The organism is Heyndrickxia coagulans 36D1 (genome assembly GCF_000169195.2).
Lineage (GTDB): Bacteria > Bacillota > Bacilli > Bacillales > Bacillaceae_C > Weizmannia > Weizmannia faecalis.
This window is the reverse complement of the sequence record NC_016023.1, coordinates 2133842-2364527: the sequence shown is the minus strand read 5'-3', so window position 1 is coordinate 2364527 and position 230686 is coordinate 2133842. Positions and strand designations below refer to the sequence as shown.

The 230686-nt window shown below is 45.1% G+C and carries 192 protein-coding genes, 17 tRNA genes, 3 rRNA genes, 5 pseudogenes, 2 riboswitches and 5 other annotated features (1 of these 224 only partly in view); of the genes and pseudogenes, 53 read left to right on the top strand and 164 right to left on the bottom strand.

Features of this window, described 5'->3' with window-relative positions; translation table 11 throughout:
• The 4 genes from BCOA_RS28295 to BCOA_RS28280 all read right to left on the bottom strand — a co-directional run.
• Positions 1–427 carry the 5' portion of an ABC transporter permease subunit gene (locus BCOA_RS28295; protein WP_014097415.1) on the bottom strand. The gene continues 554 nt to the left of window position 1, outside the view, so the window shows 427 of its 981 coding nt (coding positions 1–427); its start codon is at positions 425–427; its stop codon lies beyond the left edge, outside the window.
• Positions 424–1335, bottom strand: coding sequence for an ABC transporter ATP-binding protein (locus BCOA_RS28290; protein WP_014097414.1), 912 nt, complete (start codon positions 1333–1335; stop codon positions 424–426). Before BCOA_RS28290 ends, BCOA_RS28295 begins: the two co-directional genes overlap by 4 nt.
• Positions 1332–2135, bottom strand: coding sequence for a GDSL-type esterase/lipase family protein (locus BCOA_RS28285; protein ID WP_014097413.1), 804 nt, complete (start codon positions 2133–2135; stop codon positions 1332–1334). Before BCOA_RS28285 ends, BCOA_RS28290 begins: the two co-directional genes overlap by 4 nt.
• 433 nt (positions 2136–2568) lie before the next feature.
• The gene (locus tag BCOA_RS28280) at positions 2569–2799 is read right to left on the bottom strand and encodes a hypothetical protein (protein WP_014097412.1); all 231 of its coding nucleotides are present in this window, start codon (positions 2797–2799) and stop codon (positions 2569–2571) included.
• A 633-nt stretch (positions 2800–3432) separates the two neighbouring features.
• On the opposite strand from BCOA_RS28280, the gene BCOA_RS28275 reads away from it, so the two are divergent.
• Positions 3433–4413, top strand: a complete 981-nt coding sequence (locus BCOA_RS28275; protein ID WP_014097411.1) for a hypothetical protein — start codon at positions 3433–3435, stop codon at positions 4411–4413.
• 406 nt (positions 4414–4819) lie between these two features.
• Here the strand turns inward: BCOA_RS28275 and BCOA_RS28270 are convergent, their stop codons facing one another.
• Positions 4820–5857, bottom strand: coding sequence for a hypothetical protein (locus BCOA_RS28270; RefSeq protein WP_014097410.1), 1038 nt, complete (start codon positions 5855–5857; stop codon positions 4820–4822).
• Between the two features lie 443 nt (positions 5858–6300).
• Here BCOA_RS28270 and BCOA_RS28265 point away from each other — a divergent pair, with 443 nt between their 5' ends.
• Together BCOA_RS28265 and BCOA_RS28260 are read left to right on the top strand one after the other, a co-directional pair.
• The gene (locus BCOA_RS28265; RefSeq protein ID WP_035184018.1) at positions 6301–6987 is read left to right on the top strand and encodes a response regulator transcription factor; all 687 of its coding nucleotides are present in this window, start codon (positions 6301–6303) and stop codon (positions 6985–6987) included.
• Positions 6987–8345 carry a sensor histidine kinase gene (locus tag BCOA_RS28260; protein WP_014097408.1) on the top strand — a complete coding sequence of 453 codons (1359 nt, stop codon included), beginning with the start codon at positions 6987–6989 and terminating at the stop codon, positions 8343–8345. Before BCOA_RS28265 ends, BCOA_RS28260 begins: the two co-directional genes overlap by 1 nt.
• A 179-nt stretch (positions 8346–8524) precedes the next feature.
• On the opposite strand, the gene BCOA_RS28255 is transcribed toward BCOA_RS28260, so the two are convergent.
• Complete coding sequence (locus tag BCOA_RS28255; protein ID WP_014097407.1) at positions 8525–9157, bottom strand: DUF5666 domain-containing protein; 633 nt, start codon at positions 9155–9157, stop codon at positions 8525–8527.
• 304 nt (positions 9158–9461) lie between these two features.
• Here BCOA_RS28255 and BCOA_RS28250 point away from each other — a divergent pair, with 304 nt between their 5' ends.
• Both BCOA_RS28250 and BCOA_RS28245 read left to right on the top strand, forming a co-directional pair.
• Entirely contained in the window at positions 9462–10775 is a 1314-nt protein-coding gene (locus BCOA_RS28250) for an IS1380-like element ISBco1 family transposase (protein ID WP_014097406.1), read from the top strand.
• Positions 10776–11003: 228 nt separating this feature from the next.
• Positions 11004–12340, top strand: a pseudogene (locus BCOA_RS28245) (IS1380 family transposase).
• 995 nt (positions 12341–13335) lie between these two features.
• Here BCOA_RS28245 and BCOA_RS28235 read toward each other — a convergent pair.
• The 9 genes from BCOA_RS28235 to BCOA_RS28195 all read right to left on the bottom strand — a co-directional run bounded on the left by BCOA_RS28235 (position 13336) and on the right by BCOA_RS28195 (position 22919).
• Positions 13336–14220, bottom strand: coding sequence for a YitT family protein (locus BCOA_RS28235; RefSeq protein WP_014097404.1), 885 nt, complete (start codon positions 14218–14220; stop codon positions 13336–13338).
• Positions 14221–14422: 202 nt separating this feature from the next.
• Positions 14423–14797, bottom strand: a complete 375-nt coding sequence (locus BCOA_RS28230; RefSeq protein WP_014097403.1) for a MarR family winged helix-turn-helix transcriptional regulator — start codon at positions 14795–14797, stop codon at positions 14423–14425.
• A 180-nt stretch (positions 14798–14977) separates the two neighbouring features.
• A complete protein-coding gene (locus BCOA_RS28225; protein WP_014097402.1) occupies positions 14978–16342 on the bottom strand; it encodes an ISLre2-like element ISBco5 family transposase in 1365 nt (454 codons plus the stop codon).
• Between the two features lie 69 nt (positions 16343–16411).
• Entirely contained in the window at positions 16412–16858 is a 447-nt protein-coding gene (locus tag BCOA_RS28220) for an MFS transporter (protein ID WP_014097401.1), read from the bottom strand.
• 121 nt (positions 16859–16979) lie between these two features.
• Positions 16980–18365, bottom strand: coding sequence for an MFS transporter (locus tag BCOA_RS28215; RefSeq protein WP_014097400.1), 1386 nt, complete (start codon positions 18363–18365; stop codon positions 16980–16982).
• A gap of 525 nt (positions 18366–18890) precedes the next feature.
• Positions 18891–19775 (bottom strand): DMT family transporter, encoded by an 885-nt coding sequence (locus BCOA_RS28210; RefSeq protein WP_014097399.1) that lies wholly within the window; start codon positions 19773–19775, stop codon positions 18891–18893.
• Between the two features lie 410 nt (positions 19776–20185).
• On the bottom strand, positions 20186–21313 hold the full coding sequence (locus BCOA_RS28205; RefSeq protein ID WP_014097398.1) for a zinc-dependent alcohol dehydrogenase family protein: 1128 nt from the start codon (positions 21311–21313) through the stop codon (positions 20186–20188).
• A gap of 387 nt (positions 21314–21700) precedes the next feature.
• Positions 21701–21782 (bottom strand) — tRNA-Leu (locus BCOA_RS28200).
• Between the two features lie 117 nt (positions 21783–21899).
• Positions 21900–22919: an LLM class flavin-dependent oxidoreductase gene (locus tag BCOA_RS28195; RefSeq protein ID WP_014097397.1), complete on the bottom strand. Its 1020-nt coding sequence runs from the start codon at positions 22917–22919 to the stop codon at positions 21900–21902.
• 373 nt (positions 22920–23292) lie between these two features.
• Between BCOA_RS28195 and BCOA_RS28190 the strand changes: the two genes are divergently transcribed.
• On the top strand, positions 23293–23757 hold the full coding sequence (locus tag BCOA_RS28190) for a DUF421 domain-containing protein (RefSeq protein ID WP_014097396.1): 465 nt from the start codon (positions 23293–23295) through the stop codon (positions 23755–23757).
• Positions 23758–23998: 241 nt separating this feature from the next.
• On the opposite strand, the gene BCOA_RS28185 is transcribed toward BCOA_RS28190, so the two are convergent.
• The 20 genes from BCOA_RS28185 to BCOA_RS28090 all read right to left on the bottom strand — a co-directional run bounded on the left by BCOA_RS28185 (position 23999) and on the right by BCOA_RS28090 (position 33299).
• Positions 23999–24080, bottom strand: a tRNA-Leu gene (locus BCOA_RS28185).
• Positions 24081–24089: 9 nt separating this feature from the next.
• A tRNA-Cys gene (locus BCOA_RS28180) sits at positions 24090–24163 on the bottom strand.
• A 5-nt stretch (positions 24164–24168) separates the two neighbouring features.
• Positions 24169–24243: transfer RNA gene (locus BCOA_RS28175), tRNA-Gly, on the bottom strand.
• 3 nt (positions 24244–24246) lie between these two features.
• A tRNA-Gln gene (locus BCOA_RS28170) sits at positions 24247–24318 on the bottom strand.
• 7 nt (positions 24319–24325) lie between these two features.
• A tRNA-His gene (locus BCOA_RS28165) sits at positions 24326–24401 on the bottom strand.
• Between the two features lie 8 nt (positions 24402–24409).
• Positions 24410–24483 (bottom strand) — tRNA-Trp (locus BCOA_RS28160).
• An 8-nt stretch (positions 24484–24491) separates the two neighbouring features.
• A tRNA-Tyr gene (locus BCOA_RS28155) sits at positions 24492–24573 on the bottom strand.
• 8 nt (positions 24574–24581) lie between these two features.
• Positions 24582–24657: transfer RNA gene (locus BCOA_RS28150), tRNA-Thr, on the bottom strand.
• A 4-nt stretch (positions 24658–24661) separates the two neighbouring features.
• A tRNA-Phe gene (locus BCOA_RS28145) sits at positions 24662–24737 on the bottom strand.
• An 18-nt stretch (positions 24738–24755) separates the two neighbouring features.
• A tRNA-Asp gene (locus BCOA_RS28140) sits at positions 24756–24831 on the bottom strand.
• Between the two features lie 12 nt (positions 24832–24843).
• Positions 24844–24917 (bottom strand) — tRNA-Met (locus BCOA_RS28135).
• 9 nt (positions 24918–24926) lie between these two features.
• A tRNA-Val gene (locus BCOA_RS28130) sits at positions 24927–25002 on the bottom strand.
• Between the two features lie 11 nt (positions 25003–25013).
• Positions 25014–25085 (bottom strand) — tRNA-Glu (locus BCOA_RS28125).
• A 13-nt stretch (positions 25086–25098) separates the two neighbouring features.
• A tRNA-Ser gene (locus tag BCOA_RS28120) sits at positions 25099–25188 on the bottom strand.
• A 4-nt stretch (positions 25189–25192) separates the two neighbouring features.
• Positions 25193–25267: transfer RNA gene (locus BCOA_RS28115), tRNA-Asn, on the bottom strand.
• A 6-nt stretch (positions 25268–25273) separates the two neighbouring features.
• Positions 25274–25389, bottom strand: a 5S ribosomal RNA gene (gene rrf, locus BCOA_RS28110).
• A 176-nt stretch (positions 25390–25565) separates the two neighbouring features.
• Positions 25566–28498: ribosomal RNA gene (locus BCOA_RS28105) — 23S ribosomal RNA — on the bottom strand.
• A 318-nt stretch (positions 28499–28816) separates the two neighbouring features.
• Positions 28817–30370 (bottom strand): 16S ribosomal RNA (locus BCOA_RS28100).
• Together the 16S, 23S and 5S rRNA genes with 15 tRNA genes alongside form the textbook arrangement of a ribosomal RNA operon.
• 217 nt (positions 30371–30587) lie before the next feature.
• Positions 30588–31460, bottom strand: coding sequence for a nucleotidyltransferase-like protein (locus BCOA_RS28095; protein WP_014097395.1), 873 nt, complete (start codon positions 31458–31460; stop codon positions 30588–30590).
• Positions 31461–31883: 423 nt separating this feature from the next.
• Positions 31884–33299, bottom strand: coding sequence for an ISLre2 family transposase (locus tag BCOA_RS28090; protein ID WP_014095747.1), 1416 nt, complete (start codon positions 33297–33299; stop codon positions 31884–31886).
• A 137-nt stretch (positions 33300–33436) separates the two neighbouring features.
• Between BCOA_RS28090 and BCOA_RS28085 the strand changes: the two genes are divergently transcribed.
• Positions 33437–33790, top strand: coding sequence for a YgzB family protein (locus BCOA_RS28085; protein ID WP_014097394.1), 354 nt, complete (start codon positions 33437–33439; stop codon positions 33788–33790).
• Between the two features lie 111 nt (positions 33791–33901).
• Here BCOA_RS28085 and budA read toward each other — a convergent pair whose 3' ends face one another.
• Both budA and alsS read right to left on the bottom strand, forming a co-directional pair.
• Positions 33902–34651 carry an acetolactate decarboxylase gene (gene budA, locus BCOA_RS28080; RefSeq protein WP_014097393.1) on the bottom strand — a complete coding sequence of 250 codons (750 nt, stop codon included), beginning with the start codon at positions 34649–34651 and terminating at the stop codon, positions 33902–33904.
• 84 nt (positions 34652–34735) lie between these two features.
• A complete protein-coding gene (gene alsS / locus BCOA_RS28075) occupies positions 34736–36424 on the bottom strand; it encodes an acetolactate synthase AlsS (protein WP_014097392.1) in 1689 nt (562 codons plus the stop codon).
• A 194-nt stretch (positions 36425–36618) separates the two neighbouring features.
• Here alsS and alsR point away from each other — a divergent pair, with 194 nt between their 5' ends.
• On the top strand, positions 36619–37506 hold the full coding sequence (gene alsR / locus BCOA_RS28070; RefSeq protein WP_014097391.1) for an acetoin biosynthesis transcriptional regulator AlsR: 888 nt from the start codon (positions 36619–36621) through the stop codon (positions 37504–37506).
• A 193-nt stretch (positions 37507–37699) separates the two neighbouring features.
• Here alsR and perR read toward each other — a convergent pair whose 3' ends face one another.
• From perR to BCOA_RS28050, 4 genes are all read right to left on the bottom strand, one after another.
• Positions 37700–38155 carry a peroxide-responsive transcriptional repressor PerR gene (perR, locus tag BCOA_RS28065; protein WP_017551387.1) on the bottom strand — a complete coding sequence of 152 codons (456 nt, stop codon included), beginning with the start codon at positions 38153–38155 and terminating at the stop codon, positions 37700–37702.
• Between the two features lie 205 nt (positions 38156–38360).
• Complete coding sequence (locus BCOA_RS28060) at positions 38361–38915, bottom strand: cob(I)yrinic acid a,c-diamide adenosyltransferase (protein WP_014097389.1); 555 nt, start codon at positions 38913–38915, stop codon at positions 38361–38363.
• Between the two features lie 15 nt (positions 38916–38930).
• Complete coding sequence (locus BCOA_RS35385; RefSeq protein ID WP_014097388.1) at positions 38931–39203, bottom strand: hypothetical protein; 273 nt, start codon at positions 39201–39203, stop codon at positions 38931–38933.
• 20 nt (positions 39204–39223) lie between these two features.
• Entirely contained in the window at positions 39224–39628 is a 405-nt protein-coding gene (locus BCOA_RS28050; protein ID WP_014097387.1) for a potassium channel family protein, read from the bottom strand.
• A gap of 143 nt (positions 39629–39771) precedes the next feature.
• Here BCOA_RS28050 and BCOA_RS28045 point away from each other — a divergent pair, with 143 nt between their 5' ends.
• The 5 genes from BCOA_RS28045 (at position 39772) to BCOA_RS28025 (ending at position 45515) form a co-directional block, all read left to right on the top strand.
• A complete protein-coding gene (locus tag BCOA_RS28045; protein WP_014097386.1) occupies positions 39772–41064 on the top strand; it encodes a glutamate-1-semialdehyde 2,1-aminomutase in 1293 nt (430 codons plus the stop codon).
• A gap of 706 nt (positions 41065–41770) precedes the next feature.
• The gene (locus tag BCOA_RS28040) at positions 41771–42775 is read left to right on the top strand and encodes a sulfonate ABC transporter substrate-binding protein (protein WP_014097385.1); all 1005 of its coding nucleotides are present in this window, start codon (positions 41771–41773) and stop codon (positions 42773–42775) included.
• On the top strand, positions 42772–43554 hold the full coding sequence (locus BCOA_RS28035) for an ABC transporter permease subunit (protein WP_014097384.1): 783 nt from the start codon (positions 42772–42774) through the stop codon (positions 43552–43554). Before BCOA_RS28040 ends, BCOA_RS28035 begins: the two co-directional genes overlap by 4 nt.
• Positions 43555–43570: 16 nt before the next feature.
• On the top strand, positions 43571–44359 hold the full coding sequence (locus tag BCOA_RS28030) for an ATP-binding cassette domain-containing protein (RefSeq protein ID WP_014097383.1): 789 nt from the start codon (positions 43571–43573) through the stop codon (positions 44357–44359).
• Positions 44360–44873: 514 nt separating this feature from the next.
• Positions 44874–45515, top strand: coding sequence for a YitT family protein (locus tag BCOA_RS28025; protein ID WP_014097382.1), 642 nt, complete (start codon positions 44874–44876; stop codon positions 45513–45515).
• 104 nt (positions 45516–45619) lie between these two features.
• Here the strand turns inward: BCOA_RS28025 and BCOA_RS28020 are convergent, their stop codons facing one another.
• Positions 45620–46891: an MFS transporter gene (locus BCOA_RS28020; protein ID WP_230951750.1), complete on the bottom strand. Its 1272-nt coding sequence runs from the start codon at positions 46889–46891 to the stop codon at positions 45620–45622.
• A gap of 203 nt (positions 46892–47094) precedes the next feature.
• Between BCOA_RS28020 and BCOA_RS28015 the strand changes: the two genes are divergently transcribed.
• Complete coding sequence (locus BCOA_RS28015) at positions 47095–47403, top strand: hypothetical protein (RefSeq protein ID WP_014097380.1); 309 nt, start codon at positions 47095–47097, stop codon at positions 47401–47403.
• 250 nt (positions 47404–47653) lie between these two features.
• Here the strand turns inward: BCOA_RS28015 and BCOA_RS28010 are convergent, their stop codons facing one another.
• Positions 47654–47932 (bottom strand): YqhV family protein, encoded by a 279-nt coding sequence (locus BCOA_RS28010; protein ID WP_014097379.1) that lies wholly within the window; start codon positions 47930–47932, stop codon positions 47654–47656.
• Positions 47933–48169: 237 nt separating this feature from the next.
• Between BCOA_RS28010 and BCOA_RS28005 the strand changes: the two genes are divergently transcribed.
• Positions 48170–49249, top strand: coding sequence for an aromatic acid exporter family protein (locus BCOA_RS28005; RefSeq protein ID WP_014097378.1), 1080 nt, complete (start codon positions 48170–48172; stop codon positions 49247–49249).
• 156 nt (positions 49250–49405) lie between these two features.
• Here the strand turns inward: BCOA_RS28005 and BCOA_RS28000 are convergent, their stop codons facing one another.
• The 10 genes from BCOA_RS28000 to BCOA_RS27955 all read right to left on the bottom strand — a co-directional run bounded on the left by BCOA_RS28000 (position 49406) and on the right by BCOA_RS27955 (position 59095).
• Positions 49406–50275: a MurR/RpiR family transcriptional regulator gene (locus BCOA_RS28000; protein ID WP_014097377.1), complete on the bottom strand. Its 870-nt coding sequence runs from the start codon at positions 50273–50275 to the stop codon at positions 49406–49408.
• Positions 50275–51744, bottom strand: a complete 1470-nt coding sequence (locus BCOA_RS27995) for a PTS transporter subunit EIIC (RefSeq protein ID WP_014097376.1) — start codon at positions 51742–51744, stop codon at positions 50275–50277. The genes BCOA_RS28000 and BCOA_RS27995 overlap by 1 nt, the downstream gene beginning before the upstream one ends.
• A gap of 17 nt (positions 51745–51761) precedes the next feature.
• Entirely contained in the window at positions 51762–52649 is an 888-nt protein-coding gene (gene murQ, locus BCOA_RS27990; protein ID WP_014097375.1) for an N-acetylmuramic acid 6-phosphate etherase, read from the bottom strand.
• A complete protein-coding gene (locus tag BCOA_RS27985; RefSeq protein WP_014097374.1) occupies positions 52640–53719 on the bottom strand; it encodes a DUF871 domain-containing protein in 1080 nt (359 codons plus the stop codon). Before BCOA_RS27985 ends, murQ begins: the two co-directional genes overlap by 10 nt.
• A 177-nt stretch (positions 53720–53896) precedes the next feature.
• On the bottom strand, positions 53897–55645 hold the full coding sequence (locus tag BCOA_RS27980) for an ABC transporter ATP-binding protein (RefSeq protein ID WP_014097373.1): 1749 nt from the start codon (positions 55643–55645) through the stop codon (positions 53897–53899).
• Between the two features lie 100 nt (positions 55646–55745).
• Positions 55746–56276, bottom strand: coding sequence for a nucleoside tri-diphosphate phosphatase (ntdP, locus tag BCOA_RS27975; RefSeq protein WP_014097372.1), 531 nt, complete (start codon positions 56274–56276; stop codon positions 55746–55748).
• Positions 56277–56430: 154 nt separating this feature from the next.
• The gene (locus tag BCOA_RS27970; protein ID WP_014097371.1) at positions 56431–56685 is read right to left on the bottom strand and encodes a YgaB family protein; all 255 of its coding nucleotides are present in this window, start codon (positions 56683–56685) and stop codon (positions 56431–56433) included.
• A 146-nt stretch (positions 56686–56831) separates the two neighbouring features.
• Positions 56832–57062, bottom strand: coding sequence for a gamma-type small acid-soluble spore protein (locus BCOA_RS27965; protein WP_014097370.1), 231 nt, complete (start codon positions 57060–57062; stop codon positions 56832–56834).
• Positions 57063–57157: 95 nt separating this feature from the next.
• Positions 57158–57907: an enoyl-[acyl-carrier-protein] reductase FabL gene (gene fabL / locus BCOA_RS27960; RefSeq protein WP_014097369.1), complete on the bottom strand. Its 750-nt coding sequence runs from the start codon at positions 57905–57907 to the stop codon at positions 57158–57160.
• A 282-nt stretch (positions 57908–58189) separates the two neighbouring features.
• Positions 58190–59095 carry a LysR family transcriptional regulator gene (locus tag BCOA_RS27955; protein ID WP_205421990.1) on the bottom strand — a complete coding sequence of 302 codons (906 nt, stop codon included), beginning with the start codon at positions 59093–59095 and terminating at the stop codon, positions 58190–58192.
• A gap of 133 nt (positions 59096–59228) precedes the next feature.
• Between BCOA_RS27955 and gltB the strand changes: the two genes are divergently transcribed.
• Together gltB and BCOA_RS27945 are read left to right on the top strand one after the other, a co-directional pair.
• Positions 59229–63791, top strand: a complete 4563-nt coding sequence (gene gltB / locus BCOA_RS27950) for a glutamate synthase large subunit (protein ID WP_014097367.1) — start codon at positions 59229–59231, stop codon at positions 63789–63791.
• A gap of 278 nt (positions 63792–64069) precedes the next feature.
• Positions 64070–65527 carry a glutamate synthase subunit beta gene (locus BCOA_RS27945; protein WP_014097366.1) on the top strand — a complete coding sequence of 486 codons (1458 nt, stop codon included), beginning with the start codon at positions 64070–64072 and terminating at the stop codon, positions 65525–65527.
• Positions 65528–65656: 129 nt separating this feature from the next.
• Here the strand turns inward: BCOA_RS27945 and BCOA_RS27940 are convergent, their stop codons facing one another.
• From BCOA_RS27940 to BCOA_RS27920, 5 genes are all read right to left on the bottom strand, one after another.
• Positions 65657–65965 carry a YfzA family protein gene (locus tag BCOA_RS27940; protein WP_014097365.1) on the bottom strand — a complete coding sequence of 103 codons (309 nt, stop codon included), beginning with the start codon at positions 65963–65965 and terminating at the stop codon, positions 65657–65659.
• Between the two features lie 60 nt (positions 65966–66025).
• The gene (locus BCOA_RS27935) at positions 66026–66637 is read right to left on the bottom strand and encodes an ABC-2 transporter permease (protein WP_014097364.1); all 612 of its coding nucleotides are present in this window, start codon (positions 66635–66637) and stop codon (positions 66026–66028) included.
• The gene (locus BCOA_RS27930) at positions 66615–67490 is read right to left on the bottom strand and encodes an ABC transporter ATP-binding protein (protein ID WP_014097363.1); all 876 of its coding nucleotides are present in this window, start codon (positions 67488–67490) and stop codon (positions 66615–66617) included. The genes BCOA_RS27935 and BCOA_RS27930 overlap by 23 nt, the downstream gene beginning before the upstream one ends.
• Positions 67491–67820: 330 nt before the next feature.
• Positions 67821–67979 carry a small, acid-soluble spore protein K gene (locus BCOA_RS27925; RefSeq protein WP_014097362.1) on the bottom strand — a complete coding sequence of 53 codons (159 nt, stop codon included), beginning with the start codon at positions 67977–67979 and terminating at the stop codon, positions 67821–67823.
• An 86-nt stretch (positions 67980–68065) separates the two neighbouring features.
• Complete coding sequence (locus BCOA_RS27920) at positions 68066–69046, bottom strand: metal-dependent hydrolase (protein ID WP_014097361.1); 981 nt, start codon at positions 69044–69046, stop codon at positions 68066–68068.
• A gap of 178 nt (positions 69047–69224) precedes the next feature.
• Between BCOA_RS27920 and mutY the strand changes: the two genes are divergently transcribed.
• Positions 69225–70343, top strand: coding sequence for an A/G-specific adenine glycosylase (mutY, locus tag BCOA_RS27915; protein ID WP_014097360.1), 1119 nt, complete (start codon positions 69225–69227; stop codon positions 70341–70343).
• Positions 70344–72121: 1778 nt separating this feature from the next.
• Here the strand turns inward: mutY and BCOA_RS27895 are convergent.
• Both BCOA_RS27895 and recX read right to left on the bottom strand, forming a co-directional pair.
• Complete coding sequence (locus tag BCOA_RS27895) at positions 72122–72439, bottom strand: YfhH family protein (protein WP_014097359.1); 318 nt, start codon at positions 72437–72439, stop codon at positions 72122–72124.
• Positions 72420–73235 (bottom strand): recombination regulator RecX, encoded by an 816-nt coding sequence (gene recX / locus BCOA_RS27890; RefSeq protein WP_014097358.1) that lies wholly within the window; start codon positions 73233–73235, stop codon positions 72420–72422. The genes BCOA_RS27895 and recX overlap by 20 nt, the downstream gene beginning before the upstream one ends.
• A gap of 86 nt (positions 73236–73321) precedes the next feature.
• Between recX and BCOA_RS34705 the strand changes: the two genes are divergently transcribed.
• Positions 73322–73444: a YfhE family protein gene (locus tag BCOA_RS34705; protein WP_014097357.1), complete on the top strand. Its 123-nt coding sequence runs from the start codon at positions 73322–73324 to the stop codon at positions 73442–73444.
• A 146-nt stretch (positions 73445–73590) separates the two neighbouring features.
• Positions 73591–73773 carry a YfhD family protein gene (locus BCOA_RS27885; protein WP_014097356.1) on the top strand — a complete coding sequence of 61 codons (183 nt, stop codon included), beginning with the start codon at positions 73591–73593 and terminating at the stop codon, positions 73771–73773.
• 258 nt (positions 73774–74031) lie between these two features.
• On the opposite strand, the gene trpA is transcribed toward BCOA_RS27885, so the two are convergent.
• The 27 genes from trpA to BCOA_RS27750 all read right to left on the bottom strand — a co-directional run bounded on the left by trpA (position 74032) and on the right by BCOA_RS27750 (position 104570).
• Entirely contained in the window at positions 74032–74823 is a 792-nt protein-coding gene (trpA, locus tag BCOA_RS27880; RefSeq protein ID WP_014097355.1) for a tryptophan synthase subunit alpha, read from the bottom strand.
• Entirely contained in the window at positions 74816–74962 is a 147-nt protein-coding gene (locus tag BCOA_RS35380; protein ID WP_187287742.1) for a hypothetical protein, read from the bottom strand. Before BCOA_RS35380 ends, trpA begins: the two co-directional genes overlap by 8 nt.
• Positions 74955–76160 (bottom strand): tryptophan synthase subunit beta, encoded by a 1206-nt coding sequence (trpB, locus tag BCOA_RS27875; RefSeq protein ID WP_014097354.1) that lies wholly within the window; start codon positions 76158–76160, stop codon positions 74955–74957. The genes BCOA_RS35380 and trpB overlap by 8 nt, the downstream gene beginning before the upstream one ends.
• Positions 76138–77562, bottom strand: a complete 1425-nt coding sequence (trpCF, locus tag BCOA_RS27870) for a bifunctional indole-3-glycerol-phosphate synthase TrpC/phosphoribosylanthranilate isomerase TrpF (protein WP_014097353.1) — start codon at positions 77560–77562, stop codon at positions 76138–76140. The genes trpB and trpCF overlap by 23 nt, the downstream gene beginning before the upstream one ends.
• Positions 77563–78588 carry an anthranilate phosphoribosyltransferase gene (gene trpD / locus BCOA_RS27865; RefSeq protein WP_014097352.1) on the bottom strand — a complete coding sequence of 342 codons (1026 nt, stop codon included), beginning with the start codon at positions 78586–78588 and terminating at the stop codon, positions 77563–77565.
• Complete coding sequence (locus tag BCOA_RS27860; RefSeq protein WP_014097351.1) at positions 78572–79171, bottom strand: anthranilate synthase component II; 600 nt, start codon at positions 79169–79171, stop codon at positions 78572–78574. The genes trpD and BCOA_RS27860 overlap by 17 nt, the downstream gene beginning before the upstream one ends.
• Positions 79152–80534, bottom strand: coding sequence for an anthranilate synthase component I (gene trpE, locus BCOA_RS27855; RefSeq protein WP_014097350.1), 1383 nt, complete (start codon positions 80532–80534; stop codon positions 79152–79154). The genes BCOA_RS27860 and trpE overlap by 20 nt, the downstream gene beginning before the upstream one ends.
• A 171-nt stretch (positions 80535–80705) precedes the next feature.
• Positions 80706–80955: a binding site (T-box leader), on the bottom strand.
• 46 nt (positions 80956–81001) lie between these two features.
• Positions 81002–81244: a binding site (T-box leader), on the bottom strand.
• A gap of 272 nt (positions 81245–81516) precedes the next feature.
• A complete protein-coding gene (locus BCOA_RS27850; RefSeq protein ID WP_014097349.1) occupies positions 81517–82698 on the bottom strand; it encodes an ABC transporter permease in 1182 nt (393 codons plus the stop codon).
• Positions 82695–83378 (bottom strand): ABC transporter ATP-binding protein, encoded by a 684-nt coding sequence (locus BCOA_RS27845; RefSeq protein WP_014097348.1) that lies wholly within the window; start codon positions 83376–83378, stop codon positions 82695–82697. Before BCOA_RS27845 ends, BCOA_RS27850 begins: the two co-directional genes overlap by 4 nt.
• Positions 83379–84437, bottom strand: coding sequence for an efflux RND transporter periplasmic adaptor subunit (locus BCOA_RS27840; protein WP_014097347.1), 1059 nt, complete (start codon positions 84435–84437; stop codon positions 83379–83381). It abuts the gene before it with no gap.
• Positions 84438–84722: 285 nt separating this feature from the next.
• Positions 84723–84950, bottom strand: a complete 228-nt coding sequence (locus BCOA_RS35465) for a DUF5970 family protein (RefSeq protein ID WP_014097345.1) — start codon at positions 84948–84950, stop codon at positions 84723–84725.
• Between the two features lie 13 nt (positions 84951–84963).
• Positions 84964–85488, bottom strand: coding sequence for a stage II sporulation protein M (locus BCOA_RS27825; RefSeq protein WP_014097344.1), 525 nt, complete (start codon positions 85486–85488; stop codon positions 84964–84966).
• A complete protein-coding gene (locus BCOA_RS27820) occupies positions 85481–86182 on the bottom strand; it encodes an ABC transporter ATP-binding protein (protein ID WP_014097343.1) in 702 nt (233 codons plus the stop codon). Before BCOA_RS27820 ends, BCOA_RS27825 begins: the two co-directional genes overlap by 8 nt.
• The gene (locus BCOA_RS27815) at positions 86169–87485 is read right to left on the bottom strand and encodes a hypothetical protein (protein WP_158657236.1); all 1317 of its coding nucleotides are present in this window, start codon (positions 87483–87485) and stop codon (positions 86169–86171) included. The genes BCOA_RS27820 and BCOA_RS27815 overlap by 14 nt, the downstream gene beginning before the upstream one ends.
• A gap of 396 nt (positions 87486–87881) precedes the next feature.
• Entirely contained in the window at positions 87882–88220 is a 339-nt protein-coding gene (locus tag BCOA_RS27810; RefSeq protein ID WP_014097341.1) for an uberolysin/carnocyclin family circular bacteriocin, read from the bottom strand.
• Positions 88221–88274: 54 nt separating this feature from the next.
• On the bottom strand, positions 88275–88847 hold the full coding sequence (locus BCOA_RS27805; protein WP_014097340.1) for a hypothetical protein: 573 nt from the start codon (positions 88845–88847) through the stop codon (positions 88275–88277).
• A 645-nt stretch (positions 88848–89492) separates the two neighbouring features.
• On the bottom strand, positions 89493–91466 hold the full coding sequence (locus BCOA_RS27800) for a hypothetical protein (protein WP_014097339.1): 1974 nt from the start codon (positions 91464–91466) through the stop codon (positions 89493–89495).
• A gap of 225 nt (positions 91467–91691) precedes the next feature.
• Positions 91692–92048: a hypothetical protein gene (locus tag BCOA_RS27795; RefSeq protein WP_014097337.1), complete on the bottom strand. Its 357-nt coding sequence runs from the start codon at positions 92046–92048 to the stop codon at positions 91692–91694.
• The gene (locus tag BCOA_RS27790) at positions 92045–92740 is read right to left on the bottom strand and encodes an ABC transporter ATP-binding protein (protein ID WP_014097336.1); all 696 of its coding nucleotides are present in this window, start codon (positions 92738–92740) and stop codon (positions 92045–92047) included. The genes BCOA_RS27795 and BCOA_RS27790 overlap by 4 nt, the downstream gene beginning before the upstream one ends.
• A gap of 297 nt (positions 92741–93037) precedes the next feature.
• Positions 93038–93688 carry a response regulator transcription factor gene (locus tag BCOA_RS27780; RefSeq protein ID WP_225620915.1) on the bottom strand — a complete coding sequence of 217 codons (651 nt, stop codon included), beginning with the start codon at positions 93686–93688 and terminating at the stop codon, positions 93038–93040.
• 30 nt (positions 93689–93718) lie between these two features.
• On the bottom strand, positions 93719–95998 hold the full coding sequence (locus tag BCOA_RS27775) for a sensor histidine kinase (RefSeq protein ID WP_014097333.1): 2280 nt from the start codon (positions 95996–95998) through the stop codon (positions 93719–93721).
• Between the two features lie 6 nt (positions 95999–96004).
• Positions 96005–96166 (bottom strand): hypothetical protein, encoded by a 162-nt coding sequence (locus BCOA_RS35370; RefSeq protein WP_014097332.1) that lies wholly within the window; start codon positions 96164–96166, stop codon positions 96005–96007.
• Positions 96167–96272: 106 nt separating this feature from the next.
• Positions 96273–97151, bottom strand: coding sequence for a polyprenyl synthetase family protein (locus tag BCOA_RS27770; RefSeq protein WP_233896595.1), 879 nt, complete (start codon positions 97149–97151; stop codon positions 96273–96275).
• A 130-nt stretch (positions 97152–97281) separates the two neighbouring features.
• Positions 97282–97518 (bottom strand) — a binding site (T-box leader).
• 41 nt (positions 97519–97559) lie between these two features.
• A complete protein-coding gene (locus BCOA_RS27765; RefSeq protein ID WP_014097330.1) occupies positions 97560–98273 on the bottom strand; it encodes an aldehyde dehydrogenase family protein in 714 nt (237 codons plus the stop codon).
• A gap of 14 nt (positions 98274–98287) precedes the next feature.
• Complete coding sequence (locus tag BCOA_RS27760; protein ID WP_014097329.1) at positions 98288–99388, bottom strand: SDR family oxidoreductase; 1101 nt, start codon at positions 99386–99388, stop codon at positions 98288–98290.
• A 286-nt stretch (positions 99389–99674) separates the two neighbouring features.
• Positions 99675–102086 (bottom strand): glycogen/starch/alpha-glucan phosphorylase, encoded by a 2412-nt coding sequence (locus BCOA_RS27755; protein WP_014097328.1) that lies wholly within the window; start codon positions 102084–102086, stop codon positions 99675–99677.
• A 507-nt stretch (positions 102087–102593) separates the two neighbouring features.
• Complete coding sequence (locus BCOA_RS27750; RefSeq protein WP_014097326.1) at positions 102594–104570, bottom strand: methyl-accepting chemotaxis protein; 1977 nt, start codon at positions 104568–104570, stop codon at positions 102594–102596.
• Positions 104571–104817: 247 nt separating this feature from the next.
• On the opposite strand from BCOA_RS27750, the gene BCOA_RS27745 reads away from it, so the two are divergent.
• The 3 genes from BCOA_RS27745 (at position 104818) to serA (ending at position 108945) form a co-directional block, all read left to right on the top strand.
• Complete coding sequence (locus tag BCOA_RS27745) at positions 104818–105780, top strand: D-2-hydroxyacid dehydrogenase (RefSeq protein WP_014097325.1); 963 nt, start codon at positions 104818–104820, stop codon at positions 105778–105780.
• Positions 105781–105888: 108 nt separating this feature from the next.
• Positions 105889–106099, top strand: a binding site (T-box leader).
• 67 nt (positions 106100–106166) lie between these two features.
• Entirely contained in the window at positions 106167–107327 is a 1161-nt protein-coding gene (locus tag BCOA_RS27740; protein ID WP_014097324.1) for a pyridoxal-phosphate-dependent aminotransferase family protein, read from the top strand.
• Positions 107320–108945 (top strand): phosphoglycerate dehydrogenase, encoded by a 1626-nt coding sequence (gene serA, locus BCOA_RS27735; protein ID WP_014097323.1) that lies wholly within the window; start codon positions 107320–107322, stop codon positions 108943–108945. The genes BCOA_RS27740 and serA overlap by 8 nt, the downstream gene beginning before the upstream one ends.
• A 78-nt stretch (positions 108946–109023) precedes the next feature.
• On the opposite strand, the gene BCOA_RS27730 is transcribed toward serA, so the two are convergent.
• The 11 genes from BCOA_RS27730 to ilvD form a co-directional block, all read right to left on the bottom strand.
• On the bottom strand, positions 109024–110052 hold the full coding sequence (locus tag BCOA_RS27730) for a PTS transporter subunit IIC (protein ID WP_014097322.1): 1029 nt from the start codon (positions 110050–110052) through the stop codon (positions 109024–109026).
• A gap of 339 nt (positions 110053–110391) precedes the next feature.
• A complete protein-coding gene (locus tag BCOA_RS27725; RefSeq protein WP_014097321.1) occupies positions 110392–111522 on the bottom strand; it encodes an HAD family hydrolase in 1131 nt (376 codons plus the stop codon).
• A gap of 144 nt (positions 111523–111666) precedes the next feature.
• Complete coding sequence (gene ilvA / locus BCOA_RS27720) at positions 111667–112719, bottom strand: threonine ammonia-lyase (RefSeq protein WP_014097320.1); 1053 nt, start codon at positions 112717–112719, stop codon at positions 111667–111669.
• On the bottom strand, positions 112676–113266 hold the full coding sequence (leuD, locus tag BCOA_RS27715) for a 3-isopropylmalate dehydratase small subunit (protein WP_014097319.1): 591 nt from the start codon (positions 113264–113266) through the stop codon (positions 112676–112678). The genes ilvA and leuD overlap by 44 nt, the downstream gene beginning before the upstream one ends.
• Before the next feature lie 84 nt (positions 113267–113350).
• Positions 113351–114766, bottom strand: a complete 1416-nt coding sequence (gene leuC, locus BCOA_RS27710) for a 3-isopropylmalate dehydratase large subunit (RefSeq protein ID WP_014097318.1) — start codon at positions 114764–114766, stop codon at positions 113351–113353.
• A 146-nt stretch (positions 114767–114912) separates the two neighbouring features.
• Positions 114913–116013, bottom strand: a complete 1101-nt coding sequence (gene leuB / locus BCOA_RS27705; RefSeq protein WP_014097317.1) for a 3-isopropylmalate dehydrogenase — start codon at positions 116011–116013, stop codon at positions 114913–114915.
• 19 nt (positions 116014–116032) lie between these two features.
• Complete coding sequence (locus BCOA_RS27700) at positions 116033–117574, bottom strand: 2-isopropylmalate synthase (protein WP_014097316.1); 1542 nt, start codon at positions 117572–117574, stop codon at positions 116033–116035.
• Positions 117561–118589, bottom strand: a complete 1029-nt coding sequence (gene ilvC / locus BCOA_RS27695; protein WP_014097315.1) for a ketol-acid reductoisomerase — start codon at positions 118587–118589, stop codon at positions 117561–117563. The genes BCOA_RS27700 and ilvC overlap by 14 nt, the downstream gene beginning before the upstream one ends.
• Positions 118590–118620: 31 nt before the next feature.
• Positions 118621–119142 (bottom strand): acetolactate synthase small subunit, encoded by a 522-nt coding sequence (gene ilvN, locus BCOA_RS27690; RefSeq protein WP_013860312.1) that lies wholly within the window; start codon positions 119140–119142, stop codon positions 118621–118623.
• On the bottom strand, positions 119139–120854 hold the full coding sequence (ilvB, locus tag BCOA_RS27685) for an acetolactate synthase large subunit (protein WP_014097314.1): 1716 nt from the start codon (positions 120852–120854) through the stop codon (positions 119139–119141). Before ilvB ends, ilvN begins: the two co-directional genes overlap by 4 nt.
• Before the next feature lie 349 nt (positions 120855–121203).
• A complete protein-coding gene (gene ilvD, locus BCOA_RS27680; protein ID WP_014097313.1) occupies positions 121204–122904 on the bottom strand; it encodes a dihydroxy-acid dehydratase in 1701 nt (566 codons plus the stop codon).
• A 461-nt stretch (positions 122905–123365) separates the two neighbouring features.
• Positions 123366–123607: a binding site (T-box leader), on the top strand.
• 59 nt (positions 123608–123666) lie between these two features.
• On the opposite strand from ilvD, the gene brnQ reads away from it, so the two are divergent.
• Positions 123667–125013, top strand: a complete 1347-nt coding sequence (brnQ, locus tag BCOA_RS27670) for a branched-chain amino acid transport system II carrier protein (RefSeq protein ID WP_014097312.1) — start codon at positions 123667–123669, stop codon at positions 125011–125013.
• 328 nt (positions 125014–125341) lie between these two features.
• On the opposite strand, the gene BCOA_RS27660 is transcribed toward brnQ, so the two are convergent.
• Together BCOA_RS27660 and BCOA_RS27655 are read right to left on the bottom strand one after the other, a co-directional pair.
• Positions 125342–126199, bottom strand: coding sequence for an STAS domain-containing protein (locus BCOA_RS27660; protein WP_014097311.1), 858 nt, complete (start codon positions 126197–126199; stop codon positions 125342–125344).
• A gap of 451 nt (positions 126200–126650) precedes the next feature.
• Positions 126651–127910 (bottom strand): hypothetical protein, encoded by a 1260-nt coding sequence (locus tag BCOA_RS27655; protein WP_014097310.1) that lies wholly within the window; start codon positions 127908–127910, stop codon positions 126651–126653.
• A 232-nt stretch (positions 127911–128142) separates the two neighbouring features.
• On the opposite strand from BCOA_RS27655, the gene BCOA_RS27650 reads away from it, so the two are divergent.
• The gene (locus BCOA_RS27650) at positions 128143–129405 is read left to right on the top strand and encodes a cytochrome P450 (RefSeq protein ID WP_014097309.1); all 1263 of its coding nucleotides are present in this window, start codon (positions 128143–128145) and stop codon (positions 129403–129405) included.
• A 22-nt stretch (positions 129406–129427) separates the two neighbouring features.
• Here the strand turns inward: BCOA_RS27650 and BCOA_RS27645 are convergent, their stop codons facing one another.
• Positions 129428–130063: a Bax inhibitor-1/YccA family protein gene (locus BCOA_RS27645; RefSeq protein WP_014097308.1), complete on the bottom strand. Its 636-nt coding sequence runs from the start codon at positions 130061–130063 to the stop codon at positions 129428–129430.
• A 150-nt stretch (positions 130064–130213) separates the two neighbouring features.
• A riboswitch (SAM riboswitch) is annotated at positions 130214–130317 on the top strand.
• 138 nt (positions 130318–130455) lie between these two features.
• On the opposite strand from BCOA_RS27645, the gene BCOA_RS27640 reads away from it, so the two are divergent.
• A complete protein-coding gene (locus BCOA_RS27640; protein ID WP_014097307.1) occupies positions 130456–131559 on the top strand; it encodes a 5-methyltetrahydropteroyltriglutamate--homocysteine S-methyltransferase in 1104 nt (367 codons plus the stop codon).
• Between the two features lie 120 nt (positions 131560–131679).
• Here the strand turns inward: BCOA_RS27640 and BCOA_RS27635 are convergent, their stop codons facing one another.
• The 4 genes from BCOA_RS27635 to BCOA_RS27620 form a co-directional block, all read right to left on the bottom strand.
• Positions 131680–132915, bottom strand: a complete 1236-nt coding sequence (locus BCOA_RS27635; RefSeq protein ID WP_014097306.1) for an L-lactate MFS transporter — start codon at positions 132913–132915, stop codon at positions 131680–131682.
• A gap of 430 nt (positions 132916–133345) precedes the next feature.
• Positions 133346–134095: a LytR/AlgR family response regulator transcription factor gene (locus BCOA_RS27630; protein ID WP_014097305.1), complete on the bottom strand. Its 750-nt coding sequence runs from the start codon at positions 134093–134095 to the stop codon at positions 133346–133348.
• Positions 134055–135755 (bottom strand): sensor histidine kinase, encoded by a 1701-nt coding sequence (locus tag BCOA_RS27625; protein ID WP_014097304.1) that lies wholly within the window; start codon positions 135753–135755, stop codon positions 134055–134057. Before BCOA_RS27625 ends, BCOA_RS27630 begins: the two co-directional genes overlap by 41 nt.
• Positions 135756–136859: 1104 nt before the next feature.
• Entirely contained in the window at positions 136860–137876 is a 1017-nt protein-coding gene (locus tag BCOA_RS27620) for an asparaginase (RefSeq protein WP_014097303.1), read from the bottom strand.
• A gap of 471 nt (positions 137877–138347) precedes the next feature.
• On the opposite strand from BCOA_RS27620, the gene BCOA_RS27615 reads away from it, so the two are divergent.
• The 7 genes from BCOA_RS27615 to BCOA_RS27575 all read left to right on the top strand — a co-directional run bounded on the left by BCOA_RS27615 (position 138348) and on the right by BCOA_RS27575 (position 152717).
• Positions 138348–139916, top strand: a complete 1569-nt coding sequence (locus tag BCOA_RS27615; RefSeq protein ID WP_014097300.1) for a multicopper oxidase family protein — start codon at positions 138348–138350, stop codon at positions 139914–139916.
• A gap of 364 nt (positions 139917–140280) precedes the next feature.
• On the top strand, positions 140281–140865 hold the full coding sequence (locus BCOA_RS27610; RefSeq protein WP_014097299.1) for a TetR/AcrR family transcriptional regulator: 585 nt from the start codon (positions 140281–140283) through the stop codon (positions 140863–140865).
• A 186-nt stretch (positions 140866–141051) separates the two neighbouring features.
• Positions 141052–143964: a YhgE/Pip domain-containing protein gene (locus tag BCOA_RS27600; protein WP_014097297.1), complete on the top strand. Its 2913-nt coding sequence runs from the start codon at positions 141052–141054 to the stop codon at positions 143962–143964.
• A 560-nt stretch (positions 143965–144524) separates the two neighbouring features.
• The gene (locus BCOA_RS27590) at positions 144525–146015 is read left to right on the top strand and encodes a TIGR02677 family protein (RefSeq protein ID WP_035188800.1); all 1491 of its coding nucleotides are present in this window, start codon (positions 144525–144527) and stop codon (positions 146013–146015) included.
• Positions 146015–147178, top strand: a complete 1164-nt coding sequence (locus BCOA_RS27585) for a TIGR02678 family protein (RefSeq protein WP_014097295.1) — start codon at positions 146015–146017, stop codon at positions 147176–147178. Before BCOA_RS27590 ends, BCOA_RS27585 begins: the two co-directional genes overlap by 1 nt.
• A 17-nt stretch (positions 147179–147195) precedes the next feature.
• Positions 147196–151290 (top strand): TIGR02680 family protein, encoded by a 4095-nt coding sequence (locus BCOA_RS27580; protein ID WP_014097294.1) that lies wholly within the window; start codon positions 147196–147198, stop codon positions 151288–151290.
• A gap of 131 nt (positions 151291–151421) precedes the next feature.
• Positions 151422–152717, top strand: a complete 1296-nt coding sequence (locus BCOA_RS27575; protein ID WP_017550118.1) for a TIGR02679 family protein — start codon at positions 151422–151424, stop codon at positions 152715–152717.
• A gap of 202 nt (positions 152718–152919) precedes the next feature.
• Here BCOA_RS27575 and BCOA_RS27570 read toward each other — a convergent pair whose 3' ends face one another.
• The 6 genes from BCOA_RS27570 to BCOA_RS34425 all read right to left on the bottom strand — a co-directional run bounded on the left by BCOA_RS27570 (position 152920) and on the right by BCOA_RS34425 (position 158281).
• The gene (locus tag BCOA_RS27570; protein WP_014097292.1) at positions 152920–153411 is read right to left on the bottom strand and encodes a CBO0543 family protein; all 492 of its coding nucleotides are present in this window, start codon (positions 153409–153411) and stop codon (positions 152920–152922) included.
• 803 nt (positions 153412–154214) lie between these two features.
• Entirely contained in the window at positions 154215–155906 is a 1692-nt protein-coding gene (locus tag BCOA_RS27565; RefSeq protein WP_014097290.1) for a methyl-accepting chemotaxis protein, read from the bottom strand.
• A 192-nt stretch (positions 155907–156098) separates the two neighbouring features.
• Entirely contained in the window at positions 156099–156950 is an 852-nt protein-coding gene (locus tag BCOA_RS27560; protein WP_014097289.1) for a DUF817 domain-containing protein, read from the bottom strand.
• A gap of 2 nt (positions 156951–156952) precedes the next feature.
• On the bottom strand, positions 156953–157168 hold the full coding sequence (locus BCOA_RS27555; RefSeq protein ID WP_014097288.1) for a helix-turn-helix domain-containing protein: 216 nt from the start codon (positions 157166–157168) through the stop codon (positions 156953–156955).
• 10 nt (positions 157169–157178) lie between these two features.
• A complete protein-coding gene (locus BCOA_RS27550; protein WP_014097287.1) occupies positions 157179–157661 on the bottom strand; it encodes a DUF2975 domain-containing protein in 483 nt (160 codons plus the stop codon).
• A 230-nt stretch (positions 157662–157891) separates the two neighbouring features.
• Entirely contained in the window at positions 157892–158281 is a 390-nt protein-coding gene (locus BCOA_RS34425; protein WP_230951698.1) for a hypothetical protein, read from the bottom strand.
• A 155-nt stretch (positions 158282–158436) separates the two neighbouring features.
• Here BCOA_RS34425 and BCOA_RS27540 point away from each other — a divergent pair, with 155 nt between their 5' ends.
• On the top strand, positions 158437–159825 hold the full coding sequence (locus BCOA_RS27540) for an L-cystine transporter (protein WP_014097285.1): 1389 nt from the start codon (positions 158437–158439) through the stop codon (positions 159823–159825).
• Positions 159826–159894: 69 nt separating this feature from the next.
• Here the strand turns inward: BCOA_RS27540 and BCOA_RS27535 are convergent, their stop codons facing one another.
• Positions 159895–160377 carry a DUF456 domain-containing protein gene (locus BCOA_RS27535; protein ID WP_014097284.1) on the bottom strand — a complete coding sequence of 161 codons (483 nt, stop codon included), beginning with the start codon at positions 160375–160377 and terminating at the stop codon, positions 159895–159897.
• Positions 160378–160788: 411 nt separating this feature from the next.
• On the opposite strand from BCOA_RS27535, the gene BCOA_RS27530 reads away from it, so the two are divergent.
• A complete protein-coding gene (locus tag BCOA_RS27530) occupies positions 160789–162012 on the top strand; it encodes an IS110 family transposase (protein ID WP_013858393.1) in 1224 nt (407 codons plus the stop codon).
• A 216-nt stretch (positions 162013–162228) separates the two neighbouring features.
• Here BCOA_RS27530 and BCOA_RS27525 read toward each other — a convergent pair whose 3' ends face one another.
• The 7 genes and pseudogenes from BCOA_RS27525 to BCOA_RS27490 all read right to left on the bottom strand — a co-directional run bounded on the left by BCOA_RS27525 (position 162229) and on the right by BCOA_RS27490 (position 170146).
• Positions 162229–163695: a PH domain-containing protein gene (locus BCOA_RS27525; RefSeq protein ID WP_014097283.1), complete on the bottom strand. Its 1467-nt coding sequence runs from the start codon at positions 163693–163695 to the stop codon at positions 162229–162231.
• Between the two features lie 162 nt (positions 163696–163857).
• A pseudogene (locus BCOA_RS27520) lies at positions 163858–164980 on the bottom strand (RNA-guided endonuclease InsQ/TnpB family protein).
• A 73-nt stretch (positions 164981–165053) separates the two neighbouring features.
• Positions 165054–165551 (bottom strand): PH domain-containing protein, encoded by a 498-nt coding sequence (locus tag BCOA_RS27515; protein ID WP_014097281.1) that lies wholly within the window; start codon positions 165549–165551, stop codon positions 165054–165056.
• A 94-nt stretch (positions 165552–165645) separates the two neighbouring features.
• Positions 165646–166149 carry a kinase gene (locus BCOA_RS27510; protein ID WP_014097280.1) on the bottom strand — a complete coding sequence of 168 codons (504 nt, stop codon included), beginning with the start codon at positions 166147–166149 and terminating at the stop codon, positions 165646–165648.
• 18 nt (positions 166150–166167) lie between these two features.
• A complete protein-coding gene (locus BCOA_RS27505; protein WP_014097279.1) occupies positions 166168–166374 on the bottom strand; it encodes a zinc ribbon domain-containing protein in 207 nt (68 codons plus the stop codon).
• Positions 166375–167143: 769 nt separating this feature from the next.
• Positions 167144–168628, bottom strand: coding sequence for a glycine betaine/L-proline transporter ProP (gene proP / locus BCOA_RS27500; RefSeq protein WP_035183764.1), 1485 nt, complete (start codon positions 168626–168628; stop codon positions 167144–167146).
• 522 nt (positions 168629–169150) lie between these two features.
• Positions 169151–170146 (bottom strand): tRNA dihydrouridine synthase, encoded by a 996-nt coding sequence (locus tag BCOA_RS27490; RefSeq protein ID WP_017550103.1) that lies wholly within the window; start codon positions 170144–170146, stop codon positions 169151–169153.
• A 108-nt stretch (positions 170147–170254) separates the two neighbouring features.
• Here BCOA_RS27490 and BCOA_RS27485 point away from each other — a divergent pair.
• Positions 170255–170686, top strand: a pseudogene (locus tag BCOA_RS27485) (S4 domain-containing protein); the annotation flags it as partial.
• Positions 170687–170729: 43 nt separating this feature from the next.
• On the opposite strand, the gene BCOA_RS27480 reads toward BCOA_RS27485, so the two are convergent.
• The 4 genes from BCOA_RS27480 to BCOA_RS27465 form a co-directional block, all read right to left on the bottom strand.
• Positions 170730–171533 (bottom strand): Fpg/Nei family DNA glycosylase, encoded by an 804-nt coding sequence (locus BCOA_RS27480; RefSeq protein WP_014097275.1) that lies wholly within the window; start codon positions 171531–171533, stop codon positions 170730–170732.
• 358 nt (positions 171534–171891) lie between these two features.
• Positions 171892–173151 (bottom strand): methyl-accepting chemotaxis protein, encoded by a 1260-nt coding sequence (locus BCOA_RS27475; protein ID WP_014097274.1) that lies wholly within the window; start codon positions 173149–173151, stop codon positions 171892–171894.
• A 37-nt stretch (positions 173152–173188) separates the two neighbouring features.
• The gene (locus tag BCOA_RS27470) at positions 173189–174187 is read right to left on the bottom strand and encodes a 3-oxoacyl-[acyl-carrier-protein] synthase III C-terminal domain-containing protein (RefSeq protein WP_014097273.1); all 999 of its coding nucleotides are present in this window, start codon (positions 174185–174187) and stop codon (positions 173189–173191) included.
• 26 nt (positions 174188–174213) lie between these two features.
• The gene (locus tag BCOA_RS27465; protein ID WP_014097272.1) at positions 174214–174573 is read right to left on the bottom strand and encodes a hypothetical protein; all 360 of its coding nucleotides are present in this window, start codon (positions 174571–174573) and stop codon (positions 174214–174216) included.
• A gap of 99 nt (positions 174574–174672) precedes the next feature.
• Positions 174673–174757, bottom strand: a riboswitch (cyclic di-GMP riboswitch).
• Between the two features lie 682 nt (positions 174758–175439).
• On the opposite strand from BCOA_RS27465, the gene BCOA_RS27455 reads away from it, so the two are divergent.
• Positions 175440–176768 (top strand): replication-associated recombination protein A, encoded by a 1329-nt coding sequence (locus tag BCOA_RS27455; protein WP_014097270.1) that lies wholly within the window; start codon positions 175440–175442, stop codon positions 176766–176768.
• Between the two features lie 1115 nt (positions 176769–177883).
• Here BCOA_RS27455 and BCOA_RS27450 read toward each other — a convergent pair.
• From BCOA_RS27450 to BCOA_RS27385, 14 genes are all read right to left on the bottom strand, one after another.
• Positions 177884–179662 (bottom strand): ABC transporter ATP-binding protein, encoded by a 1779-nt coding sequence (locus BCOA_RS27450; protein WP_014097267.1) that lies wholly within the window; start codon positions 179660–179662, stop codon positions 177884–177886.
• Positions 179662–180261: a MarR family winged helix-turn-helix transcriptional regulator gene (locus tag BCOA_RS27445; RefSeq protein WP_014097266.1), complete on the bottom strand. Its 600-nt coding sequence runs from the start codon at positions 180259–180261 to the stop codon at positions 179662–179664. Before BCOA_RS27445 ends, BCOA_RS27450 begins: the two co-directional genes overlap by 1 nt.
• A gap of 577 nt (positions 180262–180838) precedes the next feature.
• A complete protein-coding gene (locus tag BCOA_RS27440; protein WP_014097264.1) occupies positions 180839–181420 on the bottom strand; it encodes a GrpB family protein in 582 nt (193 codons plus the stop codon).
• Between the two features lie 111 nt (positions 181421–181531).
• Positions 181532–181750: a hypothetical protein gene (locus BCOA_RS27435; protein ID WP_014097263.1), complete on the bottom strand. Its 219-nt coding sequence runs from the start codon at positions 181748–181750 to the stop codon at positions 181532–181534.
• Between the two features lie 139 nt (positions 181751–181889).
• Positions 181890–182150 (bottom strand): hypothetical protein, encoded by a 261-nt coding sequence (locus BCOA_RS27430; RefSeq protein WP_014097262.1) that lies wholly within the window; start codon positions 182148–182150, stop codon positions 181890–181892.
• A 297-nt stretch (positions 182151–182447) separates the two neighbouring features.
• On the bottom strand, positions 182448–182849 hold the full coding sequence (locus BCOA_RS27425) for an arsenate reductase ArsC (RefSeq protein ID WP_014097261.1): 402 nt from the start codon (positions 182847–182849) through the stop codon (positions 182448–182450).
• A gap of 9 nt (positions 182850–182858) precedes the next feature.
• Positions 182859–183917, bottom strand: coding sequence for an ACR3 family arsenite efflux transporter (gene arsB, locus BCOA_RS27420; RefSeq protein ID WP_014097260.1), 1059 nt, complete (start codon positions 183915–183917; stop codon positions 182859–182861).
• Positions 183918–183929: 12 nt separating this feature from the next.
• Positions 183930–184442: a DUF2703 domain-containing protein gene (locus tag BCOA_RS27415; RefSeq protein ID WP_014097259.1), complete on the bottom strand. Its 513-nt coding sequence runs from the start codon at positions 184440–184442 to the stop codon at positions 183930–183932.
• A gap of 5 nt (positions 184443–184447) precedes the next feature.
• On the bottom strand, positions 184448–186220 hold the full coding sequence (gene arsA, locus BCOA_RS27410; RefSeq protein ID WP_014097258.1) for an arsenical pump-driving ATPase: 1773 nt from the start codon (positions 186218–186220) through the stop codon (positions 184448–184450).
• A gap of 1 nt (position 186221) precedes the next feature.
• On the bottom strand, positions 186222–186581 hold the full coding sequence (arsD, locus tag BCOA_RS27405) for an arsenite efflux transporter metallochaperone ArsD (RefSeq protein WP_014097257.1): 360 nt from the start codon (positions 186579–186581) through the stop codon (positions 186222–186224).
• A gap of 13 nt (positions 186582–186594) precedes the next feature.
• Positions 186595–186930, bottom strand: a complete 336-nt coding sequence (locus BCOA_RS27400; RefSeq protein ID WP_014097256.1) for an ArsR/SmtB family transcription factor — start codon at positions 186928–186930, stop codon at positions 186595–186597.
• Positions 186931–187099: 169 nt separating this feature from the next.
• Entirely contained in the window at positions 187100–187354 is a 255-nt protein-coding gene (locus BCOA_RS27395; RefSeq protein WP_041818057.1) for a hypothetical protein, read from the bottom strand.
• A gap of 150 nt (positions 187355–187504) precedes the next feature.
• Positions 187505–189190, bottom strand: a complete 1686-nt coding sequence (locus BCOA_RS27390; RefSeq protein ID WP_014097254.1) for an IS1634 family transposase — start codon at positions 189188–189190, stop codon at positions 187505–187507.
• Between the two features lie 43 nt (positions 189191–189233).
• On the bottom strand, positions 189234–190289 hold the full coding sequence (locus BCOA_RS27385) for a recombinase family protein (protein ID WP_014097253.1): 1056 nt from the start codon (positions 190287–190289) through the stop codon (positions 189234–189236).
• 180 nt (positions 190290–190469) lie between these two features.
• On the opposite strand from BCOA_RS27385, the gene BCOA_RS27380 reads away from it, so the two are divergent.
• Entirely contained in the window at positions 190470–191864 is a 1395-nt protein-coding gene (locus tag BCOA_RS27380; RefSeq protein ID WP_014097252.1) for an IS4 family transposase, read from the top strand.
• Between the two features lie 45 nt (positions 191865–191909).
• Here BCOA_RS27380 and BCOA_RS27375 read toward each other — a convergent pair whose 3' ends face one another.
• From BCOA_RS27375 to BCOA_RS35745, 5 genes and pseudogenes are all read right to left on the bottom strand, one after another.
• Positions 191910–192239: a recombinase family protein gene (locus BCOA_RS27375; protein ID WP_014097251.1), complete on the bottom strand. Its 330-nt coding sequence runs from the start codon at positions 192237–192239 to the stop codon at positions 191910–191912.
• Positions 192229–192657 (bottom strand): recombinase family protein, encoded by a 429-nt coding sequence (locus tag BCOA_RS27370; RefSeq protein WP_014097250.1) that lies wholly within the window; start codon positions 192655–192657, stop codon positions 192229–192231. Before BCOA_RS27370 ends, BCOA_RS27375 begins: the two co-directional genes overlap by 11 nt.
• Before the next feature lie 4 nt (positions 192658–192661).
• The gene (locus BCOA_RS35755; protein WP_258434577.1) at positions 192662–193369 is read right to left on the bottom strand and encodes a zinc ribbon domain-containing protein; all 708 of its coding nucleotides are present in this window, start codon (positions 193367–193369) and stop codon (positions 192662–192664) included.
• 24 nt (positions 193370–193393) lie between these two features.
• Positions 193394–193474: pseudogene (locus tag BCOA_RS35750) on the bottom strand (hypothetical protein); the annotation flags it as partial.
• Positions 193475–193496: 22 nt separating this feature from the next.
• Positions 193497–194222, bottom strand: coding sequence for a recombinase family protein (locus tag BCOA_RS35745; protein WP_258434576.1), 726 nt, complete (start codon positions 194220–194222; stop codon positions 193497–193499).
• Here BCOA_RS35745 and BCOA_RS27360 point away from each other — a divergent pair.
• On the top strand, positions 194183–196243 hold the full coding sequence (locus BCOA_RS27360) for a type I restriction enzyme subunit R domain-containing protein (RefSeq protein ID WP_258435303.1): 2061 nt from the start codon (positions 194183–194185) through the stop codon (positions 196241–196243). The genes BCOA_RS35745 and BCOA_RS27360 overlap by 40 nt on opposite strands.
• 26 nt (positions 196244–196269) lie before the next feature.
• Positions 196270–197169, top strand: coding sequence for a GIY-YIG nuclease family protein (locus tag BCOA_RS27355; RefSeq protein ID WP_014097248.1), 900 nt, complete (start codon positions 196270–196272; stop codon positions 197167–197169).
• 211 nt (positions 197170–197380) lie between these two features.
• Here the strand turns inward: BCOA_RS27355 and rlmD are convergent, their stop codons facing one another.
• Together rlmD and BCOA_RS27345 are read right to left on the bottom strand one after the other, a co-directional pair.
• Positions 197381–198760 (bottom strand): 23S rRNA (uracil(1939)-C(5))-methyltransferase RlmD, encoded by a 1380-nt coding sequence (gene rlmD / locus BCOA_RS27350; protein ID WP_014097247.1) that lies wholly within the window; start codon positions 198758–198760, stop codon positions 197381–197383.
• Between the two features lie 13 nt (positions 198761–198773).
• Complete coding sequence (locus BCOA_RS27345) at positions 198774–199637, bottom strand: DNA-3-methyladenine glycosylase family protein (protein WP_014097246.1); 864 nt, start codon at positions 199635–199637, stop codon at positions 198774–198776.
• Positions 199638–200121: 484 nt separating this feature from the next.
• Here BCOA_RS27345 and BCOA_RS34420 point away from each other — a divergent pair.
• A pseudogene (locus BCOA_RS34420) lies at positions 200122–201164 on the top strand (IS630 family transposase).
• A gap of 400 nt (positions 201165–201564) precedes the next feature.
• On the opposite strand, the gene pdaA reads toward BCOA_RS34420, so the two are convergent.
• The 4 genes from pdaA to cax all read right to left on the bottom strand — a co-directional run bounded on the left by pdaA (position 201565) and on the right by cax (position 204927).
• Positions 201565–202353 carry a delta-lactam-biosynthetic de-N-acetylase gene (gene pdaA / locus BCOA_RS27335; RefSeq protein ID WP_014097244.1) on the bottom strand — a complete coding sequence of 263 codons (789 nt, stop codon included), beginning with the start codon at positions 202351–202353 and terminating at the stop codon, positions 201565–201567.
• A gap of 158 nt (positions 202354–202511) precedes the next feature.
• Positions 202512–202709, bottom strand: a complete 198-nt coding sequence (locus BCOA_RS27330; protein ID WP_014097243.1) for an SE1561 family protein — start codon at positions 202707–202709, stop codon at positions 202512–202514.
• Between the two features lie 170 nt (positions 202710–202879).
• A complete protein-coding gene (locus tag BCOA_RS27325; RefSeq protein WP_014097242.1) occupies positions 202880–203674 on the bottom strand; it encodes a YfkD famly protein in 795 nt (264 codons plus the stop codon).
• A 191-nt stretch (positions 203675–203865) separates the two neighbouring features.
• On the bottom strand, positions 203866–204927 hold the full coding sequence (gene cax / locus BCOA_RS27320; protein ID WP_014097241.1) for a calcium/proton exchanger: 1062 nt from the start codon (positions 204925–204927) through the stop codon (positions 203866–203868).
• A gap of 112 nt (positions 204928–205039) precedes the next feature.
• Here cax and BCOA_RS27315 point away from each other — a divergent pair, with 112 nt between their 5' ends.
• Positions 205040–206224 (top strand): MFS transporter, encoded by a 1185-nt coding sequence (locus BCOA_RS27315; protein WP_014097240.1) that lies wholly within the window; start codon positions 205040–205042, stop codon positions 206222–206224.
• 314 nt (positions 206225–206538) lie between these two features.
• On the opposite strand, the gene BCOA_RS27310 is transcribed toward BCOA_RS27315, so the two are convergent.
• Complete coding sequence (locus BCOA_RS27310) at positions 206539–207381, bottom strand: YihY/virulence factor BrkB family protein (protein ID WP_014097238.1); 843 nt, start codon at positions 207379–207381, stop codon at positions 206539–206541.
• Between the two features lie 80 nt (positions 207382–207461).
• Here BCOA_RS27310 and BCOA_RS27305 point away from each other — a divergent pair, with 80 nt between their 5' ends.
• Complete coding sequence (locus BCOA_RS27305) at positions 207462–207731, top strand: DUF1128 domain-containing protein (protein WP_013860358.1); 270 nt, start codon at positions 207462–207464, stop codon at positions 207729–207731.
• A 109-nt stretch (positions 207732–207840) separates the two neighbouring features.
• On the opposite strand, the gene map is transcribed toward BCOA_RS27305, so the two are convergent.
• The 5 genes from map to BCOA_RS27280 form a co-directional block, all read right to left on the bottom strand.
• Positions 207841–208593 carry a type I methionyl aminopeptidase gene (gene map, locus BCOA_RS27300; protein ID WP_014097236.1) on the bottom strand — a complete coding sequence of 251 codons (753 nt, stop codon included), beginning with the start codon at positions 208591–208593 and terminating at the stop codon, positions 207841–207843.
• A gap of 148 nt (positions 208594–208741) precedes the next feature.
• Entirely contained in the window at positions 208742–209257 is a 516-nt protein-coding gene (locus BCOA_RS27295; protein ID WP_014097235.1) for a type 1 glutamine amidotransferase domain-containing protein, read from the bottom strand.
• 133 nt (positions 209258–209390) lie between these two features.
• Positions 209391–210215, bottom strand: coding sequence for a flagellar motor protein MotB (gene motB / locus BCOA_RS27290; RefSeq protein WP_014097234.1), 825 nt, complete (start codon positions 210213–210215; stop codon positions 209391–209393).
• Positions 210208–211011 (bottom strand): flagellar motor stator protein MotA, encoded by an 804-nt coding sequence (gene motA, locus BCOA_RS27285; RefSeq protein ID WP_014097233.1) that lies wholly within the window; start codon positions 211009–211011, stop codon positions 210208–210210. Before motA ends, motB begins: the two co-directional genes overlap by 8 nt.
• 254 nt (positions 211012–211265) lie before the next feature.
• Entirely contained in the window at positions 211266–211640 is a 375-nt protein-coding gene (locus BCOA_RS27280) for a DnaJ family domain-containing protein (protein ID WP_026684482.1), read from the bottom strand.
• Between the two features lie 97 nt (positions 211641–211737).
• Between BCOA_RS27280 and BCOA_RS35365 the strand changes: the two genes are divergently transcribed.
• A complete protein-coding gene (locus BCOA_RS35365) occupies positions 211738–211896 on the top strand; it encodes a hypothetical protein (RefSeq protein WP_014097231.1) in 159 nt (52 codons plus the stop codon).
• A 34-nt stretch (positions 211897–211930) separates the two neighbouring features.
• Here the strand turns inward: BCOA_RS35365 and BCOA_RS27275 are convergent, their stop codons facing one another.
• Positions 211931–212281, bottom strand: coding sequence for a DUF488 domain-containing protein (locus BCOA_RS27275; protein ID WP_014097230.1), 351 nt, complete (start codon positions 212279–212281; stop codon positions 211931–211933).
• 114 nt (positions 212282–212395) lie between these two features.
• Here BCOA_RS27275 and BCOA_RS27270 point away from each other — a divergent pair, with 114 nt between their 5' ends.
• The 4 genes from BCOA_RS27270 to mreBH all read left to right on the top strand — a co-directional run bounded on the left by BCOA_RS27270 (position 212396) and on the right by mreBH (position 216571).
• The gene (locus BCOA_RS27270; protein ID WP_014097229.1) at positions 212396–213649 is read left to right on the top strand and encodes an MDR family MFS transporter; all 1254 of its coding nucleotides are present in this window, start codon (positions 212396–212398) and stop codon (positions 213647–213649) included.
• A 186-nt stretch (positions 213650–213835) separates the two neighbouring features.
• Entirely contained in the window at positions 213836–214603 is a 768-nt protein-coding gene (locus BCOA_RS27265) for a TraR/DksA C4-type zinc finger protein (RefSeq protein ID WP_014097228.1), read from the top strand.
• A 178-nt stretch (positions 214604–214781) separates the two neighbouring features.
• Positions 214782–215297, top strand: a complete 516-nt coding sequence (locus BCOA_RS27260; RefSeq protein WP_014097227.1) for an acyl-CoA thioesterase — start codon at positions 214782–214784, stop codon at positions 215295–215297.
• 263 nt (positions 215298–215560) lie between these two features.
• The gene (gene mreBH, locus BCOA_RS27255) at positions 215561–216571 is read left to right on the top strand and encodes a rod-share determining protein MreBH (protein ID WP_013860371.1); all 1011 of its coding nucleotides are present in this window, start codon (positions 215561–215563) and stop codon (positions 216569–216571) included.
• 71 nt (positions 216572–216642) lie between these two features.
• Here mreBH and BCOA_RS27250 read toward each other — a convergent pair whose 3' ends face one another.
• The 6 genes from BCOA_RS27250 to BCOA_RS27225 form a co-directional block, all read right to left on the bottom strand.
• Entirely contained in the window at positions 216643–218157 is a 1515-nt protein-coding gene (locus BCOA_RS27250) for a flotillin family protein (protein ID WP_014097226.1), read from the bottom strand.
• A gap of 12 nt (positions 218158–218169) precedes the next feature.
• The gene (locus BCOA_RS27245; RefSeq protein ID WP_014097225.1) at positions 218170–218730 is read right to left on the bottom strand and encodes an NfeD family protein; all 561 of its coding nucleotides are present in this window, start codon (positions 218728–218730) and stop codon (positions 218170–218172) included.
• A 324-nt stretch (positions 218731–219054) separates the two neighbouring features.
• Positions 219055–220185, bottom strand: coding sequence for a bifunctional cystathionine gamma-lyase/homocysteine desulfhydrase (locus BCOA_RS27240; protein ID WP_014097224.1), 1131 nt, complete (start codon positions 220183–220185; stop codon positions 219055–219057).
• Positions 220186–220201: 16 nt separating this feature from the next.
• Positions 220202–221116, bottom strand: coding sequence for a PLP-dependent cysteine synthase family protein (locus tag BCOA_RS27235; protein ID WP_014097223.1), 915 nt, complete (start codon positions 221114–221116; stop codon positions 220202–220204).
• Positions 221117–221134: 18 nt separating this feature from the next.
• The gene (locus tag BCOA_RS27230) at positions 221135–221605 is read right to left on the bottom strand and encodes an S-ribosylhomocysteine lyase (RefSeq protein ID WP_014097222.1); all 471 of its coding nucleotides are present in this window, start codon (positions 221603–221605) and stop codon (positions 221135–221137) included.
• Positions 221606–221610: 5 nt separating this feature from the next.
• On the bottom strand, positions 221611–222252 hold the full coding sequence (locus tag BCOA_RS27225; protein WP_014097221.1) for a class I SAM-dependent DNA methyltransferase: 642 nt from the start codon (positions 222250–222252) through the stop codon (positions 221611–221613).
• Positions 222253–222411: 159 nt separating this feature from the next.
• Here BCOA_RS27225 and BCOA_RS27220 point away from each other — a divergent pair, with 159 nt between their 5' ends.
• Positions 222412–222975 carry a beta-class carbonic anhydrase gene (locus BCOA_RS27220; protein ID WP_014097220.1) on the top strand — a complete coding sequence of 188 codons (564 nt, stop codon included), beginning with the start codon at positions 222412–222414 and terminating at the stop codon, positions 222973–222975.
• Between the two features lie 452 nt (positions 222976–223427).
• Here BCOA_RS27220 and BCOA_RS27215 read toward each other — a convergent pair whose 3' ends face one another.
• The gene (locus BCOA_RS27215; protein ID WP_014097218.1) at positions 223428–224117 is read right to left on the bottom strand and encodes an N-acetylmuramoyl-L-alanine amidase family protein; all 690 of its coding nucleotides are present in this window, start codon (positions 224115–224117) and stop codon (positions 223428–223430) included.
• Between the two features lie 578 nt (positions 224118–224695).
• Between BCOA_RS27215 and BCOA_RS27210 the strand changes: the two genes are divergently transcribed.
• Positions 224696–224768 (top strand) — tRNA-Arg (locus tag BCOA_RS27210).
• Between the two features lie 887 nt (positions 224769–225655).
• Here the strand turns inward: BCOA_RS27210 and BCOA_RS27205 are convergent.
• The gene (locus BCOA_RS27205; protein WP_014097217.1) at positions 225656–227191 is read right to left on the bottom strand and encodes a response regulator transcription factor; all 1536 of its coding nucleotides are present in this window, start codon (positions 227189–227191) and stop codon (positions 225656–225658) included.
• Between the two features lie 286 nt (positions 227192–227477).
• Here BCOA_RS27205 and BCOA_RS27200 point away from each other — a divergent pair, with 286 nt between their 5' ends.
• The 3 genes from BCOA_RS27200 to BCOA_RS27190 are packed head-to-tail and all read left to right on the top strand — an operon-like array spanning position 227478 to position 229454.
• Positions 227478–228086 (top strand): DUF6230 family protein, encoded by a 609-nt coding sequence (locus BCOA_RS27200; RefSeq protein WP_014097216.1) that lies wholly within the window; start codon positions 227478–227480, stop codon positions 228084–228086.
• Positions 228087–228110: 24 nt separating this feature from the next.
• Complete coding sequence (locus tag BCOA_RS27195; RefSeq protein WP_014097215.1) at positions 228111–228533, top strand: DUF6114 domain-containing protein; 423 nt, start codon at positions 228111–228113, stop codon at positions 228531–228533.
• Between the two features lie 27 nt (positions 228534–228560).
• On the top strand, positions 228561–229454 hold the full coding sequence (locus BCOA_RS27190) for a hypothetical protein (RefSeq protein WP_258434556.1): 894 nt from the start codon (positions 228561–228563) through the stop codon (positions 229452–229454).
• Between the two features lie 22 nt (positions 229455–229476).
• Here BCOA_RS27190 and BCOA_RS27185 read toward each other — a convergent pair whose 3' ends face one another.
• Positions 229477–230391: a DUF1002 domain-containing protein gene (locus BCOA_RS27185; protein ID WP_014097213.1), complete on the bottom strand. Its 915-nt coding sequence runs from the start codon at positions 230389–230391 to the stop codon at positions 229477–229479.
• Positions 230392–230686: the final 295 nt, after the last annotated feature.

Genomic DNA, 230686 nt, shown 5'->3' with positions numbered 1-230686 from the left:
GCAATAATTTGATTGTCCCGCTGCCCGCCTCAGCAGACACAATATCGCTTGCCGCCACCATGACGAACAGTGGCAAAAGCATGCCGATCGCATTTTCAATAAATACCCGCATAAACGTCGGGGCGCCCGGCGCGTTCGGATTGATGTTGTGGTTGAGATAATATTGTTCCTGGCTCAATGTGATACGCAAATATTTTTTAAAATCATCAGAAAGGCTTGCCGATCCGAGCCGGTTTTGCGTATCGACAATTTGTTTCTGGAGCTTAACCCGCCAGTCGGTTGTCCCGATTTTTTCCTGCAGCGCTTTCGATTCTTTGTACTGCGCGTAGGTAAAAATGGGAACAAGGCAGGCGATAATCAAGATAATGACAAGAATCCGCTTTTTCTTCCAAAGCTTCAACTGTTCATTGTATATAAGTTGGATCATTTTTTCCTGCCCCCTGTCAGTTCCAAAAACAAATCTTCAAGCGCCGGCAGCACGGCCTTCATTTCTTTCACCCTGACCCCGTTTTGAACGAGCATCTCGTTCCATAAAGCATTTTTTTCTTCATCATAAGGGGTCACAAGGAGGCCGTCTTCCCCTTCTGCCACCTGTGTCTCCGCCTGAAGCAAGGTGCGTGCTTTCTCTATTGGCGCAACTTTCCAAAAGGTACGCGCTTTTTCGGAAAGCAGCTCGTGTACATTCCCGGTCCGAATCACCTGGCCGTTATGGATAATGGCCACTTTGTCGCACATCAGCTGCACTTCGCTTAACAAATGCGAAGAAACGAGGACGCTTAAATGCGCTTTTTCGGCAAGCGACCGGATAAATTCGCGCATTTCCCGGATGCCTGCCGGGTCAAGCCCGTTTGTCGGTTCATCAAGAATCAAAAGCTTCGGGTTTCCAAGGAGCGCCTGGGCAATGCCAAGCCTTTGCCGCATGCCGAGAGAGTATGTTTTTACTTTATCATGGATCCGGCCAGTTAAGCCAACGAGCGCCGCCACTTCATCCAGCCTGTTTCTCGGAATGGACGGATCCATCCGTGCAAAATAGGCAAGATTTTCATAGCCGGTCAAAAACGGGTACATCTCCGGATTTTCGACAATGCAACCGAGATTTTTCATGGCTTCCGTAAACTCGGTCCGTACGTTTTTTCCGCCGATCAAAATTTTTCCCGAAGTCGGGCGGATCAGACCTGTCAGCATCCGAATGGTTGTTGTCTTCCCTGCCCCGTTCGGCCCGAGAAATCCGAATACCTCTCCCGGCATCACTTCAAAACTGATGCCTTTGATGATTTCTTTCCTGCCAATTTTTTTATGGACATCGATAACCTTAAGTGCGGGAATCGTCGTCATTTCGCTTTCTCCTCCCGATAATGGATCAGGGAAGCAACACGCTCTCCGATCAGTTGATAACCGGCCGTATTCGGATGGAATTTGTCACTGTATAAATAGTCGTTTACATTTTGTTCAAAAAGGTCAAACGTCGGCACATAGATGATTTTTGGAAAGTCAGACGCGACAGAAGCAGAATCAAAGTTCCATTTTCTGACGATCGCAGATGTCGTTTTCGCCTCGGACAAGTCAATAAAAGGATTATACAGCCCGACATGATAGACGATTGCCGTTTTGTTCACAGCCTGGATCCCTGCGTAGATCTGTTTTAAATTGGCCAAATAAGGCTTTTCCAGCTTTTCGATATAGGCGGTATTCAAATGGTCAAGCGCCTCCCCGCCCGCAAACAAATCATTGCCGCCGATGGTCAGCAAAATGATATCCGCGCTCTTGAGTTCGCGTTTGATTTGCGGCTGTTTGATCTGCTCAAGCAGCCCGCTTGATGTAAGCCCTTTGATGCCATTGTTTTGGAGCAGAACAGCCTTCTTCGTTTTTTTCTTTAAACGATCCGCAACATAACCCGCATATCCCTTTCCTGCTGTATCTCCCGTTCCCCTTGTGAGTGAGTCGCCGATTGCTGTAATCGTGATTTGTTTCGTACCACCCGCTTTTGACGTGTTATTGCCGGTTCTGGCAGTTTCCGTCTTTACGCCTGTTGCTTTCGTCTGCTGGTCTTCAAACACCATCCACAGGCCGGCCAGAAACAACAAGGCTGACACGGCAGAAACAATAGAGATGGCGGAAATTAAATGCTTTTTCATTTCGCTATTCCTTTCTTTCCTGTTTATAACTTAAAGGATAGCAAAGGAAGCCGACTTTTTAAAATCGCGTGCTTTAAATAAATGCACAGGGTCCATTCTAAAAAAAGCGTTGTCCGGTTTCCAGGTAACACGCTGCAGAAATGTTTGATTGCTGCGAGCTCTCTCCCAAAATACAGGGCTGATGGGTTTTACGGAGACGAAACGGTGCAAGTTGCCAAGTACTGTAAAGGAAAGCGGATATAGAATTATGAACCGGCGCAGCGGGATTGGCTGGTGTTGCCCAACAGTTTTTAAAAAACATTTATACACATGGGATCAAACAAGCGTGCGAAAAATTTTCAAAAAATATAATAAGATTAAAGAATTCTGTAAGAATAATGAATATCCAACAAAATAAAACAACTGCTGGTATATCGTGGATTCGAGGAGTTTTTTACAAGTAAATCGCAAATAAAGCCGCCAAAACAGCCATAACAAAGTAATCATTACTATCCATTTTCGTACCGTTTTTAACAAAAACACTTAAAGCCCAATGCAATATTGTTCCATCAGCCGTCTTAGAAACGAATTTTTTGCCGATATTGTAATACAGCACTTTGAATAAGGCAAATGCAATTGAAAGAAACAAATAAAGCAAGATAAACTTACCAAAAAACAAAAGCATTGCCGCCACTCCTATATTTATTATTCTTCAATCAATAACTTAATTTTACCAAAAACGTCTATAAGAGAAAAAGGGACATTTGTAATGGCTTCCATTTTTTTGTACAAATTTTGTACAGAGGTAAACAAAAACTTGATAAATTGATGGTTTAAAAGATACGTTCGACCCCCGACCACCGGTACGCGCTCTTTTCGCGTCAAAATCAATTATGATCAGGATGAGATTGCTTTTGGCGACACATGAAAAAGTAATGTTTAGTCCAACTTATATAAAAAGATGATGTTTTCTTTGACAAAAAAGCTTATCAAATTAGTGATGAAATTTTCATTCAATGTAGATAATATACATAGGATCTAGTATAATATAGATAGTCCGTTAATTAGTAGACAGCTTAAAGGAATAAGTAGGTAAATTGGAATATCATGTATAAAATTGAAACTCAAAAAAGAATTTTATGTACCTTAAACAACTGGCAGGAGGAGAAATCGTCCCTGAAGATCAAGACAGCAATAATAGAACAAAGTCCCTTAAAAATAACTGAAAATTCTCCAACATCAACCCAACACTGTAATTATTATAGAAAGAATATGGAATGAAAAGCGATTTTCAAATTTATGCAAAGGAGGTAGACCGGTGCTAAATACGCATAATGACATAAAGCAAACATATTATGCAGAAATCAAAGAAAAGAAGATTAGTTCTTATGGAGCTTATGCAAAAAAGGGAAAGGGAGTCAAACACGAGATAGGAAAAATTTATTTTGCCAGTGACTTATTAAGAGGGAAAGAAAAAAAGTTATATAAAAAATCAGGAAAGGTAAAGGTGTACAATATGTTTACAAGTTTAATGACCTACGAAGATTTAAAATCGCATCCGAAAGAACGACAAACGGAAATTTTAACAAAATGGAGGGAGACCTATTCAGAGAATGAAATAATAGAAGCATTAGGTGTTGAAGAAGAGGTGTACTATCAATTGTTGACTGATTTAGGACTTGAAATGAAGAAGAAACGGACAATTCCGCACTCAAAACCGGACGCTGATCCAAACCAAGTGATTCCATTTAATGATTTAAAAAAGCTTCCAAAAAAAGATCAATGGCTGCTTATATCCGAATATACGGAAAAATGGAATGCCCAATCAATTGCAAAAATTTGGGGGAAACGAGATTCTTCCGTTCATAATTATAAACACAATCTGAAAAAATTAGCCCTCAAAAACGGGTGGATAGATGAATATAAGAAAGATAAAGCACAGGAGAATATAAAAGATTTTACGCCGGCTGCTGTGGAATCCGGACAAGAACCAGCTGGAAATGCAGGGGATGAACGTGTTGACCAACTGATGAGTGAGTTTAAGGAAATGAAAATGTTGATTAATAACTTATTATCTTCAAATAACCAAGTTGCCGTTGAAGAAACAGAAAAGATAGCTGAACGTGACGCAACAGAAAATGAAGAAAATAATGAAAAACCGGAGTCCTTTACGATGAATTATGAAAATGAAACAGAAGGATTTATTATCTTTCAAGACTTAAAACGGTTCATCGCAGTTTTGGAAAAAAATCCGGATCGATTTAAAGTTGAAGTGAAGTTAACTCGAATTGAAGAATAATTTTTCCTGAAGAATTTGGGCTAATTAGAAAATCAAACGAATAGCCGGGATGTAGAATACTGGCGCTACAAAAATTACCATTGAATATAAAAATGGATAAAAAAATGCTATGTTAAGTGATTTTTACTGCAAACGTCAGTTCCTTTTTTATCTATTAAATTTTTTTTAAAACAACTAGGTAGCACCCAAGAAGCTCATTTTTTAAAAGCCACACGCTAAAGTCAATTTTGCATGTGGCTATTTCTTTATTTAGTGTGAAATCTTTCAAAGAGAACTCTTTGGGTGCTAATATTGTTAAGTGCTTTGCAATCTTAAGAAATTTTCAGTGGCAATTAATGAGTGCTCCTCTAAAATCATCATTTCTTTGATTATATAGAAAGGCAGCCCATCCCTTGTCTCAATTCATTTAGTTATTCACACATTTTTTAATTTTTTTCACTTCATCTATACTGAGTTTTACCATTTTTGCAACTTTTTCAACTGAAAATCCTTCCCTTAATAACTCGGCTGCCAAATTCCTTTTTTCTTCCATTTTCCCTTTTTCAATCCCTATTTCAATTCCTTCTTCCTTCCCCTTTTCAATCCCTTTTTCAATCCCTTTTTCTATCCCTATTTCAATTCCTTCTTCTTTCACAGTTTTCAGATACTCTGCAAATGTAGGAGCTTCTTTAAGCTCTTCAGAATACAGCATATGGTTTGCCTCCTTTTCAATGTGAATAAATAACTCTTTCGTTAATTGTTTTGTTAACTCACCAGGAAGATACAGAAGATAGTCAATAAAGTAACAAAGCGCTTCCGCATAATTAGAACTAAGATTTTGGTTGGATAAGATGAATTCTTTTAACAATTTTTTCTTAACTTCATATCGTTTCTGATAGTTCTTTTCCGTTAGATGAAGGTAAATACCCGCCAATACTGCAATGGCAAAAGGGTTCGTAGACTTTTTCAAAGAAGGAATGTCCGCTTCATTAAACTTATAAGTGTTAAAGCGATACGTAAGTTCAGTGCCGTAAAAGGAGTATTGGAACGGCTCTGAGTTATTTGATTTAGACAAATCGGTCAAAATCGCAATGGAATAAATGTTTTCTTGGAAGCGATCAAACAAGCGATAAAAATAAGTAAACATTCGTTTGGAAAAGTCCGGATCTTGTTTTTCTTGAATTTCAATGTGAATGAATACATATTTTTCTTCGCCGTTTTTCAAGGAAACCTTTACAATTTTGTCTGCAATTCTTTTCCCTTTTTTATGCTTGATGATGACTTTGTGCAGTTCCTGTTCGAGAAAAACAATTCCTTTTCCAAAATCAATGGTCTCATACAAATCAGGTGCAAAGAATAAAATAAATTCCTCAAACAGTTCACTTATAATTTTCTTCCAAAGCCCGTCGTAATCAGTTCCGGGTAAATAGTTTACCTTTTTCTCCAGAATAAGTACTTCTCCCATTATTTTACCCCATCCTTTGTTAAAATTGAATTATTAATCATATTATACACGATGAGAACGTTTGTTTCCACAAAATTTTTCGACCACTATATTGTGCTCCACCAGGTTTTATCCATAGGCCGAATGAAGAACACCGGAAGCGATTAAACGCACACTACCCAAAGTGGTATGGCAATTTAGGCAGTGGAAGCTTTTTTCAAGGAACGGAGCTGAACAACTTCGAAAGGGCCAGCATTGCCAGCAGCTCCACCCACCTATCAAATCATTCAGTTCATTCATTTTTTGACTTTGAGGCAATGGGCCGGAAGAGTTTAAAAACCGTTTCAACGCACTTTGATTTTTCAAACAAAAGTACTGACTGCATTCCTTTCAAAACAGAAAATTGTTAAAATAATGATGGGAATGCACTTTCAGAAGGAGCTGGTCCAGAATTGTCAAAAATCATGATTGTGGAAGACGATGTGAAAATTGCACGGGTGCTGGAGCTCGAATTGCAGCATGAGCACTATGATACCGTTTGGGTAGAGAACGGATCACAAGCACTCAACCTGCTAGAAAGCGAAGATTGGGATTTGGTACTGCTGGATGTGATGATCCCCTGCTTGAGCGGTCTCGAGGTTTTGCGGCGCTACCGTATGAGAAACAGCCGGACACCGGTCATTTTGCTGACAGCCCGCAATTCTGTCCTCGATAAGGTGAACGGGCTAGACCATGGTGCAAATGACTATATTACAAAGCCTTTCAATATTGAGGAATTGCTCGCGCGGATCCGTGCCGCGCTGAGAACGGGTGCACTCCATACCGGCAAATCCGAAAACAGCAAGAAACACGAATATGCCCTTGCCGATTTGCTTGTCAACACGGCAACAAGGCAGGTGACAAGAGGCGGCAAACCGATTGAATTGACAAAACGGGAATTTGATCTTTTATGCTATTTGTTAAAGAATAAACGCATTGTATTAAACCGAGAACAGTTGTTAAATGAAGTATGGGGATTTGAATATGCGGGAGATACGAATGTTGTAGATGTTTATATTGGCTATTTGCGCAAAAAAATTGACCACGGGCACGAAACAGCGCTGATCCACACAGTGAGGGGCGTTGGTTATACAATGAAGGAGACGGGTTAATGTCGATTAAGAAAAAACTTTCGGCATTGCTTATTCTCTGGTCTTTTATTGTGCTCTTTGCCGGCAATACCATTGTATTTTTGGCGTTTCTTTATTTTTCAAAAGACCGGTTGGAAACAAGCCTGGAGAACAGTGCTGAACAATTAGCTGAAAGTGTGAGCAGCGGGGATGCGCTTTTTTCCGATCCGGAACCGATATTGCAAACGCATGTACCGGATGAAGGGATGATCCGTTTATTTAATGCACAGCACCAAAAGGTTTATGTAAAAGCCGATGAAGAAGACCTGTTGTCCATCAAACCGGTGTTTCCGAAAGATGACCAAACCCGTACTATTAAAGGTGAGGATTTCACTGCTATTGTGGCCTCCTATCCGATCATGGAAAACGGAAAATACCTTGGAATGTTGGAACTCTCCGTGGTCCCCGAAGACATATTTGAAGACAGCCGACTGCTGCTTACGATCTTACTGGCCTCCTCTGCTGTTTTAATTGTGCTGGCCGCATTTGTAGGTGTAAAAACTTCCGGTCTGTTCTTAAAACCGGTCTCAACGATGATGAAGACGATGGCGGATATTGAAGAAAACGGCCGCTTTGAAAAGATCCCGCTTGCCCTGAATCATCACGATGAACTGTACCAAATGGCGCTTACCTTTAATGCCATGATTGACCGGCTTGAGGCCATGTTTAAAAAGCAGGAGCAATTTATCTATGACGCCTCCCATGAACTGAAAACACCGCTTACGGTTATTGAAAGCTATGCTGCCATGTTACGGCGCTGGGGAAAAGATGATCCCGAAATCCTGGCTGAAGGGATTGCCGCCATTTCGGATGAAAGCCGGAGACTCAATTCGATCGCCGAGCAGCTGCTTGCGCTTGCCCGTAGTGAAGATGTTTCGTATGAGTTGCAACCGGTTGATGCCGCCAATCTTTGCAGGCAAACTGCAAAGCGGCTCAGCCAATCATCCAACCGCAGCATTTCTGTGAAAGCTGAAACACCCGGGCTGTATGCATGGACCAATGAAGAAAAGTTTGTCCAGGTGCTGGTCATCCTTTTGGACAATGCACTGAAATACAGCCGCTTTCCCGTACAGATTGAAGTGGGAAGCGATAATGATTTTGTGACGGTCACCGTAATAGATCACGGCACCGGCATTCCAAAAGAAGACTTGCCGCATCTCTTTGAACGGTTTTACCGGGTCGACAAAGCGCGAACACGGGGAACCGGCGGGACCGGACTGGGCCTTTCGATCGCCCATTCAATTATGACCCAGCATGGCGGGGGGATTAAAATTGAAAGCGAAGAAGGAAAAGGGACGCGGGTGTGCCTGCAGTTTAAAAAAGTGGTTGATGCCTCATGATCCATCCAGACGGCTCCGGTTTCTTGCGGAGGCGGCCGGGATTCCTGCTGTTTGCTCTTGCCTGTTCCGCTTTGATTCATCCCCTGCATTCATTTTTCAAAAAAGCAAACCGGTATAATTTGCAAAAAAACTGCCTGGGTTTTGGCAGTTTTTTACTCGTGTATTCCTAATTTTCACGGTCAGTCATCATAGCCATCAAGAAATTCGTCATCAAGTTCTGCAGATAAAATTTTATCATGTTCATCAAGATCCAATTCGACTGGTACACCCTTTAGACTGCCACGGTAGCCGTCCCGGTCAAGACGGTAGAAGTGCCCCTTTGTAAAGCTTTTTGTTGTGCCATTCGCCTCAACCTTCATTGATTCTTTTTCGTCTGATACGATAACAGCTTTCACATCCATTGTCCGTTCTGTTTCGATTTTTACCGCTTCTTCTCCTGACGCCTTCAATTCAACAAGCACGCCTTTTTTTAACGGCAAGGAAAAATCTTCGACTACTGTTTGATTCGTCAACTTGAATGTTTCGCTTCCGCCGAACGGAAATGAAACGGTAATGCTTTGTTTATCCAGCGCAGTGACTTTGCCTTCTGTTTCGCGAATGACTGGATTAGCTGTTTTGCTCTGCCCGCCTTCTTTATTAACTGTGTAAGAAGCAACAGGTTCCTCTTTTTTTGCTTCTGGCGCAGAAATGGTTTCGGCTGGGTCTGAATAAACGACTGGCCGTTCTTCTTTCATATTCATTCCGACAGCAATGCCGGCTCCCCCTGCAACGGAGAGGACTATTACCCCGATTAAAACTTTTATCCACTTCATTACGGTTCAATCCCCTTTCACTTGTTTGTTACTATATATTAGTCAGAAAATTTAATAAGACCTTAAGCAAAACCTGAATCCGTGACGAAATTTTCACTTAACGTTAACCCATTCGCATGAAATCTAGTATAATACGCATATCTATTAATCTGAATTATTCACAGAAATTCAGAAACTTATTATAACTTATGGATTACCAAGCCTTTTCGGCTTTATTGTAATTCATTAAAAAAATGAAAAAAGAATCCATTTCTGTTAAAGTTAAAGTAACCAAAACAAAAACCAAACAGAAAGGACTCTTTATATGGTTACTTTAACGCAAAAAACACTTGATTTCAATCATAAAATTAAATTGTCAAATGATGGAGGTTCTCTTTCCTCCGATACAGGTGAGTTTCTTTTTAGAGAATTCGATGAAAAAATTGGTTTTTCAAAGACTTTAGTTAAGTACTTGAGACTTAACGATTCAAGGAAATATTATCTTCATTCAAATGAAAACTTGTTACGTCAAAAAGTCTATCAACTCATTGCCGGGTATGCGGAAGATGATGCGGCTGATCAGTTGACTCATGATCCTGTGTTTAAGGAAATCATTGAAACTCCAACACTTGCTTCCCAGCCCAGTTTGTCTCGCTTTTATACACGATTTGATAAAGATTCAATTGAACAATTAAATCTGGCTAACCAAGAAGTGCTTGATAAGATTCATTGTTTTCGACAATCGAAAGAGTTATTTATCGACTTGGATTCGACTCATTCGGATACATATGGGGACCAAGAATCTTCGTCATATAATACTCATTATGGCACGATGGGTTTTCATCCATTAGTCGCCTTTGATGGTGCGACTGGTGACTTTTTGAAAGCACAACTCCGTCCCGGAAATGTTTATACATCAAATGGTGTGGTGGAATTTATTCGGCCTCTCATTAAACATTATAACGAAATGTTTCCGGAAACTACCCTGTTTCTTCGTGGAGATAGCGGGTTTGCTGTTCCGGGATTATACGATCTGTGTGAAGAAGAATCTGTTTTGTATATTATTCGGTTGAAATCGAATTCACAACTACAAAGTTTAGCGAAGGAATACCATCCTTCTTCCGCACCTTTAGATGTTTCCAAGACGGAAACCTATTATGAAGAAACGATTTACCAAGCAAAATCATGGTCAAAACCAAGAAGGGTGATTATTCAATCGGTACGTCCTGCAGGTGAGCTGTTCTTTACCCATTCCTTTTTTGTTACTAACTTTGAATTAGCTTTCCCTCAAGATATCGTCCGAGCTTATCAAAAAAGAGGGACGATGGAAAACTATATCAAAGAAGCAAAAAATGGCTTTTACTTTGATCATATGAATAGCCACGCTTTTCTAGTGAACGAAGTAAAAATGATGTTAACACTTCTTGCATATAATTTGACCAATTGGTTACGAACTCTTTGTTTTCCGGAAGGTCAAAAAACTATGCAAATTGATACGATACGTACTCGGTTAATTAAAGCGGCAAGTAAAGTCGTGAAATCAGGCAGATCCCTTTACTTCAAACTATCATCGAGTTTTGTGTATCAAAATTTCTTTTGGGATGTACTGAATCGAATTCAAAAGCTACAATTGGAATGACCAATAGAATACTTCTCATAGCTGAAAAAATAAATTTTTCAGTCAAGGGGCAAGTATGCCCAAAATACCAGAATTGTTCTATTGAAAATTCAGTTATTTTATGAATTGGCTACGGTTCTTAATTAAATACCGTTATTTTCAACTAATTTAACAAAATTTATCAAATGGGATTTGTAGCTATGAATATTTCAGGATTAAATTTAACTCATTCCACATTCAGGTGATCTAATGAAAAAGTTAGTGATAGAAGCCACGAAAGAACGAATTGTTGCCAAAGCGGTTTAGAGATAGTAGGAAATTTACTAAATCTAACGAATTTAGCTTCCAGGTTAAATGCCTATCGACTCCCTGATATTTCCAGAAATCCCGTCTGTTCCAATGCTGATGTGGCCAAATCCTATATTGGCCTGCTTTGCCAATGAAAAAGCGATTATGACAATATTGAAACCTTCCGCGAAGATGCCTTTTTTGCACTGGCTTTGGATATCCAAAGGGTTCCTTCCAGCCCGACTTTAAGGCAGCGACTGGACCAAGCTGCCTTGACGGAAAAATGGAAAGCGATCTTGCATGAAGAATCGCTGAATCTGATCCGCAATACAAATGCGGAAATTAGCCCAGTTTACGCCAAAGACAAGCCGTATATCCCGGTTGATCTGGATGTCTCCCCTTTTGATAACTCCAAAACAAAAAAAGAAGGAGTGGAAAGAACCTATAAAGGCTGCGACGGTTATGCACCTATGTTCGGTTACATTGGGCAGGAAGGCTACTGCCTGCATGTTGAGATGCGAAAGGGAAATGACCACTGCCAAAAAGGTACGCCGAATTTTATCAAGGAAACCATCCAATCTGCCAGGAGATTAACGGATCAGCCATTGCTTTTCAGGCTTGATTCCGGAAATGACAGCCGGGATAATCTCATCATTTTCTTGGAAAAACATGCAAGCTTTGTTATCAAACGCAATCCTCGTAAGGAAAAAGCAGAAGACTGGCTTCATATTGCCCAAAAATATGGGATCTGCTGTGAAGAACGGGAAGGAAAGAAGGTTTACCTTGGATCCATCCCCGAAACCATTCAATTAAAAGACCAGATACGAACCATCCGAAAAGTCTTTAAAGTGATCGAAAGAACCATCTCAAGAGACGGCCAGATTTTTTTGATTCCCGAATATGAATTTGAAACCTACTGGACAGATCTTGAAGTGCCGCCTCATGTGGTGATCTCTCTCTATCATGACCATGGCACATGCGAACAGTTTCACAGTGAAATTAAATCAGAACTGGATCTGGAACGGTTGCCATCGGGCAAATATGAAACGAATGGCCTTGTGCTCCATTTTGGTGTATTTGCGTATAATTTACTTCGTTTGATCGGACAAGAAAGCTTGAAAAAACAAGATGCACCATTGAAAAAGAAAGCAACACGAAGAAGAATCCGAACTGTCATCCAGAATATGATTACACTGGCTTCAAAGCTTGTTTACCAAGGTCGGCAATGGAAATTAAAAGTGACGGCGACCAACAAATGGTTGCCGACTTTTGCTCGCTTATACGATGCCTTTTACTAGACAACCAGGGTAATAAGCGATAAGAAGAAAAGCCGAAACAAACCAGAAAACTTGCAAAAAAATGGAAATTTGCAGGTTTATGTTTCGTGCCTAAAATAAATGAATAGGAAAAAATTTACCTACCAAAGTTACAAAGATATATTTTATGAATAATCAGTTATATCTAGAAATCCACACTTGGGAAAACTACCTATTACCGATGTTTGTTAGATTTTCGTCACGGATTCAGGTAAAAGATATAATGGTTAGCAACACGAGCATCATAACTTCTTCAATGAGTGACTTTATTTTTCTCATCGTTCCTAGTTTATTTTACCTGTCTGTTGGAATACTCATTTTCAAAAAAGCATTAGCCAAAGCGGTTGAAAAAGCAATCTTGGGTTTTCACTAAGTGAATGAAAAGAAAAGACTTAGCACGCAGAAAAGCAGCCAAAATAAAATGTTTACCCTTCAAACCCGAAGGCTTAAGAGGTACCGCCGTAAACAAAACATCACTTTTTAATCAATCGTATTTCGTGCCTTCGAGAAGGATTTCCATCGCTTTAAATCTGTATATATTGCCTAGTTTCAAGTTCATGACTTTCCAAATTGACCGTGGGAATCGCTGATGTTGCCAACATTGCGGGTAATGTTCTAGGTAAAAACATCTTTTAGACATCCCCCATTTTTAACGGCTTAATTTTGGGGTTTATTTTTGGATCCATTAGACTACAGGATTGAAAAATGTAAGTATGCTTAAATCTTTGAGAACCGGATAAAAAAACCGGGGTGACGACCATGTCGATTAATATTCACGGCTTGGCTCACGGTCGAAGCATGTTCATGATTAGATGCTTCAACTGATTTTCCAATATCATTTGCAAAAGCAACACCCCTTCCCAATTTTTCTCTTATATCATCAGCATATTCTTTTTAAGTTTTTTAAATCTAAAAAAGCACAGGATATTACCAATTGAAACAAGAAGATACGATGACAATCGGTGATAATATTTAAATTAATGTATGTTTCGTTTTTTGAAGTTACCACCCCTCACTTCTGAAACATCGTACACAGTTACAAAAGCATGCTTATCAATTTCATAAATAATTTCTTTTATTTTGCTATCCTCTAATCGGTTAATGACACATGTAATTTCTTTGAATTGTTCGTTTGAATAACCGCCTTCAACCAGGTTATACGTTGCACTACGTCCCAAGCGGTCACGTATGGTTTCAACCATTAATTCTGGTTGATCGGTGATAATTTTAAAGGTTTTAGAACCGCTTAACCCTTCTTCAACAATATGAATGACTTTGGAAGCAATAAAGTAGACAATTGCAGAAAGAATTGCTCCTTGGAGGCCAAATACTATGGCGACAATAATAAAAACAAACATGTTTAAAAATAAGATGAGGTCACTTGACCCAAAAGGCAATTTTCGAGAAAGTAGTACCGCTAACATATCAATCCCGTCTAATGCACCGCCATTCCGTAACGCCAACCCCATTCCAAATCCGATAATAATACCCCCAACAACGGTTATTATCATTGTATCACCTTGAATAATAGCAGGCAGGGGACGCATAAGTCTTGTACCAATAGCTAGTGAGGCAATACCTATCATTGAATAAATAGCAAAGCTTTTACCAATTTGTTTATACCCTAAAAATACAAACGGAATATTTATTACTACAATCAGAAGTCCCAGGGGCAATCCAGATAATTGAGAACCCACGATACTTAGGCCTGTTACCCCACCGTCCGATACATTATTTGGGATCAATACCGTTTCGAGTCCATATGCTGCTATAAAAGCGCCTATCATAACAGCTAATGCTCGTGACACCTTTTTAAGTCTAATGGTTCTTCTTTTCTTAGTGGTTGTACTGGTTGTACTCATTTGATTTCCCCTTTTCAACGATTTTCTCTTTAAGCTATACACTTATTCATTTATTGTTTTAATTGCCACGGTAGTGCTTATTTCCAATTTCACAAGTAATGCCTGACAATAACTTAGTAACCATATTCATTAAGGTGATTTAAAAGTTCCTGCTGTATACGAGTAAAGACTGAATATCTTCTTCAGGCATTTTTTCTATTGCTTAAAGCATCGCTTGATAAGGAATTGCGTTCTTACTTGATTTCTTTGCCAATTCCTCCCCTTTCAATGTTAACTGTAGCTTTACTTCTCTTCGATCTTCTGTTGAGAGTTTCCTTTCTATTAGACCCATATTAACCAATTTATCAATACCAACACTTATTGTACTCTTTGATAATACAAGCCTTTCTGCCAGCTCTTGCTGTGTGGATTCAGGAAAAGCGAGTAAAGTATTAAGGATGGATAGTTGTTGGAGAGACAAGCCAAAATTTTCCGCATTCTTTTTCGCTAATTTAGCTGTAAATTTGCCAATAGCCGTTAATAATTGATAAATCTCCATGGCTTGCTTCACTTTTGGGTCATCATAGTTTAAGTCCATTTTACTCACACCTTTAAGAAGTAGTTCATTTATAAACTGTTTTTATATAAACTATTTTACACTAAAAAGGGTAAAAAGAAAAATGGACTGGATCACTGGTATGTGTCAAGTTTTTCTCGACAAGGTTTAAATATCGGGTATTCCAAGACACTCTTTTTGTACACTTTCGGCTACCGTGCTTTACTTGCTCGGTGTAATTTTCGGAAAAGATGTAATATTTCCGTATAAAGATGGATAACGGGGATGTTGAGACATCCTGATGGATTGTTTCAAGTTCCGTTGCTTTCTCTCGCTTCTTGAACGGTGTTTCAGATAGGCTTCTCTCAATGTCCCATTGAGTATGCCTTGTTTGATTTTCACCATGGCTTCTGCGCCAAGTTCACTCCAATGCATGCCCCTTTTTTTCATCCTGAAGGAGATATGCCTTTGATTCGATTCCATCGCTCCTAGGCCTCTCGCACCTTCCGGCACGTTTTTCACCCCGTCTCTCCAGTCAAAAATGCGGTCCCAGTTTTTCAAGATATACGAACGGAATTCCTTGATTTTCTTGAGAGCCTTTTTATCCGTCAAGGTGCTTTCGTGCGTATCCAAATATAACGTGAATTGGTCCAGGTCATGCGTTCTAATCGCTTTTCTAATTTGCTCCTTGATCTCGCTCTTTCCGCCCCCAAATGTCCTTATGATGGCTTGTGCAACGTGGTAGGTATCCAGCTGGTTGAGCACCGGAATTTCCGACTGTGAGAATGCTGTTTGAAACCGTTCAGCTGTGTACCCAGCACCTCCATCACTGTTTGTAATGACTTGCGCTTTTTCGAGGGAATAGGTGTTGGCAGCTGTGGCTTGGACTTCATCCCAAAATGTCTGAATGTCTTCCGTCGTCATGATGACTGTGGGCTGACGCAGGGAGACCCTTTTTCCATTGGTTTCCCAACCTTCATAGAGAATGGCATGGCGGACTTCCATACCCTGTTTCTTTTCCAGTCCCCGGATGAATACGCCATCTGCTTCGGAAAACAGGTAGTCTACCTTCTTCCCATCAGGCAGTGAAGCAGCTATTTCCATCTCTTCTACAAGGGCCTTGTCGGCTTCCACCTGCGTTTTTCCTACGCGTTTCACCATTTCCCCTACAGTTGTATGACTAAGACTCACGGCTGTCCATTCTTTTAAAATATTCGCCACCTCCCGATAGGTGTTCTCACTTGCCAACTCTGCCACCTTTAATTCCACTAACGGGCTATATCTCCGGTGGGGTACCAGCCCCAAGCATTCATCCAAGGGATAATGTGAGTTCCCTCTCTTATCACGCATTAATGAACGTTTAAAAGTCACACTTCCAAATAGAAACTGAACGCTTCTGTTATCACTACGGCAGTACTCCCAGCCTTCCTCCAACTTCTTTTGTTTAATTGTTTTATCTAACTCCTCAAATACATCCCCAACCCATTGTGTAAAAACCTTCTGCATCAGAATTTTAATTTGTTCTTCAAATTCCATAAGACTTTTTGTATCCTTTAATAATCCAGCAATTATTGATATAATATCCATGGGAAGACCTCTCTCTAGATGTTCATTCAAGGTGTACATTTAGATGATAGAGTGTCTTCCCATTTTTTTTCACTCATTTGCCCCCTCGAGTAAAATTTTACACATACTTTCCACCAATTCAGGGATAATACCTCGCATTGCAGGGGAAGTAAAGGCTCCTAATATACCATTTATAATTGCCAATGGGAAAATCGTATATGGATTTCCGCCTGCAAGGACGATAATGGCAATCCCCATTTGAGAACATCCGGAACCGAGGTTACTTAGGCGTATTAATTTATCTCGTCTGTAACGATCAGCAATACTGCCACCGATAACCAGCATCAAAATATTAGGGAGAACCGCAGCCGCCAGTATATACCCCAATAGATGTTGGCCCTGCTTAACTTTAAGAATTGCAAAAGCAAGAGAAACAGGAGTCATCGCACTTCCGAATAAAGAGACTGTTTGCCCTAAGAAAAACCACTTGAATTTTTCACTAAGTGATAAAGTATTAAATATTGACTGATTTCTCAAAGCGAGCCCTTCTTTCAATTGTTATCGGATAGGGCCCCTTTGTATGAGGCTTTCTTTTGGTAAATGTCTGATCACTTTTCCAGCCATCAATATTCTGCTTGCCTGTATATTCTTTTTCATTTTAAAGGTGAACCCTGTTTTTTCCAAAAAGTTGCGGTTCAGATAGACTCTCTATATTTTCGAGTGAACGTCCTGTCGTTTTTGGCGCCAGTAGTGCGATATCCAATACGACAATCAGCATTGCTATTGCAACAATAATAAACATCGCTGTTGCACCTTCATTTTCCAGTACCGGGAGCAGCATAAACGGCATGAGGCCGCTCATAATGCGGCTGATGCTGTATGCCATTCCGGTAGCACTCGCACGGATTTCAGTTGGAAAGATTTCCGCCTGCAGTACGTGGAAAGCATTTGAAAAGATATTGCTGCAAAGTGTATAGGCAAATCCAAATACAATGACCAGAAAAGGCGAGCCGCCGATCCCAAATAAAACGCCAAATACACCCATACAAACAGCGGAAAAGCACACCAGCCATTTACGGTCCATTTTTTCGATAAGCGGAACAGAAAGTAATGATCCGAGCGGGTAGCCGATAAATGACAAGGCAATATACTCCAGTGAATGCGTGACGGTGTAGCCCTTTGATGCGAGTACAAGCGGTGCGAGCGTCCCAAAGCCGTAGTAGCCAATCGTTTGGAAAATTTGAAAAATGTAAAGCATGACCGTACTTTTCCATAATCTTTTTTGAAAGACCGCACTCAAAGTACTTCCCTTTGGCGTTTGATCTGCAGGCTCAGATTGCAATTTTGAAACCATCCCGGCCTCTTTCTTTCCTTCCTGAAATCTCTCCAATAATGCAACTGCTTCCTGCATTCTTCCTTTAGTGGCAAGCCAGCGCGGAGACTCCGGAAGCGACCGCGCCGCTATCAAGACGAAAACACCCCCTGCCGCCCCAAGCAGGAACACCCATCTCCATCCATCCAATCCCATTGGGCTTAAAGGTACAAGGACACGGGAAAGAAATCCTTCAACAGGAACGGCGAGAAAACCAAGCGTATACGCCCAGGCAATATATTTCCCGCGTTTTACCGACGGAATCAATTCGCTTAAATATGTATCACATAACGCCGGCTGCGCGCCCAGGCCCATTCCTGCCAGGAACCGGAAAAAAATGACCGTGCCGACATTCGGGCTAAAGGCAATGAAAATAGTAAAAAGACTATAAATGCCGATATTGAGCATAAACGCCCGCTTTCTGCCGTAACGGTCCGCAATATGGCAAAGGAAAATAGCCCCGATAAACATCCCCAAAAAGCTGGAGCCCAGCAGCAAAGGCATAAGTGAAGCAGAGACATGAAATTCTTCACCTAATACACTGGAGAGCACCCCTGCAAGAAATAACTCAAAAAAATCAAAAAATAATCCCATTCCAATTACCATGGTTGCCCGTCGTTGCACTTTTCCTACTGACAGTCTGTCCAACTGATGCCCGATCGTCTGATTCAACGGTCATACCTCCCTGAATTGTCATTTTTTAGCTGAATGAAACTTCAACTTAATTGAATCGGTCGCTAATATTGTATGGATTTCTAATATTTCAAAAATTAAATATCTCTATATTAGTATTTTTTATTCAGCTCGTCAACCCTTTTTGCAGATTTTTTAGAGATTAAAAAAAGTGGAAGCCTTCTATTTTTGGCAATCAACAGGTATCCCAAACGGACGGCGTGAAAGCGAAATGCAACAGCAATATGCGGGGTCCCATAAACGCACTCTTTTAAAAGAATGGGAAAGAAGCGGAGCTGCAGAGGATAAAGAACATGTATTGTGACCGGTAAAATGATGGTGCAGCTCAGCCATATGAAAAAGTGCCGCGATTGCGGGCGTCGGTTGAGATGGCAAAAACAGATGTGTAGCTCGACCATATGAAAAAGTGCTGCTGAATTTTTGCTGCCATAAACAATCCAACCACCCCCAAAAAAAAATAACCGTTCCCATCCCCTAGATCAAACTGCGGATAAGAAAGCCAATTTATACTTGTCTTTGTGCTGCCGGGTCTTCCTGGCTGTTTTTTCTTACTGTATAGGAGACAGCTAAAAAGATGATGGCGATGCCGGCTGCCTGCATATAGGACGGTGCGAAACCAGTGATGAAAATATCAAGCAAAATGGCAACGCACGGATCAAGATAAGAAAGGGCTGAGATGACGGACGTGCGCAAAAATCGGATGCTGCCATAAAACAGCAAATACACGATACCGGTATGGATGACACCTGTCAGCAAGCTGAATGTCCAGTTTTCGGGAGTGAGCCCAGTGTATTTTGAAAAGTCGACAAAAGGCGCCAGCATGATGACCCCGATGAATGTTTGCAGAAACGTGACGAGGTATGGACTTGCCTGTTTGATCCTTGTGCCGATCATCACTGTACCTGCATAAAAAATCGCCGCACAAAATGCGTAAACCGACCCAACCAGGAGAACGTGGCTGAACGCAGAGGAAGCTGTTACGGTAATCATGATGGTGCCGATAAAGGCCGCCAAAGTGGCAAGCAGTCCGCCCCATTGGAATTTTTCCCGGAACAGCGTCCAGCCTGCAACAAGCACAATGAGCGGAGCTGTATTGTAAATGGAAATCGCGGCGGTGACAGAAGTTTTTTCAAACGCCAAAAACAAGAAAAGCCAGTTGATGACAAGCGTAACACCTCCGCCTAAAATAAAGAGCATCTCTTTTATACTCCAGCGCTCTTTTTTGTACTGGCCGGTCGCAAGCCAGTAAACGGCTAAGATCGCTGAAGCACTCACACAGCGGACGAAAACGAGTTCCAGTGCGGGCAGGCCCGTATACTTAGAGAAAAATCCGATTGAACCAAAAATCACCATGGAGATGCTTAGTTTTAAAAATGCCGGTTTATTCATGAAAGTAATCCTTCTTTTATGTATAAAGTCGTATTTTCAGTATAATTTGTATTGAAAAAATTGTAAATAAAAGGCCTGGCACTTTGCGTGGCGCCAAGCCTTTTGTAGACCACGTATACGACCCTGCCGCCATCCTCCTCAAAGCGGATGCTGACGGAATCCTATATTTCTCCTCAAACCATTTGCGAATCGCTGGATTCAGTCAGGAAATCAAAATTTTTGCCGTTTTATAAAATGAACAAAATATTCCAGCCCTGTTATCTGCTGTACCAAGTCGTCATCATGCAAATGGGTGCTCGGACTTGATGTAAATACTTAAGTTCATTTCTAGTTGCTTGATCTCTTCTTTATTGTGTTTTAACATGGCTGCCACTTTATCGGCACGGGGCACCTTTTTTGGCAATCATCTTTTAGTCGAACCGAATCATGATTCTAGATGAATCCCCTTTAGCCAATTTGTCGAAACTCTCATTTATCTCATCCAAAGAAATGACATCACTTACCAATTCATCCACTGGCAAGCGGCCGTTTTTAAAAAGCCGGATATAATTTGGAATATCCCTTTCTGGAACACAGCTACCGATATAGGAACCTTTTAGCGTCCGTTCCTCAGCCGTCAGCGTTACATAAGGGAAAGAAAAATGATGTTTTGGATCCGGTAGTCCTGTCGTAACGGTTGTGCCACCGCGCTTGGTGATGGCGTATGCCGTTTCCATCGCCGGGACTGCACCTGCCGTCTCAAAAACAGTATCCAGTCCCCCGCCAGTTGCTTCACGTATTTTCTCAACAACATCTGGATCTTTGGAATCAAATACATCTGTTGCTCCAAACCTTTTTGCCAACGCAAATTTATTTTCATTGACATCTACTGCTACTACACGGCTCGCCCCTGCTGATACAGCCCCGATTAATGCGCTTAATCCGACGCCGCCCAAACCGACAACCGCAACTGTGCTGCCCAACTTAATCCGGGCTGTATTCACGACTGCCCCGACCCCCGTAATGACAGCGCATCCAAAAAGGGCAAGCTTTTCAAACGGAACGTCTTTTTCAATTTTAATCAAAGAACGACGGGACACAACAGCATATTCTGAAAAAGCGGATACGCCGAGATGGTGCATGATGTCTTCACCATTTGCATGCAGCCGGATGCCGCCTCCTGGTAAAGTACCTGCCGCGTTTGAAGCCGCACCCGTTTCGCATAATGCAGGGCGTCCCTCCTTGCACGGCAGGCATTCGCCACAGCTTGGTACAAACACACAAACAACATGGTCACCCGGCGCAAGATCTGTCACACCTTCACCGGTTTTCACCACTTCACCGGCAGCCTCATGCCCAAGAGCCATCGGTAAAGGCCGGGGTCTGCTGCCATTTATAACAGACAAATCCGAGTGGCACAAACTGGCCGCCTTCATCTTGACAAGCACTTCTCCTTGTTGCGGTTCATCGAGTTCCAATGTTTCAATTTTAATCGGTTTGCTTGCTGCATATGGCATAGCAGCACCTGATTCCCGTAGTACAGCAGCTCTGATCTTCACTCTCACCCATCTCCTCTGAAATTCGTTATGTATCAGCGCACTTGAACGGTTTTCAAAGCCTACGAATATCACTTATATGCTTTGTTTTCGGCGAATTGGGATTGCTGAACAAATCTGGAACGCCCGGAACTAGCTGATATGCTTCATAGCCTTGATAAGTATAGTGATTTGTGTTTAGATTCGCTATTATTAAATTCTTTATTTTATTTTACGACTGAATAATGAAAAAAACAAATAAGCAGCCTTTAGTAAATGCAAACCGAAATTCATCCCTTACCTTCTGCCCTTCACCGATTGAAGAGAGTGACTTCTTCCGGAAAATGAAAAAACGCTCCTTACTAGATTATAAGGAACGTTTTACCGAAAAACTGAAATGTGATCTTTTGATACCGGTGGTCGGGGTCGAACCGACACTCCCGAAGGAACACGATTTTGAGTCGTGCGCGTCTGCCAATTCCGCCACACCGGCATGATCCTATGAATCTCAAACAAAACTGTTTGTTATGTCACTTTTATAATTATATCCAGATCGTAAAAAATGTCAATAACCATTGTGTGAAAAAGGGAAGCAAAACAGCTCCCCTATTCACATATGATCTTCCTTCAGTTCACTTAGGATCTCATAAGACCGCAGCCGCTCTCCATGGTTGTAAATATGCGATACAAACATCAACTCATCGACCTGTGTATCATCCAAAAATTCTTCCATTTTCTCTTTGATTGTCTGTTTTGAACCGATAAAAGCATATTCAAGCTGACGCAATGCCGCTTCTTTTTCAAACGGAGTCCAAATCCCGTTCATGCTATCGACAGGCGGCTGCAGCGTCTGCGATTTTCCACGGATAACGCCGAGGAAAAACTGGTACAGGCTTGTTGCGATCCTTTCTGCTTCTGCATCTGTGTCAGCTGCTACGCCATTCACACACGCAATCACATATGGCTTTTGCAAATACTTGGACGGTTTGAAGTTCTCCCGATAAAGGTATAAAGCATCAAACAATTGCGCTGGTGCAAAATGGCTTGCAAACGAAAACGGCAGGCCGAGCCTGGCAGCAAGTGTGGCACTGTATGTACTTGACCCAAGAAGCCAAACCGGAACATCCACCCCTTCTGCCACGACGGCCCGTGCATACGTCCTGCGTTCTTTATCCGAGAGAAAATAGTTCATCAGTTCTTGGACATTATCCGGAAAATCCATTTCCCCGCCCCTTAAATTCCTTCTGAGCGCCGCAGCTGTCAATTGGTCTGTACCCGGCGCACGGCCAAGGCCGAGATCAATTCTGCCTGGATAGATGGAACCCAGTGTTCCAAACTGCTCAGCCACGACAAGCGGTGCATGATTTGGAAGCATCACACCGCCAGACCCGACACGGATGGTTTTCGTCCCTGCCGCTATATACCCGACTAAAACAGCCGTTGCAGAGCTGGCTACTCCCACCATATTATGGTGCTCCGCGAGCCAGTATCGTTTGTAGCCCCAATTTTCAACATGCTGTGCGAGGCTTAGGCTATTTTTAAACGAATCTGCCGGTGTCTTTCCAGATAAAACGGGGATCAAATCTAAAACCGAAAATGCAACGTCATTCAACTTTTTTTGACTACCCATTGTCCGCTTCCTTTCCTTCTACTCGTGAAGATAGATCTATTGTAAAATAACAGATTCCCAAAACAAAATGATTTGCCTAACCTGTCCGGTGTATCCCAATGATGAGAACGTTCGTTTATGATACTGAAATTAAGGGAAAATGCAATGAAAAACAGTGCTCGTATGATCGGACCCATGGGCGTTGGGTGTTTCGGGTACAAGCTTCCCAATAGAAGCAGCAGAAAGAGCATTGGTATCCAAACTTCATGAAGTTGGCGAAATGGAAAATAGACTGCTTGTTGAAGCAGTATGCATAACTGGATCAATCGTTGGAAAGCCCCGTAAAAGTGAACAATCGAGAGAAAACCGGACCTTTTAAAGGAGGGGTTTAGCGATGCAAATTGGCATGGACTTATTAAAATTGATCATGGGCTTTCTTGCGCTCATTTTTTGTCTAAAATGTACTGGCGCCAAAAGCATTTCAAACCTTACGCCAATCGACTTCATCTGGAGCATTATGCTGTCTGAAATCGTCGGCAACGGCCTTTATGACCCAAGTGTAAAATGGTACTACATTCTTGCGATGCTTTCTGTTTGGGTCATCATTAAAATCATTTTTGACATCCTCATTTACCGCTATGATAAACTGGAAAAATTCCTTATCGGGGATAAAACGCTGATGATCGATAAGGGAAAAATTAACAAAGTCGTACTGAAAAAAAATAAAATTGATATGAACCAACTGACGGAGTTATTGAGAAAGCAGGGCGTATTTTTGCTTGATGAAATTGACCAGGCCTATCTTGAAAAAGATGGGACGGTTACGGTGAAAAAAAGAAAAAACAACCCTAGTAAATAGTAGGCTGCCCAGTTCTGTTCTCATTATAAAAGGAAAATCTAAGATAGTATTTCCAAACCTTTCTTATTAGATCAATTCCCTTTTTGTACAAGTTAAAAAACTATAGATACTCACAAGTGTACGCTTTCAAGCAGCCACTTAAATTGGCCTCGGCTTCAATAATATAATTGCAATAAAAAAACGCTTCTCTTTATCTTGAGAAGCGTTCCATTTGGCATCAGCTTTCAATGTGATGCTGTTATACCGGTGGTCGGGGTCGAACCGACACTCCCGAAGGAACACGATTTTGAGTCGTGCGCGTCTGCCAATTCCGCCACACCGGCATGATATGATGGAGGCGGCAACCGGAATCGAACCGGTGATAAAGGTTTTGCAGACCTCTGCCTTACCTCTTGGCTATGCCGCCATCAATGGAGCGGAAGACGGGATTCGAACCCGCGACCCCCACCTTGGCAAGGTGATGTTCTACCACTGAACTACTTCCGCATACTGGGCCAGCTGGATTCGAACCAGCGCATGACGGAGTCAAAGTCCGTTGCCTTACCGCTTGGCTATGGCCCAATAAATATGGGGCGGATGGTGGGAATCGAACCCACGAATGCCGGAGCCACAATCCGGTGCGTTAACCACTTCGCCACAACCGCCATCATAATGGCAGGGGCAGTAGGAATCGAACCCACACTGGAGGTTTTGGAGACCTCTGTTCTACCTTTAAACTATGCCCCTTTAAAAAATGGAGGGGGACGGATTCGAACCGCCGAACCCTGAGGGAGCGGATTTACAGTCCGCCGCGTTTAGCCACTTCGCTACCCCTCCATATTGCGTGGTGCCGGCCAGAGGACTTGAACCCCCAACCTACTGATTACAAGTCAGTTGCTCTACCAATTGAGCTAGACCGGCCAAATGGTGGCTCGGGACGGAATCGAACCGCCGACACAAGGATTTTCAGTCCTTTGCTCTACCGACTGAGCTACCGAGCCACAATTATGTAAAATGGATGGCGGTCCCGACGGGAATCGAACCCGCGATCTCCTGCGTGACAGGCAGGCGTGATAACCGCTACACTACGGGACCTTTATATGTAAATTGCGGGGGCAGGATTTGAACCTGCGACCTTCGGGTTATGAGCCCGACGAGCTACCAGACTGCTCCACCCCGCGATGATAAAATGGTGGAGGATGACGGGATCGAACCGCCGACCCTCTGCTTGTAAGGCAGACGCTCTCCCAGCTGAGCTAATCCTCCAGTTATAATGATGACCCGTACGGGATTCGAACCCGTGTTACCGCCGTGAAAGGGCGGTGTCTTAACCGCTTGACCAACGGGCCATATGGATCATGACGGAGAGCAAGGGATTCGAACCCTTGAGACAGCTTTTAGCCGCCTACACGATTTCCAATCGTGCTCCTTCGGCCTCTCGGACAGCTCTCCATGATGGCTCCGCAGGTAGGATTCGAACCTACGACCGATCGGTTAACAGCCGATTGCTCTACCACTGAGCTACTGCGGAATACAAGCCCGGCAGCGTCCTACTCTCGCAGGAGGAAACCCCCAACTACCATCGGCGCTGGAAAGCTTAACTTCCGTGTTCGGGATGGGAACGGGTGTGACCTTTCCGCCATCGCCACCGGACCTTAATGACAAAAATCATTATAACAAAGTTTTCATTTCTTATCAACAGGAATTATGTGATTCCCTGAAAACCGGATGGGAGAAAAAACTGTAAACGGAGAATGCGTTTTTACTTCTAACTTTGAGAATTGTCTAGCTCCAGCGCACCTTTTTCAAGGCGGCCTTCACTTTTCTATTTGGTTAAGTCCTCGATCGATTAGTATCCGTCAGCTCCACGCGTCGCCGCGCTTCCACCCCGGACCTATCAACCTGATCATCTTTCAGGGATCTTACCAGTATAAACTGTGGGAAATCTCATCTTGAGGGGGGCTTCATGCTTAGATGCTTTCAGCACTTATCCCTTCCGCACATAGCTACCCAGCGATGCCTTTGGCAAGACAACTGGTACACCAGCGGTGCGTCCATCCCGGTCCTCTCGTACTAAGGACAGCTCCTCTCAAATTTCCTGCGCCCGCGACGGATAGGGACCGAACTGTCTCACGACGTTCTGAACCCAGCTCGCGTACCGCTTTAATGGGCGAACAGCCCAACCCTTGGGACCGACTACAGCCCCAGGATGCGATGAGCCGACATCGAGGTGCCAAACCTCCCCGTCGATGTGGACTCTTGGGGGAGATCAGCCTGTTATCCCCAGGGTAGCTTTTATCCGTTGAGCGATGGCCCTTCCATGCGGAACCACCGGATCACTAAGCCCGACTTTCGTCCCTGCTCGACTTGTAAGTCTCGCAGTCAAGCTCCCTTATGCCTTTACACTCTGCGAATGATTTCCAACCATTCTGAGGGAACCTTTGGGCGCCTCCGTTACCTTTTAGGAGGCGACCGCCCCAGTCAAACTGCCTGCCTGACACTGTCTCCCACCCCGGTAAGGGGTGCGGGTTAGAATTTCAATACAGCCAGGGTAGTATCCCACCGATGCCTCCGCCGAAGCTGGCGCTCCGGTTTCCAAGGCTCCTACCTATCCTGTACAAGCTGTACCGAAATTCAATATCAGGCTGCAGTAAAGCTCCATGGGGTCTTTCCGTCCTGTCGCGGGTAACCTGCATCTTCACAGGTACTATAATTTCACCGAGTCTCTCGTTGAGACAGTGCCCAGATCGTTACACCTTTCGTGCGGGTCAGAACTTACCTGACAAGGAATTTCGCTACCTTAGGACCGTTATAGTTACGGCCGCCGTTTACTGGGGCTTCAGTTCAGAGCTTCGCCTTACGGCTAACCCCTCTCCTTAACCTTCCAGCACCGGGCAGGTGTCAGCCCCTATACTTCGCCTTGCGGCTTCGCAGAGACCTGTGTTTTTGCTAAACAGTCGCCTGGGCCTATTCACTGCGGCTTCCCGGGGCATACACCCCAAAAAGCACCCCTTCTCCCGAAGTTACGGGGTCATTTTGCCGAGTTCCTTAACGAGAGTTCTCTCGCTCACCTTAGGATTCTCTCCTCGCCTACCTGTGTCGGTTTGCGGTACGGGCGCCTTTCACCTCACTAGAGGCTTTTCTTGGCAGTGTGGAATCAGGAACTTCGGTACTAAAATTTCCCTCGCCATCACAGCTCCGCCTTGGCGCGAAGGATTTGCCTCCGCACCGGCCTAACTGCTTGGACGCGATCAACCAGTGTCGCGCTTGCCCTATCCTCCTGCGTCCCCCCATCGTTCAAACGGTGAAGAGGCGGTACAGGAATATCAACCTGTTGTCCATCGCCTACGCCTTTCGGCCTCGGCTTAGGCCCCGACTAACCCTGAGCGGACGAGCCTTCCTCAGGAAACCTTAGGCATTCGGTGGAAGGGATTCTCACCCTTCTTTCGCTACTCATACCGGCATTCTCACTTCTAAGCGCTCCACCGGTCCTTCCGGTCCGGCTTCAACGCCCTTAGAACGCTCTCCTACCACGGACACCAAATGGTGTCCATCCGCAGCTTCGGTGATACGTTTAGCCCCGGTACATTTTCGGCGCAGCGTCACTCGACCAGTGAGCTATTACGCACTCTTTGAATGATGGCTGCTTCTAAGCCAACATCCTGGTTGTCTAAGCAACGCCACATCCTTTTCCACTTAACGTATACTTTGGGACCTTAGCTGGCGGTCTGGGCTGTTTCCCTTTCGACCATGGATCTTATCACTCACAGTCTGACTCCCAAGCATAAGTTTTTGGCATTCGGAGTTTGTCTGAATTCGGTAACCCGATGAGGGCCCCTCGTCCAAACAGTGCTCTACCTCCAAAACTCTTCGCTTGAGGCTAGCCCTAAAGCTATTTCGGAGAGAACCAGCTATCTCCAAGTTCGATTGGAATTTCTCCGCTACCCACACCTCATCCCCGCACTTTTCAACGTGCGTGGGTTCGGGCCTCCAGCAAGTGTTACCTTGCCTTCACCCTGGACATGGGTAGATCACCTGGTTTCGGGTCTGCGGCCTCATACTCTTTCGCCCTGTTCAGACTCGCTTTCGCTGCGGCTCCGCTTCTTCAGCTTAACCTTGCATGAGACCGTAACTCGCCGGTTCATTCTACAAAAGGCACGCCATCACCCGTTAACGGGCTCTGACTACTTGTAGGCACACGGTTTCAGGATCTCTTTCACTCCCCTCCCGGGGTGCTTTTCACCTTTCCCTCACGGTACTGGTTCACTATCGGTCACTAGGGAGTATTTAGCCTTGGGAGATGGTCCTCCCGGATTCCGGCGGGATTCCTCGTGTCCCGCCGTACTCAGGATCCACTCGGGAGAGAACGAAGTGTCAGTTACAGGGCTTTTACCTTCTCCGGCAGGCCTTTCCAGACCGCTTCACTTAACCTGTTCTTTTGTAACTCCCATATGAGTGTCCTACAACCCCGGAAGGCAAGCCTTCCGGTTTGGGCTGTTTCCTGTTCGCTCGCCGCTACTTGGGAAATCGCAATTGCTTTCTCTTCCTCCGGGTACTGAGATGTTTCAGTTCCCCGGGTGTGCCCTTCCTGCCCTATGGATTCAGGCAGGAATCCTGTCCGATTAAAGACAGGGGGTTTCCCCATTCGGAAATCTCCGGATCAACGCTTACGTACAGCTCCCCGGAGCATATCGGTGTTTGTACCGTCCTTCATCGGCTCCTAGTGCCAAGGCATTCACCGTGCGCCCTTTCTAACTTAACCATAAAAAGGTTTAAATCCAAAAATAAGCGATTCTCGGTTTACTTGGTTTGTTTCTCCTATCCGGTTTTCAAAGAACACATACTGAAGGATTGAACCTTCAAAACTGAACAAAACGAAAACGTCAAACTTGATTTTGGAAAACGAAGTTTTCCTTTTCTGTCTAGCTCCGGGCGCTATCGGCTAGCGTATTTCTACGTCTTCTCCCTACGATAAGTCAACATCGATTCGCCTTTAAGGCTCATCGTGTTTCCTTTATCTCAGTCGAAGACTACGAAATCCGTACGCCGATGAACGAGCGCCCTACGCTTTTCCCCTTAGAAAGGAGGTGATCCAGCCGCACCTTCCGATACGGCTACCTTGTTACGACTTCACCCCAATCATCTGTCCCACCTTCGGCGGCTGGCTCCGTAAAGGTTACCTCACCGACTTCGGGTGTTACAAACTCTCGTGGTGTGACGGGCGGTGTGTACAAGGCCCGGGAACGTATTCACCGCGGCATGCTGATCCGCGATTACTAGCGATTCCGGCTTCATGCAGGCGGGTTGCAGCCTGCAATCCGAACTGGGAATGGTTTTCTGGGATTGGCTTAACCTCGCGGTCTCGCAGCCCTTTGTACCATCCATTGTAGCACGTGTGTAGCCCAGGTCATAAGGGGCATGATGATTTGACGTCATCCCCACCTTCCTCCGGTTTGTCACCGGCAGTCACCTTAGAGTGCCCAACTGAATGCTGGCAACTAAGGTCAAGGGTTGCGCTCGTTGCGGGACTTAACCCAACATCTCACGACACGAGCTGACGACAACCATGCACCACCTGTCACTCTGTCCCCCGAAGGGGAAGGCCCTGTCTCCAGGGAGGTCAGAGGATGTCAAGACCTGGTAAGGTTCTTCGCGTTGCTTCGAATTAAACCACATGCTCCACCGCTTGTGCGGGCCCCCGTCAATTCCTTTGAGTTTCAGCCTTGCGGCCGTACTCCCCAGGCGGAGTGCTTAATGCGTTAGCTGCAGCACTAAAGGGCGGAAACCCTCTAACACTTAGCACTCATCGTTTACGGCGTGGACTACCAGGGTATCTAATCCTGTTTGCTCCCCACGCTTTCGCGCCTCAGCGTCAGTTACAGACCAGAGAGCCGCCTTCGCCACTGGTGTTCCTCCACATCTCTACGCATTTCACCGCTACACGTGGAATTCCACTCTCCTCTTCTGCACTCAAGCCTCCCAGTTTCCAATGACCACTTGCGGTTGAGCCGCAAGATTTCACATCAGACTTAAGAAGCCGCCTGCGCGCGCTTTACGCCCAATAATTCCGGACAACGCTTGCCACCTACGTATTACCGCGGCTGCTGGCACGTAGTTAGCCGTGGCTTTCTGGCCGGGTACCGTCAAGGCGCCGCCCTATTCGAACGGCACTTGTTCTTCCCCGGCAACAGAGTTTTACGACCCGAAGGCCTTCTTCACTCACGCGGCGTTGCTCCGTCAGACTTTCGTCCATTGCGGAAGATTCCCTACTGCTGCCTCCCGTAGGAGTTTGGGCCGTGTCTCAGTCCCAATGTGGCCGATCACCCTCTCAGGTCGGCTACGCATCGTTGCCTTGGTGAGCCATTACCCCACCAACTAGCTAATGCGCCGCGGGCCCATCTGTAAGTGACAGCCGAAGCCGTCTTTCCTTTTTCCTCCATGCGGAAGAAAAAACTATCCGGTATTAGCCCCGGTTTCCCGGCGTTATCCCGATCTTACAGGCAGGTTACCCACGTGTTACTCACCCGTCCGCCGCTAACCTTTTAAAAGCAAGCTTTTAAAAGGTCCGCACGACTTGCATGTATTAGGCACGCCGCCAGCGTTCGTCCTGAGCCAGGATCAAACTCTCAGTAAAGATGTTTGATAAAAGCTCAAAAAGAATTTGACGTTTCGTTTTGTCCAGTTTTCAAGGAACGATCTGTTTTGACAGTGACTAAATTATTATACCATCATAACGAAGTCTTTGTCAATAACTTTTTTCGTCTTTCGTCGTTGCTCTTTCATGTTCATCAGCGACGTATATAACTATACCAAGTTATTTATTATGCGTCAATACTAAATTTGATATTTTTTTATTGTTTTTTTGGAATCCGGTACCGTATATGGAAGATTTCAGGCCCCTTTGTCGGCACTGTAATTTCCTCGATCATATTTTTTTCAATTAAAAATTCAAGCAGAACAGGCAAGTCAATACTGTACGATTGAAGGCCTGGATGGAAAAGCAGTTCGTCAATTGTCCATTCTTCCCGTTCTTCCATCAGTTCCAGTAAATGCTGCGCGCCAAACGATGTCTTCGAATAAATGTGGAATTCACTCGCAAGAAAGAGCAGTTCAAGGCGCTTTTCCAGCGACTCTTCACTTGTTACCAGTTCTTCGTACAACTTGAAGATTTGCAGATCAATTTGCTTTACCTGGTTCCAGACGGTTATTTCCGGGTGAAAACCGTTTTCGATCACCGCGAGCCTGGCAAGATGGTGCAAGGCGTGGATGATGTGATTGTAGGCATCGAGGTACTGGCGCTGTTTGAAGAAGTCTTTCCCGTTTAAATACCGGCGGATCAATTTGGCAAATTCCGTACCAATTTTTATTTTTCGTTCATGAAACGGAAAATCTCTTACTTCATCTTTTAAGCGTGCCATGTACTCATTCCGGTCAAATAAGATCAGCCCTTCTGTAATCCATTCGAATATATTGTTGTTTGTCCCGTACAGCATCCACTCTTTCAACTGGTTCTCTGCCACGACATATAAGGCGGCTTTTTTGTCTTCATAGCGGTAATGCTTGACATAGAGCGGCTGGTCCTGCTCTTTGACAATGATGAAGAGAATGGCGTCGAACAAATTGGTTGCGGCATCTTCATCCGGCTTTTTTTCAATATACAGGACAGAAAGGGTATTTGGAAGGCTTGCCCTTTCCTGGTAAATCGGCCTTAAAATGTCTCTCATGCGTCATTCCTCCATCATGCTTTCTATGAACGTATTTCTGCAAATCCCGGGAAATCCCCTGCAAATTTTCGAAACAAATTTCAGTATATTGCATTCCTTCCTTTTTCGCCAGTTATGTTATATTTAGTATGTGTCAAGTTTTTCTCGACAAGGTTTAAATATCGGGTATTCCAAGACACTCTTTTTGTACACTTTCGGCTACCGTGCTTTACTTGCTCGGTGTAATTTTCGGAAAAGATGTAATATTTCCGTATAAAGATGGATAACGGGGATGTTGAGGCGCGCGAAATTCACTCGCTTTCCGCGGGCGGCCGGCGAGCCTCCTCGCTCGTACCTCGCTGCGGGGTCTCTCCTGGCTCGCTTTTCCCGCAGGAGTCTCGTAAATTTCGCGCGCCTCAACGATCAGTCCCCACTGAGCCAGGCTTAAAACGAAAGCTCTAATATTTTGCTTAAATGTCCCATTGCCGATGAACTGCTTGAATGCAGGGCAACTGATCCGTGCTTTACGCCCACTGACGGGCGTACAGGCTGCTTGAGTAGTTGAGACATCCTGATGGATTGTTTCAAGTTCCGTTGCTTTCTCTCGCTTCTTGAACGGTGTTTCAGATAGGCTTCTCTCAATGTCCCATTGAGCATGCCTTGTTTGATTTTCACCATGGCTTCTGCGCCAAGTTCACTCCAATGCATGCCCCTTTTTTTCATCCTGAAGGAGATATGCCTTTGGTTCGATTCCATAGCTCCTAGGCCTCTCGCACCTTCCGGCACGTTTTTCACCCTGTCCCTCCAGTCAAAAATGCGGTCCCAGTTTTTCAAGATATACGAACGGAATTCCTTGATTTTCTTGAGAGCCTTTTTATCCGTCAAGGTGCTTTCGTGCGTATCCAAATATAACGTGAATTGGTCCAGGTTATGCGTTCTAATCGCTTTTCTAATTTGCTCCTTGATCTCGCTCTTTCCGCCCCCAAATGTCCTTATGATGGCTTGTGCAACGTGGTAGGTATCCAGCTGGTTGAGCACCGGAAATTCCGACTGTGAGAATGCTGTTTGAAACCGTTCAGCTGTGTACCCAGCACCTCCATCACTGTTTGTAATGACTTGCGCTTTTTCGAGGGAATAGGTGTTGGCAGCTGTGGCTTGGACTTCATCCCAAAATGTCTGAATGTCTTCCGTCGTCATGATGACTGTGGGCTGACGCAGGGAGACCCTTTTTCCATTGGTTTCCCAACCTTCATAGAGAATGGCATGGCGGACTTCCATACCCTGTTTCTTTTCCAGTCCCCGGATGAATACGCCATCTGCTTCGGAAAACAGGTAGTCTACCTTCTTCCCATCAGGCAGTGAAGCAGCTATTTCCATCTCTTCTACAAGGGCCTTGTCGGCTTCCACCTGCGTTTTTCCTACGCGTTTCACCATTTCCCCTACAGTTGTATGACTAAGACTCACGGCTGTCCATTCTTTTAAAATATTCGCCACCTCCCGATAGGTGTTCTCACTTGCCAACTCTGCCACCTTTAATTCCACTAACGGGCTATATCTCCGGTGGGGTACCAGCCCCAAGCATTCATCCAAGGGATAATGTGAGTTCCCTCTCTTATCACGCATTAATGAACGTTTAAAAGTCACACTTCCAAATAGAAACTGAACGCTTCTGTTATCACTACGGCAGTACTCCCAGCCTTCCTCCAACTTCTTTTGTTTAATTGTTTTATCTAACTCCTCAAATACATCCCCAACCCATTGTGTAAAAGCCTTCTGCATCAGAAGTTTAAGCTGTTCTTCAAATTCGATAAGACTCTTTGTATCCTTTAATAATCCAGCAATTATTGATATAATATCCATGGGAAGACCTCTCTCTCTAGATGTTCATCTTGAAGTGTACAATTAGATGATAGAGCGTCTTCCCATTTTTTTCCACTCATTTGCCCCTTCGAGTAAAATTTTACACATACTATATTTAAAAGAAAGGGGGAATGGTATTGGCGAAGTATTCAAGTAAAATCAATAAGATTCGGACATTTGCCTTAAGCTTGATTTTTGTCGGATTTATCGTCATGTATATCGGGCTGTTTTTCCGGGCGCATCCGATTGTTGTAACTCTTTTTATGCTGTTCGGCCTGTTCTTTATTTTATTAAGCACGGTGGTTTATTTCTGGATCGGCATGCTCTCGACGAAAGCGGTGCAGGTTGTATGCCCGGGCTGCGGCAAGCCGACAAAAATGCTGGGCCGGGTAGATATTTGCATGCATTGCAACGAGCCGCTGACACTGGATCCTGAGCTTGAGGGAAAAGCGTTTGACGAATCATATAATCGTAAGCGATTGCAGAAGTGACAGGCGGGGTGGAGATGAAAAAGCCTAGGTTGCCGGAGTCAGGCAACCCCCGCCCAATTTGAAGAAACCCGCATCCGGTTTTCGCCGGATGCGGGCCGTCTTCGCCTTCGTTCAGCCTTCTGTCTTTTCCAGTTCCTCTGCCAAATTGGCGCGGGAAAGGTTCGCATTTAAAAAAGCGTCTGTTTCCGGAAGTTCCAGATGCATATGCGTTTTTTTGCTGATCCGGATCGTCCCGTAGTCAAGCACATAGTCAAAGACATGGCCGCCGCCGGTGCGTTTGTCGTCAATAAAATGGAGGTGGAAGCCGGCGACCGCGATTCCTTGTGCAAACATCGGCGTCCAAAAACCAGAAAGCGTTCCTTTTGTATTTTCAAACGAGTAAACCGGCTGGGATTTCACCGCTTCCGTCATGGGAACCGGTTTTTCCTGGTAGGAGACGGTTCTTGTGTTCATTTTTTTAAAAACACCGTCCACACGAATGGCATAAAATAAATTTTCGCTGCGGACGAGATCTTTGATCAAGTCTTCCAGTTCGGGTTTTGCTAGAGGACCTTCAGCTGTATAGGTGATATCCTCCGAAAAATGTGCAAGCGAGCAAAACGGTGACTTGTCTTCAGGCTGTACACGTTTTGCCGTCCCGTCCTTCAGCTGATAGAACGCATTGTCAAAGGCAATCAATTCCCCGTCCAAATGGTTGAAAGTGCCGATGCCGAAATCGCCGAACTTTTTTAATTCAGCAAACGTCTTGTCGCTTTCGTATACGCCGTCAAGAAGCGATGTCATCGTGGACAATTGGTATACTTCATCGGTCCGGCTTGTTAAAATTTGCTCTGTATTTTGATTTTCTGCAGCAGTACGCATGGTAAACCCCTTCTTTCTATCGTATCCTGAAAAATTTGTGCCGGCTGAGTCCAAGTTATAGCAGCTGCCCGCCGCAGTAAGTGATTATACCAATTGGTTAGGCAGCAGTTTTTTCGCCAGTTCCAGGTTGTCGCTATAATCAACCGGGACATCGACCACGACAGGGCCTTCTGAGTCCAGTGCTTCCTTCAGTACGGAAACGAGTTCATCAGGTGCATTCACCCGCAAGCCTTTTGCGCCGTAACTTTCCGCGTGTTTTACAATATCAACAGGGCCGAAGTCTGCTCCCGATGTGCGCCCGTATTTCATTTGCTGCTGGAACGCCACCATGTCGTACGTGCCGTCGCGCCAGACGATATGCACAAGCGGTGATTTTAAACGGACGGCCGTTTCAAGTTCCATGGCGGAGAACAGGAAGCCGCCGTCTCCGGAGATCGATATTACTTTTTCATCCGGATTGACAAGCGTTGCGGCAATCGCCCACGGAAGCGCAACCCCGAGCGTCTGCATGCCATTTGAAAACAGCAGGCGGTTCGGTTCATATACCCTGAAATGGCGCGCCATCCAAATATAATGGGAACCGACATCGCATGTCACGGTCACATGGTCATCAATCAACGAACGCAAATCATGAATGAACTGGAGCGGATGCACAAGATTTTTATCCGCCTTTTCCGATGGTTCGTCGCGCAAATTCAGCTGGTTGCGGAGATGTTCCAAAAGTTCCATGGACTTACTGCTCATATTTAAACGGGCCAGCTGTTCTTTGATGCTGTCAACGCTCGCTGAAATGTCACCGACAAGTTCGATTTCCGGCTGGTAATCATGATCGATATCGGCGCGGATTTCATCGAGATGGATGATTTTTCTTTCCCCTTCGCTGTTCCAAAACTTCGGATCGTACTCAACAGAATCGTAACCGATCGCAAGTACGACATCCGCATGCTCAAGCAAAATATCGCCTGGCTGATTGCGGAACAAGCCGATGCGGCCGAAGAAACGATCTTCCAAATCTCTTGAAATCAAGCCTGCCGCCTGGAATGTTTCAACAACCGGCAATGCGATTTTTTTCAAGAGTGACCGGATCGCTTTCACGACTTTCGGGCGGCTCGCACGCATCCCGACCAGAATGACCGGCAATTTGGCATGCTGGATCGCTTTTACAGCTTCTTTAATCGCTTCTTCATTTGCTTTCCCGAGTTCCGGGCTTTCAAGCGGACCCAAAGCTTTGACAGACGCCGGCTCCATCAGCACATCCTGCGGGAAGCTGATAAAAGCGGCCCCTGCCTGTGCCGAAGCGGCAGAACGAAATGCATTTGTCATCACTTCCGGCACTGTATCCGGATGAACCACTTCCGCTGCGTATTTTGTAATCGGCTGAAACAGGGATACATTGTCCATCGACTGGTGCGTTTTTTTCAGCCTGTCTGCGCGCGGCACGTTTCCTGCGATTGCAACGACAGGATCGCACTCCGTATTCGCAGTGGCAAGCCCGGTGGCAAGGTTGGAAGCCCCCGGCCCGCTCGTTACCAGGCAGACACCCGGTTTTCCTGTTAAACGCCCGATAGCAGCGGCCATAAAAGCGGCATTTTGTTCGTGGCGGCATACAATCAATTCCGGGCCGCGTTCTTTCAGTACATCAAATACGGCATCGATTTTTGCGCCCGGAATGCCGAAAACGTACGGCACTTCCTGTTTTTCAAGGCAATCGACAACCAGGTCTGCAGCTGTTTTTTTCGTCGTATTGGTTGGATTTGAATTCTTTTTTTCCACAGTTCCCACTCCCAAGGACAGCCCTATTTTGAACTTTCCCCCGTTTATTACAGGGGAAAACGTTCATCTATAGGCTGAGCGAACTTGTTTCTATCTATACTTTACACCACACGAGGAAATGTTTAAAATATATTATTGTGCTACAAATAATATATAATAAATATTAATCCCAAATGGGGAAGGAGGAGATACAGATGGAACTGCGCCATCTTCATTATTTTTTAACGGTCGCGGAAGAACTACATTTCGGAAAAGCAGCAGAGCGGCTGCAAATGACCCAGCCACCGCTTTCCCAGCAAATCCGGCAGCTGGAAGAAGAAATCGGGGTGGACCTTTTTATCCGCAATAAACGTCATGTTGAACTGACGATCCCGGGAAAAGTTTTTTTAAAAGAGGCCAAGCAGGTCCTTGAGCAGCTGGACAGGGCAGTGGAAAATGCACAGCGGGCTGAGCGGGGGGAATTCGGGAATGTGGTAGTCGGCTTTGTCGGTTCGGCGACTTATGACATTTTGCCGGCTATCGTCCGGGAATTCCGGCTGAAATATCCGAAAACGGCCGTTTCCCTTCATGAGTTGTCAACCCCGGACCAGATTCGGGCGCTGCATCGGAAAGAAATCGATGTCGGCCTGCTGCATCCGCCGATTCATGATCCTTTAATTGAAACGGCTGAGATCCAGACAGGTGCGGCTGCCCTTTCAATGCCGAAAAACCATCCGCTTGCCCAAAAGGAAAAAATCCGCATCGAGGATCTGGCGGACGTCCCGTTTGTCGTTGTGTCGCGTGATATTTGGCCGGGCCTTTATGATGAATTTCTGTCTCTTTTCAAGGACGCCGATTTCAGCCCGAAAATCGTCCAGGAAGCCACCGAGTACCAAATGGTCGTCGGTCTTGTGACAGCCGGAATTGGAATCGGGGTGCTACCACGGACAGCCGAAAAATTATTTAATCTCGATATTGTGTACAGGGAGATTGAAGGGCACCCGTTAAATGCCGTTTTGTCCATTGCGTACCGGAAGGAAGACCAAAACCCGGCCCTTGCCAATTTCTTAAACATCTCCGGCCGGGTGGCAGCAGAATTTTAATGGATTTTTGACCGATTGCATAAATACAATGAAAAATCCGGCCTCCCAACGAAAGAAGAGCCGGATTTATTGCATAAAAGTGTATAAAGTTGCACCGCTAAAACTTTTTAAAAACCTTGCTTGCGGTTTATCAGGTCCCGGTTTAAAGCCGCAAAAAAAGAACCGGACGAACCATTTCGCCGGCATTTGCGCTTTATTTTGCTTCCAGGTAACTGTGCTTTTTCATACATTCCGGACAGGTACCGTAAATTTCCATACGGTGATGGCTTACTTTAAAACCGGTCACATGCGCGGCAAGCTGTTCCACTTCATCCAGGCCAGGATAGTGAAAGTCGACAATCTTTCCGCAGTCTTCACAAATAATATGGTAATGGTTGGATGTGACAAAATCAAAACGGCTTGAAGCATCGCCATAGGTCAGTTCCTGCACCAATCCGATTTCCTTAAAAACGCGCAAGTTATTGTAAACGGTAGCCACACTCATATTCGGGAATTTTCCCTCAAGAGCCTTATATATTTCATCGGCGGTTGGATGTGACATGGATTCAATTAAGTATTCCAATATCGCATGACGTTGAGGGGTAATACGAACGCCCGACTGTTTCAAGGTTTCCAGTGCTTTATTCAACTGTTGCTCGGACACCGCCATGCACCTCTTTTCTAACAATTATCATTCTTAATTTATAATCTTTATAAAAAGTTTACAAAATAAACCCCTGTTTTGTCAAACAAATTAGCGAATCAATCCGCCGGTAATTTGCTTTTTCTGCGCTCTTTGGGGCTCAAAAAAGAAGGAAACCCGTTCATTAGGATGCCTTTTTTCAGTCGGGAGTATGTATAACCACACACCCTTGCTATTCCTCAAGCGGTTGGAGCGGGCGGTCTTTCACCCCAAGACAGTAATTGATATATCTTGCCGCAACGAACAGGAAATCGGACAGCCGGTTTAAAAACGACAGCACAAGCGGATTTACACCATTGACCGCAACACTTGCCCGCTCCGCCCTTCTTGCAACTGTGCGCGCCGCATGCATCGCCGCTGCTGCCGGATGCCCGCCCGGTAAAATAAAGGTTTTTAACGGTTCCAATTTTCCATCCCATTTGTCAATCAAAGCCTCAAGTTCATCGATATATGCCTGTTTCAATTTCCAGTGCACTTCTTTTCCCTCGGGCGTGGAAAGCTCCGCACCGGCATGGAACAGCATTGTCTGGACCCTGCTAAAACATTGTTCTATTTCTTCTTTTTCCGGAAATTGTTCGCCGTGCAAAAAACTGAGTGCAACGCCGATCGCCGAATTCGCCTCATCCACTGTTCCGTAAGCTTCCACGCGCGGATCGTTTTTCGCTGCTCTTACCCCGTAAACGAGCGATGTCGTCCCTTTATCACCAGACCTTGTGTAAATTCTCATCTTGTCCCCTCCACATCAATTTAATGGATCAGCCGTATATAAACGCAACCACGCTATTTTTCTCAATCTGCCCTTTCCCGTAAAACCATATATTAGTTTTGTATCACGAATTCGTAAAAATTGCCATAAAAAAAGAAACCGAACAAGTCGGCTCAAAGATATCGATATTTTTTTGAGGAGGTAATATACACTATGAACCCACGGCAAATCCGCGTGGACAAAAGCCGCCCCGGCCGCAAAAATAGGCACCGGCCGGCCGTAGCTTCCCTGGCGGACAACTGCCGGCATGCGGGAATCCTCCTGCCAGGCTATTTTCTTTCCGAGTCAAAAGCAGATCTTACGACAAACGCCGCCGGGATGGTATAGCCGATTAACGCTTCAATGATAATAAGAATCCGCGCAGCCCCGATCGGCACAATATCCCCGTACCCGACGGAGAACAGCGTGACAGCACTCAAATACATATAATCGAGCAGCGTGTGAAAATCATGCCCTTCCAACAGCTTTCCGTGATGGAGCGCAATTTGAAATCCCATCATATCGAGCAGTAAAAACAACAACCCGAACCCGATCATGATATTGGTGTAGGTAAAAGCAAGAAAAAGGAAACGTTCAAATGAAAGCTGCTTCGCGCGCCAGGACGTCGGATAAAACAAGGTGCGCAGGCTCATTACAATACAAAGGACAACCAATATGCCGAGAAAATAAAACATGCCCGATACCCCCGGCGCCTTTCAAGTTTGTCCTTTCATTGTATGCCTCCGCCGACCGGGTTATGACAGTCTTTACGGGAAGAAAATGGAAGGCTACAATAGAATGGTGAAATTGGCCAATGCCAATGAGGAGGGAACGATAAATGGATTTTTCAAAATCTGAAATCTTGTATAAAGAAGCACTTGAGCATATTGTCGGCGGCGTAAACAGTCCGTCCCGCTCGTACAAGGCGGTGGGCGGCGGCGCCCCGGTTGCCATGGAAAGGGGAAAAGGCGCGTACTTTTATGACGTGGACGGCAACCGCTACATTGATTATCTGGCGGCATACGGTCCGATCATTACCGGCTTTGCCCATCCGCATATTGCTGCTGCGATTAAAAAAGCAGCCGACAACGGCGTTTTGTTCGGCACGCCGACCCCATATGAAGTGCAATTCGCGAAAATGCTGAAAGAAGCAATCCCGTCCCTGGACAAAGTCCGCTTTGTCAACTCGGGAACAGAGGCGGTCATGACAACGATCCGCGTTGCCCGCGCCTACACGGGCCGCGACAAAATCATTAAATTCGAAGGCTGTTACCACGGCCATTCCGACCTCGTGCTTGTCGCCGCCGGTTCCGGCCCGTCGCAACTCGGCATGCCGGACTCGGCAGGGGTCACAAAGGCGATCGCAAACGAAGTCATCACCGTCCCTTATAATGATGTGGAACCTTTTAAACAGGCACTTGAAAAATGGGGCGATGAAGTGGCAGCCGTACTGGTTGAACCGATTGTCGGCAACTTTGGCATTGTGCCGCCGAAACCGGGATTTTTGGAAGCCATTAATGAACTGTCGCACAAAGCCGGCGCCCTTGTCATTTACGATGAAGTGATCACCGCTTTCCGCTTTATGTACGGCGGCGCGCAAAACATGCTCGGTGTTACCCCGGATTTAACCGCCATGGGCAAAATCATCGGCGGCGGACTGCCGATCGGGGCATACGGCGGCCGTAAAGACATTATGGAAGAAGTCGCCCCGCTCGGCCCTGCTTACCAGGCCGGAACCATGGCCGGAAACCCGGCTTCGATGCTTGCCGGAATCGCCTGCCTAGAAGTGCTCCAGGAAAAGGGCGTGTACGAAAACCTCGATCGTCTCGGTGCCATGCTTGAAAAAGGCATTTTGGAAGCAGCCGAAAAACACGGCGTCACCATTACCATTAACCGCGTAGTCGGCGCCTTTACCGTTTACTTTACAGGCGAAAAAGTCGAAAACTACAAGCAGGCTGAAGCATCCGACGGCGAGTTGTTCGGGAAATTTTTCAAACTGATGTTGAAGCAAGGCATTAACCTTGCCCCGTCAAAATATGAAGCCTGGTTCCTCACAACCGCGCATACGGAAGAAGATATCGCAGAAACAATTAAAGCCGTCGACTATGCTTTTTCACATTTAAAAGGATAATCCTTTAAAAAATACACTGTCCCATCTCTGGGACAGTGTATTTTTAACTAATGCCGTGATAGATATGGGGAAATTTTTATAACGCTTATTATCTTTAAACAGAAGTTTTACTTTGTTATAATTTAAAAGATATAAACTAATCATTTTTTTGAAAGGCGAGAACAATGGACTTAGTAATTTTTATATTAGCAATATGTATCATTGTATTTGGGATATCAGGATTTTGTTTTTGGATGGCTTATAGAAACTTAGTAAAACTATTAGAACAATGCAAAAAATTAAAATAACATTCTCTCAGATGATGAGAGGCTGTTTTAAATCACCCGTGACCCGTAACTTTGTATGCGTTTTTAACCACGGCTGTTTAGGTCCCCATTTGTGACAGGCCTTATCCATTCCTAACGTGTAAGCATCTTTTAAACCTTATTCGCTAAGGTAATTTGCACTGCTCCCCAAAGCACTACATTAAAAATCGCCATCATTGTCTGTGCCGGTGTAGCAGCATTCCCGGCCTTCCCTTCTTAAATGATACCATTGGAACTTTATTCTTCATTTGATGATAATTGGGCTTTTTTGCTTTCAACCGTTTTTATGATTTTTTAACCGGGACAGGTACCTATTTAAAATTTGTGTATATGTTATAAAGAATATTGCGCAAGTTGTGAACAGCCAAAGAGAATATGGAATGAAGGGAAGTGTTTTTTCAATGATGAAAAATTTAAACAAACGCGTATGTTTCATGTTATTTAGTTTCATACTTGTTTTCGCCTTACTAGCAGCCTGTTCCAATCATGGAAAAAAAGAAAACAAAACTGCACAGACAGTGAAATCTGAAAATACAATTAAAATCGGCTATCAAAAAAACTGCCCGCTTTTGATTTTAAAAGCAAGCGGCACCTTGGAAAAAAGGCTGAAACCGCTCGGCGTAAAGGTGGAATGGTACGAATTCCAGTCCGGAACAGCGCTTCTCGAGTCCTTGAATTCCGGAAATATTGATTTTGGCAGGACGGGGGACTCGCCGCCGATTTTTGCACAAGCTTCCGGTTCCAATCTGAAATATGTCGGGGTCGGAAAATCAAAATACGAAGGTGCAGCCATCTTGGTGAAAAAGAATTCCACAATCCGTTCCGTGGCAGATCTGAAAGGAAAAAAAGTCGGGTTTGCAAAAGGAAGCAGTTCCCATTATTTTCTTGTCAAAGCACTCGAAAAAAACGGCCTTTCGTACAAGGATATCACGCCGGCTTACCTGCAACCGGGGGATGCCAGAGTCGCCTTTGAACAAGGCACAATCGATGCATGGGTCATATGGGATCCGTTTACCGCCGATGCCGAAGTAACAGGCCATGCACGGACACTTGTAACAGGAGAAGGATATACGACGGACCGCGATTATTTTCTCGCCACTCCGGCATATTTGAAAAAACATGAAAAAATCGTCCAAATCGTCCTCGATGAAGTAAAAAAATCGAGTGCCTGGGCAAATGAACACCCTGCCGAATTAACGGAATTACTTTCAAAAGCCCTCGGTATAGACCAAAAAGCGATCAAAATCGCAGTAGACAGAAGGGAATACGGCCTCGATCCGTTTACCCCGGCAATCATCCAAGAACAGCAACAGATCGCCGACAAATTTTACGAACTGAAATTGATCCCGAAAAAAGTGAATGTAAAAGACAATATTTACCATTTCAAAAAGGATGAAGGAAAGTGAAACATTTTACCGGCTTTTTCATCCAAAAACTGATTCCATGGGGCATCCCGGCCGTGATCATCATCATTTGGCAAATTTTTGCAAAAGAAGGCATCGTATCACCAAAAATTCTGCCGGCGCCTTCAGATGTCCTGATTGCGGCAGTGGAACTGGCAAAAAGCGGCGAGCTCGGGCATCATGTCTGGATCAGTCTGCTGCGGGCTGTGACCGGTTTTCTGATTGGCGGAAGCATCGGCTTTATCCTTGGTTTGGTGAACGGGCTGTTCCGCACAAGCGAATTATTGCTCGATACTTCTGTCCAAATGCTCCGTACCATTCCGCATCTGGCGTTAATTCCGCTTGTCATTTTGTGGTTTGGGATCGGGGAAGAAGCGAAAATATTCCTCGTTGCCCTGGGGGTGTTATTTCCGGTATACCTCAACACTTTCCACGGCATCAAGTCCGTTGATAATGGATTAATTGAGATGGGGAAAATTTACGGATTAAAGGGCTGGCGGATGTTTGCCCATGTCATTTTCCCGGGCTCCCTTTCCTCCATTTTGGTTGGCATTCGGTTTTCATTGGGCGTGATGTGGATTACATTAATCGTGGCCGAAACCATCTCTTCCACATCCGGTATCGGATACATGGCGATGACGGCAAGGGAATTTATGCAAATGGATGTCATTCTTTTAAGCATTCTACTGTATGCCCTTTTCGGGAAATTGTCCGATGCTATCGCCCGCTTTTTTGAAAAAAGATGCCTGAAATGGCATACCAGTTACCAGGAACAATCTTGAAATCGGAGGGACAAATATGGAGAGCTTCCTGCAATTCGACCATTTAGAAAAACGCTATGGAAACAGGGACGTTTTGAAAAATATTACATTATCGGTCAAGAGGGGGGAGTTTATCGCCATTGTCGGCAAAAGCGGCTGCGGAAAAAGCACGCTTTTGCGGCTCTTGTCCGGTTTGGAAAAGCCGAGCGGCGGGCGGATTCTGATCGACGGGAAACCGCTCGGAAATCTGAACAGTAAATCGTGCATGGTCTTTCAGGACGGGCGACTGTTGCCGTGGAAGCGGGTGATCGACAATGTTGTCCTCGGTCTGGATGGCGATCACAAAAAGGAAGCAATCGAAGTATTAAAACATGTCGGGCTTGAAAACTATACCGATGAGTGGCCGGGCAAATTATCCGGCGGACAGAAACAGCGGGTGGCGCTGGCACGCGCGCTTATGCATCAGCCGGAACTGCTGTTGCTGGACGAACCGCTCGGCGCCCTCGATGCATTGACCCGGCTGGAAATGCAAAATCTGATCGAAGAAATCCGCAGATTAAACAGTTTTACCGCCCTGCTTGTAACCCATGATGTGGAAGAAGCCGTGGCTTTAGCCGACAGGGTCGTCCTGCTGTCGGACGGCATCATTGCTGAAGATGTCCCGGTGAAACTGCCAAGGCCGCGGCAAAGAGACCGCGAATCTTTTGCCGCTCTCGTCAACAAAATCCGGAACCGGATTATGGGCGGCCCCGTGCAGGCACCGCCCAAACAAGCGAACAGTTTTTCAGACAGCCGTTCTGTTTATCCCCTGCCCGGCACCCACTAACCCGGGGAATGGCGCTTTATGACCCGCGCCACTCCCCGTCTGCTGCTGCGTTTTTAACAGCCTCATAAAAAGCCGTAATAGCTGTAACTGAACGGCCTGGAGAGTTCAGCATGCTAAACGGCTAAATCCCGGTTCGGCACGGCAACACAACATCAGGAGTGGCCGTGTTTTTCTGCAGAGACAAGCGCCGGCCTTCTCTCACGTTTCAGAAAACTGGCATAGGATATCTGAGCGTGCGAGAGAGGCATTTACTCCTTCTCTCCCGTTTCAAAAGAGGTCCCTCCCGGCCGCATGACGCAAACCGCGCCCGCCAGTAAAAAAGAACCGGCTTTAGCTGCACAGTCAGAATCCCCCTCCACATACGGGGGGTTTTCTCTAAAGTGTGCTTTTCATCGGTAGCGGGTGAGCTTTCTCATGCACTCCCCCGCACTTTCTTGAAAGACCGGCATGTGGCCGATTGTACAAGCATATAGTAAATTGTAAGGCATTCTCATTCAGTTGAGGGATGATTTTCTTGAAAAAGCAACATAGCCGGAATGTAAAAAAATTGTTGATGATTATGGCCGGGGCTGCCCTTCAAGGCTACTCAATGGGTGTATTCTTATTCCCAAATGCCATCCCATCAGGCGGGGCCGGGGGGCTTACAGTGCTCTTCCACCACTGGTTCCACGTCCCTCTTAGCATTGCACTTTGGATGCTGAACTCCTCCATGCTTGTATTCGCCGTGTACTTTTTAAGTGCTGCCAGTGCAATGGGTACGCTTCTCGGGATTACGGTTACATCTGTTTCGGTCAATCTTTCCGCATTTTTATGGGAAACACCATTCCATAACGAATGGCTTGACCTTGCCTTAGGCTCCGTATTGCTCGGCATCGGCATCGGCATTCTGCTCCGGCAAGGTGTTTCCAACGGCGGCATCGGCATTGTTGCCCTCATCATTTCCAAATACAGGAGCGTCAATCCGGCCACCCCACTTTTTATCATCAACGGGCTCATTTTTATTCTGACGGCGTATGTGATCGACTGGGAAATTGTCGTACAAGCCGTCATTTGCCAATATGTGTCAACCAGAATTGTCGGCTGGATTTATCAATTTTCCTTTCAAGCCATTTACTTAAAGCTTCCCTTTCTTCCGTTAGGCTGGCGAAAAAAATAAACGGGCCAGGATCGATGCCGGCAATTCATGCACAAACCACTCTTATCATCCCAATTGAAAAAATTACCAGCATCCGGATTCCATCCCGTTCTTGAAAAATCCGTTTACCTGCCGCCCACCGGTTCCAAAATGGTGTGCCGGCTTCTTTTCTTTTTTTCTTCCCCGCCGGATGAGCCTTTTTCAGTCTGCGGGCGGATCAATAATAACGACAGTAACCCGACTGCAAATGTAAAGCAGGCAATCGAGATAAACATCCCCGGCCGCGACCACGCCATCAGCCTCCCGAACACCGGCGGCCCGACAGCCACCCCGAGAAACCGGACAGATCCGTACAGTGACGTGACAAATCCCCGTTTTTCTTTTCCAACGGCATTCGTAATAAAGCTGTTGACACACGGCAAAATGAGACCGGTGCCGAGGCTCCCAATAGCAAGGACCGGAATAAACAGAAAAAGCCCTCTGAAAAACGTAAGAAGCGCGTAAGAAAGGGTCATCAGGCAGAAGCCCGTGACAATCAGTTTTTTCATCAAGCGCTGGTTTTTCCCGATTTTGCTGCCGGTAATATAAGATGTGGTACACATGACAAGCAGCGGAATCGCCAGAATCAGCCCTTTCATCACACCGTCAATTTTATAACTTTTTTCCAACACATTGGATAGGAAAAAAAGAATACCAAAAAGGGTAAACAAGCATGTCGCGCCTGCAAGATAAGCAGTGCATAGCCACCGCCCGTCGTCTTTAAACACACCGGCAAGTCCTTTTACATATTTCCCGAGCCCAGGTGGTTCTTTCTTTTTTGGTTTTTCTTTAATAAAGACCCATGTTAAAAAAATGGAGACAGCGACCACTACCGGAAAAGCAAAAAACGTGCCGTACCATACGAGCAATGCGATCAGTGCCCCTAATATCGGAGACAGCACTTTTCCAAACCCGTTTGAGGCTTCCACAAGGCCGAGCACCCGGCTTTCTTTATCGCCTTTAAACAGATCCCCAGTGAGGGCCATGGCGATTGGTGCTGTACCGGCTGCCCCGATTCCCTGAAGCGTGCGGCCTGCCAGGATCCAGGCGAAAGCATGGGAAAACAAAGCGGCTGCGATTCCCGCCAGAATGCCGCCTGCCCCGTATAAAAACAATGCCGGCAAAATTACGGCTTTCCGGGAAAAGCGGTCGGAAAGATAGCCGAGCACCGGGATGAACACGGCCGCCACAATGGAGAAAACGGAGATCGTCAAGCTTGCCTGAAAGGAAGTCAAGTGAAGTTCAGACTGCATTTTCGGCAGGACAGGAATCAGCATCGAATTGCCAAGCGTCATAATTAATGGAATGGAGCCGATTGCTGCCACTGTCATTACAGAAGGTTGTTTGCTTGCCATAATATCCTCCCCGGATTTCAATTTTTGCTCTGTTAGATTATCCGGAAGCAAACATTTTATTCTTTTGCCCAAACGAATACTGCAGCCCATTACGGGAAGGGTATGGTTACCTGTTACGCAAGGAGGAAAAAACGTGAAATTATTTATGGAATACATTTTGGAGGAAATCGAAAAAGATCGGGGTGCAGCAAGGTTACAGGGTCTCTTTGTCGCAAAAGATAGACGAGCAGAATTATATTCGCGGTGTGATGCAATTTTTTGACAGCGGATTTGACATTTATTATGCTTTGATTTTCAGTTTCCCCGAAAGCCATCCGAAGCTGCAGTATACGTTCTGGGTGCTGAACCAAACCGGAAACCGGGCTGTGATCGAAAAAGACGGATCCGGGGAAAAGATGATGGAGACGGTCAAGGAAACGGCATTGAAAGAAATCCATGTCAACCTGATGGAAGGCGGCGAAATCCGGCATCTGCTTAAAGAAATAAAGCAAACGATCGGCACTTGCCCGCAATAAAAAGGGGTGCTGCTTAAAGGGTTTGAAAAACAGGGAGCTGCCGGGTTCCTCCCTCATTACGCTGCCAGTGGATGCAACAGGTTCCGGCCTAAAGGCATAGGGGTTTACGGCCTTCATGACAAAACGGGGCTTTCGATTGCGGAGATCCCCCACGGCAAACCGAGATCCCTACTGTAACCCGGCATTACCATCCCCCAACAAGCCGGCCGGTTGCTCACTCCAGCCCTAATCCGCTTTCTTTTCACAAAGCTTACCCGTTGCTTTTAATCCCGTACAAAATGCAGCCAACCCCGGCCAGAATCCACAGCATTTTGGCAAACGAGATTTTATCGGAAATTCCGATCACCCCGATCGCCGTTGTCGTAATTAAAACAACAGGCCCGACAATAGCAAGAGAACTGTTGATGAGAAGCGCTTTTTCCACTTGATTGTATTTGAGCATCAAAATGGCCGCGGAAATTTCGATCATTCCTGAGATCAGCCTGAGCGCAGCCATACTAAGCACATACTTTTCAATCAGCCACAACATCGTTTCCCCTCTTCATACGCGCATTTTGGATTCATTTACCTCATGTATATTCCGTGCCGAGCAAAATTAGGACAAATTCTCCGGTCTTATCCCACGCACGTCTTCCGGCAAACATGTTATAATGACAAAATCAAAGGGTCTGCCGGTTTAAAAAAATTTTTGGACGGAAATAGTTTAGTGCAGCCTTTTGGAACATATCATGTAAATATCTTTGCAAGGAAGAAAGGAATTGCCAATATGAGGGTTGGAGCCCGCATTGTCAAAACAGGAATTGCCATTACGATTGCGTTGTTTATCGCGCAATTATTAAAAATGCCGTCCCCGGTGTTTGCCGGGATCGCTGCCACTTTTGCGATTAAACCTACGATATACCGGTCTTACCGGTCCATTATCGATCAGGTCCAGGGCAATCTGATCGGCGCTTTGCTCGCGGTCATTTTTGTCATGGCCTTTGGCAACCATTTTTTAGTCGTCGGTCTCGGGTCTGTGTTGATCATCATTTTAATGTTGAAACTGAAGCTCGATGATACGGTCGGCCTCGCGCTTGTAACCATGATTGTCATTATGGAAACGCCAAGTGACAATTTTCTGCAGACGGCCGGCATCCGCTTTGCGACATTGTTTATCGGGATTTTCAGCTCGTTTCTTGTGAATTTGATTTTCCTGCCGCCGAAATACGAGGCCCGGCTGTATGTCCGTCTCACCCATGTGACAGAAGAACTGCTCAAATTCATCCGGATTGCAGCGCGCCAGGAAGCCGATTACCAGCTTTTAAAAGAAGAACTTCCCGACATTAAAGAGCGGGTGTACAAAGTAGAGCAGCTGTACACTTTATTTAAAGAGGAAAAAATCTACGGGAAAAGCAACAGGATCGAGCGGCAGCGGAAAGTGGTGCTGTATAAAGAAATGGTGGCCATTTTGAATTTAAGCTATATTATTTTAAAACGGCTGCACCAGTACAAAGCGGATATTGCCGGGCTGCCAGAAACATTCCGGAGCATGCTGCAGGAACAAATGGAATACCTTGTGAACGAACATGAAAAATTGCTGCTCATGTTTCTCGGAAAAGTCAAAGCCCATGCGCAAAAATGCGATACGGCTGACAAACAGCGGAATGAGCTGATGGACATTTTTCTGCAGAACTTAAAAGATGAGACTTTCCGCGCTGATCTCCAGTCCTATCACGTGATGAACTTGCTGGCGCTGCTTGTGGATTACCAGGAAGAGCTTGAACATCTGGAAAAATTGATCACCGTGTCCCAAACCTATCACCACGAACAATCAGAACTCAATCTTGACGAATTGGAAGACCAATAGGGGACGGCAGGCCAGCCGTCCCCTATTGGATGCACGGCCCTGTTTTCATCCCGAGCCGGTGCGCCTTAGATTTTGCACTTTTAGTAAAGATTTTCCGCTTTTCGAAACGGCCGCTTTATTTGCTGCGCTTTTCACGCCGGGCTTATGGGCCGGTTTTTAGTTGTTTTCTTTGCGGAAAAAAGTCTGGATATTGATTTTTGAGTTTTTTAAGCGGCCCATGATTTCATGGTAATGCTTTGCAACATAGGCGAAGTACAAAACATCAATCGTGAACAGTTGTGCAGCCAGGGATGTGGTTGCCGCGCTTCTCAGCAGGACCGCTTCCCCGCCATGGTGGATCAAAGGCGCATCCACGATACTGGCAAGCGTACTGTCCCGTTTTTGTGTGATGCCCACTGTAAAAAGCCCGTTCTGTTTGGCAATCTGTGTCAGCTTGATAGCTTCATTGGTTTCGCCTGAATTTGAAATCGCCACAAACATACAGTCTTTGGAGGCGTTGATCAAAGAAGAACCGAGCAGATGGTGATCCAGCGTGTGGACCACCGGCTTTCCAATTCTTGAAAACTTATGCGTGAAGTCTTCAGCTGCCACATGGGAGGCGCCAATTCCGTATACGTATATGGCCGGGCTTTTATCCACCATGGCCGTTATCTTTTCAATGCAGCTGGTCTCAAGAAGATTTGCGGTTTGTGTGATCGACTGATTAAACCGCAAAGCCAACTTATCAGCAATCATAGTAATATCTTCATTCGGTGTGATATCCGTATAAATTTCCCGATCCAGCCCCCCGGAGGCATCCGCATACAATCTGATTTTTAATTGTGAAAAGCCGGACAGCCCGATCGACCGGCAAAAACGCACAACGGTGGCCGGGCTGACACCTGCTTTTTTCGCAAGTTCGCTTGTATTGTCATTGACCGTTTCCACAGCATGGCTGAGAATATACTCGCCGAGCTTTTTTTCTGATTTTGACAGACTGGTTAATTTGGATTTAATTTGCAGAATAATATTCTCATCCAATTCCATCACTCACGATCTGCGTCGGTCTCCTTCATCGCATCTTTCGGAATACCGAAGAAATAAGTGGCAACGAAGCCCCCAATATAACCGGCTACCAACCCGGCGATATAACCGAGCCAGCGTCCGTGCGCAATCAACGGAATTAAATCAATCCCGCTTGTGCCGATTGCGATCGCGCCGATATTACCGATGCCCGCGATCACTGCCCCGCCGATGCCGCCGCCGATACACGCGGTAATAAATGGGCGCCCAAGCGGCAAAGTCACACCGTAAATTAACGGTTCGCCAATGCCCATAATGCCAACCGGCAATGCCCCTTTAATCAACTGCACGAGTTTTTTATTTTTCCGGCACCTGATCCACAAAGCAATCGCCGCGCCGACCTGCCCTGCGCCTGCCATTGCAAGGATCGGCAACAGCGGTGTCATCCCTGTCTTATTGATCATTTCAATATGGATCGGGGTGAGGATCTGGTGCAGGCCGAACATGACCATCGGCAGGAAGAAAAGCCCCAGTATAAATCCTGAAAAAGCGCCGCCGACTTTCAACACCCACGTGATCGAGCCAACAAGAGCGCCTGATACCGCGCCTGCAACCGGCATGACGATGAAAATAGTAAAAAGTCCGATAACTAATAATGCAATTGTTGGCGTCACAATGATATCCACAGCATTTGGAACAATTTTATGCAGCCTTTTTTCAACAAGCGCTAAAATCCATACTGCAAAAATAACACCGATGATCCCGCCTTGTAAAGGGGAAAGGGCATCTCCGTTAAAAATATTCGGAAGCGGATTTTTCGGATCCATGCCGGTTAACATCGTCACAGCCCCGATGACCCCGCCAAGGCCCGGTGTCGCCCCGAACTCATTTGCACTATTAATTCCGACATAAATGACCAAATAGAGATACAATCCGTTTTTAATAATGTTTAATGTCGTAATAACGGACACCCAGTTCTGGCTGAGGGCTGAGGAGTCCGCAGCCATGATATTTTGGAAAATGGCAGCAACCCCGCCGATAATCCCGGCGCCGACAAAAGCCGGAATAAGCGGTACAAATATATTGGAAATCGATTTTAAAGCCCTTTTGAAACCGTTGCTTTTATGTTTCGCCTTTTCCCTTGCCTTTACTTCGGCCGCTTTGGCTTCCGCCATTTCGCGGTTTGACCGCCCGGCATCTTTATGGCCTGCTGACTTCGGAAAATTTTCCCCAAGTTTTACACCGGCCTCGTGCACCATGAGGTTGGCGACTTTGTTGACAATGCCGGGGCCAAGCACGACCTGGAGCGTTTCATCCTCCACGACGCCGAGCACGCCGTCAACCGCTTTCAGGCCTTCGATATTGACTTTACTGTAATCCGCTATGGTAAGCCGGACTCTTGTCATGCAATGGATGATCTTTTCGACATTTCCCATGCCGCCGACATTTTCGTAAATTTCCCTTGCCAGTCGTTGTTCTTTCGTTTCGGTCATTTTTTTCATCCCCCGGTTTAAACGATTTTTCTAATAAAACCATTTGCCTGTGCCATTTTCTCCTCTGCCTCTTCCTTGGAAAGATGGGTTAACAACATGACAATAGCCAGCTTCACATTTTTGCCGGCTGCGTAAAAAGCCTGTTCAGCTGCTTCATAGCTGCATCCGGAAGCCTGCATAATAATCGATTTCGATCTCTCCACCAGTTTTGCGTTTGTCGGTTTGACATCCACCATTAAATTTTCGTATACTTTTCCAATTCCAACCATTGCAGCAGTTGAAATCATATTCAATACAAGTTTCTGGGCGGTGCCCGCTTTTAGCCGGGTTGATCCCGTCAACACTTCAGGGCCGGTTTCCACTTCGATCGGAATATCGGCATGCCGGCTGATTTCAGCATTTTTATTGCAGGAAAGCGATGCCGTCACAGCTCCGGCTTTTTTCGCGTAGTCCAGCGCGCCAATCACATACGGTGTTCTGCCGCTTGCCGCAATGCCGATGACTGTATCCTTTTCTGATAAATGGATGTGCCTTAAATCTTCTTCCCCCATCTCTTTCGAATCCTCCGCCCCTTCAACGGCAACGGTCATGGCCGCAGTGCCGCCTGCAATCAGCCCCTGCACCATGGACGGGTCCGCACTGAATGTCGGCACGCATTCGACAGCATCGAGAACGCCGAGCCGCCCGCTTGTGCCTGCTCCGCAATAGATCAAACGTCCACCTTGGTTAAAAGAACGGATAACGGCTTTTACCACTTTTTCGATTTGTGCTAGTTCCTTCCCTACACGGATTGGAACCGTTTGGTCTTCCTCGTTCATCAATTGCAAAATTTCCTTTGTGGACAACGTATCGAGATTCATTGTCTTTTCGTTGCGCTGTTCTGTGGCGAGTTTTTCTAAGTCCATTCGTTTTCACCTTCATTGTCCGTCATTTTAAACTGTGTACCCGAACCAATAAAATCAAGGAGCGGCAAGTCGCGGCCGGCAATCTGCCCGATGACGTTTACTTTCGCATCGGCAGGCAGGTTCCGCTTTGTGATTTGCAATTCCCCTTTGTATCTTGCGTACAGGTTGTTGTCGAGCGTAATACTGCCTTTGTTGCGGGGAATGTTGTTTTCGGGCCCGATATCGTCCTTTTGGTTGCATGTTCTCGACTGCTCGCTGCGGATCGCGTCCCTTGCCACATCCATCCGGTTCCGGTGGTTTTTAAAAATATACGGGCGCCATTTCGGATCTGCAGCCGTTGCATGAAGCAGTATGGTATCATGGCAAAAAAATTCCCCGATCTGGCTGCGGGATTGCGGCGTTAACCCCGGATCCCCGATATAAGCATGGTCAACCGCATAATCCCTTAACAGCGAGCAGATGGCTGCCAGCGGATTTTGATGGCGGTGGATTTCTAATGTCGGCAGGGATTCGTATAAAGGAAATCGTAGCTTTCCATCGCCGGGCGCAAATGCCGTAATGCTGAATCCTTTGCTTTTCAGCCATTTGTTTTTTTCGTAAAACCAATTTTCATCCAGTCCGGTTCCGGGCCTCGGATAATAATTATGCCAGGCCTCAAGCCGTCTGAAATTAGCGCCGTGCTGTTTCAGCTGCTCATAATCCTGTTCCGTTAATGTGCTGGCGTTTAATCCGACCGTCATCGTGTTCGACAGGCGGGCAACCTGTTCCCAGCTGACACCGGCATCGATGCGCAGGCCATTGATACCGCTTTCAATAATGCGTGCAGGATCATCAATGGACAGTCCGATATGGTGGAGCACGTTTCCAGAGATGTCGATCATGACTTTCATCCCGTTCCGTTTTGCAGCCTCCAAGAGCGGAGCAAGCCTTTTCCGATATTGGGACGGGTCATCTTCCGGTAGCTGTAAGGATGTAAATATCCCTTCCATTCCAATTGCTGCCATTCGGTGAATGCAGGCTTCCTTCTCTTCTGACCAGTCTTCATTCAAGTATATTGAAAATCCAAGCAATCATGCATCCCTCCTTTGATACTATTATATACACTTTGAAACAATATTTCAACATATTTTTATTATTATATTTATAAAAGAAATTTTGTTTCATTTCCTGACAAAAAAACGGAGGCCCCGCGTTTTTAAACGGGATCTCCTCCATTTTTTGCCGACGAGCGAGCGCCCTCCGCTTTTCTAATCATCCAGTTGTTGGATTTGGAATAGGTTGTAATAGAGCCCTTGTTTTGCCATTAATTGTTCGTGGGTGCCGGTTTCTTTGATCTCTCCGTTTTCAATTAAGACAATGCGGTCTGCGTGGGTAATGGTGGACAGCCTGTGGGCAACGATCAAGGTCGTCCTGTTGCGCGCCAGTTTTTCAATGGCTTCCTGAATCAAATGCTCGCTTTCTAAATCAAGCGCGGATGTCGCTTCGTCAAGAATGAGAATCGGCGGGTTTTTCAAAAATACACGCGCAATCGCAATCCGCTGCTTCTGCCCCCCAGACAATTTAACACCCCGCTCGCCCACCGTTGTTTCATATCCGTCGGCAAGATTCATAATAAACTCATGGGCGTTCGCTGCTTTTGCCGCCTGTACGACTTCCTCGTCCGTCGCCTGCGGATTGCCGAGCAAAATATTGGATTTCACCGACTCGCTAAACAAAATATTGTCCTGCAGCACCATCCCGATTTTATCGCGCAGGCTTCGCACTTTAAACGTGCGGATATCCTGGCCGTCCAGATAAACGGCCCCTTTTGTCACATCATAAAACCGGGGGATGAGGCTCACAAGGGAAGACTTACCTCCCCCGCTCATCCCGACAAAGGCAACCGTCTCCCCTGCCCTGATCTCAAGATTGATATTTTTCAGCACCGGCTCTTTTTCATCATCATACCGAAATTCGACACCATCAAACCGGATATTGCCGCGTACATTCCTGCACTCCACCGCGTCCGGCCGGTCATCAATATCATATTTTTCATCCAGCAGTTCAAACACCCGGTCCATTGAAGCGAACGCCTGCGTCAGCGTCGTGCCGGAATTGACGAGCCTTCTGAGCGGACTGTACAAATTATCAATATAAGCGATAAACGCCGCGAGCGTACCGACAGTAAGGCTGCCTTTAATCACGAGATAGCCGGATACAAAAATAATGAAAAGCGGCGCGATATCGGTAATGGTATTCACAACCGCAAACGATTTAGCTGTCCAGCTTGTGTGTGCCAATGCTTTTTCCAGAAAATTGTGGTTATGCTTGTCAAACTGCTTCTGCTCATGGTCTTCAATGGCAAAACTTTTAATAACAGCCATGCCTTGCACCCGCTCATGGAGATAGCCCTGCACCTCTGCGAGCGCTTGCGACCGTTTCCTCGTCAAAAAACGCAAATTGCCAAAAAAATATTTGACCGAAAAAATATAAAACGGAAAAACGGCGAGTGAAATTAAAGTCAGCCGGGCATCCATCATAAACATCATGACAATCGCAATCAGAACCGTTGTCATATCGAGCCAGACGTTCATCAGCCCCGTAATAACAAAATCTTTCGTCTGCTCGACATCATTCATCACCCGGGAAATGACTTCCCCTCCGCGCGTGTTGGCATAAAACCGGAAACTCAATTTTTGAAGATGGGTAAAAAAGCGGTCGCGGATATCATACAATATTTTACTTGCCGTCCACTGCGCAAAATATTGCCGGTAATATTCAACGGGTGGCCGGACGATAACAAAAATGGCAAGCATAAAAGACATCACCCAAACAAGCTTATGCAGCTTCTCGTCCGGTGAAAGCCCGTGGTTGCCGATAATATCATCGATCACATATTTAATCAAAAGCGGGATTAAAAGCGGGATCGTAAACTTGATGATCCCGATGATGATCGTCGCAACGATTTGAAACCAATACGGCTTTACAAATTTCATGTATCTTTTCACACTACCCATGCGATGAACCTCCTAAAGCAAACAAAACGTACCATTTATTTCCCTTATTTTTCAAATTTACGCATACAAAAAACCTGTTGGCGTTCAACAGGCGGTTTGCTTAACGCAAATAGGTCAGGTAGCGTTCGTACCAAATATCAATAAAATCGGGGCTGAACGGTCCCTTCCGCTGCCGGATCCAGTGAATGAGAATGTCCACGTTTCGCTTTAAAATATGGTCGATGACATCGGGATAGCCCATTTTTTTGCGATGGTATTCATATTCATCCTCATCCAGCAAAGTAAACGTCATATCCGGATAGACTTTGATGTCGAGATCATAATCAATATATTTTAACGCTTCACTGTCGTAAACAAACGGCGACCCCAAGTTACAATAGTAGTAGACGCCGTCTTCACGGATCATGCCGATAATATTGAACCAGTGGTCGGCATGAAAGTAGCAAATTGCAGGTTCTCTCGTAATCCATGTCCTGCCATCCGATTCGGTTACCAAAGTCCGGTCGTTTCCCCCGATCACCAGGCTTTTTGTGCCCTTCAAAACGGTTGTTTCTTCCCATATCCGGTGAATATGGCCGTTATGCTTATAGCTTTGAATTTGGATTTTATCACCTTCTGCCGGGATTCCCATCATCTCATGCCCACTTTCATGATTGTTTATATGTAAACCTGTGCCCACTACGTGCCGGAATAAAACTTATGTAATCAATCGATCTGTTTTCTATCTATTATAACGGTTTCTGAACGCGATTAAAACTAAACAATCCTATTTGAAATAGGATTGTTTATGTGCAAATTTTTGAACTGTGGTAAACTCGGATCAGTTCAACCGTCTGCGATTCAAAAACTTTTTCAATTTCCTGCAATTCTTTATTCATCCGGCCGATTTCATCAAGGATATCTTCCGCCATTGTTTCTTCCTGCAACTTCAATAGTTCGCTTTTCACTTCGTTGCATCTCTCCATTTCCGATTGCAAAAACAGCAGCCTATCCATCGTGTCCATTTGCTGTGCGACAAGCCGATTAAATTCTTCCATCAAAGTTTTTTACCCCCTAAAGGATGAATTGAACTTTTCATTTACACATATTCTCGATGGGAGGGCAAAATCCTTTGACTTCTTTTGTCGAACACCGCAGCCATAAAAAGAAAAAAGAGGCCCCCGTTCGGGAAACCTCTTTCTATCGGTTATTGCTGGCCGAATTGTCCAGCGTTTTGCGATTTTTTCGCTTCAGCTTTTTGGTTTTGTTTTCTTACTTCCTGTGCGTTCGTTTCGCTTGCAAATTCAGAACCGAAAGAACCTTGGCCGGAAGCAGACTTCGCGTTTTGCTTTCTTACTTCCTGCGCATTCGTTTCGCTGGCAAATTCAGAACCAAAATTTCCTTTGGCAGCCTTTTTGAAGTTGTTGTTGTTTGCCATCGTTATCACCTCCACGGGTATTAATGTAACCAGAGGTGCAACGATTTATCCTTATCATAAAAACTGGAAAATAAAGGAACTCAAGATTGGCGTACTCAACTTAAAAGAAGCGAGCGGCCGCCGTCCACGATTATCGTTTGGCCGCGGATCATAAATGCCTCATCCGAAATTAAAAAGCGTACGGCGTTCACCATATCCTCGACCTCGACCATTCTTCCTGCCGGCGTATGTTTCCGCGCGTCTTCCAGCAGTACTTCGCGGTTCGGGAAAGACTTGAGCGCATCCGTATTGAGGACCCCGCCCGAAACTGCATTCACGCAAATACTCGGCGCCAGCTCAACTGCCAAATAGCGGGTTAAAGCTTCAAGCGCTGCTTTCGACACACCGACCGCCGTATAATTTTCGATATAGCGGATCGAACCGAGCGAACTGAGGCTCACAATTTTCCCCCCGCCGTTTTCTTCCATGAGTTTAGCGGCTTCCTGTGCACAAAACAGGAGTGCCCTGCTGTTAATATTCATCGTCCAGTCCCAATGGCGATCTTCCAGCTCCATTGCTGGGCGTTCGACACCTGAAGCGGCATTATTGACAAGCACATCCAGCCTGCCGTATGTATCCCGGATTTGTGCGAACATTTCTTTTATTTTTTTCACGTCCCCGACATTTGCTTTAATCAGAAGCGCTTTTTGCCCCATTTTTTCAATTTCCGCGGCCACTTCTTCGGCTTTGGACCGGCTGCGCGCATAATTGATGACCAGATCATAGCCGTCCTTTGCAAGATCAAGCGCAATCGCCCGGCCCAGCCCCTTGCTTGACCCGGTTACAAGTGCCACCTTATTTGCCAATGATTCCACCTTCTCTGTTTTCTTATGATTTTTTGCAATGCTCTCCCTTTTTCAAAAAGCCGTCGTAACATTCCTGCTCTTTAACACCCGAGCCTAAAACGGCCGGAATGCGATATTTTTTACGCCTCAGTTTACAGAAACGGCGACTGTTCCTTGTTCCTGTATCCGCATCTCAGAACTGATTCAAATACCGCGGTCATGCGCACGCCTGCCTAAAAGCCCGGTTTACGGCGGCTGTCCCTTGTTCCGGAACCGGTTCAGATTGCGCGACGCTCCGCAAGCTTATCTTTGGAACCGGTTCAGCCTGTCATAAAATGATGTTAAAAATGTATAAAGGGCTTTTTCTGAAGCCGCCATTTCCCTTTTTTTCGGGATCATCACACCGACCGGGCGCATCAGTTCCATATCGCTGATTTCCGCTTTTACGATTTCTTCAGACAGATTAAATAATAGCGCAGGCTCAGGCAGAATTGCAACACCCGTTCCGCTTGCAACAAGGCCTTTAATCGTTTCCATGTCCTCGCCTTCAAATGCAATCGCAGGTTCAAAACCAGACTTCCGGCAGGCGGCGAAAAGAATTTCACGAATCGAAAAACCTTCCCGGAATGTAATGAAGCGTTCGTTTTTCAGCTGAGCGAGCCGGATCATTTTCTGCCCGGAAAGCGGGTGATCGCGGCGGAAAAGCAACATGAGTTTTTCCATATATAAAATTTCCCCGCTTACGGCAGGATGGTCATCCGGCACAGGAGAAGCAAGCGCCAGTTCAAGTTCGCCATTTTCAATCAACCGGATCAAATAGCTGGGCGTCCCTTGCACAAACTGGTACTCGAGGCCGGGATGTTTTTCGCGAAACTGTGCCAACAGGGAAGAAAACGTCTGGACCGATAACCCGGTTGAAAAACCGAGGCGGACCGTGCCGTTATCCGGATCGAGAAATTCATGCATTCTTTGCTTCGCTTTATCAATTTCGAGCACAACTTTTTCAGCGTGTTCCAAAAAAACTTTTCCGATCGGCGTCAGCCTGACATTTCTTCCTTCACGCCAAAAAAGGGAAACGCCAAGCTCAGCTTCCAAAAGAGAAATTTGCCGGCTGATGGCGGATTGGGCGACATGCAGCTCATCTGCAGCATGCGTCACATGCTCCCTTTTTGCGACTTCAATAAAATAAATCAGCTGTCTTAACTCCATCCGAATCACACCATTCTCAATTTGAGATTAATTTCATCTTAACTATATATTGTAAGAAAGAATCACAAGAGGGTAAAATTTAAAATAATCTTACTTTTCGGACTCGACCTGATGATGGAAGGAATGTGAAGCAATGAATAATCAACATTATGGACTTTACCGACCTGAATTTGAACATGATGCATGCGGCATCGGCTTTTACGCGGACATCAAGGGCCGCGCGTCTCATAAGATCATCACCACTGCTTTGGAAATGCTGAGAAGGCTGGACCACCGCGCCGGTAAAAATGCCGACGGGACAACGAGCGACGGCGCCGGTATTTCGATGCAAATCCCGCACGCGTTTTTTGAGGCCGTATGCTCCTTCACCCTTCCAAAAAAAGGGGAGTATGCAGTGGGAATGCTTTTTCTGCCGCATGATCCGGATGCTGCGGAGGAAATCCTGAATGAATTCCGCATCCAGGCTGCATCACTCGGCCTTTCAGTACCCGGTGTCCGTGAAGTTCCGGTAAACCCGGAAGTTCTTGGGCGCCAGGCGGAAGAATCGCGGCCGCACATCGTTCAGATTTTCGTTTCTTCTTCAAACGATAACACGGAAGAAGCAGTTTTTCAAAGAAAGATCTATATATTGCGGAAACTGGTTGAGAACAAATTCGGTTCCTCTTTTTATGCCGCCAGTTTTTCGAACCGGACAATTGTATATAAAGGCATGCTTTCGGCAGAACAGCTCCCTCTGTTCTACATTGATCTGCAAGACGAACGGTTTCAATCGGCCCTGGCGCTGATCCACTCGCGGTTCAGCACCAATACGTTCCCGAGCTGGGAGCGGGCCCACCCGAACCGGATGATCGCCCATAACGGGGAGATCAACACCATCAAAGGGAACGTCAACTGGTTCAATGCAAAAATCGAATTGTTTGCAAACGAACTGGGCCTTGACACATTGAAAAAAATCCAGCCTGTGATCAACGCAAACGGTTCGGATTCGGCGATTTTTGACAATGTCCTTGAATTTTTAACGACAAACGGCATCTCCCTTCCGCACGCGATCATGATGATGGTGCCGGAGCCATGGGAAGACAACGAAGACCTGCCGCCTTACTTAAAATCATTTTATGAATACCATAGCCAGATTATGGAACCGTGGGACGGACCGATGGCGCTCGAGTTTACGAACGGAAAGCAGATCGGGGCGGTGCTTGACAGAAACGGCTTGCGCCCGGCCCGTTACTACATTACCCATGATGATAAAATCATTTTTGCCTCCGAAGTCGGCGTCGTCGATGTGGAACCGGAAAACGTCAAAGAACGGCGCCATTTAAAACCGGGTCAGCTTTTGTTCGTGGATCTTGAAAAAGGTGCCCTTATCCCAAGTGATGAACTAAAAGCACAGGTCAGCCTTGAAAAACCGTACGCCGAGCATCTCGAAGATTCAGTGATAGACCTGGAAGAAAGCCATTTTATCCCGGCTGCATCCAGTCTTGAAAAAAATGAATTGGCTTATCGGCAGACATTATTCGGCTACACTTATGAAGAATGCACAAAGTCCATCGTGCCAATGGCGCAGGAAAAGAATGAACCGATCGGGGCAATGGGCGTCGATACACCGATTGCAGTTTTATCGGAGCGCCCGCAGCTTTTGTTCCATTATTTCAAACAAAGCTTCTCGCAGGTCACGAACCCCCCGATTGATTCCATTCGCGAATCATACGTTATATCTACGGTTACCTGGCTCGGCCCGCAAGTATCGCTTGACGGTCATGACGATACCGCCCATAAAAAAATCCGGCTAGAACACCCGTTTTTAAGCACGGACAAATTTAACGCCATTTTAAACCAGGGAATGAAAACCGCTTTTCTTCCCGCGTACTATTCGCCGGATATCACCCTTGAAGAGGCGCTGGAACAATTGCTCAAGGAAGCGGACGAAAAAATCGGGGAAGGTGCGGAAATTTTAATCCTTTCCGACCGTGCGCAAGGGCATCGTGCCGTGCCGATTCCTTCCCTGCTTGCCGTATCCGCCCTGCACCAGCATATGATCCGCCTGGGCACAAGGCCGAAAGCAAGCATCGTGCTGGATTCAGGGGAACCGCGGGATTCTCATCATATGGCCGCTCTTTTAGGTTACGGTGCCGATGCGGTACACCCGTATCTCGCGCTTGAAACGATTCAAAATTTAATCGACGAAGGGCATATTGATTTGCCGTATAAAAAAGCAAGTGAAAACTATTTAAGCACACTAAAGAAAAGCGTCGTCAAAATCATGTCGAAAGTCGGGATTACGACGATGCAAAGCTATCGCGGGGCGCAAACTTTTGAAGCGCTCGGCATTGCAGAAAGCGTCTGCGACCGCTATTTTACCGGTACCGTCTCGCAGCTTGGCGGGATCGGGCTCGCAGAAATCGGCCAAGAATCATTGAAACGTTATGAAAAAGCACAGGAGTTGCTTTTCCAGCACAACAAAGCGCTTGATCCGGGAAGCGAGCTGCAATGGCGGAAAGACGGCGAGTACCATTTGTTCAACCCGCAAATGATGTACACTTTGCAGCAGGCAGCCAGAACGAACAACAAGGAACTGTACCGCAAATTTTCGGAAACGTACCACCACGGGCCATACGCCACGATCCGGAGCTTGCTGGCAATTGAGAGCAACCGGAAACCTGTCCCGCTTGATGAAGTGGAACCGGTCGAATCGATTTGGAAAAGGTTTAAAACCGGCGCGATGTCGTACGGGGCATTAAGCAAAGAAGCGCACGAAGCACTCGCGATTGCGATGAACCGCATCGGCGGAAAAAGCAACAGCGGCGAGGGCGGCGAAGAAAAAGAACGTTACACGCCTGATGCAAACGGAGATTCAAGACGGAGCGCCATTAAACAGGTGGCATCCGGCCGTTTCGGTGTCACCAGCCTGTATTTAACAGATGCGGATGAAATCCAGATTAAAATGGCCCAAGGTGCGAAACCGGGCGAAGGCGGCCAGCTTCCAGGCTCGAAAGTTTATCCGTGGATTGCCGAAGTTCGTGGCTCCACTCCGGGCGTCGGTTTAATCTCGCCTCCTCCGCACCATGACATTTATTCGATTGAAGACCTGGCGCAGCTGATTTACGATTTGAAAAGCGCCAACCCGCGCGCCCGCATTTCGGTGAAACTGGTGGCAAAGTCAGGCGTCGGGACAATCGCGGCCGGTGTCGCAAAAGGCCTGGCCGACACGATATTAATCAGCGGCCATGACGGCGGCACCGGGGCGAGCCCGCAAACGAGCATCAAACATGCCGGCATGCCGTGGGAACTCGGCCTTGCGGAAACCCATCAGACGCTGACGTTGAACGGCTTGCGTAACCGTGTTGTCCTTGAAACAGACGGGAAACTGATGACCGGCCGGGATGTCGTCATCGCCGCCTGTCTCGGCGCCGAAGAATTCGGATTTTCCACTGCGCCACTTGTTGTGCTTGGCTGTATCATGATGCGTGCCTGTCATCTTGATACTTGCCCGGTCGGCGTGGCCACCCAAAATCCGAAGCTGCGCGCCAAATTCATGGGCAAACCGGAATATGTTGTTAACTATATGCGGTTCATCGCAGAAGAAGTCCGCGAAATCTTGGCTGAATGCGGCTACCGCAGCCTCGATGAACTTGTCGGCGAAACAGGTTTGCTAAAAGTGAAAGATGAGGTTAAAAACCATTGGAAAGCAAAACAGCTTCATTTCGATAAATTATTGTTTAAAGCGGATGAAACACCGTTTGCTGTGCAAGGCAAAACAGTTCAAAACCATAAACTGGAAGAACGCTTTGACAGCCGTGAATTGAACCATTTATCCGTATCCGTCCGAAACAGGCAGCAAACAGCGGTCACCTTGTCTGTACGCAATACGGACCGGGCAATCGGCACCACTTTGGGCCATATCATTACAAAAACATACGGTGACGAAGGACTGCCGGAAGATTTTATCCACATTCATCTGCACGGTTCAGCAGGGCAAAGCCTCGGCGCCTTTATCCCGAAAGGCCTGACACTGAACCTTGAAGGAGATGCCAATGACTACGTTGGAAAAGGATTATCGGGCGGAAAAATTGTTGTGAAGCCGGGTGCCGGATGGATCCGGGACGAAGAACAGGCCATCATCGGAAACATCGCCTTTTTCGGGGCCACATCGGGTGAAGCGTATATTCGCGGAACGGCCGGCCAGCGTTTCTGTGTTCGTAACAGCGGCGTACATGCCGTTGTCGAAGGCATCGGAGACCACGGCTGCGAATATATGACCGGCGGACGCGTTGCCGTGCTCGGTTCGATCGGCAAAAACTTTGCGGCCGGGATGTCCGGCGGGATTGCCTACATTTATACCGGCGCAATGGGCGAAGATGAAGTTTTGGCGCGGATTAACCAGGAACTTGTCAGCATTGAAGGTGTTGATGCTGATGAAGATATGCGCGAACTTTATCATATGATCCAGAAACATTATCAATACACCGGCAGCCCTGTTGCCAAACGGATTTTGAAAAATTGGGAACTGTCCCTGCATCAGTTTGTCAAGATTGTTCCACGCGAATACAAAGCGATGATGGAACTCATCCAGTACTTCCTGGATCAGCAAATGCCGCTTGATGAAGCCAGGCTTGCCGCTTTTGAATATAAAAAATCCGGAAAGCACCTGCCGGAAATTGAAAAGGAAAAAGCTTTTCCGACAGAAGTAAAGTAAACGGGTAAATCCATCCGGGCGCTTCCGGATGGATTTACAGGATTGTATGTGGGATAGATCGATCCACTTTTCCGTAAAGAAAACGGACACCTATTAGGCTTCCGGCAACAACCGGATAAGAAGCACAAGGATGCATCCCACGCAAGACGGAAATTTTTCCGGAAACAAACCGGATTGTACGGAACCGGGCCATTTGTTTATCCAAACCAGAAACCTGAAATTGTACGACATCTATATCCCTCCGGCAGCGGCCGGGTGATTTGTGAGGAGTGTGAGACATGCGCGGAACGACAGATTTTATTGAACAGAAACGCGAAAAACCGAAAGAACTGGATGCCGCAAAGCGGGTGGCTACTTGGAAAGAATACGTGCAGGCTTTCCCGGAAGCAAAATTGAGGACACAGGCATCCCGCTGCATGGAGTGCGGCACCCCCTTCTGCCAGATGGGAGAACTGATCGGCAGGCAAACGAGCGGTTGCCCTTTATATAATTTAATTCCGGAATGGAACACCCTTGCTGCCCAGGGAAAATGGGAAGAGGCCTACCAGCGTCTCCTTTTAACCAATAATTTCCCTGAATTTACATCACGCGCCTGCCCGGCACCATGTGAAGGCTCGTGCACAGCCGGGCTGGTCAGTGAACCTGTCACCATTAAAAGCATTGAAAGAGCCATCATCGACCGTGCCTGGGAAGAAGGCTGGATCAAACCGAGAATACCGCTGAAACGAAACGGCTTAAAAGCAGCCGTTGTCGGAAGCGGGCCCGCCGGATTGACGGCAGCAGACGATTTAAACCAGGCGGGATACGATGTGACCGTCTTTGAAAAAGAAGACCGTTTTGGCGGGCTGCTCATGTACGGCATTCCGAATATGAAAATTGAAAAACAGTATGTAGAGCGCAGAGTAGACCTGTTGCAGGCAGAAGGGATCACGTTCAAAGCCAATACCGAAATTGGTAAAGACATCACGCTTGATGAACTCGAGTCTGCGTTTGACGCCGTCCTGCTTTGCATCGGTGCAGAAAAACAACGTGACATGGACATCCCGGGGCGCGATTTAAAAGGCATCTACCCGGCGATGGAATATTTGAAAGCCAATACGAAACACCTGCTTGACCATGGGGAAAACGGCGAACCGCAAATTTCAGCAAAAGGAAAAAAAGTGATTGTCATTGGTGGCGGCGATACCGGCGCGGACTGTGTGGCAACCGCGATCCGACAAGGGTGCAAGAGCGTTGTACAGTTCGGAAAGCACGGAGAACTGCCGAAAGAACGCCCGGAACACGAACCATGGCCGGTGAACCCTTCCCTATTCACATTAGATTATGCATATGAAGAATCATTTAAAGTGTTCGGGGAAGATCCGCGGCAATACTATATCCAAACCACAGCATTTCACGGCAATGAGAACGGCGAAGTAACAGGGCTTGTCACCGTGCCGTTTTCGGATCCTCGAGGAGCGGAACAGCAAGTATGGGAAGCAGATCTTGTGCTCATCGCCATCGGATTCCAGGGTGTCGATGATTCCAAGTCAGCTGGCATCGAACTTCAAAACGGGCTGATTCAAACCTTACCTGGAAGTTTCCAGACAAATCGGGAAGGCATTTTTGCCGCCGGCGATGCGAAACGCGGCGCAAGCCTGATTGTCTGGGCCATGCAGGAAGGCAAAAAAGCAGCAAAAGAAATAGACCTGTATCTCTCTCAAAAAGACAAAGCGACCTGCCAGCCGTCTGCATAAAAAACGGCCCAAAGCTTTTTGAAAAAGCTTTGGGCTTTTTTGCGTTGCACGATGCCTTTATGGCTTGCGGTTCGCCCTTTTTTATCATGGTGAAGGTGGCACTTCATAAATCCGGTTTAATATGAACACTCATTGGGAGTAGCTGTGGCGCTTGGGCAACATTCTAATAAGACCATCTATGATTAAAATAGCCCCCCATATAACAAATATTAAGTTAAATTGCGGACTTTTATAAATTTGAAGCCAGTCATAAATCGGGCTTAGCGCGGATACAGCCCATTTTCCATAATCATTCAAGTTGAAAATATTTTTTGACGCGGAAACATTGTCAAAGATAAAGAAAACAAGCTGTGCAACGACAAATATCAAAAGATGAATATACCAACCGTACCGTTTTTTGGCTGCTTTCGCATGCCCATTTTTAACTGCTTTCGCCATTCTGCTTTCCCCTCCTTCTTTCCCCTTTAAACTATCAAAATTCTTTTTTTCGGTAGATGATCACCGAGGTAGCGTATGAGAGAATGAATAAAAAATGGATACCAATAAGAAACTTAAAGAAAAAATCTCCTCAACTCCCTTCATTTCCCCTATAAACACTTTCATTAAAAAGGATATGAAAAAGAACATTACAAAGGAGAAACCCATACTCCCCATTGTAATCATATCTGATTTTTCTATTCCAAATATATATGTCAGTGGATATACTAAAGAGGCAGCACAAAACATCATTCCCATACCCCGTAATCCAATGTTAAAAAAATCATCCATAACGGTTGGTGAGATAAAAATACTTGCACAATAAAATAAAGCGAAAGTTAATAACAAACTCGTGAACAATAAAAGCAAGAATGTGATAAACTTACTTTGAATAATTTTGCTTTTTTTCAACGGAAGCGTGATTTCAAATTTATTCCAACCCGACATACTATCCTGTTTTAATACTTCAAATGCATTCATGGGTATAATTAAAAATGGTAATAATACAGCGATCTTCAACGCCGTGGGATTTCCACTTATAATAAGCAGAATGATAACTGCTGTAGATATAAGCAATGAAAATTTGACGCTTTTATCTATAGAATATAAATTATTTAAAATGAGCCCTTTCATAATTTTCTCCTTTCATTAATAATAAGGTAATATCATCAATGGAAAAATTCTTTTTATGAAATTTTGCAGGCAGCTCATTTTTATTTGAAACAAGCACATCCACATAATCTGTTTGGTTTTTATATGCAATAATGCCATTTAAACGCAAGTCATTTAACTCATTCTCTTTACATTGTATGATCGCATAGTTATTTAAAAGGTCATTCTTACTTGTTTTTAACACAATTTCACCTTTTTTTATGAAAACCAGGGTATCCGCAACCTTTTCAATATCACTGGTGATATGGGATGATAACAAAATAGCACCTTTCTGATCTCTTACAAATTTTAGCAGTGCTTCTAATACATCTTCCCTTCCTACAGGATCTAGCCCTGATGTCGCCTCGTCTAATATTAATAATCTCGCACCATGTGAAAGAGCAACAGCGATCGAGAGCTTCATGGCCATCCCCCGAGAAAAACTATTTATTTTTTGCTTTTTAGGCAGCGAAAAAAGTTCAATATAATTAAAATATTCTTGGTTATCCCAATTATGATAAAGATAGCGAAATACTTTCGATAACTTTATCACATCCAAATTACCGGAAAAATTCATGGCATCATACACTACGCCAATGTGATTGTTGATTTCTTTTTTGGCTTCAGCTATTCTCTCTCCAAAAATTTTTATGCTTCCGCTATCGATATGTAACGTTTGCAGGATTGCCCCCATTGTGGATGTTTTCCCCGCGCCATTTTCACCAATAAATCCTGTAATGGATCCATAGGGTACGGAGAAAGATATGTTCTTTAAAGCGAAGCGGGACTTGGAGAATGACTTGCACAACCCTTCAATTTCTAAAGCATATTCCAAAGTAAACCCTCCTCAAATCACAAAAAACTCGCTATTTTTTCCAATAATCATTATAGAAACAATTCTTCATATTTTCCAGCAAGCCTTTCATCATTATTTATTGATAATGCAAAAATTGAGATTATTGTGATGATCATCTATGTTGTAGCATACAGCAGAGGTAAAATGATGATGACCGCCTGTAACCGGCCAAAAAAACGAATAAATTTTCTTCCTCTGAGAGAACGATCTCTATCCGTACCATTACCTGCCTTGCTCTTAAAAGAAACCATTTTTATTCCTGCCGATGAAAATATAAGAGCTGCCGGTGTAATCCAGCAGCCCTTTCTGTTATGACTCGCCGCGGCGGCCGGATGCGTGCATGCGTTCTTGCGGGTGCGTGTTGGTTGTGCCGTCCGCGCGTTTCGAAGCATATTCAGCTTTTGCCCGCGGTTTGCCTTCATATACATTGTCATGATGGTACGGGAAACCTTTTTCTTTATTCCGCATGTTAACGCCCTCCTTAACAAAATAACCGGTGGGGAATGGCCCCCGCACCGGTTATTTTGCGCGTTTTCAGATGTAAAATCCGATCCTTATCTTGGTACAACATCAAGTTTTTTCTTTAGCTTTTTCTTATTAAAAATCCATCCGGTGTAAGAACCGGTTATTTCCAGATCTTCATTCAATTTCACAACAGCAACAAACGGATAATGCCCGTTTTTCCGGTAGCGGAGGTCGGTAAAACGGACCTCCCAGCCGTTATCAAGTTCTTTGACCTGCCAGTTATAGACAGGGGAAAAACTTAAGAAAGCTGACAAATTTTTATCCTGCTTTGCCGCTTCAATAATTTCATTTTCCGGTACCGGAAGCCGTTTGAATTTGTCCAGAATGGTGACCGCCGACTTAAATGCGGATGCAACATAGTAGGCATCTTTCGTTCTTACGGCAATCTTCCATTGGTGAAAACGGACAGTCGGGGAAATAATGATATTTTCCGCATCCGGAATCCTGGCCAGGACGGCTTTTTTTACATCGTGACGTGCCGCGAATCTGGCGATATAATATAAAAATATGAAGATGTACATGGCCAGGAAAGTTGGCCCCGGTTGTGCCCCGAACAGCCAGGCGGCAATGCCGATCACATGGATGGTGAAAATGAACGGGTCAAATGTATTGATCACGCCGAGCGCGACCCATTTATATGAGAACGGCCGCAATGCCTGTGTCCCGTACGCATTAAAGATATCGACGAACACATGCAAAAAAACAGCCAAAAAAGACCAAAGCCATAAATGAAGCGCATCCGTTCCAGGGAAAAAGATGCTGAGCACAGCTGTAATGGCAAGCGGCCACAGCAAGACGGCGGGAACAGAATGTGTAATGCCGCGGTGGTTGCGAATATAAACCGCATTATTTTTAAATTTAAGCAAAGTATCGATGTCTGGTGCCTGTGAACCTAAAACCGTGGCAATGAGAACGCTGTGAAAATGAACCGCATCTTGTGCGACCACAGGGTCCAACGTTGCCAAACCTCCAAGTGCAAATCCCATAACAACATGGGTTCCTGTATCCAATCTTATTCCTCCTAAAAATGGTTCTGGCTCCTTATTAAAGCGCTTATTTCTTTCATATGCCTTCATCATATGGTAAATTAAAAAGAATTGCAATAGACAGAAGCGGTCAATTCAGGATTTCCTGATTGTATTTTTCCCGTTTATAAAATGTATAGCAATCATTTGGGGGAGTTAAACATTGAAAAATTTGCCAATCGACGACTTTGATATAAAATCTTTTCAAGATGATCTGATTTCCTGGTTTGAAAGGGAACAGCGGAAACTTCCGTGGCGGGAGGACCGTGACCCGTATAAAATTTGGGTATCGGAAATCATGCTGCAACAGACAAGGGTGGACACCGTCATCCCCTATTTCCGGCGTTTTATGGAAAAATTCCCGACAATTGAAGCGCTGGCGGATGCCAGTGAAGATGAAGTGCTAAAAGCGTGGGAAGGACTCGGCTACTATTCGCGCGTCCGGAATTTGCACGCTGCTGTAAAAGAAGTGGAGGAACATTACGGCGGCACGGTTCCGGACACGCCGGAGGAGGTATCGAAGCTAAAAGGCGTAGGGCCATATACGGCCGGTGCGATTTTAAGCATTGCATACGGCCTGCCGGAACCGGCTGTGGACGGCAATGTGATGCGGGTGCTGGCAAGAATTTTATCCATATGGGAAGACATTGCAAAGCCTTCTGCAAGAAAGGTTTTTGAAGAAGTCGTCCGCAAGCTGATTTCCCGGGAGAATCCGTCTTTTTTTAATCAGGCTTTAATGGAACTCGGGGCGCTCGTTTGCACACCAAAATCGCCGTCATGCCTGCTTTGCCCGGTCCGGGAGCATTGCCGGGCGTTTAGAGAGGGAACCATTGATGAGCTGCCTGTGAAATCAAAAGGGAAAAAGCAGAAACAGATCCGGCTTCAGGCAGCCGTTTTGGAAGATGAAGACGGGCGCATTTTGATCCATAAGCGTCCGGATAAAGGGCTGCTTGCAAATATGTGGGAATTTGTACAAGTGGAAGAAAGCACCGTTTTGCCGGCCAGGCAGGTGCTGAAGGACTATCTTGGAGATGTTTTTAAAATTGAAGCAGCGCTTGAAACCGAACATTTTACGGAAATACGCCATGTTTTCACCCATTTAATTTGGGATATCCGGGTATACCGCGGGAAAATTATAAATCAGGTGCAGGAAACGAATGAATTAAAATGCGTGCCTCCTGATGAGATTGAAACGTTCGCATTTCCTGTCCCCCATCAAAAAATTTGGAAAGCCTTCCGGGAACAGGCAAAAAGTGAAAAGGTGAAGGACATTAAAGGATAGGCTTCGTTTCAAAATGTCTTTCATCACCAGGATGAAAGACAAAAGGGGGCGGACCGCGGGATGAAATGTCTTTCATAAGGGGGATGAAGGACAAAAGGAGACGCACCCCAAGCTGAAATGTCTTTCATAAACAGGATGAAGGACAAAAGGAGACGCACCCCAAGCTGAAATGTCTTTCATAAACAGGATGAAGGACAAAAAGGGGCGAACTGCAAGCTGAAATGTCCTTCATAAACGGGATGAAAGACAAAAGGAGGCGATCCGCGGGATGAAATGTCCTTCATAACTGGGATGAAGGACAAAAGGGAACGAACCGCGGGATGAAATGTCCTTCATAAACGGGATGAAGGACAAAAAGGGGCGAACTGCAAGCTGAAATGTCCTTCATAAACAGGATGAAGGACAAAAGGGGACGATCCGCGGGATGAAATGTCTTTCATAACAGGGATGAAGGACAAAAGGAGACGCACCCCAAGCTGAAATGTCCTTCATAAACACGATGAAGGACAAAAGGGGACGATCCGCGGGATGAAATGTCTTTCATAACAGGGATGAAGGACAAAAGGAGACGCACCCCAAGCTGAAATGTCCTTCATAAACACGATGAAGGACAAATGGAGACGATCCGCGGAATGAAATGTCTTTCATAAACAGGATGAAAGACAAAAGGAGGCGAATCCATTGTCTTTTTGAACCTCAGTAAAAGACATTTCAACATGGGACGGGCATGCTTTTGTCTTTTTGCGCCTTTGTAAAAGACATTTCAACCAGCATCGTGCACCCTTTTGTCCTTTTAAACCTCTATAAAAGACATTTCGACCGGCATCGTGCACCCTTTTGTCCTTTTGAACCTCTGTAAAAGACATTTCAACCGGCCACATGCACCCTTTTGTCCTTTTGCGCCCCTCTAAAAGACATTTCAACCGGCAACGTGCCCTCTTTTGTCCTTTTGAGCCTTTGTAAAAGACATTTCAACCGGCAACGTGCACCCTTTTGTCCTTTTGAACCTCTGTAAAAGACATTTCAACCGGCCACATGCACCCTTTTGTCCTTTTGCGCCATTGTAAAAGACATTTCGACCGGCATCGTGCACCCTTTTGTCCTTTTGTGCCCCTATAAAAAAGACATTTCGACCGGCATCGTGCACCCTTTTGTCCTTTTGAACCCTTGTAAAAGACATTTCAACCGGCAACGTGTCCCCTTTTGTCCTTTTGCGCCATTGTAAAAGACATTTCGACCGGCCACGTGTCCCCTTTTGTCCTTTTGCGCCCCTCTAAAAGACATTTCAACCAGCTTCGTGCACCCTTTTGTCCTTTTGTGCCCCTATAAAAGACATTTCGACCGGCATCGTGCACCCTTTTGTCCTTTTGAACCCTTGTAAAAGACATTTCAACCGGCAACGTGTCCCCTTTTGTCCTTTTGCGCCATTGTAAAAGACATTTCGACCGGCCACGTGTCCCCTTTTGTCCTTTTGCGCCCCTCTAAAAGACATTTCAACCAGCTTCGTGCACCCTTTTGTCCTTTTGAACCTCTATAAAAGACATTTCAACCGGCCACATGCCCCCTTTTGTCCTTTTGAACCCTTGTAAAAGACATTTCAACCGGCAACGTGTCCCCTTTTGTCCTTTTGCACCTTTGTAAAAGACATTTCAACCAGCATCGTGCACCACTTTTGTCCTTTTGAGCCCTATAAAAGACATTCCGACTGGCAACGTGCACCCCTTTTGAACCCCTATAAAAAACATGTCAACCCGCGACAAATCCGTCCTAACTTTCATTCAATCCACCGGTTTCAGCATCGAAATCGGGAGGGCTTCGATCGGTTTGCCCCCGCTAACCCGGTAACCCCAGGCAAAGACGCCGTCAATATAATCAATTTTAAAATAGACGCCGGGGTCTCCTTCAATTTCATAAATTTCCCCTTTTTGAAAAGAAGCCGGGTCCAGCAAATACGACTTTGCCATCGCAATTTTCCGCTCAAGCACGGCAAACTCATTCACAATACCAAGTTGTTCGGCCTTGCGCGCTTTTTCCGTCAATTGTGCAATTTCCTGCTTTAACTCATACTCGCTCATTTCACTGTATCTTTTTTCCATCTCCATCCTCCTCTTCTCGCAAGTAGCGGTCTATTAAATCAACCGGGAACCCTTTCCGGTATAAAAACTGCTTCATTTTTTGCCTGTATGCATATCCCGAAAGTCTACCGTATTTGCGCTTTGCTTTTTCAGCGTGCTGAAGAAGGGCTTCCCACTCCGCTTCTTCATCCTTTTCAATATGAAGCGCCGCCATCGCAGCGGAAATCACTTCAGGTGGATAACCTTTTACGACAAGCCCCTGCTCCACTTTTTGCTTTAAAAGCTTCTCTGACAACCGGGCATGCTGCCTGGACAGTTTTTCCGCAAGGGCAAGGGCGTGTTCCACTTGCTGATCCGCATCAAAAATTTCAAGCGCCTTTTTCACAAGCTCTGGTGCAATGCCTTTTTGCTGGAGTTCCCTTCTAATGACAACAGGCCCTTTATGTGTTGTATTCATTTGTGTTCGTACAAAACTTGCGGCAAATTCCGCATCATCCAAATACTGCAATTCATAAAGCTTTGATATGACACTCCGGATGACTTCCGGCGCAAATTCCTTTTTTATCAAATCATCACGTACTTCTTTTTCCGACCGCATCCGGTAGGAAAGAAAATGGATAGCGGTGTTGACGCCTTTCCGGATATCATCTTCGGCAAGGATTGCTTCAATATCAAGCTCATCCAATTCTTTCCCCTTTAAAAGCTGGTACCGTGCCAGCACTTCTTCATCAACACTGAATCGGTACTGGCCGTCAAGAAAAATATTGTATCGTTCTTTATTATTTTTTTGAACTGAGATTTTTGTAATGACCGGCACATGCATACCTCCCTTGTCTATTTTACCATTGAAAGTGTAGAAAGCGGTATGACCGGGAACAATAATCCAAAAAGGAGGTTTTACGAATGCCGAAAGATAAAAAAGTTCAGACGAAAAGCACATTAAGAAGCATGCAGGAAGTGACTTACCAGCGTGAATTTAAAAAAGCCGACCGGGCCGGAGGATACACGGACAGCGGACGCAAATAAATACCTATTTAAGAAGAACTTACGCTAGTGGGAATGGCAATATCTGCATACTTTTGGCACAAATAATTACCTGTTTAAGAAAAACCTTTTACGTAAAAAGTAGTTTTGCGGGGGCAACCGCAAACTGCTTGAAAGGGGTTTTTTAAATGAGCCGCGGACATCAGCATAAAACACGCGATAAAAATAAAGCAACATTGCCGCAAGTACCGAAGAACATGAAAATAGACGGGAAAGACATTGAATATTCGAGGGAACTCGCAGATGGGGAAGATTTGGAAGCACAAGCCCGTTCCGACGCTGCGGCAAAAAGAGCGAAAAACAGTCGGTAAAATAAAACGGGAGGCCTTTCCATGAGGCTCCCGTTTTTTGTGGATGATGTGCATAAACCTTTCAATACCTTTATTCCCAATATGATTTGATGTGCATAAATTTGTGCACATTTTTTGTGTATAAAATGTGGATATTGTGGATAACCAGAAAAATCCCTTTTCTTTACCAGTTCAAGATGTGTATAACCCTGTGGAAACTCAACTGGAGCACGGACGACCGTGTGCGTAAACCGTTTCGGCGCGTGCGTACAGGCATTTTTACAGCTGGTTTGGTGCTGCTTGTTGCTTTGCGCTTTCCACAAGCGCGCGGATTTTTTCCGTTTCCCCGTGCTGGAAGAGCTCGATGATTTTGCTCCCGGCCACCACGCCGCTGCAGTAACGGGTTAAACGGCGGACCTGCTCCGGGCTGGAAACGCCAAAGCCGGCAAGAACAGGCACCCGGCTGATGCTTGATAAGAAATCCAGGTAATCCTCGATATTGTCGTGAAAATTTGTACGGGTGCCGGTTGTACCGGTGACCGTGACAGCATACAGAAACCCATCTGAACGGGAGGCGATTTCCTCAAGCCGGTCTTTCGGGCTTGTAATGGCAGCCAGCCGGATGAGCGCCAGGCCGCATTTTGCCAGTTCTCCGGCAATTTCCTCTTCTTCCTCGATGGGCAAATCTGGAATAATCAGTCCGTCAACACCGGCATTCGCGCAGTCTGCTGCAAATTTTTCCAGCCCGTAGGCAAAAACCGGGTTGAAATACGTCATGAGAATAATCGGAACTTGCCTTGGATGGGCTTTTAAATGGTCCAGCACTTTTTTCATTGTCGTACCTGCCTTAAAAGCGCGGAGTCCTGCCGCCTGGATGACCGGGCCGTCTGCGACCGGGTCGGAAAACGGAATGCCAAGTTCAATTGCCGTTGCCCCGCAAGCTTCTAAAAACGCAAGCCTTTTCTCCGTCTCTTCCATTCCGCCGTCCCCTGCCATAATATAAGGGACAAACGCTTGATCACCGCGTGCAAGAACCGTTTCAAACTGTGCTTCCAATTTTTGTTTACCCATTGTTTTCCCCTCCAAACAAGCGGCTGACCGCTCCTTCATCTTTGTCCCTGCGCTCCAAGAGGCTAGCAGCAATCGTTTTTGCCGATTGCAGCGCAAAACTGTTGCCATGTGTGCTTTCCAGGGCCGGAATTTCACCCATTGTTTTCCCCTCCAAGCAAGTGGCTGACTGCTTCTACATCTTTGTCCCCGCGCCCCGACAGGCAAACGGCGATTGTTTCGTCTTTCCCCATTGTTTTTGCCAGTTTCAGTGCAAAACTGATAGCATGTGCGCTTTCCAGGGCCGGGATAATGCCTTCTGTCCTTGAAAGCAACCGGAATGCATCCAATGCTTCATCGTCATTCACGGACGTATACGTAACCCGGCCCGTTTCTTTTAAATAGCTGTGTTCCGGCCCGACTCCCGGATAATCAAGCCCGGCCGATACCGAATAAGCTTCCTGGATTTGCCCGTCGTCATTTTGCAGCAGATATGTTTTCATGCCGTGAAGCACGCCGAGTTTGCCGTCGCTTAAAGACGCCGCGTGCTTTCCTGTTCCAAGGCCGGCGCCGCCCGCTTCCACGCCGAACAATTTTACGGACTTATCTTCCACAAACGGATAAAACATGCCGATCGAATTGCTGCCGCCGCCGACACAGGCGACAACTGCATCGGGAAGTTTGCCTGTCTGTTCTACAATCTGTTTTTTCGTTTCTTTCCCAATCACACTTTGGAAATCGCGGACAATTTGCGGAAACGGATGCGGGCCGACTGCTGAACCCATAATGTAGTGCGTGTCTTCCACATGGGCAACCCAGTAGCGGAGTGCCTCGTTGACCGCATCCTTCAATGTGCCGCTGCCCTGCGCCACACTTTTGACCTTTGCACCGAGCAATTCCATTCTGAATACATTGAGCTTTTGCCGGCGGATATCTTCTTCCCCCATAAAAATTATGCATTCAAGGCCGAGCAGCGCGCACACAGTTGCTGTTGCCACTCCGTGCTGGCCGGCGCCCGTTTCGGCAACGACTTTCTTTTTTCTCATTCTAAGCGTAAGCAGCGCCTGGCCGACTGTGTTGTTGATTTTATGTGCCCCCGTATGATTCAAATCTTCGCGTTTCAGGAAAATTTTCGGGCCGCCGCCAAGCTTTGTTAAGTTTTCTGCAAAATAAAGCGGGGTTTCACGACCGACATATTGCTTCAGCAGTTTCTCCAATTCCGCATGAAAAGCCGGATCGTTCATGGCTTCACGATAAGCTTGCTCGAGTTCTTTAACAGCTGGCATCAAGGTTTCCGGGACGAATCTCCCCCCGAAAGTCCCGAAACGGCCGTTTGTATCAGGCAGTTTGTATGTTTGCATTATCGTCACGCTCCTCTAATTTTTGAAATACTTTTCTTGCTGCTTGCACAAAGGTTTTGATTTTATCCGGGTCTTTTTCCCCGTTTGTCTCCACCCCGCTTGAAACGTCGACGATATGCGGCCGGGCGGAAAGAATCGCGGCTTCGACATTTTCCGGTGTGAGCCCGCCGGCAAGCACCACCGCCCGCTCATCCGATAGCGCCTTTGCCAATTCCCAGTCAAACGCCTTTCCGTTACCGCCGCGATATTTTCCGCCGGCGCTGTCCAAAAGCACCAGATCGCACCGGTAATCGTGTATCGCTTCGAGATCAGCATCTGTCCTTACCGGGAAAGCCTTGATTACCGGATAAGGGATTTGCGCGACGTCTTCTGCTGTTTCATCACCGTGCAGCTGCAGGTAATCGAGCCCGGCCCGCTCTGCAATTTCCGCCATTTTTTCAGGCGATTCATTGACGAATACGCCCACTTTTTCGACATGATCCGGCAACGCTTCTGCAATCTGTACTGCTTTTTCCGGTGTAATCTTCCGTTTGCTTTCGGCAAATACAAAGCCGATCATGTCCGCCCCTGCAGAGACAGCCGCTCGGGCCGCTTCAAGCGTGCGAATGCCGCAAACCTTGACTTTCCGTTTCTCCGGGAGACCGGTCAGTCTTTTTATTGCCGTTTCCGGGTCGTTTGCACGCATCAGCGTTTCCCCGACTAAAATCCCTTTTGCCCCGGCATGTTCAGCGCGAACGACATCTTTCCGGGTGCGGATGCCGCTTTCACTAATCACAAGCACATCCGGATTTGAGATTTTTGGCGCGAGCTTTTTGGCAACGCCGAGATCAACGTCAAACGTCTTTAAATTGCGGTTGTTGATGCCGATAATCCGGGCCCCTGTTTCCACAGCGGTTTCCAGTTCCGCTTCATTGTGCACTTCAAGCAGCACTTCAAGGCCGGCGCCCCGGGCATAATCGTACAGCTGACGGAGCCTTTCGGGGGAAAGAGCCGCTGCGATCAGGAGAATTACGCTTGCACCATATGCTTTTGCCCGGTCGATCTGGATTTCGTCGATGATAAAATCTTTACAGAGAACCGGAAGCCGGACTGCATCGCTTACGGCTTTCAAATCTTCCACCGATCCTTTAAAAAAGATTTCGTCCGTTAAAACGGAAATGGCGCCGGCGCCTGCTTTTTCGTAGGCAAGCGCCTGCCGGATGGGATCCACGCCCGTTCGGATATCCCCTTTTGATGGGGAGGCCCGTTTGATTTCAGCAATGATGCTTGTTTTTTCGGCGTGCATAAATGTTTCATAAAGAGAAGGGGCTTTGCGCGCGTTTGGGGCAAAAGCCTTTCCTGCAGCTTTGATACGGGCCACTTCTTTTTCTTTTTCGGCTAAAATCTTTTCTAAAAATGCCATTTAAATCGCCTCCTGCGTGAGTTTCCGGCTCGCTTCAATGAGCGCATGCAGTTTTTCAAGTGCCGCGCCCGATTCGATTGCCTGCTCCGCAATCTGGATCCCTTCTTTTACCGTCTCTGCCCGCCCTGCAGCAAAGAGCGCAAGCCCGGCATTGAAGAGCACCGTATCACGATAAGCACCTTTTTCCCCCTTTAATACTGACAGCAAAATATCGCTGTTTTTTTGCGCATCGCCGCCGCGGATCGCTTCAAGCGGGTAATACGGCAAACCGACTTCTTCCGGCGTCAGCGTAAACGTGGTAATTTTCCCGCCGTCGAGCAGCGCAAAATGGTTTTCCCCCGATAAAGATGCTTCATCAAGATAGCCGGCGCCATTGACAACGAGCGCGCGTTTTCTGCCAAGGCGGCCGAGTACCTCTGCCATCGTCCTGAGCATATCGCGCCGGTAAAGCCCGAGCAGTTGTGTTTCCAGGTTCATCGGGTTTGTGAGCGGGCCGATCAGGTTAAAAATCGTCGGGATCCGCAAATTTTTCCGGATTTTCATCATTTTTCCGAGGGCCGGATGGACATTCGGGGCAAACAGGAAGACGATGCCGATTTCTCTCAGCAAGCCTTCAATTTCTTCCGCCGGGAAAGACAAGGAAATCCCGAGTTTTTCAAGGACATCGGCGCTTCCGGTCTGGCTTGAGACACTGCGGTTGCCATGTTTGGCGACCTTCACGCCGCTTGCCGCCAGCACAAATGCGGAGGTCGAGCTGATGTTAAAACTGTGGCTGCCGTCCCCGCCCGTCCCGCAGTTGTCCATAAGCCCGGGAACGCTGCACGGAACCGGCACGGCTTTTTCACGGATCACTTCGACCAGCCCGGTAATTTCTTCCGCCGTTTCGCCTTTGCATTTCAAGACGGCCAAAAATGCGCCCATCTCCCCTTCTGTCACTTCATCTGAAAACAGTGCGCGGGATGCTTCCCGCATTTCTTCAAACGTCAGCCCTTCTTGTGCCAAAATTTTTTCAAGATACGGTTTCAACTTTCTCATCCTTTCTGATTTCGCGTAAAAAATTTTCAAGCATCTGTTTGCCGGTTTCCGTCCCGATCGACTCGGGATGAAACTGGACGCCGAAGCATGGGGCGGATTGATGTTGAATGGCCATGATTTCGCCGTCATCAAGGGATTCAGCAACCACTTCCAGGACTTCCGGGATCTTTGTCCGGTCCATGACAAGCGAGTGGTAGCGCATCACTTCGACCGGATCCGGCAGGCCGCTGAAAATTCCTTTCCCATCATGGCGCACAAGCGAAGTTTTGCCATGCTTGATTTCTTTTGCTTTTGTGATCCCTCCCCCGAATGCCGCGGCGATTGCCTGATGGCCGAGGCAGACGCCGAGCAGCGGGATTTGCCGGTAAAATGTTTTAACGACTTCAATGGAAATGCCGGCATTTTCCGGCACCCCGGGCCCCGGCGAGAGGACAATCGCTTCCGGCTTGAGCCTTCTGATTTCATCCACGGTGATCCGGTCATTGCGGAACACCTTTACTTCCTCCCCAAGTTCGCAAAAATACTGATACAAGTTGTAAGTAAAAGAGTCATAGTTATCGAGCAATAAAATCATGTGTCTGTACCTCCAGAATCGATCTCGCCTTGTTGAGCGTTTCTTCATACTCTTTTTCCGGATCGGAATCGTAGACAATGCCTGCGCCCGACTGCAAATAAGCGGTGTTGTCTTTAATCAGGAGCGAGCGGATGGCGAGCGCAAAATCGATGTCGCCGTTCAGGTTGATATAGCCAACCGCTCCCGCGTACATGCCGCGCTTCAGGGTTTCCAGGCTGTTGATGATCTGCATCGCGCGGATTTTCGGCGCGCCTGATACCGTGCCGGCCGGGAGACAGGAGATGAGCGCATCAATTCCGCTAAAACCGTCCCGCAATTTTCCCCGTACTTCCGAAACGATGTGCATCACATGCTGGAACCGCTCGACTTCCATATATTTTTGCACCCGGATGCTGCCGGGCTCGCACACCCGGCCGAGGTCGTTCCGGCTCAGATCAACGAGCATTTTATGTTCGGCAAGTTCTTTTTCATCGTGTAAAAGCTCGTTTTCAAGTCGCTCATCTTCTTCCGGGACTTTGGCGCGCGGGCGCGTTCCCGCAATCGGGTTCGTATATACCACACGCCCCTTCGTTTTGATCAGGCTTTCCGGCGATGCCCCGAGGATGACATAGCCGCCGAAGTCGAGATAAAACATGTACGGGGACGGGTTCGCTTTCCTTAACTTCCGGTAAAAATAGAACGGGTCGTGCGAGAGCGTCCCTTTCATGCGCTGTGAGAGGACAACCTGGAAAATGTCCCCGTTTTCGATATGCTGTTTTGCGGTTTCGACCATCTTCATAAATGCCTGCTTTTGAATGGCCGGGACAAAATCAACCGGGCCATAGTCAACAAATGGTTCTGCGCTCGTCTGCTGGCGAATCGCTTTTTCCATTGCCGCAAGATTTTTTTCTATTGCTTCTCCGTCTTCCCCGGTTGAAACAAGGTAGACGGTCTGGCTTTTATGGTCGTAAACAGCTATGTTTTGGTACAGCATCAAATGCAGATCGGGGATTCCTGTTTCATCTTCCGGCACACGGCCGATCTCTTCATACTGGCGGATGGCGTCATAGCCGATATAGCCGACCGCCCCGCCGTAAAACGGAAAGGGAAGCTGAATGCCAAGACGCGGCAACAGGTCTTTGACAATATCGAGCGGCTTTCCTTTTTTTATTTCTCGCCGTCCTGTCATCCGGTCAATCACTTCCAGTTCATCATCCCGCCCGATGAACGCTTTTACCGGATCAGCCCCGATAAAAGAAAACCGGCCGTTGCTGTCATTTGGCAGCGAACTTTCGAACAAAAACTTGCATTTTCCTTTCAGTCTCTTAAAAATCATGATAGGTGTTAAAACATCGCCGTTTAGCTTAACCATTTTGTATTGCATCCGTCCGCTCTCCTTTTTTATTAATGGTCACAACTAGATGGTTTTTCGCGCTCCGACTGCCACCTGGCTGAACCGGGTGAATATCCTTCACTTAACAGGCGGGTTCCGATTACAGATCCCGGCTCCCGGCTAAATAAAAAACGTCCTCTGCCCGCAGCTAGATGCTGCAGGACAGAGGACGTTTTCCAACGCGGTGCCACCTCTTTTGAAAGGATTTAAAACCTTTCCGCTCATTCAGGTACGGAGCAAGCCACTCTTTATACCCTATCCCTGTAACGGGGGAAGCCGTGTTTCCCTACTACACAGTTCAGGAAACCTCTCATAAGCCCATTCTGCAAAGGCAGTTCGTGCCGGACTCCCACCCACGCCGGCTCTCTGGAACGCTTGCCATTTGCATACTCTTCTTACTCAACGATTTTCTTTTATGGAATTTTTTTAACGGAACGCAAAAAGGGTTCCCAATCCATGTAAAGGACGGGGAACCCGCGGTGCCACCTTTATTGGCTTAATCAGCCCGGCTTTGACGGTATCAGGGAAAAACCGTAATACCTGCCTTTTGTAACGATAAGGCATTCGCCAAAGCCTACTCCGGAATCGTTTCGGTTTGGAAGCTCGGAAGCCCATTCGCCTGCACGTCATCACCGGTTCGCACCACCCACCGGCTCTCTTCGGAATCCACACAGGTTACTCTTCTTCTTCATCGCCTGAAAAATGTTTCATTGATTGATTATTATCTTAATGCTGAAAATAAGAATTGTCAACCTTCATTTCAAAAATTTTTTTATTTTTTTCAGCCCATTTTTCCAAGTAACATTTGGCGGACAAACCTTGTCTTCCTTGTGAAAAAGTGACTTGGCCTACCCGGGAAAAAATACGCGAAAGGGCACGCATGGCCACTTCGTTCGAAGAAGGGGTCCGGTTAGGACATTTTACTTTGCACATTCATCATTGTTTAGACCACTGTATTCTTCCAATCAACATCCTAACGCAAAATATCGATCAAGTTCTTATTGGCTGCATTTTTAGCCGGCAATATGCCAAATAGAATGCCGACAAAGGTAGAGACGCAAAAAGCGAGTAAAAAGCTTCCTACACCGATCACGGCACGGAAAGGTAAGAAGAGCGAAATGAGCCACGCGAGTCCACCACCTATCCCAAAACCAATCAAGCCGCCTATTCCCGTCAACAACACCGCTTCCAAAAGGAACTGGAATAAGATATTCTTTGGGGTTGAGCCGATAGCGAGACGAATGCCAATTTCCCGGGTACGTTCAGAGACAGAAATATACATCATGTTCATTACCCCAATCCCAGCAATAAACAGCGAAATCCCGGCAATTGCGCTAATGAAGTAGGTTAAACTGTTAATGACTGATCCAATGCCTTTCAAGATTTGCCCCATTTCTATATGCTCATAGCTCCCCTGCAAATGATGGCTGCCCTGCTTGTTGAGCAGGCTGACGATTTTTTTTGTTTGTTTACTGACGTTTTCCCCGCGATTGAAGACCAGTTTTAATTTATTTCCCACGTTGCTGATATTACTTTTCTTATAAACCTTTTTGGGAATCATTATATCATGAAAATCATCGGCATTTTCAAAGACTCCGATAACATGGTAGCTAATCCCATTCACGATGACAGCCGTATCTAAGGCACGATTGGGTTGAATATAAATAGAAGCCGCCAATTTTTTTGAAATTAAAGCAACAGGATCAGCGAATGTGATATTATTTTGAGAGATATTATGGCCAGCAGAAATCTCTTGTTCCGAAGAAGAACGTTTAAGAAGCTTTACTGTTACGTTTTGTTCGCTACCATTTAGCGAAGCCTGGACATCGACTGTCCCATTGTCATCGTTAATAATATGAGCCTCTGCCAGTCCGAAGCTTGCCCCGGCGGAATTTAATAACGATAGATCCGACTCATTAAAACCAGATTCGGCCGCGTTCAAATCGTCAGCATAATATTCCACGACAGTTGACTGCTTGCCCGAATTGGACGCCTGTAAATTTTTAAGAGTTGCTTTCTCAACGCCTTTACCTAAGGAAATAATCGTAATCACCGAGGCAATGCCGATAACGATGCCCAACATTGTTAAAATACTTCGCCTTCGATTCGCCAAAAGCGAACGTATTGCAGTAAAAAACAGTTCGGCTGCCCTCATTTGCTGACGCTCCTATCGCTTTCAATCCGGCCATCCATAATTTGAATCATACGTTGGCTCTGGCTGGCAACTTGGTAATCGTGCGTAACCATAATAATGGTGGATCGTAATTTTTGATTTAAGTCAAGGAACAGTTTTAAAATCTCTTGCGAAGTATGCCTGTCAAGTGCGCCAGTGGGCTCATCGGCCAGTAAGAAACTCGGCTTGGATATAAGGGCGCGGGCAATGGCAACACGCTGTTGCTGGCCGCCCGACAGCTGGGACGGCAACTTTTTAGCAATTCCTTTTAAATGCACACTTTGTAATACATTATTCACTCGTTCGCCGATGTCCTTTCGGCGGTATCCGGCATAAAGCAGCGGTAAACCAACATTCTCAGCAACCGTTAAATTCGCAATCAGTTTAAAATTTTGGAAAACGAAGCCCACGTTTTGATTTCGCAACTTTGCATAGTCTTTTGATGACTTGCCAATTACCGAATTCCTCTTAAACAAGTATTCACCCTCAAATTGATTATCAAGAAAGCCAATGATATTAATGAGCGTTGATTTGCCCGAACCCGACGGCCCCATAATTGCCACGAACTCTCCTTGATTAATTTCCAAAGAAATATCCTTCAGCACATGAATTTTTTCATCTCCTTGTTGATAATACTTGTTGAGCCGTTCTAATCGAATCAATCAGTTCACCTTCGCTCCATCTTTTAGTCGTTTGTCCGGATCAGCCACAATACGATCGCCGGGGTGCAATCCGCTTTTGAGGGTGTAGAAACCGTTCTGTTTCTCTACCGCCACAGTGCGAAAACGTGCTTTTCCATTTACGACTAAATAAACGGCCGTTTGACCATTCTTTTTGATAATGGCTTTGCTCGGAAGCTTTATTTGCTTTTGTGGTATTGTGATTTGCACGCTTTGGCCTGCCATAAAGCGGCGATCCACATCGACCGTGAAGTCATACATTGAAAAGCCTTTCTTAGTAGCGGTTTTTGAGGGTATTTTGGAAATAAACTGAATGGTTGTGGTCTGCCTCTTCCCGTTTGCCAAGGCCTTAATAACCACTTTACTCCCTACACGCAACTTGTCATAGTCATATTCGGAAACACTCGACTGGACCTCTAAAGCATCCGAGCTGATGCTGTATTGCGATTGGCCGCTATTATTAGTGGAAATACTCACCACACCATCAAACGGTGCTTTTAACCTGCCCTCCACTCTATTCTCCAGCTGATTTAATTGATCCTGTTGATTTTGCAAACCAGCTTCTGTATCTCGATAGGTATTCTGATCTCTTGCAATTTCAAGATTCAGCTCCTCTTTATTCTCTTCTTGGTGTACTGCTGATAATTTCTTTTTAAGATAAGCAATGTTTTGTTTTTGAACCGCTAAGTCGCGCTGCATTTTTAAAATACTCTGTTTCACGTCAGTAATCTTCTCTATGATTTCGTTATTATGGGTTGTTAAGAGAACATCCCCTTTTTTCACTTCATCACCGTTCCGTACATTTACTTTTTGTACTGTACCATCCGGTATTTGCAAATTCTGTGTCTGCTTTGCTGAAACCTTCCCTGTTTCAACTAACGCCGGAGTATATTTGACCACATATTGCTGGTAATGGGGTTCGCTTTTTAAACTTGCATGCGTCCTTAAAACAATTACCAAGCACAGCACTCCAAAAAGGGCGGCAATAATAATCAAAGCAATAATGAGATTTTTCTTCCCGTTAGCTGTCTCTTCATTCATGATAAAACCTCGTTCATAAATATGTTTTTATTTCTTGTTAATAAATGTGGCTTAAAACGCAACTATGGAAATCTACTTTTTAAAATCGATAACGGCAATGACGGCTGTTATTAACGATATGCAAAGTGCGAGGAGGCCAAAAATAACTGCCACCATATTTAATGTTCTATCCGGAAGATTCCAACCTATAAGTTCAAAAACCGGCTTGACTGTAACTGCTAGAATAAAAAATATAAGTGCAACTATAAAAATTGCATACTTGTTAACCAACTATCCCATCTCCTTTCAGGCAAAATATAAAAGAACACTGCCGATTAAGTTTACAATAAATACTGTGATAAATAGTATTCGTGCAAAAATCTTTTTAAATGGGCTAAACAAAAACATATATAAACCAAATAACCCGAAAGTACTTACTGGCAATAAAAATGGATAATAATGGGATATAATCAATCCGAAAGCTAAAACAAGCGGAATTCCAATCAAATATAAGATTTCACCTATTTTTTTCATTTTCCTATCCTTTCTATTTGAATAATGGTGTCAAATAGGTTTCTATTAAACCGCTGATCATAACAAATAGCATTACCACAATTAGTAATAGCAGTATATTTGTAAAATAATCTTTGATAAAGTTGCTGATATTTTTCTTGTGGAACAATTGAGGAATTAGAGCAATACCTTTAAAACCAATTACTCCACTTACAATTAAAGCAGGAATTTCGAATATTCCATGTGGTAAAATCAATAAAACAATTTTTAATACACCAAAGTCCAGATTATTCATAATGGATTCGCCAAGGATTAATCCATTTGTAAATAAATATAAAATTGTAGTTAAACCAAACGTAAAAAAACCGGAAATAATCAGACCGCACGCTAATAAATTATTGTCAATTAGATGTATCAGACTGGATGTTGTATTTAAACTTCCGCTTTTATTAACTGGATCAGCGGATGTGATACCGTATACAAAACCCGAAACATAGATTGCTGTTGTAATCGTCAACAAAATCCAATTGTTTCTTAGAATAGAGGGAACTTTATACATATATGTTTTCTACTTCCTCCTCTAATTTATCCAAGCTATAATCTTGCACGGTTATTTTTCTGGCAAGTTTGCCTTCATGGATGATTGCTATTTGGTTGCAAACAGAATGAGCTAATTCTAATAAGTGAGTTGTTATGAGCACTGTTTTTCCTTTATCCGTGTAATCTTTTAGAAATTTCCTTATAACCTTACTTGATTTTAAATCTATTCCCGTAAGCGGTTCATCTAATATTAAAATTTGAGGCTCATGTATTAGAGCAGCCGCTATCGAAATCTTTTGCTTCATTCCATGAGAATACGTTTTTATTAATTGATCTTTCTCATTATACAATTCAAAATCATTAAGGATATTCGCGGCAAATTCGACAATTTTCTTTTTTGGCACATTAAACATTCCGCCAACAAAATACAGATACTCTTCTCCCGTAAGATATTCGTATAAAATAGCGTGATCCGGTACAAATCCTATAAGATTTTGCAATGCATAATTTTTAATGTCTTGTTTTTCTCCATTTATGGTGACTTCCCCACTATCAGGAACCATCATCCCTGCAATAATTTTTAACAAAGTTGTTTTCCCTACACCGTTTGTCCCTAATATTCCAAAAAAATCGCCGTCTTTAATTTCCAGAGAAAGCCCCCTCAGAACAATTTTTTTATCGAATCGTTTTTTAATATTTTTAATCTCTATCATTCAAAATGTACCTCTCATTCATGTTAATCTTTTTTAGATATAACATAGAGAATAAATAATTAAGTAAAGTAAAAACAATCATAACTGTCCCAAGGCTTAAAAGTATAATTGAAGAAAAAGTACTGAATTTCATTAACAGGAAACTGACGAGACTTATCATTTGTAATATAATGACAAAGATACATCCTTCGTAGATATGTTGAAATGTTTTTGCTTTACTTGATTCCCCGATTTCATAGAAATGCTCCCAATTCTTTTTGGGATACAGTAAAACACTACTTGTTTGAATAAGGCTATATAAATAACCGTTACACAAAAATATAATAAAAAATACAAAATGAATCAGAATGAAATAAGGTTGCCAGAAAAAAGAAATAAAAGTTAGAAAAATCGTTAGAAACCAAACAATAAGATTATAATTTCTTAATTTTGGTTTTGCTAATTCCCATAAATTAAATACATTAGAATAAAAAATATGGTAATTTTTTAAATCTAATTCAACGGAAAGAATCATTTTTATTGCATCTCCAACAAGCTGATAGAACAATGAAGAAATTAAAAAAGCGGAAATAATCGATGCTTGAACAGGATAGCCACTAAAGTATCTTAAGATAAAAGGGAAACCAAATCCAAGAAAAAACATAACCAAAAATAGCATGTTGCCAAGATTTCTAAAAAAGAAACCATCGATTCTTAATAGAAAAGCTCTATCTTTATGTAAGATACAATAAAATATTTTCTTTTTATTTGCTAGCGGTATTGTGTTTGAGTAAACTCGATTATTTAATTTCGTGTACTCTATTAAGTCGAATCTCTCTAAAGTTTTGCTCCATATTATATATACAAGCACACATGAAACCGCCAAAATTGAAACAATGATTAAGTCGGTGGAAATGTTATTTTTACAAATTACTTGATAAGGGTTTGCCACTTTAAAATAATAAAATATTTTAGTATGGGATAATTCATACAGGGACTGTACAATATTAAATTTATTCAGCAAATAAAATCCGAAGAAGCCAATAATCACAGGTACCAATAGGTTGATAATTAATGCAATTATTTTTATAATGGATGATTTTAATGCTCTTGACCATAAAATTGATAAAATATATGGAATGTAAGAGAATAACAACGACAAGAAAAAGTTAACAAAGAAATACATAAGTACTATGAGAAGCAAATCAAATATACCGATAATTGAGTTTTGGGTTAGGTTTAAAGCTAATAAAACGGGTATTAATATTAAAATACTTGTTAGCATTGCTTTTTCAATAGTTTTATATACTAAAACAGATTTCAACTGAACAATCCTAATCCTTCTATTTTGATGGATTAACTTTCTTTCATCTTTTAAAAAATAGTCTCTATTGTTTTTGAAAAAACTTAGGGACGAAGCGATTTGTTCAATGAAAATGAATACCAACAGTAACTGTAAATATGTATTTGGGAGCATGTATTTCTTACTAATATAAAACGACAAAATAAACACTAGTAATGAAGTGAGAAAGATAAAGGATAATAAAGCATAAAAGGCCTTTTTAACCCCAATATGATTCAGATTCCAATCGTCTAATTTTTTTCTTGTCTTTGAGAGTATATTAAATTTCACAATATAATACAGTATACTATAATTATTATTTTTCATAAACTCGTCAACTCTTTCTTCAAACTAAAAAAGGGGGGCAGGTAATGCTAATTACCAAGCAGCCGCGTACTTTTTACCGTATTTTTTGATCATCGCTTTAGCAGTAGCGACAACAGCGTAAGAGATAGCTCCAGCGCCTGTTACAACACCAATTAAAGAAATAATTGATGCAATCGTTGAAGCAGTATCGATAATATCGATAGCCTTCTTTGCTGCGGCGGTGGAAATGCCAAGGGTGCTTGCTAAGTAAGCATTGCCAGGCAAAACTGCAGTTTGATGAATAGTGATTTGTAGTGTGCTGATATACGCAACCGATGACAGAGTGGCGAGTACCAGCCCAATTACCACAAACAGAAATACCCTTTTTTTGTTAGTTAAGCTATTTACCATACATTTCACTCCAATCTTAATTTTTATATATATAGTTTAATAGCCCCCCCATTATTAAACTATATAATTTAAAAAATAAGAGAGACCGATATTCACAAATTTAATCAGCAAATAAATGAGTGTTAAATAAAATACTTTTTTTCTGTTGCTTGATAAAATATTAACTCCTAAAAGGAAAAATAAAACAGTACTTAACCATAAAAAAGGATCCGCTATTTGCGTAAGGAAACTCTGCTTTCCAACAATATAGATTTTGCTTGCATTTGCATGAAACAGATTTACTATGCCTGCTATGACAAGTTTAAATGAAAGAAATAATGAAGTTAGGGAATAAACTAATAAATAATCTTTTTTCTTTTTTTTAATTCCAAACAGGAATCCAAAAAAAGCAACCACTAAAGCTCCTATTAATATGCCAACTATTGACGTAAGCACCGTAAAACTTTGAACAACATAAAATATTACATTAATTGAAGAGCCAAGATGATTTTCTTTATCAACCTGAGACCAAAACAAATTTAGCGCTTTTTGATGAATACAGTATTGAAAAAAAGCATTAAATATTACTATAAAAAATAAAGAAATAAAAATCCAATAAGTATTTGATGATGTTATTCCTTTTTTCATTTGTTTATCTCTCCATTAATTGTTTAATATTGTTAATAATTGAATTCTTCAATCTTTTTTCCTCAACTCATAAGAAAATCAAGGGTATTTTTTATCAGTTATTAAGGACATTAAGAACTTTAGAAAGATACACTAATCAACGTATCTGATACTCATATTTTAATAGGCCCTAGAGCCATTGTCACCGAAATCTTTGTGTGGTATTACCGAAAAATTTGTGTGGTATCACCGAAAAAAAGTGGACAGATGCTACCCAAACATTGATGGCTAATACAAAAAAGCGGAATTCTGTGCGAATCCGCTCTATCCATGGATTTTTATATGAATCAGCGAAATAATCCTCATTTTTTTACTCTATCTGCTGGCCTCAGGCATGTACCTTATTTTTGTTTTAATTTCAAATGTCTTTTATTATTCCTTATGTTCTACAATGGTTATTACCCTAGAAACAATAGTAGTAAAAAGAATAATCCAGGGATTTCCCTAAAAAGAAAGAAGTCCCACAAAAATCTCAATCCAAAAAATATTTCATAGAATGAAAAGTTGGAAACCAACTTCGTTTATATAACAGAAAACAGTTCAGATTGCACATTAAATAAAATGACCATTTAAACATTTTTCATATAAAATTGTCTGAGACTGCCATCAAATTCGACGTCTGATAACACCATTGAAACAATAGCGCGTAGCAAAAAGATGACTTAACGGTACGACAAGCAATCCATATACTGCTATCACAAGTACGGCTTCCATCGCATCTGGCCTTTGTAGCATGACAACAATGCCCGCAAGGCCGGTACCAATTAGCAATTCCTTGACCACACGATTCCATAAAATCCGTGCCCAAGATTGACCCGCCAACCGAAGCGGGAAGTCATGTTTCGCCCGTAATATCGCGGTAATCAACGCACTGATCACTGTTGCGACAGTGAAAGCAACCACCAAGGCAATCAGCGCAAAGCTCTGCAACCTTACAACATTCGCTGCAAACTGCGCTTGAAGAATCCCATCTTCAGCAATGTAAGCAATATGAAGTTCACCATGAATGCCGTGTTCGCGTAACGCGCGCACATCAAGGCCGTGATTTTTTAACAATTGCTGTGTAGCAGCCACACCGGTAAACACAATGTTACTAGTTGAAGCCATGGAGGTTAGTGTAGAATCGTTAAATGCATCATAAATCGATGGCACAACAACGACCAGGACATCGTCAGCAAAGTGAAGACTTTGGCCCCCACCTCCTTGGGCCACTGGTAACTGAAACCCTTTTACTGGTTGCATAAACTGAAGCTGTCCGAATGATTCCCTAGAAAAACCATGCCTTGATAGAAGTTTAGTCTCTTCACGAACCATTTGAATGAGTCCCTTTGGAATACTGCGATAAGGTACCGGTTTAACAGCTGACTGTGGTGCACCCTTAGTCACTAGGTCGAGCCAACGCTGGTTCACGAATGAGACTGCTGAATACTTTCCAGAATCAGCCGGTAATCCCATTTCTTTGGTAAAAGTATAAGATAGAGCAACCTTATCACGCGATTCAGCTTCTTTTACTAATTTGCCAATTTGGGGTTCCAAGCTGTCCATTTCATCAACATCTGTTGCAAATACAATGGCGACTTGGTCTGCCAATTGCTTCCACTGTGCCATTTCAGCTGCCATAGCTGAAGAGTGTTTGTATGTAGACCATGCGGGTCCGGCCGCAGCAACCACCAGTAGAAAAGTTAATACTTGAATCACAATTGCCGCTACACGCAGGCTCTTTACTGCTGGTTGTCTGGTGGCAAGCATGGTGGCGCTCGGCCAGGCAGAAGCCGACATAACAAACGCTACGAATAGGGATACACCGATGATTGCAACTTGTAGACTTACTAAAGCTTTGAGAAAGGCACCTACGTACATCCAGCCATGAAATATACCTACATAGCCTGCTGAAACCACCACCACGACTAACGCCGCAAGCAGTAGTGCACCACCGAACCCTGATAGATCCTGCATTTGGATTTGTACGGTTGGACATCCACCTAAAACACGGAGCGCTCGCCCGCGTGCTCTCAACGACAACCAAAACAACGCCAGTGCGGCGATTAGCGCAAAAGCTGCAACAACAGCAGCAGCAAATCCCCTTTCCCGCACCACAAATTCTAGACTGCGAAAAATTGACGCATCCGTACGACTCACCTTAACACCTGATTGCTTTAACGAGTTCACCAACTCATTCAAGTGGGTTTCCTTTCCGGTCACTAAATATAAACCATCAGGGTAAGAAGTGGCAAGTCTCTCCTTCCCAACGATCTTACCTGTACCTTCGCCGCCAAACCAAGTAAATTCCTTGGGGAAGCCCTCATTATTAAGTGCCACGAAAATCTGAGCATCGCCATCCCCCTCAAGATCCGGTGCAACCTTGACTAGTCCCAGACCCCAGCGTGCATCTAATTTCTCCAACGTGTCAAATGCCTTAGTAATGGAAATATTTGATTCGCTAAAGTCTAGGCTAATCCTACTCCCAGTATGAATGGCTTGCGGAAAGTCTCGATCATATAGGCCTGTGATAATTGCAGCGAGCAACGCAAGTAGTGCAAACAAGGCACTCGCAACCACCACGATAATACGCTTATACACAGATAAACCCTCCATGAACGTCAGAAACTCGACTCACCGTTTCCCAATGTTTTTTATTATTATTGTTGAGCCTCTGTGTAATAGCGAGGATTAGCAGATCATGTTTTTTCATTTATTCCTTTCCTTCCTTCACACTGTTATTCGGCCAACATATTAAAAAAAACAAATGAATTATTGCCATGCTGTTTCCTAATGTAAAAAGTCATCCTACGGTGGAAATAGGCATTAGTTCTTCACCAGATATACCGGGACCCCGAACCCGTTTCGACGGCTGAGAAGATCATCAATCGCTTTACGCTCAGTTTTTGTACCATATTTCACCATGACCAGTCCCCGGTTCTGGTCTTTGGAGCAAGGCCTCCCCACTTCAACTGTAATGTCATCCCCTATTGATTTTATCTCCTTAGTAAGTTTTTGATGGCTAGCAATCGCCTCATCTACCTTCGACACAGTCGGCAGCTGATTGCACGGCGGATGCGTGTCCTCTGAGCCTGAGAACCAGCCGTTCAGTAACGCAAGCGCTCCCACTATTAGCAACAAACCGACAACCACACCAATAATTTTCTTATGAACCGGCTTCATAAGGTTTCTCCCATATTACCAGTTAAATCAGTAGAAGACGGATTATGTAATGAACTGTTAGAACCGACTTCATATTTGGCACCACATGCGTTAATCATCTCGGAATCGTGCGTTGACACAATCACTGTACGACCACTCAGAGCAAATTTTACCAACAAATGGAAGACTTTTTTCCGATTGACTGCGTCAAGAGAAGCAGTAGGCTCATCAACAAATAGAAGCTCCGCATCCTTGTAAACAGCACGCGCTAAAGCTAATCGCTGTTTTTCTCCTCCGCTTAGGTGACCGGCCAGCTCCTTTTCCCGGCCCTGTAAACCTGTTTGCTCAAGTACCTTCGCCAAGCGTTCGCGATTTCCCCTGAAACGCCGACCAAACATACTTGCATGCATGGTTACATTGAAAGCAATCGACTCCTCATCCATGATTCCGTAATCTTGAAGTATGAAGGCTGCGTGATCACACCAAAATTTGCGTCGTGCCGATGAATTGTACTTTGTAACATCTTTTCCATTAAATAAAATCTGGCCTTGATCCACCGGGAGCAACAACCCAAGGCAGTGCAGAAGTGTGGTTTTCCCACACCCACTGGGACCAACGAGAGCTGTCATGGTTCCGGAATTGCAACGTACTGACTCAGCATGCAGCACGGGTACTCCTCCAATTGAAACGGAGATGTCCTTGGCTTCGATCAACTTTTCATCCTCCAATCAAATTTGATATAAAAAAAGACATCACCAACACACAGTACAAATGACCTAATTTACTTTGCACTGAGGGGATCCTTAATTGTCAAAAAAGTGCCTAAAAAATGACACGTTTATTTTAATTGACAAAAGAGCCATTGTCACCGAAATTTTTGTGTGGCATGACCGAAATCTTTGCGGGGTATCACCGAAATTTTTGTGTGGTAACACCGAAAAAAAGTGGACAGCTGCTGCCCAAACATTGGTGGCTAATACCAAAAAAGCGGAATTCTTTGCAAATCCGCTCTATCCATGAATTTTATATGAATCAGGCGAAATAATCCTCATTTCTTTTACTCTATCCGCCACTTGTTCTCTGGAATGAATGCCCAATTTTTTATAAATGGAGCGCAGCTGATACTCTACAGAACGTTGAGTGATGTAAAGTTTAGCAGCAATTTCCTTGTTCGTATCACCGTCAATTAAACACTCAATAATTTCTATTTCTCTTTCACTAAACAGATTTTCAGTTTCCTTTTTCAACCGGAGGGTGTAAACAGACTCTTTCACAAGGGTATTTGGAAAAATGCTGTATCCACTGATAACGGCATGGACAGCGTTAATTAATGTATTCACTGAGGCCGTTTTACTGATAATCCCGGAAATGCCTTCTTCAATTAATTGATCCAACACAATAGCAAGTTCTGAATCAAAACCCGTATAAATAATAATTTTAGCTTGCGGCTGTAATTTGATTATTTTTTTTGATATTTCCAGACCGTTCACTTCAGGAAAACTCCAGTCAATAAGAAAAACATCATAATTCGCACTCTCTATCTTTTCTTTTAAATAATCAGCAGAAAAAATGGCTTCCGCTTCAAATCCTGCGTTTTGCAGCAAACTCTTCGTACCGCTTGCCACTAAACGATGATCATCAATGACAAGTATGGACGCCATCATTATACTCCTCCTTGTAAAACTGGCTATTTATAAACCTCGGCTGATTGGCCAGACAATTTCTAAATGAAGCCCTTTCCTACCGTTTCCTGTTTTAAGTGAGTCTATGTTTAATTGACCGCCGGTAATGGCTACGCGCCCGTTTAAACCTGGCCATCCCATTGTGCTGAAATGATGCTGGGGTTTGAGTACATCTTTGTCTATCCCAATCCCATCATCATCGTAAAGAAGAATATACCTCGTGCTTTCTTCAGCCAAAATTAAGCTTACATGCTCTGCTTGGGAATGCTTGATCGCGTTGTTTAAAAGCTCTTGGACAATACGATACATGTTGATTTCCAGTTCACGATCAAAAATTGTAAAATGCTGATCGATATGCATATGTAAAGCAAATGATGATTGTTTTTGTACTTGAAGGCATAATTGATTCAGAGCAAGGGGCAAGCCCATTTTGTGAATAAATTCCGGATGTAAATGATGTATGATTTCCCGCAATGTTTTAATGTTATTTAAAATTCCCTCCCGAATTTCGGACAGCATGTCAATAACAAATGGATCAGCACAACCGGCCCTTTTGATATCGACATCCCTCGCCAGTGCCAGCAGCTCTTGTATGATCGTGTCGTGTAGATCCCTCGACAATTGCTTGCGTTCGCGCTCTGAAATGTTAAAAATTGCTTTTTTTACTGTATGCGGCAACAAATCCCGGTCTTTTTCCAAGCTTAATAAAGCGATAAGGTCTTCAGCCTTGTCCTGATTCTCAATCACAACCTGTGCATAGTTTAAAAGCGTCTCAAGCCAAATCTTTTCATCGGGATTGAGCTTTCTTCGCATTTTCCAACGCCCATATAAAAAGATCGTGCCGCTTTTGTCATGATACAAGTTGATTTTAAACCCGTGCACATCCATCTGAAGACGTTCTGTACATTCATTCGTCATCGAGTGATGTGTCACATTCACTTTAGTATTGTCGAGTAAAGAAATAGCTTTCCCATTCTGATCGACCTTTACTAAAGTAACTTCCTTAGCTGGCAGAAAGTTTTCAATTTCCCGTTTCAAAATAAAGGCTAAATTAGCCAGCTTATGCTCCGACTTCATCCATTGCAAAAAACGATTCAAGCTCATTTGAAAATCCTGCCGTTTTGGAAACATAATTTTTCTAAACCGGTATTCGACATAATCTTTTATATATAAAAACAACAGTATAACAGTAAAAACGAACAGAGCCAGGCGTGTAATCCTAAATATATTGCCCGACAGTTTACCCGGATCAAAAGCGAGCGTTCCCGTTAAAATAACGGACATTATCATTAGGCTCATCAAGCAATAATAATGCAGCCGGTTGATAATAAAGGACAAATCAATCATTTTATAAGTCAGCACCAAATAGCCCGTTGTAATTGGTAAAAAAACAAGAAAAGGTGTTGTCCACTCCCATGGCATGATTGAATCCTTGAAAATGACGATTGGAAGTGCGTAAAGTGTGACAAATGGCATAAGGGCAAGGAAGATACCCGTAAAAAGCACCTGTAATGATTTTTTCACCTCACTGTTTTTCGTTTGATAATATAATCGAAAAACAGAGATCATAAGAATGATAAAGACAACGGGCACAAAAAACAGTTCAAGCGGATAATCGGCGGCGATTACCCGGTTTATCAAAACAAGTCCGGCGCCTAAATATAGAAAAGAAAGCACATGGTTTGAAACCAGTCGTGATGAGGAATGATAATAATTTCGCAAAAAATGTAGCAGCAATACCAGACTGATACACATAAATATCCCCACTGTATACCTGCTCCAATTGTAGATTCGGGAATTGGCACTAATATTTAGTAATACGGGGACGATTACTGCTAAAAAAAGGATCAGGACTGGAATTGACTTGTTTTTATCCAGAAATTTAAATAAAAAACATCCTAAAGAAAAACAAACCAAAAAGAAAACCGATGGAACAAGAAAATAATAAATCATTCCAGTAACAGGCTGATGATTATCTATTTTATATTGTACATCCTGGTTCCCGCGTTCTATCGTTATTTTCTTAGCGTCACTAATAATCTCCTTATGTTGGACGGATGGCTTTTTTGTTGGAGAACGTCCGTCAATAAGCCGGATAACATCCCCCCTGTAAATGGACTGTTCAGAAGCCCACCCGTACGGATCTACACTGTCCACCACGATTTGATGATCCGCCTTTTTGACAATAATGCCTATGTATGGATACTTAAAAATAACAAACACAAAATACGTAGCAAGTATAAACGACAAAAATAAACCAGTTAGCAAAAGAAAGCGCATTCTAATCATTTTATATCAGGCCCATAAACGATAATCTTGACTGTTCTCCCCTTTGATAGCATTCAATACGGCACATTTATCTTCTTCAGTAAAAGATTCCGGGTAATCAAAAGTCCCCGCTTTAATTTCTTCAATCAGATGTGGTTGCTTCATCAACTGGTAAATAAACGTTTCCATCTTATCATCTCCCATATTATTCATCTATCATCCATATAATACCATTTATATATTTTAAAATGATGTTTCCAACTAAAGATTAAGGAAAAAACTAAGATTTACAATCTTAAGTTTCTCCTGGGATATCCGCCTTGAAATGAATTCCATCAACAAAGCTCTTGATTTGTCGTTTAATGGTTTCGTCAACGGACAATTTATCAATAATGTTTTTTGCTTTTATTTTTTCAGCTTCTATTAAAACTCTTGTATAGAGAATAACACCTGATGATTGAATCCATGCCTCCAATGATTGAATGGCTAGTAATCGATCTAAAGACAGCCGATTTTCAAAATAAGATGCCACTGCCTTTCCGATTCGGCTTGGGTGATGGGCGAGATACATGGTAGCCAGTGTCCATTTTTTGTGAATTAGATCATTTTTTTCACCCAAATGGAGAACATCATCAAGATCGTTCTCGAGCTGGGCACAAATACCTATTCCAGTTGCATACTCACCTATTAAATGAAGATCAGTAGTATTACCAGCTAGCATAGCTCCGCACAAGCAAGCGAGCGCACAAAGTGCTCCTGATTTTTGCTTAATTACTGCAATATATTCTTCTTCTTTCAATGGTGCATTTCGAATATCAGCAAATTGACCATGAACGGAACGATTTATTCGGTCAACGATTAGTTGAAAAGCCAAATTATTTTTTTGACTGCCTAAAAATCCATTCAATTTTGACATAGCCAACAACAAAAAGGCCGTTTCCACCGTCAATGATTGGCCTGCATGATCTTGCATCCATGGCGAGCGATGATGATCCTGATCTTGCCAGTCATCTAAAATATTAAAGGCAAGTATAATCAGTTCTACACATGCTGCCACATGAAAAACAGAAGCGCTTTTTCCGCCCAGCAAATGGTGGTGGTTTACACACAACATTCCAAAAGGAAGATTTGTTTTCTCATGCTCACTCGCATATTTGTGAGCCATATCTTTCATTTCTCCATAAAAAAAACCTTCAATTAATTCATGAAGCGCGTATTTTATATCAGTTAAAGTGCCTCTGATTCAGTTGCATCATAATCCCTCTCCCATTTTTTAAAAAAATATAAAGAGGACCCCAATCCACGTAAAGGACGGGAAACCCGCGGTGCCACCTTTATTGGCTTGATCAGCCCGGCTTTGACGGTATCAGGGAAAAACCGTATACCTGCCTTTTGTAACGATAAGGCATTCGCCAAAGCCTACTCCGGACGTTTCGGTTTGGAAGCTCGGAAGCCCATTCGCCTGCATGTCATCACCGGTTCGCACCACCCACCGGCTCTCTTCGGAATCCACAAAGGTTACGCTTCTTCATTGCCATTGATTGATTATTATCTTAATGCTGAAAATAAAAAATGTCAATCTTCATTTTAAAAATCTTTTTATTTTTGTCAACCCATTTTTCATATTTGGATAACGGAACGGGATGTCGAAGACGGTTGTTTGTCGTAACACACTTTTCCGGTGGGAGAAGGCATTAAAGCTTTCCTTTCCGTGGTAAGCGCCCATCCCGCTTGCCCCGACGCCGCCGAACGGCTCAAATGGCAGTTCAAGAAGCGCCTGGCTCGTTTCTACCCCGCCTTCGATCACGGCGATAAAATCTTCCGGGAATATTTCTTCCACCAGTTTTTTCAAAGCTTTTGAAGTATGCGGCGTGTATTCCGACGGCTTGATCACTGCACAGTTTCCGGCGGCCACTGCGCCAACAAGTGGTACAAGCGCGAGCTGCAGCGGAAAGTTCCATGGCGAAATAATGAGCGCCGTGCCGTACGGTTCCGGTATAATCATGCTTTTTGAACCGGCATGGGTGAGCGGCGTTTTTGCCCGCTCCGGTTTCATCCATCTTTTCAAATGTTTCAATGTAAATGAAAGCTCGCTCAGAAGAATGCCGATTTCTGTTGCATACGCATCAAACGCCGACTTGTTCAAGTCTTTCCGGAGCGCACCCGACAGTGCCCTTTCATGCCGGATAACAGCTTTTTTCAGCGCCTCAAGCGCCCTAATGCGGAATGCATACGGCTTTGTTTTCTCCGAATAAAAGAAAGCTTGCTGTTTTGCCAGAATCGACTCTGCATTCATACGGAATCCTCTCTTTAAACAATCTTCAGCTGCTTATCGCGGTCATCTTTGTGCGCCTCATAAAAACGGACCATTGCCGGCAATGTCTCTTTGAAATCCGGGCAGGAAATCCCGGACCCCTCCAAATCTTTTTGGGCCGTGCTACAGTCATATTCTGCCTTGCATGTAAAATATTCAAGGGCTTCCCGCTCCGCATTCAGCCATTTCCGGAAAGCCTTAATAGAAAACAGCCATTCCATTACCGATAGCGGGATGGTCCCGTGCGGTTTTCTTCCGAGATACGCTTCCATGACCATTTTGTACAATTCGCGCATGCGGTACGAATGCGGGTCGGTAAGGTGATACGTTTTTCCCGTCTCGGCATGTGCATGGGCAAGATAAAGGGTGGCATCAAAAATGTAATCGACCGGGACAAAATTTCCTTCCGCCGTGCCCTCGCCGAAATACGGAATCACGGGAAAAATTTTAAATTTTGTAAGCGTATTCAAAAGAAAATAAATGCCGTCAAATTTAATGGTTTCACCAGTCTTTGAATGCCCTTTTACAATCCCAGGGCGGATCACCGTAACCGGCACCTCCCCCATGATGTCGCGAACGCGCTTTTCCGCTTCAAATTTTGACTCCTCATAATGGTTTTTAAACGTCTGCCCCATGTCGAGTTCATGTTCGTAAATGCGCCCCTCCCTTTTCCCCGACACGTAGGCGGTGCTGAAATACACATACCGTTTTAAGGCTTTAAGCGTTTTTACCCACTGGTTTACGTTCTCTGTTCCCGTTACATTCACCCGCCAGGCGATGTCCCGTTTCACCGCAAGATCGTAAATGGCGGCAAGGTGGAACACATGGGTTACTTCTTCTGCCAGCTTGAAGCGCATCCCTTCCTCAATCGAGAGCCCTTCTTTTGTAATATCCCCTTCAATGACGGTGAACTGTTCCTTCGAAATATTTTCCGCTTTCTTGCAAATTCCCCCGATCTCCGCTTCTGCTTTTTGACGCATCGCCGGAAGCACAAGCAAATAAATGTGCCCGGCCGGATAATCCAATTGTGCCATCCGCCTGATCAGCGACGAAGCGATAAAACCAGGAAAACCGGTAAAAAAATATATGTTTTTCACGTGTCTCCCCTCCTGCTGGAAATCTATTGAATGATATTCGCCAAGCGGACATATTTCCCTGAAAAAAAGCAAAGATTCAGACGAAATTTCACCCCCTTTTTTCTCCCGTTCGGATAACGGCTTATGCTGCTGAATGCCCGGTTCTCCCTAAGAGCAGCTCGGTCCTTGCCGGCTGCTTTTAGCGGGAGGATTCCTGGCAATATACAGCAAGCCGGCCTTTTCTATTTGCCACCGTACGCTTCACCGGGCTGTACCCGCGTACCTTACAGCGATGGGAGACAATCCACTAAAAAAGCCTTGTTTTGCTATTTACGTTCCAAATTTCAGCTGCATATCTGAGCACGGTATAATCCGATGAAAATACACCGGCATTGGCGATATTGATCAATGCCATCTCCTGCCATTTGAGCGGATCGCGGTACAGCATGTCCACTTTTTTCTGCGCCAGCGCGTAATCCTCGAAATCTCTTAAAACAAAAAACTCATCACCATATTTAATGAGGGAATCAAAGATGTCCCGCCCTTCCGCCTGCACACCGGGAATCGAGCCGTCAATCAGCGCATCGAGTACACGGTGCAGCACCGGATTTTTCTTATAATAATCATAGGAATGATAAGACCGGTCATGGTAATATTGGAAAACTTCCTGATCGGTCAGCCCGAAGAGAATAATATTGTCTTCCCCCACGAGGTCGCGGATTTCCACATTTGCACCGTCCAGCGTGGCCAATGTAACCGCGCCATTGAGCATAAATTTCATATTGCTCGTTCCGGAGGCTTCCTTGGATGCGAGTGAAATCTGTTCGCTGACGTCTGCCGCCGGGATGATCCGCTCGGCCAGCGACACACCGTAATTTTCGATAAAAACGATCTTCAGCATATCCCTGACTGCCGGGTCATGGTTAATGAGATCCGCTGCGGCGTTTATCAACTTAATGATTTCCTTGGCGTAAGTGTAGCTCGGTGCCGCTTTGCCGCCAAAGATGAAAACGCGCGGGTAAATATCTGCTCCCGGATCATCCTTCAATTTAAAATACAAGCTTAAAATATGCAAAAGATTCAAAAGCTGCCTTTTATAAGCATGGAAACGTTTGACCTGCACATCAAAAATGGCATCTGTCCAGACGGCGAGCCCTGTCCTTTTCCTAATATAGTCTGCCAGCCGTTGCTTATTGATTTGTTTGATTTCCGCAAGTTGCCGCAGGACGTTTTCATCCCGGCGAAAAGGCTCCAGCATTTTCAGGTCTGTCGGCTTTGTCGCCCACTCCTTGCCGATTTTGCTGTCAATAAAACTGCGCAGCGGTTCGTTGGAAAGCAGCAGCCAGCGCCGGTGAGTAATGCCGTTTGTTTTATTATTAAATCTGGACGGGAAAATGTGATAGAAGTCACGAAGCACTTTTTCTTTCAAAATATTCGTATGGAGCTTTGCCACCCCGTTGATGCTATGGCTGCCAATGATTGCCAGGTGCGCCATCTTCACGCTCCCGCCCGAAATTACCCTCGTCCGCTCAATCATATCCCAGTCATATAAACGGGCCATGTCCTCGGCATAGCGGCGGTCAATCTCGCAAATAATTTGATAAATGCGCGGCAAAAGCTGTGCCATCATATCTGTCGGCCAACTTTCGAGCGCTTCGGACATAATGGTATGGTTGGTATAGCTGAGCACTTTTACCGTAACATCCCAAGCCGGTTCCCAGTCCATCCCTTCTTCATCCAATAAAATACGCATCAGTTCGGGGACACATAATGCCGGGTGTGTATCATTGATGTGGATGGCGACTTTTTCGGCGAGATTGGACATCGGCAGGCCGCGTTTTTTATAGGTGCGGATAATGCTTTGAATGCCTGCTGAGACGAAAAAATATTCCTGTTTTAAACGCAACAGACGCCCTTCATAATTGGAATCGTCAGGATACAGCACTTCCGAAATGCTTTCGATCCGGCTTTGCTGCTGAATAAAAGCATTGTACTCCGTGTTCGCATCCTCAAGCGGCATTTCCGCCGACCATAATCTTAAAGTGTTGACCGTATTGTCCCCGTAACCGATTACCGGGGTATCATACGGCACGGCAAGTACAATTTCCTCATTTTCATAATGGGGAACAAAATGCCCCGATGCATCTTTCTCAAGCCGGACGTTGCCATAAAACCGCACATTTACCGCCTTGTTCAGCCGGCGTGTCTCCCACACATTTCCGTTTCGCAGCCAGTTTTCAGGCAGTTCAACCTGGTAGCCGTTGACAAATTTTTGTCTGAAAAGCCCGTACTTAAAACGAATGCCGTTCCCGTGCCCGGGGATCGCATGTGTCGCCATTGAATCAATGAAACAAGCTGCCAGCCGGCCAAGACCGCCGTTTCCCAGTCCGGCATCCAGTTCCACCTGTTCCAACGCTTCCAGGTCCATCCCCATTTCTTTAAGCCCCGCCCGGACCGTATCGAGAATTCCGAGGTTGAACAAATTACTTTTCAACATCCTGCCAAGCAAAAATTCCATTGAAAAATAGTAAACTTGTTTTTCCCCTTTTTCCAAGTAGCGCTGATTCGTGTTCCGCCATTCTTTTGCTGCATAAGAACCGATCAATTTTCCGAGTGTAACATACTGCTCTGTCAAATCAGATTTTTCCACATCCATTGTGAAGTAGTCCGACAGCATTCTTTCGAAATCGGCCTTAAATTGTTCCTTTGTGAGTTCCATCCCATTTCCTCCCGTTTTTTGCCCGTAATGTAACCCTTTCTCCGGAGAGGCTCAGAGCCGTTCCTGACTATTTTTTCAAATGCTGATTCTTCATTTTCCTGATTTTTATGATTTTATAAATAGCAAATCCGGCGGCACAGAGAAAAATGAGCCAGCCCAACTGAAATACCACATCAGGCCAATTGACATATGTATGCATGCTTTTCTCTCCTCCATAAGGGAATTTCCTTTTTCAAAAAATTTGTTCATCATCTTCCTAGTTTTATTTTAATGGACGCCGGAGCCATTGTCACCGAAAACTTTTTGCCGGCGTCCTAAAGCCCTTTTGCAAAGTGGCCGCTGCTCCATCGGTTTCTCGCGTGCCAACCGTCACGGTGTGTCGTGGGGAGGAGCAAAATTCACTCCCAAAAATTTTTGGATCTCTATTCCCATTTTTGGCTAAACCTATAAAAGGCGCCAACCAAAAAAGCACCCAAAGCCGGGATTTCTGCTTTGGGCGCTTCTTCTTTAAAACTTATATTTCTTCACAATCTCCTGTAAGTATTCCGACAGATAGGACAATGCTCTTGCCGAATCGCTGATGTCATCCATCGACTTAAGGTGGCTTTCAATGGAAGCGGCCATTTCTTCGGTTGCCGCCGCATTTTCTTCAGCAATTTGGGCAAGTTCGTTCGCAGTCGAGGTCACTTCCTGGACGGAGGCGGAAATTTCTTCCGAGATCGCCGCCATTTCTTCCACTTGCGGTGTGATCTCTTTCATCCCGTTCATGATCGTGTCAAATTTTCCGATCGAATCTTTGGAACGTGACACGCCGGTTTCCACATCTTTGGACACTTGTTCCATCTCGCGGACGGAATCTTCCGTATCATGCTGGATTTGCGTAATCAGCTTTTCAATTTCTTTTGTTGAGTTTTGCGACTGGTCGGCCAGTTTCCGGATTTCGTCTGCCACGACCGCAAACCCTTTTCCGTGCTCGCCCGCTCTTGCCGCTTCAATCGCTGCATTTAAAGCAAGCAAATTCGTCTGAGCCGCAATGCCTTTTATCACTTCTGTAATCTGGCTGATTTGCTTCGAATTTTCAAAGAGTGCCTGGATTTTTGCGTTGGATTGCGCGACAGAACCGGCAATGGACTTCATTTGCGCGACCGTCTCACGGACAGCCTCGCCGCCTTGTTTCGCATGTTCGAGCGTGGCATTGGACAAGCTGGAAATCGCCATCGTGCTGTCGGTTACTTTTTCCATTGCTTTTGCAATTTCACTCATCGCCTGGGCGCTGTTTTCCGTGCCGTTCGTCTGTGTTTCTGCACCGCTTGCAATCTGGGCAGCAGCGGAGTTGATTCCATGGCTTGCTTGTGTTGTATTTTCCGCGTTTGCCTTCAGCTCTTCTGAAGAGGAAACGACCATCTCCGCGCTTTTATCAACCTGGTCGAGAAGATCGCGCAGGCTGTCCTGCATTTTTTTAAAACTTACAGCCAGTTCACCGACTTCATCTTTTTTCCGGATATCTATTTCCTCTGTTAAGTCCCCGGAGGAAATTTTTAACGCTGCTTCTTTCAGGCGGTTAATCGGCCGTGTCACAGAACGGATGACAAAATAGGCTAATACCGTACCGAGAACGAGAAAAATGACGATGACAAGGATCATCCGGTCGATGATCGGCTGTACAGCTTTACCGACCTCATCAGCGTACACGGTGCCTGCGATTTTCCAACCCGTTAGGCTATCAGTTGTATAAATCATCACTTTTTCCTTCCCCTGATACGTATAGGAAGTGTGTCCGGAAACATGGTTAAATACGGTATCATACACTTTTTCTTTTGCATACGCGCCCGGTTTTTTTCCCGGCATAACGATATAATGGCGGGCCGGGTCTATAAGCACGGCATACCCGCTTTTCCCGATTTTGATTTCTTTTGCCATTTTTTGAATCGTACTTATTTTCAGGTCAACTGCGACCACCCCGGAGCTGTCTTGCGTCGTTTTGGCAATGGTGACAATCGTTTCCCCCGTGGTCGCGTCCTGGTACGGGGCCGTCACAACCGCTTTTCCGGGCTGTTCCATCGCTTCCTTATACCACGGCCTTTGCCTTGGATCATAACCTGCAGGCAAGTTGCCATTCGGTTCGATCATCATTTTCCCGGAAGCTGTCCCAACGTAAACATTCAAGACATTGTTATGCAGATTTGCATATTGGCTGAACATCGTCTTGATTTCGGACGGCTTTTTTTCCGTTTCGGCCGAAATTTTTTTAGAAAAATAATCCACATCGTCCATGCGCGGCTGGATCGCATCATGGATGATATTCTGCAACAGATTGACATTTTCCGTGGCGGCATTCAGCATTTGCGATTGGACTTCACTTCCTGCTGATTTGATTGAAAAATATCCGATCAGTACAGATGGAACGAGCAGGATTGCGAGGATCGAAACCAACAATTTCGCTTTCATGTTCCACCGTACATGTTTCTCTACCATCTTTCGCATGACAGGGCAACTCCTTTTGTTCATTTTCATAGCGGTTATCACTATTTCTTTTATCGTACCTTTTAGTCGCTTTTTCATAGGGCTTTATACCCGGAAAAATGTGTGCGTATGATTGATAAGGCTTACAGGCTGAAGGGATAGCGGTTTTTGTAAATGTGAAAAGTATATGACAAAAATTACCAGAATAAGCAGGAAATTTTTGCGGTATATCGAATATATGATTTAATGAAATAAAGGAGGGAGTTTGATGGCGGAAAGAACCATGATTATTGCGGAAAATCTTGCCCCCGGCCTGCTTGATGAAATCAGGAAACTGGTCCCGGAATGGCGCATACTGGCCGGAAAGGATCCGGCGCATTGGCAGAATGAAGTGAAGAAAGCGGAAGTGATTGCGAGCTTTCGGAAAAAAATGGAAAAAGATGCATTATCGGAAGATTCCGCTCTCCGCTGGGTTCAAAGCTGGAGTGCGGGGGTGAACAGTTTCCCGCTCGAACAATTTGAGAAAAAAGGTCTCTTTCTCACTTCTGCAAGCGGCGTGCACGCCTATCCGATTTCGGAAACCATTTTTGCAATGATGCTGGCATTGACAAGGAAAATCCATACATATGTCAGAAATCAAATGAAAAAGAAATGGGACCATGCCGGGTTAAAGCTGGAAATGCACGGAAAGACGATTGGCATTATCGGCGTTGGGGAAATCGGGCTTGAAACGGCAAAAATTGCCAAAGCCTTCGGGATGAAAGTGCTGGGCGTACGGCGTTCCGGTGCGCCTGCCGAGTTTGTTGATGAAATGTATACGAACGGGCAGCTCCATGATATGCTGCCGCTTTGTGATTATGTTGCCGTCTGCCTGCCGCTTACGAAAGAAACGTACCATTTATTTGGGAAAGAAGCATTTGCCCGGATGAAGCCGTCTGCATTTTTTATCAATATCGGCAGAGGGGAAATCGCAAATGAAAAAGAACTGGCCGATGCGCTTGCCTCCGGCGAAATTGCCGGTGCCGGACTGGATGTATTTGAAAAGGAACCGCTCCCTGAAAACAGCCCGCTTTGGGAGCTGGAAAATGTGATCATTACCCCGCACACGGCCGGCTCAACCGAACATTACGACGAACGGGTTGTCCGGGATATCTTTATTCCGAATTTAAAACGGTATCTCGCTGGTGACAAGCCGGACATTCATCTGGTCGACTACAAAAAAGGTTATTAACCTGTTTGCGCGAATCAAAAAATACGGTGATTTTTAAATTATTTCATTTTTCCCTTTACAGAACTAAAATCAGCTGTTAGAATATTTAGCACAGAGCAAAATGATATTCGAAAAGTAATGATGAAGAAGGCGTATTTGCAAAAAGCCGCAGAGAGTCGGTGGTTGCTGCGAACCGATGCTTTTGCTGATACAATGCCCAGCGCTTCTGAACTGGCCGGCCGAAATTGATGTAGGCCGCACCCGGCACATGCCGTTATTTTCCCAGAGGCTGCATTTCGCAGCAAATGAGGGTGGCACCACGGTACATGACGTCCCTCCTCCACAAGGATTTTTTTGTGGCGGAGGGACGTTTTATTTTAATTTTATATTGGAGGATTGACGTACTCATGCTTTTTTGTAAGGAATCGCTATTCACACCAGGCCCGACACCCGTACCGGACCGCGTAAAACAGGCCATGAACCAGCCTATGGTCGCCCACCGCAGTGAAGTCTTTTCAAATAGCCTGAAGCAAGTGGCGACAAAACTGATGCCGGTCTTTGGCACAAAAGAACCGGTGGTCGTCATTGCCGGCAGCGGAACATCCGCACTGGAAAGCGCCGTCTGCAACGTTGTCCATGAAGGCGACCATGTCGTTGTCGTTGTCACCGGCGTGTTCGGGGAGCGTTTTGCTTCCATTTGCGAATCATACGGCGCCCATGTCCACCGCCTCAATATAGAATGGGGAACCGCCTGCCGCCCGGAACAGCTGGAAACGTTCCTTAAGGGGCTAAAAGATCCGGTCAAAGCGGTTTTTGCCACCTATTGCGAAACATCCACATCGGTGTTGAACCCGGTGAAAGACCTTGGGGCCGTTGTAAAACGAGTGACCGATGCTTTATATATCGTTGACGGCGTCAGCTGCATTGGCGGTGTGCCTGCAAATATGGAAGATTACCAGATTGATATCCTTGTTTCCGGTTCGCAAAAAGCGCTCATGCTGCCGCCAGGGCTTGCCTTTGTCGCCGTCAATAAACGGGCCAAAGAGGCAATCAAAAACGGCCCTGAGAAACGGTTTTATCTCGACCTGAACCGTTATATCGATTCGTATGATGAAGCTGTGACCACTCCATTCACTCCGCCGGTTTCCCTTGTGTTTGGCGCGGAAGAAGTGTGCCGGATGATTGAGGAAGAAGGCTGGGACAATGTCATCAAGCGCCATGAAATTTTGCGCGATATGACCCGTGCCGGCGTGAAAGCTTTGGGCCTTCCGCTCCTTGTCGAAAACGACGCGGATGCTTCGCCGACCGTTACAGCGGTGAAACCGGATGGTGATCAAGCCGGGGCAATCAAAAAATATTTGCAGGATCATTTTTCAATGGTCGTCGCAAGCGGGCAAAAGCAGCTGAAAGGAAAAATTTTCCGAATTGGTCATATGGGTTACAGCACGCCTTTTGACGTGATCAACGTTTTAACCGCGCTGGAAATGGCGGTACACGAACTGAACGGAAGGGACACTTTCGGCATTGCGGTGAAAAAAGCGGAGGAGGCATGGAAAGCACATGTTTAACATTTTAGTAACGGATAAAGTAAGCGAAGAAGGCTTAAAAAAACTGTATGCGCACAAAGATTTTATCGTTGAGCACCAACCGGGCATTGCGCCGGAAGATTTAAAAGCCACAATCGGCCAATATGACGGGCTGATTGTGCGGAACCAAACAAAAGTGACAAAAGACATCATTGAGGCATCCGGCAATTTGCGTGTCATAGCAAGGGCCGGGGTCGGCGTTGACAATATTGATGTCGATGCTGCGACGAGAAAAGGGATTATTGTCGTCAATTCACCGGGAGGAAACACGATTTCCGCAACGGAGCATACACTCGCCATGATGCTTTCCCTTTCCCGCAATATCCCGCAGGCACACAAGTCCGCAGCCGCAGGAAAATGGGAGCGTGAAAAGTTCAAAGGCGTCGAGCTTTTCAAGAAAACGCTCGGCATCATCGGGACGGGAAAAATCGGGACAGAAGTGGCGAAACGGGCAAAAGCATTTGGCATGGCCGTGCTCGGGTATGACCCGTATTTAACCGAAGAACGCGCGGCCAAGCTTGGCATCAAAAAAGCAACGCTTGACGAAATTGCCGCCCAAGCCGATTTCATCACGCTCCATACGCCGCTGATGAAAGAAACGAAGCATTTGATCAATGAAGCATTTTTGGCAAAAACGAAAAAAGGTGTCCGCATCATCAATTGCGCACGCGGCGGGCTCGTTGACGAACAGGCGCTGCTTCAGGCGCTTCAGGAAGGCCGCGTTGCAGGGGCCGCCTTGGACGTTTTTGAAAACGAGCCGGACATCACACCGGGGCTTTTGGAACTGCCGAATGTTACTGTAACCCCGCATCTCGGCGCGTCGACCCGCGAAGCACAGGTCCGGGTGGCGGCGGATGTCAGCGACGAAATCATCCATATCTTTGAATCTGAGGAAATCCGCAATGCCATCAATATGCCGCAAACTTCCGGGGAAAACCGCGAACGGATGGAACCATTCCTCCTTCTTGGCGAACAGGTGGCACAGCTCGGCATCCAGCTTTTGGATGAAGCGCCGGAAAAAATTGAAATTACGTACGCCGGCGAGCTTTTGGATGAAGATACAAAACTGCTGACGAGAACGATTATCAAAGGGATTCTGGCGCGCCATCTCGGCAGCACCGTTAATCTTGTCAATGCCCTCCATCTCTTAAAAGAACAGGGGTTGACATACAATCTGCAGCGCAATGCGGCGTTTAAGGGCTTCTCCAATTATTTGGAACTGGCACTGTATAAAAAAGGCAAACAAGTGAATATCGGCGCTTCGATCATTAACGGGTTTGGCGGCCGCATCGTGAAGCTGAACGATTACCGTGTCGATCTCCGCCCGGAACAGCACCTTCTTTATATCCGGCATCTGGACATCCCGGGCATGATCGGTCAGGTCGGATCGATTCTCGGCAGCAACGATACGAATATCGGCACGATGCAGGTGGGCCGGAAAGAAATCGGCGGGGAAGCGATCATGGTGCTCACGCTCGATAAAACCGCAAGCCGGCAAGTGCTGGACCAATTAAAAGAGGTAATCGGCATTAAAGCCGTCCAGACTTTGGAACTCGCAACCGGCTATACCTTTCAGGAAGAACCTTTTGTAGAAGTATAAATAAAAAGCATTCACGGCAAAACGCTGTGAATGCTTTTTTCGAATACAAGTCAAAATGAGGCTTGTACAACCCGGTTTTTATTGGACTTCCATCCTGAGGTCTCCGGTTTTTGCCCAGCCGAACAATTTGAGGAAATGATAGATGCCGAGCGTTGTAAAAATGGGTAAAATCACACCTGCCGCAATATAAGCAAGCAGCACGCGCATTCCCTGATTTGCGAGAATATTAAGCGGTGCAATTAAAGAATTCAGGCCAAGCCCGCCGAGTTCATACGGCACCTTCAAATGGAACATCATCGTTGCAACCGGCGCACAAATGAGCGACGAAACAAACGGTGGAATGACAAGGCGCGGATTTTTCACCAAATTTGGAAACTGGACTTTCGGCGTAATCAATGACTGTGCAATATTGCCGCCCCAGTCATTTTGTTTCAGCGACATTGCCGTAAAACCGACAAACTGGACCGTACAGCCGATCAGTGCGGCTGCGCTGGATACCGGATCAAGCTGCAGCGCAATGGCAAGCGCGGCCGAAGAAGCAGGTGACATGAGCAGGATGCTCCAGACGAGCGATACAACCATTGAGCCGAAAAGCGGCGAACCCTGTACAGACGCCGTAATTTCACCGCTCAGCCATTGCAAAAACGGCGTGGTGACAGCAGCAAGGCCAACGCCGGCAACACCGCCAACAAGAATCGCGGCAAACGGAATTGCCATCATATCGAGCTTTGTTTTGCCAGTTACGCGTTTTCCGACCCACGTTGCGACAACTGCAGCCAGCACAGCACTTACAGGTTGTCCGGTAACAATCGTAATCAAGCCGTCCTGGGTTGTGCCGATCGCGTTTCCGCCGACTGCCGCACAAGCCATCGAACTGAAAATGACCAATGTATTGCCGCCAAGCTGGTATGCAACGCCTGCGCCGATGGCCGGTGCCAACAGCGATTTTGTCGCTGCCCCGATCGTCAAAAAGCCGTCCCAGCCGAGGAATTTCCCGAACGTTTCAAACAAAAGGCCCAGACCCAAAGTCACGAGCACAGCGTTTGCTACCCCGGCAGATGCTTTATACGCCCTATCAATGACATAATCTTTAGTTGCTTGCTTCATCTTTTCCACTCCTTGAAATATTCCGAATTAAAAGCTGTTACAATCGCCGTTTCTGTTTTAGTTTCCGTCTTCAATGATTTCCGTCAAATGCCGGCTTATCCATCTAGATTTCCGCTCCTTTTTTTATGATGTTAAAATATTACGTTAGTTTTAATTTTATTTAAAAATATTTTTTTCAAACTTTTATCTTCATTTTTATGGAGGAACTGGCAAAATTACACTATATTAATAAAATGATCATGTTAGATTTCCCTACAAAAATTTTCTTTTCAAAAAATGCCATTTTTCACGTAGCGGAATGTCCTGCGAAAAAGAGGCATGCCTTCGCATGCCCCAGCTCTACAAAAATATGTTTTTGAGGTCTGCCACATTTTCAAAAATATAATCTGCCCCGTGTTCTTCAAATTCGGCTTTTGCTTCTTTTCCGGACAAGCCGGTTAAAATGCCGGCAAATTGGGCGCCTATTTTTTGCGCAGCAAGCAGGTCTGCAAGCGAGTCCCCGACAATCAGGATTTCCTGCCCGTTTTCAAGCGGGAGGCTGCATTCCGTACAGTCGCGGGCGGGCGTGTTTTTCCCCTTTAAAGCAAGCAGGTAGGTAAAAGGGTTCGGCTTTGCAAGCGGCGTATGGCCGCCAAGCTCCTCTTCCGCCTTTAAAACGTCGTCCGCCGTTACAATATGCTCCTCATGAAACAACGGCAGCCAGCCAAGCGCCCGGAACGGCCCGTACGTTTCAAGCTGCGGCCTTCCCGTGCCGACACCAAGTTTCAGCCCTTTCTCTGCTAAAAAGGAAAACAAGGCACCGATTTTTTCCGGTTCAGCAAGCGGAATCTCCTCATCGAGAAACCCTTTTTTTCCCGTTTGCACGCTCGGCTTCCCGGTAGATGCCACAATATTTTGGTCGCCGACATACCATTCCTGAGAAGCATGCTCGCACACCGACCAGAGCGCGCCTTTTTTACCAAGCTGCGTATCTGTAAGCCCGAAGATTTCATAAGCAAGCTGATCCAACACTTTCAATAAATCCTGTTTCGTTTCAGGCCTCTTTGCAAACCAGTTTAAAAAGATGCTATAGTCGGTTTCAACCGGATAATGTGCAAGTACCTCGCGCATTTCATGAAGTGTTACATCACCGATTTCACTTGCCAGCCAGCCGCGGATCCGGCCCGCTTCCTTTTCCTTTATTTGGGAAAGCAAGTGTAAAAGCTGGCAGGTGAACGTTAAATAAATCATATCCCAGTTCGCGTTCATCCCGCGCGATTTTAAAAACCGCAGCACTTCATCATGTTGAAAAACATCAGCCCGGATGCGCCTGATTTCCTCATCTGTTAAGGTTGTTTTAAATTGTTCCGGTGCGAGCCCTAAATAATGGCCACTATGTATCAATTCCCAGACGGTTAAGCCGGATGCGTCAAAATAACGTTCCTCGCTCAGCAATACGCCGTCCACATCAAATAATACCGTTTGAATCATCTCTTCACCTCTTTCCTACATCAGTGTAACAAAGGATGCTGTTTTTTTGTATCGTTTTCTCCCTTTTCGGCCTGCACAAAGAAAAGGCGCCCCGGGGCACAGCCTAGTGACAACGCCCGGCATGCCCCGGTCTGGTGCCCGGTTCTAAAGCGAAACAACCCTATGTTTTTTTTTGCCAGCCGTAGCCAGCCGTTTGAAGTGAGAAATTTTATCCAGATCCGCATTTCCGCCGCTTACAACAATGCCGACGTGCTTTCCTGAAACGCCAGCTTTGCCGCTTAATACAGCCGCGAATGCCGCCGCTCCTGCCCCTTCGACAAACATTTTTTCGCGTTCAAGCATATAAATGATGGCAGTGGCAATGTCTTCATCGCTTACTGTCACGACATCATCCACATACTTGCTGATTAATGGAAATGTCAGCTGGCCGGTCTCTTTTACAAGAATACCGTCCGCAATGCCCGAAACATGTTCGAGCCGGCTGTTGCCCATCCCTTTAAAGCGATTATAGGCGGCAGGCGCCCCCTCGGACTGCACGCCGATGACGCGGATTTTCGGATCATAATTTTTCAGGAGACAGGCCATGCCGGCAATTAAGCCGCCGCCCCCGACCGGAATCACAACCGTATCAAGATCCGCGCATTGCTGGATCATTTCGAGAGCGATCGTTCCCTGGCCGGCCATCACTTCATAATCGTCAAACGGGTGAATAAACGTTGCCCCTGTGATTTGCTGGTCCAATACAGCTGCTTCATACGCTTCCTGAAAAGATTCGCCGGTCAGCACGACTTCCGCACCATACGCCTTTGTTGCCAATACTTTGGCAAGCGGCGTTTTTTCCGGCATATATATTTTTGCCTTCAACCCCTGTTTCGTTGCTGAAAACGCAACACCTTGCGCATGATTGCCCGCAGATGCCGCAATCACGCCGTTTTTTCTCGCATCCCCTGTTAAGTTCGTAATCTTATTCAGCGCGCCCCTGATTTTAAAAGACCCTGTGCGCTGCAGGTTTTCCATTTTAAAGTAAAGCCTTGTCCCTGCCATTTCATTGAATGTCGCCGATTCGTTCAACGGTGTCCGGTGCACGACCGGCAATAAATTTTCAAATGCTGCTACAATGTCTTTCGTTTGTAAGAAATCCCCATTGTTCTCGTCACACTCCTGCGTTTTCAGACGCTTCAAATTTTGAAATTTCATCTTCAAGCAATAATGTCAGCCCGATTTCATCCAGTCCCTTTAACAGCATATTCTTCGGATACGGATCAATGTCAAAGTGGATGGCCTTTTCTCTCGTTAATACCACTTGTTTTTCAAGATCAACCGTTAAAAAGAGCCGTTCTCTCTGTGCCTTGTCAATCAAATCACGCACTTCTTCTTCCGGCAGCTCTACGGTTAAAATCCCGTTTTTCAGACAGTTATTATGGAAAATATCAGCAAAACTTGGTGCGATAACTACTTTAAAGCCGTAATCCTGTAATGCCCAAGGCGCGTGCTCCCGTGAAGAGCCGCATCCGAAGTTGTCGCCTGCCACTAAAATCTGCGCACCATCGTATTTCGGGTCATTTAAAGGAAAATCTTCCCTTTTATTTCCGCTTTCATCGAAGCGCCAGTTGTAAAACAAGCATTCTCCGAACCCTTGGCGCTCAATCCTTTTCAAAAACTGTTTCGGAATGATCTGGTCGGTATCGACATTTTTCCGGTCCAATGGGAATACGAGCCCTGAAAAAGTTTGAAATGGCTCCATTTGCTTTTGCCCCCTCTCTTCGTATAGATGAATGAATTTTCTTCTGCTGCCTGCTGCAAAAGAAGCAGCACGGCATGCCGCCATTTAGCGGACTGGCTCAGGCTGTCCGAGCTTCCGGACATCGACAAATTTGCCGTAAATGGCGGCGGCTGCAGCCATTGCCGGGCTGACAAGATGCGTTCTGGCGCCTGTTCCTTGCCGGCCTTCGAAGTTGCGGTTCGATGTGGAGGCGCATCGTTCTCCGGCCGGGACAATATCATCATTCATGGCAAGGCACATGCTGCAGCCCGACTCGCGCCATTCAAACCCGGCTTGCGTAAATATTTTGTCCAGGCCTTCTTCTTCTGCCTGTGCTTTCACGCTTTGCGACCCCGGAACAATGAGGGCCCGAACCCCTTCTCTTACATGCCGGCCTTTTACAATTTCCGCTGCAGCCCGCAAATCGGCAATCCGCGAGTTCGTGCACGAGCCGATAAACACGTGCTGGACAGGGATGTCTGTGATTTTCATCCCCGGTTCAAGGCCCATGTATTGCAACGCTTTTTCAACCGCCTGCCGTTCGCCTGGATCGTTGATTTCAGCCGGATCCGGCAATGTTTCACTGATAGGGAGGCACATGGATGGATTTGTACCCCATGTAACCTGCGGCTCAATTTCTGCTGCGTCCATTTCAAGCGTTTTGTCATAGACGGCGCCTTCGTCTGATGCCAGCGAGAGCCAGTATGCCGCTTTTTCTTCAAAATTTTCCTTCGGCGCATATTTCCTTCCGCGCAAAAAGGAAATGGTCGTTTCATCCGGGCTGATCAACCCCGCCCTGGCCCCTGCTTCAATCGACATATTGCAGACGGTCATCCGCTCTTCCATGGATAAATTGCGGATCGCTTCACCGGTGTATTCGACAATATGGCCGGTGCCGACGCCAATCCCGAATTTTGCAATGATGGCAAGGATTAAATCTTTAGCCGTCACGCCTGGCCCCAGTTTGCCGTTGATTTTGATTTGCATCGTTTTCGGGCGCTTTTGCCATAATGTTTGGGTTGCCAGCACGTGTTCTACTTCACTCGTGCCGATTCCGAAAGCAATGGCGCCGAATGCACCGTGCGTGGACGTGTGGCTGTCGCCGCATACGATCGTTTTCCCGGGCTGGGTGAGTCCCAGTTCCGGCCCGATCACATGAACAATCCCCTGGTCTGGATGGTTGATGCCGGCAAGCGGGATGCCGAATTCCTGGCAATTTTTCTCCAAAGTGGACATTTGTTTTTTCGAGACCGGGTCTTTTGAAACCCTGCCCTTTGTTGTCGCAACATTATGGTCAACGGTGGCGAATGTTAAATCCGGCCTCCGCACTTTGCGGCCATTCATCCGTAACCCCTCAAACGCCTGCGGGGACGTAACCTCATGGACAAGGTGCAGGTCAATATAGAGCAGGTCCGGTTTCCCTTCTTCGCAGTGGACCAAATGGTTTTCCCATATTTTATCGATAATCGTTTTCGGTGCCATCGTATCACTCCCATCTGCCGCTTTTCGTTTTTTTAGATCAATCTCCGTTTCGCCTCTTCCTGTGATTAAAAACTGCACTGTTTTTCCATCCCGGAAAACGCGTGGACCGCCGTAAACAGCTACTTATTTTCTGTTGAAAAATACGCTCATTGCAAAATGCGTGGACGGGCTTCACTGTTATTTAATTTTTCAATCAGTTTGTCTGTGAGCTCATGGGTGCTGACCACTTTTCCGTTTTTCACCTGCAAATCACCTGTACAATAACCGTCTTGCAGCACATCATCCACCGCTTTTTCAATCGCCGCCGCTTCTTTCTCAAGTCCGAACGAATAACGGAGCATCAAAGCCGCCGACAGCACCGTCCCGAGCGGGTTGGCTTTTCCCTGCCCGGCGATATCCGGCGCTGAGCCGTGGACCGGTTCATACATGCCGAACCGGTCGGAACGGAGGCTTGCGGATGGAAGCATGCCGAGACTGCCGGTAATCACAGACGCTTCATCGCTTAAAATATCACCGAACATATTCTCAGTTACAATGACATCAAATTGGCCCGGATTTGCAATCAGCTGCATCGAGGTGGAGTCGACAAGCATATGGCTTACTTCCACATCCGGATACTTTTTCGCGGTTTCCTCCGCAATTTCGCGCCACATTCTGCTTGATTCCAGTACATTCGCCTTATCGACGGACGCCAGTTTTTTTCTTCTGATTTGCGCAAGCTGGAATGCTTTTTCAATAATTCTCTCAATCTCTTCCCTTGTATAAGCAAGCGTGTCTATCACTTCATTCCCGTCCGGCCCGCGCCTTTCACTCGGGCGCCCAAAATAGAGGCCACCCGTCAGTTCGCGGACGATAACAAGATCGACGTTTTCCACCCGTTCCCGTTTTAAAGGCGATGCATTTAAAAGCGGGGCATATGCTTTAACCGGGCGCAGGTTCGCAAACAGCCCCATTTCTTTCCGGATTCCAAGCAGGCCTTTTTCTGGGCGGAGGGAAGCCGGGTTATGATCCCATTTCGGCCCCCCTACTGCGCCAAGCAAAATGGCATCGCTCCTGCGGCAAATGTCAAGCGTTTCTTCCGGGAGGGGCGTCCCCGCTTCATCAATAGCGGCGCCCCCGATCAGCGCATTTTCAAAAACGGCTTCATGCCCGTAATTGTCCAATACGGTTTTTAAAACGCGGATCGCTGCATCCATCACTTCCGGCCCGATCCCATCACCGGGCAGTACGGCCAGTTTCATTTTCATTGTCGTTCCTCCCCGAAAATCACACCTGTACTTGTTTTCTCGATTGCTGTTCCATTGCGTGCGCCCTGTTGATTGCATTTAAAAATGATTTTGCGGAAGCTTCCAGTACGTCTTGGGCAGAACCGCGCCCGCCACATTCAAACTCCCCGAATTTCACTTTGACATATGCATCCGCAAGCGCATCCTGGCCGGAACCGACTGACTGCAGTTTATAGTCTTTCAGCTCAATCGGGCCGTCAAACAGCTTGCTGATCGTATGGTAAATCGCCTCAACGCTCCCCGATCCGGTGCTGGCTTCTTCAACAAGCGTTCCTTCCGGTGTTTTGATTCTTACTGTGGCGGTCGGAATATTCAATGTGCCGTACTGCACCTGCACACTTTCCAGTTCATAATGGGCAGCATCTGCCGCATCGGTTTGCTTTTCGGCTAAAATGGCGAACAAATCGTCATCGGTCACTTCTTTTTTCTTATCCGTCAATGCTTTGAAAGCTTTAAACGCTTCGTTCAGTTTTTCCTGCCCAAGATCAAAGCCGAGCGCTGCTGCTCTTTCTTTAAAAGCGTGGCGGCCGGAATGTTTTCCGAGCACAAGCCGGTTGCTTGAGAATCCAACCAGTTCCGGCGTAATGATTTCATATGTCGAAGCCTCTTTTAACACGCCGTCCTGATGAATGCCGGCTTCATGGGCAAAAGCATTGGCGCCGACAACCGCTTTATTGCCTGGTACAACCATCCCGGTCAGTTTGCTGACCAATTGGCTTGTGCGTTTGATTTCATCCAATTTCAAGCGGGTTTTCTTCTTGTAATAATCCTGCCTGATGTGAAGGGCGACCGCCACTTCTTCGAGGGCAACATTGCCTGCCCGTTCGCCGATGCCGTTGATCGTCCCTTCCACTTGCTGGACTCCATGTTCAATGGCTGAAAGCGTATTGGCCGTCGCCATCCCGAGATCATCATGGCAATGGGCGGATAAAATGACTTTATCAATATTCGGGACGTGTTCCTGAATATAGTCATACAGTGCACCGTATTCTTTCGGCGTCGTATAGCCGACAGTGTCCGGCAGGTTGATGACATTTGCGCCGGCATGGATCACTTCTGTAATGATCCGGACGAGAAAGTCTTTATCCGACCTCGTCGCATCTTCTGCCGACCATTGCACCAGCGGGAATTTTTGCTTCGCATATTTCACGGCTTCAACAGCGATGGCTGCCACTTCATCCGGCGTTTTTCGCAATTTGTATTGCATATGAATCGGCGATGTGGCCAGAAAAATATGGATCCTTGGCTCGGCGGAATGTTTCAGTGCATCCCAGGCTGCATCAATGTCCTGTTTGTATGCCCTCGCCAGACCGGTAACGGAACTGTTTCGGACCGTTTTTGCGATTTTCTCAACCGCTTCAAAATCCCCTTTTGAAGATGCAGGAAACCCCGCCTCCATAATATCCACGCCAAGCTTTTCCAGCTGTTTGGCAATTTCGACTTTTTCCACGGTGTTGAGATTGACGCCTGCCGATTGTTCCCCGTCCCTTAATGTCGTGTCAAAAACATTAACCTTTTGCATTCACAGCCACTTCCTTTTGTTTAATCGGATTTTTGACAAAAGGCATTAAATCACGCAGTTCTTCTCCGACTTTTTCGAGCGGATGATTTTGCTCGCGTGTATTGATGGCATTGAACATTGGGCGGTTTGTCTGGTTTTCAAGCAGCCATCCTTTGGCAAATGTGCCGTTTTGGATATCTTTTAAAACCTCTTTCATGCGCTTTTTCGTATCTTCGTTCACAACGCGCGGGCCGGAGACGAAATCGCCCCATTGCGCCGTATCGGAGATGGAATAGCGCATATTTTTCAGACCTCCTTCATAGATCAAATCGACGATCAACTTCATCTCATGACACACTTCAAAATAAGCGAGTTCCGGCTGGTACCCTGCTTCCGTTAACGTTTCAAAACCGGCTTTGATTAAAGAGGTCAAACCGCCGCACAGGACAGCCTGCTCACCGAACAAATCCGTTTCGGTTTCTTCCTGGAAAGTTGTTTCCAAAACGCCGGCCCGGGCAGCCCCGATTCCTTTTGCATAAGCAAACGCCAGGTCTTTTGCTTCCCCCGTCACATCCTGGTGAACGGCAATCAGCGCAGGCACCCCGGCTCCTTCTTCAAATGTCCTTCTGACGAGATGTCCCGGGCCTTTTGGCGCTACCATAAAGACATCGACATTTTCCGGTGGGACAATCTGGGTAAAATGGATGTTGAATCCGTGGGCAAATGCGATGGCATTGCCAGGTTCGAGCCCTGCTTCCACTTCTTCTTTGTATACTTTTGTTTGCTGCTCATCCGGCAGAAGCATCATGATAACATCGGCTTCTTTTGCGGCTTCCTTCACAGGCTTAACGGAAAATCCATCCTGTTCCGCGCGGTTAAACGACCGGCCCGGCCTGACGCCGACAACTACGTCAAAACCGTTATCACGGAGGTTTTGGGCATGGGCATGGCCCTGGGAGCCGTAGCCAACAACGGCGATTTTTTTTCCTCTCAATGCTTCTTCTTTGATGTCTTTGTCAAGATAAACTTTTGCCATTTTTCATTCTCTCCTTTTAAGTTTAAGATTTTTATTTTAATAGAGAATAAGAGCTTAAATCGGTTACTTGTTTTTGCGAGCCGCGCAGAAATGCGGTCATCCCGGTACGGACCATTTCTTTAATGCCGTACGGTTTAAGCAGGTCAACGAGCGCCTCCACCTTGTCGCTGTCACCGGTTACCTGGATGGTGACAGATTCCCTGCTGACATCTATGATGGAGGCACGGAACGGTTCGACAAGCCCGCCAATTTCGCTTCTCGTCTGCGGTGTGCTCAATACTTTAATCAAGGCAAGTTCCCGTGAGACGATCGCCTGGCCTGTGATGTCCTGGACTTTGATCACATCGATCAGCTTGTTCAGCTGTTTTGTCAGCTGCTCTGCCTGCCTGTCGTCTTCAACATTGACGACAATGGTCATGCGCGAGATGCCTTCCGTTTCAGTGCGTCCGACCGTAATGCTGTCAATATTAAACTGCCGCTTTGCGAGGACGCCGGTAATTTTATTCAGCACCCCGCTCTGGTTTAAAACAGTGGCTACAACAATCCGCTTCATGGCTTCACCCCCATCATTTCATGCAGCCCCTTGCCCGGCGCGACCATCGGGAACACAGCTTCAAGCCTTTTCACGCGGCAGTCGACAACGACAGGCCCGTCATCCTCGAAAACAGTTTTCAGCACCTTGTCGAGTTCTTCATTGTTCGTTGCGCGGCAGCCTCTGATGCCGTAGCTTTCTGCAAGTTTGACAAAGTCGGGCTGCACCGGGATCGTCGAATAGGAATAGCGTTCTTCGTAGAAAGATTCCTGCCACTGCCGTACCATACCGAGATACTGGTTATTCACAATAAATATTTTGAGCGGCAGATTTAACTCTTTTACAACGGCAAGTTCCTGTAATGTCATCTGGAAGCCGCCGTCGCCGCTGATCGAAACCACCAGTTGGTCCGGATATGCGATTTGCGCGCCGATCGCCGCCGGAAACCCGAATCCCATCGTGCCGAGCCCGCCGGATGTAATCCACTTGTGCGGCTTTTCAAACCCGTAATACTGTGCCGCCCACATCTGGTGCTGGCCGACATCCGTCGAAATGATCGCATCCCCGTTTGTGTAATGATGGATTCTTTGAATGACATGCTGCGGGGACAATTCTTCACCATCATCTTCGTACCAAAGCGGGAAATTTTCGGCGTATTTTTTTAAATGGCGGACCCATTCATCCGTGCCGGCATTTTGCAAATCTTCCGAACAAATCTTCTGCAAGGCTTCCTTTGCATCTGCCACGATCGGGATATCGGTTTTGACATTTTTTCCGATTTCAGCCGGGTCGATATCAATATGGACAACCATTGCATTCGGGGCAAAGTGGGCTAAGTTGCCTGTCAGACGATCATCAAACCGGGCCCCGATATTAATGAGCAGATCGCATTCGCAAATGGCCATATTTGCCGCATACGTTCCATGCATGCCGCCCATGCCGAGAAAAAGCGGGTGACGGAACGGAAAACTGCCAAGGCCGAGCAACGTGTTTACGACCGGGATCTGGCACTTTTCCGCAAACTTGAGTAAAAGATCAGACGCCTTTGCATGGAGGATTCCGGCGCCTGCCAATATGACCGGTTTTTCGGAATAAGAGACAGCTTCCACAAGCTTTTTAATCTGGAGCGGATTCGGGCTTGTATTCGGCTGGTAACCGGGCAGATATACTTCCCGGCTTTCTCCCATTTCCACCGTGCCCTGCTGGATATCTTTCGGGATATCGACCACCACCGGTCCGGGCCGGCCGGATTTTGCAATATGAAAAGCTTCTTTGACGACCCGCGGCAAATCCCGCAAATCCCTTACCTGGTAATTGTGCTTGGTAATCGGAGCCGTCATGCCGATGACATCGGCTTCCTGGAACGCGTCCGAGCCGATGACGGAAGTGCCGACCTGGCCGGTAAAGACGACGAGCGGAAGCGAATCCATCATCGCATCGGCAATCCCGGTAATCAGGTTGGTTGCCCCGGGGCCCGAAGTCGCAATAACGACACCCGGTTTTCCGCTAACGCGCGCATAACCTTCTGCCGCGTGAATGGCCCCCTGCTCATGACGGGCCAGGATATGCCTTATCGGCTGGTTGTAAAGGGCATCGTAAATCGGTAAAACCGCACCCCCTGGATAGCCGAACATGACGTCGACCCCTTCCCGCACCAATAACTGGACAAGCGCCTCAGCACCCGTACATTCTGCTGTTTTCACATTGCCATCCATTCTTGCTTTCGCACACACGATTTAACCTCCTATTCTGATTTGCGCAGGCTTCTTGATTTATCCCAATAAAAAATGCCTTTTTCTCCTTGAAAACGGCAAAAGGAACAATCGTTTTTGCCGGTTTTGCAGGGATGAAAAGGCATCTTTTCATGGTACCACCCAACTTCACGGCGTTCTCACAAACGCCGCCTCATGCAGCATTGTTTAAAAAATGCTGCTTTTTGTAACGGGTCCTCCGCTTCATGCGGCCGACCCGGCAAGTCCTAGTAGGCAGAACCGTTCAGACTTGCACTCAGAGGCGATGTCGTGACCGGGGTATTTACCGGGCTCCCAGCATCCCCGGCTCTCTGAAAAATACCTAATCCGATCACTTTGTCCCCGTCAACGTTTTTTGCGGTAATCCGATTTTTAAAACCCCGCCTGTATTCGCGGAAGTCACGAGTGCGGAATATCTTGCCAGGTAGCCGCTCGTGATTTTCGGCTCCGGCTGCACCCAATTTTGTTTTCTTCTTTGCAATTCCTCATCCGGAACATGGAGCTCAATCCTTCTGTTGATTAAATCAATCGTAATGCGGTCGCCGTTTTCGACAAGTGCGATCGGCCCGCCTTCCGCCGCTTCCGGTGAAATATGGCCGACGCAGATACCACGGGTTGCGCCGGAAAATCTGCCGTCCGTAATCAAGGCAACGGTTTTGCCAAGCCCCCGGCCCATAATGGAGGATGTTGGCGCGAGCATTTCCGGCATGCCCGGTCCGCCCTTTGGCCCTTCATAACGGATCACAACGACATGCCCTTCATGGACAAGACCACTGTCAATCCCTTTTTGAGCCTCTTCCTGGGATTCGAATACTATCGCTTCCCCAGTAAAGGTGTGAATATCCGGATCGACCGCTCCCACTTTGATAACAGCGCCGTCCGGGGCAATGTTACCATACAGGATGGACAAACCGCCGACCGGGCTGTAAGGATTTTCTTTCGGCCTGATCACTTCAGGATTACGGATTTCCGCATCTTTCACATTTTCATAGATGCTTTTGCCGGTGATCGTCAGCCGGCCGGGGTGAATCGCCCCTTCAATCTTGCAAAGTTCATGGACAATGGCGCTGATTCCGCCTGCAAGATGGACGTCGTGCATCGAGTAATCCGACGCCGGCATAATTTTCGCCAGATACGGGACTCTTTCTGCCACCTTGTTAATCCGTTCCAAATCGTAGTCAATTCCTGCTTCCCGGGCAATGGCCAGCGTATGTAGCACGGTATTGGTTGAACCGCCCATTGCCATATCAAGTGCGAAAGCATCATCAATCGCTTCTTCTGTGACAATATCGCGCGGCCGGATATCGTTTTTGATACAGTTCATTAAGTGCCCGACGGCTTCCCGGATAATGCGGTGCCGTTCCTCCGACGTGGCAACGATGGTGGCGTTGCCGGGCGGCGTCAGGCCAAGCATTTCCATTAATGAATTCATCGAGTTTGCCGTAAACATGCCTGAACACGATCCGCATGTCGGGCAGGCGCTCGTTTCCAGCATTTTCAGCTCTTCATAACTGATTTTTCCGGATTTATGGGCGCCAACGCCTTCAAATACCGATGTAAGGGACAATTGTTTTCCATCCGGCGCCATACCGGCTTCCATCGGTCCCCCGGAAACAAAGACTGCCGGTACATTTGTCCTCACAGCTGCCATCAACATGCCAGGGGTGATCTTGTCACAGTTTGGAATGTAAAAGACCCCGTCGAACCAGTGGGCATTGATGACCGTTTCGGCACTGTCGGCAATCAGTTCGCGGCTCGGAAGCGAATACCGCATGCCGATATGTCCCATCGCTATGCCGTCATCCACCCCAATCGTATTAAATTCAAACGGGACACCGCCCGCTTCCCTGATCGCCTCTTTTACTACTTCCGCAAACTTATTGAGGTGTCTGTGCCCCGGGATAATATCAATATAGGAATTGCACACCCCGATGAAAGGCTTGTCGAAGTCTTCCGTTTTCAGCCCTGCTGCATATAAAAGGCTTCGGTGCGGGGCACGGTCGATCCCTTTTTTGATCATGTCACTTCGCATTCCATCACTCCCATTCTATTGCCTGCGGGGTATTTCTTATGCCCGGTGAAAATCCGGTTCTTTAAATATCCGCCCGAAAAATTTTTTATATTCTTTAATTGTTGTCAATCATACGACTTTTGATTGCCGGGGTCAACCCTTTTCTGTCAACTTTTTTGACAATTTTGATTTAAAAATCTATTTGGAAACGCTTTCATTATTGATTTTATTGACTTTTCTTTTTTTCATTTTTTGAATTGCTCAGGATGGACTCCTGATTTTTTAGCTGGTTCTACTTGCTGCTCGGCCGTTCTTATTTTTAGTTCACGCTTGTATTGGCCGGGTTTTGACTTATCCAAAAACGGCATCATTTTGCGGCTTCTGTCCATTTTGATCGCGGGCACGGGGTTAAAAATTTTCCGAAAGAGATGTTGACAGATGAAATGTTCAGTGATAATCTTATTTTCAAATAATATGAAAAACAAAAGTCGAGGACGGGAAGAGTAAGTTTGGATCTTGTTCCCCAGAGAGTTGGCATATTGCTGAAAGCCAATGTTCAAGGCCATTCCGAAGATCATCCCCGAGATGCAAAGCTGAAGTTTTTAGTAGGCTTTGACGGTGATTCCCCCGTTAAGAAAGGAACACGTATGTTGGTACGTTGAATGAGGTGCCGCACGTTTCTGTGCGGAATAAGGGTGGTAACGCGAGCAAACTCGTCCCTGTTTCAGGGGCGGGTTTTTTGTTTTTCTCTACATTATTGCATCGAAAGGAAGCGGACATCGGATGAAAAGAAACGAAGTATTGTTTATCGGCTTTATGTTGTTTTCCATGTTTTTCGGAGCCGGGAATTTAATTTTCCCTCCTTTTCTCGGTATTCAGTCAGGATCGTCTTACTGGCCGGCAATGGCAGGGTTTATCGTAACGGGAGTCGGGCTGCCGGTGCTCGTTATCGCCGCAGTTTCGTTTGTAGACGGCGGCATCCAGGCGATCGGGAACCGTGTCCATCCGGTCTTCAGTACGGTATTTACCGTGATTGTCTATTTATGTATCGGGCCGTTTTTGGCTATCCCGAGAAATGCAAACGTTGCTTATGAAATGGGGGTTAAACCGTTTCTTTCCGGGTCCGCCCACAGTTCGCCGGTCTCTTTATTGTTGTTCAGCGTCGTCTTTTTCCTGCTCGTCTATTTGACTAGTTTAAATCCTGACAAAATGTCAAATACGCTCGGGCGCTGGATTACACCGGTATTATTGCTGGCAATGGCCGTCCTTTGCGCAGCCGGTTTCTTCAAACTCTCCGGCCGCCCGTTTACGGCGCCGCTAGCCGGATACCAGACCGGTTCTTTCTATAAAGGTTTTATTGACGGATACTCCACGATGGATGCGCTCGCCTCCCTGGCGTTTGGCATCGTCATTTTAACAGCGGTCAAACATCGCGGCATCGCTAACCGGAAACAAATGACGGCCTATACATTAAAAGCCGGGTTGATTGCCGGCGCGATTTTGGCACTCGTCTATGTCGCACTCGGATTGATCGGCGCAAAAATGGCTTCAAGCGGCACGTTCCAAAATGGCACCGATGTCCTGACGGCAGTGTCTTCCCTGCTATTCGGGCAGGCTGGAAAAATACTGCTTGGTTTTATCTTTATGCTGGCCTGTTTTACAACCGTCGTCGGCTTAACGACAGCGTGCGGACAATATTTTTCCAATCTGGTGCCGAAATTCAGCTACCATGGTGTTGTCATTGCCGTTACCCTTACCGGCTTTACGCTGTCCAATCTCGGGCTCAATACCATTTTAAAATTTTCTGTCCCGTTTTTGGAAATGGCTTATCCGGTTACGATCATGCTCGTTGTCCTGACATTTTTCCACACGGCATTCCGCGGCTCGAAGAAAGTATACGGCTTTGCATTGTTGTTTACAGGCGTGTTTGCTTTAATCGAAGGGCTGAAAGGATTCGGCGTCCCGCTTGGCTTTATCGGGGCATTCGCCCAAAAACTGCCGCTTGCCTCCGCCGGCCTTGAATGGGTAGTGCCAGCCCTGTGTGGAACTGCCATCGGGCTTTTATTCAGCCGGCTGGAACACCGCACAAAAGAAACACGTGCCGTCCAGGCAAGGGAACAAAGCTTGTAGCGGCCCGGAAAAGCTTCGCGGGGCAGCCTGGTCTTGCCTTTCCCGCGGAACGGACCATTAGGCGATGCATTTTCCCCCGGGCGGAATTTATGGGAAATTGCGGGCGCCCGGCGCAAAGCCCGTAACCGGACCATCAAACGATTAAATTTTTCAGCCGTAAAAAAAGCCCTGCCGGTAAAAAAAATGCCGCTGAAAAAGTCCAAAAGAAAACAAAAAAAACGGTGAGACACACCATTAATAGTGTCTCACCGTTTTTTTGCACATCACTTTTTTAGTGCTCTCCCCAAAAAAGTGCGGGGCCTTTTTGATGGTTTCTATAATATCACTGTTAATACAGCTTAATTTCCTTGTTTAAATCATCATACTGAATATATTTTTTCAATGCCTGCTGTAATGTCCCTGTCGTTTCTGCTTTATTTTCAAAGGAAAGGCCACTTGTGACCATCTGCCTTACAATTTCCGGGCGCAAGCCGGTGATGACCACTTTGCATCCCATCATCGAAGTGCCGTCTATCATCTTAAAAATATGGTCGACTACATCCATCTCTACTTCTGCAATGCCGGAGAAATCCATGATCAACGTTTGGATATGCAGCCGCCCCACCTCAAGCAAAACTTTTTCTTCCAAAATATTGGTGCGGAACATGTCAATAGAACCGATTAACGGCAAAATACAGACGCTCGATGTAATTGGAATGATCGGGACGGAGAGGTTTTCCACCAATCTTTTTTGCTGGTCGATCAGCTCATCTTTATAGGTAGAATACCGGATAAAAAAGTGATTTAAAAATTGGTCAATACGGTCATTGATTTTTTTCTCCATGTCAAAAAAGTAGTCCTGGTCTACTTCAATCCCTTTTTCTTCCCCGTACTTTCTAAGGAATACCCATAATGTCCGGCGGATCGCCTGCACCCACTCCAGTTTCAGTCCGAGCGTCAAAGAATGAGTTGCCCAGGCAATCCCTTCCTGGCGGGCAAAGGCGACCAATTCCTCATCCTGCTGCTCGACGACATACGTCACAATTTTAAAAGCATTGTTCAACAAATCAATGTTCCCTATTCTTAAAATTTCATCAATTTTATCCTTAACATTTACAGCTTCATTTAATAACTTCTGTTCGAAGCTGTTTCTATTTTTTTTAAGGTATGCGATAATTTCTTCTTGTTCATTTACAATCGATCTCATTTCTCCACACCTCATCTATTATGATAAAAGGATGGCTGTTGAAGCGGCGGCCGCCCGCGTTTTTTGCGGCCTGTCCGAAGCGCAGCCAGGACAGGGAAAAATGGCCCCGCCTCTAAAAGAATACCATTCTTATACCCCATACACCAAATAAATAAACATGCTTTCTATATAAAATGAACTTAAATTCTTGCATCAAGCCCTGGCACCAATTGCATGAGGATGACTTTTTGCAGCAGGCAACTGAGCGGCAATATCATGAATAAGAGATCATATATTTTCATCCAGGTCTCCCTTCGGCCCTGAAAAAAGCGGCCGTGGACAAATTTGCACCGGCTGATTCGCATTTGTTGCGGCATGGGCGGCGATGCACGACAGGGGGCCCTATGGCGTTCCCCATTCGGCTAAGTTTTTCCTTTCCAACCGGCAAAAAAGCCGCTCAATCCAAAGCGGCTTAAATGGCTGTTTTTCTTTTTTCTCTTGAAACCAGTTGTGTGGTTATTTTTTTCCACGCTGCTTTTGTATCCTGAAAATCACGGTAATGCTGTCTGACGTTGCGGTGGTACTGCTCGAATTCCTCCAGCACATTCATAAAATCGTCCCGTCCGAAGTAGCGACAAACTTTCGGAAGCGTCTCTTTCAGCCGGGCGCGCACTTCCGCCATTTTTTCATCATAGTTTTCCCTGTCAGTGATATACACATAAAGCGGCTTGTACCGGATCCAGCCGACACATGCTTTGTAAAAACGTTCCACGACCTGTTTCGTATCCGCTTTAATATAGCTTAAATTGGTCGGCAGCACCCCGAGCAGCAAATGCTGGTAAGCGCCGAAACCGTCATGGAAAGTATAGGCCGGCACGCGCAACACAGTCCGGTCTGTCAGGCATGTGCCCAAGAAAGTATCCTCGCCCCGTGCATTCGGCGGATTGTAAAACGGTTGTACACGGTCCGGATCTGTTAAATTCAGCGTCAAATTCGATCCTGAAATAAATTTTGCCCTGTTGATCTCCGGCACTTCTTCCGCTTCATCCTTTACCAGCACACCTGTATCGGCATATGTCACCCCGCCGTTTTTCATCACGCTTTTTATCGTATCCCAATTGACAATATCGTTGCTCAGCGCCTCAATGAGCGTGCGGAAATCTTTTTCTTGCAGGACCTCATTGAAAGAAATGAATGGAATCGGGGAAATGTAGCCGCAATGATATCCGTTCGTAATATCGGCATGCCGGATATGTTCCAAATGTTTTCGGAGCACTTCCTGGCCGCCCCAGACAGCCGTTTTTCTACTCTTTGTCACGGCAACCGGATACTCATCATCATCAAGAAAAATGAGATAATCGATGCCTCTTTTTAACGCCTCATAAACGATTACATTGCGTTTGGACGCATATCCTTCGCCGAACAAAAGGCCTGCTTCTTTTCTGCTCATGCCCATTTGTGAGACGAGTTCCTCGGTTGCTTTACGCGTCTCCTTCTCCCCGATAAAATAAGCCTGGTCAATATCTTCCATGCATTCCGTTTCAATATATACAAAGTCTTCAGGCTCTGCATTTTCGTAGTGCAAATCATAGGCAACAAACAAATGCAGCTTGATCCTGTCGCTTTCCGTCAGTTCGGATTCCTTCAGGTTATACATATACGTTTTTAAAACGTTTTTAAAACTTTTTCTTCCTGTTGCAAATCCGATGCCCACATTGATTTCCTTTGCCATCTTTTCCCTCTCCTTTTGCATTTCTATTTCCTTATACCCTGTTTGCATGCGAACCGAAACATGGCATAAATTCCCCGGCTTGCGGGTAAACTTCGATTATGTTGCGTACAATGTTTTAATTTGGATGAAAAAGTGTAAAAAGAAAAAAAGGATGTGTCAAATTTTTTCCGGAAGCAGCAGGCTTTTTCGCAGCGGCCGGGAAAAACGGGCACATGAAAAAAGGAGCAAAACAATGGCTGGGCAAATACCAAATGAAAAAACGATTGATGATACCATTGATTTGATGAAAGAAGGGTATCTCTACATTAAAAACCGGACGGACGATTACCATGCAAATTTGTTTGAAACCCGTCTGCTCGGACAAAAAGCGGTGTGCATCAGCGGCGAGGAAGCGGTCAAAATGTTTTATGACCCGGAAAAATTCAAAAGAAACGGGGCTGTGCCGAAACGGGTGCAAAAAACATTGTTTGGCGAAAATGCGATCCAGACGCTCGATGGAAAAGAACATCTCCACCGGAAAGCGCTGTTTTTATCACTGATGGGGCCGGATGCGCAGCAGCATTTGGCACAAATGGTTCGGGCAGCGTGGGAAGCGCGCATCCCCGAGTGGGAGCAAAAAGACCGTATTGTTTTGTTCGACGAGGCGAAACTGCTGCTTTGCCGCTGTGCATGCAAATGGGCCGGTGTTCCGCTCCGCGAAGAAGAAGCCGAGAAACGGGCGCAGGAATTCATCGATATGGTCTATGCATTCGGGGCAGTAGGGCCACGGCACTGGAAAGGAAGGACAGCAAGAAACAGCACGGAAGACTGGATCCGGACGGTCATTGAAGATGTGCGGGCCGGCAAAATTGAAGCAAAAGACGGTTCTCCTTTAAAAGAGATGGCGTTTTACGAAGATGCGCAAGGCCGCAGGTTCAATGCGCAAATGGCTGCCGTCGAACTGATCAATGTCATCCGCCCGGTCACCGCCATTGCCACCTTCATTACTTTCGCGGCGCTTGCCCTGTTCGAACATCCGCGCGCAAGAGACTGGGTACAGAACGGGGACAAACAACACATCGATTGGTTTACACGGGAGGTCAGGCGTTTTTACCCGTTCGGCCCGTTTTTAGGGGCAAAAGTCCGGAAAAGTTTTACATGGAACGGCTATCCATTTGACGAAGGCCTGCTCGTCCTTCTCGATATGTACGGAACAAACCGGGATCCTGCCATTTGGGGTGACCCGGACGTTTTCAGTCCTGAACGCTTCCGCGACTGGGACGGCAGCCTGTACAACTTTATTCCGCAGGGCGGGGCAGACCCGGCAAAAGGGCACCGCTGCCCGGGCGAAGGCATCACGCAGGAAATTATCGAAGCCTCCCTTGACTTTCTTGTGAATGCCATCGACTACGACGTGCCGGCCCAGGATTTAAGCGTGCCGCTCAATAAAATGCCGACTTTGCCAGAGAGCGGCTTTATTCTCCAACATGTGAAAAAGAAAACGCCTGCCAGTTGATGGCGGGCGTTTTCTTTTTTTCTTAATCGTCGCTTCCCAAAATGCCGAGAATTTGCAAAATGTAAATAAACAGGTTGATAAAATCAAGGTACAGGCTTAAAGCCAGAAGCGGGACCATTTCCTCGGAAATGCCATGGTGCTTCATTTGGTTAAAGTCAAAAACCACATACAGGGAAAAAACAATCGCGCCAATGAAGGAATACGCGAGCATCCCGGTTGAAGTTAGCGGGCTAAAAATGCTGAATATTCCGATGAAGATCAGTGCCAGCAATGCGACAAGCAATGCGGTGCTTAAAAAGCCAAGATCCCTTTTGGTAACGGCCCCAATGACACCCATCACGGCAAAAATGCCGAACGTGGAACCAAAAGCGAGCAGCACGACTTCAGCACCAGCCTGGGATGCATAATAAGCCACAATCGGATATGTCGTAATGCCGGAAATAAAGGTGAAGGCATAAACGAACATATACCCGACGCTCTTTTTCCTCCTTAACCAGAAAGCGGCAATGACCATTACAATTTCCGCGACCATCAACGGCATCATGAGCGCAGGCGGAATAAATCTTCCCGTATATAAACCCGCGGTTGCAAACAGCAGTGAAACAGCAAAGACGCCAAGCACTTTCTGGAACACAGGCCTTGATTGTACAGCCTCCATAAAACCCCTCCTTGTTTTTCTTAGTACTATTATATTTTCACATCGCCCCTGATTTCAATCTTTCCGTCCCATTTTAAAAAATAATGCGAGTGCCCTTGACAAAAATGGGCGAAACATTTAAAGTGTATTTAAACTAAATAATATTTAAAATTCTTATCCAGAGAGGTGGAGGGACTGGCCCTTTGAAGCCTCGGCAGCGGTCTTTTTTTAAAGAACTGTGCCAATTCCAGAAAGCAATTGCTTGAAGATAAGAAGAGCGGACGGTTCTATTTTGCAATCCAAACCTCTTCTTATTGCCGAAGAGGTTTTTTTGATGGGCCTATGCAGCTAAAAGCAATTTCTTTCTGCGCACAGCAGCTGTTTAAAAAAATATGCAGAAAGAGGGAATCATGATGACAAAAACATTAACAAAAGCGCCGTACAGAGCAGACATTGTCGGAAGTTTTTTGCGCCCGGCCCGGCTGCACGATGCGCGGGAAAAATTTGCAGCGGGCACCATTTCGGCGGAAGACTTGCGTGCAATTGAAAATGAAGAAATCCGCCATCTTGTCGACAAACAAATTGAAGCCGGCCTCGAAGCAGTAACAGACGGGGAATTCCGTCGGAGATTCTGGCATACGGATTTCATGGAGCATTTGAACGGGGTGGAAGGGTATGTACCGAACCATGGATACCGGTTTGTTGGCATTGAAACAGAAGCTTATGACGTCCGGGTAACCGGAAAAATCTCCTTTAACCCGGACCATCCGCACATAAAAGATTTTATTGCGCTGAAAGAAATCGCCGGGGACAGGGCGATTGCGAAAATGACCATTCCAAGCCCGAATCAGTTTTTCAATGCCGGGATCCGCAATGAAGACATTTACCCGGATCTTGAAGGATACACAAATGATATTATCCAAACTTACCGGGATGCGATCAAAGCTTTTTATGATGCCGGCTGCCGCTACTTACAGCTGGATGATGTCTATCTTGCCGGCCTGTGTGCACCGAAACTGCCGTTTGCAGACAGTGAGCTCGAGAGGGAAAGATTGATTGATCTCGCTTTGCATGTAGCTAACAGCGTACTGGAAGGCAAGCCGGATGACCTGACCATCACAACCCATCTGTGCCGTGGCAACTACCAGTCGAAATGGGCTTTTGAAGGCCCGTATGATAAAATTGCCCCGAAAATCTTTGCAAACGAAAAAGTAGACGGGTTTTTCCTTGAATACGACGATGAGCGTTCCGGCGGGTTTGAACCGTTAAAATACATTCCGGAAGGCGGACCGAGAGTCGTGCTTGGCATTTTTACATCGAAAAAGGGAGAGCTTGAAGATAAGGAACTGATCAAAAAACGAATTCAAGAAGCATCCAGATATGTACCGCTCGAACAGCTTTGCATCAGCACCCAGTGCGGCTTCTCCTCCACCCACCACGGCAATCTTTTATCGGAAGAACAACAGTGGGAAAAAGTAAAATATATTGTGGATACCGCAAAGGAAATTTGGGGATAAACCGGAAAAACCCGCTGGGCAGCCAGCGGGTTTTTTATCCGTCAGGACCGTGATTCAAGCACGAATCCCTTTTTCTTTTCATACAAGCTGTTTGTTCATAATTGAAGCGCACAGCCAGCTTTAATGCGAATGCTGGGCACGACCAACACTCCGTCGAACCCCGTGTGTGCGGGCTGCTTCTTCAGCCGGTGATTTAATGAAAAGCGTAATCGCAAAAGAGATCAGGCAGAGAATCGTGATCGCATGGAATGTCGGCATAAAGCCCCCGAGAAGAGAAGCAATGACCGATCCGGATAATGCGCCGATGCCGAACCCTTGGTAAATCACTGAATAATTGGCGCTTTGATTTTTCAGACCGAAGAAGTCTGAAATAATAGCCGGAAATACGGTGACATTTCCGCCGAAACCGAAAGCAATCGCTGCAACACAGATAAAGAACAAGGCGAAATTTAAGTGGGCATAGCTTAAAACGGAAACCGCAATGGCCGTTGCAAGCAGCGTCCCTGATACCACTTTCATTCTTCCAACATGGTCTGATAAACCGCCGAGAATGAGCCGTCCGATTGTGTTAAAAACGGCAATGAGTGCAACTGCATTGCTGGCCGTCGCAACATCCAGCCCGACAAGCCTCGTGCCAATGTCTTTTACAAGGCTGATCAGATACAAACCACTCATACATGCAGTGAAGAATACGATGAATAAAAGGTAAGCTTGTTTCGTTTTGAGCATTTCTTTGATGGTAAAATCTTTTCCGGCCGGTTGTTTGGATACAGTACCGGATGTGGTTGCATTTTCTGCTTCTTTCAAGAGGAAAGATCCGCCGGTGATCATGACAATCGCAATCACTCCCCAGCAAAGGAAAGCCTGTGTGACGCCAAACGAACTGAGGACGGCACCGTTTATAAACTTAAATACCAGGCTGCCAGTCCCGTACGCCCCGACGGAGATGCCTGAAACGAGGCCTTTTTTATCCGGAAACCATTTCATTAAATTGGATAAAGTCGTGATGTAAGCTGTCCCGTCAGCATAACCAACGATAAGCCCTGCCAACAGATAGAGCATCCAAAGTGTAGGTGCAAATGCACTCAAGATTAATCCTGCGCCAAGCAAAATGCCGGAAAAAGCAACCAAGCGGCGCAGACCCCATTTTGCCTGTAATTTTGTGGCAAACAACGTCGATACCGCAAGTGCCAGGCTTAAAATGGAAAATGTCGTCGATACGGCACTCAATTGCCATCCAAATTTATCAACAAGCGGCTGGTTAAACAAACTCCAAGTATAAACCGTCCCAAGCCCCATTTGCACAATCATCGTCCCCAATACAATCAGGCTGCGGTTTGCTTTTTGTTCTAACATGTCCGGTTCCTCCCGTTTCTTCTGTCCTTTTCTACAGCTCAAATTATAGTACGAAAATAAGGAGGGAACGCATTTTCGGAACGAGAATGCTTTAAAAAGGAATAAACGGTATACAAAAAGGAATGGACGGCATAGGACCAACCGCTTCCTGAAACTTTCGCGCTATATGTCCATTCAAGATGGCATATGGATAGATGCAGACATGCCAACTTTTATGCGCAAACGGTATGACCGGAAGCAAGCCATAACCGCTTTTTCAGTGCAACCCCTTGGAGGATGGCCTATCGGAAAGCAGGCATTCTAACTTTTCACGTGCGAACGGCCGCAGTGCGCAAAACAGACCATGCTAATTTTGTCACGCCCGTCCTGGAAAAACAGGAAAAGCCGGCATGCACTTTTCGTGTTCATGCCGGCCGCTTTTCACTTTCGTTTAAAAATGCATCAGCGCTTTAAACTGTTTCACATTTCTTCTGCTTACCGGAATTTCCGCATCCATCCCGTTTAAGCGGAGTAAATACGTTTGATTGAACCACGGCACAATTTCCCGGATTTTTGTTAAATTCACTAGATAAGAACGATGGCAGCGAAAGAAAAGATCCTCAGGCAAAAGAGACTGGAACTCTGATATCGCCATGGGCATTTCAAACGTTTCCTGTTGTGTATAAACAAGCGTGATTTTCTCCTGGGCGGCGCAGTAAAAAATATCGTTTGCATCCGCCACAATAATTTTCTCGCCCTTGCGCAAGTTCACCCGCTCTTTCCGGTGCAGCCCGCCGTTTCGCGGCACAGCCCCTTCTTCCCCCAGCAATGAATGCTCTCTTTTATACGCAGCCTCGAGCCTTTTCAACATGGCGGCAATTCTTTTTTCTTCATACGGTTTTAAAATATAATCAAATGCTTCTAGTTCAAAAGCCTGGACGGCGTGTTCCTTATAAGCCGTTGTAAAAATAATATACGGTTTATGCGCAAATTTGCTGATGCTGCCTGCCAGCAGCATGCCATCCAGGGAAGGAATATTAATATCGAGAAAAATCGCATCTGTTTCATGTTCCTGCAAAAATTTCAACACATCCAGCCCATCTTCAAAACAATCGGTAATTTCAATCTCACTGTACGTTTCAATCAAATACGCCAATTCTTCACGTGCCGGTATTTCGTCTTCCACTATAATGGCTTTCATATTCTCCCACCTTCGGAACCTCAAAATAAACTTCTGTTCCGGGATTCAGCCTTCTAATGACCAGACCGTTTCCATAAATCAGTTTGACACGGCGATGGACATTATAAAGGCCAATCTGTGTGACCGGCATATTATCCTGATAAACATGCTCAATCACTTCTTTCGGAATGCCTGCCCCTGTATCCGTCACACTGATGCGTACTTTATCTCCTGCCTCTTTGACGGAGATTTTTACGACTCCTGGCTCTTTTACTTTTAAAATCCCGTGGTTGATCGCATTTTCCACAAGCGGCTGGATAATTAGGCTCGGAATCAGCATGGATACGACGTCAATCTCATATTCAACCTGCAGGCGGCTGCCGAACCTCGCTTTTTCAATCTCAATATAGTCGCGTACTTGCTGCAGTTCTTTATTAATATCAATAAAATCGTCGGTCAATTCAAGATTATAACGCATAAAACCGGATAAGTTCATGATTAATTTTCTTGCTTTATCGGGATTTCTGCGGGTCGTGGAAGCAATTGCATTTAGCGCATTAAACAAAAAATGCGGGTTGATTTTTGTCTGGAGCGCCTTCCACTCCGCTTTATTGGCTTCTTCTTTGATTTCTTCGATGCGCGAAATTTCCATGAGCGTCGAAATCATCTGGGCAAGGCCGATTGCCATTGTCTGCAGGGAATAGGTGATTTTGTTCGCTTTTTTATAATAAATTTTCAATGTGCCGGTGACTTCATCCCGCTCTTTTAACGGAATAATCAGCAGGCACTGGATCTGCGGGGTCTGCTGGTCTTGGATATGGTTGCGGATCGTGATTTCCCCGCTTTTGATCGCAGTTTTTGTCAGATCACTGATAATTTCATGACCGATCTGGTACCTTTCCTGCCCGAATCCGACATAAGCCAGGATTTTTTTCGTATCGGTGATGGCAACCGCATCGGCGCGAATCTCGTTTTTAATAATGGCGCAGATTTTTTCTAACGATTCTGCATTGATGGCGCGGAAATAAGGCATCGTTTTATTGGCAATATCAAGCGCCAGTTTCGCCTGTTTTGCCGCCACAAATTCCTTCTCGCCCTCCACGCTTTTAATCAGCAGAACAATCAATCCGATATTGACGTCCCCCGCGATCATCGGGAAGGCAATTTTGGACACAATATCCACACCGGTGCTGAACGGGTGGGCAAAAACAAGAATCAAAAGCATGGTTAATATTTCACAAAACATCCCGGCTGCGATCCCGACGAACCAGCGCCAGGAATTTTTCACTTTCCTGCTGATCAGGCCGGAAATGACGCCGGCTGTAATACTCGTAATCAAGCACGGGATGGATGTCACCCCGCCAATATCTATTAAATAACGGTGCAACCCGGAGACAATGCCTGTGATAATGCCAACCCACGGGCCGAACAGGATGCCGCCTGATACGATAGCAATAATCCGCACGTTGACAAGCGACCCGTCCACCTTAATGCCAGAGTAAGTCGCAAAGATTGCAAAACTGCAAAAGACGGCAGTGATAAAACTCAGTTCAAAAACAGACGGCTGCTCTTGTTGAAAAATTTCTTTAAAACGCGGAATTCGCGTGATAAAAAATAAGCAAGTTAATAAAAGGGCAGCCCTCTCAAATATTTCCAGCAACATTTCAAATGACGTTTCCACTGCGCTCCCCCCCTCGTGAATGCCGGAAACTGCTTCTCAAGGCCGGATCTGGCGCCTATTTTCAATGTTTCCTAACAATTTGGCCGGTCTGGACCGTGAAGTTCGTGATAAAAGTCTATATAAAATGAACTTAAGTTTTTACATCTAGCCCGAGCATCCATTTGTTTGAGCACTACTTTTTGCGGTAGGCAAGAGAGCGGTAATATTTTGTTCATTTTATATAGCATCTATTTTTCAATGTTTCCTAACTCCAGTTTACTAAATTCCCCGCACAGTTGGTATGAAATTTAATGGAATTTATGACGGCGGTTTTTGCAAACGCAGAAAAGGCCTGTGTTTTTGTGAAAAATGAACATAGTGCAGTCCTATGTAAAAAGCGATGATATTTTCATCGAATGTTAACGCGGGACGTTTCTAAGTTCGGGAAGGCACCCAAATTTTTGCTTTTGCTTAATGTAGAGCGCTTCTATGTTAAGGAAGCGGTCCAGTTTTTCGCCTTTCCTTAATGTAGAGCGCCTCTATGTTAAGGAAGCAGTCCAGTTTTTCGCCTTTCCTTAATGTAGAGCGCCTCTATGTTAAGGAAGCAGTCCGAATTTTCGCCTTTGCTTAATGTAGAGCGCCTCTATGTTAAGGAAGCTACACGAATTTTCGTCTTTCCTTAACATAGAACGCTTCTATGTTAAGGAAGCGGCACCAATTTTCGGCTTTCCTTAACGTAGAGCGCTTCTATGTTAAGGAAGCTACACGAATTTTCGTCTTTCCTTAACATAGAACGCTTCTATGTTAAGGAAGCAGTCCGAATTTTCGCCTTTGCTTAACGTAGAGCGACTCTATGTGAAGGAAGCAGCACCAATTTTCGTCTTTCCTTCACATAGAACGCTTCTATGTGAAGCGCAATCTCCATTTTGCCAAAAGTGAGCGTGGAGGGATGATACGTGAAAATCCGCACAAAATTGGGGCCAAAAAAATGCCGGGAAAACGCTGCGAACAAGGGCTTTCCAGCGGGATGCTAAAATGCATTCAACTAAAGACTTCCCCTCCCGCAATCTTTCAACCGTTTTCCCAATCTCGTGCCAAATCCAAGCAAGCGGCGATTGCAATCTTTCAGCCGTTTTCCGGAGCGCTTCCCCCCCAATCCCGTGACAAATCATAAGCAAACGGCGTTTCGATGATCTTTTTCACTTTAGCGGGATCGTCCGTTTTGCCCAGCGCCCACATCAGTTTCGGCACAATTGCTTCCGTATTCATATCCCCGGAAACAATCACCGGATATTGCGCGACTTTTCTTCCGACTTCATACAAATACAAATCATGCCCTTCTTCCAGGCATTGCGTTGAAATCATAACAGCAATCCCGGCATCGGTCAATTCCTTGATTTTCGGCAGCAAGTTGCGCCCTTCAAACGGCACCCCGCCGTTCCCGAAACTTTCAATGATCACCCCGCGGTAATGTTCCTTTAAAAAATCAAAGATCTCCGGCTTTGTGCCCGGGTACAATTTTAAGAGAAAGACATCCGGTGACAGACTTGTCTCAATATGAAACGGCTGCTCCGAGGGTGACGGCCTCCAATGATAGTGCACCTCGTCCCCTGTTACATAAGCAACATACGGATGATTGATGCTTTCAAACGCATCGTAGCTTTTCGTTCGCATTTTCACCGCCCTTGTGCCAATGATCACGCGCCCGTCAAACACGACAAAAACGCCGCCAATCTCCTCACAAGCAAACCGGAGGGCGTTGAAAAGATTTTTCTTCGCATCCGTCTTTTTAAAACTGATCGGCACCTGTGAACCCGTCAGTACAACCGGCTTATTCAGCCCCTGCAGCATATACGACAAGGCCGCCGATGTGTATCCCAATGTATCCGTTCCATGTGTAATCAAAAAGCCGTCATACTGTTCGTAATGTTCCGCGACTGCTTCAGCAATTTGCACCCAATGTTCCGGCTGCATGTTTGTGCTGTCGCGGTTCATTAATATCTTTGCGGTGACATCGGCAGACAAAGCAGCACGCTGAAAATATTTCAGCAAGTCTTCTCCCGAAAGCCCGGGTTTCAGCCCTTCGTCCCCCTCGACGGAAGCAATGGTCCCGCCTGTTGCCAAGAGCAAAATTTTTTTCATTTGTGCCACCTTCTTTTCTTACTGTCTCGGAAACCAATATAGGTTATTATATGTTTTTTACTGTGAACGTTCAATTTTTTGACGTCTTCAACTCATTGGGTAAAAGCCTTCTGCATCAGAATTTTAACCTGTTCTTCAAATTCAATAAAGACTCTTTGTACCCTTTAATCATCCAGCAATTATTGATATCATATCCATGGGAAGATCTCTCTCTAGATGTTCATCTAGCTGTGTACATTTAGATAATAGAGTGTCTTCCCTTTTTTCCATTCATTTGCTCCTTCGAGTAAAATTTTACACATACCCTCGCATCTCAACCATTTTTCAAACATGCCTATGCTTTTGACACGGCGGCCAAATTCAGGCAAAAACGTTATCTTCGCCTCCGGTACCATTCGCCCTTTCCAAAAGCCTTGATGGCTCATATTCTGTTAGAAATGCACGGCATCAATTGATGAGGGAGTGGGGAGTTTGAGCCCAAATTTAGAAAAGTTTGTTGACCGCCTGCCGCTCGCGGAAAAAATCCGACCGGTGCGGGAAGAGGGCGGGATCGCATATTATGAAGTCACAATGGAAGAATTTTGGCAAAAGCTGCACCGGGATTTAAGGCCGACAAGATTATGGGGGTACAACCGCAGCTTTCCCGGGCCGCTTTTTGACGTACCACACGGGAAAAAGATACGGGTGAAATGGACAAATCATTTGCCGCAAAGACATTTCCTCCCGATGGACACCACCATCTTAGACGAGATGGGAACAGACTTTCCGGAAGTGCGGACTGTTGTGCATCTTCACGGCGGGGAAACTGAACCGGACAGCGACGGCTATCCGGAAGCCTGGTTTACACGCGATTTTAACAAAACCGGGCCGGACTTTAAAAAAGAAGTGTATGAATACACAAACAGCCAGCGTCCCGCCACTTTGTGGTACCATGACCATGCGATCGGCATTACGCGCCTCAATGTGTATGCTGGTCTGGCCGGCATGTATATCATTCGCGACCCAAAAGAAAAGGCTTTCCATCTGCCATCCGGCAAGTACGAAATTCCGCTGCTTCTTACAGACCGGACTTTCAACAATGACGGATCTCTTTTTTATCCGCGCCAGCCGCAAAATCCGGGACCCGAAACACCGGATCCCTCTGTCGTGCCGTTTTTTCTCGGCGACACGATTCTTGTAAATGGTAAAGTCTGGCCCTATTTGGAAGTGGAACCGCGAAAATACCGGTTCCGGATTGTCAATGCCTCTAACACGCGGGCCTATCGGTTATACCTTGATTCCGGCCAGGCTTTTTACCAGATCGGTACGGACGGCGGGCTGCTCAGGCGGCCGGTGCAAGTTGAAAATCTGGCATTGGAACCGGCAGAACGGGCGGATTTGATCCTTGATTTTTCCGAATATGCTGGGCAGACGATTCTTTTAAAAAATGACCTCGGTCCAAATGCCGATCCGGCCGACCAAACCGGCGATGTGATGCAGTTCAGAGTTGTGCTGCCGGTTGCCGGAGAAGACACAAGCCGCATTCCGCGGTCTTTATCTTCCATCCCGGTTCCTTCCAGCCATAACGTAAGCGCCATCCGCCATTTAAAACTAACCGGTGCAACCGATTCATACGGGCGCCCGCTGTTGCTGCTGGACAAAAAAAGATGGATGGATCCGGTCACGGAAACACCAAGGCTCGGCACAACCGAAATCTGGTCGCTTGCCAATACAACGGCTTTTACCCATCCGATCCATATCCATCTTATCCAGTTTCAAATTTTGGACCGCCGCCCATTTGACTTAGATTTATATAACGAAACGGGTCAAATCGTATACACCGGCCCTGCCACCCCGCCGGAACCGAACGAACGCGGCTTTAAAGATACCGTTGCCGCACCGGGCGGGCAGATCACCCGCGTTATGATGCGGTTTTCCCCGTATGCCGGCGACTACGTGTGGCACTGCCATATTCTCGAACACGAAGACTACGATATGATGCGGCCGTTCCAAGTCATCGATCCGGATTTGCCGGCATCAGACGGCCCCCTTTTGGATTAAAGGCTGCTTTCAAACGAATGGAGACCAACACCGGCTTGTAAAACTTTAACCGAGCGGAGATTTCTAAGCTGTTTTTCAAATAAATCACACAACCTCAATCCAGCCGGCGCCGGCAATTTTGACGAAATTAAAAGTTGTTTTTCAAGTAAATCAAGCCCGAAAATCCTGGTTCCCCGGATAAATTGTCATAAAAGGCCATTTATCCGGGAGCCAAAAAAACGGCAATTAAAAAAATTGTCACATGCAAGTTTAGCCACTATCTGGTATACTAAAAACGGAAAGCGGATTCATACCGTTATTTTTTTGCCGTTTATATACTACTTGACCAGATCATTCATTTGGTCAAAAAAGGGAGGGGGTTGCAATGGCAGACAGGAAAAAACTGATTGTGGAAGCAGCTGCGAAATCTTTTTCTGAATTCGGCTACAAGGCGACCACGATGGACCATGTAGCAAGAAGGGCAGGCGTCGGCAAAGGCACGATTTATACTTTTTTCAAAAACAAAGAAGAACTGCTCCAATATATTATGGAAAGCCTGATTGCCGAAATGAAACATTCAGCCGAAGAAGCGATTGATGCGCGTTATTCTTTTCACGAAAACGTCCATCACGTGCTGTACCAATTGCTGGAGTTCCGGTTTAAGCACCAGCTCGCCATCAAATTGTACGAGGAAGTCAATCTTGGCACACCCGAAGTAGTGGATGCCCTCCACCATGTGGAAGAATCCATTCTGAACTATATCAGCCAGTACATCGGGGAGGCGGTGCAAAAGGGCGACATTTATCCATGCGATCCAAAACTAACCGCATTTATTATGTTTAAAATGTATATTGCCCTGATTTTTGACTGGGAGAAAAATCATCCTCCCCTGTCGAAAGAAGAGATTTCAAAACTGTTTGAACTGTATTTTTTTAAAGGTTTATCGGCAGGCAGCCATGTGTGCTCATAATTGCAAAGGATTTCCATCTGATGCGCTGAACTACGCCATGGTGGCAAAACACTATGATATTTACGCTTGGACTTCTTGGGAAAAGATGACAACGCGCATTAGCATGTTTTTTCTTTTCTTCAATATTTTTTTACCCAAAAATGACCGGATGACCAATTTAGTCATCTATTTAAGGAGGCATTCAAAATGAATGGCTATACTTTATTTGGAAAAGAACTAAAACAAATTATCCACCAACCGAAAGTCCTGATACCGCTCATTGCCGTCATTCTGGCGCCGATCCTGTATGCCGGCATGTTTCTCTGGGCATTTAAAGATCCGTATGCCAAAATGGACCAGCTGCCGGTTGCAGTCGTCAACCAGGACGAAGGGGCAAAAATGGATGGACAGCAGCTCACACTCGGAAAAGATCTGGTTTCGAACTTAAAGAAAAGCGGCGGCTTTGATTTCCATTTTGTATCGGAACAGCGGGCAATGGACGGGCTTCGCGGCCGCCAATACTATATGGTGATCAGAATTCCGGAAAACTTCTCCAAAAGCGCCACCACTCTATTGGCCAAAAATCCGGAAAAACTTCAGCTTCAGTACATGCCAAATGACAGCTACAACTTCCTGTCCAGCCAAATCGGCGAAACGGCCATGCTGAAAGTAAAAGAAAAAATGGCGGACGAAATTTCAAAAACGTATGCGGAATCGGTTTTTCAAACGGCCGAAAAAATGGCGGGCGGTTTTAAAACCGCAAGTACTGGGGCCGCAAAACTTAACGAGGGCGCTGTTAAACTGGATGACGGCGTCACGGTGTTAAAACAAGGGACTGGGCGGTTGCTTTCCGGGGCTGCTTCATTGCAAAATGGCAGCACAAAAGTACACAACGGGGCGCTCGCAGTAAATTCAGGCGCAGTCGCTTTAAACAAAGGAATGCCCGTTCTTCACGCAGGCATCGTAAAAGCCGGGGACGGGGCGCAAAAATTGAATGCCGGGGCAGGACAGCTTTATGCCGGCGCAGTTTCGTTAAACAACGGGACGGCACAAGCCAATACCGGTGCAAAAGCATTGAAAGCGAATCTTGAAAAGCTGGCATCCGGTTCCATTACTTTTACAAAAGGCATTTCTGACGCAGCTTCAAGTGCAGAAAAACTGGCAGCCGGCACCTCCACTTTGAGCACCGGCCTGAACCAGCTTTCAACAACGGGCAGCAATTCTTTATTGTCTGGCGCTACAAAACTGCAAAAAGGCGCAGGCGATCTTGCATCGGGAAGCAGTCAGCTCACATCAAAGATGAAAGAAGCAGAAACAGCCATTCCGGCACAGCTTTTACAAGGCACATCACGGCTCAATGCAGGCGTTACGCAAATGAAAACGGAATTGCCGAGCAAAGTCGCAAAAGGCGTTTCCACCGAGCTCAATAACGGCATCGGGCAAATCAATAGCGGGCTAACATCCGCGCAATCCCAAATCAGCAGCGCAATGGCTGCCCAAATTGCCGATTCAGTGACAGAAGAACAAATTAAACAAACAGACGAACTTGTGGAAACATTGGGGAAACAAGCAAACCTGCCCGATGCGCAAATCGCACAAATGAAGAGGGCGGCTGAAAATCGTATTCAAAGCGGGAAACAAAACGTGCAGGATAAATTGCAAGCCGAAATCAACGCAGGGTTTAACCAGATAAAACAAAAAGCCCAAGCTGCGGTTCCTTCTGAAGATGCGATTGCTGCAAGCATTTCAAACCAAACGAATCCGGCTTTTGACCAGCTTACAGCGGGCATTTCAGAGCTGAACGCCAATATTGAAAATGACAAGGATCCTTCGAAAGAAACAGTCAAAAGCAGCTTGCACAAACTTTACGCAGGCGCCGTGGACTTAAATAACGGGATTGCGGCTTTAAATGCCGGCGAACAGACCTATACTGCCGGTTTACAGAACCAGTTTATCCCGAATTTGAAAAAAGCAAATGACGGGGCAGTCGGCCTTCAAACAGGCGCAGAAAAACTTGCAAGCGGCCTGAAACAGATTAATAGCGGGGCGGGAACCCTTGCCACAGGCGCCGGAAAGCTGGCAGACGGTTCATCAGCGCTCGCAGAAGGCACAGGCCGGCTGCAATCCGGTTCTTCACAGCTTGTAAACGGCTCTTTTGCATTGAAAAACGGGACCGGTTCTCTCGTTTCCGGCACAAACGAGCTGCAGTCTGGTTCAGCGCGGCTCACAGCAGGCGCAGAAAAACTTGCAAACGGCACCGGACAGCTCGCATCTGGAACTGGACAGCTCACATCCGGATCCGGGCAGCTTGCATCCGGCATAAAAGAGCTGAACAGCGGTTCCGGTCGTTTGTCTGACGGGACAAAACAATTAAAGAGCGGGACGGCGGAACTGAAAAACAAACTGGGTGATGCTGCCAACACAGCAAGCAAGATCCAGGCAAATAACAAAACGTACAACATGATGGCCGATCCGGTCAACCTTCATACAACGCATTACGACAGGGTGCCGAATTACGGTACCGGCTTTACGCCGTACTTCTTATCCCTTGGGCTCTTTATCGGGGCACTGATTTTGACAATCGTCTACCCGCTCGTTGAATCGGCAGGCATCCCGAAAAACGGCATCAGCTGGTTTTTCAGCAAATTGGGCGTACTCCTGATTGTCAGCATCCTGCAATCGGTCATTGCAGATGTGATCATCCTTTCGGGTGTCGGCATTCATGTAAAAAATGTGCCATTGTTTCTATTGTTCTCGGTATTAACAAGCTTTACCTTTATGGCGCTGATTCAATTTTTGGTTACGTTTTTGCAAAACCCTGGCAGATTCCTTGCCATTGTTATCTTAATCCTGCAGCTGACGAGCAGCGCTGGGACTTTTCCATTGGAAGTCATTCCGAAATTCATCCAGTGGTTTAACCCGCTGTTGCCGATGACCTACAGCGTGCGCGGATTTAAAGCGGTGGTTTCCAGCGGAGAGTTCGACGTGATGTGGCAAAACGCCGGCATCCTACTGATTTATATCGCAGCTGCCGAAATCCTCACCCTGTTGTACTTTGTCATCCGTTACCGCCGCCAGTACGGGGCGTTGCATGAACATGCCGTAGCAAAAGAAGTTTAAAGTGACGGCCGAGCTGCGGGGGCAATTTTCCTCTGGCCGGCTCGTACCAAATTGGATGCCGAGCATGACATTTCCTCTGGCCGGCTCATAACAGATTTAACAGGCTGCCCGGTGTAATGCCGGGCAGCCTTTCTATATAAACTGAACTTAAGTTTTTCGCGTCAAAATCCATTACGATCAGGATAAACATGGATTCTTGTAACACATAAAGAAGCAGTAAAATTGAGTTCAATTTATCTATTTCAGCCCGCACCGGTTCCGGAAGCATTCTATTGATTTTTGTAGATACCGCTGGTTTTTGGGATGCGCTTCCTTTTTTGGATAAAAGTGAAGACAGCTTGCCGTTTTTCAGATTCCTTCACGTAGAGCGCGGGAACAGTACAGGCTGCCGGTAAAGATTCCGCTTTTCATTTTTGTACTTGCCCCTCCCCCCATGCTATGCACCTGGCAGCAGCCATATTTAAGTCCAGGATAAAAAACCACAAAAACATATTTTCCATGCCAAAATTCCTGCGAATCTTATACAATAGAAGTAATACAAGCAAATGTGGTGAAACGAAATGGATCAGATCATGAAGAAAGTTGTCGAAGCGAGTTATCTGACGGCGGATTCGGCCGCCCAATACCGTGTGATTTTGCGCTTCTTTTATCGACAACATGAAAGGATGCGCGACTTTATTGCACCGGAGGAAGTGCTCGAATATCTGCGTTCGCTCCCGGCCTTCCAGGATTATGCGGAAGAACAGCTGCACCAGCAGTTGGCCCAGCTTGTGAAATGGAATAATCTGGTTGCTCGCCAGGATATGACCAATGCCAAAACAATCGAAGAATATAAGAAAAAAAGATTCCGCTACCAGTGCACACCTTACACGGTAGAAATCGAGCGGATGCTGATCCAGCTTGAAAAATTGGGAGACCAGTTCCAAGGATCGCTCGAACGTTCGCAATTTGACCGCCTACTCGCCTCTTTGGAAAAACTGGAAGAGGAACTGGAACATCCATTGAATAAACCTGCAGCCGATTACATGCATATTTGGGATGACATTTTTCACTTTTTCGGGACCATCCGGACGAATACGGCGGATTACATCGCTTATATCAACAGCGAAAAGACGTCACAACGGATGCAGACGGAAGCCTTTCTCGTATATAAAAACCAATTTACGGCTTATTTGCGTGATTTTATCGTATCGTTGCAAAAAACTTCCCTGCAAATCAGGGGAAGACTGCGTGAACTGGATGGGCAAAGATTGGCACCGTTTTTTGAAAAACTCGTGGAACACAGGCGCCAAATTCCGCGATTGGAAGATACGGCAGCTTCCGAACAAGAATGGCTGGAAGAGTTCCACGAATACTGGGGGTCTTTGCGGCGGTGGTTTCTTGGGGGCAGCTCTTCCCAAAGTGAATTGGAAATGTTGCAGATGCAAACAAATGAGATGATCCGGAGAATGGCCCGTTATGTACAACGGATCAGTGAACGCCAGCAACATTTCCGGAGCCGGAAAAAAGATTATTTGCATCTGGCCAAATGGTTTGCCGAATGCCGCAATCTTGAAGAGGCCCATCAATTGTCATCGATCGTGTTCGGGGCGATGACAGTAAGGCATTTGCATCTGGAGGAAGCGACAACGGACAATCTTCATGCCGAGACATGGGAAGAACAGCCGGAGATGCGGCAAATCAAGCCGCGAACGAACCGGTACCGCGAGAAAACAAAGCCGGGCGCTTTCCGATCTAATCATGAACAGAAAGAAAAACAGCGGCTCGCCTATTTAAAAGAGCGCGAACAGGAAAAACAGCTGATTGAAAAATACATGAAAAACGGAGAGATTCGCCTTGCAGAAATTGGAACCGTAGAACCGTTTGTCCGGAAAGTGCTGCTCGGCTGGATTGGAAAATCAATGGCAGCGAAAAACCATGAGGTAAAAACGGATTACGGGATGACCGTAAAAGTTGCGATGAATCCGGATCATCTCATCACACTCGATGCAGAAGACGGGAAACTGATCATGCCGGATGTCGTATTTGAACGATCAGGAGGAGAGCGCTGATGGATCCGTTACAAATTTTTGATGAAAAAGCGGTGCAGGGAATGGACTTGTTATTCCATCATTATTGGATTTTGCGGTCCGAGCACCCGGACTGGTACCAGCTCATCCGCGAACGCGAAAAAGTGCTGCGCCGTTACATCAGCGAGAAATTTGGCCTTAGGCTGATCATCCATCAGCATTTTATCAAGCTCGAAAAAATCCCAGTGGAACCGGAAAGCTGGATGGGCATCCTGCATTTTCAGGAGCCGATGGATTATGCAATTTTTTGCTGTGCGCTCTCCTTTTTGGAAGGAAAAGCGGTGGATGAACAGTTTCTCTTGTCGGAAATGTGCCAGGAAATCCAAAACAATTATCCTGTAGAAGATGAGCTGGACTGGACGCTTTATCTTCATCGGAAGTCGCTCATCCGGGCAGTCCAAGCTCTGATGGAATTCAGTCTGATTCGCACAATAGACGGCGATATTTCTAGGTTCGACACTTACGAAGACCAGGAAGTCCTATATGAAGCGACCGTTTACAGCCGCTATTTTCTAAGAAGCTTTCCGGATGATTTTACAAGTTATCCGGACTGGACCGGGCTCCTTGAAGAAGACTGGAAACAAAATCAGGAAGATGAACGGCGTAAGCGGGTGTATCGGAAATTGTTTTTCTCACCTGGCCTGCACCGGAAAGATATGCAGGACCCTGATTTTCTTTATATCCGCAATTTCCGCAACCGGCTTTTGGAGGACATTGAAGAACACAGCCATTATAAACTCCATGTTTTCAAAAACACTGCATTTTTATCTGCCGCAGAACCGCGGAGTTACCATCATGTTTACCCGAATGCAAAAGGTTCCACGGATCTGATGCTGCAGTTGTCTAAGACGCTACACGACCATCCGGAAAAATATGTCCCCAATGAAGCGGGGGAAATTTTGCTTACGGAAGGCGAGTTGGAAGCGGTGATAGACGATATGCGCACCCGCCTTGAACGCGGGTGGTCGAAACATTTTCGAGATGCCGGTACAAAAGCGGTATGTGCGGAATTGCTCGAAATGATGAAAGAATGGATGATGGCGGAAACGGATGAAGCAGCGGGACTGATCCGGATAAAACCGCTGTTGGGCGTGCTTGCAGGCGAGTATCCGGCTGATTTTGAGAAAGGGGATGAGGAACCGTGACAGAAGGAAAATGGGTGATGAACCGCGCCGGCTTGTTAAATTTTTGGTATTATGACGATGAAGTTTTTAAATTTGCAGACGGAAAGCTGTTGTTGCGCGGCACAAACGGTTCAGGGAAATCGGTGACGATGCAAAGCATTTTGCCGGTTTTGCTGGATGGGAAAAAGACGCCTGATCGGCTTGATCCATTCGGCTCAAAAGCAAGGAAAATGGAAGATTATCTGCTTGGGGAAAAAGAAGTGTCCGGCCATGACGAGCGGACCGGCTACTTGTTTCTGGAATATCGAAAGCAAGGGACAAAGCAGTATATCACAACGGGGATCGGCATGCAGGCAAAACGGCACAAAACTTTAAAATCATGGTATTTTGTCCTGACTGACAACCGCAGGATCGGCTACAATTTTGAATTGGCACACACCCGCCAATCGGAACGGATTCCGTTGTCTGCAAAAGAGCTTGAAAACCGAATCGGGTCTGGGGGGCATCTTGTCCATTCGCAGAAAGAATATATGGAACTGGTGAACAAATATATTTTTGGTTTCCAGTCGATGGAAGCTTTTGAAGATTTGATCAAGCTTTTGATTCAGCTCAGAAGCCCGAAATTGTCAAAAGATTTCAAGCCGACGGTCATCTATGAAATTCTCGAGTCTGCGTTACCACCTTTGACAGATGACGAGCTTCGCCATTTGTCCGACACGATTGAAAGCATGGACGAAACGGAGCAGCAGCTTGAACAGCTTGAAAGAGAGCACGAATCGGCAAAAAAACTGGTGCGCCAATACGATCTTTACAATCAATATATTTTGGCAGAACGCGCCCAAAAATGGCAGGAGGCCGAAAGCAGGCTGCAGGAAGCAAAGCAGGAGGCCGGTACGTTAGCAGTTCGCTGTGAATCCCTGCGCGGAGTGATTGAAAACCTGACAGAAGATCAAAAACAGAACGAACAGAAACGCGACGTTTTAAAAGCGGAACAGGAACGGCTGCAGCACCATGAGGTATGGCGCCTTGAAAAAGAAAAAGGAGAACAACAGGCCAGGGCTGAAAAGCTAAAAAGTGAAGCAGCAGATCTGGAGAAAAAGTGGGAATTAAAGAAAAGCCAGCTTTTAAACATCCGCTTGGAACAGGACCGGTTGGAAACAGAAAACAGCAAGGATGGAGCCAGCATGCAGGAGACGCTGGATGAACTTGCACTGGATGCCGGAGAAGCGGCTTTCCCCCAGCACGAGATCAATGCCGGAGACTTTTCTCGGCATGAAGGGGAAGCTTTTGATTTTTCTGTTTGGAAACAGGAAATCAAACAGCACAGCGGACTTTTGCAAAAGTTGCAGCAACTGGCCGGAGAAGCGGAGCGGCTTCACGAGATGCATATGAAATTGCAGCGCCAGTCATCTGCCAAAAAGCAGGAAATTGACGAACTCCGTAAACAACTTGACCATTTGGAGAACTGGTTTACCGAACAAAAACAAGAACTGGAAGATGCCGTGTTTTTATGGATTGAACAGCATCCGGCCCTCCCCTTTACAGACGAACGACTCCGGCGCATTGCCGGCGCGCTGGACGGGCTCTATGAAGAAAACCGTTATGAAGCGGTCAGGGAAGAAATTGTGAAGGCGGCAAACGATTATATTTTGCAAGTGCAGAAGGAAATTTCCCGCGCGGAGCAGGCGCAAAAGGCAAAAGAACAGGAATTGGCTGAAGCCGAAGAAACACTTATGTATTGGAAAAACTTGAAACTTGCCAATCCGGAGCGCCCTCAGGATACGGAAGCTTTCCGCGCCGGTCTCGATGGAGCAGGGAAACGCTATCTCCCCTTTTATGCCGCGGTGGAATTCCAGGATCATGTGACCGAAGCCCAAAAAGCCAGAATTGAAGCGGCACTCCGGCAGACGGGAATTTTGGACAGCCTGATTACGGAAGAACCGGTTACACCTGTGCACGACCGGGTTATCCGTCCAAATCCGCACATTCTCGGCTACACACTTGCCGATTACTTAAAGCCGGATCCGGATAATGGCAGCCCGGTATCAGCCGCACGCATTGACGAAGTGTTGCGCAGCATTCCGCTTGAACCGTCGGACAGCGGCTTTCACATTGATGCGGATGGCTCTTTTTCAGTCGGCTGCCTTGTTGGCCATGCTCCGGATGAAGGACCTTCCAAATTCATCGGCAGAACATCCCGGAAACGGTACCAGCAGGAAAAAATAAAAGAAACAGAGCAAACGATTGCTGAAATCCGCCTAGCCCTTTTGCAAATCGAAAACCGCCTTTCGGAATGGGCTAGGAAAGTACAAGAAGCAGAAGATTGGAAAGCGGGCATTCCAGATGACAAAGATTTACGCGACCTTGAAGAACAGATTGAAAAAACAGCGCGCAGCCTGAAACAGGAACAGGAATTTCTGACAGAAATTGACCGCGATTGGAAACAAGTATACCAGCATTTGCAAAACATCCGGCTACAGCTGCATGAGCAAGGAGCCGGCTTGAACCTTGTCCTTCAAAGCGGTCCGCTCGATGAAGCACTAGCAGCTGCGAAAAGTTATGAAGAACATCTTCACAGCCTGGAGCTCATTTTTCAACGTTTGTTTTCCGGGCGCAAAATGCTTGCGCGTCTTGCTGCGGATATCCTTGAAAAAGAGCAGGAACTCGATGAAATTCGCGGTGAAGAGAACATCCGCCGGTCAGAATGGGAGAAAACGGTGGCAAATATTGAAGCGATTGAGCAGCAGCTGAAATTGCAGGGGATTGATGAGGTTCGCGCCCGGATTCAGGCAGTCCAACACGAATATACCAGTACGGAGGAAAAAATCAGGGAGATCTACGAAGAAAAGCCGAAAAAAGAAGCAGAACTAGAAAAATGCACCACCAATTTGTCTCTTGCCAAAACGCGTACCACGTTTTGGACAAATATGGCGGCGGAATGGGAGAAACTCGTAAAAGCAGAACTTTCCCTCGGCTTCGTGGAGAGCGAGCACACAGAACCGGAAAGCATTTTGACGGCGTTTTCTGGTGTGCTGGAAAAGTATGACCGCGCAAAATTAAATGAAAACTTGACAAAAGTTTTTTTCAACGAACAGTCAAATTTAACAGAATACCGCATGTCTGAGTTTACAAAAGAAGCGGACCCGCCGGATTGGTTCGCTGAAAAACTCGATGACTATTACGAAACGTTCAAAAAGGAATGGGAAGGCTTGCGGGGCCGCCGCCTCATCCAGATGGAATACCGCGGCCGCAGGGTGAGCCCGTATACGGTACTCGAGTCTCTTGAAAAAGAACTTTTAAACTTGCAAAGTTATTTGGATGAGCAGGACAGAAGGCTGTACGAAGATATTATCGTCAATACGGTTGGCGTCATTTTGCGGAACCGGATCCAGCGGGCAGCCAAGTGGGTAAAAGAAATGGATGCGATCATGAGAAACCGGGATAATTCGTCCGGACTTACTTTTTCGATTGCCTGGAAGGAAAAAACGGCGGAGTCCGAGGATGAGCTCGATACAAAAGATCTTGTCGCGTTGCTGCAGCGCAACAGCAAGTTTTTAAACGAGGACGATTTGAACCGGATTACGAAACATTTCCGCTCACGGATTGCGGCTGCCAAAGAACTGATTGAAATCCGCAATGAAGGGTCGACGCTCCATCAAGTTTTAAAAGAAGTGCTCGATTACCGGAAATGGTTCCAATTCGTGCTGTCATACAAACGTGCCGGCGAGCCGAAACGCGAACTGAGCAATACCGCGTTTTTCAAATTCAGTGGCGGAGAAAAGGCAATGGCCATGTACATTCCGCTCTTTACAGCAGCCTATTCGCGCTATTTGGAGGCAGGCAGTATGGCGCCGTACATCATTTCGCTGGACGAAGCGTTTGCCGGGGTAGATGAAAACAATATCCGTGACATGTTCGAAGTCGTCGAGCAGCTTGGATTCAATTACATCATGAATTCGCAGGCGCTCTGGGGTGATTATGACACCATATCCAGTCTTGCCATCTGTGACCTTGTCCGCCCGAAAAACGCCAATTATGTGACAGTGATCCGTTACCGGTGGGATGGGCATAAACGGTCGATTGTAGAGAAGCCGAAAGAATCATTGGCAGGCGCCACCCCGGATCTGCTTTGAAAAGCGTTCATCTACCCGTGCGTAGCCGGGATGCCAGAAGTCATTCCGGTCTCTTTTAATCGGCGTAAAATGGTCCCTGAAAGCGGGCAAAAAGATATCCGGTTAGGGCGTGGGAAAAGGAGTTTGAAATGATGAAGGATGCGATCGATCTGTTAAGGAAGGAACCGGGGATGCTGAAACTGTTCCACCTTTTTAAAGAAAAATACCGTTCGCTCGGCCATATTGGGGGAACAGTCAGCCTTTCCGGTTTTACGCGCACCGAACTGGAGGCGATTGCCGGGCTGGCCGGCACGTCCCCTGATTTGCTCAGAGAGAAAAACAAAATTTCGCTGCGGGCATTTGAAAAAGCGCTGGCACCGACTGTTTTCGGAAAATACACCCTTGTCGAACTGCTTGAAGCGGTTTTGAAGGAAAGAATTTTTTCCAAAGCGGAAGAGGAAGAAATTGAGAAAAAGAAAGAGGAACAATTTTTGGCACGGCTGACGGAAACGATGCCGGACGGAAATGGGTGGTGGCGCCGGATTGCCAGTAAAACGGCTGACACGCGTTTTATCTGGCATGCATACAAGCAGGACCCGGATACGTTGTCCGCACAGCTCAAAATGGTTTGGAAAGCTTTCACGATGCTTCCAGAAGAAGGGAAATACGAACGGATTCCGTTTTATTCCCAGCGTATTACCGGGAACCCGCATTTTTTTGATCAAACCCGTTTCGCGGGCAAGCTCTTTATCCACTGTTTGTTCACCGACCAATGGTTAAAAGGGCTGATCGAAGAAGTGCCGAAAACAACGGAAGAATTGAACGAACTGTACGCAAATGCTGGGCTGATGCGGGATGACTTATGGAGTTTCGTGACATGCCGCGCATTTTTGGCGGAAACCGAAAACGGCCTGCACCCGGTCTGGCGTGAAGCCGCAGCTACTGGGACGGTCATGAACGTCCCAGTGAAAGAATTATTGCAGCTAACGAATATTTGGCCACGAGCGGGAAAAAAGGTTTGGATCATTGAGAATTCCGGTGTCGCTTCGGCTGTGCTTGATGCAGTGTCCGATGCGCCTGTGATTTGCACGCATGGCCAGTTCCGCACTGCTGCCTGGATCATGCTGCAACATCTTGCAAAAAACGGCTGTACTTTTTATTATTCGGGTGATCTCGATCCGGAAGGCGTTGTCATGGCAGAGCGCCTCAGCAGCCGTTTCCCGGGGCAAACGGTATTTTGGCGGATGGATCCGGATGCATACTTTTTGACCCTGTCGGAAGAGGATATATCCACCCGGCTTTCCAAGCTGGATGCGGTTCAATCCCCTGAACTGCTTTTGGTGGCAAATGAAATGCGGTTAAAGAAAAAAGCAGGATACCAGGAAGGCCTTGCCGATTTGTTGATAGAAGATTTGAAGAAAAGATGGTTGAGTGGAAAAGAAGCATGACATTCGTCAGGTTCAGCTATATAAAATGAGTTGAGGTTTTTCCATCCACATGAATCGTTATGCAGAATGTCCCCCGCTTATCTCATGCCGATCCTCAGCCACAAACTTCACTTATAGGGTGCTCAATCAGCGGTCTTACAATCACGGGGGAAGCCCCGTAGACCCAAACAGTACAGGCTGCCGTTAAAGCTTCGGCAGCCTGTTAGGTTACAGACACCCTTTCCCTATTGATTTTCCTCACAAACGCAATGATGAGCCTGCAGATGAAAAATTTGCCCATCATACTGAAAAAAGAATGATACCATGTCCACCCTTTCCTCCAAGTGATCAAGTTCGTTTTTTTCTCAGCGATGGTTTCCATCATGACTTGCGGGAGGGAAATCAGAAGCACTTTAAAAATTTGGCTCAATGGTCTGCTGTTTAACGCCCATTGATTGTAGTAAAGCAATAGCAATGGATTATGCACGAGATCAAAGGGCAAGTGGATCTTAAATTTATCAGGAAATGGCCGGATCTTGTATTGAATAAACCCTTTCTTTACCAGATAGGTGTCAGCAAGCAAATTTCCTGCAGCACTGACAAGATAAACAATGATCCAATCCTTAAAGGAACGTTTTACGATGGCAAATGGCAGTAAAGCAATGCCGATTGCAGTGACTAATGACAATAATGTTACTTGGTGTTTTCGTTTCATTTTTTATCACTCCTGATTTTAATGAAGGCGATATAAAATGAACTTCAGTTTTTACATCAAGTCCGGGCGTTGACTGATGACTCCTTTTTCCATTAGGCAACAAAGATGCGAAATGTTGTTCATTTTATATACAGCAATCATTTGTTATTTTCTTTTCCGATGCCCTTTTCTATAAAAAGCGATGCAGCATGGGCCGCCTGATTCCCTTCCTGATTTCAAACACGGAGAAGGGTCTTTTCTGCAAAAACAGCCCCATTTTTTGAGGCTGTTTTTTGAAGCTATTTCGTGCTCTTATTTGGCGTGTTTTCGCCGGCTGTTTCGAGGCCGGTGCTCGGAGCGTGGCCGGTTTTGAAATGGTTTTGGCTTTTTCGGACCGCTTCCGGTATTTTGTATTGTTGCTCGTTTGTTTGGTTTTCTCCAGTATTTGGCATTTCCAGGCTCCTTTGCTTTCGTCTCATGCATAGGATGCCGGCTTCGAAACGTGTGTAATCAGGAAATTTTTTACAATCCCATCACGGATAACTACGGGGTGCTGAGAGCCTGCGCGGATTTTATGGCTCCAAAAATTTTTATTATGATGCCATGAAACATGTTTATCATCCTGAATTTAGGGAAAAAGAATAAAATTCGCATGTTTATACACAATTATTTCCACAGGTCTGGATAACTTTTCCCAAGTTCTTGTGGCGTTCAGACTTTTGGTGCAGCCTTTTTCGATTTTACTTAAGAAGGAGTTGCCCCTTTGCCGCAGAAAGGTTCCCGTCTTTTATCTTTTAAAGGGGTTCATGGTGCGGTCTGGCATATTATAATTTAAAATGCTGGATGCCATCTTGCAGGTCCTGAGCCAAATGTGCAAGCGCGTTAGAGAGGGACGAGATTTCTTCCATCGTTGCCAGCTGCTCCTCGGTTGCTGCACTGCTTTCCTGGTTGGCTTCAGCGGTCTTGGTGGAAATAACCGCCAGTTCTTCCAGCGTTTTTGTAATTTGGGCGCCTTGGTCATTCAATGACTCAACCGAAGCTGCCACTTCCTGCACTTTTCCCAACACATTTTCCATCGATTCAGAGATTTTGATAAACGCAGCGCCGGCATCCGAAGATTCTTTTAGCCCCGTATTGACCTGATGATGGCCTTCTTCCATCGCTTTGACTGCATGTGTCATTTCCGATTGGATATTGGAAACCATCGTCCGTATTTCATCCGCTGATTTTTTGGACTCCTCTGCCAGCTTTCTGACTTCATTTGCCACCACCGCAAATCCCTGACCATGTTCCCCGGCTCTTGCCGCTTCAATCGTTGCGTTTAAAGCCAGCAAATTCGTCTGCTCTGCAATGGACGTAATAATTCCCATAATCCGGCTGATTTCCTCGGACCTTTTCTCCAGGCTGCGGATAATGTCAGAGGCATTGGCAACTGTTTTTTCGATATGATTCATTTGGTTTTGAACATTTGAAACGGCCTTGTCCCCTTCTTTTGTCAGCGTATTTGCAATTTCAACCGCTTTTTCCATGTCTTCACTGTTCCCGGCGATTTTGTGCAATTCCAGCGACATTTGTTCAACGGTTGCTGTTACTTGCTGGATTTGGACCATTTCGTGATCCGTCTTTTCAGCTGCCTCCTGGGTGACCTCGGCAATATGCTCAGAAACCTGGCTGCTTTGTTCGGCACTCGCTGCCAGCTCCTGGCTGCTTGCTGAAACCTGTTCAGAAGCTTCGCTGACCTGGCTGATGATATTTCTTAAATCTGAAATCATTTCATTTAATAAGCCGGCCATTTGCCCGAGCTCGTCCTTATTTTTCACATCCACTTTTTCTATATTCAAACGGCCTTCCGCAATGTTTTTTATGGCTTCGGAGACAACCCGCACCGGCCTTGAGATTGCCCGGCTCAGCAGCAGGAGCAGCCCGATTCCGATCAAAATGGAAACGGCCGAGATACTGCTGATCAGCAAAATAAGGAAATGCACGGTTTTTTCAGTCTTTTGCTTTTCAACATCCAGCACGTGGTTGATCCCTTTCACAAGCGCATCTGTTTGATTGCCCAGTTCCTTGCCTGTTTGCCGCCCGGAAGTGGATACAAGCTGCAATGCCTTTTTCTCCTGTCCATTTTGTTTATAGGCAATTTCTTCATTTAAGATTGCTGTGTACTGATTAAATAATGCTTGCTGCTCTTTTACATTGCTGATGTTTGACGGGTCGGTCAAGTGGCGCAGCAATGCTTTGCTTTGGGCTTTATAGTTGTTTGTTGCCTCTTTATAGTCATCTAAATAAGCCGGTTCGCCGGTCAGCAAATACCCCCGTACTGCGGCTGACTGTTCCCTCACACTGATCTTTATATTTTTGGCGGAATCCAAGTTTTTCGTTTGAACACCGATCAGTTTGGCATACGTGCTGTCCAGCTTGTTTAACCCGATATAGGCACCGGCTGAGACAATGATCAATAGTGACAAGATAGATCCAAATACCAAAAATAATTTGCGGGAGACGGTTAATTGCATGTTCTCTTACCTCTTTTCTGCCTTTATTTTACTTTCTATTTTATATCGGTTTTTGGAGATGGATGTGAATCACAAATTTAACAATTTAGGTAAATGCTTAAAGATGATCCAGCTTACGTTTGTATGGTTTAAACACAGCCGGTGATCGGGGGCTAAAAAATGTTCCTGAAATCCTTTTGATTGATTTCCGCTTCAATTTCCCCAGCCTTGCTCCGTCTTTTCCCCGCCTGACCTATTTCCTTTCACCTGCTTCAACGTGGCCACAATCAAAAAGCTGACAATGACAAGCAAGAGCCAGGAGCTTACCTTGCCGAAGTGGACAGGGCTCCAGGCGCGGGCCTGATCCGGATATTGCCAGGCGCCAAAAAACGTTGCGATATTTTCAGCGATCCAGATGAAAAAGCCAATCAGTACAAAAGAGAGGGCAACCGGCATGCTGTAGCGGGTGCCGTTTACCGCATATGTAACCCGGGATTTCCAAAAAACAACGAGAACAAGCGCGGAAAGCCACCAGCGAATGTCGATCCAAAAATGATGGGTAAAGAAATTCAAGTAAATGGCAGCAGCAAGCGGAAACACGATTAAAAACGGCGGCCAGTTTACGAGCTTAATTTCAAGCCTCCGCCACGCCTGGCAAATGTAACTTGCGACGCTCGCGTACATGAATCCGCTGTATAACGGCACACCCAAAATTTTCACATACCCTTTTTCCGGATAAGACCAGGAACCCATATGAATTTTAAAAATTTCCAGTGCAAGCCCGATCAGGTGGAACAATGTAATCACCTTTAATTCATCCACTGTTTCAAGCCGGGAATGCACCATCCACCATTGCATGAAAAGGCAAATGATAAGCAGCCAGTCATACCGCGGCAAAAAAGGGAGCTGCACAATTTTTGTCAGCGCCAACGACGCAAAAATCACAACAGGAAACAAACAGGACAGGGCCTGCTCCCGGGCAAATAAAAGGAGTTGGACGAGCGCCCGCTTCATTCGCAGCCTTGCCGTTTTTTTCTGAACATGCTTTTTAACGGTTGCCTCCATGGTCACTCCTCCATTGTTTCCCGGTATTCCAAAATATCGCCGGGCTGGCATTCCAACGCTTTGCATATCGCGTCCAAAGTGGATAACCGGATTGCCTTTGCTTTCCCGTTTTTCAATATCGACAGATTGGCCATCGTAATGCCGACCCGCTCCGAAAGTTCCGTCACACTCATTTTCCTTTTTGCCAGCATGACATCAATATTGATGATGATCGCCATATTTTCCACCTCAGACCGTTAAATCATTTTCATTTTTTATTTCAATCGCTTCCTGCAAAAGCCTTTGCAGCACAGCGGCAAAGACGGTAATGACCGCTGATGCAAAAATAATGAAGAAACAAATGACGAGAATTCCCGGGGCATCATCTCTATCCGCCATAAGATAAAAAAGCGGACTGCCTACCACGTATAAGAAGCCAATCGCTGCGGCACAGTATTTAATTTTTTTCAGAGCCGTTACGGAACTTGCCGAAAAAGCAGTGTTTTTGTCAATCAAACCCAAGAGTATGAAAGCCTGGTACAATGCAAAATAAAAAGGGAGTGTTGCCCCGTAGATTACAAGCAGCACGAGAAATGCCATGAACGCAAAATCCGGAACCAGGTGGGCTGCCAGTTTTCCAATCTCCGGCACCACAAAGATGCACAAAGCAAGAATTGGGATGCCAATCAAAATGACCGCCAGCCGTAAAAAGAGCGTAGATCCCCGTTTCATAAAAAAAACACCTCACTGATGAATTGTCGCTTTGATTTTAGCATAGTATTTATCGTTTTACAATAAATAGTTATTAAATATCAATGTATTTTTATCTTTTTTCAATGTATCTCCCCTTTACCTCCATTCCCGGTAAACAGCCTGCCACTTCCCCTTATTAAAAAAAGAAAGCCGGAAACCATTGGATCCGGCTTAAAAATTCCCGGCTTTAACCGGGGCGTTTCTTTTCATTACTCATCACAATGATCACATTCATCCGGAATACCCGGATCTACCGTAATGTTCTGTTCATATCTTTGATAAACATGGCGCGGAACGTTTACAACATGTTGCCTGTTTACTTGGATGATGGGATGCACATAAGTGACGTTTCTTTCAACGTAAGTGTCCTTATAAACATACTTCGGTTCGCAAAATACCGTGTTGTTGGTACGATTGGATTGATTGCCAGTGTTGTTCATATTGCCAGCGTTATTCATATTGCCAGTATTTTCGTAACGGTATTCCGGCTGTACAGCATTGTTGCTTGTGCTGGTATTGCCCGCTGTTTCCTCACCATAGTGATCGTGCATCCAAGGGACGACTGGTGTCTTTTTTCGCCGTTTTTCCAATCTGTTCACCTCCCATTCTTTTTTCAATATATTAAATGACAGAAAAGAACAGATTGAAACGGACGAGTAACCAATGGGACATAAATTCCGCCGCCAAATACCTCACTTGACATATCGGAATAAGATGATTAAGATGAAAAAGGTTAACAAAAGGAGGGGGAAAATTGAACATTTTATACATTATCATCAATCTGGCCGTCTTTATCATCCTGTTGGCCGGTTTGTATGCGATGCAAAGAAAACATGTTTCGTTTTCAAAACGCGTTTTCTCGGCATTAGGCATTGGTATCGTATTTGGCATTATCCTGCATTTCTTGTACGGCACCACGTCGTATGTGACCAACCATACGATCGACTGGCTGAATATTGTCGGCAGCGGCTATGTTTCGCTGTTGCAGATGGTCGTCATGCCGCTTGTCTCGATTTCCATTTTAGCGGCTTTTACGAAGCTGAAATTAACCAAAAACATAGGAAAAATCAGCTTTCTTGTACTCGCCATTTTACTTGGTACAACTGCGATTGCCGCTGCGCTCGGAATCGGATCCGCGCTTCTGTACGGGCTGGATGGCATCCACTTAACGCAGGGGACCGCTGAAGCCGCGCGAAATGCGGAACTAAAAACAAGCGTCGCCAGCGTAAAAGATATGACCATTCCGCAACAAATCGTTTCATTTCTGCCGAATAACCCGTTTGCGGATTTAACCGGCGCACGCCCGACTTCTACGATCGCGGTTGTGATCTTCTCCGCTATATTGGGGATGGCCTATCTCGGGGTAAAACGCAAACAACCTGAACAGGCGGAACATTTTGCAAAAATCGTTGATACTTTGTATACGATCGTGATGCGGGTGGTTACCCTTATTTTAAGATTAACACCCTATGGCGTACTTGCATTGATCACCAAAGTCACAGCCTCAAGCGACTATGGCGCCATTGTCAAACTGGCAAAGTTTGTTCTGGCTTCTTACACAGCGATTATCGTCATGTTCCTGGTTCATTTGCTGCTCATCAGCCTGGCAAAATTGAGCCCGGTACGATATGTGCAAAAGGCGCTGCCTGCACTCACTTTTGCCTTTACTTCCCGTTCCAGTGCTGGTACGCTGCCGCTCAACATTGAAACGCAAACGAAACGTTTCGGCATTTCGGAAGGGATCGCCAATTTTTCGGCTTCCTTTGGCCTATCCATTGGGCAAAACGGTTGCGCCGGTATTTATCCGGCAATGCTGGCCATCATGGTTGCTCCATCTGCCGGCATCAACCCGGCAAGCCCGTCTTTCATCATTACGCTGATCCTTGTTGTCGTTGTCAGCTCATTCGGCGTAGCGGGTGTCGGCGGGGGTGCCACTTTCGCATCGCTGATTGTATTGTCAGTGCTCAACCTGCCGATCGCGATTGTCGGCCTTCTGATCTCTGTTGAACCATTGATTGACATGGGCCGGACGGCATTAAATGTCAGCGGCGCCATGACTTCCGGTATTTTAACCGGCAAAATTACCGGTGAAATGGATAAAAAAATATATCAACAGGAAGATGCCGATCTTCTTGAAGCATAATAGAAAAAAGCTCCGTTAACGGGGCTTTTTTCTATTATGCAACCGGCTGTCGTGAAAACGGGAAATCCGTTAAAAAGCAACGGCTAAACTAAACCAAACGATCATGACGATCTGTATCAATGCTTTGGCGATGCTGCTGCTCAGAAATCCAATGATCGTGGCAACGCCCACTTTTACAGCCTGGACGGGGTTTTTCGTCATCAAGATCTCCGTTATACATACACAAACAAACGGAACAAGGATAATCCCAAAAGGCGGAATGACAAAAGAGCCAACAATTGTCGCAACCGCAGCAACCCTTTCAGATATTTTGGACCCGCCGTATTTTTTTACAAAATATCCGTTTGCAATGATATCCGCCGCAATAAGGACAATGCTTAAGATGACCATGCTGATCCAAAACCAGACAGACAATGCATGCGGATTAATGAAAAACTGATAGACTGCAAATCCGGCCCACAGCATCACAATAGATGGAATGACAGGATAGATGATGCCTGCAAAACTTAAGATGAATAAAATCACAATGGCCGTCCAAAGGATAAACGTCAATCAGATCCCTCCTCGTATAATAAGTTTAAATCCAAAGTGGATGTCAATTTCCAGTTCATTCTGCTGCTCATTGACAAGTGAATATAAGATTTTGTATTCCGGGCTCGCCCGGAATACAAGTTCGGACTTGGACGCTTCGCGATGTTCCCGGATAATGGTCTTAGGATCGTTTGGGTCAATGCTTCCCCTCCTTGTAGCCTGACTACTCGAAAAGTCTGCATCCCCAGGTTCTTGCTTGAACGTCTAACCCGTAGGCCGTTCCTCCGGATCTCCGTGCTGGAAATGAGCAGTTCCAGGCAGCCCACGGCCCGGATGAGTTCTCATACGCGAGGCTGACAGATCGGCAAGCCATCTGGGGATATCCCGAAGCGTCCGATTCCATCGATCCCAATACAGAGAGGAGGAAATCATATGCCCTTATTTGTCGGTATTGACGTGAGCTCCAAAAACCTCGATGCCTGCCTGATGGATGGAATGGGGGAAACGTTGGCCACCCAAACGGTGACAAACAATCTTCCCGGTGCCTCTGAGTTAAGAGACGCCATCCTCCAACATGCGGAGGCGGATGACACCATCCAGATCGCCATGGAGGCCACATCTGTGTATAGTTGGCACCCGGCAATGTTTTTCCATGAAGATCCCGAGCTGAAACAGCGTCGTACAAAGGTGTTTACCCTGAATCCGAAGCTGGTGAGAAATTTCAAAAAGGCTTATGCCGAGATGGACAAGACCGATCCCAAAGATGCCTGGGTAATTGCGGACCGCTTGCGTTTCGGGAGATTGCCGAAATCCGTGATTCAGTCAGAACAATACCTTGCCCTTCAACGGTTAACACGGATGCGCTATCACCTGATTCAAAGTTTAACCCGGGAACAACAGGTATTTTTGAATCATCTGTTTTTCAAATTCAGTGCCTTTAACCTTGAAGTGGATACACCGGTCTTCGGCCATGCCATAACGGAATTTTTGCTTGAGGCCTATAGCCTCGATGAAATTGCCCAAATGCCTCTGGAGGACTTAGCGATGTATCTCCAGACCAAAGGCCATGGCCGCTTTAGCGATCCCGAGGATTTGGCCGCATCCATCCAAAAAGCTGCCCGGTCCTCTTACCGGCTTTCTAAATGTGTGGAGGATTCGATTGACTTGGTCCTGGGCAGTTCTATTGAGATCATCCGGCATCTTAAACGCCAAATCAAGGATTTGGATAAGGCGATTGCCCGCGTTCTTGATGGAATCCCGAATACCCTCCAGACCATTCCGGGAATAGGCCCGGTGAGCTGTGCTGGGATTCTCGCTGAAATCGGCGACATTGAGCGCTTTGACGACCAAGCCGCGATCGCAAAATTTGCTGGATTGTTCTGGCCCCGCCACCAATCGGGTGATTTTGAGGCTGATGACAAAATGCTTGCGCGTACAGGCAATCGTTATCTCCGGTATTACCTGGTTGAGGCTGCCAATCTGGTCCGGCGACACGAACCTGAGTACCGCGCCTTTTACCAAAAGAAATATCGTGAGGTGCATAAGCACTCACACAAACGCGCCCTCGTCTTAACGGCAAGAAAACTGGTGCGCCTGATCGATGCGCTGCTCCGCAACGATCAAATTTATGCGCCGAAAAAGAAGGTGACGCGATGAGGTAACCAGGTAACCATCATCGATAGCCTGAACTTGAAAACTTCCAGATTATTCCAATTATCTGGAGGCTTAGTTCAGTATTGCCATTTTTACGACATAGAGCCAACAAAATTTCCAATTCACTTGTTTTTAACCCTTGACATCACACCGTAGGACTCTGCTCCCGGCATGTGCCGGGACTGCATGAAAACCGTGATCATATGAAGGCCAAAACAGTCATTCCACTTTAACTTCCTTTCCCCGCCCCATATACCATTTGTAAAACATCCAGGCAAATTCGGTGGGGACATCCTTTACCCCGTTAAATTGAATCGGTTTTGCACGATTAATCGTTTCAATGGAGGCAAGGCCCAGCCATTTTTGAAAAAAGTTCCGGGAAACGCGCACTTCAATCACTTTTTCCCGCTTGGAAAGGAACAAAGAAGTCGTAAAAATGCCCGATTGTAACTGAATAAAACGGTCATTCAATACATATTTCGTATGTAAATAACCGATCCATCTTGCGACCAGTATCGATACGAACAGAAAAGCGGACAAAAGCCACCACGGAACACGCAAGCCGAAAATTTCTGGCTTCCAAAAATATAACACGACTGTGGCGATGATCCAAATCCAGCTCGGGGCAAGCAGCCGGACCCATAAAGATTTCTTGGGAAGCTGCCTCATCTCCTGTGCCACTTCATAGTCCGGCAATATCTCGTTTATGATTTCGTACGCCCTTTTAACCGGCAAAAAAGGATACAGCGAGTTTAATTCAAGTTTCTCCCCTTCAAAGTCAAGCCTTCCTGCACTCGTCAGCTTTACTTCCGCCAGCCCGAGCAGCCGTTTCAACAAAGACTGTTCCACTTCAACAGCCTGCACTTTATGCTTTTCGATAAAAAAAGACGTTTCTTCAATTACCCCTTTGGTAATATAAATCCGCTCATCATCAGAGGAGATTTCATATTTCCCATACTTCAAAAAGGTCCGTGCCATGCCGAAAATCACCGCAATAAGGGCCACAAAAAGAACAATACCCGATACAATCCACCAGGAACTGATTATATAAGAGAGCATCCCTCTCGCCTTTTTATCAATATCAACAATATCGTCCACATTCGAATAAAAAGAAAAAAATACAGGGATGACGGCAAGCGGGCTTAAAGATGTAAAACTTGCTTTTAACGTATCTTTTCTCGTCGGTTTAAAATGGACCACCCGTTCCTTTTCCTTTTCTTCCGCATCCGGTTCAAACGTTTTACGCTTATCATTCTGTACGATGTCAATGATTCTTTCCGCTTCTTTCCGGGTAATCACTTCAAATAACACGGCCGCTTCATCCCCGGAGATACCGGTTTCAAAGCTGACAGAGGTGACATGAAAAATCCGGTGAAAAAAGGATGTATGGCGGTTAATGTTTTGGATTTTCGAAAAAGGAATCGTTCGTTCTGTTTTGTTGAATATGCCTCTATACAGATGAAAGGCGCTTTCATCCAGTGCATATTTATGTGTGTACCATTTCAAAAAATGATATACCATCACGATTGCAAAAAAGAGCAAAAACAAATATCTGCCATATGTAAGCACGGGAGAACGGGAACCGGCATTTACGATAAATAAGATAATGAAAAGGATGAAATAGCTTTTTACAAAATCACCGATACGAAACAAGATCAAAAGGGGATGGTACCGTTTTTTCTTCACGACTCCACCGTTGCCAAAAACTTATAAAAACCTATAAGCATTTGTTTAATTCCTTCTTCATCGTGTCCGATTTTGCCGAAGCTACTTTCGTTTGTCATAACACTCCAAAGGCGTAAATTCGGATACAACGACTCCTACACATCAACTGCACCTTGTAAGTGGTTAAGCAGTTAATTTATCATAATTAGCTAAATTGATAGCCGCATTTAGGTCTCTATCTATTTCATTTCCACATTCACATCGATAAACTCTATCAGAAAGTTTAAGGTCACGCTTCATCTTGCCACATGATGAACAAGTTTTCGATGACGGGAAGAAACGGTCGACTTTGACAAATTCAATACCATATTTCTCACATTTGTATTCCATTTGTCTAGTAAATTCGTAGAATCCTTGTTTGGCTATTGCTTTTGATAAATGACGATTTTTCATCATTCCAGTTACATTCAAGTCCTCCATTACAACTTTGCAAGGTTTGGTTTTCACGATTGCATTTGTTGTTTGATGAAGGTGATTTCTTCGAATGTTTGATAATCGTCTGTGTAAGAATCGTATTTGCTTTTCGGTTTTTTATAATGTTGCTTGTTTTGACAAAACGGCTTCCCTCCTTATTTATTTCATATTTTCGAGAAACTCTTCTCTGCAACCTCCGAAGTCGTTTCTCAATCTTCTTTACTTCTACTGTTTTATTGATATTCTTAAAAACTTTTCCGTCAGAACATACAGCTAATGCTTTAATACCTAAATCAATGCCTACAACATGGCTGTTTAATTCAATCTCATTAATTTCTTGTTCCATTCCAACAGATATATACCAATACTTCCCATCGAAAGTTATTCTTGGATTATTATATTTTACATTCATTGGTAATTGTTCTGAAGTTTTAACCCATCCAACTTTTTCAATTAAAACCAAGGAATTCTTAACTTTTAATTTCACATTATCATTATAGAATGACGGTTTACTTTTCTTTCTTGATTTAAATTTAGGGTATTTACTTACACCTTTAAAAAACCTTTTATATGCTTGGCAGGCATCTTTTACAGCTTGTTTAGCAACGTTATTCGATACATCATTTAACCATTTAAAATCCTCTTGTTTCCTTAACTGTGTAATTTCTTTTCTTAGTACATTATCAGATAAAAATTTATTTCCTTGTTTATAATTTTCATTTTGTCTATCAAGTGTCCAATTGTATACCCATCGAGCAGTTCCTGCTGATTTCCATAATTGTTTTTCTTGATATTCATCTGGTTTAAGTCTTATCTTTTTTGTTAAAAACATCATCCTTTCACTCCTTGCTAATTGAAAATGTGTAATAAGTCAATAGTTATTTATAAATGTTTATAATTTTATTTTAGCAGTCCCTCACCTCCCTGATTTTTGCATAACGCGCAATTCGGTTTCTTAACGCAATGGCCTCCTCTTTAGGCAGAGCCGGAATGGTATGGGACGTCCCCATGGTGTCCACAGTCACGGAACAGAGCCTGTATTTCTTTAAAATGGGGCCTTGTTCGGTTGCCACCGATTGGATTTTGGTCATCGGAACCAAAGAATGTTTCTCGTTCAGCACACCCAATTTCATTTGTAAAAATTCTTCGTTCACATCGTAACGCCAATTTTTATAGCGAAAATACGAACTTATCCATGACCAGATCATACTGCCGATATCCAACACGAGTAAACCGTATAAAATCCAGCCGATCCATGCCGGCCAGGAAAAGTGGTGGCCGAGATAAAGCAGCACGGCGAGAACCACAACCCCTGCCCCGGCCTCCAGCGTTTCACGTATGATCCAAACCTTTATTGCATCTTTGGATAATGTTTGTCGAGGTTCATTGATATCTGAATACATTCCATCACCTTTAAACACGTTTTCTTCATTTCAATTCCTGGCAAGAGATATGGCTTTTTCGCTTTTCCCATGCACCATATGCCGATATACAAAATCAAAGATCAATTTCCAGTTGATCCGCCATCAGTTTTATGATTTCATCCTGTGACATATCATTTGTTAACATGGTTTCTCCTTTCACCCCAAGTTCGTCTCTCGGATTCCACCAGGCGCGTAAAGCTTCTTCTCCGAATTCCGTTTTTTTCAAACGCATATTATGGCGTTTGACTGTTTCCCAAAACGTTAATCGAAAATAATAAATATACGCCTTTGAATGGTAGAATTTCATTAAACGGGACAACATTTCCCCGTAACGGTTTTTGTTTAAAATTCCTTCGACAATCACAAATCTGCATTTCCCTTTTCCATATTCCGCAATTTGGCGAATGAGCTCAACGGAGAGGTTTCCTTCTTTGTCCGGCACCTTTAACATTTCACGCCGGACAGTATCTTGTGAAACAAGAAGCGTTCCCGGCCCCAAATGGCTTTGAAGCCTTTTAGCGATCGTTGTTTTTCCGCTCCCGGAGTTTCCCCGTATGATAATCAGCTTCGTTTCCAATATAACACCTCCCCGGATTTAGCCCCCGAAGAATAAGTCCAGAATATTAGAGGCGGTGGAAGTTTGTTTATGATAGAACTCCGAATAACCGCAGTTTTTGCAATACACGACAATGAACGTGTTGTTCTGGACATCAAATAATTTTGACAGACCTGTTCCCGTCATTGCCACTTCTTTTTTCCCCGCCTGCTTAGACCCGCACTTCACGCACCCTTTTTCAGACATGGCGCTTTCCCCTCCTCATCATTGTTACTTTTTTATACGGGCGTCAGCAAAAAAAGTTTCAGGCATTTCAACTGCATAAGGGGCAGCGGGGATTTCTGATCCCCTTTTACATCAAGGGGAAATTGGAAAATATGTTATAATAAAATTGAAAAAATATTTGGCTTTATCATGGACGGAATCCGTTATAAGGAGGGGCTGGCATGATACTTGCAATCATCGTATCTGTATTGTTTTTTGCAACCGTCGTATTTGGAATCGTCAAAATCACTCAGCTATTTAGCAGTAAAAAAATTTAATTTGATTGATAAAATAAGGATCCTGCATAATAGGAATCCTTTTTATTTTCCATTACAAAATGACGCTTTTTTCAAATCCAACACCTGCTGGAAGCCGCTATGTAACCCTGTGTGCGGCTAACTCCCATCCGCCCTATTTTTTTCAATGCTGAAATCATGGTGCTGTGAACTCTTCTGTCTTTACATGATGCAAGATGAGTAATCATAAACTTCACACCGGCCATTTAGAACACTTGTTTCTATTATTTTACCGCACGGAAATTGGTTTGTCTACCGCTTATTTTCCATTCTCCCCAAAAATAAAAATACTCAGATATTTTTTAACAGAAAAGGGGGATGCACCCACTTGCAAGCATGCGGATGCATGAACCAAGACGTGGCATTTTACGGCCAGAAACAACTTAAAAGAGGAGGAAGGCCATTCAAGCCGGTTCCGTGGTACGGGCAGCCAAAAAGCGGCCTTATGGACATGGTTAATTTTTGGGATTTTCCAATTCAGACGCTTTTTCCTCAATATTTCCTTTTTCCTCTTTCCACCATAATGCTTCATGGGGGTCTTCGAGAATTTTTGCAATTTCGTGTTTTTCTTCTACTGCCGGTGCCGATCCCCGCAGTGCTTTCCCGGTCGTATCTTTTACGAAAAACATCGTCAAGACACCAATGAGACAGGCTGCCATAATATAATAAGCGGGAACCATCTGGTTATTCGTTGTTTTTATGAGCCACGCCATTACCAAAGGCGTTGTTCCCCCAAATAAAGAAACCGAAATATTAAAAGCGATCGCCAGCGCAACATATCTTACTTCCGTGAAGAATAAAGAAGGCAGCATCGATGGCATCGTTGACTCGAATGTCGCCAGTAAGACGGCCAAGATCATCAAGCCGAAAAAGACCGTTAAATTCGTTCCACTTCCAATCAGCTTAAATGCCGGGATGGACAGAAAAATCAGCCCGACCAGGCCTCCCATAATGATGCGTTTGCTTCCGATCCGGTCGCTGTAATAGCCCATGATGAGCACAATCGGAATCATGATAAACATCACAATGAGAATGAATAAAAGGCCCTTTGACTGCCCGTAACCGAGAACGACACTTAAGTAAGACGGCATATACGACAACAACATATAATCGACAACATTAAAAAATAAAACGAGAACGATCCCTTTCAGCAATTGCGGCCAATGGAAAAGGAAAACTTTCCTGAATAGCCCTTTCTCATTTTCTTTGTGCTTCCCTTCCTTCATCGCTTCAAAAACCGGGGTCTCCTCCAAATGATTCCTCAAGTAAAGGCCAATCAAGCCCATTGGCGCAGCGATAAAGAAAGGAAGGCGCCACCCCCAGTCCAGCATTTTATCTTCGCCAAGCCAAAAACTGAGGATCGTGACAACGCCGGAACCTAAAATATATCCCGACAACGTGCCCACTTCGAGCCCGCTCGATAAAAAGCCTCTTTTTTTATCCGGGGAAGATTCCGCGATGTACGTCATGGCACCTGAATATTCACCGCCAGTGGAAAAGCCCTGGACCAGTCTAGCGACAAGCAGCAGAAACGGGGCTAGATTTCCAATCTTTGCATAACCCGGGATCAAACCCATGCTTAAAGTCGCCAGTGACATTAACACTAAAGTAACGGCCAATATCCGTTTCCGCCCGAACTTATCGCCCAGCATGCCAAAAAACATCCCGCCAATTGGACGGACGAGAAACGCTACAGCAAAAGTAGCAAACGAATAGACCAGTTGCAATGAGCCGGTTATCCCTGAAAAAAACACCTTTCCGATGATGACGGCCAAATAGGAATATATCCCGAAATCAAACCACTCCATCGCATTTCCAAGAGCCGTTGCGACCACTGCTTTTTTTGTCACATCTGTATCCACAATGGTAATATCATCTTTTTTCAATCTTCTTCCGGGTCTCTTTCTGGATCCATACCATTTTTTTGTATTTTCCGCCAACCTTTTCACCTGAATTCTTTTTTAAAAATCAGTTCTTAAGGTTATTTTGAACCGGCCTCTCTCTTGCTATTCAAAATACCTGCACGCCTCCTTAATATGGCAATGCCAGGCATTATGACCGCAAAAATAGCGGAGAATGGGGGTACCTTACTGCTTGCGCCCCATACTTGAACATGCCGATTTCCCCTGCCGTAAAAAGCCGGGCGGATTGGACGGAATTTTTACTGCAAAACCTGGAACTTTCACGGGATTTTCGGGTCTGGGCTGCCAAAACGGCAGCAAACCCGAGATGGATGGGATCCTTTTTTTTGCGGGAGCCGTATGAAACGGGAACCATCATATGCCGATGTGATTGCCGCGGTAGCAGACGCGGCGGATGTAAAGAGCCGGTGTAGTGGTCTCCGGGGTTTTCCTGTCTTTTTGCAACAGCCTTTTGGCAGTTTGGCACAGCCGCGCATCTATTGCGATGAAAAGAATATAAAAAACGGGCTGCTTTTGTATCGGGGGTATGCAGGGGGAATGCTATACCGTTTCCCCCTCCATCTGTTTTGTTTCAAAGTGATCAAGCAAGGTGCGCACTTCATCTGTTGAATCTGTGCCCATCAGTTGGTTTCGCAACTCGCTCGCTCCCCGGAAGCCTTTGACATAGATCTTAAAAAAGCGGCGAAGCGGTGGAAACGGGCGCTGCTCCAGTTCTGTTGAATATTTGTCAAAGAGATCCAGATGCAGTCTTAAAAGATCAAGCAATTCCTTGCTGCTGTGCTCTTTCGGCTCTTTTTCAAAAGCAAACGGATTTTTAAAAATGCCGCGCCCGATCATCACCCCATCAACACCGTACTGGCGTGCAAGCTTCAGGCCGGTTTGACGGTCAGGGACATCCCCATTAATGGTCAAAAGGGTATCCGGTGCCACCTCATCACGCAGTTTTTTGATCTCCGGAATGAGTTCCCAATGGGCGTCCACTTTGCTCATTTCCTTTCTTGTCCGCAAATGGATGGAAAGGTTCACGATGTCCTGTTTCAATATGTGCGTAAGCCAGTCCCACCATTCCTCCACATACGTATAACCAAGCCTCGTCTTTACACTCACAGGTAATCCGCCTGCTTTTGCGGCTTGGATAAGTTCAGCAGCAACATCCGGACGGCGGATCAGACCGCTTCCCTTCCCTTTTGTTGCCACATTCGGCACAGGGCAGCCCATATTGATATCAACACCGCTGAACCCGAGTTTTGCCATACCCATACTCATTTGCCGGAAATATTCGGGCTTGTCCCCCCATATATGGGCCACAATCGGCTGCTCATCCGCCGTAAACGCCAAGCGGCCGCGCACACTTTGGTTCCCCTCGGGGTGGCAATAACTTTCCGTGTTTGTAAACTCTGTAAAAAACACATCCGGCCTGCCCGCTTTACTTACAACATGGCGAAAGACAACATCTGTCACATCTTCCATTGGTGCCAGTATAAAAAATGGCCGTGGTAAATCACGCCAAAAATTTTCTTTCATGATAAAAATCATAACCTCCCCTATCTGGATACCAAGCCAACACAAAATAAATAAGCAAAAAATATTTCAGCCTCTTTTACACTTATAACATGGTTCGGTACTTTTGATCAAACTATACTATTTCTTAACCTTGTCACAGATTTAGCACTGGCAAAAAAAATAAAAATCGCACACGACGTTGAAGTGGGCCTACTGCATCCCCGCGATGCCAAAATGCTGCTGGCCAGGACGATTGTCCGCATGTACCATGGAGAAGCTGCGGCAGTCCAGGCAGAAGAAAACTTCAAAAATGTTTTTCAAAAAGGAGCATTGCCTGCCCATATCCCGGCTATGCGGTGGGACGGAGATAAAACAATCAACATCATTGATTTACTCGTGCAATTGAAGCTGCAGCCATCAAAAAGTGAGGCCAGAAAAATGATTCAAAACGGCGGCATCCGGATAAATGGAGAAAAAGTCAACGATATCCACGATGCTGTTCATGTCACAGACGGCCTCATCATACAGGTAGGAAAGCGAAAATTTGTAAAATTGCAGGCCGGGGAAGTCTGACAGGCAGCCGGGAAAATGCAGTGCCGGCAGGGGCAATACGTTTTCAATACTGGCAATACGGACAAAAATAGGTCTTATGTGAAGAAATTTCTTTTTTCCTAATAGGGGTGCTGCATCGCGGGCATGGTTCATCTTCCCTGCCGTGAACGTACATTTGATAGCATCCCGTTTTGCCATCTCCCTTATGCAGCGGATGTTCCATATAACCTCCCTGCTCAATCCCTTTTTGAAGAATAAACCGGATCGACTCATACAGACGGGCGAGTTGCTGATTGTCAAGATGGCCCGCTTTTTGATCCGGCCGCAACTGCGCATGCCATAATATTTCATCGGAATACCGGTTTCCAATCCCGGCCAGCACTTCTTGATTGGTTAGTACCGTTTTAAGAATGCCCCTTCTTTGTTGCATCCGTTGTTGAAGAACAGCTAATGTAAAATGGAGATCAAGCAGTTCGGGGCCGATTTTTTCAAACTCCGCCTGAACCGCTTCCGGTGTTAATAGATGCAAGTACCCTAAGCGCAACCCAATAAAAAACAAGTGCCGGTCTCCAAAAGAAAGTTGGATTTGTATTGTCCGGTCCGGTTTGTCTTCCTCTTTGCCAAAAAACATCCACCCGCCGAGCATTAGATGCAGAAGCAGGCACGAACCGTTTTCGAGCTGGAAAATTAAATACTTTGCGCACCTTGAAATCGATTGGATCTTCTGATTAGTCACTGCCTTCATAAACTTGCCGGCAGGTATATTTATCGATTTTTCCCGCTGAATCATGGCATTTGTAATGGTCCGGCCGCCAATCAATGACGCCAGCCATGTTTTATAGGTCTCCATTTCCGGCAATTCAGGCATCACGTTTCCCCCATTCATGCGAACTGTATTAAACAGTTTCCCCGAATGGCGGGGATTCATGAATCAGGTTTGGCTGTCCTGCCCTTTGGTAATGTGCGGGGATGCAATGAACCGGGGATTTCGGAATTAAAATTTGTAGCATACATAAAATGAACTAAACATTGCTACTTTGTTGCCGGCTGCAAAAAGGAATCATCATGCAAATGGATGACCTTGTCTCAGTGCAAAAACTTAAGTTCATTTTATATAGCAAAAACAAGGGCAGTGTTTAACGATAAACAGCATGGGGACAAACCGGAATTTTCCTGTTTATCCTCGTGCTGCAGCATGACTTCTTTCATAAGCTGAAACTTGCTATTTATAAACTAAACTTCTGGAGAGACTCATTTATTTTATGGGCTAATTGATGCTGGTGGTCTACCATTTCTGCCGTTTCTTTCATTGCCAGTGACACTTCGGAAATATTAAATGACATTTCCTCCGTACCCGCAGCGGATTGCTGGCTTGTGGAAGATACATGTTGTATCGCCTTGTTGACTTCCTCAATTGCGTTTGCCATGTCATTCGAAGCCTGGGCGATTTCAAGCGACATACGGTCTAAAAATTCCGCATCGTGTTCATACTGTTCCCCTATACGGACCATTTTTTCATAATCGGGATTCACTTTAGTGTCTACATAGTCCAGAATTTCTTTTGAATGATGAATAAGGTTTGAAAAGGCTTGCTGGACCTGGCTAGTGACCACCCGGATATTTTCAACCGATTGGGTGGATTGTTCAGCCAGCTTTCTGATTTCTTGAGCGACTACTGAGAAACCTTTTCCTGCTTCCCCTGCCCTTGCCGCTTCGATCGATGCATTTAAGGCAAGGAGATTGGTCTGATTCGCAATGTCTCCAATCGTATCAGCCAGCATTTTGATTTCCTCCACAATTTCCGCTTGTTGAATGGATTTCAAAATATTCTCCGCTTTTTCCGTATAAATTTGATTGGAAGAGCCTGCAGATGCTGTTGCTTCCTCTCTTACTTTTGTCCCGCGTTTCTTAATTTCCTGCGCGATATTTTTTCCTTCATTTGCTTTTTCTGCTAATTTCTTCGTTGAACTTTCAATTTGTTCAGCAGATGCGCCAATTTGCTGCGTACTTGCACTTAGTTCCATTGCGCCTTGCTCCATCTCATTTATCGTTTCTTTCACATCTTCCATCACATAAAACAATTCCGTCATGGTTGCCGATAATTCATCTGAATTGGCATCTACACGATCTATTCCTTTTTTTAAATCTCCAACCAGATTTCGCATATTGCTTGTTGCATTATTTAAGAAGTTAGAGATCGTGCCAAATTCATCTGCGCCTAAAATTTCCAGCGATTCAGCCAGGTTTCCCGACTCCAGGCTGGAAGCGTATTGCTTCATTTTTAATAACTTCCCGGTTAACCGGAAAGATGACCATAAACCTACACCAAGATAAAGGATTGCGGCAACAGACACAAACCAAATGGTTAAGTATTGGGGGATGATGAACATGCTGCCAACCAACAAAATGCCAATGAGAATATAAGGCAGGATAACGGTTTTGATTTGGCCCATTGTAATGGCTTTGGACAATTTTTTAATTCCCATGGTACGGCTCCCTTCATTTGAAACAGATTCAATACATTTAATGTTTATACAACATGGCACAAGCAGAAGTTCCCGCACCAACCGACCAAAATATGGCATAGCTGCCCCTCGTTATCCGGCCGGTGCTTACAGCTCGTTCAAAAGCCATAAACGGGCTAGCGGCTCCTGTATAGCCATATTCCGTGCCCACAATTGGGAACTTGCTTATGTCTTCTTTGAAGATTTCCTGGATTTTGTATATATTTTTCCGTGACAATTGGGAAAAGCAAAAAGCCTGAATATCCTTCGCGGTTAAATGATTCCGGCTGAGCAATTTTTCAACAAGCGCGGCAGTAGACAGAAAAGCATTGTCATTGTTTACATTCTCCCATTTTATTTTTCTATTCTTTTGTTCGGCTTTTCCCTCAACCAGTTGGGATACGCCACAAGCCGGAAAAGTAATTTTATCAATTGATTCTGTGTTCACTTGATAGGCTGAGTCGATAAACCCTGTTTTAACATGATGGCTTTTTTCCAGCAATACTGCAGCGGCCCCGTCTCCGAAACTGGCATATGTAACCGCATCCCCCTCGTTTGCAAAGCGGTGCATTTGCTCGGAGCCCACGACAAGCGCACGCTTGATATGCGGATTTGCGAGCATATTGCGGCTTACTTGATCCACTGCTACCACCATTCCGACACATGCCGCATTCATATCATAAACAACAGCTTCTTCTTTTCCGCCCAAAGATTGATGAATGGCAACCGCATTCGGTGGCCAAAAGTATTCAGGTGTCCCTGATACAAATACAATCATATCGAGATCCCGGCCGGCCAACCCGCTTTTTTCCAGCACTTTCTTTGATGCTTCCACCGCCATTGTTAAAGTGGTTTCAGTTTTATAATCTGCTATGTATCTGTTTTCTCTGCCAAGCGCTTGCAAAAGTCTTGTAATATCTTTTCCTTGCTGGCGAAAATGGGCCAGGTAATAATCGTTATGGCGCACCTTTTCAGGATGATAGACAGAGACTTCTCTTATTGTCACACTCGAATCCATTTTTACTTAACTCCTTCAAGCTGTTTTTAACGTGAAAGTTCCAATCCCGCTTGTAAACTATTGATAAATTCACCCGTAAAATTCACTTTTTTCGCGATTCTCTTCAGCTGTAAACGCGGCGTCACCCTTTTCGGTGTAATCATCAGGATTTTTTTAAATCCTAAACTCATATACAACGCATAGCTCTTTTCAAGCACCGGCAAAATTTCGGGCTTAAATGTCCTTAAATCGGATGAATCCACAATTAACGAATAATTTTTCACATTAATTTTTGAAACTTCTTTTTTTAAATCGTCTACAAACGTAGATGCCTTTTCTGTTGCGGCAAATCCGCCTAATGTAATGATAAAAGCTTTATGCTTGTTATCTGTTTGAAACTGTGCCATCCTTGCTTCCTCCTGCTTGTTAAATGAAGTTCTTCACATTTGATATCCGCACAACGAAAAAAGGACTAATCCCCTACCGATTAGTCCTTTTGATGTAAAATCGGTAACTGGCTGACATGGTCATCTGACTTTAGTCCCTTTAGCTTTGCGTCTCCACCTTTCGATGAATTTGCCTTTTTCAATTTTTATTGGAATTTTGCCGGAAAGCATGGAAATCCTGCCAAGTATTTCCACAGCCTTTATCATTATATAAATATATTATTATGTATGTCAATAGAATCATTTTTCGGACTGCATTAAGCATAATTGCCGCATTTTTTTGAAAAAATGAATGAACCGGCTTTCATAGTTTTAAAATTGTGGATAACTTCAAATGAGATTCATATGACATGGTCGTTTTCCAAGCAGCCAAAGTCCCGGAAGGTCTCATCCTTTCCCAAAACTGCAGAAAGAGGCAGCCTGCTAAAATTTGTAGTTTCAACGCATATTTGATTTTTGAGATAGAGGTGATATCATTCACCTTAAAGGTGCCCTCCTTTCTGGTTGGCTTTTTTGCTGTTCGGGGCCCACCTTTTCATTTTAAGCTTCTGTTTTACTTTCATCATTCAGGTCTATAACAATAATGAAACGGTATCGCCTTTTTCATTTGGTGATATTATCTGCCAACACTATACCAAGCAAGACATTAATCAAAACAGCATGAATCAAATTGGCGCTTTTGACCTTGAACTCGAACAGGGAACAAATCGATACATTTGCGAATCAGGGTTATTCTAAAATAACCATTGAGTTAGATATTTTGGTCGGGATCATAAGCAGACAAAAAGAAGCGTAATGGGAAAAGTTTTTACAAGGAGGGAGTAACCTTGAGGCAAACTTCTTTATTTGAGAACGACAATGACCAAAACCGTCCCTTGGCCACGCGAGTACGTCCTAAAAATTTAGACGAATTCGTTGGACAAAAGCACCTGATAGGTAAAGGAAAAGTGCTTAGAGAAATGATTGAACATGACCGTCTTTCTTCCATGATCTTCTGGGGTCCCCCCGGCGTAGGCAAGACAACATTGGCGAAAATTATTGCAAATCAAACGCAATCGGAATTTATTAATTTTAGTGCTGTTACCAGTGGGATTAAAGATATTCGAAACGTTATGAAAGAAGCTGAAGAACGCCGGCAATTAGGCGAAAAGACAATTTTGTTTCTCGATGAGATCCACCGATTCAATAAGGCACAGCAAGATGCCTTTTTACCGTATGTGGAGAATGGTAGCATTATCCTTATCGGCGCAACCACTGAAAATCCGTCATTTGAAGTCAATTCGGCCTTGTTATCGAGGACTAAGGTTTTTGTCCTACATAAATTAACGAGTAGTGAAATCGTGGAATTATTAAAACAGGCCATTGTAAATCCCCATGGGTATGGCCTTCAAAAGATTGAAATTGAAGATCAAACTTTATTGGCCATTGCAGAATTTTCCGATGGGGACGCCCGTACTGCGTTGAACACGCTGGAAATGGCTGTTTTAAATGGGCATAAGCAGGAGGATACCATCATCATCAGGAAAGAAGACCTTTCCCAAATGATCAACAGAAAATCATTATTGTACGACAAAAATGGTGAGGAGCATTATAATATTATTTCTGCCTTGCATAAGTCGATGCGAAATAGCGACGTGAATGCGGCGGTCTATTGGTTATCACGGATGTTGGAAGCCGGAGAAGATCCGCTGTTTATTGCGCGAAGATTGGTCAGATTTGCAAGTGAAGATATCGGTTTAGCCGACAATCGGGCTTTAGAAATTGCGGTATCTGTTTTTCAAGCATGTCAATTTATTGGTATGCCTGAATGTAATGTACACTTAACCCAAGCTGTCATTTACCTTTCACTGGCACCAAAATCTAATTCAGCATATTTAGCTTATATGAGCGCAAAGAAAGATGCACTGAACTCAATGAATGAACCTGTTCCCCTCCATTTACGCAATGCCCCTACCAAATTGATGAAAGATTTAAATTACGGAAAAGGATATAAATACGCGCATGATACAGAAGAAAAATTAACAACGATGCAGACGATGCCGGATTCGTTAGCAGGGCACGCGTATTATCATCCGACAAATCAAGGTTCAGAGGCCAGATTCAAACAAAGACTTGAGGAAATCTCAGAATGGCATAAAAGGAACCGTAAATCGTAGTGTGAACGAAGATGTTCGATCGTAAAAAAACCATTGTGAGGCAATCTTTATGATTCAGCTGTTGAATGTTTTTGCCATCCAAAAATAGCCGAAAGTTGACGGTGTTGCCTGTCACTTTTCGGAAATTATCGCGTTTCGACATACTCCGGAAAGGGGTAGATACCCTTCATTTGGATCTTCTGATTAGATTACTGGTATACAATTTACTCGAAATCTTTATTGGCAAAATGAAAAGCATCCACTCATTTGGATGCTTACTTTTTTAAAATATTCAAATTGCTTATATATCTATCATTTTATCCAAAGTGAAAGGAAACCCATATCCTTTCGTGGTGTTTTGTTGGATATTCAAGCAACATTTTCACTTAAATGATGTTCAGCAACCATAATGAGTAAGAAGACCTTCATATCGTTTCCCGTTACGATTGATAGGATTGCTTGATTATCCGAATTTCAAATTAACCCTCCCCCTTAATATAGGTGGGGGATTTTCGCGAGTACCACTACGTTTAGAAAGTGTGTAGCAGCTTCTATTGTCTTCTTTACAGAGCATCCCGTCATTACCTTTTCTGCCTGTCCCAGTATTTTTTTCGGGCCCACACAACTAATAACCCAGCAGCCACGACAAGCAAAGAAACATCCACTATTTTTTCCATCATACTATTGGCCCCCTATACTACCCCTTCCAGCCTAATTCCCAGTTTACCTTTTTTATTGTGATTCACTCTGTTCAAGATAAGATACTGGTGGAAGGCTTTCCAATTGATTGTCAGCTTCAGAATTTGAATGATTCATTCTATTTCTGAGACTTTTCTTATTCTTATTACAATTGTAATGCATCCGTTATTCAAATGCGAGTTTTGTATGCTAAATAAATATAAATTTCTAAAAAAAGAAAAAGGCTTATTTTGACCGAATGCTCTTGAAACGAGAAATTTGAATTTGGGGAAAAGGAGGATCATGATGGCTATTTTCTTCCAAGGACTGGCTTACTTTTCTTCAGACTCCACCAAAGATCCAGTACCATTGAACCATATTTTCTTAAATCCTTCATCCCCCAAAAAATTTCACCCCAATGAAAAAAGCATTTTTTACACTGTATCGTGAATACTTCTTTACATGGCCGGTGTATCTACCTTAAATTGTTCAGCGACATATTTCGCATACGTTTCATGCGTACGTACCAATTCATCATGTGTACCTGATCCTGTGACTTGACCTTTTTCAATAAAGTAAATCTTATCGCTGTCCACAATGGTTGCCAAGCGGTGGGCGATGACTAAAGTCGTACGACCTTTCATCAAGTTTGTTAAGGCTTCTTGGACTTTCATCTCTGACTCACTATCAAGACTGGCAGTGGCTTCATCCAGCATTAAAATCTTGGGGTTGCGCAAGAAGGCCCGGGCAATGGCAATACGTTGACGCTGGCCGCCGGAGATTTTCACACCGCGTTCCCCCACTTCTGTTTCAAGCTTGTCAGGCATTTCTTCAACAAATTTGCGTGCAAAGGCTAGATCTAAAACGTTCCAAAGTTGTTCATCCGTAAATGTACCATCTAATCCGTAAGTCAAATTGTCACGGATTGTACCGGCCATAATCGCAGAATCCTGTGAAACGTATCCGATTTGACTGCGGTAATTTGTTAAATTGATCTCTTCAATTTTCACATCTCCAAATTTGATTGATCCGCTTGTAGGTGCATAGAAACGTTCAAGCAAACTAAAGATTGTCGATTTGCCACCGCCGGAAGGACCTGCAAAAGCAATGATTTCATTTGGATTTGCCGTAAAGGATACATCTTTCAGAATGGGTTCATCCGGCGCATCTTCGTAGGCAAAATCCACATGTTCCACTGATAAGGTTTTACCAGCCAAATCCAATTCAATGCCTTTCGTAAAATCTTCCGGTTCTTCAGCAAGCAATTCTTGTACACGGCGCGTTGAACCGGCAGCCTTTGCCATTTCTGAAAATAGAGTTGCAATGACCGGCATGGCCCCAATCAAGTTAAACAAATACATCAAGAAGCTCATTAATATGCCGATTTGCATCTCACCAATTGCAATCCGGTGCATCCCATAAGCAAGAAGCCCAAACACCATACTCATAAATACCATCATCATGATAGGTTGCATCGTTGCATCAAAGACCGCTTCTTTTTTCCCAACTTTAAACAGTTTATTTATTTCTTTATTGGCACGAACTTGCGCTTGCTTTTCTGCATTTGAAGTTTTTACCAATCGGATTTCACTTAATGTTTCACTCGCAATCCCATTAAATTGAGCCATTGCCTCTTGACGGATATGTCCTATTTTCGTTCCAAATGCCATAATCGGTATCATGAGGATCACGACGACCGGCACCGCTACAATCATGGCTGCAGTCATGTGCCAGTCCATCTTGAACATCATGTATACTGTCCCAATAACTGTAATGATGCTCGCTAATGTTTGTGGAAATGTCACCGCCAGCAATTGTTTAACTTGTGCAGTATCGTTTACCAGGCGACTTGAAATTTCACCAGCCTTGACAGTGTCAAAATAGCTCACTTTCAAAGTGGTTAACTTTTGCCACAAGCTTTTCCGCAAGTTTTGGATTACATTTTCTCCAAAAATCCCCAAAACTGTTCCGCCAACTGCAGAAACAATGGCTGAAGTGACAAATAGTGCTACGACTTTCCCTAATAACCCATAGTCAATTCCTTTTGAAAAATGATTGACAAGAGATGACGCTAATTTTGGCACATAAATTTGGATACCGGATGAAACAATCAGCAACAAGACACCCATTGCCAGCAAAAGATATTTCGGTTGCGTCGTTTTGATGAGTTTTATAAATTGTCCAATTGAAAATTTGGTTTGATCTTTACGGACTGAACCATCGAATCCTCTTTCCATTATCTTTTACGTCCTTTCTTCCAGCCATCAAATCCGCCGCCCATGAATCCGCGGCCGCCAAACCCACCAAACCCGCTGCGTTCCAACATTTGTTCTCGTGCACGACCGAAACGGGCACTCATTTTCCCAAAAAGTTCCCAGCGTTTATCATTGCTGAAGACTTCGAGGAGCTTATCCTGAAATGCTTCACTTGAAATATTGGAAACCATGCGTTCAAGATATTGATCTAACATTTCAAGCTCGTCCTCTGCAAATCCTTGGAAGAGGACATCTTTTAGCGTCGTTGAAATGGAACTGCGCTCTTTTAAGCTTTCACGGCCTTTATCTGTAATTTTTACAATCGTTACACGGGAATCTTGCTCGGATTTTTCACGCCGGGCAGTGCCGGCTTCTTCAAGTTTCTTGATAATTTGCGTCACACTTGACGGCTTAATATCAAGCACTTCAGAAATGCGGCCCGCTGTCACATTTTCTTCCGCTGCCAACAACTTCAACGTTTCAAAAGCATTATCTGTTTTTTCTTCTACTTCATTTACAAAAATGAGAAATGGCTGATGCGTAATTTCCAATAATTTGTCCAGAATTTCATCTTTTTTCATTTTAGAACCTCCAAGGATATTTATTTAGTTTTCATTTTTGTTAACAAGGTAAATAATATACCAGATTATTTTGTTTGTCAATATAAAAACTAAGTAAAAAATAGGAGAACGAAAGGATCCTCGGGAAAAAGCAGGGATGACAGCGTTTGGACAAAAAAAGACCCTGAAATCGGAATGTTTATGATCCCGAAAACAGGGCCTGTTTGTTAAAAATTTAATATCCTCAATCGCAACAGATACTAGAGGCAAGTGAGCAGCCTAAGGAATTTCATACTTTTCTTTGCACGCCTAGATATGGCTTTATTTCTTCATTATTCGTGTTAAAAATGTATAACTCCCGGTTTTGATTTTCCACATGCAGTATTTTATACATGCTGCATTGCCGTTTTCAAAGTGATCAATGACTGATATTTCCTCGATGATTCTTTCTTTTCCTCTTGTTATGGATTTTAACGCTTCTACTAAGACACAGCCTCCTTTCACCATCGATATTATCAAAGGATTCATTTTTCCATCCGATTATCTGTGCATAGTTTAGTAGACTCGTATTATTGCGTATGATCATAATATTCTGATACTAAATATTAGCATTCGCTCGTTCCATGATTTCCTGGACTATTGACGTTTTGGCATCCGCATAGTGCTGGACATGCCGCCACTTATTCTTCGCCAAGCTTCGCTTGACTTGCGCATATTTCTCCCGGTCACTCTCATTAGACCGTAACCAATCTCGAAAGCGTAACATTCTATCAATCTCAGGTGTGCCTGAACTGAACACATGCAGGTTGATATCCGTATCGGGTCCTTTGAACATGCGGTGTTCGAACCACTGAGGTTCCCGAATCCGCAATGTATAGCCAGCTGATTCCAATACCGGAACATAGGAAGGCTCGTCAGCATAGTCCTCAACAACCAGTAGCATGTCGATAATTGGCTTAGCACACAACCCCGGCACCGAGGTCGAGCCAACATGTTCAATCTGCAGCGTTTTGTTGCCGAGTATGGAACGAATCCGATCAGCTTCCTGCTCAAACAGTTTAGGCCAGTTCGGATCGTATTCGACGAGAGTAATGTATGAGTTATGAGGTTTCAGCTTGCCCAACGTGAGCTTCTGAAGTTCTTCATCACTCCTATGTGAGGAGTTATTTTCAGATAGCATTATATCGCACTCCTTTACTGTTTATTGTTGAGGTTTCAGTTTTATCTTCTTTGCTATATAAAATACATGGCTGTAATAATCCGATAGCTAATTCTCCGGATATACATTAACCTAGTACTGCGAGAATTCCTCTGGCCTTGTATCGGCTAGCCATAAGATTTCAGAAACAGCCATGTATCCCTTATCCTTCAAATATATTCTCCACAGGGACAGCTCCTTTTCAAAACCATGTTGTAGATAGCCCCCCTCAGACCATATCACGTCAAAAGAATGATTATTATCAAAGGTCAATTTATCCATTAACATTTCTTTAGCTGCTATACGGTCCATGAGGTTATTCTCCTTGGCTTTTTCATAACTTTTTCAAAAAAATTCTAAACACTTGGAAAGGGATGGTGTGACTTTAAAAGATCAGGACTTTATTTTTGGGGCACATCTACTAAAGGCAAGTGATCAACCATATGAAATTTCATACTTTTCTTCGCACTCCTAGATATGGCTGCTCAATTACCTTTATTTCTTCATTATTCGTGTGAAAAATGTATAACTCCCGGTTTTTATTTTCCACATGTAGTTTTTTATACACTTTCCATGCTGCATTGCCGTTTTCAAAGTCATCAATGACTGACATTTCCTCGATGATTCTTTCTTTTCCTCTTGTTTCGGATTTTAATGCTTCCACTAAGACACAACGTTCTGGAAAATGTTCACGAACTTCAGACCATTTCATACATATGCGCCTCCGGTTTCATAAATGATTTTTATCAAATTAACCCAGAAAAGGAATCCGTATTGGCTTTTAACATCTTTCACATCTGTTATGGCCTTAAGTGAATAGTCCTATTTCTGACCCTTGACATCGATACCACACACTCCACGTGCAACGAGCGGGGTGGTTTGATGTCTTTTACATTATCGGTAGTCGGAAACACGTCATCTCCACTTTTTGCACTATCGGTAGGCGGGAACATATCGACATATATAATTATAACGCCAACTACTAGATTTGTAATTGGCGTTATAATTATTATGACTTTAGTTTTGCTTTTAACTCTTTTATTTTTGTTTCTATAGTTGATATTACTTTTTTAAATTCCTCATCACTCTTACCTGTAGGATCATCCAACCCCCAATCTTCCCTGTGTTTACATGGAAGGTAAGGGCATTCCACATTACACCCCATTGTAATAACAATATCTACTGGAGGTATTTCATCAAGCAACTTTGAATGTTGAGTTTTCTCCATATCTATATCATAAAGCTCTTTCATTAGACGCACAGCATCCTGGTTAATTTGAGGTTTTGTTTCTGTGCCAGCAGAGTAGCTTTCAAATATATCTCCTGCAAAGTGCTTACCAAGTGCCTCGGCTATTTGGCTTCGACATGAATTATGAACACATATAAATGCAACCTTTAGTTTATTACTCATTGGCCATACCTACTTTCTTGATTTTTCTGGAAACCAGTGTCTTGTATTATTCGCTATCTTTACTAATATCAACATAACAGGCACTTCTGTTAGAACTCCTACAATGGTAGCAAGTGCAGCTGGGCTTTGAGTTCCAAACAATGCAATCGCAACGGCAACTGCCAGTTCAAAAAAGTTAGAGGCGCCAATCATGCCAGCAGGCGCTGCTATCTCATGAGGAAGTTTTATAGCCTTGCTTGCTAGATATGCAATGAAAAAGATTAGGAAAGTCTGAATAATTAATGGTATAGCAATTAAAACAATATGCAGTGGATTATTCAGAATTACATCGCCCTGGAATGAAAAGATTATTATTAATGTTAGCAATAGACCTATGGTGGTGACATTCCCAAACTTCGGTATAAAGCTATTCTCAAAGTAATCGAGTCCTCGCCTTTTTGTGATGTAATTACGGGTAATTATGCCACCAGCTAGCGGGATAACAACAAACAATACTACAGATAAAATAAGAGTGTCCCAGGGTATGGTTACGCCGCCCACACCTAGAAGAAACGCAACTATAGGCGTGAAAGCTATGAGAATTATAAGATCATTTGTTGCCACTTGCACGACGGTATAAGCTGCGTTGCCTTTGGTCAAATAACTCCATACAAATACCATCGCTGTACACGGTGCTGCTCCAAGAAGTATTGCTCCCGCAAGATAGTCTTGTGCCAATTCTGCCGGAATTAGAGATTTAAAAATTACAAAGAAAAACAGCCATGCAATGCCGAACATAGTAAATGGCTTTATCAACCAGTTGGTTATCCATGTAACAAAAAGTCCCTTGGGATTTTTGCCTACATTTCTAATACTTTGAAAATCTACTTTTAGCATCATTGGATATATCATAAGCCAGATTAAAATCGCCATTGGTATTGATACATTTGCATATTCAAAACGTCCTAAAAACGCTGGTATTCCAGGTAAAAACTTTCCAATCAATACCCCTGCAAACATACATAAAATAACCCATACGGTTAAGTACTTTTCAAAAAATCCAATTCCACTATTTTGTTCCTTACTCATGTTAAATCAATCCTACTTTCTTTCCAAGCTATCAAAAAATGTAATTAAGTTTTGTGGGATTTCATATTTCTCATTTGTCAAGGGGATTGAACTATGGCCATCATAAACTTCTTTCAAAATTGCGTTAATAATCATGGATTTTGGTGGTTCCGTATACTCTATACCATCCTGCACCCAAACTCTGCAATCCACAGAGTCGCCACATAGATCTCCACATTCCTTGCAGGAAGATTCCTTAACCTCAAGAGCAATATCCCTGCCATTTACACGAATGGTTGGAGAACTTAAAAAATGGTGTTCAATGGCTAACTCCCTTGAATTTATATTAATCTTATTCAATACTATATCAAACCCTGCCGCTCTTAATACCGTTGATACTTCATTAACTGCATCCTCAAGATTAGTTTCAGTTCCTTGACACCTCTTACATACACTCAGATCAAGATAAAGAAAATCTATTATAATCTGCCTTTTTTTTCTGTTCTTGTCCGCAGCAGCCACTGCCACAAGAGCAACAGCCAGCATCACTTTTATTCATCACTTTTACTACCTCCAGAAAAGTTCACTATATTTTCAATTGATGCATCCTGAAACCAGGGGATTGCAACAAAGTTATCAGAACTTATTTGCTTAACTTTTTCCAGCCATTGCTTTTCAGCATCAGCGCGAGCTATTAACATACTATTTTTAGTATTCGTCAATGAAAGGCACTGATTAACCACCCACCATTTGTTATTAATTCCCGCTCTATTCAGGTCATCACCCAGTCTCTGAGCTTCAAATACCGGTGTTGCTTCAGGTAATGTAACAATAATAACCTCTGTTTGTTTCTCATCCCGAAGTCTTGGAAGTAATCTTTGAACAGATATTGGCGTTTCACCTTTTGTTCTCTGAACCTCATTATGATAACTCTGTGTAGAATCAAGCAACAGAAGCGTGTGACCCGTTGGTGCAGTATCAATTATTACAACTTCGTTTTCAGCCTTGTCAACAATCTCAGCAAATGCTCTAAATACTGCAATCTCCTGTGTGCATGGAGAGCGTAAATCCTCTTCAACATAAGCAACATCATCTTCGCTCATTGTTTCACGAGCCTTACTTAATACCTCATTTTGATATCGCAATAGTTCCTGCTTTTCATCTATTTTACTTAGCTTAATATTTTCAGTATCTTCAACCACATATTTGAGATGATTAGCTGGGTCTGTAGATGTTAAATGTACCTTAACACCCTTTCTAGCAAGAGCCACAGCAATGGTTGCAGCAATAGTTGTTTTTCCAACACCGCCTTTGCCCATTGTAAATATCACTTTTTTACCTGCCCTATAAATATCTTCAATCAGAACATCTAGGTGTCTTAAATTTAAGGATTTGCTATAAATACTATTTTTTGTGTATTCGTCACTATATAAAAATGTTCTAATATTATCAATACCTACAACGTTATAGGAACGAAGTGGTATAGTGAAAATCTTAAACTTTTTTAAACCCTGTGGCATATTTTCCAAAGCCTTTTGCTGCTTATCTAACATTTTAATCGAAACATCGTCAGTTGCTTCACTCAGTATACCATTGATAATTAAAACCTGATTGTTTATCCCTAGCTCACTAAGCTCATGGCTTGAACGTTCAGCTTCAATCAAAGGAGTTTCCTCCGGCCTTGATACCAATATCAAAGTTGTTTTATCTTTATCTGCAAGGTTTTCAACCGCATTCTTATACATATCCTTTTTATCTTGAAGTCCAGCGAGCTGACCTAAACATGACGCCCCATGTGTACTTTCACTGATAAAATTACTCCACGCTGATGGTAATTGCAGCATACGAAGTGTGTGCCCTGTCGGAGCAGTATCAAAAATAATATAATCGTATTTATTCTCTGTGGATTTATCAGTGATGAAGTTCGAAAACTGGTCAAAAGCGGCAATTTCAACTGTACATGAACCTGAGAGTTGTTCCTCCATATTTACAATTACACTATCCGGCAACTTCCCCCTATATGGAGCAATAACCGATTCCCTATACTCTCTGGCAGCTTCCTCTGGGTCAAGATTCGCCACAACTAAACCCGGCACTCCATCAATCGGCACACCTTTGCCATCAAGCTCAGTATTAAAAACATCCTGTAAATTGGATGCAGGATCAGTGCTTATAAGGAGAACACTTTTTCCATTATCAGCTAAATTTACTGCCACAGCACAAGCGGTTGAAGTTTTACCTACACCACCCTTTCCTGTGAAAAACATATACTTAGTCAGATTCATCCCATCTAAACTAAATGGCTCATAATTATTCTTTAACATCTTAACAGCACCCCTTTGGTCCGCAGCAGCCACTCTTCTTTTGAGGTTTTGTGCTTATTTCCACCCCTAACCATTCTGAAAACTCTTCGTTTGTTGGGTAGCTTTTGGTTTTTACAATTTCACCATCTGCCAGTGTTACAGGAAGAATATCTGCTCCTTCCTTTTGTAGAATTTCACTTATAACTTTATTGGAGATAAAATCCTGGGGTTCACTAGACAAACCATGCCTTTTTATAATAATCCCTTTTTCTTTAAGCGAATTAATTACAGTTGCTACTCTTAACAGCTCCGGATCAATAGATGGACCACAAACTCCTGTTGAGCAACACATTGCTGGGTCAAAAATCTCAATATTTTTCATTACTAAATCCTCCTTAACAACATTGATTATCAGATTTTTTATTTTTGCTCTTTTTACAAATACAATCTTCTTTGTCATTTGTTATGCATGTAAAGAAAGCTATTACCTCATCCGTTTTTTTCTTGTTTAATGTATATCTCATCCATGCCCCATCACGTACTGCATTTACAAGACCACTTTCAGATAATATCTTCATATGATAACTAAGAGTGGATTGAGAAATACTGAATTCTTCTAATATATCGCATGCGCACATTTCTCCACACGATAGCATATCAATAATCTTTAACCGTGTTTCATCTGACATAGCCTTAATTGCAGGAACATAATCTGCATATGAATGTTTCATGAAATTACCTCCTATATATTCATATGTATCAATGACATCGAATGTTCTCGATATCTTATAATAAGAATATCAGGCATATCGATAGTTGTCAATATGGTTTTATAATAAGTTAACGACAAAAAGCGCCGACTAAGATGCCACTGCACCTCAATCGGCGGTCAAATTCGTTTTATTTTTCTATATCAATTTCTACACCAGATTTAAATTCAATAGTTAGTTTATCATCATAGACCGTTATTTTCTCTATAAGTCTCCTTACTAGTTGCTCATCATACTCCTCGAGGAGGGTGGATTGTTCATTAAGGAATTTTTCCATATCTTCTAGCCTTTGCTTGGAGCCTTTTTTGCCGGCTTCTTCTGCTAAAGCCTTATGCCTTTCCTCTCTGAGTCTGTAAATCTCATCGGCTATATCGTTATAACCCACATTTCGCACGTCTTAAATAAAATTCATTTTAATTTTTGAATGAACTATATTTAAACATTTTAGTGGGATGATATCTTCTTATTTTTGAGGAATTTTCGATAAAGTTCTTTTCAATTCGACATTCTTTTCATGAATTCCTCCTGTTGTGTGTTATTTGCCTTGGTTTTCGACATTTTTTGACGCGTATATTGATAGATCATACCCGCATAATTCAATGATTTTTTTGGCTTGTGAATCAATATTATCGGGTAAGAGCCTTATTTTTTGTTGATTTTGATTTATAAGGATCACGGTAATATCTTCTAATTGCTCTAACAATGCTTGGCCTGTGGGTTGATAGAGTTTCCTTTTTCCTTTCAAGATTAGAGATAGGTTCTTTTCTTTCAGTTCTTTTCTAACTCGATATTCTAAAATTCCATAGATTAATAAAGCCATCACATACACAATACCCAAGGCCTCAACCCTTTCCGGGGTTTTCAAGTAAATGGCATCAATCATTTGTGAATCTTTGATTAATCGGAAACGGGTCTCAGCGGCCGACTGTCCTTTATAAACCCTCAAAACTTCTTGATTGGATAGTGTCTCCTCGTCTAATTTATTTGTGATTAAAACAAAAGTGCTGAGCATTTTTTTCTTATTTTCGATAAAATCATGATCTTTTTCAAACGATTCCAGTTGTATCTGATAGATTTGTTCTCGTTTTGTCTGTTCGTCCTTTTTAGGTCTTCCTCTCTTTTTTCGTTTGATAGGTTGATCACTCATCTGGACGTTTAGTTTATAACAGAAATATGAAGCCTTTTGTTTTTTCTTAAAAGATTGAATTGCTTCTAGTGCGTCCTCTTTACAATGAAAGATAACTTTACTCAGTTTTTCTATCTCTTTTTTTAATTGTATTTCTTCCTTTTCGATCGCCCGATTTAGGGTTTTCTCTTTTCGTTGATCTAAATTGTTTGAGTGGACAACAAGAAACCGGTAAGGAAGGTTTTGAATTTGTCTTTCAAAAGCTTGAATTTGGTAAATAGCTGCGTCTTTTTTATTGCTAAGTGAGCCTACCCTTTCCCAGTTATTGAGCAACCATGCCTCTTTCTTTAGTTCTGTGCTTAAACCGAATGTATCAGGTAAACGGGAAATAAACGATAAATTTTGTTGTTGAATTTCCGCTAGATTTTCCGTTGTGATTAATGCAGAATCGGCTTGATAAATGAGATTTTTCCAATCTTCATGGGAAAGGATTTTTCTCATCTTTTGAATGAATTCCACATTCCAAGATTTATCCGAAGTATTCCCATTTTCTACTTTTGCAAGGATAGGAATTCGTTCAGGTGTGACCCCCATCCCCAGAACGATTTGTTTTAAGTCAGGCCTATGGGCCTTACTATACCCGTACGTAATTTGCAGTCCATCTTCCTTCGGTTGCTTATATTCGCCGTAAACAGAAATTGAGGTTGTATCGTTATGCAGTATACCAATAGGAAGATTCAATTTTTTTAGTGTTTTTAATGCAAGGGTGGAATAGACTTTCCATGCTTCGGCTTCATACAAGTAATCTAATGCTCTTCCTAATGCATCATCATTTAATTGATCGGGTGAAACCGATGTATCGAAAAGCATCTCAGAATCTAGGTTTTGATAGAATTCATGAACCTTATAAAGGGGCTTGCCACTGCATAAAATGTTTAAGACAAGGGCTTTAATCCTTGTTCCGGGTGAGATATGACAACGGACAGAATCCCATTTGACTAAATCATTAATGGTTTTTTCGAGTTCTATTTCATCACACAGTTTAGATAAAAGTTGAGACGGCCCCACATGTAAGGTTAAAATTTGATCTGACATAAAAATTTCCTCGTCTTCCCCTAGTTTAGATAATCATTCAATTCTACAAAGAAGGAGAAAATTCCTTTAAAAAAATCTTAAAATGGAAAAATTTACGTGCGGAATATGCGTTATAATCCTCTTTGGAATTGGCCAGTCTCAAAAGGTCTTTTTGTAATTCCTCTAGCTTTTTATCTATCTCGGAAACAACATTATTGCCCGTTTCACTTATCACTGTTTCTATATTTTCCTTTAAGATAGTTAAAAAGCCATCCTTTTGCCCTATTAGTTTATTAATTGCATCCACCGTAGCAAGGCCTATCATATCCTCCAGCACGGTTCGGGAATGACAAGTTAACCCTGTATTCTCAAGTCTACTGACGCATCTCCAAACAATCGATTTTTTGCCTCTGTTATTCCAATGAACTCTACGGTATATTTCACCACACTCTCCGCAGAAAATAATTTGTGAAAATACATGATTTGCACTAAAGTTTCTTTTCTTTCCACTAGTACTTATATGTCCTTTACTTCTACGAACTAACTCTTCTTGAACCTGCATGAAAATTTCACGCGGGATAATAGCTTCATGACTATTCTCAACATAATATTGAGGTACGATACCGTTATTTACAACCCTCTTTTTTGTAAGAAAATCTACCGTATAAGTTTTTTGGAGCAATGCATCACCAATATATTTTTCATTGCTTAATATCTTCCTTATAGTACTGGTATGCCACCTTTTTTTCCCCGCACCTGTAAGTATGCCATCAGCTTCAAGTCCTTTTTTGATTTTATCCATACTGGAGCCATCAAGATACTCTCGGTAAATCCTTTTAACTATTTCAGCTTCCTCCGGCACAATTACTAATCGCTTATTTTCATCTTTGGTATATCCTAAAAACCTAGAACAATTGACCATTACCTCTCCCTGTTGGTATCGGTATTGATAGCCAAGCTTTACATTCTGGCTTAATGACTGGCTCTCTTGTTGCGCTAAGGATGCCATAATGGTAAGCATAATTTCACCTTTGGCATCCAGTGTATTGATATTTTCTTTCTCAAAATATACCGCTACATTTTTATCTTTAAGTTTCCTGATGTATTGTAGACAGTCCAAGGTATTTCTAGCAAATCGGCTTATTGATTTGGTAATAACTCAAGTTTCGGAGTAAAAAAAGTGACATAATCCCTTATAAAATCAAGCCTGAAACTGATTTTTTTATTAAAAAGTGTAAAAAAGACACCCATTTCTTGGTAAAATTAAGGTAACCAAACCACCAAAGAAAGGATGTCTTTTATGGCTACCATTTTACCAGATTTAAACCAAAAAGAAAACATTTACTCGGAAACTACACGATTTTTTAAACAAGCGAAGTTAGGCGTATTCTTACATCGGTCCAATATTCACAAGGTAAAGGGGGTCTCCGCTCTTTCTATAATCCGGTTCGTTTTCTCTCTCGTTCTTCATGGAATGAGTTTTTCACGAGCACTTAAATCAGATCGCATCCCGAAAGATTTCCGGAAGGATGTTGTCTATGACCTATTAAAGAATCCTACTTACAATTGGCGTAAACTGTTGGTTCTGGTTTCCACCTATCTCATAGAAAAGTTTATCCGTCCCCTTACGTCTGAAAGACGTGATTGTGTACTGATCTTTGACGATTCTGCCTTTTATCGAAACCGGAGTAAATGTGTTGAGCTGCTTGCACGGGCGAAGGATCATGCACATCATGTGTATTTCAAAGGATTTCGCATGCTTACCCTTGGCTGGTCAGATGGGGCTACCTTTCTACCTCTTGCCTTTTCACATTTAAGTTCTCCCAAAGCTAAAAATCGTTTTCAAGAAATGGATTCAAGCATCGATAAACGGACTGTTGGTTACAAACGCCGTAAGGAAGCTATCCAAAAAACTACGGAAACGATGTTCAACCTACTGAATGCTGTTGATCCCGAAAAGCTAGGGGCTAAGGCCGTTCTATTTGACAGCTGGTTTGCCTTTCCAAGTACCATCGCTAAAATCGTCAGGAATTATTCCCTTGATGTAGTCTGTATGCTAAAAGATTTACCAAGGGTTTCCTACCATTATGAAGGGCAGTCCTATCGATTAAGCCAACTCTATAAAATGGTTCGTAAAAAGCGTGGACGTGCTAAAATTTTGGCATCTATTGTCGTCGGATTGGGACACAATGATGAATACGGACAAGAAATTCAAGCACGTATCGTCTTTGTGCGTGACCGTAATCGCTCAAAAAAGTGGTTAGCTCTACTTACGACCAATATGAATCACACAGATGAAGACGTTGTGCGTATCTATGGCAAACGTTGGGATATTGAATGCTTCTTTAAAGTGACAAAATCATATCTAAAACTAGGTAAAGAATTTCAATGTCAGAGCTATGACTCAATGTTTGCTCATACGACCATTGTATTTCTAAGGTATTTGATGCTATCCTTACGCGCTAGAGAGGAAGAGGATCCTCGAACACTCGGACAATTATTTTACATGTATTGTGAAGAAATAGATGATATCCAATTTGCTGAAGCACTTTTGACAATTATAGAAGCTTTAGGTCAAACATTGGCAGAAAGCTTTCTGCTTACAGATGAAAAAATTCAGGACTTTTTGGATTGCTTTATCAACAAATTGCCGAGCTTTTTACAAAAGCCACTACTAAAATCGGAAGCAGCATGATAATAAAAGCATGGCGATTCCTTTTGTATCAAGGGATTATGCTCATTATTCAAGTCCGAAACTTGAGGTAATAACCATATCAATTTTCCCAGCCATGCACTCATCAATCATTCGATTAAATTCGTCGCGATTTTTTGTATTTGTGCCGCTGATACCATCATCAGCAAAGATCCCTGCAAATTCCCACTCTGAATTCTTCTTGATAAACTCTGTATATTGTTCAATCTGTACTTCGTAACTACTAGCCTGCTCATCACTATCTGTAGAAACTCGGCAATAAGCAGCGACCCGAAGTTTTGGTGTATCATCTTCTTTTCGGCTGTTGCCTACACGTTTAATTGCAGGTATAATCATTACATTTTTATTAACTGCCATCTTGCTGTCCCTCACTTTCTATTAAGCTATATACAAATTCCGCTTGTGTAAAAGGATTTGTATACTTCTGAATTACTTGTCCTATGGTAAACTTCTTAAAAATAGTAGGTTCATCTTCTTTCTTGGGTTCAAAGATTCTGCCTAGCTTTTTCGCTCTCTTTACCCTCTCTGCTTCTGCTTTTTCGTAGGTTTCTTTATCAATGATGGCAGGGTAATAATCATCACCAAGATAACGCTCATTTCTTAGCATCCTTCCAGCAGTTCCATGATAAGCATCTATTCCAGCAGTCTTTGCAGCGACCGTTAAGGAAAGGCCTGATAAGTAGCCCTTATACAAATTCCTTACTTTTTCAGCTTTTTCTTCATCGATAACTGCTATTCCATTCTCTATCCTATAGCCATAGGGCGTGTGCGCCATTTTCTCACATCCTTTCCCTTAGTGTGATTCCACATTTCAGAACGAAACCTATCTCTACCCTTGAGTAAACGATAATTTTTTCAATATGATCATTGAAAATTTGCTCGTTAAAGGTATTTATCATTTCAGCCTTATTCGTAAACTTTATTAAGTTACTGACTTCCTGCACCTTTGATAATTCTCCATTTAAAGCATGAATTAAAGCTTCTTTTTGCCCCATATAATTATCTGCTTCCATTTTCAGTTCATTGTTTTCTCTGTTAAAAAGGGCAGGTTCTAGATAACCCTTTGCCATAAGCTTTACAAGCAGTTCTCTCTGTTCTGCATTTTTTTCAATTTGCTTCTCTAATTCCTGAATTCTTGAAAGGTTATCAGAGTTGCTCATTCCACGCAAAGCATCTAATAGTGGTTGTAGAATAAGTTTTCTACCGAAAATCAGCTTGTTAATCATAGTAACAAAGGCCGTCTTTATATCCTCATCTCGAATAAACTGCATGGAACATTCTGTTATCTGCTTTAAGTGTTTACTGCAACACCAGGCTACATATTTTCTTGTGCCGGACGAATGAATTCGTCTTTTAAAGGTGCTACCACATTCCGAGCAAATAATTTTTCCGGAGAAAGAATACCGATTTTGGTACTTATCATTACGCTTTTCTATTCCCTTTTCTTTTGCCCTTTGATTTAAGGCAGCCTCTACTGCTTCAAACACTTCATGGCTGATAATTGCCTCATGGTGATTTTCTATTAAATATCTGTTTTTCTCACCATAATTGGTGCGCTTATTAAAACGGGAATCTGTATAGGTTTTTTGCAGTATAACATCCCCGGTATATTTCTCATTTTTTTAGAATTCCTCGAATTGTTGTAGCGGTCCAACGACCACCTCTTTTGGAGGGGATACCCTTTTGATTAAGATCATCTGCTATTTTCTGTGTACCCTTGCCTGATAGTACTTCTGCGAAAATATACTTCACAATTTCTACTTGCTCAGGGTTTACCACCATTTGTCCATCAATGTTGTCATAGCCATATGGTGGGTAAGAAATCTTAAAAGTTCCGTTCTGAAATCTCCTTTGAATTGCCCACTTGTTATTTTCCGAAATGGAGATTGACTCACTTTCTGCAAGCCCGCTTAATATAGAAAGCATCAACTCACTTTCCATTGATTGGGTATTGATATTTTCCTTCTCGAAATAGATATAAATCCCAAGGTCCAACAGTTTACGAACCATCTCCAAACAATCCGTAGTGTTTCTTGCAAACCTACTAATGGACTTTGTAATAATTAAGTCAATCTTCTTGTTTTCACAATCTGATAGCATTCTAAGAAGTTCTGACCGGTTTTCTTTTTTGGTCCCACTGATCCCCTCATCATAATACAAGCCAACATATTCCCATTCTGGGTTTGCCTTTATGTAAGTCTCATAATGGGATTTTTGTGCTTCTAGGCTCACTAACTGTTCATCACTGTCCGTAGAAACACGACAGTAAGCAGCTACTCGTAATTTGGGCTTGATAATTGATGTACCCTTATTCCCATCTATTTTTGTTATCTTTTTCATCGACTCACCTCCTCGAAAAGAATGGCAAAGCCATCATTGACTCTGTGGTAGTTGTTACAGACCGTGTAATACTTGATAAACAAATTCGGGATACGATAAAACAGTTTATGCAGGTTTCTAGCACAGTAGCATGGGCAGAACACTCTGATGATTTAAGGAAAGCAATCAATGGCGGTAAGAAGATTATAATAACTACTGTACATAAGTTCCCTATTATTCTTGATAGCATTGGCTCAGAACACAAAGGGCGCTCTTTCGCCATAATTATTGACGAGGCCCATTCATCACAAAGCGGTAACATGTCGGCTAAGATGAATATTGTATTATCAGGTGAAGTTACTGGAGAAGAGGAAGATTTTGAAGATAAAATCAACCGTCTTATGGAAGGGCGCAAAATGCTGAAGAACGCCAGCTATTTTGCATTTACCGCTACTCCTAAAAACAAAACCCTTGAAATGTTTGGTATCCCATACCAAGACGGAGATGAAATTAAACATCGTCCGTTCCATGTATATACAATGAAGCAAGCAATTCAAGAAGGTTTTATTTTAGATGTACTTAAATACTATACCCCTGTAGACAGTTATTACAGGCTTGCTAAAACCATTGAAGATGATCCTTTATTTGACAAGAAAAAAGCACAAAAGAAACTCCGTCAATTTGTAGAAAGTAATAAGTTTGCCATATCACAAAAAGCAGAAATCATGGTGAACCACTTTCATGATCAGGTTATTTCAAAAGGGAAAATCGGAGGAAAAGCACGAGCTATGGTGGTTACGAGTAGTATAGAGCGCTGTATCGAATACTATTACGCAATTAATAAATGCCTTGCTGACAGGCGTAGTCCTTATAAAGCTATTATTGCTTTTTCCGGGGAAAAAGAATATGGTGGTAAAACTTTAACCTCTGCAGCAATTAATGGCTTCCCAGATAATACAATTGAGAAGGTGTTCCGTAAGGATCCATATCGATTTCTTATAGTGGCTGATATGTTCCAAACGGGTTATGATGAACCACTACTCCATACAATGTACGTTGATAAAATGCTATCTGATATAAAGGCTGTTCAGACTCTATCTCGGCTGAACCGCTCTCATCCGCAGAAACATGATACTTTTGTACTTGATTTTGCAAATAAAACAGAGACCATTGAAGCAGCATTCTCAAAATATTATCGGACAACTATTCTGTCTAATGAAACTGATCCGAACAAGCTTTATGATCTCATAGCAATTATGGAAGCCCATCAAGTATACGAAAATGGGCATGTTGATTCGCTTGTTGAACTTTACTTAAATGGTGCAGATCGCGATAGGTTAGATCCTATCCTCGATGCATGTACTGCTATTTACAAAGAGCTTGATGACGAAGGGAAAATTGAATTCAAAAGTGCAGCAAAAGCATTTGTTCGAACATACGGCTTTCTTGGAGCTATTCTTCCTTACGGTAATGCAGAATGGGAAAAGCTATCAATATTTTTAAATTTATTAATACCTAAACTTCCTTCTCCCAAAGAAGATGATTTGTCTCAAGGAATACTAGATTCAATTGATTTAGATAGTTACCGAGTCGAAGCTCGTGATTCTATGTCTCTTGTATTAGATGATGCTGACGCTGAGATTGGCCCTGTACCTGCTGGTCGTGTAGGCGGCATAGTGGAGCCAGAAATGGATTTGCTTTCTAGCATTCTTTCATCATTTAATGACTTGTTCGGCAATATAGACTGGAACGATGCTGATAATGTTCGCCGCCAAATTCTAGAAATACCAGGAATGGTTACAAAAGACGAGCGCTATATTAACGCAATGAAAAATTCAGACAAGCAAAATGCGCGTATGGAAAGTGAACGTGCCCTTCAGTCTGTTATATTTAGTATAATGGCGGATAATATGGAGTTATTTAAGCAGTTTAATGATAATCCTTCGTTTAAGAAATGGCTGTCGGATCTTGTTTTCAATTTAACGTATAACCCTGAAGGAAAGCCATTTGAAACTCCTTCCAATGATTCAAATAACAAATAAGCTGTTACGGAGGGAGGTAAAGGATTATGGCTAAACGAGGAAAAAGTATAAATCTGTTTTTGATGGATGGCACACCAAATGGGAGAATAAAGTGTACTTTGGCTAATTGGACTGGCGTTGCTTACAAGATACCTCGCACTGAACTAGATAAATGCAAAGGACGCGAAGATTTATCCCAGAGCGGCGTTTACTTTTTATTTGGCACTTCAGATCAAACAGATGACAATATGGTATATATTGGGCAAGCCGGTGTTCGGAAAAACGGAGAGGGTCTTCTTTGTCGGTTAATAGAACACAAGCGAAATCCAGATAAGGATTATTGGACAGAAGCTGTTGTATTTACTACGTCCAATAACTCCTTTGGTCCCACAGAGATAAGTTATCTTGAGAATCGTTTTTGTGGGCTTGCAGTAGAGGCAAACCGGTATGTGGTTAAGAACGGAAACGACCCTACTCCAGGAAATATAACCGAGGAAAAAGAAAGTGAGCTCGAAGAATTCATTGATTACGCTAAAATTATAATGGGTGCTCTTGGGCATAAATTATTCGAACCACTGACAGATAAACCTAAACCAGCTAATACAGTAGAATCTGCTGAAGAGGAATTACTTCTCTTTATGAAGCGAAAAAGTCGTAAGAGCGGACAAGTAATTGAAGCAAGCTGTAAGCAAACGAACGAAGGTTTTGTCGTCTTACAAGGCAGTCATATTGAAACGATAGATTCTGAAAGTATTCCGCCTGGAATTAAAGACCGCAGACAAAAAGCCAAAATAGATGAAAATGGCATACTTCAAGAAAATATCTTATTCCGTAGTCCATCATATGCTGCTGCTTTTGTCATTGGCGGCCACGTAAATGGACTGGTAGAATGGAAAACTAAAGACGGGGTATCATTGAAAGAAATAGAAAACAGTGAAGAAAATTAAGCAGAAGTTTACATCTATCCTGTCTCCTCAACCCCTACAAAAATAAGCGTTATCTAACCTGTCAACTCAACCCTATTACTTTCAGGGCAGTTGATATGTTCCCGCAAACAATAAAAAATGAGGGTCTCCAGATATTGTCACCTCCGGCAAAGTAGCCTACAGAAAAGTTCAATATCTGGAAACCCTTTATTTATAGGCATTTACAGCCCTTCTATTTATCAACCCTTGACATCAATACCACGCACTCAACATGCACCGTTTGCGGAAACATATCCACAGGCTGCATATAGGCTATGTTATAAGCTTTACTCAGTATGTGTAAGTCCTTTGCCAAAGTGGAAGGGTTGCATGACACGTAAACAAATTTCTTTGGTTTTACCTTCAGAATCGTCCGTAAAAGGGCTTCGTCACAGCCCGAACGCGGCGGGTCGACGATGACAACGTCCGGGCGCCAGCCTTCGTTCAGCCATTTTGGCAGGAGGACTTCTGCTTTACCGGCAAAGTAATGGGCGTTCGGGATGTTGTGGGCGGCGGCGTTTTTCTTAGCATCTTCAATCGCTTCCGGAATCACATCCATACCGCGGATTTCGGATGCGCCATCCGCGAGCCACAAGCCAATGGTGCCGACACCGCAGTAGGTATCCGCAATTTTCTCCTTGCCAGTCAACGCAGCGGCTTTTTTCACTTCATTGTAAAGCTTCACCGTCTGGATCGGGTTCAGCTGGAAAAAGGCGCGGGCGGAGAGTTCGTATGTGAATTCTTCGAGCCGTTCTTCAATGATTTCTTTTCCGGATAAATGAATCGTTTCGTCGCCGAAAATAACCGACGTTTTTTTGGCGTTCACATTTTGCGCAACCGATACGACTTCCGGCAGGCGCTTTTTGATCTCGGAAAGGATGACATCTTTGCGCGGCAGTTCCCGCTTGGTCGTAATCAGCACAACCTGGGCCTGGCCGGTCTGGATGCCGACCCTTGTGACAATGGTTCGCACGATGCCTTTCCCGGTTTTTTCATTGTACACCGGGACATGGAAATCATTTAAAATTTGTGTCACCACTTGCGTCACTTTGTTTGTCAGCGGATGCTGGACGATGCATTCCGGGACGTTGATCAGCCGGTGAGAATCAAGGCTGTAAAGGCCGGAAATGATTTTCCCATGGTCTTCACCGAGCTGGAACTGGCTTTTGTTCCGGTACAGCCATGGGTTATCCATACCGATCGTCGGGCGGATATCGAGTTCGTCCACTTTTAACTTTGTATGGCGTTCGAGCGCCTGGATGACAATGTCGCGTTTTTCGATGAGCTGCTGCTTGTACACAAGGTGCTGGAGCTGGCAACCGCCGCACTGCTCGTAAACCGGGCACGGGGCTTTTACCCGGTGGGGCGAGCGTTTGCGCACCTTTTTGACAATACCTTCCACATATTTCGGGTGTATCCGTTTGGCTTCCACGACCACCTCTTCGCCCGGCAGCGCACCCGGCACGAAAACGACCGTCCGTTTAAAATAGCCGACCCCTTCCCCGTTGATGCCGAGCCGTTTGATCGTCAAAGGGAATTGCTGTTTTGGTTTAATAATGACTTGTTTTTGCATAAAATCCGTCCCTCTATTCAATGCTACGCCATAAATACAGGGAGGCATAACTCAAATAAGGCTCCCAGTCTTTTGCGTAAGCGTCCATTTCTTCATAAGTCGGTTTTTTCTCAAGCTGGAAAAGTTTTTTCAATGCCTTTTGAATGCCAATGTCGGCTTTTGGAAAGTGATTCAGGCGGCCGAGCCCGAACATGAGAAAATTTTGCACGGTCCACGGGCCGATGCCGCGGATTTTCACGAGCGTTTTTAAGATTTCTTCATCCGGTTTCTTTTCAAGTTCTGCCAAGTCGAGTTCGCTTGATGCCACCAATCTGGAAAGCCCGATTACATACTCTGCTTTCCGCTCGCTAAACTGCAGGGCGCGTAAATCTGCAACTTGCAATGCAGCCGTTTTTTCCGGAGACGGATAAAACCAGACACCGTCTTTTTGAAAACCAAAGTGGTACACGAAACGCTCTGTCAGCGTATGGGCAAATTTCATATTGAGCTGCTGGTGGATGATGCATTTGATCAGGCAGGCATATGGCGAAAAGTCTAGCACAAACGGCGTGCCGCGGTGTTCTTTAAAAAGCGGTTCAAGGGCAGTGCCGGTAAAATGGTTTGTGATGCCTGCAATATCTTTCTCCCACTGAAAAAGGTGGAAAATCCGCTTCTCAACGATTTCAGCGGTATCCGGATTTTCGCCTTTGATGAGAAAGGCAGGTTCCTCCGTTGTGCCGGTTGCAGTGATGGACGCTGTTTCCGGCTGTTTGCCGTATATCGGGATTTTCACTGTCCGACTAAGCGGATCCACCGCCTGTAACGGGTCGAGGCTTAATCTTTCGAGCGCACGGTCAAAATTGTACGGGCCATTGATTTTAACGATTTTCTCCCACATGGCGTCCTCTCAATTCGTTTTTAAGTATTATAGCACAAGCGCTCGCCCTTTTCATTGCCGATTCAACGCGGCATGAAAACATCACAGGATAAAGAGACCCGGCCGGTTATCTGTCTAATTAGGTTTTCAATGGGACAAATGCAGGAGGGATGCGCGGGCATTTGTACAGTTAGACCTTCCAACAACTAGACAAACGTGGGCGAGCAGCGCGGGCATTTGTCTAATTAGCTTTTTCAATTAGATAAAAGCAGATGAGTGCCACGATCATTTGTCTAATTAGAACCGCCAATTGGACATTTGCAGGAGGATTGCACGCTCATTCGTCTAATTAGCGTTTCCAATTAGACAATTGCAGATGAGCGGCGTGGTCATTTGTCTAATTAACATTTCCAATTATATAAGATGAACTAATCATCTTTGCTCAATTTCTTGGTCCTTTTTCGGGTATAAAGTCTGTAACTATACCAAAAAGGATGGAGAAAAAATGGTAAATCATGAAATTGAATCCTTACGAAATGCAATGAAAAATACAAAAGATAAACGTCTTTATGAGCGTTACCTTTCTGTGCTATTACACCTAGAAGGCCATACTTATATGGATATCGCTAAGATTATAGGACGTAATCGGCAGACGGTTATGGCATACTTTCATTCTTATGAAGAAGGTGGAATTTCCGGGCTACAAATGAAAAAAACAACAGGTAAACCCGAAAAGTTAAGTAAAGAACAACAGGAACAGTTGGCCGATACCATCGTAAATAAAACACCTGCAGAAGTCGGTTTCGAAGCAAAATACACTTGGACGCTCCAATTAATTGCCGACTGGATTCAACAAGAGTTTCAGCAGTCTTTTACTCCCAAGGGCGTTTCTGAGATGTTACACAGGCTTGGATTCAGCTACACTAAGGCAACGTATACTTTGGCAAAAGCTGATCCGGACGAACAAAAGGAGTTCAAAGAAGTCACTTTTCCAGCGTTGAAAAAGGAACTGGAGAATGGTCTCATTGATCACTTGTTATTCGAAGATGAAGCATTCATCCGTGCTTATCAGGCCCTGCAGTATAACTGGTTTCCGAAAGGTCAGCAGCGAAAGATTATGACATATGGCCAACATAAAGGTGCTAAATTGTTCGCCGCAATAAACTATGAAACCGGCGAAGTCACGCATTATGAAGAAGAAAAAAGCAACTCTTCGGCCTTTAAACGATTTTTGGAACTCCTTTTAAGCGAATACCCACAAGGTAAAATTGTAATGGTCCTGGATAATAGTAAAGTGCACAAGTCATCAAGGATTTTCTGAAAGAAAATCCACGGCTGAGGTTTGTCTATCTTCCTAAATACAGCCCTGAGCTGAATCCAGTGGAAGGATTATGGAAATGGCTGAAGCAAGACGTCGTTAATAATGTTTTTTTCAGCAAGTTTTATCAAATCCGGTCCCACGTGGCTGAATTTATGAAACAAGCTAGCCAAAAAAGTCAGAAAATTATTGACCGGCTGCTTGTTAGATTAGAGCTGTCGAAAACTTAAGTTCATCTTATATAGACAAATGCAGGTGAGTGCCACGGTCATTTGTCTAATTAGAGCTGCCAATTGGACAAATGTAGGCAAGCGGCACGCCCATTTGTCTAATTAGAACCGCCAATTGGACATTTGCAGGAGGACTGCACGCTCATTCGTCTAATTAGCGTTTCCAATTAGACAATTGCGGATGAGCGGCGCGGCCTTTTGTCTAATTAGCTTTTTCAATTAGACAAAAGCAAAAGATCCGCGTGCGCATTTGTCGAATTAGACGCCCATGCGGCAGTGAACGCGGCGCCATAGGAACTTTGCTTATGCAGCAAACCCTCATTCGACCCGGCAAGCACTTTTTCTTCTGGCCGGCAAGAAAAACAGAGCTGCCCTTCACTTTTAAGGCAGCCCTCTTTGGTTACTTTTTCAATTTTTCGGTTTTCATAAACTCATCCATGCTTTTGAATTTGTAGCCTTGTTTTTTCAAGTCTTTGATCACGCGTTCCAAAGCGTTGGCATTGTCTTTTGAAACGGTATGGAGCAAAATAATGGCCCCGGGGTGGATTTGCGACATGATACTGTCATAGGCAAATTGTGTGCCGCGCTGGCGGTTTACATCCCAGTCGAGGTAAGCCAGTGACCAGAGGACATGGGTGTAGCCTTCTTCATTGCCCAGTTTCAGTGTCCGCTCGCTCAGGATGCCGCGGGGCGGGCGCAAATATTTCATTTCTTTCTGGCCGGTAAGACGGGCGGTTTCCGCTTTCACTTTTTCCAATTCTTCACGTACTTGCGCATCGGAAATCTGTGTCATGTCCGGATGGCCCCACGAGTGGTTGCCTATGATATGGCCTTCTTTCACCATCCGTTTCACAAGATCCGGCTGTGATTTTAAATAGTGGCCGGTGACGAAAAAGATGGCGGGGACTTTTTCTTTCTTCAGAACATCGAGTATTTTCGGGGTGTACCCATTCTCGTATCCATTGTCAAACGTCAAATACACATACTTGTCATTCGGATTGCCTTTATAAATGACACCGTATTTTTGCAAAAGGGCGTTATAAGCGGCGCCGGCATCCGCCTGCTGCCCGTTTTTGCCTTTGTTAAATCCCCAGTTGATCGGGGCGTTGGAAATGGCAATAGCATCTCGCTCTGGGCATACTGAAAAAAACAGGAACACTGCAAAAAGTGTCGCAAAAACTTTTCTCATAACCAAACTCCTTTGTTGTTTTCCTTATCTTTTTCATTTCTGCAGGCGGAAATGCTGGCAGTTTCTGTTAGTGCTGAAAAACAGGGCAACATCGTTCCAAAACGGTATTCTCCCCGGTCCACATCCGGATTCCCCGCTGCCAGATAAAAAACCGTCCTTTACAAAGAAGGGGCCGGTTTGCGCTTTTTGAATTGGTCTATTTTCATTTCGATTTCATCGATCATTTGAATAAGCCGATCAATATCTTCAAGGCTTGCCGCTTCCGGATCAATCGAATTCAGAACCTCCAAAAAGATATTCAGCCGTTCCATTAAATAAGTAAGTTGCTGGTCCTTGTCATATACCGCTTTCCCCAAAAAAATCCTCCTCACGTACTTCTTTCTTATTATAGTATACCCCATTTTCCGCACAGAAAAAAGCTGCCGTTCAGACAGCTTTCTTATTGGCGATTGCCATAGAAAATTGGCATGAGACAGGCCTCCTCAAAATCCGGTGAACCTGCCCGGGCCAATCTAAATAAACTTCTTTATTTCGGCTGTTCGCTCACAGAAAAACTGAACGAAACATAGTCCTGAATGGGAATCCAGGCACCAATGCCGTGGGAAGTGACGTTTTTAACCAAAATTTCCCGTTTCGTCCCTTTAAGGACAAGGTACACTTCGCCGTATGTGACTTTTCCTTTTTCATTCACGGCCGGGGCATATGCATACAAATAGCCGAGCCGTTTTTTCGGGACATTGTATTCATGGCCTTTTTTCGTGCCGGCCCCGATAATCGTGTCAAAGGAAAGCGGCAACTTCGAGTTTTCCATTGCTTTTAACAGCATCATTTTCTTGACATCGTCCGCTTGCGGAATCCTGGCAGTCAGGCCGCCGCGCACGATCTTTTGCGCTTCCTGGACGTAGTGCATTTTATAATTGGCATCGCCGCCGCGGTTATCAAAGTAGTTCGTATTGATTTTTTGGTATTGCCAGTTTGGCGACGTTTCGCTGGATTCATAATTCAGCGGCCATTCGCCCAGGTAAATTTTCGCGCGCAGACCGAGCGATAAAAACGAGCGGTTCACGCTTGTTTCATTCAACATCCGCACGAGATTCGGATTTTCAATTCTCACATTGGACGTTTTCAGCAAGGTTTCGGTAAACTGGCTTGGCTGCAAGTAGGGCAAATCTTGCGACGAGTTCGGATACGTATTTTCTTTTGTAATGTTTAGGACCGACTGTGGAATTTGCACCTGTTTTTCTGTCGGCTTTGCTTCTCCCGCCGGCGCAGCAAAAAGTACGGCGAGCAGGAAAATCAGGATCGTCCGCATCCATTTCATTGATGTTATCTCCTTTCACAAGAGGTTCACGAACGTACCGTTATTTTTTCCTGCCCGGATTAAAATATCCGCTTCCAGCAAATAAAACCTGATCCCTGTATGCATCGTGCACTCGCCGCTCTATGCCATAACGGCCGGTAAAATTCCGGCGTTACTAAAAAAACTGGTTAGCCGCATGACAACTTCTGGCATTACAGCAAGTAAAAGCCGATCCCCATGATAATGTAGGCTGCCAGCATAGTAGCCCCTTCAAACCAGTTTGTTTCGCCGTCATTTGCCAAAATGATCGTAAGCATGACCGCAGCGATCATCGAGACGAGCTCCGGTATGGAAAAGACAAGCGGCATGGCTTTTTCAAAAAACAAGGATGCAAGCACAAGGACAGGGACGACAAACATAGACACTTGAAGTGTGGAGCCGAATGCAATTTCAACCGCAATGTCCATTTTATTTTTCACCGCCATCAAAATAGCCGAAGCATGTTCCGCAGCATTCCCGACAATGGCGACGATGATAATCCCGATAAACATTTCGCTCCATCCGAAACTTTTTGCAACGGACTCAAAAGTATGTACGAGATTTTCCGAGATATAAGCCACTGCAAGCGTCGCAAGGGCAAGCACAATGATTGATTTTCCTTTTGACCATTCCGGCTCTTCGTGTTCTTCCTGCTCCTTGACCCGGGCTTCCCTGTCCTGGTAAATCCCGCGGTGTGTCACCAGTTTAAAAAACAGGGCAAACAAGTAAAGCAGGATTAAAATAATGGAAATGCCAATGCTGAGGCTGACCGTCTTCCCTTCTGACATCTTCATGGAAAAAATTTCAGGAATCACAAAAGCGACAAAAATCGCGAAAATTAAAAGGCCTGAGTTATGCCGTGCATCATATACGTTGAATTTTTGGCGTTTGTATTTGATCCCCCCGAACAAAAACGACATGCCTGCAACAAGCAGCAAGTTTCCGAGCACAGAGCCTGTCAAAGAAGCAAGCACGACCTGGTGCAGCCCGGCCGCAAGGGAAAACAATGAAATAATCAATTCCACCGCATTTCCGAATGTGGCATTTAACAAGCCGCCGATCCGCGGACCCGCTATAATCGCGAGACTTTCGGTTGCCCGGCCCATAAAACTGGCCAGCGCAATGATGGTCAGGCAGTAAACGGCAAACATCAACACGTTCGGCCAGTGTAGAAGTGCGCCTGCAACCGAGACGGGAACCCCGATGATCACCATAATGGCAAACATTTTATTCATAGCCATCCTCCTATCTGCTTTCTATAAAATTTTACAAAAGATCGGTTGGCTTGCCAAATTTTTCTGATCTGATTATGCTATAGAGAGCGAATGCACAACGAGAACAAGCCGGGTGAGAGCAATGAATCGTTATGAAAATATGCGTTTTTGGATTTTGGTGTTGATGACTTCTGTTTCCGGATTTACACAGGGCATGCTTTTGCCGCTGATTTCCATTATTTTTGAAAAAGACGGAATTGATGCATCATTGAATGGGCTAAATGCAACCGGCCTGTATATCGGTGTTTTATTTGCGTCGCCGCTCATGGAAGCGCCGCTGCGGAAATTCGGATATAAGCCGCTTATTTTAACAGGCGGGCTGACCGTTTTTGCCTCACTGCTTTTATTTCCGGCCTGGAAATCGTTATGGTTTTGGTTTATTTTGCGCCTTTTCATCGGCATTGGAGACCATATGCTGAATTTTTCGGCGCAGACATGGATCACGTCTTTCTCCCGGAAAGGACGGCTCGGGCGGAACATCGCGCTATACGGACTTTTTTTCAGCCTTGGATTTGCCGTCGGGCCATATATGACAAGGCTTGTAAATGTGGATGAGCGTCTTCCTTTTATTACCTGCTCCATCATCAGCCTTTGTTTCTGGCTGACCGTTTTTCTTTTAAAAAATGAGCACCCGGAAGCAGACTTGGAAAATGTTTCTTTTCTGGCCACATTTCAGCGTTTTGGAAAGGTCTGGAAATTGGCGTGGGTTGCATTGCTCCCGCCGCTCGGTTACGGATTCATGGAATCGTCTTTAAACAGCAGTTTCCCGGTTTATGCATTGAGAAACGGAATAAATGTCGATGCCGTTTCCATGGTTATCCCTGCCTTCTCGATCGGAAGCATCGTTTTTCAACTTCCGCTCGGCATGTTAAGCGACCGGTTCGGAAGGCGAAAAGTGTTGATTGCAGTCCTTTTGATCGGCTGCGCCTGTTTTGCGGGGGCTGCTTTTAGCAAATCAAACGCCATCGCGCTGTTTGCCTGCTTTTTCGTTGCCGGTATGGCCGTCGGCTCGACGTTTTCCCTCGGGATCAGTTACCTGTCCGATCTGCTGCCACGGCCGCTGCTTCCCGCCGGCAACATCATGTGCGGCATTCTGTACAGCTTTGGCAGCATGGCCGGCCCTTATTTTTGTGGCGTGATCATTAAATATACAAAAGGGCCCGTATTTTTCCTGCTGATTTGCATGCTATTGCTTGTTTTGTCCGTTTTGATTTTCCGTTTCAAAAAAACGGCCGCTGCTGTTCCCCGGCACTCCTGACAGCTGCCCGCTTCCGGCTTCGCCTTTTTTTGCCGTTCTTCGCAGCCTCCTTTGCAGAGAACGGCTGCGATAAGATCCACCTGAAAAACCGGCCGCGATCTTAATCCAGGGATCTCTGCGTTTAGATCGCGCGGCATTTTGACTGCCTTCCTCTAACGAAGAAATTTGTCCGTCTGTTTTAACTTAGAACGCTTCGCTGTTAAGACAGGCGGAAATTGGAACGCCTTTCTTCACTTAGAATGCTTCGTCTTTTTACTAAGATGTCATGGTAACTTGCCGCTTTTTTAATATGCGCATAAAAGCAATGATCCAAATTAGCAATTTTTGTGTTTATCATTTAAAACGGCATTCAGTTCACCGCCAAAAATGAGGATGATGCCGCTAATATAAAACCAAAGCATCATGATGATCATTCCGCCGAGGCTTCCGTATGTGGCATTATAATTCCCGAAATGGCTGACATAAAACGATAAAGCGAGTGACGCCACAATCCAGCCGACTGTTGCAAAAATGGCTCCGGGGACAACCGTCAGGCAGCCGAATTTTTCATTCGGCGCAAAAAAGTACAACAAGGCAAACACAATGAACAGCAGGACCGGCGTGAGCACCCATCTTAAAATATTGATCATATTTTTCAAATCATTCGGCAGCCCGAAGTAAGAAAACACATAATGGATGAGTTGCTCACCGAAAACAGGAATTAAAATAACAGCTATAAACACGATGATCATCCCGAGCGTCAGCATCACCGACATGAGCCGCTGCATGACAGGCGGGCGTGATTCCTCTACTTTATAAGCCCGGTTTAATGCTTTAATGACCGCGTTCATCCCGTTGGAAGCGGACCACAAAGTCGCGATCATCCCAAAAGAAAGCAGGCCGCCGTGCCGGTTGGTCAGCACTTCTTTCAAGGTGGTTTCGATCAGCTTAAACGACTGGCTTGGCGCAAAATGCCTGACCATATTCAACACATCATCCGATTTAATCGGCAAATAAGGAAGCAAGGTAAACAAAAAAATCAATAGCGGAAATAGAGATAAAAGAAAAAAGTAGGATAACTGTGCAGCCATCCCGGTAATATCGTTCCGTTTTGAGTTCTCTACCAAAGCCGCAATGGTTGAACGTTTTTTTTCTGCCTGGAGTGCAATTTTATCCAATTTTCATCACCCTCTGTCCGTCCGGTTTACCATTATATTTCCCTCTCCGTTCCGTATGAAACGTTTCCGGATGGCACGCCATGCGGTATAATAAAAACATGAAAAACACGAAAAGGGTGAAAATGTTGGATCTTTCAGAAAAAACAGCGCAAAATATGGCTTATATGGTGCAAGCAATCACAGCGAAATTAAAAATGGTCAACACGGCGGCACTGCAGTCGTCCCAGTTTAGCATTGACCATTATGACGATTTGTTTGATTTGTACGAAATGGTGATGAAAAAAAATACATTCAGCCCGAATGAAATGCAAGCCATCGTGGAAGAGCTCGGCAGCCTGAAAAAAGATTAATGCCGGCCGGTTTCGGAATGTAAAAAAGCTGGGAGCCTTTATTCCTCCCAGCTTTTTTAGGTTTCCGGCGCTGTGCAGCACTCCAGCCGGATCCGGGTTCAGTGCAGCATTAATCGTCCTGATCCGTAATGATCACAATGCCGTCTTTTGTAATCGCAATGGTATGTTCATACTGTGCGGAAAGGGATCCGTCCATGGTTCGGGCTGTCCAGCCGTTGTCATCCATCTTCGTTTCATAGCTGCCGATATTCACCATCGGCTCGATCGTGATGACCATCCCTTCTTTGATGCGCGGTCCTTTATGCGGCAGCCCGTAGTGCGGCACTTCCGGTTTTTCGTGGATCGTCGGGCCGATGCCATGGCCGATAAAATTGCGGACAACCGAGAACCCCTGTGCTTCCACATACGTCTGAATGGCGTGGCCGATGTCACCGATCCGGTTGCCCGGTTTGGCCTGTTCAATTCCTTTATAAAGCGCTTCTTTTGTAACATCAAGCAGTTTTTGCGTCTGCTCACTTACTTTTCCGACCGGATAACTCCAGGCGGAATCAGCCAGCGCGCCGTTCAGGTTGACGACCATATCAATCGTGACGATATCTCCTTCCTTTAACGGCGTTTTCCGCGGAAACCCGTGGCAAATTTCATCATTGATGCTTGCACATGTCGCATACTGATAGCCTTGGTACCCCTTTTGTTCAGGGGTTGCCCCGTGCTCCCTTAAATAACGGTCAACAAATTCCTCAATTTCCCATGTTGTGATCCCCGGCTTGATCATTTTTGCAATTTTTTTATGCGTATCAGCAAGCAGTTTGCCTGCTTTTTTCATCATGTCAATTTCTCTTTGCGATTTCAGTGTAATCATCTTCTACTTCCTTTCATTATGGCAACATTATTCTATGTAAAAGTTCATTTTCTGTTTCCCCGCTCCATTTATCATATCCCTAATTTGCATTGTGCGCAAAGTAAAAAAACTGCTGCCCGGAAAGAGGCAGCAGTTTTTACATACAAGCTCATCCGTTCAGGAGTTTCAGCGATTCCCTGTTAAATGCAGGGATGTCATCCGGCGTACGGCTTGTGACAAGTTGGTTTTGGCATACGACAACTTCTTCGTCGCGGAAGTTCGCACCGGCATATTCCATGTCAACACGGATCGATTTGTAACCTGTAGCAGACCGGCCTTCCAATGCTTTTGCTGTAATCAAAAGCTGCGGGCCGTGGCAGATTGCAAACACCGGTTTTTTCGAATCCATAAACTGTTTTACAAATTGGACAAAGCGATCGTCGGCGCGGAGTTGGTCCGGAGAAAAGCCACCCGGAATCAGAAGGGCATCAAAATCACCCACGCTGACATCATCGATGCCTTTGTCAATATGGATTTCGGTGCCGTGTTTCCCTTTTACCGTTTTTCCGGCTTCCATTTCAATATTGACAATTTCATGGCCGGCTTCCTTATATGCTTTCACCGGTTCGGTGTACTCTGAATCTTCCACTTCATTGGTGACAAGTACAGCGATCTTTTTAGCCAATCGAACCATCTCCTTTTCTAATCTTTGGGACGTTTATATTTTACCTCGTTTGTGCGGTTTTAAACAAACAGTTTGCTTCACGGAACGATGGGGCGATTGGAAATACGGATCCGGGCGCTCTTTTTGCGTGGTTTTACCAGTCGTTTCCTTTCTCATTTTTCGGGAGAATGAGCACTTCCACCCGCCGGTTTTTTGCCCGGCCGCCTTGCGTATCATTCGATGCAATCGGATGGTATTCCCCATATCCTTTTGCCGAAAAATATTTTGGATTTAAATTTTTATTTTCTAAAATGATCTTTAGAAAATTGGTTGCGCGCATCACGCTTAAGTCCCAGTTTGATTGGAAAACAGAGTTATGGATCGGCACATTGTCCGTATGGCCGCTGACGATAATGCTTCTTGGCGGGTCCATCACGAGCAAATTGGAAAGGGCTTTGGCAGTTTTGATATCTTCTTTCCGGACCTCCGCTTTTCCCGAATCAAACAGGACATTGTCGCGGATCGTAATCAAAAGCCCTTCGCCTGTCAAAGACGTTTCAAACTTTCCTTCCAATTTATTGTGCGCTATGTACGTGTTGATTCTTTGCTGGGTTTCTTTTAATTGGGCATCCCCTTGCCCATTTGATGCATCTGTTGTGCTGTTGCTTTTTGAACCATTCGTTGTGCTGTCCCCGTTTTTTTGTGCATCATTTTTCTTTTGCTCGAGAAATTTTTCTGTGTCGGATGTGCTGTTATCATCCCCGGATGTCTGCTTCGTATAATCGAAAAAGCTCGTCCCGCCGACAAACACGCCGTTTAAGACTTTAGAAAATTTTTGGAATTTCTGGGCGTCGATGGAACTCATTGCGAACAGGACGATAAACAGGGCAAGGAGCAATGTTAAAAAGTCGGAATAAGGCAGGAGCCATGCCTCGCTGTTTCCCTCTTCTTCTTGTCTTTTCTTCCGCTTTTTACTCATTTGTCGCCACGCTACCTTCTGTAATCTCTTCCATCAGTCTGATCCGTTCTTCATTCGGCAAATAAGACGCCAGTTTCTGTTCGATCACGCGCGGGGATTCGCCTGCCAGGATGGAGAGAATCCCTTCCAACATAATTTCCTTGTTTTTTGCTTCGTTTTTGGACTTCCGTTTTAATTTATTGGCAAACGGATGCCACAATACGTAGCCGGTAAAAATCCCGAGCAATGTGGCCACGAATGCGGCAGAAATGGCATGCCCGAGCACTTCTGTATCCGACATATTTCCGAGAGCGGCGATCAGCCCCAATACGGCACCGAGCACCCCGAGTGTCGGGGCATATGTGCCCGCCTGGGAAAAAATGGCAGCCCCCATCTGATGCCTTTCTTCCATTGCTTCAATTTCTTCGCTCAGCACATCGCGGATATATTCGGCGCTCTGCCCGTCAATCGCAAGGCTCAGGCCGTTTTTCAAAAAAGCGTCATCGACTTCATCCAGCCTTGCTTCAAGCGCCAGCAGCCCTTCTCTCCGGGCAGTCTGAGCCCAGTCGGAAAAAAAGCGGATCATTTCTTCCGTGCTCATCAGTTTTTGTTCCGTAAAAATAATCTTCAACAGTTTCGGAACTTTTTTCAATTCACTCATTGGGAAACCGATAATGACGGACGCAGCCGTTCCCGCCAGTATAATCAAAAGGGCAGCCGGGTTGACGAGGACAGCCGGGCTTACCCCTTTTAACACCATGCCGGTACCAATTGCCACAACACCCAGAATTACGCCAATAATTGATGATTTATCCATTTTTTTCACCTGAATATCATAATGTCTTCTTTCATTATATCGGATGGATGGCGGCAATTTATAGTAAAAAAAGCGGGAAAAATGATGCGGTTTTTAAACGCCCTTGTAAATGGGACAGCTGATTTCCGTTCCCTGGGCTTTAGTAGGCGATTACAATTCAACGGCGCCCTGTACCTCATCCAGGACGCCGCCCATTTTCTAACGAGCTGCCTGAAACGGAACCGCTTCACTTCCGGTCGTGTTCGCGGCATCCCTTAATCAAACAGCTTTTTTTCAATTTTATCCTGATAATTTTTAAAAATGGCGCTGTTTGTTTTGATCCGTTTTTTGGAGAGCATTTGGTTATACGCCAGCAGTTTCTCGCTCAGTTTCTTTTGTAATCCTTCTTTTTCTATTTCATTTTCAGATTGTTTGATTAAATCTTCAATGGAAAGCAGTTCTTTCTTTAAATTGGCTTCTTCCGGGGAAAAACCGGCGTTCTGTAAAATCCGGTAAGCCATCCGCAAATCTTCCGGCACGCCGGAAAGCGGGTCTTTCGGAAGTGGCTTTCCGTACCCCGGCAGATTTTCAAATTGCCCTTCTTCATACGCTTTCCGGATTTTATCTTCCGTCATTCTGGTGAAATCCACAGGTCGGCACCCCTTTCGCTTTTTTACTATTATACCGTATTCGGGTACATATTTCCTTATGTTTAAGGGACGCTATAGGCAGGAAGGGGGAACGATGATGGGACGCGGAGAAATGTTCGACCATAAAAGAAAAGGCCATCCGGGTCGTTTTCCAAAAGACCAGATGACCGATGAAAAGCAGCACAAAGACAGCAACTATGACGAAGAGCAAATGATCCCGCACGAAGCGTTTAAAAACCGTATGCACAACCCATAATAACAGGCGCCGCAACGTATGCGGCGCCTTTCGATTATGCCCGGCCTTCGAGGTATTCTTTTAACACCACCGCCTGGTTGTGCTTTTCGTCTTTTGCCGCGTAGAGCAATGTCACCGTTCCGGCCTTTCCCCATTCGATCAGCCGGTCCAGTTCCGTTCTGTCTTCCAGCCGGTCCAGCTCTTCCTTATAAAGCGCAGCAAATTCAGCAAAAAGCGCAGGATTATGGTTGAATTTTTTCCTGAGGGAACTCGTCGGTGCAACTGTCTTCATCCAGGCATCGAGTGCCGCTTTTTCTTTTGATATGCCGCGCGGCCAGAGGCGGTCGACCAGCACACGTTTGCCGTCCCCGCCGGGCTCTTCATAAATTCGTTTTATCCGGTACATCTGGCAATCCCCCTTTCAATGCCTTGCCCGGTCCTGTAACTTTCTTCATTGTTTTCCCCGCTTTTTCTGGTATCATAGGGTTGATACCAATTCTGGACAGATGAGGAAATTTTTATGAGAATACGTGACTGGGATCAAAATTTAAAAGTCCGCCTGCTTGGGGAATCCTTGATGAATATCACCTTTTGGATGTTTTTCCCCTTTCTGACCATTTATTTCACCGAGGCGTTTGGGGCCGGGCTTGCGGGTGTCCTGCTGATTGCCTCACAAGTTTTTTCCGTCATTGCCAATTTGCTCGGAGGATACTACGCCGACCGCTTTGGTAGAAAGAAAATGATGGTCGTGGCCTCAATCGGGCAGGGCGTGTCTTTTTTCATTTTCGGATTTGCCAATTCGCCATGGTTCCATTCCGCCGTGACAGCTTTTATTTGCTTTACGGCTGCCGGCGTTTTCGGTTCTTTTTATTATCCGGCAAGCCAGGCAATGATTGCCGATGTTGTGGATGAGAAAAACCGGAGTCATGTGTTTGCCGTTTTTTATACATCTATGAACATTTCCGTCGTCATCGGCCCGGCAATCGGCGGGATATTTTTTGCGGATTACCGTTTTGAACTGCTTGTTTTTGCTGCTATTGCCTGTTTTCTGCTTGGCGTCCTGCTCGTCAAATATACGCGGGAAACAGCACCGGTTTGGGCAGGCGGGCAGCAACGCGTTCGTAAAAAATGGTACAGTACGCTGATGGAACAGGCAAAGAGCTACCAGGTGATTGTCAAAGATAAAATATTTATGTTGTTTATTTTGGCCGGAATCCTGATTTCCCAAACGTATATGCAGCTTGATTTAATTTTGCCGGTATTTACAAAGCAGGCCATTCCTGAAGCAGATTTGCTTCATCTGCTCCACTTTACCGGCGAGCAGCTGTACGGTTTTATTTTATCCGAAAACGGGCTGATTGTCGCGCTTTTTTCAGTAGCGGCGACGAAATGGGTGACGAGGTACCGGGAACGGAATGTGTTTGTCCTTTCCTCCCTCCTGTATGCCATTTCGATTTATTTGTTTGGTGTCTGGATTTCAAGCATCGGCTTTATTTTCTCGATGCTGTTGTTCTCGCTTGGCGAACTGATTGTGACGGGGATCCAGCAAGACTTTGTTTCGAAGCTTTCCCCGCCTGAAATGCGCGCGCAATATTTTGCCGCTGCCAGCTTGCGCAATACAATCGGGCGTACAATTGCCCCTGTTTCCATCCCGCTTGCCGGCTGGATCGGCTATAAAGGAACGTTTTCCATTCTGGCCGTGCTTGCGGTCATGAGCGCGGGGATGTATGTGCTGATGTTTCGCCAATATGAAAAGAAACGCCTGTCTGCTTGAAAAAACGGGCACGATCCATGCACAATTTGCTAAAAAAGTCTGTCTGTTTAAACGGGCAGACTTTTTTTCATGAACAGCGGCATTTTGAACCATACTAGTTTTAGAAAAGTTTGCGGACTTTTTCCCGGTGGTAAATAGACTCTAACACGATTGAATCCATCTTTTTTAAAGAAAGAAGTGGTGAGTATGCTGACTAAAGAACAACTGGCGCATTTCCGTTCCATTTTAACCGCGCAGTTGAAAGAATTTGAAGCGGAATTCGGGAAAAATGACCATTTCCAAACGGAAACGGCACACCCTTACGATTCTGTCGGGGAACTGTCCAGTTACGATAATCATCCCGCCGATACCGGTACCGAACTGTTCGAGCGGGAAAAAGATATTGCTTTAAATGACCACGCTGAATATGAAGTGGAAAAAATCAAAGCGGCCCTCAAAGCCATTGAGGACGGCACTTACGGAAGATGCAAAGAATGCGGCAAAGAGATCCCGCTTGAGCGGCTTGAAACGCTTCCTTCCACGCTGTACTGCAAAGAGCACACCCCGGATCGGACCATTCCAAAGCACCGCCCGGTTGAAGAAAACGTGCTGAATCCACCGTGGGGAAAATTCGTTTTTGATGGAGGCAAAGATGAATCGGTCGCTTTTGACGCGGAAGACGCCTGGCAGGCTGTCGCAAAATGGGGCACATCCGAGTCCCCTTCCGATTTTGAAACCCCGCCGGACAGTTACAATGATATGTATACGGAATCGGATGACCATGACGGCTATGTGGAAGATTTCGAAAACTTTTCCGGCAATGACATCAACGGGAAAAACGTGGAAATCTATCCAAATGAGGAATACAAAGAATACGAAGAAGAATTGGATGAAACCCGTACGATGACGCCGTTCGGGGATCTGCCCCGAAACGAAAAAGATCCTTATGTGGAAGACGAGAAAAAAAAGAAATGAGCATGCAAAAATCAGGTTGAGGTGCCGGGCCTGATTTTTCTTTTGAAAAAATTCCGGATGAAAGCCTTTTTTCTATTCATTTTTGTTCGTATATGCCAACTGATTTTGCTATAATTTTTATATGGTAAAAGGAAATTTGAATCGCGTTTGACAGCGCCGACATATTGGAGTGAGACTTTTGGAAGACAGACCGAAGAAATACATGCGGGAAACCCGCACAGTAAGGACCAGTTATGTTTTTCCCCCGGACACAAACCATCTTGGCACACTGTTCGGAGGAAAACTGATGGCGTATATTGATGATACTGCATCGATCGCCGCGGCCAAATTGGCAAGATGCACCGTTGTCACGGCTTCGACCGACTCCGTTGATTTTATCGCACCGATCCGCGTCGGAAACGTCGTTACAGTAGAAGCCATGGTCAGCCGGACAGGGCGGACATCGATGGAAGTATTTGTAAAGGTCAGTGCGGAAGATTTGAAAACAGAAGAGACAAAAATTGCCGCCATTTCTTTTTTGACCTTTGTCGCACTGGATGAGGATGGAAAACCTACACCGGTGCCGGAAATCATCCCGGAAACCGATGAGGAACGATGGTTAAACCAAACAGCTATCCAGCGCGCCGAACAGCGGGTGCTGCGGAAACAACAAAGTGAAGAATTGGCGCGCTATTTGTCAAAAATGCCGCTGTGATTCTTGTTTAGAAAAAATTCCTTTTGAAACAAAAAGGAATTTTTTCCTGTCCTCCATTGTGAATAAAATTACAAAAAGATTAAATTTGGGGTGCCGGCTGAAGCTGTTTTTCGCATATTTTATGGACTTGCCGCGATCATATTTTTGTAACATAAGAGAATGGAAGAAAATGTAACCTTTCAGAACGAACAAAAAAAGCTATACTAAATGGGAGAGACTACAGTTAATCCGAGCGAAAAGACGATGAAGGTTAGGTGACATGCATGTTTTCAGGGAATGAAATTGGGATCGATCTAGGAACTGCAAATGTTTTAGTATATTCGAAAAAAGAAGGCGTTATTTTAGACGAGCCGTCCGTTGTGGCGATTGACCATTCGACAAGGCAGGTGCTCGCTTTCGGGCAGGAAGCCAAAGCGATGATCGGAAAAACACCTGAAAAAATTACTGTCATCCGCCCTTTAAAAGGCGGGGTAATCGCTGATTTCGATATGACAACAGAAATGCTGAAACAAATTATGAAAAAAATCAATCAGCAAAGCGGCATCTCGATCCGCAAACCGAACGTCGTAGTATGCGTCCCATCAGGCGCAACATCGGTTGAACGGCGGGCCATTGAAGATGTCGTCAAAAACAGCGGGGCAAAAACCGTCCATTTGATTGAAGAACCGGTTGCTGCCGCTATTGGTGCCGATCTTCCCGTGGACGAGCCGATCGCCAACGTGATTGTCGATATCGGCGGCGGCACTACGGAAGTCGCCATTATTTCCTTCGGCGGCGTCGTGACGTATAACACGATCCGCATCGGCGGCGATAAAATGGACGATGATATTATGCAGCATGTCAGAAAAACGTATAATCTGCTGATCGGCGAGCGGACAGCGGAAAAAATTAAAATGGAAATCGGGCATGCCCTTGTCGACCATCCGGAACAAACGCTGGATGTCCGCGGGCGCGATCTCGTGACAGGGCTGCCGCGAACCATCACCTTAAGTTCGTTGGAAATTCAGGCTTCGCTCCGCGATTCCCTGCTCCAAATTTTGGAAACGGTCCGGGCTACACTGGAAGACTGCCCGGCAGAGTTAAGCGGCGATATTGTGGACCGCGGGATTGTTTTAACAGGGGGAGGCGCCCTCCTTCAAGGCATGCAGGAATGGCTGAGCAATGAAATTTCCGTGCCTGTCCATCTCGCGCCAAACCCGCTGCAATCCGTCGTAGTCGGCGCAGGCCGCTCCCTCCAGTTCATCCATAAAATGACTGCGGGGGCCGGAAAATAACCGGACACATTTGTTTTTCTAAAGAAACGGCGTGCTTTTGCCTTTTAATTTGGCAGAAACACGCCGCTTTTTCACCCTTTTGTGCTTTGTTCCAAAGCTGCCGGTTCCGGTTCAGCTGTTTGTTGCAGTTTGATCCCGGAAAGGCCTTCCAGCATTTCCCGGACATCAATGCCGCTTGACGCTTTCAAAGTTTCCTGTAAGGTCGACATCAAATCGGTTGCATAGCCGGTGATCTTATTTGCACCGCCGTTTGCGCCGCTTCCGGTATCGACAACGGTGATTTGGTCAATATTGGAAAGCGGGGCCGCTACTTGTTTCGCATATTCAGGCAGCACTTTCAAAATCATATCGAGCACAGCCGCCTGGCCGAACTGTTCGTATGCTTCCGCAATTTTTCGTTTTGTTTCCGCTTCGGCCAGCCCTTTGAGACGGATGACTTCGGCTTCCGATTCCCCTTGGGCGCGCTGGGCATCGGCTTTAGCCATACCATCAATGCGGACGCGTTCCCCTTCCGCTTTCGCCATCGCTTCCACCCGGTATTTGTGGGCGTCGGCTTCTGCCATTTGTTTCGTTTTTTCTGCAACTGCAGCCTGCTCAACCGAATAACGGTCTGCATCCGCTTTTTTCTTGACTTCGGAGTCGTATTGCCGTTCACGCCGCAAAATTTCTTTTTCTTCGAGCTCGATTTGTTTTTGCCGCTCGATGATCTTGATTTCCATTTCCTGTGCGGTGACTTCCTGTTTCGACCGGGCCGTTTCCAAATCGTATGCCTGGTCGGCTTTTGCCCTTGCGATGTCCTGTTCGCGGCGGAACTCGGCAATTTTCAACTGGTTGAACTTCTCCGCTTCCGCAATTTCAGTTGCCCGCTCCAGTTCTGCGCGTTTTGCTTCTTTTAATGCTTCCGCTTTCCGGATTCTCGTTTCTTTTTCGGCTTCTGCCGTGGCAATATCCGCATCGCGCTTGACCTGGGCAATCCGCGGTTTGCCAAGCGCATCAAGGTAGCCGTTTTTATCCTTCACTTCTTTAATCGTGAACGACACGATGATAAGCCCCATTTTTGCCAAATCCTGTGAGGCAACACGCTGGACTTCCTGTGAAAACTTATCACGGTTTTTATAAATTTCTTCAACCGTCATCGAACCGAGAATTGAGCGCAAATGGCCTTCCAAAACTTCCCGCGCTTCATTTTCGCGGTCTTCTTTTGATTTCCCGAGAAATTGTTCGGCAGCTGTGGCAATTTCACCGATCGACCCGCCGATTTTAATAATGGCAATTCCATCTGCCATCACCGGGACACCTTGTTCGGTGTAGACTTCCGGGGTGGTCACTTCCAGCTTGCTCGATAATAAGCTGAGCGGTTTTGCCTGCTGGAATACCGGGAACACAAATGTACCGCCGCCACGAATGATTTTAATTTTATTTCCAGCTTCGTCGACATGGACATTTTTACCGCCAAGAAAACTCCCTGTCACGATTAACGCTTCATCCGGCCCTGCAGTTCGGTATTTTGAAATAAAGACGCCGATAAGGGCAAGCACCAAAAATACAACAACACCGATGACAATCCAAATTCCGCTCGCAAACATGCGGATCCCTCCTTATAATTGTCTAAAATTTTCAATTTTCAATCGATAATTTTCGTAGGGCACGACATATAAAACGCCATTTTTCACTTCAATCACCAATACCTGCGTCCCTTCTTTAATTTCCTCGTCCTGTATGCTGGCTGCCGGCTTGGAGATGGTTCCTGTTTTGCTGTCAATCACCACTTCACCAAAACCGGCTTTCGGAATCGAAAGAATCGTTTTCCCAACCCTCCCTTTCAGCGAATCTTCCGTGTAAACAAGCGATTCTTCAGCCGAAGACAGCGGAACAAGTACAAACACATTGAGCAGAATATCAAGAATCACCGCGATCACGGCGGAAACGACCATAATCAGCACGTGGGAAAGCGGTGTCACTTTTTCCAAAATATACCCGCCTGCCGAGAAAAAAGTAAAAAATGCCAAAATCAAAGCTGGATGGATAAAATGAAGAGCGTCTGCCATTCCTCCAAGCAAGTCATTGAACAAAAGGTAAAGCACCGTCAGGCATCCCGCAATGATCAGTACAGCCAAATACGCCGTCTCTATCGGCACGCCGAACACTTCCATAAACATCACACCCCTTCCTTGATTGGGATTTTCTTTCAGATGACGCCGGTCATGATTGCTTACTAATCATTACGTTTAAAAATGGTTTAAGTTTCGTGAAAAAGGAAATTTTTTTAAACTGTGGATTTGTCGTTGCGGGCTGGCGGCATTAAGTTTTATACCAAGCCGCGCACCAATTCGCAAGATGATTATGTTTTACAGCAGGCAAAAACGTGGTAAAAATTTTTTCATTCATTTCGTCAAGACCAGGCGGCAGGAAATGGAGTACCAACATTTTCCATTTGATAACGTTACAAAAAGCCTGCTTCCCCATGAGAGCAGGCTAACTTTTTACCTTAGCGCATTTTCCAGATCTTCCAACAAATCTTCGACGTCTTCAATGCCGACTGAGATGCGGATAAGCCCGTCTTCGATGCCAAGTTCGAGACGGCGTTCACGCGGAATGGATGCATGCGTCATAAGCGGCGGGAGTGAGATCAGGCTTTCCACCGCACCGAGGCTTTCCGCCAACGTAAAGTAACGCGTTTTTTTCAATATTTCAAGGGCTTTTTCCTGGGATGGCACTGTAAAAGAGGCCATGCCGCCGAATCCGCCGGCCTGGGAACTGTGCACTTTATGCCCGGGATGATGGATAAGCCCCGGGTAATATACCTTTTCAACGGCAGGATGTGCAGAAAGAAAATCAACAATTTGCTTTGTGTTGGATTCAATTTCTTCCATGCGTATGCCGAGTGTTTTAATACCGCGGATCAACAGCCAGCTGTCCTGCGGCCCGAGAATGCCGCCGGTTGAGTTTTGGATAAAATGCAAGTCTTCTGCAAGCGCTTCGTTTCGTACGACAACAAGGCCTGCGACCACATCACTGTGCCCGCCGAGATACTTCGTCGCGCTGTGCACGACGATATCCGCACCTAAAGTGAGTGGATTTTGCCAATACGGGGTGCTGAATGTGTTGTCCACGATAAATGTTAAGCCGTTTTCACGGGCTACACCGGCAATGGCCCGCAAGTCTGTTATTTTTAATAGCGGGTTCGTCGGCGTTTCCACGTAGATGGCTTTTGTATTCGGGCGGATCGAGGCACGGACCGCATCCAGATCGCTCGTGTCCACAAAAGTGACGTCGATATGGAAACGGTTCATCACTTTTGTTAAAACGCGAAAAGTACCGCCGTATACATCATCGGTTGCCAAAATATGGTCGCCGGCCGAAAACAGCTGGATCACCGCTGTAATCGCGGCCATTCCGGATGCGAATGCAAAACCGTGTGTACCTTCTTCAATATCCGCAATCAGTTTTTCCAAAGCTTCACGCGTCGGATTGCCGGTGCGTGCGTATTCGTATTTAAAATGGCCGACGCCATCCTGCTTGAATGTGCTCGCATGATGGACGGGCACCGAAACTGCGCCTGTATATGGATCACGGCTAATGCCGGCATGAATGAATTTTGTTTTTTTACGCATGACAAACTCCTTCTCATCAAGAATAAATGCTGCGGCTGAGATACCGTTCGCTGCTGTCCGGAAAAATGGTGACAATATGCGTGCCCGGTTTTGCCTGCTTTGCTTCGCGCAGGCTCGCCTCCAAAGCAGCACCTGAGGAACTGCCGATCAAAAGGCCTTCAAGCCGGGCTGCTTCCGCAAGCCGTTTAAAAGCTGTATCGTCGGGAATCGTATGGATGGCATCAAAAAATGTACGGTCCATAAATGGCGGTAAAAATTCCATGCCGATCCCTTCCGTACGGTGGCTGCGCGGCTCGCCCCCGTTTAAAATCGAGCCTTCTGGTTCCACGATGGCTGCCTTCAAGCCCGGATTTTTCTCTTTTAAATAGCGGGCAGTCCCCATAAACGTGCCCCCGGAACCGGCACCTGCGACAAAAACATCGATATGGCCATCAAGTGCTTCCCAAATTTCAGGCCCAAGCGTCTTATAATACGTTTCCGGGTTGGACGGATTTTCAAACTGTCCCGGGAAATACGCATTTGGTGTTTCAGCGACTAGTTTTTTTGCTTTCGCAATTGCGCCTTCCATACCAAGTTCGGTCGGCGTGTTCACGACTTCAGCCCCGAGCGCCCGCATCAGCGTCTGTTTCTCCACGCTGAATTTTTCCGGCACAACAAAAACAGCATGCACGCCGTAACGAATCGCAGCAAGCGCAAGCCCGATGCCCGTGTTGCCGGCCGTCGGTTCTATGATCGTCCCACCGCGCTTCAGCTTACCTTCCCGAAACGCGCGCTCTACTAGATAAGCGCCGAGTCGGTCTTTTATGCTGCCGCCTGGGTTAAAGTATTCCAGCTTTGCAAACAGCCGGACGCCTTTTGGCAAATCAAATGCGGTTAATTCAACCAATGGCGTGTTGCCAATCAGTTCGTGTACGCTTTTCGCAACCTTCATTTCACTCGTCTCCTGTTATCAGGCAAATACTTGCGTCCACTCATCGCGTTTTGCCAGCATTTTCCGGGCAATTTCCTTTGCGCCTTCCAAAGAATGGCTTGCCGCCCAGCCGCACTGTGTTTCATTGCAGGCCGGTACTTCTGTGGCATGCAATACATCGTTTAACGTTTTTTCAATGATGTCAAGCACCTCGCCATCATCATCCAAATTGATAACGGAAAAATAAAAACCGGTCTGGCAACCCATTGGGCTGATGTCGACAATTTTATCCGTGTAATTGCGGGCGAATTCCGCCATCATATGCTCGAGCGAGTGGAGCCCCGGCATATCCATATGTTCCTTGTTCGGCTGGCAGAAACGGATATCGTATTTGCGGATCACATCGCCGTGAATCCCTTCTTTTACTCCTGCAAGGCGAACATATGGCGCTTTGACTTTTGTATGGTCCAAATTAAAGCTTTCTACGTTCATTTTTTTCATCTCTGTCATGATGATCATGCTCCTTTCATTTTTGCATCCATTAGCCACACAAACCGGTTCATCTTCCGGAAAGAGACATCAAAACCATTTTCCTCAAAGATGGAAGATAAAGCGGGAATGGTGGTGTAATATTCCGTTTCAAGATCTTCCGCAAGCCGGCAGAATCCCCTTGCTTTGGCTTCCTTGATCATCTCCTGTTTTGCTTCTTCCGTCTCAAAAACCGTATCGGCGAACACGATTTTGCCGCCCGCCTTTAACCGGGTGTGGAAAAGGGATATGGCAGCCCTTTTTTCTTCGTCTGTTAAATGGTGGAACGCATACGTGCTGGCAAATGTATCCGCCTTTTCCTGCACATGAAAATTCAAAAAATCCCCGTCTATTATTTTAACATCCGGATGCTTTTTTTGAGCGATTTTTCGCATATTGGCAGAAGGTTCTATCCCGATTATTTTCAGCCCTTTCTCCAAAAGCTTGCCCGTCAAATTGCCTGTTCCCGGGCCGAATTCAACAACAAAACCGGTTGCCCGGTCTCTGACGGCATCCAAAATTTTATCGTATTGATAGAATACTTCTTCGTATTCGGCATCATTACCGGTAACGGTTTGATCATAGGAGCGGGACCATTCATCAAACAGCGCGTCAAACTCCCTTCCCAATCAAATCCCCCATTTCCCATAAAATAACTCTGAATTAAATGTAACACGCCCCTTGTTTTTTCGCAAACAAAAATGTGAAGGATTTATTCCCATTTTTAACGTGTATACTTTTATTTCCTGCCATTGTATTTTAAAATATGCTTAAAGGAGTGAGATGTGATGACATTGTTAGATGAAGTACTTGCATTTAACCAGGAATTTGTGGAGAAAAAAGCGTATGAGCCTTACCTGACTTCCAAATTCCCCGACAAACGGATGGTGATTTTCACATGTATGGACACAAGGATCATTGAATTGTTACATAAAGCAATGAATATTCAAAACGGAGACGCGAAAATCGTAAAAAATGCAGGCGCCATTTTAACGAGCCCGTTCGACAGCACGATGCGAAGCTTGCTTGTTGCCATTTATCAGCTGAAGGCGGATGAAGTGTTTGTGATCGGCCACTATGACTGTGGCATGACCGGGTTAAAAGGCGAAACCGTGCTCGAAAATATGAAAAAACGCGGGGTTGACGAAAATGCGATTGAAACACTCGTTCATGCGGGGATTGACCTCGACGAATGGCTGAGCGGTTTCGACAAGGTCGAAAGCAGCGTGAAAAAGAGTGTCGGCATCATTAAAAACCACCCGCTGATGGACAAAAAAGTGCCGGTCCATGGGCTTGTCATTGACCCGGAAACCGGGAAACTTGATCTGATCGTAAACGGCTACGAAAATTAATCCCGGGCGCCAAATCCATGGCGGAGACCTTGACGGGGTTTTCTTCATTTTTTAATCGAAACTTCATGAAATGATGATGTTGCTTTCATTGTTTTTTAGGGTAACCGGTTTACAATTAATCATGTAGCGAGGACAGCAGAGCAGTAAGCATGCTGGACAAATACCCACTGTTTTATCCCCTTTTTAAGCCGGCCTGTGTGCCGGTTTTTTTGTGAGCAGAAATTTAAGGGAATTTTAAAATGGCGTTAGGCTAATAAAATGAGCGTAAGTTTTTACATGAAGACCAAGGATCAGTTTGGTTTGCTGATGATGACGGTTTGCAGCGGAAACGGTGTAACCCACGTTTCGTTCATTTTATATAATAGGGTATATAAGCTGCTGAAAGACGGGGAGATTAGGGAAACAGGAGGAAGGTGTTTCAGACAAAAAACGGGTAAAGGCCGCTTGTACGGCTACTTTACCCGTAATCTTTCCCCCACACGGATGGTATAATCATCATCCAGATTATTCCATTTCTTTATTTCTTTGATGGTCGAACCGTATTCTTTGCTTAAAGCGTAAACGGTATCCCCCTTAACGACTTTATGATACGTTGCACCGCTTTTCTTTTTGAGCTCGAAAGCTTTTGCCAGCCCATTGACATGCCCCTGTGCCACTTCTTCAATCCAGCTGTTTTTCTTCATTTTTTTCGCATCACTTGCTGTGTCAATAAAGCCGTTTTCGGTAAGGAGCGCAGGCATGATCGATTCCCTGAGCACATGAAAATCGGCCGTTTTTCTGCCCCTGTCTTTTAAATCATTCAGCTTCACCACTTCCTGGTGGATGGTTTTCTGGTAGGTTGCCGTAGCAGAGCCTGATTCTGGATAAATATAGCTCTCAAAACCCGTTCCATTTCCTGAATTGATATGAATGGAAAGAAAAAAAGTGGCGCCCCAGCTGTTGGCGGCATCCGTCCGCTCTTCCAAAGAAACAAATTTGTCCGTCGTCCGCGACATTTTTACCGAAACATTTTGGTAATGGTTTGTTAAAATGTCCTGAATCTGTTTGGCAATCTCCAAAGTGATGTCTTTTTCCTCTAGCCCGTTTCCCTCAGCGCCCGGGTCTTTTCCACCATGTCCCGGATCAAGAAACAGTTTAAACAAATACTTCACCCCTTTCCAATCATGCTCAATTTCCACATATCTTTTTTAAAGTTAAATGGTTACTTTCCTGTCCTGTTTTTTGTACAAATGGAAACCATCCGTTTTGCCGGCAGCCGGAATGGCAAGCGGCCGGCAAAATTTTACCGGACATCCGGCAAGTTGAGGCGACAGGGGCAGATTGCAAATACGGGTCAATACTTCGGTAGAAAAACCTTTATCTCACGCAGAGAACCAAATCTCTATCCTATCGTATGTAAAGCATGTGCCATTTGTGACAGGTTGTCCGCCTGTTTTGGTCCGTAAGCGTTTTAAGGAAGAATTTGGATATTGGGAAATAGAATTGTTTCTTTAAGTGTTTTGGCAGTTGAAGCGGGAAGAACCATGTTTTTTCGGAAAAGCGTATGTGTAAAATATTTTACTCGAAGGATCAGGCGAGTGAAAAAAATGGGAAGGCACTCTATCATCTAAATGTACACTTTGAGACAAACATCTAGAGAGCGGTCTACAGGGGTATTGACACAAAACGACAGATTCACTATAATATTTAAGGTGACATCGAACGGATATTAGCAATTTACGGCTCCGTAGCTCAGTGGATAGAGCGTCGGTTTCCTAAACCGTGCGTCGGAGGTTCGAGTCCTCTCGGGGCCGCTTAACAGCAACGCCCGCAGACCTTTAATAGCAAGGGTTTGCGGGCGTTTTGCATTTCTTCTGTGCAAAATCCGTACAAAATTATTTTGTTTCTGCAAAAGTGAGTGCCTTAACATTTGTGGGTGCGGGAGAATTCTTTCGGCGAAAAAATCTTTAAAAAATCCCATTATTTCCGTTTCCTTCTTATTTGTCAGAGAATCAGCCCATTTTCACTAAAATTCCCGCCACTGAGCTAAGCATGATCCGGATTCAGCGCCGTGATAAACATTTCGAAGAGAAATTGTGTGAAGAGAGCCAGCTGTATTGAGTAGAAAAAAGAGCAGGCCGAAACCTGCTCTTGCAGGCGTTCTTCTAAAAAAGATTTAACGAAAATAGGGGGGTATTTTTTGTTGTTAAACTTAAACACTTAATCGAAAACCTTTTTACGCCTGCATAACAAATTATAAGAAAATTGATTTATTTTGTCTAGATCTCCCATTTTTTTGGGAGACTTTTATTTTGTCAAATTTACAGCCCCCGCAAATTCGGGGGCTTTGAACTTTGCAGCAGACTCTAGGATGTAAAAGTATTTTACCCGGACTTCGATCATTTTACACACAATTTTTTACCTACGTAGGATTTGCTGTATAAGCAAAATCCCCAAATTTGGCATGGATGCTGACCGCTTTGGCAAAAATTTTTACAACAACTCCAGGGAAAAGCTAGCACTCGAAAACCGACTCAACGTATTAAGAAGACAAAATTACACATTTTCGCAAATGGATTCTTCTATACTTTGAGACAGGGCTTGCTGACAAATTGGGTACAAACTCAAAATCGGATTCGTTCAGCAAGCCCTCATGACTTCGCCTTTTAAAAAAAGTGCATAACGGAGGAAAATGGCGAGTTCAATGAATCAGCCCAAGCCGCATTGCTTTTACAGCGGCTTCCGTCCGGTTTCTAGCGTGAAGCCGCTTCATCAGGCTTGAGACATAATCCCGGACCGTATACTCGCTCAAATGCAGCATTTCCGCTGCTTCCGTCGTCGAGGCCCCGTCCGCCAAGAGCTGCAAAATATGGATTTCCCGGGCGGACAGCTGGACGAGTTCCGGCTGCTTTTCGTCCCACTGGTTCGCTTTTAAAAACTTGGCCAGCAGTTCACCTGCGCTCTGACCGAATTTCAACAGCGCCGTAAATGTGCTGCTGTCCACTTCAAAAAACTTCCCCGGCCCCTGGTCCAAAATGGCACCGCCAATTAACACCCCTTCTGACGGCACATAAATCGGGGCAACCACGACCGATTCCAGCTCAAACTCCTTCACATACTGCATCGGAAACTCTTCTGACGCTTTTGGGATATACAGCGGCTGGAAATGCTGTACCATATTTACCTGCTGCCCCTTCCCCAGCAATATTTTGGAAATGGAAGGGAAACGGTCGATCGTCTCCTTTATATTCCGGATTGCCGTATTGTTAAAATGGTAGCCGAACAGGCCGAATCCCGCGGCATCGCTCTGCGAATAACGGAACAGGGCACAGCGCTCAAACGGCAAATATTGTGCGTAACCAAAAGCGATGTTTTGGATCGCTTCATTTAAATCCTGGGAGCGCATAATCCATTCGTTAAATAAAATGACTGCATCTTTCCACTGGTCGCCCGCATATACTTTTCCGTTTCGTTCCTCCTCCATCTGCAACAAATGCATCGCATAGGTTAAAAACGGGATTGTGGCCGAAACATCCTGGTCGCTCATACAAAAAATCAACGTCTCGTTTTTCCACGGAACCGGAAACACATCCCGCCTTTCATCCGGTTTCCGGCGCGGCGTCCGCTTCAGCAGCGCTTCCGACAGCCAAAACCATGAAGGATCCGTCCGTTCAAACAGCCCGCTGTCAATCGCGTTCTCCTCCATCCCGATCACTTTCTTCAGCCGGTACCCCCCATCCACATGGCTGACCCTTGCAATCCACTCGATTCTGAGCTGCTCGGATTTGGTTAGCTGCTCACAAAATGAATCCATTTGAAAAGTTTCCTGTTTGGAAATGAGCAGCATTTCTTCGCAGATTTTCGAAAACAGGTACTGGACGGAAGGATGCAAATGAAAAGACCGGGTCGTGCTTTCTTTTATGGCTTTATGAACAGAGTTTTCAATCAGTGTTAAAATAAAGATGAGAACATGCGGTTCCGGCGGGCGGTGGAATTCCTTCACCCATTGCGACCGGATATCGTCAATCAGCGTCTCAACCGATTGCTGGCCGGAACGGAAAAAGGCGACAAAACAATTGAAAGCGAATTCAAAAGCATCCGCACTGCCTTTATGTGTTTCTCTCAAATACTGCAAAATTCCCGTACATTCCGCAATAATTTGCTGCTGGTGCGAGCGCAAAAGGTCCACTCCATGTTTCATGACCATGTCCATATGCGCATTTAACGACAGCGACACCTTTCTCCCTCCTTTGTCTAACCCCTTACCGGTCTTTTTCCCTATAATATTATCATAATCATGCCTGGTTGGCGCGCAAAAAAACATACCGGCTTTCCGACACGATATTTGTAGGCCATAAGCCATTGAATTCCCTACAATAATAGGAATATATTTTTTTGTCCAAAATGAATAAAATAAAGAAAAATGTAAGCGATATCATTTGGAAAGGAGGGGATTTTTCACCTAAATATTTTAGCGTACCATCTTTTTTAAATGATCAAGTTTTAAAGGGGAGGATTGTTACATGAACGAAGGGGCATTAGTCTTACAAGGACAAGGGAGAACTTCAAAAAAATGGTTTTTTACCGCTCTGCTTTCAGGCCTTATTTTTTTGGGGGGACTTTTAGCTGTACTCGGCATTAACGGGGTTGCCGTTGCAGCAACTGTCGGCGGCATTGGCAAATTCAATGTTTCATTCAAACAAATGCAAGGTACCGGGTTTAAATTATACGGGAGTTTATACGGGGATCCATCCAAAGGGGAGGACCATGTCAAACCGGTCTTTGTCAATGAAATTGATAAAGTGACGATCCAGGACTTGGTTATTTCAAAAGATGTTAAGATTCCGGTTCTTGGCGATTACCAGGTGAAAATTACGGCGGGCGACGGAAACACACCTGTACACCTTAATGGGCTGATTCAAAAAGCTGCGCTTGTCCAGGGGGATGCAGTCTTCACCAATATGAATATTTCGGAAAATTATGTCACTGCCGATGACCCTCAAGCTGCTTCAAAGGCTTTTACACAAGGGGCAGATACTTTAACGATCAAAAACGGCAGCCTGGATACACATTACCTATTCCAAAAAGTCGCAAATCTTCCGAACCTAAAAGTGCAGTTTGTCAAAAAATAGGCTTTTCTTCAAGGAGTGATCATAATGGGCAAGTTCCATATGTTCCGCATGAAATTTAGAAACTGGAGAAGAAGCCGGCCATTCTGGGGGGCAACGTTTACGTTGCTCTCCGGGATGATCATTTTATATGTGCCGGTCCAACTTCTTGAAATTGCAGCCGCGCCCGGTAGCATGGTGTCGATCGGCCTTATTTTCGGCGGCTTGATTTTTCTGATCGGCGGAATGGGTTATTTTTTCCCGAAGTTTAATATGGTGTTCGGCATTTTGGCCATTTTCCTGTCTGTCCTTTCCATCATGGGGGCGATGGGCGGATTTTTCATTGGAACCCTGCTCGGTATCATCGGCGGGTCTTTATCTGTTTCATGGCGGGTGATCAGGCAGGAGGAAGTGCTGGCTAGTGTTGGGCCGATGGAAGAAATTGCCGCAGGGAGTGCAGAAGAAAGATAAAGACTATACACAGAAATGGTGAGGCAAGTGAAGAAAACAAAATCTTTCCTATTGACAGCCGTATTTATTGCATTTAATTTTTGCTTTTTTACAAACATTTCAGTGGCTGAATCCCCCGCAACAGACGGCTTCATCATTGAAGCAGACCGCGTGGAAGGCGTGATGCTTCCGCCCGGGATTACAGCAGGCGATACAGCAACGAAACAAAATCAGGTCATGCTCCGCCTGCAGTATGCGGATGTTACCATTTACGGACTGAAAATCACAAAAGTGCTGCAAACGCCCGGGGGACCGGTGACAATCCATATGAATGCTCCCGGCCCGATCCAATTGAAAAATATGAAGGCCGATGCTACAAAGGTGGACTTTGGCAGCATTTACGTCCCGGAAAAAGCCGGACAAATCGGCATGAAAAACGTCCGCCTTGTTGCCCATCAACAGCTTGCCGACAATGCGGATCTGCCGGGCCTTGACCTTTCGATGGAAACCGGCGCAGCCAATTTTGACACTTCCGGTTCCGATGAAGAAACGTTGCGAAAACAGGCCGATCAGCTGACACAACTGCTTAAGGGCGGTACTCCTGAACAAAACAAGGAAGAAAAAAATGGCAAGTCTGATACGGCTGATAAAGCGAAGGCTGACACGCAGGATAAAGCGAAAACAGAAACACAGGATACAAAAAAACAGCACGATGCGAAAACGGATGGCAAGGTTACGGATCAAAATAAAAATAAAAAATCAGAAAACGCGGATGATACAAAAACGAAGAATGCTGAGGAAACAAAATCGGACAACACTGGCACAAAACCTGCTTCCGGCCAGGGAACGGAACAGAATGGCACCCCTGCAAAAACTGCCCCCGGCCAAAGCAGCACAGATAAAAATGTTCAACAAAAAGAAGGCAGCAGCGCCGGAAATTAGGGGCGCACTGCCTTCTTTGCCATTATTGGAATAATCCCCGGATCGCGTCAAAGATGTTTTGGAAAAAGTCTTTTACGCTTTGCCAAAAACCCTTGTCTCCGGCTGCTTTATTGATCTTATCGCTCAGTTTGTCCGACAAGGAACTCAATTCGCTCTTGACCGAGTCAAAATTGATGTTAAGCTTGCGCATCTGGTCAAATAAATCATACAGCAGCTGGCGGTCAGAATCGCTCAAATTGATGTTTAAATCCTTCAATTTATCATCGACGATTTTTTCAATATCTTCTTTTGTTGCCGGATGCTGGTCCGCAATTTCCTGCTTAATTTCCGTAAGAAGCTGGGTCACTTTGTCATTGCTTAACCCTTCCTTTTTCGCCAGATCCGTTGCGACACTCAGTTCCTGGCTGGCCACTTCCGTCCGGTCTGAATCAAGTTTGTCCCCGGATTTACTTGAATCGTCGTAAGCTTTATAAATACCGACAAGCGCTGAATGGCCGGTTACTTTGAGCGGGGAAGCCACTTCCACTTCCGCATTTTTAATCCCGGCAGTGAGCAGCGCATTTTTATACATATCCGCTGTCACTTCTGTAATATTCTCCGGTGTGACAATATTCACCTGGACACCGCCGGAATCCGTTCTTGTAATTTTTGCGGATGAGTACATATTCGAATTGCGGTTGCCGTCAGGAATGTAATGGACAAGATCATCACCGGTTACGGTAATCTCTTCCACATTGTTTGCATCGTCCACGCCAAGTTCCTTTTCCACCTCTGCCTTTTGCGAGGCAGAAAGCGCCGCACCGGTTACAACGATCGGTTTCCCGTATTTTTCATCGATCACTGTACTATTATCGCCAGATGCTTTTGCCACCCCGTTCATGCTGAATCCAAGCGCAATCATAGCGATGAACCAAATCAAGCCCAATCTTTTTAGCATTCTTTTTACGCCTCCTTTTTTGAAATGTTGCGGGCTTTCCGCCTGCCATTTCAAAAGATGCCTGCAAATCAGCCCATCGTGATGCATCATTTTTATTATACACGATTGCACCGTCCGTTTTCCCTAAAAATATGATGAGAAAACCCGGGCCTGGTGCGGGGGGATGCAACTGGATTGATTTTTCAGCGGCAGCAAAAGTATCGCCGGTTGCCCCGTTTGCTGGCAAGAGCGAAGAAAACTTGACCCATTCCTTTTATGGCAGCGGTTTCAAAAAAGGAAGATTTTATACTAAAAT

What these genes read in the sequence shown, in the direction of transcription:
- BCOA_RS27860 (WP_014097351.1), bottom strand. Translation starts at nt 79,171, where the DNA reads ATGATTTTATTGCTCGATAACTATGACTCTTTTACTTACAACTTGTAT.
- BCOA_RS27250 (WP_014097226.1), bottom strand. Translation starts at nt 218,157, where the DNA reads ATGTTTGCGAGCGGAATTTGGATTGTCATCGGTGTTGTTGTATTTTTG.
- BCOA_RS27590 (WP_035188800.1), top strand. Translation starts at nt 144,525, where the DNA reads ATGGATCAGATCATGAAGAAAGTTGTCGAAGCGAGTTATCTGACGGCG.
- leuD (WP_014097319.1), bottom strand. Translation starts at nt 113,266, where the DNA reads ATGGAGCCATTTCAAACTTTTTCAGGGCTCGTATTCCCATTGGACCGG.
- BCOA_RS27825 (WP_014097344.1), bottom strand. Translation starts at nt 85,488, where the DNA reads ATGTATAAAGTTCCCTCTATTCTAAGAAACAATTGGATTTTGTTGACG.
- BCOA_RS27380 (WP_014097252.1), top strand. Translation starts at nt 190,470, where the DNA reads ATGGCTACCATTTTACCAGATTTAAACCAAAAAGAAAACATTTACTCG.
- BCOA_RS28260 (WP_014097408.1), top strand. Translation starts at nt 6,987, where the DNA reads ATGTCGATTAAGAAAAAACTTTCGGCATTGCTTATTCTCTGGTCTTTT.
- BCOA_RS27475 (WP_014097274.1), bottom strand. Translation starts at nt 173,151, where the DNA reads ATGGGAATTAAAAAATTGTCCAAAGCCATTACAATGGGCCAAATCAAA.
- BCOA_RS35380 (WP_187287742.1), bottom strand. Translation starts at nt 74,962, where the DNA reads ATGGGTGAAATTCCGGCCCTGGAAAGCACACATGGCAACAGTTTTGCG.
- BCOA_RS28000 (WP_014097377.1), bottom strand. Translation starts at nt 50,275, where the DNA reads ATGGAATTGGATGAGAATATTATTCTGCAAATTAAATCCAAATTAACC.
- BCOA_RS27355 (WP_014097248.1), top strand. Translation starts at nt 196,270, where the DNA reads ATGGCTAAACGAGGAAAAAGTATAAATCTGTTTTTGATGGATGGCACA.
- gltB (WP_014097367.1), top strand. Translation starts at nt 59,229, where the DNA reads ATGAATAATCAACATTATGGACTTTACCGACCTGAATTTGAACATGAT.
- trpA (WP_014097355.1), bottom strand. Translation starts at nt 74,823, where the DNA reads ATGGGTAAACAAAAATTGGAAGCACAGTTTGAAACGGTTCTTGCACGC.
- BCOA_RS27650 (WP_014097309.1), top strand. Translation starts at nt 128,143, where the DNA reads ATGGCTGGGCAAATACCAAATGAAAAAACGATTGATGATACCATTGAT.
- BCOA_RS27840 (WP_014097347.1), bottom strand. Translation starts at nt 84,437, where the DNA reads ATGAATGAAGAGACAGCTAACGGGAAGAAAAATCTCATTATTGCTTTG.
- BCOA_RS27655 (WP_014097310.1), bottom strand. Translation starts at nt 127,910, where the DNA reads ATGGCAAAGGAAATCAATGTGGGCATCGGATTTGCAACAGGAAGAAAA.
- BCOA_RS27240 (WP_014097224.1), bottom strand. Translation starts at nt 220,185, where the DNA reads ATGCGTAAAAAAACAAAATTCATTCATGCCGGCATTAGCCGTGATCCA.
- leuC (WP_014097318.1), bottom strand. Translation starts at nt 114,766, where the DNA reads ATGGCACCGAAAACGATTATCGATAAAATATGGGAAAACCATTTGGTC.
- BCOA_RS27270 (WP_014097229.1), top strand. Translation starts at nt 212,396, where the DNA reads ATGAGAATACGTGACTGGGATCAAAATTTAAAAGTCCGCCTGCTTGGG.
- BCOA_RS27195 (WP_014097215.1), top strand. Translation starts at nt 228,111, where the DNA reads ATGGGCAAGTTCCATATGTTCCGCATGAAATTTAGAAACTGGAGAAGA.
- BCOA_RS27600 (WP_014097297.1), top strand. Translation starts at nt 141,052, where the DNA reads ATGAATGGCTATACTTTATTTGGAAAAGAACTAAAACAAATTATCCAC.
- motB (WP_014097234.1), bottom strand. Translation starts at nt 210,215, where the DNA reads ATGAGTAAAAAGCGGAAGAAAAGACAAGAAGAAGAGGGAAACAGCGAG.
- trpE (WP_014097350.1), bottom strand. Translation starts at nt 80,534, where the DNA reads ATGCAATACAAAATGGTTAAGCTAAACGGCGATGTTTTAACACCTATC.
- BCOA_RS27770 (WP_233896595.1), bottom strand. Translation starts at nt 97,151, where the DNA reads ATGAAAGATATGGCTCACAAATATGCGAGTGAGCATGAGAAAACAAAT.
- BCOA_RS27230 (WP_014097222.1), bottom strand. Translation starts at nt 221,605, where the DNA reads ATGACAGAGATGAAAAAAATGAACGTAGAAAGCTTTAATTTGGACCAT.
- arsA (WP_014097258.1), bottom strand. Translation starts at nt 186,220, where the DNA reads ATGTTAAAGAATAATTATGAGCCATTTAGTTTAGATGGGATGAATCTG.
- BCOA_RS27555 (WP_014097288.1), bottom strand. Translation starts at nt 157,168, where the DNA reads ATGGCGATCATCATCAATATTGATGTCATGCTGGCAAAAAGGAAAATG.
- BCOA_RS28005 (WP_014097378.1), top strand. Translation starts at nt 48,170, where the DNA reads ATGAGGGTTGGAGCCCGCATTGTCAAAACAGGAATTGCCATTACGATT.
- BCOA_RS27490 (WP_017550103.1), bottom strand. Translation starts at nt 170,146, where the DNA reads ATGATTTTTATCATGAAAGAAAATTTTTGGCGTGATTTACCACGGCCA.
- BCOA_RS35385 (WP_014097388.1), bottom strand. Translation starts at nt 39,203, where the DNA reads ATGCCGGCAGTTGTCCGCCAGGGAAGCTACGGCCGGCCGGTGCCTATT.
- BCOA_RS27945 (WP_014097366.1), top strand. Translation starts at nt 64,070, where the DNA reads ATGCGCGGAACGACAGATTTTATTGAACAGAAACGCGAAAAACCGAAA.
- BCOA_RS28210 (WP_014097399.1), bottom strand. Translation starts at nt 19,775, where the DNA reads ATGAATAAACCGGCATTTTTAAAACTAAGCATCTCCATGGTGATTTTT.
- BCOA_RS28235 (WP_014097404.1), bottom strand. Translation starts at nt 14,220, where the DNA reads ATGAGTACAACCAGTACAACCACTAAGAAAAGAAGAACCATTAGACTT.
- BCOA_RS28280 (WP_014097412.1), bottom strand. Translation starts at nt 2,799, where the DNA reads ATGCTTTTGTTTTTTGGTAAGTTTATCTTGCTTTATTTGTTTCTTTCA.
- BCOA_RS28250 (WP_014097406.1), top strand. Translation starts at nt 9,462, where the DNA reads ATGGTTACTTTAACGCAAAAAACACTTGATTTCAATCATAAAATTAAA.
- BCOA_RS27480 (WP_014097275.1), bottom strand. Translation starts at nt 171,533, where the DNA reads ATGCCTGAATTGCCGGAAATGGAGACCTATAAAACATGGCTGGCGTCA.
- BCOA_RS27415 (WP_014097259.1), bottom strand. Translation starts at nt 184,442, where the DNA reads ATGCTGGCTGTTGCTCTTGTGGCAGTGGCTGCTGCGGACAAGAACAGA.
- ilvD (WP_014097313.1), bottom strand. Translation starts at nt 122,904, where the DNA reads ATGCGAAGTGACATGATCAAAAAAGGGATCGACCGTGCCCCGCACCGA.
- brnQ (WP_014097312.1), top strand. Translation starts at nt 123,667, where the DNA reads ATGAAAAGAAACGAAGTATTGTTTATCGGCTTTATGTTGTTTTCCATG.
- BCOA_RS27805 (WP_014097340.1), bottom strand. Translation starts at nt 88,847, where the DNA reads ATGAAAAAAGGAATAACATCATCAAATACTTATTGGATTTTTATTTCT.
- alsR (WP_014097391.1), top strand. Translation starts at nt 36,619, where the DNA reads ATGGAACTGCGCCATCTTCATTATTTTTTAACGGTCGCGGAAGAACTA.
- BCOA_RS27550 (WP_014097287.1), bottom strand. Translation starts at nt 157,661, where the DNA reads ATGAAACGGGGATCTACGCTCTTTTTACGGCTGGCGGTCATTTTGATT.
- ilvN (WP_013860312.1), bottom strand. Translation starts at nt 119,142, where the DNA reads ATGAAGCGGATTGTTGTAGCCACTGTTTTAAACCAGAGCGGGGTGCTG.
- BCOA_RS27795 (WP_014097337.1), bottom strand. Translation starts at nt 92,048, where the DNA reads ATGAAGCCGGTTCATAAGAAAATTATTGGTGTGGTTGTCGGTTTGTTG.
- pdaA (WP_014097244.1), bottom strand. Translation starts at nt 202,353, where the DNA reads ATGAGAAAAGTTTTTGCGACACTTTTTGCAGTGTTCCTGTTTTTTTCA.
- BCOA_RS35745 (WP_258434576.1), bottom strand. Translation starts at nt 194,222, where the DNA reads ATGAAAAAGATAACAAAAATAGATGGGAATAAGGGTACATCAATTATC.
- BCOA_RS28090 (WP_014095747.1), bottom strand. Translation starts at nt 33,299, where the DNA reads ATGGATATTATATCAATAATTGCTGGATTATTAAAGGATACAAAGAGT.
- BCOA_RS27775 (WP_014097333.1), bottom strand. Translation starts at nt 95,998, where the DNA reads ATGATTAGAATGCGCTTTCTTTTGCTAACTGGTTTATTTTTGTCGTTT.
- BCOA_RS27445 (WP_014097266.1), bottom strand. Translation starts at nt 180,261, where the DNA reads ATGAAAAAAGATGAAATTCTGGACAAATTATTGGAAATTACGCATCAG.
- BCOA_RS27440 (WP_014097264.1), bottom strand. Translation starts at nt 181,420, where the DNA reads ATGCTATCTGAAAATAACTCCTCACATAGGAGTGATGAAGAACTTCAG.
- BCOA_RS27185 (WP_014097213.1), bottom strand. Translation starts at nt 230,391, where the DNA reads ATGCTAAAAAGATTGGGCTTGATTTGGTTCATCGCTATGATTGCGCTT.
- ilvA (WP_014097320.1), bottom strand. Translation starts at nt 112,719, where the DNA reads ATGAAATTTCAAAATTTGAAGCGTCTGAAAACGCAGGAGTGTGACGAG.
- BCOA_RS27755 (WP_014097328.1), bottom strand. Translation starts at nt 102,086, where the DNA reads ATGGAACTCACAAAGGAACAATTTAAGGCCGATTTCGAAAGAATGCTG.
- BCOA_RS27570 (WP_014097292.1), bottom strand. Translation starts at nt 153,411, where the DNA reads ATGAAACGAAAACACCAAGTAACATTATTGTCATTAGTCACTGCAATC.
- BCOA_RS27885 (WP_014097356.1), top strand. Translation starts at nt 73,591, where the DNA reads ATGAGCCGCGGACATCAGCATAAAACACGCGATAAAAATAAAGCAACA.
- ilvC (WP_014097315.1), bottom strand. Translation starts at nt 118,589, where the DNA reads ATGGCAAAAGTTTATCTTGACAAAGACATCAAAGAAGAAGCATTGAGA.
- BCOA_RS27765 (WP_014097330.1), bottom strand. Translation starts at nt 98,273, where the DNA reads ATGAATGCAGAGTCGATTCTGGCAAAACAGCAAGCTTTCTTTTATTCG.
- BCOA_RS28030 (WP_014097383.1), top strand. Translation starts at nt 43,571, where the DNA reads ATGGAGAGCTTCCTGCAATTCGACCATTTAGAAAAACGCTATGGAAAC.
- BCOA_RS27575 (WP_017550118.1), top strand. Translation starts at nt 151,422, where the DNA reads ATGAAGGATGCGATCGATCTGTTAAGGAAGGAACCGGGGATGCTGAAA.
- BCOA_RS28195 (WP_014097397.1), bottom strand. Translation starts at nt 22,919, where the DNA reads ATGGGTAGTCAAAAAAAGTTGAATGACGTTGCATTTTCGGTTTTAGAT.
- BCOA_RS27220 (WP_014097220.1), top strand. Translation starts at nt 222,412, where the DNA reads ATGACATTGTTAGATGAAGTACTTGCATTTAACCAGGAATTTGTGGAG.
- BCOA_RS27275 (WP_014097230.1), bottom strand. Translation starts at nt 212,281, where the DNA reads ATGTACCGGATAAAACGAATTTATGAAGAGCCCGGCGGGGACGGCAAA.
- BCOA_RS27425 (WP_014097261.1), bottom strand. Translation starts at nt 182,849, where the DNA reads ATGAGTAATAAACTAAAGGTTGCATTTATATGTGTTCATAATTCATGT.
- trpCF (WP_014097353.1), bottom strand. Translation starts at nt 77,562, where the DNA reads ATGGCATTTTTAGAAAAGATTTTAGCCGAAAAAGAAAAAGAAGTGGCC.
- BCOA_RS27925 (WP_014097362.1), bottom strand. Translation starts at nt 67,979, where the DNA reads ATGCGGAATAAAGAAAAAGGTTTCCCGTACCATCATGACAATGTATAT.
- serA (WP_014097323.1), top strand. Translation starts at nt 107,320, where the DNA reads ATGTTTAACATTTTAGTAACGGATAAAGTAAGCGAAGAAGGCTTAAAA.
- BCOA_RS27235 (WP_014097223.1), bottom strand. Translation starts at nt 221,116, where the DNA reads ATGAAGGTTGCGAAAAGCGTACACGAACTGATTGGCAACACGCCATTG.
- BCOA_RS27955 (WP_205421990.1), bottom strand. Translation starts at nt 59,095, where the DNA reads ATGGAGTTAAGACAGCTGATTTATTTTATTGAAGTCGCAAAAAGGGAG.
- BCOA_RS28270 (WP_014097410.1), bottom strand. Translation starts at nt 5,857, where the DNA reads ATGGGAGAAGTACTTATTCTGGAGAAAAAGGTAAACTATTTACCCGGA.
- BCOA_RS27265 (WP_014097228.1), top strand. Translation starts at nt 213,836, where the DNA reads ATGCTGACTAAAGAACAACTGGCGCATTTCCGTTCCATTTTAACCGCG.
- BCOA_RS27370 (WP_014097250.1), bottom strand. Translation starts at nt 192,657, where the DNA reads ATGGCGCACACGCCCTATGGCTATAGGATAGAGAATGGAATAGCAGTT.
- BCOA_RS34705 (WP_014097357.1), top strand. Translation starts at nt 73,322, where the DNA reads ATGCCGAAAGATAAAAAAGTTCAGACGAAAAGCACATTAAGAAGCATG.
- mreBH (WP_013860371.1), top strand. Translation starts at nt 215,561, where the DNA reads ATGTTTTCAGGGAATGAAATTGGGATCGATCTAGGAACTGCAAATGTT.
- perR (WP_017551387.1), bottom strand. Translation starts at nt 38,155, where the DNA reads ATGGCGGTGTCCGAGCAACAGTTGAATAAAGCACTGGAAACCTTGAAA.
- BCOA_RS27400 (WP_014097256.1), bottom strand. Translation starts at nt 186,930, where the DNA reads ATGAAACATTCATATGCAGATTATGTTCCTGCAATTAAGGCTATGTCA.
- BCOA_RS27725 (WP_014097321.1), bottom strand. Translation starts at nt 111,522, where the DNA reads ATGATTCAAACGGTATTATTTGATGTGGACGGCGTATTGCTGAGCGAG.
- BCOA_RS27620 (WP_014097303.1), bottom strand. Translation starts at nt 137,876, where the DNA reads ATGAAAAAAATTTTGCTCTTGGCAACAGGCGGGACCATTGCTTCCGTC.
- BCOA_RS27645 (WP_014097308.1), bottom strand. Translation starts at nt 130,063, where the DNA reads ATGGAGGCTGTACAATCAAGGCCTGTGTTCCAGAAAGTGCTTGGCGTC.
- BCOA_RS27360 (WP_258435303.1), top strand. Translation starts at nt 194,183, where the DNA reads ATGTACCCTTATTCCCATCTATTTTTGTTATCTTTTTCATCGACTCAC.
- BCOA_RS27435 (WP_014097263.1), bottom strand. Translation starts at nt 181,750, where the DNA reads ATGGACCGTATAGCAGCTAAAGAAATGTTAATGGATAAATTGACCTTT.
- BCOA_RS28095 (WP_014097395.1), bottom strand. Translation starts at nt 31,460, where the DNA reads ATGAGAGACATTTTAAGGCCGATTTACCAGGAAAGGGCAAGCCTTCCA.
- BCOA_RS27560 (WP_014097289.1), bottom strand. Translation starts at nt 156,950, where the DNA reads ATGGAGGCAACCGTTAAAAAGCATGTTCAGAAAAAAACGGCAAGGCTG.
- BCOA_RS28060 (WP_014097389.1), bottom strand. Translation starts at nt 38,915, where the DNA reads ATGAGAATTTACACAAGGTCTGGTGATAAAGGGACGACATCGCTCGTT.
- BCOA_RS27635 (WP_014097306.1), bottom strand. Translation starts at nt 132,915, where the DNA reads ATGTTAGAACAAAAAGCAAACCGCAGCCTGATTGTATTGGGGACGATG.
- map (WP_014097236.1), bottom strand. Translation starts at nt 208,593, where the DNA reads ATGATTACACTGAAATCGCAAAGAGAAATTGACATGATGAAAAAAGCA.
- trpB (WP_014097354.1), bottom strand. Translation starts at nt 76,160, where the DNA reads ATGCAAACATACAAACTGCCTGATACAAACGGCCGTTTCGGGACTTTC.
- BCOA_RS27640 (WP_014097307.1), top strand. Translation starts at nt 130,456, where the DNA reads ATGACAAAAACATTAACAAAAGCGCCGTACAGAGCAGACATTGTCGGA.
- cax (WP_014097241.1), bottom strand. Translation starts at nt 204,927, where the DNA reads ATGAATAAAATGTTTGCCATTATGGTGATCATCGGGGTTCCCGTCTCG.
- BCOA_RS27565 (WP_014097290.1), bottom strand. Translation starts at nt 155,906, where the DNA reads ATGCAATTAACCGTCTCCCGCAAATTATTTTTGGTATTTGGATCTATC.
- BCOA_RS27375 (WP_014097251.1), bottom strand. Translation starts at nt 192,239, where the DNA reads ATGGCAGTTAATAAAAATGTAATGATTATACCTGCAATTAAACGTGTA.
- BCOA_RS27935 (WP_014097364.1), bottom strand. Translation starts at nt 66,637, where the DNA reads ATGAAAGGGCTCATTTTAAATAATTTATATTCTATAGATAAAAGCGTC.
- BCOA_RS28255 (WP_014097407.1), bottom strand. Translation starts at nt 9,157, where the DNA reads ATGAAGTGGATAAAAGTTTTAATCGGGGTAATAGTCCTCTCCGTTGCA.
- BCOA_RS27780 (WP_225620915.1), bottom strand. Translation starts at nt 93,688, where the DNA reads ATGGCGTCCATACTTGTCATTGATGATCATCGTTTAGTGGCAAGCGGT.
- BCOA_RS27470 (WP_014097273.1), bottom strand. Translation starts at nt 174,187, where the DNA reads ATGGATTCGAGTGTGACAATAAGAGAAGTCTCTGTCTATCATCCTGAA.
- BCOA_RS28040 (WP_014097385.1), top strand. Translation starts at nt 41,771, where the DNA reads ATGATGAAAAATTTAAACAAACGCGTATGTTTCATGTTATTTAGTTTC.
- BCOA_RS27450 (WP_014097267.1), bottom strand. Translation starts at nt 179,662, where the DNA reads ATGGAAAGAGGATTCGATGGTTCAGTCCGTAAAGATCAAACCAAATTT.
- BCOA_RS27530 (WP_013858393.1), top strand. Translation starts at nt 160,789, where the DNA reads ATGCCCTTATTTGTCGGTATTGACGTGAGCTCCAAAAACCTCGATGCC.
- BCOA_RS28190 (WP_014097396.1), top strand. Translation starts at nt 23,293, where the DNA reads ATGCAAATTGGCATGGACTTATTAAAATTGATCATGGGCTTTCTTGCG.
- BCOA_RS27965 (WP_014097370.1), bottom strand. Translation starts at nt 57,062, where the DNA reads ATGGCAAACAACAACAACTTCAAAAAGGCTGCCAAAGGAAATTTTGGT.
- BCOA_RS35365 (WP_014097231.1), top strand. Translation starts at nt 211,738, where the DNA reads ATGGGACGCGGAGAAATGTTCGACCATAAAAGAAAAGGCCATCCGGGT.
- BCOA_RS28045 (WP_014097386.1), top strand. Translation starts at nt 39,772, where the DNA reads ATGGATTTTTCAAAATCTGAAATCTTGTATAAAGAAGCACTTGAGCAT.
- BCOA_RS27750 (WP_014097326.1), bottom strand. Translation starts at nt 104,570, where the DNA reads ATGCGAAAGATGGTAGAGAAACATGTACGGTGGAACATGAAAGCGAAA.
- BCOA_RS28010 (WP_014097379.1), bottom strand. Translation starts at nt 47,932, where the DNA reads ATGTTGTGGCTGATTGAAAAGTATGTGCTTAGTATGGCTGCGCTCAGG.
- BCOA_RS35370 (WP_014097332.1), bottom strand. Translation starts at nt 96,166, where the DNA reads ATGGAAACGTTTATTTACCAGTTGATGAAGCAACCACATCTGATTGAA.
- arsB (WP_014097260.1), bottom strand. Translation starts at nt 183,917, where the DNA reads ATGAGTAAGGAACAAAATAGTGGAATTGGATTTTTTGAAAAGTACTTA.
- motA (WP_014097233.1), bottom strand. Translation starts at nt 211,011, where the DNA reads ATGGATAAATCATCAATTATTGGCGTAATTCTGGGTGTTGTGGCAATT.
- BCOA_RS27745 (WP_014097325.1), top strand. Translation starts at nt 104,818, where the DNA reads ATGGCGGAAAGAACCATGATTATTGCGGAAAATCTTGCCCCCGGCCTG.
- BCOA_RS28285 (WP_014097413.1), bottom strand. Translation starts at nt 2,135, where the DNA reads ATGAAAAAGCATTTAATTTCCGCCATCTCTATTGTTTCTGCCGTGTCA.
- BCOA_RS27630 (WP_014097305.1), bottom strand. Translation starts at nt 134,095, where the DNA reads ATGAAAGCCATTATAGTGGAAGACGAAATACCGGCACGTGAAGAATTG.
- BCOA_RS27660 (WP_014097311.1), bottom strand. Translation starts at nt 126,199, where the DNA reads ATGAGATCGATTGTAAATGAACAAGAAGAAATTATCGCATACCTTAAA.
- rlmD (WP_014097247.1), bottom strand. Translation starts at nt 198,760, where the DNA reads ATGCAAAAACAAGTCATTATTAAACCAAAACAGCAATTCCCTTTGACG.
- BCOA_RS27325 (WP_014097242.1), bottom strand. Translation starts at nt 203,674, where the DNA reads ATGAAATGGATGCGGACGATCCTGATTTTCCTGCTCGCCGTACTTTTT.
- BCOA_RS28290 (WP_014097414.1), bottom strand. Translation starts at nt 1,335, where the DNA reads ATGACGACGATTCCCGCACTTAAGGTTATCGATGTCCATAAAAAAATT.
- BCOA_RS27940 (WP_014097365.1), bottom strand. Translation starts at nt 65,965, where the DNA reads ATGGCGAAAGCAGTTAAAAATGGGCATGCGAAAGCAGCCAAAAAACGG.
- BCOA_RS27820 (WP_014097343.1), bottom strand. Translation starts at nt 86,182, where the DNA reads ATGATAGAGATTAAAAATATTAAAAAACGATTCGATAAAAAAATTGTT.
- BCOA_RS27810 (WP_014097341.1), bottom strand. Translation starts at nt 88,220, where the DNA reads ATGGTAAATAGCTTAACTAACAAAAAAAGGGTATTTCTGTTTGTGGTA.
- BCOA_RS27345 (WP_014097246.1), bottom strand. Translation starts at nt 199,637, where the DNA reads ATGTGGGAGAAAATCGTTAAAATCAATGGCCCGTACAATTTTGACCGT.
- BCOA_RS28230 (WP_014097403.1), bottom strand. Translation starts at nt 14,797, where the DNA reads ATGGACTTAAACTATGATGACCCAAAAGTGAAGCAAGCCATGGAGATT.
- BCOA_RS27610 (WP_014097299.1), top strand. Translation starts at nt 140,281, where the DNA reads ATGGCAGACAGGAAAAAACTGATTGTGGAAGCAGCTGCGAAATCTTTT.
- arsD (WP_014097257.1), bottom strand. Translation starts at nt 186,581, where the DNA reads ATGAAAAATATTGAGATTTTTGACCCAGCAATGTGTTGCTCAACAGGA.
- BCOA_RS27895 (WP_014097359.1), bottom strand. Translation starts at nt 72,439, where the DNA reads ATGGAAAAAAGATACAGTGAAATGAGCGAGTATGAGTTAAAGCAGGAA.
- BCOA_RS27465 (WP_014097272.1), bottom strand. Translation starts at nt 174,573, where the DNA reads ATGGCACAGTTTCAAACAGATAACAAGCATAAAGCTTTTATCATTACA.
- murQ (WP_014097375.1), bottom strand. Translation starts at nt 52,649, where the DNA reads ATGGACTTAGAAAAACTCGCCACAGAACAGCGCAACGAAAAGACAATG.
- BCOA_RS35465 (WP_014097345.1), bottom strand. Translation starts at nt 84,950, where the DNA reads ATGAAAAAAATAGGTGAAATCTTATATTTGATTGGAATTCCGCTTGTT.
- BCOA_RS28225 (WP_014097402.1), bottom strand. Translation starts at nt 16,342, where the DNA reads ATGGATATTATATCAATAATTGCTGGATTATTAAAGGATACAAAAAGT.
- BCOA_RS27505 (WP_014097279.1), bottom strand. Translation starts at nt 166,374, where the DNA reads ATGTCTGAAAAAGGGTGCGTGAAGTGCGGGTCTAAGCAGGCGGGGAAA.
- BCOA_RS27305 (WP_013860358.1), top strand. Translation starts at nt 207,462, where the DNA reads ATGCGGTATAATAAAAACATGAAAAACACGAAAAGGGTGAAAATGTTG.
- BCOA_RS27700 (WP_014097316.1), bottom strand. Translation starts at nt 117,574, where the DNA reads ATGCAAAAGGTTAATGTTTTTGACACGACATTAAGGGACGGGGAACAA.
- BCOA_RS27980 (WP_014097373.1), bottom strand. Translation starts at nt 55,645, where the DNA reads ATGGGTAGTGTGAAAAGATACATGAAATTTGTAAAGCCGTATTGGTTT.
- BCOA_RS27740 (WP_014097324.1), top strand. Translation starts at nt 106,167, where the DNA reads ATGCTTTTTTGTAAGGAATCGCTATTCACACCAGGCCCGACACCCGTA.
- ntdP (WP_014097372.1), bottom strand. Translation starts at nt 56,276, where the DNA reads ATGGGAATCCCGGCAGAAGGTGATAAAATCCAAATTCAAAGCTATAAG.
- BCOA_RS27850 (WP_014097349.1), bottom strand. Translation starts at nt 82,698, where the DNA reads ATGAGGGCAGCCGAACTGTTTTTTACTGCAATACGTTCGCTTTTGGCG.
- leuB (WP_014097317.1), bottom strand. Translation starts at nt 116,013, where the DNA reads ATGAAAATGAAACTGGCCGTACTGCCCGGTGATGGGATCGGGCCGGAA.
- BCOA_RS27430 (WP_014097262.1), bottom strand. Translation starts at nt 182,150, where the DNA reads ATGAAATGGTCTGAAGTTCGTGAACATTTTCCAGAACGTTGTGTCTTA.
- BCOA_RS27390 (WP_014097254.1), bottom strand. Translation starts at nt 189,190, where the DNA reads ATGTCAGATCAAATTTTAACCTTACATGTGGGGCCGTCTCAACTTTTA.
- BCOA_RS27995 (WP_014097376.1), bottom strand. Translation starts at nt 51,744, where the DNA reads ATGACCGAAACGAAAGAACAACGACTGGCAAGGGAAATTTACGAAAAT.
- BCOA_RS28050 (WP_014097387.1), bottom strand. Translation starts at nt 39,628, where the DNA reads ATGTTTTATTTTCTCGGCATATTGGTTGTCCTTTGTATTGTAATGAGC.
- BCOA_RS27585 (WP_014097295.1), top strand. Translation starts at nt 146,015, where the DNA reads ATGGATCCGTTACAAATTTTTGATGAAAAAGCGGTGCAGGGAATGGAC.
- BCOA_RS27515 (WP_014097281.1), bottom strand. Translation starts at nt 165,551, where the DNA reads ATGTATTCAGATATCAATGAACCTCGACAAACATTATCCAAAGATGCA.
- BCOA_RS28265 (WP_035184018.1), top strand. Translation starts at nt 6,301, where the DNA reads ATGATTGTGGAAGACGATGTGAAAATTGCACGGGTGCTGGAGCTCGAA.
- BCOA_RS27730 (WP_014097322.1), bottom strand. Translation starts at nt 110,052, where the DNA reads ATGAAGCAAGCAACTAAAGATTATGTCATTGATAGGGCGTATAAAGCA.
- BCOA_RS27245 (WP_014097225.1), bottom strand. Translation starts at nt 218,730, where the DNA reads ATGTTTATGGAAGTGTTCGGCGTGCCGATAGAGACGGCGTATTTGGCT.
- BCOA_RS27580 (WP_014097294.1), top strand. Translation starts at nt 147,196, where the DNA reads ATGAACCGCGCCGGCTTGTTAAATTTTTGGTATTATGACGATGAAGTT.
- BCOA_RS27200 (WP_014097216.1), top strand. Translation starts at nt 227,478, where the DNA reads ATGAACGAAGGGGCATTAGTCTTACAAGGACAAGGGAGAACTTCAAAA.
- budA (WP_014097393.1), bottom strand. Translation starts at nt 34,651, where the DNA reads ATGCGTACTGCTGCAGAAAATCAAAATACAGAGCAAATTTTAACAAGC.